Origin of the sequence: Alteromonas gilva (genome assembly GCF_028595265.1) — a bacterium.
GTDB classification, from domain to species: Bacteria; Pseudomonadota; Gammaproteobacteria; order Enterobacterales; family Alteromonadaceae; genus Alteromonas; species Alteromonas gilva.
Genome location: NZ_JAQQXP010000001.1, coordinates 115,344 through 346,029 on the forward strand (window position 1 = coordinate 115,344; position 230,686 = coordinate 346,029).

At 49.2% G+C, this 230,686-nt stretch carries 224 protein-coding genes (2 of these 224 only partly in view); 111 read left to right on the top strand and 113 right to left on the bottom strand.

Annotated elements, in window-relative coordinates:
* A protein-coding gene (locus OIK42_RS00530) for an alpha/beta hydrolase family protein (protein ID WP_273637603.1) crosses the window boundary here: on the top strand, positions 1 to 323 show its final stretch. 1,624 nt of this gene lie to the left of the window's left edge; 323 of the gene's 1,947 nt are visible here — the last part of the coding sequence; the start codon falls outside the window, past its left edge; it ends in the stop codon at positions 321 to 323.
* A gap of 141 nt (positions 324 to 464) precedes the next feature.
* Here the strand turns inward: OIK42_RS00530 and OIK42_RS00535 are convergent, their stop codons facing one another.
* Complete coding sequence (locus OIK42_RS00535) at positions 465 to 908, bottom strand: DUF3010 family protein (protein WP_273637604.1); 444 nt, start codon at positions 906 to 908, stop codon at positions 465 to 467.
* A gap of 362 nt (positions 909 to 1,270) precedes the next feature.
* Here OIK42_RS00535 and OIK42_RS00540 point away from each other — a divergent pair, with 362 nt between their 5' ends.
* The 4 genes from OIK42_RS00540 (at position 1,271) to OIK42_RS00555 (ending at position 3,308) form a co-directional block, all read left to right on the top strand.
* A complete protein-coding gene (locus OIK42_RS00540) occupies positions 1,271 to 1,438 on the top strand; it encodes a hypothetical protein (protein ID WP_273637605.1) in 168 nt (55 codons plus the stop codon).
* 16 nt (positions 1,439 to 1,454) lie between these two features.
* Entirely contained in the window at positions 1,455 to 1,757 is a 303-nt protein-coding gene (locus OIK42_RS00545) for a hypothetical protein (RefSeq protein WP_273637606.1), read from the top strand.
* A complete protein-coding gene (locus OIK42_RS00550) occupies positions 1,751 to 1,987 on the top strand; it encodes a hypothetical protein (protein ID WP_273637607.1) in 237 nt (78 codons plus the stop codon). The genes OIK42_RS00545 and OIK42_RS00550 overlap by 7 nt, the downstream gene beginning before the upstream one ends.
* A gap of 91 nt (positions 1,988 to 2,078) precedes the next feature.
* A complete protein-coding gene (locus OIK42_RS00555) occupies positions 2,079 to 3,308 on the top strand; it encodes a multidrug effflux MFS transporter (protein WP_273637608.1) in 1,230 nt (409 codons plus the stop codon).
* 293 nt (positions 3,309 to 3,601) lie between these two features.
* Here OIK42_RS00555 and ilvC read toward each other — a convergent pair whose 3' ends face one another.
* The gene (gene ilvC, locus OIK42_RS00560) at positions 3,602 to 5,083 is read right to left on the bottom strand and encodes a ketol-acid reductoisomerase (protein WP_273637609.1); all 1,482 of its coding nucleotides are present in this window, start codon (positions 5,081 to 5,083) and stop codon (positions 3,602 to 3,604) included.
* 167 nt (positions 5,084 to 5,250) lie between these two features.
* On the opposite strand from ilvC, the gene ilvY reads away from it, so the two are divergent.
* Positions 5,251 to 6,114 (top strand): HTH-type transcriptional activator IlvY, encoded by an 864-nt coding sequence (gene ilvY, locus OIK42_RS00565; RefSeq protein WP_273637610.1) that lies wholly within the window; start codon positions 5,251 to 5,253, stop codon positions 6,112 to 6,114.
* Here ilvY and OIK42_RS00570 read toward each other — a convergent pair.
* Complete coding sequence (locus tag OIK42_RS00570; protein ID WP_273637611.1) at positions 6,096 to 7,607, bottom strand: YifB family Mg chelatase-like AAA ATPase; 1,512 nt, start codon at positions 7,605 to 7,607, stop codon at positions 6,096 to 6,098. The two genes, ilvY and OIK42_RS00570, sit on opposite strands and share 19 nt — an antisense overlap.
* Before the next feature lie 668 nt (positions 7,608 to 8,275).
* Between OIK42_RS00570 and ilvD the strand changes: the two genes are divergently transcribed.
* The 10 genes from ilvD (at position 8,276) to OIK42_RS00620 (ending at position 22,949) form a co-directional block, all read left to right on the top strand.
* On the top strand, positions 8,276 to 10,126 hold the full coding sequence (gene ilvD / locus OIK42_RS00575) for a dihydroxy-acid dehydratase (RefSeq protein WP_273637612.1): 1,851 nt from the start codon (positions 8,276 to 8,278) through the stop codon (positions 10,124 to 10,126).
* On the top strand, positions 10,123 to 11,661 hold the full coding sequence (ilvA, locus tag OIK42_RS00580; RefSeq protein WP_273637613.1) for a threonine ammonia-lyase, biosynthetic: 1,539 nt from the start codon (positions 10,123 to 10,125) through the stop codon (positions 11,659 to 11,661). The genes ilvD and ilvA overlap by 4 nt, the downstream gene beginning before the upstream one ends.
* 164 nt (positions 11,662 to 11,825) lie before the next feature.
* Positions 11,826 to 12,773, top strand: a complete 948-nt coding sequence (locus OIK42_RS00585; RefSeq protein WP_273637614.1) for a glycoside hydrolase family 43 protein — start codon at positions 11,826 to 11,828, stop codon at positions 12,771 to 12,773.
* A gap of 140 nt (positions 12,774 to 12,913) precedes the next feature.
* On the top strand, positions 12,914 to 14,077 hold the full coding sequence (locus tag OIK42_RS00590; RefSeq protein ID WP_273637615.1) for a GDSL-type esterase/lipase family protein: 1,164 nt from the start codon (positions 12,914 to 12,916) through the stop codon (positions 14,075 to 14,077).
* A 65-nt stretch (positions 14,078 to 14,142) separates the two neighbouring features.
* Positions 14,143 to 15,729 (top strand): rhamnogalacturonan acetylesterase, encoded by a 1,587-nt coding sequence (locus OIK42_RS00595; protein WP_273637616.1) that lies wholly within the window; start codon positions 14,143 to 14,145, stop codon positions 15,727 to 15,729.
* Positions 15,726 to 16,574 (top strand): sugar phosphate isomerase/epimerase family protein, encoded by an 849-nt coding sequence (locus OIK42_RS00600; protein ID WP_273637617.1) that lies wholly within the window; start codon positions 15,726 to 15,728, stop codon positions 16,572 to 16,574. Before OIK42_RS00595 ends, OIK42_RS00600 begins: the two co-directional genes overlap by 4 nt.
* 406 nt (positions 16,575 to 16,980) lie before the next feature.
* Positions 16,981 to 19,977: a TonB-dependent receptor gene (locus tag OIK42_RS00605; protein WP_273637618.1), complete on the top strand. Its 2,997-nt coding sequence runs from the start codon at positions 16,981 to 16,983 to the stop codon at positions 19,975 to 19,977.
* A gap of 76 nt (positions 19,978 to 20,053) precedes the next feature.
* Positions 20,054 to 22,189, top strand: a complete 2,136-nt coding sequence (locus OIK42_RS00610) for a beta-galactosidase (protein ID WP_273637619.1) — start codon at positions 20,054 to 20,056, stop codon at positions 22,187 to 22,189.
* A gap of 1 nt (position 22,190) precedes the next feature.
* Positions 22,191 to 22,505 (top strand): L-rhamnose mutarotase, encoded by a 315-nt coding sequence (gene rhaM / locus OIK42_RS00615; RefSeq protein WP_273637620.1) that lies wholly within the window; start codon positions 22,191 to 22,193, stop codon positions 22,503 to 22,505.
* 69 nt (positions 22,506 to 22,574) lie between these two features.
* On the top strand, positions 22,575 to 22,949 hold the full coding sequence (locus OIK42_RS00620) for a hypothetical protein (protein ID WP_273637621.1): 375 nt from the start codon (positions 22,575 to 22,577) through the stop codon (positions 22,947 to 22,949).
* A gap of 15 nt (positions 22,950 to 22,964) precedes the next feature.
* Here the strand turns inward: OIK42_RS00620 and OIK42_RS00625 are convergent, their stop codons facing one another.
* Complete coding sequence (locus OIK42_RS00625; RefSeq protein WP_273637622.1) at positions 22,965 to 25,094, bottom strand: hypothetical protein; 2,130 nt, start codon at positions 25,092 to 25,094, stop codon at positions 22,965 to 22,967.
* 413 nt (positions 25,095 to 25,507) lie between these two features.
* On the opposite strand from OIK42_RS00625, the gene OIK42_RS00630 reads away from it, so the two are divergent.
* The 3 genes from OIK42_RS00630 to OIK42_RS00640 all read left to right on the top strand — a co-directional run bounded on the left by OIK42_RS00630 (position 25,508) and on the right by OIK42_RS00640 (position 28,079).
* Positions 25,508 to 25,753 (top strand): hypothetical protein, encoded by a 246-nt coding sequence (locus OIK42_RS00630; protein ID WP_273637623.1) that lies wholly within the window; start codon positions 25,508 to 25,510, stop codon positions 25,751 to 25,753.
* 95 nt (positions 25,754 to 25,848) lie between these two features.
* The gene (gene nhaC / locus OIK42_RS00635; protein ID WP_273637624.1) at positions 25,849 to 27,258 is read left to right on the top strand and encodes a Na+/H+ antiporter NhaC; all 1,410 of its coding nucleotides are present in this window, start codon (positions 25,849 to 25,851) and stop codon (positions 27,256 to 27,258) included.
* A 182-nt stretch (positions 27,259 to 27,440) separates the two neighbouring features.
* Complete coding sequence (locus OIK42_RS00640; protein WP_273641346.1) at positions 27,441 to 28,079, top strand: RpiB/LacA/LacB family sugar-phosphate isomerase; 639 nt, start codon at positions 27,441 to 27,443, stop codon at positions 28,077 to 28,079.
* 61 nt (positions 28,080 to 28,140) lie between these two features.
* Here the strand turns inward: OIK42_RS00640 and OIK42_RS00645 are convergent, their stop codons facing one another.
* Positions 28,141 to 28,935 (bottom strand): DUF1961 family protein, encoded by a 795-nt coding sequence (locus OIK42_RS00645; protein ID WP_273637625.1) that lies wholly within the window; start codon positions 28,933 to 28,935, stop codon positions 28,141 to 28,143.
* A gap of 200 nt (positions 28,936 to 29,135) precedes the next feature.
* Between OIK42_RS00645 and OIK42_RS00650 the strand changes: the two genes are divergently transcribed.
* From OIK42_RS00650 to OIK42_RS00685, 8 genes are all read left to right on the top strand, one after another.
* A complete protein-coding gene (locus OIK42_RS00650) occupies positions 29,136 to 31,856 on the top strand; it encodes an exo-rhamnogalacturonan lyase family protein (protein WP_273637626.1) in 2,721 nt (906 codons plus the stop codon).
* Positions 31,857 to 32,138: 282 nt separating this feature from the next.
* On the top strand, positions 32,139 to 33,245 hold the full coding sequence (bglB, locus tag OIK42_RS00655; RefSeq protein ID WP_273637627.1) for a beta-galactosidase BglB: 1,107 nt from the start codon (positions 32,139 to 32,141) through the stop codon (positions 33,243 to 33,245).
* 34 nt (positions 33,246 to 33,279) lie between these two features.
* Positions 33,280 to 34,776: an MFS transporter gene (locus OIK42_RS00660; RefSeq protein WP_273637628.1), complete on the top strand. Its 1,497-nt coding sequence runs from the start codon at positions 33,280 to 33,282 to the stop codon at positions 34,774 to 34,776.
* A complete protein-coding gene (locus OIK42_RS00665) occupies positions 34,777 to 36,123 on the top strand; it encodes an oligogalacturonate lyase family protein (protein ID WP_273637629.1) in 1,347 nt (448 codons plus the stop codon).
* A 186-nt stretch (positions 36,124 to 36,309) separates the two neighbouring features.
* Entirely contained in the window at positions 36,310 to 37,074 is a 765-nt protein-coding gene (gene kduD / locus OIK42_RS00670; protein WP_273637630.1) for a 2-dehydro-3-deoxy-D-gluconate 5-dehydrogenase KduD, read from the top strand.
* A gap of 24 nt (positions 37,075 to 37,098) precedes the next feature.
* On the top strand, positions 37,099 to 37,947 hold the full coding sequence (gene kduI, locus OIK42_RS00675) for a 5-dehydro-4-deoxy-D-glucuronate isomerase (RefSeq protein ID WP_273637631.1): 849 nt from the start codon (positions 37,099 to 37,101) through the stop codon (positions 37,945 to 37,947).
* 56 nt (positions 37,948 to 38,003) lie between these two features.
* Complete coding sequence (locus OIK42_RS00680; RefSeq protein WP_273637632.1) at positions 38,004 to 38,780, top strand: IclR family transcriptional regulator; 777 nt, start codon at positions 38,004 to 38,006, stop codon at positions 38,778 to 38,780.
* Between the two features lie 45 nt (positions 38,781 to 38,825).
* Positions 38,826 to 39,734, top strand: a complete 909-nt coding sequence (locus OIK42_RS00685; RefSeq protein ID WP_273637633.1) for a sugar kinase — start codon at positions 38,826 to 38,828, stop codon at positions 39,732 to 39,734.
* Between the two features lie 146 nt (positions 39,735 to 39,880).
* On the opposite strand, the gene OIK42_RS00690 is transcribed toward OIK42_RS00685, so the two are convergent.
* The 5 genes from OIK42_RS00690 to OIK42_RS00710 form a co-directional block, all read right to left on the bottom strand.
* The gene (locus tag OIK42_RS00690; RefSeq protein WP_273637634.1) at positions 39,881 to 41,335 is read right to left on the bottom strand and encodes a glycoside hydrolase family 11 protein; all 1,455 of its coding nucleotides are present in this window, start codon (positions 41,333 to 41,335) and stop codon (positions 39,881 to 39,883) included.
* Positions 41,336 to 41,994: 659 nt separating this feature from the next.
* The gene (locus OIK42_RS00695) at positions 41,995 to 42,186 is read right to left on the bottom strand and encodes a DUF3185 family protein (protein WP_273637635.1); all 192 of its coding nucleotides are present in this window, start codon (positions 42,184 to 42,186) and stop codon (positions 41,995 to 41,997) included.
* 226 nt (positions 42,187 to 42,412) lie between these two features.
* Complete coding sequence (locus tag OIK42_RS00700; RefSeq protein WP_273637636.1) at positions 42,413 to 42,895, bottom strand: WbuC family cupin fold metalloprotein; 483 nt, start codon at positions 42,893 to 42,895, stop codon at positions 42,413 to 42,415.
* Entirely contained in the window at positions 42,882 to 45,377 is a 2,496-nt protein-coding gene (gene plsB / locus OIK42_RS00705) for a glycerol-3-phosphate 1-O-acyltransferase PlsB (RefSeq protein ID WP_273637637.1), read from the bottom strand. The genes OIK42_RS00700 and plsB overlap by 14 nt, the downstream gene beginning before the upstream one ends.
* A 78-nt stretch (positions 45,378 to 45,455) precedes the next feature.
* Positions 45,456 to 45,869, bottom strand: coding sequence for a DUF2177 family protein (locus OIK42_RS00710; RefSeq protein WP_273637638.1), 414 nt, complete (start codon positions 45,867 to 45,869; stop codon positions 45,456 to 45,458).
* 228 nt (positions 45,870 to 46,097) lie between these two features.
* Between OIK42_RS00710 and OIK42_RS00715 the strand changes: the two genes are divergently transcribed.
* From OIK42_RS00715 to OIK42_RS00800, 18 genes are all read left to right on the top strand, one after another.
* Entirely contained in the window at positions 46,098 to 46,652 is a 555-nt protein-coding gene (locus OIK42_RS00715; protein WP_273637639.1) for a hypothetical protein, read from the top strand.
* Positions 46,645 to 48,108 carry a PepSY-associated TM helix domain-containing protein gene (locus OIK42_RS00720; protein WP_273637640.1) on the top strand — a complete coding sequence of 488 codons (1,464 nt, stop codon included), beginning with the start codon at positions 46,645 to 46,647 and terminating at the stop codon, positions 48,106 to 48,108. Before OIK42_RS00715 ends, OIK42_RS00720 begins: the two co-directional genes overlap by 8 nt.
* 40 nt (positions 48,109 to 48,148) lie before the next feature.
* Positions 48,149 to 48,478, top strand: a complete 330-nt coding sequence (locus tag OIK42_RS00725; protein WP_273637641.1) for an antibiotic biosynthesis monooxygenase family protein — start codon at positions 48,149 to 48,151, stop codon at positions 48,476 to 48,478.
* A gap of 92 nt (positions 48,479 to 48,570) precedes the next feature.
* Positions 48,571 to 49,215, top strand: a complete 645-nt coding sequence (gene tmpT, locus OIK42_RS00730) for a thiopurine S-methyltransferase (protein WP_273637642.1) — start codon at positions 48,571 to 48,573, stop codon at positions 49,213 to 49,215.
* 140 nt (positions 49,216 to 49,355) lie between these two features.
* A complete protein-coding gene (locus OIK42_RS00735) occupies positions 49,356 to 50,024 on the top strand; it encodes a response regulator (protein ID WP_273637643.1) in 669 nt (222 codons plus the stop codon).
* A gap of 3 nt (positions 50,025 to 50,027) precedes the next feature.
* A complete protein-coding gene (locus OIK42_RS00740) occupies positions 50,028 to 51,329 on the top strand; it encodes an ATP-binding protein (protein ID WP_273637644.1) in 1,302 nt (433 codons plus the stop codon).
* A 26-nt stretch (positions 51,330 to 51,355) separates the two neighbouring features.
* The gene (locus OIK42_RS00745) at positions 51,356 to 51,691 is read left to right on the top strand and encodes a cupredoxin domain-containing protein (protein ID WP_273641348.1); all 336 of its coding nucleotides are present in this window, start codon (positions 51,356 to 51,358) and stop codon (positions 51,689 to 51,691) included.
* On the top strand, positions 51,681 to 52,448 hold the full coding sequence (locus tag OIK42_RS00750; protein WP_273637645.1) for an FTR1 family iron permease: 768 nt from the start codon (positions 51,681 to 51,683) through the stop codon (positions 52,446 to 52,448). The genes OIK42_RS00745 and OIK42_RS00750 overlap by 11 nt, the downstream gene beginning before the upstream one ends.
* Positions 52,445 to 53,155, top strand: coding sequence for a hypothetical protein (locus OIK42_RS00755; RefSeq protein ID WP_273637646.1), 711 nt, complete (start codon positions 52,445 to 52,447; stop codon positions 53,153 to 53,155). Before OIK42_RS00750 ends, OIK42_RS00755 begins: the two co-directional genes overlap by 4 nt.
* A gap of 217 nt (positions 53,156 to 53,372) precedes the next feature.
* Positions 53,373 to 53,924 (top strand): YaeQ family protein, encoded by a 552-nt coding sequence (locus OIK42_RS00760; RefSeq protein WP_273637647.1) that lies wholly within the window; start codon positions 53,373 to 53,375, stop codon positions 53,922 to 53,924.
* On the top strand, positions 53,921 to 54,229 hold the full coding sequence (locus OIK42_RS00765; protein ID WP_273637648.1) for a hypothetical protein: 309 nt from the start codon (positions 53,921 to 53,923) through the stop codon (positions 54,227 to 54,229). Before OIK42_RS00760 ends, OIK42_RS00765 begins: the two co-directional genes overlap by 4 nt.
* Before the next feature lie 138 nt (positions 54,230 to 54,367).
* Positions 54,368 to 55,180: a substrate-binding periplasmic protein gene (locus OIK42_RS00770; protein ID WP_273637649.1), complete on the top strand. Its 813-nt coding sequence runs from the start codon at positions 54,368 to 54,370 to the stop codon at positions 55,178 to 55,180.
* Positions 55,181 to 55,334: 154 nt separating this feature from the next.
* On the top strand, positions 55,335 to 56,048 hold the full coding sequence (locus tag OIK42_RS00775; protein WP_273637650.1) for a thermostable hemolysin: 714 nt from the start codon (positions 55,335 to 55,337) through the stop codon (positions 56,046 to 56,048).
* Positions 56,045 to 57,490: an AMP-binding protein gene (locus OIK42_RS00780; protein WP_273637651.1), complete on the top strand. Its 1,446-nt coding sequence runs from the start codon at positions 56,045 to 56,047 to the stop codon at positions 57,488 to 57,490. Before OIK42_RS00775 ends, OIK42_RS00780 begins: the two co-directional genes overlap by 4 nt.
* Positions 57,491 to 57,506: 16 nt before the next feature.
* On the top strand, positions 57,507 to 58,178 hold the full coding sequence (locus OIK42_RS00785) for an iron-containing redox enzyme family protein (RefSeq protein ID WP_273637652.1): 672 nt from the start codon (positions 57,507 to 57,509) through the stop codon (positions 58,176 to 58,178).
* Entirely contained in the window at positions 58,178 to 58,987 is an 810-nt protein-coding gene (locus OIK42_RS00790) for an SDR family oxidoreductase (protein ID WP_273637653.1), read from the top strand. The genes OIK42_RS00785 and OIK42_RS00790 overlap by 1 nt, the downstream gene beginning before the upstream one ends.
* A complete protein-coding gene (locus OIK42_RS00795; protein ID WP_273637654.1) occupies positions 58,984 to 59,628 on the top strand; it encodes a tetratricopeptide repeat protein in 645 nt (214 codons plus the stop codon). Before OIK42_RS00790 ends, OIK42_RS00795 begins: the two co-directional genes overlap by 4 nt.
* 128 nt (positions 59,629 to 59,756) lie before the next feature.
* Entirely contained in the window at positions 59,757 to 60,041 is a 285-nt protein-coding gene (locus OIK42_RS00800; RefSeq protein WP_273637655.1) for a hypothetical protein, read from the top strand.
* A 35-nt stretch (positions 60,042 to 60,076) separates the two neighbouring features.
* On the opposite strand, the gene OIK42_RS00805 is transcribed toward OIK42_RS00800, so the two are convergent.
* From OIK42_RS00805 to OIK42_RS00820, 4 genes are all read right to left on the bottom strand, one after another.
* The gene (locus tag OIK42_RS00805) at positions 60,077 to 60,946 is read right to left on the bottom strand and encodes an alpha/beta fold hydrolase (protein WP_273637656.1); all 870 of its coding nucleotides are present in this window, start codon (positions 60,944 to 60,946) and stop codon (positions 60,077 to 60,079) included.
* A gap of 132 nt (positions 60,947 to 61,078) precedes the next feature.
* On the bottom strand, positions 61,079 to 61,825 hold the full coding sequence (locus tag OIK42_RS00810; protein ID WP_273637657.1) for an SDR family oxidoreductase: 747 nt from the start codon (positions 61,823 to 61,825) through the stop codon (positions 61,079 to 61,081).
* Between the two features lie 261 nt (positions 61,826 to 62,086).
* Complete coding sequence (locus OIK42_RS00815) at positions 62,087 to 63,307, bottom strand: M56 family metallopeptidase (protein WP_273637658.1); 1,221 nt, start codon at positions 63,305 to 63,307, stop codon at positions 62,087 to 62,089.
* The gene (locus OIK42_RS00820; protein ID WP_273637659.1) at positions 63,300 to 63,692 is read right to left on the bottom strand and encodes a BlaI/MecI/CopY family transcriptional regulator; all 393 of its coding nucleotides are present in this window, start codon (positions 63,690 to 63,692) and stop codon (positions 63,300 to 63,302) included. Before OIK42_RS00820 ends, OIK42_RS00815 begins: the two co-directional genes overlap by 8 nt.
* A gap of 278 nt (positions 63,693 to 63,970) precedes the next feature.
* Here OIK42_RS00820 and OIK42_RS00825 point away from each other — a divergent pair, with 278 nt between their 5' ends.
* The 8 genes from OIK42_RS00825 to OIK42_RS00860 all read left to right on the top strand — a co-directional run bounded on the left by OIK42_RS00825 (position 63,971) and on the right by OIK42_RS00860 (position 71,526).
* Positions 63,971 to 64,675, top strand: a complete 705-nt coding sequence (locus OIK42_RS00825) for a hypothetical protein (RefSeq protein WP_273637660.1) — start codon at positions 63,971 to 63,973, stop codon at positions 64,673 to 64,675.
* A gap of 60 nt (positions 64,676 to 64,735) precedes the next feature.
* On the top strand, positions 64,736 to 65,044 hold the full coding sequence (locus tag OIK42_RS00830; protein WP_273637661.1) for a hypothetical protein: 309 nt from the start codon (positions 64,736 to 64,738) through the stop codon (positions 65,042 to 65,044).
* Positions 65,045 to 65,167: 123 nt separating this feature from the next.
* Positions 65,168 to 66,103 carry an alpha/beta hydrolase family protein gene (locus OIK42_RS00835; RefSeq protein WP_273637662.1) on the top strand — a complete coding sequence of 312 codons (936 nt, stop codon included), beginning with the start codon at positions 65,168 to 65,170 and terminating at the stop codon, positions 66,101 to 66,103.
* A gap of 139 nt (positions 66,104 to 66,242) precedes the next feature.
* The gene (lexA, locus tag OIK42_RS00840) at positions 66,243 to 66,866 is read left to right on the top strand and encodes a transcriptional repressor LexA (RefSeq protein WP_273637663.1); all 624 of its coding nucleotides are present in this window, start codon (positions 66,243 to 66,245) and stop codon (positions 66,864 to 66,866) included.
* A gap of 465 nt (positions 66,867 to 67,331) precedes the next feature.
* Positions 67,332 to 68,420: a cytochrome c oxidase subunit II gene (gene coxB, locus OIK42_RS00845; RefSeq protein WP_273641350.1), complete on the top strand. Its 1,089-nt coding sequence runs from the start codon at positions 67,332 to 67,334 to the stop codon at positions 68,418 to 68,420.
* A gap of 4 nt (positions 68,421 to 68,424) precedes the next feature.
* The gene (gene ctaD, locus OIK42_RS00850; RefSeq protein WP_273637664.1) at positions 68,425 to 70,050 is read left to right on the top strand and encodes a cytochrome c oxidase subunit I; all 1,626 of its coding nucleotides are present in this window, start codon (positions 68,425 to 68,427) and stop codon (positions 70,048 to 70,050) included.
* 2 nt (positions 70,051 to 70,052) lie between these two features.
* Complete coding sequence (locus OIK42_RS00855) at positions 70,053 to 70,631, top strand: cytochrome c oxidase assembly protein (RefSeq protein ID WP_273637665.1); 579 nt, start codon at positions 70,053 to 70,055, stop codon at positions 70,629 to 70,631.
* Between the two features lie 16 nt (positions 70,632 to 70,647).
* Positions 70,648 to 71,526, top strand: a complete 879-nt coding sequence (locus OIK42_RS00860; protein ID WP_273637666.1) for a cytochrome c oxidase subunit 3 — start codon at positions 70,648 to 70,650, stop codon at positions 71,524 to 71,526.
* An 18-nt stretch (positions 71,527 to 71,544) separates the two neighbouring features.
* Here OIK42_RS00860 and OIK42_RS00865 read toward each other — a convergent pair whose 3' ends face one another.
* Complete coding sequence (locus OIK42_RS00865; RefSeq protein ID WP_273637667.1) at positions 71,545 to 71,754, bottom strand: DUF2909 domain-containing protein; 210 nt, start codon at positions 71,752 to 71,754, stop codon at positions 71,545 to 71,547.
* Here OIK42_RS00865 and OIK42_RS00870 point away from each other — a divergent pair.
* From OIK42_RS00870 to OIK42_RS00895, 6 genes are read left to right on the top strand one after another with little or no spacing between them, the layout of a single operon-like run.
* Positions 71,753 to 72,511, top strand: a complete 759-nt coding sequence (locus OIK42_RS00870; protein ID WP_273637668.1) for an SURF1 family protein — start codon at positions 71,753 to 71,755, stop codon at positions 72,509 to 72,511. The two genes, OIK42_RS00865 and OIK42_RS00870, sit on opposite strands and share 2 nt — an antisense overlap.
* A gap of 1 nt (position 72,512) precedes the next feature.
* Complete coding sequence (locus tag OIK42_RS00875; RefSeq protein WP_273637669.1) at positions 72,513 to 73,085, top strand: redox-active disulfide-containing membrane protein; 573 nt, start codon at positions 72,513 to 72,515, stop codon at positions 73,083 to 73,085.
* A 9-nt stretch (positions 73,086 to 73,094) separates the two neighbouring features.
* Complete coding sequence (locus tag OIK42_RS00880; protein WP_273637670.1) at positions 73,095 to 74,072, top strand: COX15/CtaA family protein; 978 nt, start codon at positions 73,095 to 73,097, stop codon at positions 74,070 to 74,072.
* Between the two features lie 9 nt (positions 74,073 to 74,081).
* A complete protein-coding gene (cyoE, locus tag OIK42_RS00885) occupies positions 74,082 to 75,014 on the top strand; it encodes a heme o synthase (RefSeq protein ID WP_273637671.1) in 933 nt (310 codons plus the stop codon).
* The gene (locus tag OIK42_RS00890; protein WP_273637672.1) at positions 75,011 to 75,658 is read left to right on the top strand and encodes an SCO family protein; all 648 of its coding nucleotides are present in this window, start codon (positions 75,011 to 75,013) and stop codon (positions 75,656 to 75,658) included. The genes cyoE and OIK42_RS00890 overlap by 4 nt, the downstream gene beginning before the upstream one ends.
* Positions 75,659 to 76,282, top strand: coding sequence for a GNAT family N-acetyltransferase (locus tag OIK42_RS00895; protein ID WP_273637673.1), 624 nt, complete (start codon positions 75,659 to 75,661; stop codon positions 76,280 to 76,282).
* 6 nt (positions 76,283 to 76,288) lie between these two features.
* Here the strand turns inward: OIK42_RS00895 and OIK42_RS00900 are convergent, their stop codons facing one another.
* Complete coding sequence (locus OIK42_RS00900) at positions 76,289 to 77,374, bottom strand: polysaccharide deacetylase family protein (RefSeq protein ID WP_273637674.1); 1,086 nt, start codon at positions 77,372 to 77,374, stop codon at positions 76,289 to 76,291.
* Between the two features lie 99 nt (positions 77,375 to 77,473).
* Here OIK42_RS00900 and OIK42_RS00905 point away from each other — a divergent pair, with 99 nt between their 5' ends.
* The gene (locus OIK42_RS00905) at positions 77,474 to 78,745 is read left to right on the top strand and encodes an MATE family efflux transporter (RefSeq protein ID WP_273641352.1); all 1,272 of its coding nucleotides are present in this window, start codon (positions 77,474 to 77,476) and stop codon (positions 78,743 to 78,745) included.
* On the opposite strand, the gene OIK42_RS00910 is transcribed toward OIK42_RS00905, so the two are convergent.
* Together OIK42_RS00910 and nfuA are read right to left on the bottom strand one after the other, a co-directional pair.
* Positions 78,726 to 78,950, bottom strand: coding sequence for a hypothetical protein (locus tag OIK42_RS00910; RefSeq protein WP_273637675.1), 225 nt, complete (start codon positions 78,948 to 78,950; stop codon positions 78,726 to 78,728). The genes OIK42_RS00905 and OIK42_RS00910 overlap by 20 nt on opposite strands.
* Before the next feature lie 22 nt (positions 78,951 to 78,972).
* Entirely contained in the window at positions 78,973 to 79,551 is a 579-nt protein-coding gene (gene nfuA / locus OIK42_RS00915) for a Fe-S biogenesis protein NfuA (protein ID WP_273637676.1), read from the bottom strand.
* A gap of 245 nt (positions 79,552 to 79,796) precedes the next feature.
* Between nfuA and OIK42_RS00920 the strand changes: the two genes are divergently transcribed.
* Positions 79,797 to 82,418, top strand: a complete 2,622-nt coding sequence (locus OIK42_RS00920; protein ID WP_273637677.1) for a M14 family metallopeptidase — start codon at positions 79,797 to 79,799, stop codon at positions 82,416 to 82,418.
* Positions 82,419 to 82,447: 29 nt separating this feature from the next.
* Here the strand turns inward: OIK42_RS00920 and OIK42_RS00925 are convergent, their stop codons facing one another.
* A complete protein-coding gene (locus tag OIK42_RS00925; protein WP_273637678.1) occupies positions 82,448 to 83,224 on the bottom strand; it encodes a ComF family protein in 777 nt (258 codons plus the stop codon).
* A gap of 37 nt (positions 83,225 to 83,261) precedes the next feature.
* Between OIK42_RS00925 and bioH the strand changes: the two genes are divergently transcribed.
* From bioH to OIK42_RS00940, 3 genes are all read left to right on the top strand, one after another.
* Positions 83,262 to 84,077, top strand: coding sequence for a pimeloyl-ACP methyl ester esterase BioH (gene bioH, locus OIK42_RS00930; RefSeq protein WP_273637679.1), 816 nt, complete (start codon positions 83,262 to 83,264; stop codon positions 84,075 to 84,077).
* A gap of 255 nt (positions 84,078 to 84,332) precedes the next feature.
* A complete protein-coding gene (locus OIK42_RS00935) occupies positions 84,333 to 84,659 on the top strand; it encodes a hypothetical protein (RefSeq protein WP_273637680.1) in 327 nt (108 codons plus the stop codon).
* Positions 84,660 to 84,664: 5 nt separating this feature from the next.
* The gene (locus OIK42_RS00940; RefSeq protein ID WP_273637681.1) at positions 84,665 to 85,597 is read left to right on the top strand and encodes a putative metalloprotease CJM1_0395 family protein; all 933 of its coding nucleotides are present in this window, start codon (positions 84,665 to 84,667) and stop codon (positions 85,595 to 85,597) included.
* A 135-nt stretch (positions 85,598 to 85,732) separates the two neighbouring features.
* On the opposite strand, the gene OIK42_RS00945 is transcribed toward OIK42_RS00940, so the two are convergent.
* A complete protein-coding gene (locus OIK42_RS00945) occupies positions 85,733 to 88,063 on the bottom strand; it encodes a Tex family protein (protein WP_273641353.1) in 2,331 nt (776 codons plus the stop codon).
* Between the two features lie 462 nt (positions 88,064 to 88,525).
* On the opposite strand from OIK42_RS00945, the gene OIK42_RS00950 reads away from it, so the two are divergent.
* Positions 88,526 to 90,466 (top strand): S9 family peptidase, encoded by a 1,941-nt coding sequence (locus OIK42_RS00950; protein WP_273637682.1) that lies wholly within the window; start codon positions 88,526 to 88,528, stop codon positions 90,464 to 90,466.
* Positions 90,467 to 90,582: 116 nt separating this feature from the next.
* Here the strand turns inward: OIK42_RS00950 and greB are convergent, their stop codons facing one another.
* Positions 90,583 to 91,062, bottom strand: coding sequence for a transcription elongation factor GreB (greB, locus tag OIK42_RS00955; protein ID WP_273637683.1), 480 nt, complete (start codon positions 91,060 to 91,062; stop codon positions 90,583 to 90,585).
* A 490-nt stretch (positions 91,063 to 91,552) separates the two neighbouring features.
* On the opposite strand from greB, the gene OIK42_RS00960 reads away from it, so the two are divergent.
* Complete coding sequence (locus OIK42_RS00960) at positions 91,553 to 91,858, top strand: hypothetical protein (protein ID WP_273637684.1); 306 nt, start codon at positions 91,553 to 91,555, stop codon at positions 91,856 to 91,858.
* Positions 91,859 to 92,140: 282 nt separating this feature from the next.
* Here the strand turns inward: OIK42_RS00960 and fkpA are convergent, their stop codons facing one another.
* Positions 92,141 to 92,917, bottom strand: coding sequence for an FKBP-type peptidyl-prolyl cis-trans isomerase (gene fkpA / locus OIK42_RS00965; RefSeq protein WP_273637685.1), 777 nt, complete (start codon positions 92,915 to 92,917; stop codon positions 92,141 to 92,143).
* 231 nt (positions 92,918 to 93,148) lie between these two features.
* Between fkpA and OIK42_RS00970 the strand changes: the two genes are divergently transcribed.
* Together OIK42_RS00970 and OIK42_RS00975 are read left to right on the top strand one after the other, a co-directional pair.
* A complete protein-coding gene (locus OIK42_RS00970; protein WP_273641355.1) occupies positions 93,149 to 94,129 on the top strand; it encodes a WD40 repeat domain-containing protein in 981 nt (326 codons plus the stop codon).
* A complete protein-coding gene (locus OIK42_RS00975) occupies positions 94,126 to 94,371 on the top strand; it encodes a SlyX family protein (protein WP_273637686.1) in 246 nt (81 codons plus the stop codon). Before OIK42_RS00970 ends, OIK42_RS00975 begins: the two co-directional genes overlap by 4 nt.
* A 41-nt stretch (positions 94,372 to 94,412) precedes the next feature.
* Here the strand turns inward: OIK42_RS00975 and OIK42_RS00980 are convergent, their stop codons facing one another.
* The 3 genes from OIK42_RS00980 to OIK42_RS00990 form a co-directional block, all read right to left on the bottom strand.
* The gene (locus OIK42_RS00980) at positions 94,413 to 95,042 is read right to left on the bottom strand and encodes an OB-fold-containig protein (protein ID WP_273637687.1); all 630 of its coding nucleotides are present in this window, start codon (positions 95,040 to 95,042) and stop codon (positions 94,413 to 94,415) included.
* Positions 95,043 to 95,209: 167 nt separating this feature from the next.
* Entirely contained in the window at positions 95,210 to 95,716 is a 507-nt protein-coding gene (locus tag OIK42_RS00985; protein ID WP_273637688.1) for a YgjV family protein, read from the bottom strand.
* A 36-nt stretch (positions 95,717 to 95,752) separates the two neighbouring features.
* The gene (locus OIK42_RS00990) at positions 95,753 to 95,959 is read right to left on the bottom strand and encodes a YheV family putative zinc ribbon protein (RefSeq protein WP_273637689.1); all 207 of its coding nucleotides are present in this window, start codon (positions 95,957 to 95,959) and stop codon (positions 95,753 to 95,755) included.
* A 185-nt stretch (positions 95,960 to 96,144) separates the two neighbouring features.
* Here OIK42_RS00990 and OIK42_RS00995 point away from each other — a divergent pair, with 185 nt between their 5' ends.
* From OIK42_RS00995 to OIK42_RS01010, 4 genes are read left to right on the top strand one after another with little or no spacing between them, the layout of a single operon-like run.
* Positions 96,145 to 98,058, top strand: coding sequence for an ATP-binding cassette domain-containing protein (locus OIK42_RS00995; protein ID WP_273637690.1), 1,914 nt, complete (start codon positions 96,145 to 96,147; stop codon positions 98,056 to 98,058).
* A 2-nt stretch (positions 98,059 to 98,060) separates the two neighbouring features.
* On the top strand, positions 98,061 to 98,519 hold the full coding sequence (locus tag OIK42_RS01000) for a TIGR02444 family protein (RefSeq protein WP_273637691.1): 459 nt from the start codon (positions 98,061 to 98,063) through the stop codon (positions 98,517 to 98,519).
* A complete protein-coding gene (locus tag OIK42_RS01005; RefSeq protein ID WP_273637692.1) occupies positions 98,516 to 99,550 on the top strand; it encodes a hydrolase in 1,035 nt (344 codons plus the stop codon). The genes OIK42_RS01000 and OIK42_RS01005 overlap by 4 nt, the downstream gene beginning before the upstream one ends.
* The gene (locus tag OIK42_RS01010; RefSeq protein ID WP_273637693.1) at positions 99,547 to 99,774 is read left to right on the top strand and encodes a YheU family protein; all 228 of its coding nucleotides are present in this window, start codon (positions 99,547 to 99,549) and stop codon (positions 99,772 to 99,774) included. Before OIK42_RS01005 ends, OIK42_RS01010 begins: the two co-directional genes overlap by 4 nt.
* 95 nt (positions 99,775 to 99,869) lie before the next feature.
* Here OIK42_RS01010 and OIK42_RS01015 read toward each other — a convergent pair whose 3' ends face one another.
* Positions 99,870 to 100,418 carry an outer membrane beta-barrel protein gene (locus tag OIK42_RS01015; protein ID WP_273637694.1) on the bottom strand — a complete coding sequence of 183 codons (549 nt, stop codon included), beginning with the start codon at positions 100,416 to 100,418 and terminating at the stop codon, positions 99,870 to 99,872.
* Between the two features lie 464 nt (positions 100,419 to 100,882).
* On the opposite strand from OIK42_RS01015, the gene OIK42_RS01020 reads away from it, so the two are divergent.
* The 4 genes from OIK42_RS01020 to OIK42_RS01035 all read left to right on the top strand — a co-directional run bounded on the left by OIK42_RS01020 (position 100,883) and on the right by OIK42_RS01035 (position 107,001).
* Complete coding sequence (locus tag OIK42_RS01020) at positions 100,883 to 102,514, top strand: OpgD/OpgG family glucan biosynthesis protein (protein ID WP_273637695.1); 1,632 nt, start codon at positions 100,883 to 100,885, stop codon at positions 102,512 to 102,514.
* A complete protein-coding gene (gene mdoH, locus OIK42_RS01025; RefSeq protein WP_273637696.1) occupies positions 102,495 to 104,465 on the top strand; it encodes a glucans biosynthesis glucosyltransferase MdoH in 1,971 nt (656 codons plus the stop codon). The genes OIK42_RS01020 and mdoH overlap by 20 nt, the downstream gene beginning before the upstream one ends.
* A gap of 256 nt (positions 104,466 to 104,721) precedes the next feature.
* Positions 104,722 to 106,374, top strand: coding sequence for a diguanylate cyclase domain-containing protein (locus OIK42_RS01030; protein ID WP_273637697.1), 1,653 nt, complete (start codon positions 104,722 to 104,724; stop codon positions 106,372 to 106,374).
* Between the two features lie 321 nt (positions 106,375 to 106,695).
* Positions 106,696 to 107,001, top strand: coding sequence for a hypothetical protein (locus OIK42_RS01035; RefSeq protein WP_273637698.1), 306 nt, complete (start codon positions 106,696 to 106,698; stop codon positions 106,999 to 107,001).
* Between the two features lie 181 nt (positions 107,002 to 107,182).
* Here OIK42_RS01035 and OIK42_RS01040 read toward each other — a convergent pair whose 3' ends face one another.
* From OIK42_RS01040 to nudE, 3 genes are read right to left on the bottom strand one after another with little or no spacing between them, the layout of a single operon-like run.
* Positions 107,183 to 107,752 (bottom strand): YceI family protein, encoded by a 570-nt coding sequence (locus tag OIK42_RS01040; RefSeq protein WP_273637699.1) that lies wholly within the window; start codon positions 107,750 to 107,752, stop codon positions 107,183 to 107,185.
* Between the two features lie 15 nt (positions 107,753 to 107,767).
* On the bottom strand, positions 107,768 to 108,586 hold the full coding sequence (cysQ, locus tag OIK42_RS01045; protein WP_273637700.1) for a 3'(2'),5'-bisphosphate nucleotidase CysQ: 819 nt from the start codon (positions 108,584 to 108,586) through the stop codon (positions 107,768 to 107,770).
* Positions 108,579 to 109,148: an ADP compounds hydrolase NudE gene (gene nudE / locus OIK42_RS01050; protein WP_273637701.1), complete on the bottom strand. Its 570-nt coding sequence runs from the start codon at positions 109,146 to 109,148 to the stop codon at positions 108,579 to 108,581. Before nudE ends, cysQ begins: the two co-directional genes overlap by 8 nt.
* A gap of 68 nt (positions 109,149 to 109,216) precedes the next feature.
* On the opposite strand from nudE, the gene yrfG reads away from it, so the two are divergent.
* Entirely contained in the window at positions 109,217 to 109,915 is a 699-nt protein-coding gene (gene yrfG, locus OIK42_RS01055) for a GMP/IMP nucleotidase (protein WP_273637702.1), read from the top strand.
* Complete coding sequence (yjjX, locus tag OIK42_RS01060; protein WP_273637703.1) at positions 109,912 to 110,439, top strand: inosine/xanthosine triphosphatase; 528 nt, start codon at positions 109,912 to 109,914, stop codon at positions 110,437 to 110,439. Before yrfG ends, yjjX begins: the two co-directional genes overlap by 4 nt.
* Here yjjX and OIK42_RS01065 read toward each other — a convergent pair.
* The 12 genes from OIK42_RS01065 to gspC form a co-directional block, all read right to left on the bottom strand.
* Entirely contained in the window at positions 110,429 to 111,190 is a 762-nt protein-coding gene (locus OIK42_RS01065; RefSeq protein WP_273637704.1) for a type II secretion system protein N, read from the bottom strand. The genes yjjX and OIK42_RS01065 overlap by 11 nt on opposite strands.
* Positions 111,187 to 111,663, bottom strand: coding sequence for a type II secretion system protein M (locus OIK42_RS01070; RefSeq protein ID WP_273637705.1), 477 nt, complete (start codon positions 111,661 to 111,663; stop codon positions 111,187 to 111,189). The genes OIK42_RS01065 and OIK42_RS01070 overlap by 4 nt, the downstream gene beginning before the upstream one ends.
* Positions 111,660 to 112,865: a type II secretion system protein GspL gene (gene gspL / locus OIK42_RS01075; protein ID WP_273637706.1), complete on the bottom strand. Its 1,206-nt coding sequence runs from the start codon at positions 112,863 to 112,865 to the stop codon at positions 111,660 to 111,662. Before gspL ends, OIK42_RS01070 begins: the two co-directional genes overlap by 4 nt.
* Complete coding sequence (gene gspK, locus OIK42_RS01080) at positions 112,865 to 113,848, bottom strand: type II secretion system minor pseudopilin GspK (RefSeq protein ID WP_273637707.1); 984 nt, start codon at positions 113,846 to 113,848, stop codon at positions 112,865 to 112,867. Before gspK ends, gspL begins: the two co-directional genes overlap by 1 nt.
* The gene (gene gspJ, locus OIK42_RS01085) at positions 113,845 to 114,462 is read right to left on the bottom strand and encodes a type II secretion system minor pseudopilin GspJ (protein ID WP_273637708.1); all 618 of its coding nucleotides are present in this window, start codon (positions 114,460 to 114,462) and stop codon (positions 113,845 to 113,847) included. The genes gspK and gspJ overlap by 4 nt, the downstream gene beginning before the upstream one ends.
* A complete protein-coding gene (gspI, locus tag OIK42_RS01090) occupies positions 114,462 to 114,875 on the bottom strand; it encodes a type II secretion system minor pseudopilin GspI (RefSeq protein ID WP_374211831.1) in 414 nt (137 codons plus the stop codon). Before gspI ends, gspJ begins: the two co-directional genes overlap by 1 nt.
* The gene (gspH, locus tag OIK42_RS01095; RefSeq protein ID WP_273637709.1) at positions 114,866 to 115,540 is read right to left on the bottom strand and encodes a type II secretion system minor pseudopilin GspH; all 675 of its coding nucleotides are present in this window, start codon (positions 115,538 to 115,540) and stop codon (positions 114,866 to 114,868) included. Before gspH ends, gspI begins: the two co-directional genes overlap by 10 nt.
* Positions 115,541 to 115,559: 19 nt before the next feature.
* A complete protein-coding gene (gene gspG, locus OIK42_RS01100) occupies positions 115,560 to 115,997 on the bottom strand; it encodes a type II secretion system major pseudopilin GspG (RefSeq protein WP_273637710.1) in 438 nt (145 codons plus the stop codon).
* On the bottom strand, positions 115,997 to 117,220 hold the full coding sequence (gspF, locus tag OIK42_RS01105) for a type II secretion system inner membrane protein GspF (RefSeq protein ID WP_273637711.1): 1,224 nt from the start codon (positions 117,218 to 117,220) through the stop codon (positions 115,997 to 115,999). Before gspF ends, gspG begins: the two co-directional genes overlap by 1 nt.
* A complete protein-coding gene (gene gspE, locus OIK42_RS01110; protein WP_273637712.1) occupies positions 117,220 to 118,782 on the bottom strand; it encodes a type II secretion system ATPase GspE in 1,563 nt (520 codons plus the stop codon). Before gspE ends, gspF begins: the two co-directional genes overlap by 1 nt.
* Positions 118,782 to 120,788, bottom strand: a complete 2,007-nt coding sequence (gspD, locus tag OIK42_RS01115) for a type II secretion system secretin GspD (protein ID WP_273641359.1) — start codon at positions 120,786 to 120,788, stop codon at positions 118,782 to 118,784. Before gspD ends, gspE begins: the two co-directional genes overlap by 1 nt.
* Before the next feature lie 92 nt (positions 120,789 to 120,880).
* Entirely contained in the window at positions 120,881 to 121,831 is a 951-nt protein-coding gene (gene gspC, locus OIK42_RS01120) for a type II secretion system protein GspC (protein WP_273637713.1), read from the bottom strand.
* A 128-nt stretch (positions 121,832 to 121,959) separates the two neighbouring features.
* Here gspC and hslR point away from each other — a divergent pair, with 128 nt between their 5' ends.
* The 3 genes from hslR to OIK42_RS01135 all read left to right on the top strand — a co-directional run bounded on the left by hslR (position 121,960) and on the right by OIK42_RS01135 (position 125,277).
* Positions 121,960 to 122,358 carry a ribosome-associated heat shock protein Hsp15 gene (hslR, locus tag OIK42_RS01125; protein WP_273637714.1) on the top strand — a complete coding sequence of 133 codons (399 nt, stop codon included), beginning with the start codon at positions 121,960 to 121,962 and terminating at the stop codon, positions 122,356 to 122,358.
* Between the two features lie 86 nt (positions 122,359 to 122,444).
* A complete protein-coding gene (gene hslO, locus OIK42_RS01130) occupies positions 122,445 to 123,344 on the top strand; it encodes an Hsp33 family molecular chaperone HslO (RefSeq protein WP_273637715.1) in 900 nt (299 codons plus the stop codon).
* 373 nt (positions 123,345 to 123,717) lie between these two features.
* Complete coding sequence (locus OIK42_RS01135) at positions 123,718 to 125,277, top strand: phosphoenolpyruvate carboxykinase (RefSeq protein ID WP_273637716.1); 1,560 nt, start codon at positions 123,718 to 123,720, stop codon at positions 125,275 to 125,277.
* A gap of 113 nt (positions 125,278 to 125,390) precedes the next feature.
* Here OIK42_RS01135 and OIK42_RS01140 read toward each other — a convergent pair whose 3' ends face one another.
* On the bottom strand, positions 125,391 to 125,957 hold the full coding sequence (locus tag OIK42_RS01140) for an HD domain-containing protein (RefSeq protein WP_273637717.1): 567 nt from the start codon (positions 125,955 to 125,957) through the stop codon (positions 125,391 to 125,393).
* A 127-nt stretch (positions 125,958 to 126,084) separates the two neighbouring features.
* Here OIK42_RS01140 and OIK42_RS01145 point away from each other — a divergent pair, with 127 nt between their 5' ends.
* Entirely contained in the window at positions 126,085 to 127,389 is a 1,305-nt protein-coding gene (locus OIK42_RS01145) for a DUF5690 family protein (RefSeq protein WP_273637718.1), read from the top strand.
* A 43-nt stretch (positions 127,390 to 127,432) separates the two neighbouring features.
* Here OIK42_RS01145 and OIK42_RS01150 read toward each other — a convergent pair whose 3' ends face one another.
* From OIK42_RS01150 to OIK42_RS01170, 5 genes are all read right to left on the bottom strand, one after another.
* Positions 127,433 to 128,296 (bottom strand): phytanoyl-CoA dioxygenase family protein, encoded by an 864-nt coding sequence (locus tag OIK42_RS01150; RefSeq protein WP_273637719.1) that lies wholly within the window; start codon positions 128,294 to 128,296, stop codon positions 127,433 to 127,435.
* The gene (locus tag OIK42_RS01155) at positions 128,289 to 128,972 is read right to left on the bottom strand and encodes an HAD family hydrolase (RefSeq protein WP_273637720.1); all 684 of its coding nucleotides are present in this window, start codon (positions 128,970 to 128,972) and stop codon (positions 128,289 to 128,291) included. Before OIK42_RS01155 ends, OIK42_RS01150 begins: the two co-directional genes overlap by 8 nt.
* Positions 128,965 to 129,654 (bottom strand): ureidoglycolate lyase, encoded by a 690-nt coding sequence (locus OIK42_RS01160; protein WP_273637721.1) that lies wholly within the window; start codon positions 129,652 to 129,654, stop codon positions 128,965 to 128,967. The genes OIK42_RS01155 and OIK42_RS01160 overlap by 8 nt, the downstream gene beginning before the upstream one ends.
* A gap of 2 nt (positions 129,655 to 129,656) precedes the next feature.
* Complete coding sequence (locus OIK42_RS01165; protein ID WP_273637722.1) at positions 129,657 to 131,375, bottom strand: alkaline phosphatase family protein; 1,719 nt, start codon at positions 131,373 to 131,375, stop codon at positions 129,657 to 129,659.
* 73 nt (positions 131,376 to 131,448) lie between these two features.
* Positions 131,449 to 134,181: a TonB-dependent receptor gene (locus OIK42_RS01170; protein WP_273637723.1), complete on the bottom strand. Its 2,733-nt coding sequence runs from the start codon at positions 134,179 to 134,181 to the stop codon at positions 131,449 to 131,451.
* A gap of 182 nt (positions 134,182 to 134,363) precedes the next feature.
* Between OIK42_RS01170 and OIK42_RS01175 the strand changes: the two genes are divergently transcribed.
* Positions 134,364 to 135,119, top strand: coding sequence for a GntR family transcriptional regulator (locus OIK42_RS01175; RefSeq protein WP_273637725.1), 756 nt, complete (start codon positions 134,364 to 134,366; stop codon positions 135,117 to 135,119).
* 13 nt (positions 135,120 to 135,132) lie between these two features.
* Positions 135,133 to 136,314, top strand: a complete 1,182-nt coding sequence (locus OIK42_RS01180) for an MFS transporter (RefSeq protein WP_273637726.1) — start codon at positions 135,133 to 135,135, stop codon at positions 136,312 to 136,314.
* Between the two features lie 662 nt (positions 136,315 to 136,976).
* Here the strand turns inward: OIK42_RS01180 and OIK42_RS01185 are convergent.
* From OIK42_RS01185 to OIK42_RS01215, 7 genes are all read right to left on the bottom strand, one after another.
* Positions 136,977 to 137,267, bottom strand: a complete 291-nt coding sequence (locus OIK42_RS01185; RefSeq protein ID WP_273637727.1) for a hypothetical protein — start codon at positions 137,265 to 137,267, stop codon at positions 136,977 to 136,979.
* Between the two features lie 80 nt (positions 137,268 to 137,347).
* A complete protein-coding gene (locus OIK42_RS01190; RefSeq protein ID WP_273637728.1) occupies positions 137,348 to 137,734 on the bottom strand; it encodes a tautomerase family protein in 387 nt (128 codons plus the stop codon).
* A 36-nt stretch (positions 137,735 to 137,770) separates the two neighbouring features.
* On the bottom strand, positions 137,771 to 138,262 hold the full coding sequence (locus OIK42_RS01195) for a nuclear transport factor 2 family protein (RefSeq protein ID WP_273637729.1): 492 nt from the start codon (positions 138,260 to 138,262) through the stop codon (positions 137,771 to 137,773).
* Between the two features lie 261 nt (positions 138,263 to 138,523).
* Complete coding sequence (locus OIK42_RS01200; RefSeq protein WP_273637730.1) at positions 138,524 to 138,787, bottom strand: DUF4177 domain-containing protein; 264 nt, start codon at positions 138,785 to 138,787, stop codon at positions 138,524 to 138,526.
* Positions 138,788 to 138,905: 118 nt separating this feature from the next.
* A complete protein-coding gene (locus OIK42_RS01205; RefSeq protein WP_273637731.1) occupies positions 138,906 to 139,412 on the bottom strand; it encodes a P-loop nucleotide/nucleoside kinase family protein in 507 nt (168 codons plus the stop codon).
* 121 nt (positions 139,413 to 139,533) lie between these two features.
* The gene (locus OIK42_RS01210; protein WP_273637732.1) at positions 139,534 to 139,911 is read right to left on the bottom strand and encodes a hypothetical protein; all 378 of its coding nucleotides are present in this window, start codon (positions 139,909 to 139,911) and stop codon (positions 139,534 to 139,536) included.
* A 455-nt stretch (positions 139,912 to 140,366) separates the two neighbouring features.
* A complete protein-coding gene (locus OIK42_RS01215) occupies positions 140,367 to 140,702 on the bottom strand; it encodes a hypothetical protein (RefSeq protein ID WP_273637733.1) in 336 nt (111 codons plus the stop codon).
* Between the two features lie 116 nt (positions 140,703 to 140,818).
* Here OIK42_RS01215 and OIK42_RS01220 point away from each other — a divergent pair, with 116 nt between their 5' ends.
* Entirely contained in the window at positions 140,819 to 143,074 is a 2,256-nt protein-coding gene (locus OIK42_RS01220) for a TonB-dependent receptor (RefSeq protein ID WP_273637734.1), read from the top strand.
* Between the two features lie 849 nt (positions 143,075 to 143,923).
* Here OIK42_RS01220 and OIK42_RS01225 read toward each other — a convergent pair.
* From OIK42_RS01225 to OIK42_RS01330, 22 genes are all read right to left on the bottom strand, one after another.
* Positions 143,924 to 144,748, bottom strand: a complete 825-nt coding sequence (locus OIK42_RS01225; RefSeq protein ID WP_273637735.1) for an alpha/beta hydrolase — start codon at positions 144,746 to 144,748, stop codon at positions 143,924 to 143,926.
* A 126-nt stretch (positions 144,749 to 144,874) separates the two neighbouring features.
* Positions 144,875 to 145,264: a YcxB family protein gene (locus tag OIK42_RS01230; RefSeq protein ID WP_273637736.1), complete on the bottom strand. Its 390-nt coding sequence runs from the start codon at positions 145,262 to 145,264 to the stop codon at positions 144,875 to 144,877.
* Positions 145,265 to 145,343: 79 nt separating this feature from the next.
* A complete protein-coding gene (locus OIK42_RS01235; RefSeq protein ID WP_273637737.1) occupies positions 145,344 to 146,069 on the bottom strand; it encodes a hypothetical protein in 726 nt (241 codons plus the stop codon).
* Between the two features lie 117 nt (positions 146,070 to 146,186).
* Positions 146,187 to 146,468: a hypothetical protein gene (locus OIK42_RS01240; RefSeq protein ID WP_273637738.1), complete on the bottom strand. Its 282-nt coding sequence runs from the start codon at positions 146,466 to 146,468 to the stop codon at positions 146,187 to 146,189.
* Positions 146,469 to 146,604: 136 nt separating this feature from the next.
* A complete protein-coding gene (locus tag OIK42_RS01245) occupies positions 146,605 to 146,973 on the bottom strand; it encodes a hypothetical protein (protein WP_273637739.1) in 369 nt (122 codons plus the stop codon).
* Between the two features lie 108 nt (positions 146,974 to 147,081).
* The gene (locus OIK42_RS01250) at positions 147,082 to 147,411 is read right to left on the bottom strand and encodes a helix-turn-helix transcriptional regulator (RefSeq protein WP_273637740.1); all 330 of its coding nucleotides are present in this window, start codon (positions 147,409 to 147,411) and stop codon (positions 147,082 to 147,084) included.
* Between the two features lie 216 nt (positions 147,412 to 147,627).
* Positions 147,628 to 147,957 (bottom strand): hypothetical protein, encoded by a 330-nt coding sequence (locus tag OIK42_RS01255; protein WP_273637741.1) that lies wholly within the window; start codon positions 147,955 to 147,957, stop codon positions 147,628 to 147,630.
* A gap of 129 nt (positions 147,958 to 148,086) precedes the next feature.
* Positions 148,087 to 148,344, bottom strand: coding sequence for a hypothetical protein (locus OIK42_RS01260; RefSeq protein WP_273637742.1), 258 nt, complete (start codon positions 148,342 to 148,344; stop codon positions 148,087 to 148,089).
* A 295-nt stretch (positions 148,345 to 148,639) separates the two neighbouring features.
* Positions 148,640 to 149,086: a hypothetical protein gene (locus OIK42_RS01265; RefSeq protein WP_273637743.1), complete on the bottom strand. Its 447-nt coding sequence runs from the start codon at positions 149,084 to 149,086 to the stop codon at positions 148,640 to 148,642.
* 329 nt (positions 149,087 to 149,415) lie between these two features.
* Positions 149,416 to 149,739, bottom strand: coding sequence for a hypothetical protein (locus OIK42_RS01270; RefSeq protein ID WP_273637744.1), 324 nt, complete (start codon positions 149,737 to 149,739; stop codon positions 149,416 to 149,418).
* A 280-nt stretch (positions 149,740 to 150,019) separates the two neighbouring features.
* Positions 150,020 to 151,057, bottom strand: a complete 1,038-nt coding sequence (locus OIK42_RS01275; RefSeq protein ID WP_273637745.1) for a GTP pyrophosphokinase — start codon at positions 151,055 to 151,057, stop codon at positions 150,020 to 150,022.
* A gap of 229 nt (positions 151,058 to 151,286) precedes the next feature.
* Positions 151,287 to 152,540, bottom strand: a complete 1,254-nt coding sequence (locus OIK42_RS01280; RefSeq protein WP_273637746.1) for a hypothetical protein — start codon at positions 152,538 to 152,540, stop codon at positions 151,287 to 151,289.
* A gap of 65 nt (positions 152,541 to 152,605) precedes the next feature.
* Positions 152,606 to 153,352, bottom strand: coding sequence for a hypothetical protein (locus OIK42_RS01285; RefSeq protein WP_273637747.1), 747 nt, complete (start codon positions 153,350 to 153,352; stop codon positions 152,606 to 152,608).
* Positions 153,353 to 153,427: 75 nt separating this feature from the next.
* On the bottom strand, positions 153,428 to 153,655 hold the full coding sequence (locus OIK42_RS01290) for a hypothetical protein (RefSeq protein WP_273637748.1): 228 nt from the start codon (positions 153,653 to 153,655) through the stop codon (positions 153,428 to 153,430).
* Positions 153,656 to 153,659: 4 nt separating this feature from the next.
* Positions 153,660 to 154,163 (bottom strand): hypothetical protein, encoded by a 504-nt coding sequence (locus OIK42_RS01295; protein ID WP_273637749.1) that lies wholly within the window; start codon positions 154,161 to 154,163, stop codon positions 153,660 to 153,662.
* A 54-nt stretch (positions 154,164 to 154,217) separates the two neighbouring features.
* Positions 154,218 to 154,808, bottom strand: a complete 591-nt coding sequence (locus OIK42_RS01300) for a hypothetical protein (RefSeq protein WP_273637750.1) — start codon at positions 154,806 to 154,808, stop codon at positions 154,218 to 154,220.
* Between the two features lie 88 nt (positions 154,809 to 154,896).
* A complete protein-coding gene (locus tag OIK42_RS01305) occupies positions 154,897 to 155,631 on the bottom strand; it encodes a hypothetical protein (protein WP_273637751.1) in 735 nt (244 codons plus the stop codon).
* Between the two features lie 93 nt (positions 155,632 to 155,724).
* On the bottom strand, positions 155,725 to 156,240 hold the full coding sequence (locus OIK42_RS01310; RefSeq protein ID WP_273637752.1) for an SLATT domain-containing protein: 516 nt from the start codon (positions 156,238 to 156,240) through the stop codon (positions 155,725 to 155,727).
* A gap of 734 nt (positions 156,241 to 156,974) precedes the next feature.
* A complete protein-coding gene (gene envZ, locus OIK42_RS01315; RefSeq protein WP_273637753.1) occupies positions 156,975 to 158,315 on the bottom strand; it encodes a two-component system sensor histidine kinase EnvZ in 1,341 nt (446 codons plus the stop codon).
* Positions 158,316 to 158,327: 12 nt separating this feature from the next.
* Entirely contained in the window at positions 158,328 to 159,050 is a 723-nt protein-coding gene (ompR, locus tag OIK42_RS01320) for an osmolarity response regulator transcription factor OmpR (RefSeq protein WP_273637754.1), read from the bottom strand.
* A 115-nt stretch (positions 159,051 to 159,165) separates the two neighbouring features.
* Entirely contained in the window at positions 159,166 to 160,425 is a 1,260-nt protein-coding gene (gene nhaD, locus OIK42_RS01325; protein WP_273637755.1) for a sodium:proton antiporter NhaD, read from the bottom strand.
* A gap of 180 nt (positions 160,426 to 160,605) precedes the next feature.
* Complete coding sequence (locus OIK42_RS01330) at positions 160,606 to 161,502, bottom strand: phosphoribulokinase (RefSeq protein WP_273637756.1); 897 nt, start codon at positions 161,500 to 161,502, stop codon at positions 160,606 to 160,608.
* Between the two features lie 282 nt (positions 161,503 to 161,784).
* Here OIK42_RS01330 and OIK42_RS01335 point away from each other — a divergent pair, with 282 nt between their 5' ends.
* Positions 161,785 to 162,036 carry a superinfection immunity protein gene (locus OIK42_RS01335; protein WP_273637757.1) on the top strand — a complete coding sequence of 84 codons (252 nt, stop codon included), beginning with the start codon at positions 161,785 to 161,787 and terminating at the stop codon, positions 162,034 to 162,036.
* A gap of 237 nt (positions 162,037 to 162,273) precedes the next feature.
* Positions 162,274 to 163,110, top strand: a complete 837-nt coding sequence (locus OIK42_RS01340) for an L-type lectin-domain containing protein (RefSeq protein ID WP_273637758.1) — start codon at positions 162,274 to 162,276, stop codon at positions 163,108 to 163,110.
* Positions 163,111 to 163,246: 136 nt separating this feature from the next.
* Here OIK42_RS01340 and purD read toward each other — a convergent pair whose 3' ends face one another.
* The 6 genes from purD to prmA all read right to left on the bottom strand — a co-directional run bounded on the left by purD (position 163,247) and on the right by prmA (position 169,628).
* Entirely contained in the window at positions 163,247 to 164,545 is a 1,299-nt protein-coding gene (gene purD, locus OIK42_RS01345; RefSeq protein WP_273637759.1) for a phosphoribosylamine--glycine ligase, read from the bottom strand.
* Between the two features lie 16 nt (positions 164,546 to 164,561).
* A complete protein-coding gene (locus OIK42_RS01350; RefSeq protein WP_273637760.1) occupies positions 164,562 to 165,374 on the bottom strand; it encodes a class I SAM-dependent methyltransferase in 813 nt (270 codons plus the stop codon).
* Positions 165,375 to 165,470: 96 nt separating this feature from the next.
* On the bottom strand, positions 165,471 to 167,069 hold the full coding sequence (gene purH / locus OIK42_RS01355) for a bifunctional phosphoribosylaminoimidazolecarboxamide formyltransferase/IMP cyclohydrolase (RefSeq protein ID WP_273637761.1): 1,599 nt from the start codon (positions 167,067 to 167,069) through the stop codon (positions 165,471 to 165,473).
* A gap of 160 nt (positions 167,070 to 167,229) precedes the next feature.
* Positions 167,230 to 167,523: a DNA-binding transcriptional regulator Fis gene (fis, locus tag OIK42_RS01360; protein WP_273637762.1), complete on the bottom strand. Its 294-nt coding sequence runs from the start codon at positions 167,521 to 167,523 to the stop codon at positions 167,230 to 167,232.
* A 30-nt stretch (positions 167,524 to 167,553) separates the two neighbouring features.
* Positions 167,554 to 168,552 (bottom strand): tRNA dihydrouridine synthase DusB, encoded by a 999-nt coding sequence (dusB, locus tag OIK42_RS01365; RefSeq protein ID WP_273637763.1) that lies wholly within the window; start codon positions 168,550 to 168,552, stop codon positions 167,554 to 167,556.
* Between the two features lie 194 nt (positions 168,553 to 168,746).
* A complete protein-coding gene (gene prmA, locus OIK42_RS01370; protein ID WP_273637764.1) occupies positions 168,747 to 169,628 on the bottom strand; it encodes a 50S ribosomal protein L11 methyltransferase in 882 nt (293 codons plus the stop codon).
* A gap of 256 nt (positions 169,629 to 169,884) precedes the next feature.
* On the opposite strand from prmA, the gene OIK42_RS01375 reads away from it, so the two are divergent.
* On the top strand, positions 169,885 to 171,510 hold the full coding sequence (locus tag OIK42_RS01375; protein WP_273637765.1) for an amidase: 1,626 nt from the start codon (positions 169,885 to 169,887) through the stop codon (positions 171,508 to 171,510).
* 80 nt (positions 171,511 to 171,590) lie between these two features.
* Here OIK42_RS01375 and OIK42_RS01380 read toward each other — a convergent pair whose 3' ends face one another.
* The 3 genes from OIK42_RS01380 to OIK42_RS01390 form a co-directional block, all read right to left on the bottom strand.
* The gene (locus OIK42_RS01380) at positions 171,591 to 171,884 is read right to left on the bottom strand and encodes a high-potential iron-sulfur protein (RefSeq protein ID WP_273637766.1); all 294 of its coding nucleotides are present in this window, start codon (positions 171,882 to 171,884) and stop codon (positions 171,591 to 171,593) included.
* Between the two features lie 208 nt (positions 171,885 to 172,092).
* Positions 172,093 to 172,734 (bottom strand): flavin reductase family protein, encoded by a 642-nt coding sequence (locus tag OIK42_RS01385; protein ID WP_273637767.1) that lies wholly within the window; start codon positions 172,732 to 172,734, stop codon positions 172,093 to 172,095.
* A gap of 3 nt (positions 172,735 to 172,737) precedes the next feature.
* Complete coding sequence (locus OIK42_RS01390; protein WP_273637768.1) at positions 172,738 to 172,929, bottom strand: zinc ribbon domain-containing protein; 192 nt, start codon at positions 172,927 to 172,929, stop codon at positions 172,738 to 172,740.
* A gap of 109 nt (positions 172,930 to 173,038) precedes the next feature.
* Between OIK42_RS01390 and OIK42_RS01395 the strand changes: the two genes are divergently transcribed.
* The 3 genes from OIK42_RS01395 (at position 173,039) to OIK42_RS01405 (ending at position 176,318) form a co-directional block, all read left to right on the top strand.
* Positions 173,039 to 173,344, top strand: a complete 306-nt coding sequence (locus tag OIK42_RS01395; protein WP_273637769.1) for a hypothetical protein — start codon at positions 173,039 to 173,041, stop codon at positions 173,342 to 173,344.
* Between the two features lie 75 nt (positions 173,345 to 173,419).
* On the top strand, positions 173,420 to 175,552 hold the full coding sequence (locus tag OIK42_RS01400; protein ID WP_273637770.1) for an exonuclease domain-containing protein: 2,133 nt from the start codon (positions 173,420 to 173,422) through the stop codon (positions 175,550 to 175,552).
* Positions 175,553 to 175,988: 436 nt separating this feature from the next.
* Complete coding sequence (locus OIK42_RS01405) at positions 175,989 to 176,318, top strand: DUF3718 domain-containing protein (protein WP_273637771.1); 330 nt, start codon at positions 175,989 to 175,991, stop codon at positions 176,316 to 176,318.
* Positions 176,319 to 176,399: 81 nt separating this feature from the next.
* On the opposite strand, the gene OIK42_RS01410 is transcribed toward OIK42_RS01405, so the two are convergent.
* The 17 genes from OIK42_RS01410 to cutA form a co-directional block, all read right to left on the bottom strand.
* Positions 176,400 to 176,849: a GNAT family N-acetyltransferase gene (locus OIK42_RS01410; RefSeq protein WP_273637772.1), complete on the bottom strand. Its 450-nt coding sequence runs from the start codon at positions 176,847 to 176,849 to the stop codon at positions 176,400 to 176,402.
* 208 nt (positions 176,850 to 177,057) lie between these two features.
* On the bottom strand, positions 177,058 to 177,996 hold the full coding sequence (locus OIK42_RS01415; protein WP_273637773.1) for a hypothetical protein: 939 nt from the start codon (positions 177,994 to 177,996) through the stop codon (positions 177,058 to 177,060).
* A gap of 353 nt (positions 177,997 to 178,349) precedes the next feature.
* Positions 178,350 to 179,690 (bottom strand): acetyl-CoA carboxylase biotin carboxylase subunit, encoded by a 1,341-nt coding sequence (accC, locus tag OIK42_RS01420; protein WP_273637774.1) that lies wholly within the window; start codon positions 179,688 to 179,690, stop codon positions 178,350 to 178,352.
* An 11-nt stretch (positions 179,691 to 179,701) separates the two neighbouring features.
* Positions 179,702 to 180,151 (bottom strand): acetyl-CoA carboxylase biotin carboxyl carrier protein, encoded by a 450-nt coding sequence (gene accB, locus OIK42_RS01425; RefSeq protein ID WP_273637775.1) that lies wholly within the window; start codon positions 180,149 to 180,151, stop codon positions 179,702 to 179,704.
* Positions 180,152 to 180,172: 21 nt separating this feature from the next.
* Complete coding sequence (aroQ, locus tag OIK42_RS01430; protein ID WP_273637776.1) at positions 180,173 to 180,607, bottom strand: type II 3-dehydroquinate dehydratase; 435 nt, start codon at positions 180,605 to 180,607, stop codon at positions 180,173 to 180,175.
* Between the two features lie 231 nt (positions 180,608 to 180,838).
* Complete coding sequence (locus OIK42_RS01435; protein WP_273637777.1) at positions 180,839 to 181,885, bottom strand: protein-glutamate methylesterase/protein-glutamine glutaminase; 1,047 nt, start codon at positions 181,883 to 181,885, stop codon at positions 180,839 to 180,841.
* Positions 181,886 to 181,895: 10 nt separating this feature from the next.
* Positions 181,896 to 182,504, bottom strand: coding sequence for a chemoreceptor glutamine deamidase CheD (gene cheD, locus OIK42_RS01440; protein WP_273637778.1), 609 nt, complete (start codon positions 182,502 to 182,504; stop codon positions 181,896 to 181,898).
* Positions 182,501 to 183,316, bottom strand: coding sequence for a CheR family methyltransferase (locus tag OIK42_RS01445; RefSeq protein WP_273637779.1), 816 nt, complete (start codon positions 183,314 to 183,316; stop codon positions 182,501 to 182,503). Before OIK42_RS01445 ends, cheD begins: the two co-directional genes overlap by 4 nt.
* An 18-nt stretch (positions 183,317 to 183,334) precedes the next feature.
* Positions 183,335 to 185,143, bottom strand: coding sequence for a methyl-accepting chemotaxis protein (locus OIK42_RS01450; protein ID WP_273637780.1), 1,809 nt, complete (start codon positions 185,141 to 185,143; stop codon positions 183,335 to 183,337).
* Complete coding sequence (locus OIK42_RS01455; protein WP_273637781.1) at positions 185,140 to 185,658, bottom strand: chemotaxis protein CheW; 519 nt, start codon at positions 185,656 to 185,658, stop codon at positions 185,140 to 185,142. The genes OIK42_RS01450 and OIK42_RS01455 overlap by 4 nt, the downstream gene beginning before the upstream one ends.
* A complete protein-coding gene (locus OIK42_RS01460) occupies positions 185,658 to 187,598 on the bottom strand; it encodes a chemotaxis protein CheA (RefSeq protein WP_273637782.1) in 1,941 nt (646 codons plus the stop codon). Before OIK42_RS01460 ends, OIK42_RS01455 begins: the two co-directional genes overlap by 1 nt.
* 6 nt (positions 187,599 to 187,604) lie before the next feature.
* Positions 187,605 to 187,970, bottom strand: a complete 366-nt coding sequence (locus OIK42_RS01465) for a response regulator (protein ID WP_273637783.1) — start codon at positions 187,968 to 187,970, stop codon at positions 187,605 to 187,607.
* A 5-nt stretch (positions 187,971 to 187,975) separates the two neighbouring features.
* Entirely contained in the window at positions 187,976 to 189,655 is a 1,680-nt protein-coding gene (locus OIK42_RS01470; RefSeq protein WP_273637784.1) for a PP2C family protein-serine/threonine phosphatase, read from the bottom strand.
* Between the two features lie 14 nt (positions 189,656 to 189,669).
* Positions 189,670 to 189,948: an STAS domain-containing protein gene (locus OIK42_RS01475; protein ID WP_273637785.1), complete on the bottom strand. Its 279-nt coding sequence runs from the start codon at positions 189,946 to 189,948 to the stop codon at positions 189,670 to 189,672.
* Positions 189,949 to 189,962: 14 nt separating this feature from the next.
* Positions 189,963 to 191,120, bottom strand: a complete 1,158-nt coding sequence (locus OIK42_RS20370; protein WP_309568745.1) for a methyl-accepting chemotaxis protein — start codon at positions 191,118 to 191,120, stop codon at positions 189,963 to 189,965.
* A gap of 220 nt (positions 191,121 to 191,340) precedes the next feature.
* Positions 191,341 to 193,182, bottom strand: a complete 1,842-nt coding sequence (locus OIK42_RS01485) for a protein-disulfide reductase DsbD (protein WP_374211856.1) — start codon at positions 193,180 to 193,182, stop codon at positions 191,341 to 191,343.
* A gap of 106 nt (positions 193,183 to 193,288) precedes the next feature.
* A complete protein-coding gene (gene cutA / locus OIK42_RS01490; protein WP_273637786.1) occupies positions 193,289 to 193,612 on the bottom strand; it encodes a divalent-cation tolerance protein CutA in 324 nt (107 codons plus the stop codon).
* Positions 193,613 to 193,870: 258 nt separating this feature from the next.
* Here cutA and OIK42_RS01495 point away from each other — a divergent pair, with 258 nt between their 5' ends.
* The gene (locus OIK42_RS01495) at positions 193,871 to 194,371 is read left to right on the top strand and encodes an FxsA family protein (RefSeq protein ID WP_374211832.1); all 501 of its coding nucleotides are present in this window, start codon (positions 193,871 to 193,873) and stop codon (positions 194,369 to 194,371) included.
* Positions 194,372 to 194,379: 8 nt separating this feature from the next.
* Here OIK42_RS01495 and OIK42_RS01500 read toward each other — a convergent pair whose 3' ends face one another.
* On the bottom strand, positions 194,380 to 195,369 hold the full coding sequence (locus OIK42_RS01500; protein WP_273637787.1) for a DUF4861 family protein: 990 nt from the start codon (positions 195,367 to 195,369) through the stop codon (positions 194,380 to 194,382).
* Between the two features lie 233 nt (positions 195,370 to 195,602).
* Here OIK42_RS01500 and OIK42_RS01505 point away from each other — a divergent pair, with 233 nt between their 5' ends.
* The 11 genes from OIK42_RS01505 (at position 195,603) to OIK42_RS01555 (ending at position 208,337) form a co-directional block, all read left to right on the top strand.
* Positions 195,603 to 196,586, top strand: coding sequence for a TRAP transporter substrate-binding protein (locus OIK42_RS01505; RefSeq protein ID WP_273641367.1), 984 nt, complete (start codon positions 195,603 to 195,605; stop codon positions 196,584 to 196,586).
* A 1-nt stretch (position 196,587) separates the two neighbouring features.
* Positions 196,588 to 197,076, top strand: a complete 489-nt coding sequence (locus tag OIK42_RS01510) for a TRAP transporter small permease (RefSeq protein WP_273637788.1) — start codon at positions 196,588 to 196,590, stop codon at positions 197,074 to 197,076.
* Complete coding sequence (locus OIK42_RS01515) at positions 197,076 to 198,371, top strand: TRAP transporter large permease (protein ID WP_273637789.1); 1,296 nt, start codon at positions 197,076 to 197,078, stop codon at positions 198,369 to 198,371. The genes OIK42_RS01510 and OIK42_RS01515 overlap by 1 nt, the downstream gene beginning before the upstream one ends.
* A 131-nt stretch (positions 198,372 to 198,502) precedes the next feature.
* Positions 198,503 to 199,528, top strand: coding sequence for a LacI family DNA-binding transcriptional regulator (locus tag OIK42_RS01520; RefSeq protein ID WP_273637790.1), 1,026 nt, complete (start codon positions 198,503 to 198,505; stop codon positions 199,526 to 199,528).
* Positions 199,529 to 199,645: 117 nt separating this feature from the next.
* The gene (locus OIK42_RS01525) at positions 199,646 to 201,133 is read left to right on the top strand and encodes a UxaA family hydrolase (RefSeq protein WP_273637791.1); all 1,488 of its coding nucleotides are present in this window, start codon (positions 199,646 to 199,648) and stop codon (positions 201,131 to 201,133) included.
* A gap of 14 nt (positions 201,134 to 201,147) precedes the next feature.
* Positions 201,148 to 202,563: a glucuronate isomerase gene (gene uxaC / locus OIK42_RS01530; protein WP_273637792.1), complete on the top strand. Its 1,416-nt coding sequence runs from the start codon at positions 201,148 to 201,150 to the stop codon at positions 202,561 to 202,563.
* An 8-nt stretch (positions 202,564 to 202,571) separates the two neighbouring features.
* Positions 202,572 to 204,038, top strand: a complete 1,467-nt coding sequence (locus OIK42_RS01535; RefSeq protein ID WP_273637793.1) for a mannitol dehydrogenase family protein — start codon at positions 202,572 to 202,574, stop codon at positions 204,036 to 204,038.
* A 66-nt stretch (positions 204,039 to 204,104) separates the two neighbouring features.
* A complete protein-coding gene (locus tag OIK42_RS01540; RefSeq protein WP_374211833.1) occupies positions 204,105 to 205,019 on the top strand; it encodes a sugar kinase in 915 nt (304 codons plus the stop codon).
* Between the two features lie 197 nt (positions 205,020 to 205,216).
* Positions 205,217 to 206,587, top strand: coding sequence for an alpha/beta hydrolase family protein (locus tag OIK42_RS01545; RefSeq protein WP_273637794.1), 1,371 nt, complete (start codon positions 205,217 to 205,219; stop codon positions 206,585 to 206,587).
* Positions 206,588 to 206,592: 5 nt separating this feature from the next.
* Positions 206,593 to 207,624, top strand: a complete 1,032-nt coding sequence (locus tag OIK42_RS01550; RefSeq protein WP_273637795.1) for a sensor histidine kinase — start codon at positions 206,593 to 206,595, stop codon at positions 207,622 to 207,624.
* Complete coding sequence (locus tag OIK42_RS01555) at positions 207,615 to 208,337, top strand: LytR/AlgR family response regulator transcription factor (protein WP_273637796.1); 723 nt, start codon at positions 207,615 to 207,617, stop codon at positions 208,335 to 208,337. Before OIK42_RS01550 ends, OIK42_RS01555 begins: the two co-directional genes overlap by 10 nt.
* Before the next feature lie 457 nt (positions 208,338 to 208,794).
* Here the strand turns inward: OIK42_RS01555 and OIK42_RS01560 are convergent, their stop codons facing one another.
* From OIK42_RS01560 to OIK42_RS01575, 4 genes are all read right to left on the bottom strand, one after another.
* Complete coding sequence (locus OIK42_RS01560; protein WP_273637797.1) at positions 208,795 to 209,748, bottom strand: pectinesterase family protein; 954 nt, start codon at positions 209,746 to 209,748, stop codon at positions 208,795 to 208,797.
* A gap of 278 nt (positions 209,749 to 210,026) precedes the next feature.
* Positions 210,027 to 211,331: an acetylxylan esterase gene (locus tag OIK42_RS01565; RefSeq protein ID WP_273637798.1), complete on the bottom strand. Its 1,305-nt coding sequence runs from the start codon at positions 211,329 to 211,331 to the stop codon at positions 210,027 to 210,029.
* A 107-nt stretch (positions 211,332 to 211,438) separates the two neighbouring features.
* On the bottom strand, positions 211,439 to 212,203 hold the full coding sequence (locus tag OIK42_RS01570; protein WP_273637799.1) for a rhamnogalacturonan acetylesterase: 765 nt from the start codon (positions 212,201 to 212,203) through the stop codon (positions 211,439 to 211,441).
* A 91-nt stretch (positions 212,204 to 212,294) separates the two neighbouring features.
* Positions 212,295 to 214,991, bottom strand: coding sequence for a TonB-dependent receptor (locus OIK42_RS01575; RefSeq protein WP_273637800.1), 2,697 nt, complete (start codon positions 214,989 to 214,991; stop codon positions 212,295 to 212,297).
* Positions 214,992 to 215,428: 437 nt separating this feature from the next.
* On the opposite strand from OIK42_RS01575, the gene OIK42_RS01580 reads away from it, so the two are divergent.
* The 8 genes from OIK42_RS01580 (at position 215,429) to OIK42_RS01615 (ending at position 225,379) form a co-directional block, all read left to right on the top strand.
* Positions 215,429 to 216,619, top strand: a complete 1,191-nt coding sequence (locus OIK42_RS01580) for a glycoside hydrolase family 88/105 protein (RefSeq protein WP_273637801.1) — start codon at positions 215,429 to 215,431, stop codon at positions 216,617 to 216,619.
* Between the two features lie 2 nt (positions 216,620 to 216,621).
* Positions 216,622 to 218,283 carry a glycoside hydrolase family 43 protein gene (locus OIK42_RS01585; RefSeq protein ID WP_273637802.1) on the top strand — a complete coding sequence of 554 codons (1,662 nt, stop codon included), beginning with the start codon at positions 216,622 to 216,624 and terminating at the stop codon, positions 218,281 to 218,283.
* Between the two features lie 5 nt (positions 218,284 to 218,288).
* Positions 218,289 to 219,263 carry an alpha/beta hydrolase gene (locus OIK42_RS01590; RefSeq protein ID WP_273637803.1) on the top strand — a complete coding sequence of 325 codons (975 nt, stop codon included), beginning with the start codon at positions 218,289 to 218,291 and terminating at the stop codon, positions 219,261 to 219,263.
* Positions 219,264 to 219,265: 2 nt separating this feature from the next.
* Positions 219,266 to 220,690, top strand: a complete 1,425-nt coding sequence (locus OIK42_RS01595) for a glycoside hydrolase family 28 protein (protein WP_374211857.1) — start codon at positions 219,266 to 219,268, stop codon at positions 220,688 to 220,690.
* Positions 220,680 to 221,843: a pectinesterase family protein gene (locus OIK42_RS01600; protein ID WP_273637804.1), complete on the top strand. Its 1,164-nt coding sequence runs from the start codon at positions 220,680 to 220,682 to the stop codon at positions 221,841 to 221,843. Before OIK42_RS01595 ends, OIK42_RS01600 begins: the two co-directional genes overlap by 11 nt.
* Positions 221,844 to 222,098: 255 nt before the next feature.
* Positions 222,099 to 222,389, top strand: coding sequence for a co-chaperone GroES (locus tag OIK42_RS01605; protein WP_273637805.1), 291 nt, complete (start codon positions 222,099 to 222,101; stop codon positions 222,387 to 222,389).
* Between the two features lie 35 nt (positions 222,390 to 222,424).
* Positions 222,425 to 224,077 (top strand): chaperonin GroEL, encoded by a 1,653-nt coding sequence (gene groL / locus OIK42_RS01610; protein WP_273637806.1) that lies wholly within the window; start codon positions 222,425 to 222,427, stop codon positions 224,075 to 224,077.
* 477 nt (positions 224,078 to 224,554) lie between these two features.
* The gene (locus OIK42_RS01615; protein WP_273637807.1) at positions 224,555 to 225,379 is read left to right on the top strand and encodes an esterase/lipase family protein; all 825 of its coding nucleotides are present in this window, start codon (positions 224,555 to 224,557) and stop codon (positions 225,377 to 225,379) included.
* A gap of 57 nt (positions 225,380 to 225,436) precedes the next feature.
* On the opposite strand, the gene OIK42_RS01620 is transcribed toward OIK42_RS01615, so the two are convergent.
* The 6 genes in view from OIK42_RS01620 to OIK42_RS01645 are tightly spaced (at most 56 nt apart) and all read right to left on the bottom strand, a layout consistent with a single transcriptional unit that may run on beyond the window.
* Positions 225,437 to 226,249 carry a translation initiation factor eIF-2B alpha/beta/delta subunit family protein gene (locus OIK42_RS01620; protein WP_273637808.1) on the bottom strand — a complete coding sequence of 271 codons (813 nt, stop codon included), beginning with the start codon at positions 226,247 to 226,249 and terminating at the stop codon, positions 225,437 to 225,439.
* Positions 226,250 to 226,305: 56 nt separating this feature from the next.
* Positions 226,306 to 227,037, bottom strand: coding sequence for a 3-oxoacyl-ACP reductase FabG (gene fabG, locus OIK42_RS01625; RefSeq protein WP_273637809.1), 732 nt, complete (start codon positions 227,035 to 227,037; stop codon positions 226,306 to 226,308).
* A complete protein-coding gene (locus OIK42_RS01630; RefSeq protein ID WP_273637810.1) occupies positions 227,027 to 229,339 on the bottom strand; it encodes an MMPL family transporter in 2,313 nt (770 codons plus the stop codon). Before OIK42_RS01630 ends, fabG begins: the two co-directional genes overlap by 11 nt.
* Before the next feature lie 16 nt (positions 229,340 to 229,355).
* Positions 229,356 to 230,048, bottom strand: coding sequence for an outer membrane lipoprotein carrier protein LolA (locus OIK42_RS01635; protein ID WP_273637811.1), 693 nt, complete (start codon positions 230,046 to 230,048; stop codon positions 229,356 to 229,358).
* Positions 230,041 to 230,460, bottom strand: coding sequence for an acyl-CoA thioesterase (locus OIK42_RS01640; RefSeq protein WP_273637813.1), 420 nt, complete (start codon positions 230,458 to 230,460; stop codon positions 230,041 to 230,043). Before OIK42_RS01640 ends, OIK42_RS01635 begins: the two co-directional genes overlap by 8 nt.
* A 6-nt stretch (positions 230,461 to 230,466) precedes the next feature.
* A protein-coding gene (locus OIK42_RS01645; protein ID WP_273637815.1) for an acyl carrier protein crosses the window boundary here: on the bottom strand, positions 230,467 to 230,686 show its 3' portion. Its footprint extends 35 nt past the window's final position; 220 of the gene's 255 nt are visible here — the last part of the coding sequence; its start codon lies off the right edge, out of view — the gene reads right to left on this strand; the stop codon is at positions 230,467 to 230,469.

Below are 230,686 nucleotides of genomic sequence, written 5' to 3' on the forward strand. Positions count from 1 at the left end.
ACCGCATGGTGTATCGTCAACGCAACTTTTTAAATGCTAACCTGGTGAAAAAGCAGTTGGGCGAAGACAGCGATGACCGCGAGCGTCGGTCACCGATCAACTATGTAGAGAACATTAAAACGCCGATATTACTGGTACATGGAGAGGAAGACCGCACGGTACATGTCGAGCAAAGCGAGAGAATGGCTGATGAGTTGGACGATGCTGGTAAAACCTATAAGTATGTTGAGTTACCTTTTGGTGACCATTACTTATCCATTCAGTCTAATCGGATGACGCTATTTAAAGAAATGGATGATTTTTTGGCGAAATACCTGCATTAAGATATGGCTGACAGGTTGCCACCACCGGGTGATTTGGTCAGGCCTTTAAAAGCCTGACCGCTCCAATTAAATGCTGCGGCGCAAACGGCTGGCTGGTTATTTAAGCCCTTACGGACACCAACACGCGTGTTGCCAGACAGTCTACTCTGCTGGGTCAGGTTGATCACATAAAAAGGCATAAGCGGTCTCAAAGGCGCCTTGTTGAAACCCCTTGAGTCCGGTTTCGGTAAAAGGCACTGTCAATGGCTGTCGCTTAAGCCGCTGTTTGATCTGACTGCTACTGAGGAGTGTTACCTCAATATCGTTTATCAGCTGTATACAGGCTTCCAGCTTAAAACCCACCGCACCGCCAGCAAATTTGCCCTTGGTTGGGCGTTCACGAATAACCACTTCGGCAGTCTTATAATCGGCCAAAAGCTTGGCTACAGTGCGCTGAAAATAGCGTAAGTTATGGGCGCTATCCGGCGTTTGGAGGGCGACTCTGCGAACCCGGCAATCGGGCACCTGAAACAGTCCGCGGTCGAGGGCTAACAGAGCAACAATGGCTTCACTGCCTTTAATTTCAATTCCGCATACAATACGCATTCGATCTAACCTTATAACCGGTGAAAACCTCATTGTACTGCAAATTGTACTGCAATATGGCGTGTTTCCCTGCACATTTATGCGGGTCTATAGGCCCTGGCTAAAAAGTGAGTGCCTCTAACCTTATACGCGATACCATGGTACAGCGAAGCGCATCGCAGTGTCTGGTGTGGGCGTATCGTCGTCACAAATGAGTAAAAATGTCTCTTATTACCGACACCTTTACCCGTAACAGCCTGGCTGACAGACCAAAGGCTTAAGCAAGTCTATGAATTTTAATGATAATAAAGTGTTGGCAAGGTTTTCGCATTACTGCTGTGTTAGCGGTAATTCGCTGAGGTAAATTTTTCAAGGATTCGCCAATGTTTGTTTTTATTCTTTTTGCTATCGCTATTTTGCTAACCGCTTTAAAATGGCGAGCAGTTATTCCTGTGCTGCAAAATACCGGCAAAATGCTGTTAGTTTCGGCTATTTATCTGGTATTTTTGGGCAAAATTATAAAATCTGTATTACTCGATCGCTCTGTTTAATCAAGGAATTATACTCATGAAAACCACCAAAAAACTGTTTACGCTTGCTACTGTTGTAATGTTTACACTCGGACTTAGCGCCTGTAGCGAAGAAAAGGAAGAGCAAACCGAAAGCAAGGTGAGCGAATTTAAAAACGCGGCCAGTAAAGCAATGGATGATGCCAAAGAGGCAACCTCAGACGCTGCAGATAAAACCAAGGCGTTTGCTGAAGATACCGCAGATAAAGCTGAAGAGATGGCTAAAGATGCTGGCAACGCCATCGAAGATGCTTGTGAAGACGCCAAAGAGAAGATGGACTTAGAAGACAAGGATTGCTAAGTACCGTTGTAACGTCTCGTAAGCTTTTAGTGCAAACCGGTTATAACCGGTTTGCCGAGCCCGCGAAACCAGAGTGCCCGGACGACGCGCGGGCACTTTTTGTTACTGTCGCCGGTGCCACTATTGCACGGGTTCACTGTGTTGCCACGGCGAGGGTGCTGCCATTTTTTACGCCTGCGCCGACAACTTTTGCCGCCAATCAGCGCGGAACAGGGCGCGTAAAAGGTTAACTTCCTATATAATCTGCAGCTTGCTTTGGCCGGCGCGTGCGGCCATCTCCTACATATTTGATTTCTTTATTATCCGGACAGTCTTCTGTATATGAACGTAAAAAGCACCTATGTTAAACCTGCGCTGGGTTTACCTGAATTTATCGCATTAATGGCAATAATGACGTCGCTGGTGGCGCTAAGTATTGACGCTATGCTGCCCGCTCTCGATACCATCGGTGCAGCCATGGGGGCTAAGGATATTCATGAGAGCCACCTTATTGTGTCGCTCTTTTTTGCAGGGCTGGCCGTTGGCCAGTTATTTTTTGGCCCGTATTGTGACACTCGCGGTCGGCGTGAAGCGATTATTCTGGGCTTGGGTATTTTTGTTGCAGGCACCATAATTTGCATGCTTGCCGAAGACATGAATACCATGTTGGTTGGCCGGGTAATACAGGCATTTGGCGTGTCCGGGCCGCGTATCGCTTCCACGGCCGTGATCCGCGATCAATTTTCTGGCGAAGCCATGGCCAAAGTCATGTCGTTTATTATGATGGTGTTTATTCTAGTACCTATGCTCGCGCCTATGGTGGGTCAGTGGGTACTTAATATCGCCTCGTGGCTGCATATTTTTACCCTGTTTTTGTGTGTTGCCGCATTTAGCGGTACCTGGTTTTGGATCCGTCAGCCAGAGACATTACCCGCCAGTCGCAGAAAACCGTTCTCATGGCGACAGTTTGCGCGCTCTTCGCGCTTTATTCTGACTCACAAGCCGGTGATTGGCCCGACGCTGGCAATGGGCTGCGTATTTGGCGCATTTCTTTCTTATCTGAGTGCGTCGCAAACCATATTTCAGGGCTACTATGGTGTCGGTGACTGGTTTAGTTATATTTTTGCGACGCTGGCTTTTTCTATTGGCCTGGCATCATTTATCAACAGCCGTATTGTGATGCGAATGGGAATGTATCGGGTAACGCAATTCGCGCTGGTGGGTGCGGTTGCCTTCGCGCTGGTCTTTTTGAGTTTAATCGAGATGTACGACGGCCTGCCACCGTTGTTTGTCACCATTGCCACCTTGTTTGTGGGCTTTTTCTTTGTCGGGCTGTTGTTTGGCAATCTCAATGCAATCGCTATGCAGCCTCTTGGTGAGATGGCAGGGCTGGGTGCCGCCATCATTGGTTCGATATCAAGTATCATCGCCGTTGTTGTGGCTACCAGCGTAGATGCCTATCTTACCGATAACCTCTATCCGATTGGAGCGGGCTTTGTGCTGTTCTTTTCCCTGGCATTCGCCATTATTCGCATGAGTTTAACCAACCCTAAAATGGATGCCGCGGCATAGCGGCCCATAGTTTCGGTTTGCTTACCTGGCATCCCCCAGGTCGCTATAGAGCACATTGTTAAGTGGCTGTGACCTGCCCGGAATACATATTGAGAGCCGGATACGCGGATATGTGCCGCCGCCTGGCGTGTTAATGCACACCTGTTTTGAAATATGCGCTGCACACTTACCGACGCTGTATGCTTATTGCACAGGTTCGGTTGCAGGTAAAAGGGGTTTTGCGGGCATAAAAAAGCCCGACCAAATTGGTCGGGCAAAAGGGCTTGGTTTAAGCACCTAACGACAGAAACTGTCTACGCTTCGATGATGGCTTTCATATCCGTCATGTAACCGCGTAATTCTTTACCAATTGCTTCAACGCCAGTGTTGCGAATAGCTTCGTTAACCTCGGCCAGGCGCTTGTTGTCTACCTGGTTCGATGTCACGTTTAAGCCTTTACCAATCAATGAAGTATCAATGTTTGGCATGAGTTTTTCGCGCAGTAATGGTACCGCGGCGTTAGCAAATAAATAGTTACCGTATTCTGCAGTGTCAGAAATAACCACGTTCATTTCGTACAAACGCTTACGCGAAATGGTGTTCGAAATCAGTGGTGTTTCGTGCAATGACTCGTAATACGCCGACTCAGGTAAAATGCCCGCTTCAACCATCACGTCAAAGGCCATCTCTACACCGGCTTTGATCATCGCGACTAACAAAATACCGTTGTCGAAGAATTCTTGTTCTGAAATTTCACCGTCATACACAGGTGCATTTTCAAAGCCACTCTGGCCGGTTTCTTCGCGCCATTTAAACAGGTTAGCATCGTTATTCGCCCAGTCTTCCATCATGGTGCGGGAGAACTCACCGCTGATAATGTCATCCTGATGCTTTTCGAATAACGGACGCATTAGCTGCGTTAATTCTTCAGACAACTCAAATGCTTTTAACTTCGCTGGATTAGACAGGCGATCCATCATATTGGTCACGCCGCCAATTTTCAGCGCTTCAGTAATGGCTTCTAAACCATACTGGATTAAGGCTGCTGCGTAGCCGGCATCAATGCCGTCAGCCGTCATTTTTTCATAAGCCAGGATAGCTGCGGTTTGTTGCATACCACATAAAATGGTTTGCTCACCCATTAAGTCAGACTTAACTTCCGCAACAAAGGACGACTCCAGCACACCTGCACGGTCGCCACCAGTGGCGCTGGCCAGTGCTTTAGCGATGGCCATGCCCTCGCCTTTTGGATCGTTCTCCGGGTGCACAGCAATTAGTGTTGGTACACCAAAGCCACGCTTATATTCTTCGCGTACTTCGGTACCAGGACACTTAGGCGCACACATTACTACGGTAATGTCGCTGCGAATTTGCTGGCCTTCTTCAACAATGTTGAAGCCGTGTGAATAACCCAGTGTGGCGCCGTCTTTCATTAACGGCATTACGGCTTCCACCACGCTTGAATGTTGCTTATCCGGTGTCAGGTTATACACCACGTCTGCGGTGGGGATTAATTCCTGATACGTACCTACTTTAAAACCATTGTTGCTTGCGCGCTGATAAGAATCACGTTTCTCATCAATAGCGGCCTGACGTAACGCATATGCCACGTCTAACCCTGAATCACGCATGTTGAGACCCTGGTTAAGGCCTTGTGCACCGCAGCCAACGATGACAATTTTTTTACCTTTAAGGAACTCGCAGCCTTCAGCAAATTCGTCGCGATTCATAAAGCGACAGCGACCTAACTGGTCCAGTTGCTGGCGTAAAGACAGAGTATTGAAATAATTAGCCATAAAAAAATAAATTCCGAACTTCTTTTGTCGTTATCCCGTTGCGTTACTTTAATGTAACTTTGTTGGGATGATCTCGTCATTGACGACTTGCGATTGAATATACGCTAGCCTTCATGTTTTGAAAAATGATATATTTGCAAAACAGTATTGCAAAAAGTGAAATAGCCATGGATTTTCGTAGCCTACAGCTGTTTAATCATCTCGCAACCAGTTTACATTTTGGTGACACTGCACAGACTATGTACGTGTCGCCGTCAACGTTAAGCCGCGTTATACAGCGTCTCGAGGAAGAGTGTGGCTGTGTTTTATTTAAACGCGACAATCGGTCGGTGGCGCTTACACATGGCGGTCACAAGTTGCTGAATTTTAGCGAAAAAGTCCTTGGTGAGTGGCAGCAAATACGGCAGGAGCTGCGTGCTGACGGCAAAGCATTGCAAGGAGAATTGAGCCTGTATTGTTCAGTGACGGCCAGCCAGAGTCATTTACCGTCGGTATTACAACGCTTTCGACAGCGCTATCCGGGGGTCGATATTCGCCTGGTAACCGGTGACCCCGGCCTGGCTATAGAAAACGTAAAACAAAAAAAATCAGATGTGGCGATTGCCATTAATTCGGCGGATTTTCCCACAGATTTATGTTTTTCCGGGCTTGACCGGGTGCCGTTGGTATTAATTGCCCCACGGGAATGGCGACTAAACCAGCTCAGTCAGGTTGACTGGCGCACTAATCCGGTGGTGTTACCTGAGCAGGGACCAAGTCGCTCAATTGTGTATCACTGGTTCGCCGAGCACGGTATTCGCCCCAATGTGTATGCCTCGGTAGGCGGTAATGAAGCCATCGTATCTATGGTGGCGCTGGGCTGTGGTATTGGTTTTGTGCCCCAGGTGGTACTTGATCATTCCAGTATGTCAGGCAGCGTGACACGCATTATGGTAGACGATATTGGCTCTTATGAGCTGGGTCTGGCCTGTTTACAGGAGCGTCGCCATGAGCCGCTCATTAATGCCCTGTTTCAGCTTGAGTTAAACTGACGAATGAGCGTATCCAGCGCCCTGTAACCCAGGGCTTCGCTAATATGCTCAATGCTGATGGCGTGTTGATTGTTGAGATCGGCAATGGTGCGGGCAACCTTGATGGTGCGGTGAAATACCCGCATAGACAGTTTTAACTTGGTGGCTGCCCGTTGCAAGAAATCCGCTGTTTCGGTGTCCAGCGGACACTGAACGCGCAGTTCTGAAACGCTCAGATCGGCATTGTATTTGCCCTGACGCTGAAGCTGAATGGCGTAGGCGTTAGTCACTTTTTTCAGCGCTTGTTCGGCGCTGTCGGCGCCACTGGGCGGTTTGGCAAAGCTATAGTGTTCGGGCCGGCGAACTTCTATTTGTAAATCTATGCGGTCGAGCAATGGCCCCGACAACTTGCTTAAATAACGCTGCACCTGCTGAGTGGTGCTGCGACCGTCATCAATATCACCGGTAGGGCTGGGGTTCATGGCCGCCAATAGCTGAAAACTGGCAGGATAGCGCGCCTGCCCCGAGGCGCGCGACAAGCAAATATCACCGGTTTCCAGCGGTTCGCGCAGCACGTCCAGTGCCTTACGGCCAAATTCCGGCAACTCGTCGAGGAATAACACACCGTTGTGCGCCAATGATACTTCGCCAGGTTGCGGATGCGTACCGCCGCCGGTCAGAGCAATGGCCGACGAGGTATGGTGCGGTGAGCGAAACGGCGGTGTATACCATTGGGTGGTATCGCGAAGCTCACCTTTGACAGAATACAATGCGGCTGTTTCGAGAGCCTGCTGGTGTGACAGCACCGGCAGCAGCGATACCAGCCGGCTGGCCAGCAGGCTTTTACCGGTGCCGGCCGGGCCCACCATGAGTAAGTTGTGTCGTCCGGCAGCGGCAATAGTCAGCGCGCGCTTGGCCTGTTGCTGGCCAATGATATCATCCCAGCGCGGTGCGGCTTGTGGTGGCACCGCGCGCTGAGTACTGTGTTGTAGCGGTAATGCCTGCTGACCGCCAAGGTGCAAAAATACCGAGAGGAGCTTGCCGCTTACAATATAACGAAGCCCGTCAATCAGTTGTAATTCTGCTTCGTTATCGTGCGGGGCAAGCAGGGTTTGCCGGGCATCGGCGCAGCGCATGGCCACCGGCAATAAGCCAACGACGGGGCGAATTTCACCATTAAGTCCGAGCTCACCGGCGACTTCCATATTGGTCAGTGCATCCTGTTCAAGTAATCCCATGGCAATTAAAATACCCAGCGCAATGGCCAGGTCATAACGGCCGCCGCTTTTGGGGATTTCAGCCGGCGCCAGGTTAACCGTAATGCGCCGGGCCGGGTATTCAAAGCCACTGTTAATCAAGGCACTGCGCACCCTCTCTTTGGCTTCCTGCACCGCGGTTTCGGCCAATCCCACGAGTTTAAAACTCGGCAGACCATTGGAAAGGTGTACCTCCACTTTTACCCGCGGGGCATTAATACCCGCTACGCCGCGTGTGTAAACAATGCCCAGGCCCATACACTAATGCCACCGTTGAAGAATAGATAAACTAAGTGTAACGGCCCGCGGGTAACGACGAATACTGCGCCTCGGTGCAGTTTTTATTTTATTCAGCGTGCATTTATGCAAAATTAACCGCCAGCGCTTGATCAGCCTGGTTGATCCGTGGTATTTCTTACCGTTCCTGAGAAGGTGGTGCTACAGCCAGGCTCCAAAACCTTTATCAGAAGCCAGCCAAAATCCGAACTTATCTTTGTCGTTGAGATCTGTCAGCGACGTCTAAATTGACGCACTGTGTCCTTGTAGTAACTATGTTGTACTCAGGCTTCACAATCCGTTGCCGGGTAAAAATGTTGTTTGTTTTGCGAATAGTGTTGCTATGCATTGGGTCTTGTTGTCGCCTCATGTATTATTTGTGAGCAAGAGTACAAAACTAGTCTGCTGCCTGTGTGATGTGGGGTTAGCGCGGCAATGTCGCCCGCAGCCGTGTTTTTAAATCCGCCGGTGCGTTGGGCGATAAAGTGACAGCGAATTATTGACATCAGCGTTGGTCAGGACACTGACAGCCTCAAGCAGATAACAAGATTAACTGTGTTTTTGGCATCAATGGCCAAACCGAATTAAGTGAAACTGGTTCAAACCGGTTTATAACTAACAGACACCCTTCGGGGATGAGAGTATTTTTTATGCCTAAATTACGATCCGCTACTACCACTCAGGGACGCAATATGGCTGGTGCACGCGCACTGTGGCGTGCCACTGGTATGAAAGACGGCGACTTTGGTAAACCCATTGTTGCCATTGCTAACTCCTTTACGCAATTTGTGCCGGGCCATGTGCATCTTAAAGACATGGGGCAACTGGTTGCGCGCAGTGTCGAAGCAGCGGGTGGTGTGGCAAAAGAGTTTAATACCATTGCCGTGGATGATGGCATTGCCATGGGCCACAGCGGCATGCTCTACAGCCTGCCCTCGCGCGAAATCATTGCCGACTCGGTAGAATACATGGTTAACGCGCATTGCGCCGATGCCATTGTGTGCATCTCTAACTGCGACAAAATTACCCCGGGAATGCTGATGGCGTCAATGCGCCTCAACGTGCCGGTGGTGTTTGTGTCTGGCGGACCCATGGAAGCGGGTAAAACCAAGCTGTCTGATCAGCTGATTAAACTCGATCTGGTTGATGCGATGGTCGCCGCCGCTGACGACAAGGTCTCTGACGATGACTCCAACGAAATTGAACGCTCTGCGTGCCCTACCTGCGGCTCGTGCTCGGGGATGTTTACCGCTAACTCCATGAACTGCTTAACCGAGGCACTGGGCTTGTCGTTACCGGGCAACGGTTCGATGCTGGCCACCCACGCCGACCGTGAGCAGCTGTTTAAAAATGCCGGTAAACTCATCGTTGAGTTGTGTGAGCGCTGGTATAAAAACGACGATGCCACGGCACTACCACGCAACATTGCCAACTTTAAGGCCTTTGAAAATGCCATGAGTCTGGATATTGCCATGGGCGGCTCCACCAATACCATTTTGCACTTATTGGCTGCCGCTATGGAAGGTGAGGTTGACTTTACCATGGCCGATATCGACCGCCTGTCACGCAAAGTACCGCACTTGTGCAAAGTAGCGCCATCCACCCCGCAGTATCATATGGAAGATGTGCACCGCGCCGGTGGCGTGCTGGGCATTTTAAATGAGCTTAACAAAGGCGGGTTGTTGCACGGTGACTGTGCCCATGTTTTGGGTAAACCCATTGCCGAGGTGATCAGTGAGTGGGATATCACCAACCCTGAGAATGCCAGTGCCATTGAATTTTATCGCGCAGGCCCAGCTGGTATTCGCACCACCCAGGCGTTTAGCCAGAGTTGTCGCTGGGATGATGCCGATGCGGATCGTAGCGCAGGCTGTATTCGTGACCTTGAGCATGCGTATAGTCAGGAAGGCGGGTTAGCGGTGCTGTACGGTAACCTGGCCGAAAATGGCTGCATTGTTAAAACTGCCGGGGTGGATGAATCCATTCTTAAATTCACCGGCCGGGCACGTATTTTTGAAAGTCAGGACGACGCCGTAGCCGGTATTCTTAACGATCAAATCGAAGCCGGTGATGCGGTAATCATTCGCTACGAAGGGCCTAAAGGCGGCCCGGGCATGCAGGAAATGCTCTATCCGACATCCTATTTAAAGTCTAAGGGTTTAGGTAAAGATTGTGCGCTGATTACCGACGGGCGTTTCTCAGGCGGTACTTCTGGCTTATCAATTGGTCACTGCTCGCCTGAGGCTGCCAGTGGCGGCGGTATTGGTTTGGTGCAGGAAGGCGACACCATTGAAATTGATATTCCTAATCGCAGCATCAATGTGGCGATTACCGATGCCGAAATGGCGGCACGCCGCATTGCCATGGATGCCAGCGAGCGCCCCTGGCGGCCGGTGGATCGTCAGCGCGAAGTGTCGTTGTCGCTGAAAACCTTTGCCATGCTGGCCACCAGTGCCGATAAAGGCGCAGTAAGAGACCCATCCAAACTGGAAGATCTATGACCGTAAGCGACCACGACTATCTTAAAAAGATCCTGCTGGCACCGGTTTACGATGTCGCCGTTAACAGCGAGCTGGTAACACTGTCGCGGTTAACCGCGGAGTTGGGCAACGATGTTTTTTTAAAGCGCGAAGATCAGCAGCCGGTAAAGTCTTTTAAATTGCGCGGTGCCTATAATCGCATCGCCAGTTTAACGCCAGCCCAGGCCCAGGCGGGGGTGATTGCGGCATCGGCCGGCAACCACGCTCAGGGCGTGGCTTACGGGGCCAACATGAAAGGCATTAAAGCCACTATCGTGATGCCTGAAACCACGCCAGACATTAAAATTGAAGCGGTGCGCCGCTTTGGTGGCCAAAACGCCAACATTGTATTGCACGGCACTAATTTTGATTCTGCCAGCGCCCATGCCAAAGCCCTGAGTGCAGAGCATGGTTATACCTTAATTCCGCCCTTTGACGATCCGGATGTCATTGCCGGACAAGGTACCATCGCACGGGAATTGCTGGAGCAAAACCCGCATCTCGACATTCTTTTCATTGCCGTTGGCGGTGGTGGTCTGGCTGCCGGCATTTCGATTTATCTTAAGCAGTTAAAGCCTGAGATTAAGATCATCGCGGTGGAGTCAGAAGAGTCGGCCTGTTTTGCGGCGGCAAAGCAAGCGGGTGAACCCACCAGTTTAAGTTCGGTGGGTATTTTTGCCGATGGCGTTGCGGTTAAAGTGATGGGCAGTGAGACATTCCGCATTTGCAATCAGTATGTCGATGAGATCATGACCGTCACTAACGACGAAATTTGCGGTGCCATTAAGGATATCTTCGACGATACCCGGGTCATTGCTGAGCCTGCCGGCGCTATGTCGGTGGCGGCAATCCGTAAGTACGTTAAGCAACATGGCATTACCGGCAAAAAGCTCGGCGGTATCCTGTGCGGCTCGAATACCAACTTTCATACCCTGCGATATGTGTCTGAGCGGTGTGAACTTGGTGAGCAAAAAGAGGCCGTTTTCGCGGTTAAAATTCCGGAACGCCAGGGTGCCTTTAAGCAGTTTTGTGAATGTCTGGGCGGGCGCACGATTACCGAGTTTAATTATCGCTATGCGTCAGAAAACGAAGCGCATATTTTTGTCGGCATTAAACTGCGCGGTGGTCGCGCTGAGTTTGCTGAGATTACCGGCGATCTGAATGACAAAGGCTACGAGTGTTTCGATCTGTCCGACAACGAACTGGCTAAATTGCACGTGCGCCATATGGTTGGCGGGCGGCCACCGACGGTACTAAACGAAGTGGTATTCAGCTTTGAGTTTCCGGAGTACCCGGGCGCATTGCTTAACTTCTTAAACACGCTGGGTGAGCGCTGGAATATTACCTTATTCCATTACCGTAACCACGGCGCCGCGGAAGGCCTGGTGCTGGCCGGTTTCGATATTCCACCTGACAGTCGGCAAGCCTTTGATGAACATGTCGAAGCGCTGAACTACACCTGCCAGGATGTGACCGAAAACCCGGCCTATAAGTTCTTTTTATCTGAACTGAAATAGTGGCAGGTTGCACGCTGTTGTAACACCAGCCATAAAAAGTCACCTTGCTGCAGTAGCCGGGTGGCTTTTTTTGTTCTCATCTGAAACATTCAGCGCTTAGGTTTTGACAATCTCGCTGTATCGGTAAGAATCCCTTTAGAATAAAACCAACGAGTCCCGAGCCTGTGTACCGAGTTATAGTATTAAATGTTGTGTGCCTGACTTTGCTTTGGGGGTGCGTATCAATCGCCGGCAAAGACACCTCAGACGCTGAAGAAGTGTTATTGTTTGCTTCGTTTCGTGGCAACGGTGAAGATGGCCTGCACTTAGCGTACAGCGAGGATGCAGTTAACTGGATTGCCATAAACGATGACGCCAGCGTAGTCAGCCCGCAGGTTGGTACCAAACTCATGCGCGACCCGGTGATTATTCGCGGGCCAGATGACCGTTTTCATATGGTATGGACCGCCGGCTGGCAGGACCGTGGTATTGGCCTGGCGCACTCCGACAACTTGCTGGAATGGAGTGAGCAAGAGTTTTTACCGGTAATGGCTGACTTCCCCACCGCCAAAAATGCCTGGGCACCGGAAATCTACTGGGATGAGGCAACTCAACAATACTGGATTTACTGGGCGTCGACCATTCCGGGGCGCTACCCGGAAACCGAAAAGCAAGCCGACAAAGGCTGGGATCACCGGATCTACGCCACCACCACTACAGACTTTGAGCATTACACGCCCACAGCGTTATTTTATCAGCCTGATTTTAATGTTATCGATGCCGCGATTACACAAAGTGACTCGGGCTACACCATGATAGTGAAAGACGAAACCCGCTATCCGCCGGCTAAAAACCTGCTGGTGGCGCACTCCTCAGCCATTACCGGCCCGTGGAAAATTGCTGACAAACCCTTTACGCCGCCGGCGATCTGGGTGGAGGGGCCCGCCATTGTGAAATGGCGCGGCTGGTATTACGTGTATTACGACCAGTACATCGACCATAGCTTTGGTGTTATGCGCACCCGTGACTTCGTAAACTGGCAAAACCTCACCGATAAGCTCAATATGCCACAAGGCAGTCGGCATGGCTCAGTATTGAAAATATCCCGTCAGGAACTGGCAAGGCTGTTGTAACGCCCGGCAATTTTCTGGTTTGTTTCAAATATGACATAAATTGTTGATATTTGGACCATATCGGCGGCCGCATATTTTACAGGTTAAGACCGGGTGTTAATGTTTTTACATTACATTAAATCTGGCTTTACATAATGCGGATGACCAATTCTGTGCGCTACACAGCACTTTATTCTTTGCTGACAATACTGATGGTGAGCGTTACCACTGCCTGTAGTCACTCTTTGCCCGTTGCCAAAAGCGGTAATAACGCCAACCAGAGCGTGGCACTCGGGCCCGATGAACTCGCGGCACAATGCAGCCAGGACAATGATGGAATACCGGTTCGCTGCGATATTGACGTTAAAGGCGTTAACCCACCCGCTTTTTATGCGGTAAACATTGAGTTTGCTACTCCAGGCCCATTTCGCGTATACGCCGAATCACGCCGGTTAATGGCAGATAGCGAAATCAGCGGCGCAGCCGACACCGTTAGCTTTATTGTTAATACCCGTCAGCCTGATGGGCAACCGATACAACCCGACGCTTATCAGGGCACACCCGGCCTCACATTATGGTTTGCGGCAGGTTTTGACAGTATTAAGCGGATAACGGTTGCGCCCGCTGCATCGTCGCAAACACCGTTCACAGCAGCAAGTAACCGCGCGCCGGATTATAAAAGACTGTTTATTCTTGGTGATTCAACGGTATGTGATCAAAACCCGCAGTGGCATAAACCCGTTGGGGAACGCTACAGTGGCTGGGGGCAGGTTTTGCCCGCGTATCTGAACAATGACATCGCGGTAGTCAATTATGCCGATTCCGGTGAAGGCAGTGAGGCATTCAACGTTATCGATGGCGCGCTTTTTGCGCCCGTGGCCGCCCAGCTTCGCCGTGGCGACATGGTACTTATACAGCTGGGTCATAACGATAAAACCACCTCTCATGAGCTGTACACGCAGCGGATTAGTGCATTAGTTGAATACATTAAACAGCGCCGGGCATCACCGGTCCTCATCTCCCCCATGGTACGCAATGTTAACGTTGCGCTGAGTAAGCAACATCTATGGCCACAACTGGATGTTCGTGCAGCGCTACTTGCCATTAGTCAGCAACAGGGTATTCCCTATATCGATTTAATGGCTCACTCCCACGAGTGGGTGACAACCCTGGGACAAGACGCGGCTCAGGCATATTTTGTACTGAACGACCGGACCCACTCCAATGAAGCGGGGGCACATGTTTTTGCCCAAATGCTGATAAAAGCGGCGATGCAACAACAGTTACCGCTGGCGCAATACACAAACACAGCGCAGCAACAATGAGATTATCCGCTGACGCTGTCATCTATTTATTTTTTAAACGATGCTCAAACAAAGGATTATATTTTATGAAATGGTTCTCTTCCTATCAGTGGCTGGCAGCGCTGGCCTGCCTGCTTGGTGTGGCAGCGCTGCACGCCAGTGAGCAGGATACACGCCAACCCGCTACCATTTTTATCGCCGGTGACTCCACTGCAGCGACCTATAATAACGCCGACCATCAGGGATGGGGGGCAATGTTCGGCCAGTTTTTCAGTGACGAAGTGACTATTGATAACCGTGCTCGCGGGGGGCGTAGCAGCCGTACGTTTATCACTGAAGGGTTGTGGCAGGAACTTATCAACGATGTGCAGCCGGAGGATATGGTTATTATTCAGTTTGGTCACAACGACGGTAGTCCGGTGAATGACGATCGTCGTGCCCGGGGCACACTGGCTGGTATTGGTGATGACTTTGTCGATATCGAAAACCAACTCACCGGCAAGCAAGAACGTGTATTCTCTTTTGGCCATTATATTCGCCAGATGGTGAATGACGTAAAAGCCAAAGGGGCGACTCCGGTACTGGTCTCGCTCAGTGTGCGTAACCTCTGGCAGCGCAATGGCATGAGTCATCGTATTGAGCGGGGATCCGGTGATTATGGCTACTGGCTTTATCAGCTGGCCTGGGAGTCAGACACCCCATATATCGATTTAACCAATGCCGTTGCCGACGAACTTGAGCGACTTGGTCAGCAAGCCACCGCGTCGCTGTACCCCAAAGATCACACCCACTATAACGACGAAGGCGCCAGGCTCCATGCCAAACATGTGGTGGCCGGGTTAAAAGGAATTAAGCCAGGGCTTGATGAGGCGTTGTTTTCTGAGCAAGGCCAACAAACAGAAGCTTATGACTGGTCGTTTGTGCGCTTGCCGGTCAAGGCGGATAAATTCCGCAAAAGTGTTTTTATGGTGGGGGATTCTACCGTTCGTAATGGCTGGGGTGATGGCCGTGACGGGCAATGGGGCTGGGGCGACTTTATTGATGAGTGGCTGGGCCAGCCACCGCTTAACATTGTTAACCGGGCCGTTGGCGGGCTGAGCTCACGTACTTTTGTGACCCAGGGACACTGGCAGCGCGCATTAAATATGATGAATCCCGGCGATGTGGTGGTTATTCAGTTTGGTCACAACGATGCCGGGGCCCTCAATGACGACAGCCGTGCCCGCGGCACCATTAAAGGCATTGGCCATGAAGAAGTCGTGATCGACAACATGCTGACCGGACAAACCGAAACGGTGCACAGTTATGGTTGGTATTTACGGAAAATGATTGGCGACGCATTATCCCGGGGTGTTACACCGGTTATTTGCTCGCCTGTACCGCGCAAAAAGTGGGATGACAGCGCTACCCGGATCGCCCGTGCGAGTAACAGCTATCCGCAGTGGGCTGAGCACGTTGCGCGTCAGGCGCAGGTGCCGTTTATTGATTTGCATGAGCTGGTTGCCAGCCGCTATGACGCCATGGGGCCGGCTGCCGTAGATGCCATGTTTGCCGACAAACACACTCATACCAGCCTCAGAGGGGCCAAATTCACCGCACAACTGGTTGCAGAGCGTCTGGCCCCCATGCTTGGGCTGAGCGTTGAGGAAACTATCGATGGAGGCAGTCAATGAATGCCATTAATTTAGGGGTCAGAGCACACGATTACGGGCAGGGCACGCCGGCAGAGATCGCCGCCGAAATTGGCCGTTTTCCGGTCAGCTGCGTGCAACTGGCGCTGGCAAAATCCTTTCCGTTTATTAGCGACAGTCCCGGCCAGATTACGCCTGGTTTTGCCAACCACGTGCGTGATGAATTTGGCCGCTACAATATCAATATTGCGGTGCTGGGCTGTTATATTAATCCGATTCATCCCGATCCGGCTGAGCGCGAGCGCTCGCTGCAGCGTTTCGAGGAACACCTGCAGTTTGCCCGTGACTTTGGGTGCTCGATTGTGGGCACCGAAACCGGCTCGCGTAATGCTGACTGCACCTATCATCCGGATAATCACAGCGAGGCCGCGTTTCAGGAGTTGGTTGTAAGCGTGCGCCGACTGGCCGATGTTGCCGAGCGACACGGCGTATTTGTGGGGATTGAGGGGGTTGCTCACCACCATACAATCAATACCTATGAACGCATGGAACGCCTGCTGACATGCGTGGATTCACCCAATGTAAAAGTGATTTACGATCCGGTTAACTTTTTTCCGCTTGATGAGTGTGACGCCCAACAACAGCTAATGGATGAGGCGTTTGCGCGTTTTGGTGACCATATAGTGGCGATTCACTGTAAGGATTTTGTTAACGAAAATGGCGTAAAAACCGGCGATTTACCATCTGGCAGTGGTGAAATGGATCACGCTCATCTGTTTGGCCTTATTCAAAAAAACACGCCGTTTGTGCATGTGATTTTGGAAAGTACCGACCAAAAAAGCGTGACCGGCATTCTCAAACTGCTTAATCAGGCAGCCATGGCCTAGTTGTTAATGGCGTTACCGCGCAGTCAACAGGCCTTGCAAAAAGCTGATAAAGCCGCTTGTGAAAAAGCCAATTGAAGTCAGCTTAAAGCCCGCCCAAATGCGGGCTTTGTGCTGTATAGGCCGGTTTCATCGACCGTGAAAGCCATTTTTGAGGCTGCCATAAGTAGCGCTGCCGCGGCGGTATAAAAGCCAAAAGACGGAGTGAGGCGGTGGTAATTTATCCATATATGAAATTAAATGATTGTTTGTGCGTATTAATGAGTGTTTTTGATGGGAGTGTATTGACGAAGACCAGCATTAGTCACTAGCATGCAGTCAGATGTAAACAAAATATTAAAACAATGTTTACTCGGGTTGGTTGAAAACCAGTCTTTGAATAGCGAACGAGGTTACTATGGAAAACGTCATGGAACGCAACATTACAACAGCCACTCAAGGTACGTTAAGTACGTCGCGCAAATTAATTGCCACCAGTATTTCTACCATTTTATTAACCGGTGCCTGCTTTGCCAGTGCGCCAGTATGGGCACAAGAATCAAATCAGACCGCCAAGCAAGAACAGACGGCCGAAGCAAAAGATAAAGACGCCGAGGGCGACGATACCGAGGTTATCGAAGTCAAAGGTATTCGCTTTAGCCAGCGCAGCGCGTTAGACCGTAAAAAAATGGCCGGTACCATTACCGACTCATTAGTTGCTGAAGATATCGGTATGTTCCCGGATAAAAACGTTGGTGAAGCTCTACAACGTATCCCTGGTGTACAGCTGGACCGTGATTTTGGTGAAGGTCAGGGGATCAGTATCCGCGGCGTTGAGCCGGGCCTGTTGCGCGTTGAAGTAAACAACGTTTCTGCGCAGGGTTTCGGCGGTAGCCGGGCCGTGGATTTTCGTGACATGGCCGCGGAGCTGGTTAAATCGGTTGATGTTATCAAAGGGTCAGAAGCACGCCTTACCGAAGGCGGTATCGGCGGCACCGTACAGGTTAACACTCGCAGACCCAACGAATTTGAAGAAAACTTCCTGTCGGTTAATGCCGAAGGCCAGTTTAACGACCTGATAGACGACCCCAGCAATAAATGGAATGCTACCGGGGTGTACAAATATAACGACGATTTAGGTGTGTTGGTCAACGTTACCGGTTCTACCAAAAATACTATGATCCATGCGTTGCGTAATACCGAGTGGGCGCGCTTTGCCGACTACGACAACTCGCCGGAAAAAACCTTTGAAGATGCAGATTTTGCCAACGTGACCGATAAAGCCGCTTGTGCCGATACCGCTGATCAGGGCGCCTGTGAGCAGCAGTGGTTTGATTTTTCACCGCGGCTGCCACGTTATGGTATCTGGTCTCGTGAAGAAGACCGCTTAAGTGCCAACGTGGTTGTGCAGTATCGCCTAACCGATAACCTGCAAACGCATGCAAGCTACACTCACAACACCCGCGATAAACACGCACTGGATTTAAACCTGCATTTAGAGTCGCAATCTGCTGCGCGCATCGACCCGGATTCGGTGATTGTGGATGACCGTCACAATGTGACCTACTTCGAGACCCGCGCGGCCACAGTCACTAACCGGACTCTGGAATTTGGCTGGGATCAAACCACCGAAATGTATGAGACCGGCTTTGAATACAGCAAGGACGCCTGGAGAGTGGAAGGTCAGGTTGCTTACTCGCGTGCCGAGCAGGATATTGACTCAAGAGATACCCACATTACCGCTAATGGTGTTGCCGGAGTACAGGTTGACCTGGATAGCCGTGGCGCACCGGAGTGGGATTTTAATACCGGCTATTTTCCTAACCCCGATGATCCAACGGACACCTCCGATGGCTTTGATGTTAACGACCCGGCCAGCTATCGCTCCCGTTCACGCTATAAATATGCGCCCGGCCTGGATGAGTCTGACGAGGGCATGGCTAAGCTGGATCTGACCTATATACCGGATTCGGACTTCCTGACGCTCATCAGAGCTGGTGTGCAGGTGCGTAACCAGGGTTTCGAAAATGCTAGCTTCCAGTACAACATCATTCGTGATGTGGGCAGTACCTACGAAAACCCTGAAACCGGCGAAACCATGGAATGGACCATGGAGGATCAAATTGCCCTGATCACCGGCAATACCTTCCAGTCGCCAGACCTGTTTGATGGTTACAGCCTGGGGGTAGACACCATTGGCAATTATCAGGCAGTAGACACCTATCCGTTTATTGATGCTATCCAGGCGGTCTCGAATGACTTTACCTCCCGTCAGGACTTAGACGTGCGCACCGGCAATTACGATGTACAGGTCGATACCCAGGCGATTTACCTGCAAACTAACTTCGAAACCTATATAGGCGGCATGCGCCTGTGGGGTAACGTGGGTGCCCGCTACGTTGAAACGCAAACGGCGTCTAACGGTGACGTATTTGAACGGATTATCGTCGACCAGGTAGATGAAGACGGCAACGTGTTAACCGATCCTGTGACGGGCGAGCCTTTACCAGGTATCGAAGATACCGATCACCCGGATACCTTTAACGGTCGTAAAACGGTTGAAGAAGAGTACAACGACTTTCTGCCAAGCTTAAACGTGAACTTAGCGCTCATTGAAGACGAACTGGTGTTGTACTTTGGTACCGCAAAAGTGATGTCACGACCTAAAATTAACGACCTTAACGTTAACGCCCGCTGTACTATATATCGTACCTCGCGGAACGAGTTGGATGATTTACGTGATATCTGTACTGCAGGTAACCCTGCATTAGAGCCATACCGTGCCAAGCAGTTCGATGTTGCTCTGAACTGGTATCCCAATGAAGACACCATTATAGCCGGTGCCTACTTTGTTAAAGATATCAACAGCTGGGTTATTGACCCGACTACCCGTTTTGATGTGGACTTCTTTAACGACGGACGTTTGTTTGATGTACGCCAAAAAATCAATGGTAGCGGTGTAACCACCAAAGGCTTTGAGCTGCAGGCCTCGACCATCTTTAGCTGGTTGCCAGAACCATTTGACGGCTTCGGCGGCGCGGTTAACTTCACCCATATGACGGCAGATGATGTGGGTTTGTTTAACCAGTTAACCGGTAACGAACTGCCGTTCCCGTCACAATCGGAAAACAGCTACAACGTTACCGCGTTTTACGAAACAGATACCTGGAGCTTCCGTGTCGCCTATAACTACCGCGACGAGTATCTGATTAATCCGGCTGACCGCTCTGGCAACCCGGTTTTTGTTGACGACTCCGGTTATATGGATGCCAAATTCATCTACAACATCACCGAAGACTTCCGCGCCTATGTGGATGGTCGTAACCTCACCGGTGAGGTTAAATCGTATAACGCTGGCCCGCGCCGTTTGTCTGACCTGCAATGGTCTGGCCGCGAGTACTCGGTAGGTGTGATTTACCAGTTCTAGTGATGAACTCTTTTCTTCCGTAATTCAAAACAAGGGCATCTTTGATGCCCTTTTTTCTGTTAATAAAGGATTTACTATGCCTTCATTTTCAAGACGCGATATCTTTAGTCTGGCCACAAAGGGAGCTGCACTGGGTGCCTTCATGGCGCCGGTGTCCCAAAGCGCACTGGCAGCGTCTTCGGCCTCTCAATTACCGTATAAAATTAACCAGCTTATCCACGGCGTGGCCTATTATCCTGAGCTATGGCCGGATGCCGACGTCGACGCCGATATTGCCGAAATGCATTCTTTAGGGATAAACCTGGTGCGCATGGCCGAGTTTGCCTGGTCAACCATGGAAACCACGCCGGGCAATTATGACTTTTCGCTGTTTAAAAACGTGATGGACAAGATGCACGCGGCCGGTATAGCGGTGGTGTTATGTACCCCTACCGCAACGCCCCCTGCGTGGCTTACCCACAATCATCCCGAGCGTTGCCATAAAAACGCCGATGGAACTGTTATGAGTCATGGCGCGCGCCAGCATGCCAGTTATGAGCACCCGGCCGTGCGCAAAGCCTGTTTTAGTATTATTCGCCGGATGTCCCATGAGCTCGGCCGCCACCCGGCATTGATTGGCTGGCAGTTAGATAACGAAATGAAAGCCCATGTGGCAGAAGATTTTAGCGATGCAGCGATCGCCAACTGGCGTAAGTGGCTGAAACAGCGCTTTGGTAGTATCGACAAGCTCAATGAGGCCTGGGGCACCCATATCTGGAGTCAGCATTACAATAATTTTGAACAGGTGCCCGCGCCGGTGACTACGCCGTTTTTGCATAACGCCTCGCTCATCACCGCATATAAACTCTTTTGCCGCGAGAGTGTGGCGGATTTTATGCTGGCGCAGCGTAACGTCATCCGTGAGTTTTCGGATTTGCCGATTACGCACAACGACAATCCGGCATTTAATATTCATCACGAACGCTCTATGCAGGCACTGGATTTTGCCTCCTACGATGCCTATCCCACCGCTGAGCAATGGTCGACGCTGGTGTTTCGTTCTGATTTATATCGCGCTGCCATCCCCGGCCGTCCTTTCTGGCTCATGGAAACCAGTGTGGCCCATAATGGCTGGCTGGGCAATCATCAGCCCATCCACCCGGAAGGCTTTTTAGCGGCCGAGGCCAGTTTGATTTATGCCCTCGGCGGAGAAGGGTTTTGTTACTGGTTATGGCGTCAGCAACGCACTGGCGCAGAGTTACCCCACAGCGCCGTAAAAAGTGCCTGGAACGCACCATCGATTGGCTATAACGAAGTTAAAAAAGTCAGTGAAGCTAAACAGCAACTTGAACCAACATTACTCAATTCAACGCTGATAACACCCGAAGTGGCCGTGACCTATTCCGACCATGCCAGAGCCATGTTAGAAACCGAGTCACTGGATAAGCGTTCGGGTTTTCCTGCTCGCTATCGGGGCATCATTGAAATGTGGCATAAACAGGTGCTGGATTCAGGCTTGCATCGCGAGGCCCGCTTTGAGGGCGCCTCCTTAGACGGCTTAAAGCTGTTGATCACCCCGGCTATGCCTTATGTGAGTGAGGCATTCTTAATCCGAGCGCAGGACTTTATGCAGCGCGGCGGGATTTGGATTGCCGGGCCGGTTACCGGTACGCGCGGTAAAGAACACACCGTACCGGTAGAGGCAGGTCTTGGCTTACTGGAGAAAATGGCCGGTGTGAGCACCCAGTATGTATTACCACTTACCGGCACTGATGCCAAGGGTGAATTACTGGGAGTGGAAAGTGAGCTGAGCGGTTGGTGCGCCGCGGTAAAAGCGAAAGCAGGCACGAATGTTGTGGGCACCATCACCAAAGGCCGGGCCAAAGGGCTGGCCTTTGCCACCGAGCGCCCGATAGGCAAAGGTAAGCTGGTATTGCTAGGCGCGCATCCCCACGGGGATAACAGCGTTGCAATGCTTAACCGGCTCATTGGGCATTATGCCCAACAAGCCGGGGTAACAATGCGCTTTGATGTACCTGAGGGTGTGGTAGTCGTGCCGCGAAAAAACACGCAGGGTAAACTGCTGTGGATAGTGCTTAATATGCTCAATGAGACTAAAACCGTTTCGTTACCCAATGGCGCGACCGATATGCTCAGCGGCAAAACATTGGCCGGTACCACTGAGCTTGACCCCTATGCCCGATTAATAGTTAACACCAATCAAGAGGTTTAAAATGGAGAAGATCGCTTTTGTCATGCAACTTAACCCTGGCTGTGAAGAAGAGTACGAACGTCGTCACGATGAGATTTGGCCAGAGCTGGTGACCGAACTTAAAGCAGCGGGCGTAGAGGATTACTCCATTTTTTTACATCCCGATACGCTACAGCTATTTGCAGTGTTATGGCGCAGTAGCGAACACACTATGGATGATTTACCTGCCAAAGCGATCATGCAGAAGTGGTGGGCGTATATGGGCGATATTATGGCCCACAACAGTGATAACAGCCCGGTAACGCAGCCACTGCAACAGGTATTTCATTTACCCTGACAGGGTTGTTTAAAAATAACCGCTTGGCGCTACACTCCTTATAACCCGAACGTTCATAAGGAGTGTGGCATGTTTAACCCTTTCGCCCTTCCCCCATTTGCCTGGAATATGCCGTTAAGCGGTGATGTAAAAGATATTTCGCCGGTGACCAGTTGGTTTTCACCCCAGTACGACATTAATATCGCGGGTAATGCCGCACTGGAAAAGCAAGTGATCACCAAGGTTGCCAGCTACGGTAAGCAACTGGGTAAACTCACCAATGCTGTACTGGAAATCGCCGATGGTAAGCCCGGTGATGCCGTGAATGCCTTACGTGCTATGGCCGACGAGATTGCAGCGATTAAAAACAAAACGCTGGTGGATGCAATAGAAGCTGATTTAGCCAAACTGAAAAGCCAGGATAAAGCGGCTTACGAAGCGTTATTAAAACGCCTCTATGATTGACCGTTCAGAACACGGTTAATGCAAACTCAGTTCTTCACGCAGTTTGGTTCTTTCCTGCTCTATAGAGCTTAGTAGTTGCTGTACTACGGGTTGGTCTGCGATGTCTCTATACAGGTAGCGTGTTGGTTCAAGATGCCTCCAGGCAAATTCGGATCTATCGGGGTAGTTATTCAGTATCCGCTGTGCGGTATCAAACCGCCTGGTTGTTAGATTCAGCGCAAACTCGTACTTCGAAAGCCCATAAAATACATATTCTCGCGGATACAGGTGTTTATATTCCTCCAGTAGTCGCAAAGCCTCGTTGGCAATTGAGATAGCTTTTTGGTGTTCGCCTAACTTATATAAGATCTCTACATAACTGTATAAATTATATAATTGTTCAATTGAAACGTCAGGAGGTGTAAGACCAGCAAGATGTTGGCGAAATTGAGCCAGTTTTTCCTGTTTTTGCGCCATATCAAAAAGCGCCAGTGCATCGTCGATATAAATAGCAAAATAATTATTCTGCGCCAATGCTTGCCACAGTTCACCCCAGTTTTTTTCAGGTAGTTCAATGTCAGTAAAGTAGCTGGCGGTGTATGTATAGGTTGCCCAATATCCGTGGCTGGACAAGTCAATATCGTCAAGGACTGCTTTGCTATCATTAGTAGCGCCGAGTACCTGAAGGAGATAATAGTACCAAAATGCATTTCGCTGATTTGGGTTTTCACGGTAACGTTTCTCTACGGATTTATAGGTTTGCATAGGATCAACGTACTCCATATACCGCTCGACATTTTCCGTGGTAACAGTGGACTTATACCGCTCAGCGTCTTCTGGGGCGGAGCAGGCCAGCGTAAAGTAACGAAGGCGGTTCTTGTATTTGTCTTCCAGGCCTTCAAGTTCCAGACTGTTATAAAAGCCATCAAGCTCTACACAAGGCGTTTTTTTCACTATCAGGTTAGTGAAATATGCATGAATAAAATAGAAATCATAAGGGTAAACACGGATCGCTTTTTGATAAATTCGTAGTGCTTTATCAGTTAATTGTGAATAGTCATCATAAGTTACAGCAAGTGTGTATAAAGCGTCACGGTTAAGCGGGTCCAGTTCTAATGCCGCCTCAGCTAACGCAATAGTTTCAGCTTCATTCAGACTAACATTTTCAGTCATTGAGACTTCCATCGTGGCAACATAGGCGCTTAAGCCCAGAATGGCAGAGATATCGGGATATTTTGCCAGCAAAGGATCCAATATGTGCTTGGCCTGGTTAATAGAATCTGTGGTTAGCTTATGTGTTAATGCCCTCGCCCTGACGAGTTGTTCAACTTCTACATAATTTAATTGGTTCAATGCCGTCGCATAACGATCATTTTGGTGTACCACATTCAGTTTTAATGCTGCCGCCACCTGATCGCTGACGTCTTCCTGTAAGGCAAATACGTTTTCTAACTTACGATCAAAATTGTCGGAAAAGAGGTGTGCGCCGGTGGCGGCATCAATAAGCTGTACGGTAATGCGCAAATTCTGCTGGCTTTTGCGCACACTGCCCTCAATAACGTAGTCAGCGCCTAATTCTTTGGCGATAACTTTAAGATCTTTTTGTACGCCTTTGTAGGCAAAGCTGGAGGTGCGGCCGAGCACTTTGAGCTCAGGAATACGCACCAGGGTATTGAGTAATTCTTCGGTTAAACCATCTACAAAGATTTCCTGATCCGGCTCGGTGCTTAAATTTAAAAAGGGCAGCACGGCGAGGACTTTCACTTTTTGCTCTTCTTCAGCTTCCACCACTTCTATTGCCTTTACAATAGCAGGTGAAGAAGATAACCAAAGTTTATCAACTGCCACATACACCACCAGCACAACGATGAGCGCTACCAGCACATGGTTTATTTTATGGCCGGTCTGCCTGGCAATGGATTCCTCTTCGCTTACCTCTCTGGTGGCGCGAATGCCCTCGGGGGTGAGCTCAAAGGCCCAGGCAAAAATGCATACAAACGGAAAGCCTATAATGAGCGCGACGGTGACAACGGTACCGAATACCGAAGGTAAACTCAGGTAAGGAGAGACAACCGCGATAATTTGCAGAATTAACCATGCCGTTACCAGATACACACTGGCAACTTTGACTACGTTCCGTCGTTTTAGCTCTGCTATGAAAAACATTCAGGTTCCATGCAATGGTTAAATTATAATCAGTTTTAACATTATCTTACATCGGGAGGTTTGCAAAGGAGTAAATCCTTAATAGGGAGCGGGGCGTGAGTTAAGCCAAAGTCGTGTTGTGTTCAGCACCACCTGGTTGCCTGCTATGCGTTTTTTTGTTCAAAAAAAGCAATCAACGCAATCAGGTTTAACCGTTTTTCGTGCGTGACAGTAAGGGTCATACTACCAAATATGAAAACAGCCAAGCAGAGACACCAATGAACCAGATCATCAAACAGCTATTAAATCGTAAGTCTGCCCCCATGCCTGAGCCTGCGCCAGATTGTAACTTTACCAATAACTATTACGGTGACCAGCTCTGTCGAAACGTGCCACCATTAGCTGCGCGCGCGATAAGATAACAGGAGGCGATAATGCTGCTTATCATAGTCACCGCGACTTTGTGTTGTATACCGCTGTGTTTACTGGCCCGGGTGAATCAAAAAGAGCGGTATCGCCTTTATTATGGCGCTGCCCGGCGCGGTGATTTGGCGATGCTTCGCTATTTTAACTATACCGGCTACGCCAAACACTTTAATCATCACCAGCACCAGTCTGTGATCAGCGTTGCCAGACAATGTCAGCAGCACGATGTTGTTGAGTATTTGACCAGGCAGTAAAAACTGCCTTTACTTTGGCTACCTGCTATGGGATAAAAAGTATACAGAATACCATCTTCGTGCGCTTCGCACGTGACAAGCAATGGATGCGCCCTATGCAGCAAAAGCGGCTCCCCTCGTTAAGCGAAATTTTAATCCTCACTGTTTTATTGTTAGGCATTATCTTTATCTGCGTGCATAGCCTTGGCCTGCCTATTCAACTGGCATTTATTGCCTGTTGGTTTGTGGTGATGGGGTTTGGTAAATATTTGGGCTATGCGTACCACCATCTGCAAAATGGGGCCATCGCCGGGGTGAATCAGGGGATGGATGCCATTTTAATACTGATCGCAGTAGGGGCACTCATTGGTAGCTGGATGGCGGGCGGTATTGTGCCTAATATCATCCATCTTGGTTTATCGGTAATGGATCCGGCGCTTTTCCTGCCGGCAGCGTTTATCATTTGTGCGATTACCTCACTGGCCACGGGTACCTCATTTGGCACGGCGGGTACCGCGGGTATCGCCATGATGGGTATTGGCGCCGGGTTTGAATTACCGCTCGCGCTGGTGGCGGGCGTGGTGATATCCGGTGCCTATGTGGGCGATAAGCTCTCGCCGCTGTCTGATACCACGGTGATGGCGGCCTCCATGTGTCAGGTAAACCTGATCGCGCATATTAAATCGATGCTTTATGTCAGCGTACCTGCCTGCGTGATTGCCTGCCTGGCATTTCTGCTGGTGGGGTTAGGCTTTGAGCACGATGGCAACACCGGCACAGCGCAGCAGGTGATGGCCGCGATTGCCACGCATTACAGTATTGGCTGGTACATGCTGTTGCCCGCGTTAGTGGTGATTGGTTTGCTGATGTTACGCCTGCCCTCCTTTCCGGTAATTTGCTTTGGTGCCCTGCTGGGTGTGGTGTGGGCAGTGGTGTTTGAGCAAACACCACTGGTTAGCGCCCTGGATGCGCTCTATAACGGTAATTTCATCAACACCGACGTGGAATTTTTACAAATTTTGCTCAATCGTGGTGGCATTGTGTCGATGTTGTCTGTGATATTGCTGGTGATCCTGGCGTTAGGCTTGGGCGGCCTGATGGCGTCGGTGGGTGTGCTGACGACGGTATGCAATGCGCTGCAAAACTGGGCGACCAATACTGGCCGGCTGGGATTATCGACGATGTTGTGCGGTGTGTTGGGCAATGCGCTGGGCGGTGCGGCCTATGTGTCTATTATGACGGCCAGCACTATTACCGGGCGTAACTATGAACAGCTCGGTATCGACAAACGGGTATTGTCGCGCAATGTGGAATGCGGCGGCACGGTCACCACCCCAATGATCCCCTGGAGTGATGGCGGCATATTTATGGCGACCACGCTGGGGGTGAGCACGCTCTCCTATTTGCCCTTTATGTGGTATCACTGGCTGGTACTGGCGATTGCCGGGCTGTATAGCTACGCCGGCTGGTTTCATTATGCGCCGTTACCAAAAGTGGGCGAGCAACACTCTGCACAACAGTCTTAGCTGACTTTTACAGACCAGGGGTAATACCCTGTCAGAACGCCACTTTGGCGGTGATAACCGGGCTAAGATGCCGCCAATATTCACATATGAACTTAAAAGTCGTTAAAGACCGCCCTGAATGTCCTTTGCTGAGCATTAATGTTAGCGTCACAGATTTAAAGCTACACAAGATTGGGGTTGTCATGAAAATAGCGTTGATGATGGAAAATAGCCAGGCGTCAAAAAATTCAATAGTGCTTAACGAACTGCAAAGCGTTGCAGATGGCCTGGGCCATGAGGTCTATAACGTGGGAATGAACAGTGAAGACGATCATCATCTTACTTATGTTCACTTAGGCATAATGGCCGGTGCGTTACTAAATTCTAAGGCCGTCGATTTTGTGTTTGCTGGCTGCGGTACGGGTCAGGGAGCGCTGATGTCGCTTAATGCTCAGCCTGGCGTGTATTGCGGATACTGTATCGATCCGTCCGATGCGTTTTTGTTTAATCAGGTAAACAATGGCAATGCACTCGCCCTGCCATTTGCCAAAGGCTTCGGTTGGGGCGCTGAACTCAACGCCCGGTATATTTTTGAAAAGTCGCTGACCGGTGGACGGGGCGAAGGCTATCCTGTGGAACGGCGCGAACCACAGGTTAAAAATGCAGCCATTCTTGCCGACTTAAAAACCGCGTTAGCAGAAGACAGCTTTGTTGATACGCTGCGTAAAATTGATCAGGAACTGGTTAAAGTCGCCTTTACCGGCGAACGTTTTCAGCGCTGCCTGTTCGATAACAGTCAGGATGACGCGTTAAATCAATACGTTAAAAGTATTGTCGCGTAAACCTTTACCGCGGGCGCGTTGACGCCCGCTATGTATTTAAATACCTCTGGACCTGTAACGGTTAATCAATTGCCCAGACGTTGAAATTACGATACTGAAAGTGGGTCCATTTCATTTGCCTGAAACCGATGCGGCCGCTGGTATAGGGGGCGCCGGTATCTACCCCGTTTATGACCGGTTGGTCGTCGGTGTAATCAATCACTTTGTCGCCATCCACAAACAGCTGAATATGGTTATGGTGTTTCACCAGCCGAATTTGATGCACCTGATCTGAATAGGTCGGGATCCCGACTTTTCCCTCTTGTAACAAGGTAAAGGTGTTATTTTTGCGCAAATTTGCATGGCCACGATCAGGGTTATGTGCGGCATTAGCGTAATAAGAAATGTGATAACTGTTAATGCTGCCTTCGGTGTACTGACTAAAGGTACCATCACGGGCCGGCAACGACGGGTCAAAGATACTTTCGCCATTGGCCCCTTTTGCCGCAAAAAACACAATGGTCAGCCCGGCATCTGTTTTCAAAGGTTGCGCTTGCCACTCTGCAATAAAATTATCCGGAAACTCCTCGGGGCACCAAAACACATGGTGCATGGTTTCATTGGGCGAAGACATTTGCATCCAGCCGTCGTCGAAGGTCAGTATACCAGGCCCTTCCATTACCCAGTCAGAGACGTCCTCGGCACTGGCCATTGCGTTGCTGTAGAGCAACATGCCTTTGCTCACCGCTGCGCTCGGTGACGGCTCGGAAGACGTCATATCAGGTGGGGGATTGGGTGATGCAAGCCGCTCAGTACAGCCGCTAAACACACTAAGGAATAACACACAAAACAGTAAATGCAGACAACGTTTGTTCATTGCTTAAGTCCTTCATGGTGGATCAGGATAGCACTGTGAGTCAGTTTCATATGTGAATCAATTAATGCGATAGTTTTCGGCTTATTTATCGCAATTTGATTCTTTTATGGTACAAACTAATCATAAATTAACAAAATGTTAAAGAAATCGCTCAATTTCGTGCAAGCATTGAGCGAAATTAGCAAGCGTTGGAGTATATGATGGACAGACGCACTTTTTTAAAACAGGGCAGCATGGCAGCGTCGTTGCCCCTGGCATTATCGGCAAGCGGTTGCGCCACCACAGCCAGTAAGGTGGCTGAAACACCCAAAGTAAAACGCGTTCCGGGCACATTAAGTTGGGTAGACGGCAACGCGCCAGATTATCAAAGTGGTGCTACCTGGGGCTACCCTTGGAAACAAGGCGAGCGCCAGCCATCTGATGCCCTCAAACTCATCGCTGAAAACGGTACTGCAATTCCACTGCAAAGCTGGCCAACCGCCTACTGGCCGGATGGCAGCGTAAAGTGGACAGCCCATGCGATCCCTGCCGGTGCTCAGCCCGGCAATCATTTTAAAATACTGGCCGGGAAAGGCCCGCAACCTGCCGCTGCTACCACTGTGACCGAAAAGTCCGATCATTTTGTATTGGATACCGGTGTGGTGCAGGTGCACATAGGTAAGCAGGGGCGCGATCTTATTCAACAAATGCGCCGCAACGGTAAAACCATTGGTCAATCGGCGCGCCTGGTTGGCCTGGTGCAGGATGCACCGGTTAACGAACCTGAGCAACCGGCGGCGGTAACCGCCTTCGAGTCAAATATTGAGAGCGTGACGGTTGAGCAAAGTGGCCCGGTACGCAGTGTGGTAAAAATAGAAGGTAAACACAAACTGCCCAACGGGCGCAGCTGGCTCCCCTTCGCACTGCGTGTCTATGGTTATGCTGGCGGCGAATCAATCAGGTTGAGTCATACGTTCATTTACGACGGCGATGATCAAAGCGATTTTATTCGCGGTTTAGGCTTGCGCTTTAACGTAGTTCAGCGTGATGAGTTATATAACCGACATATACGCTTCGTGGGTCAGGATGATGGCCTGTGGGGAGAGGGTGTGAAAGGCATAACCGGCCTGCGACGCGATCCGGGCCAGGCCGTGCGCGATGCACAAATTGCCGGCGTGGCAACCCCGCCATTAAGTGAATGGGATGAGCGGGTAAGCAGTCGCATGCACTGGATTCCGGTGTGGAACGATTTTACCCTGTCGCAGCTGTCGGCCAATGGCTTTGCCATTAAAAAGCGTACCAAGCCCGGTCACGCTTGGATTGACTCAGACCAGGGTCATCGCGCTTCAGGCGTGAGTTATCTTGGCGGCGCATCGGGTGGCATTGTGTTTGGCATGCGGGATTTCTGGCAGTTACATCCGGTCCAGGTCGACATTCGCAATGCCGGCGCCGAACTGGCTGAGGCAACCCTTTGGTTCTACTCACCTGAAGCCCCTGCCATGGATGTTCGCTTTTACCACGATGGCATGGGCCAGGACACCTATGATGAGCAGCTCGATGCGCTGAATATTATCTACGAAGACTACGAGCCTGGATTCGGTTCTGCCTATGGCGTCGCGCGTACCACCGATTTTACCTTAGGCATTATGGATGCAACGCCCAGTCGCCAGAAAACCGTGGAGATGGCCAGTAGCATCGCGCATCCGCCACAAGTTGTAGCGGCACCGGCAGATTATCTGGCAACCAATGTGTTTGGTGGATTATGGACACTGCCTGACCGCTCAACGCCGGCTAAAGCGGGTATTGAGGACCGGCTCGACTTTCAGGTGAAGTATTATTGCAGCCAGGTGGAGCAGCGCCATTGGTATGGCTTCTGGAACTTCGGTGATGTCATGCACACCTACGATGTCGACCGCCATGTGTGGCGCTACGATATTGGCGGTTACGCCTGGGACAACTCAGAGTTGTCGCCGGATTTATGGCTGTGGTATTCATTTTTACGCAGTGGTGATCCCACCACATTCCACCTGGCAGAAAACATGACCCGGCATAATCGCGATGTGGATATTTACCACGCTGGTCGCTTTAAGGGCCTCGGTACCCGTCACAACGTGCAGCACTGGGGCTGCAGTGCCAAGCAATTGCGGATCAGTACCGCTGCCTACCGCCGTTTTCATTACTACATTACCGGTGACGACCGCACCGGCGATGTACTGAACGAGGTGATAAATGCCGACAAGGCCCTCGGTGAGCTTAACCCGACTCGCAAAGTGGCGCGCCAGAATCCCATGCCCGGTATGGCTAAAATTAGTGCCGGTACTGACTGGAGTGCCACGGCATCTAACTGGCTGACCGCCTGGGAGCGCACCGGTGATGACAAATACCGCGATCGTCTGCTAGATGCCATGCGAGTGATTGGCGAGCATCCGCTGGGCTTTTTCGCCGGCGCTTTTGGCTATGACGTCGACAAACAAAAATTGTTGCCTTATGACGATGTCGAGCCGGGGATCTCCCACTTAAGCGCGGTTTTTGGCTTAATTGAAGTGAATACCGAGCTGAACCAGCTACTGGATGTGCCTGCGTATAAGGCGGCCTGGCTTGAATACGGTCGCTTATATAATGCCGACAAGGCCACTCAGGAGGCGGCGCTGGGTATGTCTAAGCGGCCCAATCTGTCGGCCGCGCACTCACGACTAACCGCCTATACCGCTAAAGAGACGGGTAATTCGGCACTGGCCAAGCGGGCCTGGCAGGAGTTTGGCCGTACCCAGGAGTTCGCTGGCAAAATTGGCCAGCAGGACCGCCTCAGTACCACCCACGTTACCGGGCCGGATGTACTGAACCCAATCGATGAAGCGCCCTGGGTGTCAACAAATGATGCCTCGCAGTGGGGACTCGCCGCCATTCAAAACCTGGCGCTGGTCCCCGACGCCCTCGACTAGTCCGCTAAGATGAGCCGAACCGCCGCGAGGTGGTTCGGCTCATAAATCATAACGTGTTGAATTTACGCGCTATGCTTATCGGTAGGCTTCATATTTGAAAGTCTATTTCGCATTTGAAACAAAAACGTTAATTCGCGTTAATAGTATGTAAATTGATGTACAGTGACGTCAATTATTTAGCGCAATTTTATTTAAAACCGTTGGCGACAGTCGCTTTTTTTCTATGTGTTTAGGCCCCTCGCCCGGTTTATTTTGAAACCAATAAAAGTAGAAGGATTTAACATGCCTGCAATTGCTCACGACATTGACTATGCCACCGTCACAAAAAGCATTGATAAGCTCATTGATAATCTGGTCAACATTACTGACGATACTGGCGAGTTTCTGCTTAAGTTAGATGATGGCCGGGTTATCGACACCAAGGGCTGGAACGACTGGGAGTGGACACACGGCATTGGCCTTTACGGATTGCTGAAATACTGGGATATCACCGGCGACGAAAAAGCCAGGGTGATTATTGAAGAGTGGTTTGCCAATCGCTTCGCCGAAGGCACACCCACCAAAAACGTTAACACTATGTCGCCGTTCTTAACTCTGGCCTATATGCAGGAACGCAGCGGTAACCGCAGCTACCTGCCCTACCTCGATGTATGGGCTGAGTGGATCATGGATGGTATTCCACGTACCGAAGAAAATGGCATTCAGCATATTGTGTTTAACTCAGAAAACTATCAGCAGCTGTGGGACGACACGCTGATGATGTCGGTTATGCCGCTGGCTAAAATTGGCTTGCTGCTCAATCGCCCGCACTATGTAGAAGAAGCCAAGCGCCAGTTTATGCTGCACATAAAATACCTGGCTGACCGTAAGACCGGTTTATGGTTTCACGGCTGGACCTTCGATGGTCGTCATAATTTTGCCGATGCCCTGTGGGCTCGCGGTAATTGCTGGGTAACCATTGCCATTCCTGAATTCATTGAATTGCTCGACCTGCCGGAAACCGACGGCCTGCGTATGTTCCTGATTGAAACGCTGGAAGCGCAGGTAAAAGCGCTGGTGAAAACGCAGCACGAGGATGGCCTGTGGCACACTCTGTTGGACGATCCTGACTCGTACCTTGAAGCCTCGGCCGCCGCCGGATTTGCCTATGGCATCTTAAAAGCGGTGCGCAAAGGTTACATCAGCGCCGAGTACCAGCCCTGTGCTATCAAAGCCATTAAAGCAGTACTGGCAAACATCGACGACAGTGGCGAACTTCAGCAGGTGTCCTTTGGCACGCCGGTCTTTGACGACCTGCAGGGCTATCGCGATATTCCGCTGACCTCTATGCCCTACGGGCAATCGATGGCTATTTTTGCCCTCGTTGAATTTATGAATAGCTACATCTAATCAGTATTTAATCTGTTAACTGGGAGGGTGTGTTATGACCCGTCGTGAACTCAAGCCGGTCAATTATATTGCTTACGGGCTTAACGATATTTTAGGTGCAGGTTCGATGGCCGTGATCAGCGGCTGGATCCTGTTTTTCTATACCACATTTTGTGGCTTATCAGCCGTTCAGGCCGCGTCTATTTTCGCCATTGCGCGCATTCTCGATGCCGTGGCGAGCCCCCTGATTGGGCATATATCGGATGGCCTTGGGCGGACCAGAATTGGTCGCAAGTTTGGTCGCCGCCGGGTGTTTCTAATTGGTGCCATTCCGCTGCTCCCCAGTTTTGCCCTGATGTGGGTAAGCGGGCAGGAGTACTGGTATTACTTAATCACCTATGTGTTTTTTGAACTGGTCTATGCCGGGGTGCTCATTCCTTATGAGACCCTGGCCGCGGAAATGACCGATGACTACAAGAAAAAGGCCAAGCTGGCTGGTGCGCGTATTCTTACTGGTCAGGTATCGGCTATTTTTGCCGGTATTTTGCCCAGCTGGATTGTCAGCATTGCCGGTGGCAAAGAGTCTGCCTCGACGTTTTTAATTATGGGGTCGATTTTCTCCGTGGTATTCATGCTGGTGGTTTTTGGCGTGTGGTTCTTCACCTGGGAGCGCGACGCCAGCGAGCTGAGCGAAGAAGAGCTTACCAAAGACGAGAACTGGACCGTAACCGGTACCCTCAAAACCCTGTTTAAAAACCTGTCATCCACATTGCGTATCCGTGCCTTCCGTTTGCATCTGGGCATGTACCTGGGCGGTTATATTAGTCAGGATGTGTTCAATGCCGTGTTTACCTATTTTGTGGTATTTGCCATTGGCGGTACGGTGGTGATTGCGTCAGAAATGATGGCGGTGACTTATATCGCACAATTGCTGGCGGTAGCACTGGCTATTCCGCTGGTGATGCGTTTCGGCCCGGCGCCCAGCTACCGGGTCGCCATTGTGTTCTATTTTGTGGGGATCTTACTGCTACTGGCGATGTTCTTTATGACCAACGAGTTCAGCTTGCTATGGTTGGGTGCCGGGGTCGTTGTGGCCGGCTTTGGCCGTGGCGCGTTAAATTACATTCCGTGGAACACCTATAACTACATGGCCGACGTGGATCAGATTGTTACCGCTCGTCGACGCGAGGGCAGCTTTGCCGGCGTCATGACGTTTATTCGCAAGGCAACCCAGGCTATCGCCGTGATGTCGGTGGGGGTTATTCTCGAGGCGGGCGGCTTTGCCTCAGGTGAAGAACTGCAAAGCAGCGAGGCCATTTCAACCATCGTGATTATGTTGGCCGCCGGCCCATTGGTGGTGTTGGTGTTTGGCTTTTGGGTGTCCACCAAGTTTAAGCTCAGTAAGGAAACACATGAGGTGCTCATGGCCGAAATCGAGCGCTTTAAGAATGGTCAGGAAGCGCCGCCAAGTAAAGAGAACCAGGCAATCGTAGAAGACTTGTCGGGCTGGTCCTATGACAAGCTGTGGGGCAACAATACGGTGGGCCGCTAAATGAAGGCATTACACGCAATACTGGCAGGTGCAACTATGGTGTTAGCGGCCTGCTCGACAACCCCGGCCAGCAATAGCGGGCCGGATATCGCCAAATCCTGGATCGACAAAGACACTGGCCACCGTATCGTAAGGGTGTCAGAGGAGCCCGGCTCACGGTCGTTATATTTTCATCAGAATGCCTACACCGCAGAGGGAGATAAAATGGTCATTTCGGTGACCAACCCGAACGGTGTCGCCGTGGTGGATTTGAGCGACTGGTCAGTGAAACGACTCTATGAGCATCCTGATGTGGGGATTTTGTTTGTTGGCAAACAAACCCGCAGTGTGTACCTCACCCGTATTGCGGCTGACAACGGTCAAAAAGTGCATCCGCAAAATGAGTTGCAGCAACCCACCGAGCTACTGCGGGTGAATATAGATACCGGTGCCGTTGAGGAGCTGGGGGCCATCCCGGCTGGTAAAATACATACGATCAACAGCAATGAAACCCTGCTGGCGGGCGCAGTGGCCGAGCGCGAACATAACCTGGAATCCGGCCCACGCAACAGCCGTTTTGAAGCGCGCTACGAAGCCCTTGGTCCGGATGGTAAACCGCTTAGTTTCGCCGATGCCAAAGAGGTGCGTATTAATGAGCGCCTCGAAGCGCGCATTCCCATGCAAATGTTTACCTTTAACATTGCCACCGGCGAGCAAAAGGTAGTACATGAGGCGACAGACTGGTTAAACCATATTCAGTTTTCGCCCGACGACCCGGGTCAGCTGATGTACTGCCATGAAGGCCCCTGGCACAAAGTAGACCGTATCTGGACCATGCGCATAGACGGCAGTGAGAATCAAAAAGTGCATCACCGCACCATGAATATGGAAATTGCCGGTCATGAGTTTTTTGACGCCAGTGGCGAGCGTATTTTCTACGACTTGCAAACCCCGCGCGGCGAAGTGTTCTGGTTGGCAAGCTACAACATGAAGACCAAAGAGCGGGTCTGGCGGCACATGCCGCGGGATTACTGGTCAGTGCATTTTAACATCTCGCCCGATGGCAGCTTATTTGCCGGCGACGGCGGCGATGCCGAAATGGTGGCCCGGGCCGAGGATGGCAAATGGATTTATTTATTTGAATCGCAACCCATCAACGATGTTGCGGGGATCAGCGCGCCCAATGCGGCAGATCTGATTAAGCCCGCTGTATTAAAGGCGACTCGTCTGGTGAATATGCAAAATCACGATTACCGACTTGAGCCTAATGTGACCTTTACGCCAGACGGAAAGTGGGTGGTGTTCCGTTCGAATATGCATGGTCCGGTGCACGTTTACGCGGTTGCCGTATCCCCTGAGGTGGAATAAGCCACAGATGAGGCACTAAAAGTACCGAAGAGGTCGACTTGGTTTCAGATATGAAACAAATGGCCGGTATTTGGCCATGGTAATGGGGAATACTTGTTCATATATGGGACAGCGACCACACTAACTTAAACATCAGCCTCGCAGCAGGAGCGAGGCAACGTCATAAATTAACAGGAGACAGCACCTATGAGTCAGCCAGATTTTGGTTTAACTGATAAAGTTGCACTGGTAACCGGCGCCAGCCGCGGTATTGGTCAGGCATTGGCGATGGGGCTTGCCCAGGCTGGTGCCAAAGTGGTTTGTGCCAGCAGCCGTATTGGTGGCAGCGAAGACACCGTTAACCAAATTAACAGCGCGGGCGGTGAAGCAGTGGAGCTGGCAGCCGACCTGTCTGATACCGACGCTGTAATGGCGCTGGCGGAGAAAGCGCAAGGCGTGTTCGGTGAAATAGATATACTGGTTAACAACGGTGGCACGATTTATCGCAGCCCGGCGGTGGAGTTCCCCCTGGACCAGTGGCAGCATGTGTTGCAGGTAAATCTGGATGCTACGTTTTTGTTATGCCAGCAAATTGGTAAAAAAATGGTAGAACGTAAACACGGCAAAATCATCAATATTGCGTCGATGCTGAGCTACAGCGGTGGCATTACAGTCCCCGCCTACACTGCCAGTAAACACGCCGTTGCAGGGCTTACCAAAGCGCTGGCAAACGAATGGGGCCAGCACAACGTGCAGGTCAATGCCATTGCGCCGGGTTATATCCGCACCGACAACACCCAGGCATTACAGGATGACCCTGAACGTAGCAGCGAGATACTCAAGCGTATACCGGCTGCCCGCTGGGGGGAAACGTCAGATTTGCAGGGCGCCGCGGTATTTTTAGCCAGCGCTGCAAGTAACTACATTAATGGTCATATACTCGCCGTCGATGGCGGATTCCTGGCCCGATAAGCGCGTTACGAGGAATTTATTAGCATGACAAACAAAACTGAATATGAAACCCGCTACGCGGTAGGACAAAAAGAGGTAAAGGGTTACGACACCACAGAGCTGCGTGACACCTTTTTAGTCGATAAACTAATGCAGCCGGGTAAAGTATACTGGGTATACAGCCACTATGAACGGTTTATGGTAGGCAGTGCAGTACCGACAGACAGCCCGTTGGTACTGGAAACCCTCGATCCACTTAAAGCCGAGCATTTCCTCGATCGCCGTGAACTTGGCATCATCAATATTGGCGGCAACGGCACAATTGTGGCCGATGGCGAAGAGTTTGCCCTGGCCCGCGAAGAAGCGCTGTACCTTGCAAAAGACAACAAGTCGGTGACGTTTTACTCTGACGATCCGGCCCAACCGGCAAAGTTCTACCTTAACTCGGCACCCGCCCATCATGCCTTTAAGAATAAAAAAGTGGGCCGTGATGAAGCCAAAGTGCTGAATCTGGGTAGCCCTGAAACCTGTAACGAGCGAACCATTAACCAGTTAATGATCAACTCAGTGGTAGAAACCTGTCAGTTACAGATGGGCTTAACCCGCTTAAAACCGGGGAGTGTATGGAATACCATGCCGGCTCACCAGCATGATCGCCGCAACGAAGTCTATTTATACATCGACTTAGATGATGGTCAGGCCGTTAGTCACTTTATGGGAGAACCCCATGAGACCCGTCATATCTTTGTTCATAACGAGCAGGCCGTGCTCTCACCACCGTGGTCAATTCACTGTGGCGTAGGCACCTCTAACTATGCCTTTATCTGGGGCATGGCTGGCGAAAACCTCGATTACGGCGACATGGACAGCTACCCGCCAGACACATTGCGATAGTAGCCAGGTGTAAGCTGTATTAGACTGTTAAAAATTTGTAACCGGTGGAAGTCATTATGGAACGTTATCTGATCCCCAGTGTGAACCATGCTTGTCAGATTTTTCGGATTCTGGCCAACAATCCGAACGGTATGACCATGCACGATCTGGAAGTGGCTTTGGATTTACCCCGGACCACGTTGTTTCGCTTGCTGCGTACGTTATGTAACGAGCAAATGCTCGAAAAGAAAGGCAAGCGTTACCATTGTGGTACTGACTTAATGAAGCTGGGGTTACATATTATTAATTCTGATCGCATGCATCAGTTGGCGATACCCCATATTCAGCGTTTAGCCTTAAAGAGCGGTCATACTGCCCATTTGGCCGTGCCCAATAACGGCAGCATACTGATTGTTGAAGTGGTTGATAGCCCTAACCCTTTGATGGTGTCCAAACGCCCCGGCGTGCAAGCGCAATTGCATTGCTCTGCCGGCGGCAAAGTGTTTTTGGCGTTTCTGTATTACGATAATCTGGAACTCATTCTGGAAGAACACCCCATGGAAAGGCACACCGATTATACCATTACCGATATTAACGAATTGCGCGAAGAGCTGAAAAAAATCGAAGCGCTCGGTTATGCGGTAGATGAGCGGGAATACAACAAAGACGTGCGTTGTCTGGCGGTACCGGTGCGCGATAACCGCGGCGTCGTTATCGCGTCGGTGGGCGTTACTGCGCCGGCAGTGACCTTCCCCAAATCACAAATACCCGCAGTGGCCGAACTGGCCAAAGAAGCGGCTCGCGGTATTTACCGCGATACTTACCAGTTAAAAGAAAACCGGCTCGGCGCTTAACGCGGGTGATTTGCTGTAGTCTGGCTTGCTGAAAAGGAGAATGCTATGCCGACCTGCCTGATTATTGGTGAGTGTATGGTGGAGCTTGCCCCGCTTACCCATGATTCGCTGCGTAAGCAGTTTGCGGGTGATACCTTTAATACCGCGGTTTACCTTAAACGCTGCCTGCCCACTTGCGAGGTGAATTACTTCACCGCTGTAGGCACCGATCTACTGAGCCGCGAGATGACAGAACGCTTTGCCGAAGAAGGGATCAATACGCAATATGTGGCCCGCAGTCAGAGCAAAACCGTTGGCATGTACCTGGTCAATACCGATGCCAGTGGCGAGCGCAGTTTTAGTTATTGGCGCAACGACTCCGCGGCCCGTCAAATGCTCACAACGGCGGCACTACCTGACGTGTATTTTGACATTGTCTATGTGTCGGGCATTACCGTTGCCATCCTCGATGAACCCCAGCGCGAAATCCTCATTAGTGGTTTAAAGCGTTATCAGCAAGCGGGCGCAAAAATAGTATTCGACCCCAATTATCGCCCGCAGTTATGGTCTGGCATTGAGCAGGCCAGAGAGTGGACAAAACGGCTTTATTCGCTGTGCGATATCGCTTTTCCGGGCGGCGATGATCACCGCGAGCTTTATGGTCATCAAAGTGAGCAAGAGGTGTTTACCTTTTTGCAGGGCCTGGGCGTGCGTGAAATCGTGTTAAAGCGCGGCGCCGAGAGTGTCGAAATTGCTCAGCACAACGCGCATTTTAGTGTCGCGGTTAAACCCGTTGCTGAGGTAGTCGACACCACCTCGGCAGGCGATGCCTTTATCGGCGGCTACCTGGCCAAAACCCTTGCCGGCGAGGACTGCTGCGTGGCTGCCGGATTCGGCGCCCGGGTTGCAGGCATCGTGATTGGTGCCAAAGGCGCTATTATTGAGCGCGATTATTTTTTTCAGCGATTAAATTAGCGCTCTGTATATCGACGGTGTATTGGCTATTAAACAAAAAAGGCAATTAGTAAGTACTCACAAATTGCCTTTTTTAGTTTACGGTTTACACCTGTAGCAGTCTGTTAGCCTGCTTAGCCTTAGCAGCAATACACTGCCCTAAGCACTTAATTGCAACTATTGCTAAAGCAGGCGTCGCTATTACCAAAGCCGATAACGCCGCTGCAATGCATGGTTTCAGAGTAACTGCCGCCGCCGCATGAGCCATTGCCGTAGGTCGCAGTGTTGTATTCCATGTCCTCGGCTTCGCGGATCTCGCCGTTTACCAGCACGTAATCTAAAACTACATCGCGGCCGGTTGCGTCATTATCGTACTCTACCTGTACATCACCACTGGCGCCGCCGGTATACGTGTAATCGTTCATTCCGGTTGCCAGCGTCCAGTCGGCTACCACGTTACCACCCACTAACAAATTAATGTGCTCGCTGCCGCTGATACCCTCAGCACGCACGGTGATTGGGTCGTTAGTCGGTGGTGGCGCAGCACAGTCACCACTAAAGCATGCACCGGTATCACCAAAACCAATGACGCCGTTACAATGCATGGTTTCAGAGTAGCTGCCGCCGCCGCATTCGCCGTTGCCGTAGGTAGCAGTATTATACTCCATGGACTCAGCTTCGCGGGTTTCGCCGTTAATATACACGCTGTCGAGAATTACATCGGCACCTGACACATCGTTATCATACTCAACCTGAACATCACCGGCAGCGCTGCCAGAATACACATAGGCCGCCATACTGGTGGTGAGTGTCCAGTCTGCAACGATGTTACCGTCGATCAGCAAATTAATGTGCTCACCGCCCGCTGCGCCGCGCGCATTCACCACGATATCAGTACTGCTTGGGCCGCCTGAGCCGCCACCCGAAGAGCCGCCGCCGCTACTGGTGCCCTCACTGACCGTGATGTCGGAGCTGCCGCTGCTTTGATAGCCTTCGGATGCCATCACCATATAGTCAAAGGTGCCTAAATTGAGGCCAACACTGGCCCAGGCATCAAAGTGATTACCGGTGGTAATGGTGCCGCTCACGTTGCCATAGCCCTTAATTGGCTCGCGCACACTAAAGTACTGATAAAAGGTTTGTGTGCCTTCGATAGAGGGCTGTTGAACCCGCTGGCAGCGGCGCATTCTGTAGGTCGCACCATCGCTTTGAAAAGTGCCGTAATTGGTGCCACCCGAGCAGGAAGACGGATCATAGGAGCCATAACTTTCGATGATGTAAAACTCAATCAGCGGGTTACGGGTCCAGCCGTAGAGTGCCAGGTAAGAGTTTTGTGAACTGTTTACGCCATAATACCCTTCGTAATTTACCACTTTACGGCCGCCCGGGTTCCAGCCTTTACCGCCAACCCAGTTGTTGGTGCTGCTGTTCCATTGTGACTGATAGCGCCCGCCAGGCATTAAGGTAAAGCTGGCATCGCCACTGTCTTTCCAGAACGAGTAGTAGTAACCGTCGTGAGTACCGGTTTCGTTTTGATACAGTGTTTGTGCAGCGCCAGTCGTGCTGGCCATTGCTATACACAAGCCTCCCAGCAAACCTGCTGTTTTCTTTAACGTAATCATTTGTTTATCCCTTTGACTTTCCAGATGTAACAGAGCTACGGCGTAGTAACCGTAGCTTTGCTCTGTTGTTACTACTACACGGCATAGGGTCCCATCACTGATTCAAAAAAACGCATACCGAAGTAACACTCGGGGGGAGGTTAACCAGCAAACGTCGCAATGTTTAGGCTTATGAGACATTTCATAACGTTAAATATATATAACTAAAATGTTAACCAGCTTAACAAATGGCGCGGTGTCATCGACCAGGGTTGAATCTTAAGTGGATGTTATTTATAGGTTATATTTTTTTCTGGGCGCCTTTTGAGCACTAACTTAATCGTTATAATGATGTGATAAAAGAAGGAGGCCTAACAAAAGGCGAGGCAGACAATGTGCCACGCGGAAACAAAAAACAGCATGCAATATCCACCCGCGCAGATCTGAGGTTGTGGATTTGCCAGGGACTGTTGACCTGTTCAGAGGGGAATATATGTGCTGCACAGACGGTGATTACTTCGCCACAGCGGGGGTAACCTGTTGTGGCGCATAAAAAAGCTGCTGTGGGCGCAACCATGCAGCTTTTAGTTGCACAGATGTAAGCAGAAGCCTGCCCGGCGCCAACTGTATACAAAGCAATATGGCAGGGCAATAGGTGCCATTAGTAACGCGGTGTTTAACTATTTAAGTCTTAAGATCCCAACTATAATGCAAATGGCGCCGCCGACCATGCCAGCCCAGGCTTCAATCGGTGTGTCACCGTCGATGGCCCGCCCTAATTGTGCCCCCGCTGAGTTATAGACATCGTAGCCCCAAAACGCCAAAGCGGTGCCAACAATCAAAAGCACAATACCGATTATTTTATTATTCATTTTCAAACCTTTATCTATTTTTTCGTGTTCATAAAAGCGAACAACATTTAGTGCGACTACATGGTCTCATAAAATGTTGCCGTTTAACTAGTATAGGCATGACAAGCATGTTTGAGCCAGCATAGTGATGGCGATCTAATCAAAGTTGCCGCGCGGGGAAGTCGCGCGCAGAAGTGAGTGCAATGCAAAAAATAGTTATGCATACCAGTGACAACCGCAGGCCTGACTACAGACGTACGGCCTCCCCGGTTTTTAACGTTTTTAGCTGGCTTAAAAACGCGGGTACCTGGGTTTCACCTTCCTTTGGTGCCCAGGCGGCAAAGTCTTTGTCGTCGGTGACTTCGTATGGGCCCTGCTTTACCTCAACAAAAGTAACCGGCGCATGACAAACGGTGGCATGCCAGGTGTTGGGCGGTATTTCAACGCCCAGAACATCACTTTGCGGGCCTAATGCCAGGCGTTCGGTGAGCGTGCCGTTATCATCAAAAAACAGCAGTTCCAGGCAGCCTTCCACCACCATAAAAAACTCCCATTTTGTGGGTTGGCTGTGACGGTGAGGCCGTACATAGGAATCCGGCAGCATGCACACAAACAGCCGTTGCACCGGCTGCTGGTAGTCTTCGTGCACATTATGGTGGGCGCGGCGTCGCGGGCTGGCTTCGGCTTTTGCTCTTAATTCGCTCAGTAGCTCCCGATCAAAGCGTTTCATGCTGGCTCGCCTCCTTGTCTGGCGCTGACTCACTGGGCTGCTGCAGAATGTCCTTTTGCAAATGCTGGGCTATTTCTGGCCATACTAACGCCATAATATCACCGCGCAGCGCTGAGGCTTCTTCGGAGTATTTCAAGGCGCCGTCGTCGGCGGCATCGAGCCAGTGATTATCCCGTAGCGCGCTGATAAAGCTGGATAATACGTTTTTATCGTAAAACTCCGGTGAGTGCATACCATAGAGTTTCGACAAGCGTTCGGCAACGGTTTTACTCTCACTTTCAAGGGTGCTGCGGCTGAGGGACTTTTCACGTTTTAATATGGTAAGCACCACGGCGTAGCGCTGCAGGGTTTCCTGCATACAGCGACTCAGTAACCAGCTGGAGTGAAAGTGGTCGCTGTCGGCTTCCGGTGGCACCAGGTAGCGCCCTTTTTGTTGTAGCATGCCACTGTGCTTAAAGGCGTCGATTAACTCGGCGGTATAGGCAAGCGCCTGATCCTGCGACAAGAACATAAACAGCTCCCGCTGTAACAACGGGTATAATGCCGCAATGAGCTGTAATACCGTGCTTTTTTCCAGTCTGCCATGGGCAAAGATGGCGGTCATGACTATACCTGGCAAGGCAAACAGGTGAATAATGTTATTACGGTAATAGGTCAGGAAAACCGCGTTATCCGGTAACGGGCTAATCAGGGTACCGTAGCTATCGGCGGTCACCTGCAGTCGATTTAAGGCTAAGGTACTCTCGAGCATTTCTGCCGCATCCTGAGATGGCAACGTGGCGTCTTTGCTGTATGGTGCGGCGTTAAACAGCGCTAAATAATCGCGCATGGCCTGCAGCAATTCGGGCTTGCTCATGGTTTGCGTCTTCGATGCCAGTAAACACAGCGACGACAGCGCCATGCCGTTGATCGCGGCAGCACTGTTTACCCGGGTCATGAGTTCCCCTGCCAGGCTGTTAACAGTCGGCGTTAACCAGGCCGGTTTTTGCTCCGGGTTGTTAACGTGACTTTCGCGCCAGTTAGGTGCTTTGTTGTCTAAAAACTGATTGAGCGAAACAGGCTCGCCAAAATTGACATAACCATGGCCATAATTTTTGAGTTTCTTAATGGCAGAAAACACCTGCCAGTTAGATTCTTTTTTCTTGGCGCCGCCTTTTAGTTCGCTTAGATAGCTTTTTACTTCCATGACGTTTTCGTAGCCGATGTATACCGGAACTAAACTGACCGGGCGGTTTACCCCTTTTATAGCAGCCTGAATCGTCATCGCCAGCATACCGGTTTTAGGCGGAATTAACCTGCCGGTGCGGCTGCGCCCGCCTTCGGGGTAATACTTAACGGCGTAGCCTTTTTTAAATAACAACTCCAGATATTCGCGGAACACCGCGGTGTAGAGCTTATTTCCGGCAAAGCTGCGGCGCAGAAAGAACGCACCACCGCGGCGGAAAATGCCGCCCACCGGCCAAAAGTTTAAATTGATACCGGCCGCGATATGCGGCGTTACCAGGCCTTCATGGTATATCACGTAGGTCAGCAGTAAGTAGTCCATGTGACTGCGGTGACAAGGCACATAAATAATTTCATGACCGTTATTGGCCAGCTCGCGAATACGGTCGGCGTGGCCAACACTAATACCGTTATAGATTTTATTCCAAATACGGGTAAGCAGCCGATCGCCAAAGCGGATTAACCCTTCGCGGTAGTCGGCGGCAATTTCGGTCAGGTAATTGGCAGCAACCTGGCGCGCTTCGTCGGCACTCAGATTTTTGCTCCGCATTTCGTCACTCAGGGCGCTGCGCACCATGGCAGAGCCTAACACCGCATTGTTTAGTTCCTGGCGATCCAGCAGTGTGGGGCCATTCATTACCTGGCGCTTGCGATGAAAGTGAGTGCTTGCTACTCGCGCCAGCTTATGGGCCGAGAAGGCATCACTGGCTTGGTGATCAACCATGGCGCGTGTCGATACGGCACGGCTAAAGCTAATAAAACTGTCGCGGCCCAAAAACAGCACAATAAAAAACTTGCGCAGCCAGCTCGGAGTCGCCGCATGGGTGATCAGATCGGCAAACCCTGGCTTACCTTTACCTGGCGCCCTGCCCCAGGTCACAAATACCGGCACAACCTGTATATTTAATTCGGTGTGTTGGTGGTGTAACTGAAACAAGTCGGTAAACACCGGCTCAATGTCGGTATCGCTGCGGCGTTTTCTGAACAGTGCGTCGGTGCGCCGTAAAAACAGGCTACCCGGATAATGCTTATTTGCCAGTGATACGTTCTCTAACGGGCTCGGTAATCCCAGCCGCTCGGTGGTCATTTTAAGGGCCAGCTGATCGGTGATCGAGTCGGTGGGAAGCAAATAAATAATCGGGCGTGTTTTGTCGATGCCGAGTTCAGACTCAACATCCAACGGAATACTTTTGGTTTTTACCAGCCACTTAACCGGTAAACGAAACACGTTAAGCAAAGCCTGACGCATCCAGGTCATGAATTGGGTATCCTGTTCAACAAATAACGTCGTTAGTGTACCACGAAATCAGCCGGTTATAAGGCCTGTAGGCACGGCTCAGTGTCGGCGTTTTAAGGTTAGCGCGCCAATTAAACAAACCACAGCGGTAGCCGATGTGCCCCATGCCCAATCAATGAGCGTAATGGTGAGCGGCCAGTCCGCCACAATCGAGTAGTTAGTGAGGTTATAGGTGCCGTAGGCTGTTGCGCCTACCACGGCGCCCTTAAGTAGCGCCTGGCTGAGTTTTACACTGCTGCCAACACGACTTGGCAGTACCGCTAAATACAGCGCGGCACCACAATAAGTCAGATAAAACACCATCCATGGCCAGGTAATAAATTGCTCGCGCAGTAATGCGGACAGACCGCCAAAGTACCACTCATTTGCGACGACACCCAGCCATACCGCATCGAGCAGGCCGAAAACAAGCAGCATGGTGAGGTAAGTTAACAGTATTGTGAGTTTTGACATAGCGCTCCCGTGAGCGGCAAAAGTATGCAGGTAGCAACTTATAACCGACACATCGTAAAACGGATCGATATCGCTACTGCCCAGTGAAGTAATTGTTTTATGTACACAAAGTGCGAGTTGCGCGGCCAGACCGCTATTGAAATCAATGTTAATGTAAATTATTATTATTTGCATTGGTTGGTGGATAGACAACACCCTGAGCGTATTGGGGAATAAGCAGAAGAAAATATGGTGATGGGTAGTTTTATTGTCGGCGGGGTATTGGCCTCTTTGCTGGGCACGTACATGATTTACCTTGGCTGGCAGCGTAGTCAAACGTCCCGGTCGGTAGCCGGGTGGCTGGCAGTGCTGGCCGGCATTGCCGCGTTTATCCCAGCGGTAGGAATTGAATTCGCACTGACGATTGGTTTGTCGTTGCCAGCTATTGGTGTCTGGTTAGGGATCCGCCAGGAAGCGCATCAACAGCGTACCGCACGCGTTATCAGTAAGGCTCCCCATCAATGGCAATTTAACTGGGCAGCGGTGGTGACTAACACCTGGCACACCTTATATGTGTTGCCGGTGCTGTTGTTTGCCTGTGGCGTAACCGTGATTGCGCTGGTGTACCAATTACCTGTGAGTGAGCCCAAGCAGATGGCCATCGGGGTCACGGCAATGCCTGTTCTGTGGGGCGTTGTTGCCTATTTTTATATGATGTCAGCGCGCAAAGTCAGGCACGTGCTTGGTTGTTTGTTGTTGGCTGGCCTGGCGGCCGTGTATTTGTTTGGAGTGTCTCATGGCTAAAGCTGTTTCTGCCCCGGCGAGTTTCGCCAAACGATCGTTACATGCTCACTCCTGGCTGGGTTTGCTGATAAGCGCTGTGATGTTTTTAATTTGCCTGTCGGGCACGATAGCGGTATTACATCTGGAATTTGAGCGCTGGGAGCAGCCTTATATTGCCGAAAGCACAGGCTTTAATATTGAACAGGTTGAAAAGGGATACGCCGCCTTTACCGAACAATACAGCGATGATACCCATCACTATTACTTTGTGTTTCCGGGCACCGGTATACCGCGGTTAGTTATGGAGGATGATCACCGTGCCCATTTTGTTGACGACAGCGGCGCGTTGATACAAAAGGAAAACGTCACCTGGACTAAAATGCTAGTGGACTTGCACCTGTACCTGCACCTACCCCACACCTTTGGCATGATATTCGTAAGTGCCTGCGGCGCATTATTGTGCGCACTGATCATTTCTGGTCTGTTTGCCCACCCGCGGATTATTAAAGACGCCTTTAAGTTTCGCTACGGCGGTGATGGGCTGAAAACCAATATCGATCTGCATAATCGACTGAGTGTCTGGGGCACACCTTTTCACCTCATGATTGCAATAACTGGTGCCTACTTTGGGCTGGCAGGCGTCTTTGTGACAATTATCGCCCAGGCATTTTACGGCGGCGATACGCAGGCCGTGTACGATCGCGCATTTACACCGGAGCCTGAGCTGGTGCAGGAAATTGCACCGCCGGATATTGGCACCGCCATGCGTGACCTCAGCACCAAGGTTGATACCGATAACCTGCTGTTTTTTACCGTTCATGAGCCGGGTACGCCACAGCAATTTATGGAGTTTTTTGTGCGTACCCCACAGCGTTTGATTTATTCTGAAAACTACCGCTATGACTCCGCTGGTAATTATATTGAAAAAGCCGGCTATTCAGATGGCGATGGCGGTATGCAGGCGCTGTATTCGGTATTCAGACTGCACTTTGGTGACTTTATTGGTATGCCAGGTAAAGTGCTCTACGTGATTCTGGGCATGATGCTGACGGTAATTTCGGCAACCGGGCTGAATATCTGGCTGAAAAAGCGCAAAACCCGTGACGCCATCAATGTGATGTGGCCCGCATTTGTATGGGGCACGCCCATCGCCCTGGTGGTCAGTGCCATTGGTTATTTTGCCTTTGCAGTGGCGCCGGTATGGGTATTTTGGCTCACTTTGCTGGTATTAGTGGCTGGCGCTACTAAGCGTGCACACGAAGATACCGTAGTGAACTTGTTTAAGCAGTTGCTGGGCGTGGTCATCGTGATGTTCTGGGTGGTCTATGTGGTGCAATTTGGTTTTGCGGCACTGTCGGTGGCGGCGTTACAAATTAACCTGCCGCTATTAGCCGTTGGCGTCTGGGCCATGTGGTCAGGCAGTAGCAAAGGCGTCGAACATCGCGCCGCATCGCAGCAGGCGCACACAACAAAATAGCGGTTTTACTTGCCTTGCCAGCCACAGCCAGGGAGAAATCATGTACATTGTGATGTTTGAATTTGTGGTAAAGCCAGGCCGGGAGGCTGACTTTTTGGCAGCCTGGCCGAGGGTAACGCAAGGCATATACCTGTTTAAGGGAAGTCTTGGTTCACGCCTGCACAAAAGTGAAGACGGGCAATGGATAGCCTATGCCCAATGGCCGGATCGCGACACCTTTGAGCGTGCACAGGATGTCGGTATGAACGAAGCCTACCATCGCGAACATCAGGCCATGCGCGACGCTCTGAACTTAGAAGAAACCCGGATTGTGTATAAAATGGACGTCGCCTGTGACTATTTGCAGCGTCGTCCGTTTGCCGTGGAATAGCACTTTTATTCACCGCCAGCAGAAACGCTACGCTATCGGTAAAAAAATGCGCTACATTGAGTAGTATAAGTGGTTAACACTCCGGAGCGTCAATGCAACATCATTTTTGGCACAATAAATGGGAAAAGGGCGAAATCGGCTTTCATCAGGACGACACCCACCCCATGCTGATGCGCTTTGCCAATGAGCTTGGTTTTGCAGGCCCATGTCGGGTGCTGGTGCCGTTGTGCGGTAAAAGTCACGACATGACATACCTGCTAAAGCGCGGCTGTGAAGTCATCGGTGTTGAGCTGAGCCAGGTTGCGGTGGAGCAGTATTTCGCCGCACAGGATATCGTTCCGGACATTGCTCAGCGTGGTGATTTACTGCGCTACAAAGCGCCCGGCATTACGCTGTTTTGTGGTGATTTTTTTGCCCTAAAACCTGAATACATTGGTTCTGTTGACGCGGTTTATGACCGCGCCGCCCTCGTTGCTTTACCTGCGTCAATGCGTATGGCTTATTGTCAGCAGGTACTCACACTGGCACCGCAGGCAAAACAGCTGTTAATTACCTTTGAGTATGATCAGTCGGCGCTTCCGGGGCCGCCCTTTGCCATTCCTTTTGCTGAGATCCATCAGTATTATGGCAAGCACCGTGAGGTCACCGAATTAATCAGTGAACCGCTGGCTGGTGGCCTCAAGGGTACAGTGCCCGCCACAGAGCATGCATGGTTAATTGGTAGCGCACCACGTTAAGCGGCGCTGAGCCGCCCGTGGTATGCGATTAAAGTACTGTCGCCGGTCCTCGTTTTTACCCTCAATATTGATATACCTTAAGGTTAGCTTAAGTTTTCGTTGCTATACTGGGCTATTAAAACTATCCCCGTATCAGCATCATGCGAATACTTCTTGTTGAAGATGACAAACCATTATCAACGGCGCTTTCCGGTTCATTGCGCGGTGCTAACTATGTGGTCGACTGCGTGCGCAGCGGCTGTGACGCCTTGTCGATGCTTACCGCCGGGCAAACCGATATGGTGATTTTGGATCTGGGCCTGCCCGATATGGACGGCCTTGAGGTATTGCATAAAATTCGTCGCAAAGCCAAAGACATGCCGGTCATCATTTTAACCGCGCGCGATAAAATAACCGATAAAATTGTTGGTTTGGATGCCGGCGCTGATGACTACTTGCCTAAGCCCTTTGATATGGAAGAGCTGTTTGCCCGGCTGCGGGTAATTCAGCGGCGCCTGGGGACCGCGAGCAGTGCCGTGGTCAGTATTGGCGCCGTTTCGCTCAATACCCAAACGCTTGAGCTCAGGGTTAATCACGCCCCGGTAATGTTACCGCGCCGTGAGTTAATGCTACTGCAGGTGCTGATGGAAAATGGTGGCCGCATTCAGCCCAAACAAAAGCTTGAGTCACGGTTGTATGAATGGGGCGAGGAAGTATCCAGCAACACCATTGAAGTGCACATTCACCATTTGCGTAAAAAACTCCCGGATAACTTTATTAAAACCATTCGCGGCGTTGGCTACAGCATACCGTTAAACGCCGGAGCGTGACCATTGCATTCAATTCGTCGTGCCATAACCCTGGTGTTAATCAGCTCGCTCATTCTGGTGATATTCAGCGCGGCAATTCACGGTTACAGGGCGGCGCTGGCAATGTCGTCGCAGTTTATGGATCAGGAACTTACCACCTTGCTTTACTCAGTATCGCTGAGTAATCACCACCCTGTCGATCAAACCGATAGCAGTGAGCTGGTCTATCAAATATGGCGCAATGGCAAGCTGCTATCGTACTCGGGCACCGACATCACAACGCCTTTAACAAGCAGTGACAGCGGCTTCGCCAATGAAAACTTTGCCGGCAAACGGTGGCGGGTATACACCCAGTCTCTGGCAGACAATACTATTGTTATGGTGGCCCAGCCGTTACAAAGCCGGCTCGACCTCACCGATTCCCTTACAGTGTCGGTGATTATGCCCTTTTTGTACGCGGTGCCGATTTTGGCCTTAATCGTGTTTATGGCGGTCAGTCAGGGGCTTAAGCCGTTGAAAGTGTTGTCGGGCCAGCTGTCGCAACGCCAGGGCAAGGATCTCTCTGCTATTACGTTGTCGCGCGTACCTACCGAAATGAAACCGGTCGTCAACACGCTCAATGCGGTATTTTCGCGCCTTAATGAAGCCTTTGAACGTGAACAACAGTTTGCGTCTAACGCGGCTCACGAGCTGCGTACGCCCTTGAGTGTGATGAAGATTAATTTACATAACCTGGCCCGGGAACAGCCTGATAACGCAGATAAACTCGCCGCTATCCAGCAAGATACCGACCGGATGATCCACGCCGTTAATCAGATTTTATTGTTGAGTCGCACCAGTCCTGAGCTGTTTCACCTGCAGTCAGGTAGGGTCGATGCCTACACCGTGGCGCAGAATGTCATTACCGATCTGTACAGCAAAATTGATAAAAAACACCAGGACATCAGCTTAGAAGGCGACAGCGCTCTGCTTAATAGCAGCGAGTTTACCCTCTACACTCTGCTGCAAAATTTAATTGCAAATGCCAGTGCTTACGCACCCGAACAGGCCGCTATCAGGGTCACGGTAACAAACACCGAAAATCAGGTTGAATTGCTGGTTGAAGATGCCGGCCCCGGTATCGCAGCAGAGGAACGGCCACAGGTACTGAAACGTTTTTACCGCGATCCACAAAACGCGCAGCATAAGCCCACCGGCAGTGGTCTGGGGCTTGCCATTGTAGGGCAAATTGTGGCCTTGCACCACGGCAGCATCGCGTTGGGAGAGTCTGTGTTGGGTGGGCTAAAGGTGCAGGTTACGCTGCCGGTTGAGGTGACAGATTCATGAGGCGCTGGCTCGTGCGTGTTGTGTTCATGATTGCCGGGTTGCCGTTTGCGGTCAGCGCGGCCCTGCCCGAAGTGACTATTGAGATCCGCAATAATTTGTTTTTGCCGCAAACGGTGACAATTCCGGCATATAAAAAAGTCCGGCTCACCTTTATTAACAATGACCCAACCCCCGAAGAAATTGACAGTTTCGACCTAAACCGCGAAAAGGTGATTTTTGCAAATAGCCGCGGCACCATTTTTGTGGGGCCATTACCCCCTGGCGAGTACCGTTTTTTTGGCGAGTTTCACCCTGACTCGGCAGTGGGCAAGGTGCTGGTTACTAACGCTGCAACACAAAAGGACCCGGCCAATGCTTATTAACACCGTTATTTTGTTTATTCGCGATACGCTGCCGGTATTTTTAATGTTGAGTTTGCTTCTGGCCCAGCAGGGGGCAAGCTTCTGGCATTTACTTAGCGGCACTGTGGTTGGGTGGATGCTTGCTCTGGCGCTGTATTTTAATTTAGCGGCGGTGTCTGCGCTGTTTGACGGGGGCGGCCTGGAGCTAATTAAAAGCGCGGTGCTACTGCTGTTGTTATGCGGTTTGTGCCTGTTTCTTGAGCGCCTGCGCGGTGGACAATCCGCGCAAGCTCAACGGCTGAGTTTTGTCTTAATGACAGGCCTCACATTGGTGAATGCCATTCATTTTTTAGTTTATATCGTGGCGTACTGGTCGGCGCCTAAAGCCGGCACAGCGATGATAGTGGGCAACGTTATCGGGCTTGGCATCAGCATGAGTGTGGGCGTATTGCTGTATGTGCTGACCAAAGCGCTGGCAATTGTGCTGTTGCAACATACCCTGCTGACAGTGTTTGTTGCCGGGCAGGTGGCGGGAATCGCGTTACTGCTCGAACAGATAAACCTGCTACCTAACCAAACCCGGCTGTGGGATACCTCTGGCTGGGTTGCCGATGACAGTGAATACGGTCACTTTCTTAATGCGCTGATGGGCTACGAGGCTACACCAACGGGGGCCTATGTCATGATTTATGTGTGCTCAGTGTTGCTGCCTGTCCTTTATTGCTATGTCAGAGCGACGCTAAAAGATGTTGGCAGCGCTGCCCGGGAGGTACAATGAAACACTACCTGATGTTGCTGGCCCTGATGTTGCCCGCTACGGCGCTGGTTTCGGGGCATGCCAGGGCCGATAATTTTACCGTAGATAAGGTTTATCATCCTTACGTCCTCCCTTTTGAGCGTGAATTTGAATGGCGTTTGACCTCACGTCAGAACGATGATGGCAATATTCTCATGCAACGTATATCGTTTGGCCACGCGCTTAGCGAACACACAATATTAGAAACCTATATTGTTGGTACACGTGACGAATATGGCGATTTTGGTCTGCAGTCATACGAGCTGGAACTGCGCACCATGCTAACCAATCAGGGCCAGTACTGGGCCGACTGGGGAACCCTGTTTGAGCTTGAAAAACAGCACAACAGCAATGATTGGGAAGTAAAGGGCGGGATCCTCACCGAAAAAGAGCTGGGCCGCTTTAGCCTCACTACCAATGTATTGTTGGTATACGAATGGGGAGACAACGTGCCGTCAGAATTCGAAAGCGAATTAAAAGTAAAATTTCGCTACCGCTGGCTTCCGGAAGTTCAACCGGCTATTGAGTTCTACGCCGCTGAGGATTTCACCGGTATTGGCCCGGCCTTTATGGGTATTAAGCGTTTCGACGGCCAAAAGCAGCTGAAGTGGGAGGTGGGTTTTATTGCCGGTCTCAACGGCGACAGTAAAGATCATACCTTGCGTGTGGCCCTGGAGTATGAGTTTTAGCCTTTGGCACGATGCCCTGTTAGTGTTAACGCACTGGCCAATGACTAACTTTTGCCAGCAGAGGGGGGCAGGGCAGCCAATCGACCCGGTCACAGGCAGCATTTTTTACCCTGGTTGCGTACGCTTAACAATAATAACTGTTAATATATCGCTCAAAGCAACGGCCATATTGCAACTGCGTGGTCGTGTGCACCCCCATTACTCTGGAACACCATGCATGGCACTGAAAGCGACTATTTTTAAAGCCGACATATCAATTACCGATATGGATCGCAATTACTACAATGACCACAATCTGACTATCGCTCGTCACCCCTCTGAGAATGACGCGCGTATGATGCTTAGAATTATTGCCTTTATTGTCAATGCGCACGAGCGATTACAATTCACCAAGGGCCTGTCGGACGATGACGAGCCGGATCTATGGCTAAAAAGCTACAGCGATGAAATAGAGTTATGGATTGAACTGGGCCAGCCTTCGGAGCAACGCATTAAAAAGGGTTGCAACCAAAGTCAGCAGATGATGATTTATGCCTACGCCGATAACAGTTTTGAGGCGTGGTGGAAAAAAGAAAAGACCGCCCTGCAAAGCAGAAAAAACCTGTCGGTTTTTACCCTGCCTGAGGCACTTATAAAGATACTTGAGAATGCTGTGCAGCGTTCCATGCAAATGCAAGTGACGATTCAGGATGGCCAAATGTGGTTAACCGTAGAAGGTTCTGATAGTGCCGAAAGTGTCGAAATAGCCATCACCAGGCACACGCAATGAAAAAACTTTCCGCCGTACAACTCAAACAACAAGCTTTGCTACTTAGCGTTGCCAACACCCTGGAGGAACAGGGCCGGGAAGCACTCAACGGCATGGTGCAATGCTGGTTTGAGGTGCAGTACCATCAATTCCCCGGGTCGTTATTACTGCGTTTTCAGTTTGACAATGAAGCATCACTGCGTGGTGCAGAGCCCGAATTAAAAGTATGGCAAAAGCGTTTAAGTGCAGCGTTGCTCAAAAAAGGGGTGGTGCTCAAAGATATGCGCAGGCATTTAGTGTTTACCCTCGAAGGGCCAGCGGCGTAAATCGCGCTGTTGAATAAGTCAAAAGAGCCCGCCAGGTTATTAAGCTTGTTGAGCGGGTCACATTAAGTCAAAGCCGCTAAGGCAAACAGCCTGGTGAGGCAAACTGATGAGAACCGGGTATTGGACAGGACGGCAGCTGTGAAGCGAACAATAAAAGTTTTAACCAGCATAATATTGCTGATGTGTTGTCAGGTGACTGTACAGGCACAGTCACCTGAGCCTGACTCATCGCCGCGCTTAACAATCAATTTTGCGATTAACTCACCTGGCTCTGCGCCATATTTGTATTTTGATCCTGAGACGCGGCAATACAAGGGTGTTGTCGTGGACTTTTTTGCCAGCTTCGCCGACAGGGAACAGCTAGCGATGCGTTATCAGGACTCCAGTCGTGCCCGTAACGAACTGCTGGTAAAAGAGGGTAAGTCTGACATGTTTTTGGCGGCCAGAGTGTGGCTGGATAATCCTGACAGTTTTATTTACAGCGACAAACTGATGTCTCACGCCAGTTTTATGTATGCCACCAAGCCATTTTCCAGCCCGTTTATACCTGAAGAGCACCCCGGCGCAACGGTATGCACGCGACGCGGGTTTATTTATCCAGTGCTGCAGAGGTATTTTGCAAACGAGCAAAATGGCTTATCACGCGTTAATTCTATCAGTCAGACAACGATGGCAATGATGCTGGCCAGGGAGCGTTGTCAGTTTGCTATTATGAATGAGCAAAATGCCCTGTCTATTCTTACTCACAGCCGATTCTGCGATACCGATTTTTACCAGTCACCCAATGTGATCAGCGAGGTTGATTTGGTGCTTGTTATCCGGCCCGAACGCCGGGACGCTCAGGAACTAATCAATAAATACATTGCTGAATTTATCCATTCCGGTCAACTTGAAGCCTCTGTTGCGCGCCACTCAGGCGACCAGGGCTTCCCCAAACTTAAGTGCCAGTAGGTTGTGGGTTGCGTGTTGCCACATGCCATTGGCTTAGGCTGAGTTTTTAACGGGTAAAGCCGGGCATTAAATTCCGGGTAAATTTTAATGCTTAAGGTTCTCTTAATGTTGCTATTTCATACTTATGCTCAACGGTCACCAATGAGACAAGGTTATGTTGAGCACATCCCACACTGTTCTGGCGCAAGCACCCGGCCCGCATAGTGCGTTTACCGGCGCTGCCAATGTGCCGGCAGTCATTTGCGCTGCCAATCAACACCATCGCCAAAGAGCGGCGATTGAGCGGCATATTGCCAACGGTTTTCGTATCGCCTATCAGGCCAGTATCACTGAGTTCATGCCGCTGCTGGTGGGGCTTGGCGGCCATAAGATTGAGGCGGCGTTGGGTATTCGCAGTGGTCGCGCGCCCATGTTTGTTGAAACCTACTTTGATACATCCCTGCCTGAGGCGCTGAGTGAGCACGGCCTCAATTGCCCGCGTCACCGGTTGGCTGAAATCGGCAACCTGTACAGCGCGTCATCGCGCTACACCATGGCGTTGCTACTCCTCACTGCAACAGCGCTGTTTCAGCAGCGTATTTCGGTGCTGGTATTTACTGCGACCGACGCTTTGCAGCGCATGATGGCACGTAGTGGGCTCATGCTTCATTATTTAACGCCAGCAGATGAATCTAAACTCCTTAATGCTACTGCGGGCAACGCCAGCCAACATTGGGGGAGCTACTACCAAACCCATCCTCAGGTGGTGGCGGTAAAGGTTGCCGATATCATCCAGCTAACCCTTGATAACCCTTCGCTGCGCGCCAGTTTTTCGCCCTTTGCCAGCTTATCTGCGGTGTTGTCGGCTGAGTTGGGAGCACAGCTATGATACTGCAGAACTGGCAACAATGGCCTGAGCGTATTGCACTTGAGTGGTCCGGCGGCCGTCTTTGCTATGCCGGGTTGCAGGAGGCTATACAACGCACCGCGTGCTGGCTTAGCACGCAACCCGTTAAGCGCATTGCCCTGATGGCAGATAACTGCCCTGACTGGGTAATCTGTGATTTAGCGTGTCGGCAAACCAACAAGGTGCTGGTGCCTATTCCGCCTTACTTTTCGCTGGCGCAGCGCGAACACTTACTGGAGCAGGCTGGCATCGAATTAGTAGTCACTGATCAGCCTGAACAGTTTGCGTTTGATGAGGTGCGCGCTATGCCTTTAATGCAACTCACGGCATTAAAGCGGGTAACCACCACAGCGCCGCAATTGCCCGTTGGTGCCGGTAAAGTAACCTTTACCTCGGGGTCCACCGGCAACCCTAAGGGGGTGTGTCTGAGTAATGTTGCGCAGGCCAGGGTTGCCCGCAGTCTGGATGATGCGTTGCCGTTTAGTTGTATTCGCCATCAGTGCCTGTTGCCGCTGGCTACTTTGCTGGAAAACATTGCCGGTATCTACGCCCCGCTGCTTATTGGCGGCACCGTCATATTGAGCAGTGCTGAAGAGCTCGGGTTCACCGGCGCCAGGCTAACCAACCCCGCAGCAGTGGTCAGTGCGATCACCAAAGCACAGCCTGAGTCGCTCATTGTTGTACCGGAGTTGCTGATGCTATTGGTGACGGCCATCGATAATGGCTGGCAAGCTCCCTCATCGCTTAAGTTTATCGCGGTAGGCGGCGCCCGGGTTTCACCCGATGTCATTGCCAGAGCGCGTGCGGCAGGCTTACCTGTCTATCAGGGATACGGCCTGTCGGAATGTGTGTCGGTAAACACACTGAATGTGCCGGGTGCTGAGCGTATAGATACAGTAGGCCGCAGCCTCGGACATAACCAGTTGTATGTTGAAAACGGCGAGCTTGTGATCAGTGGAGAGGTATTCTTAGGGTACATGAACCAGCCGTCATCGTTTTACCCAACGCATGTGTATACCGGCGATTTGGTCGCTGAAAAGCACGGTTTTTACACCATCCATGGCAGAAAAAAGCACCTTATCATCACGTCGTTGGGGCGCAATATCTCGCCCGAGTGGCTCGAAAGCGAACTGCTGGCCGGCGGGCTGTTCAGCCATGTGCTGGTGGTTGGCGAAGCGCGCCCTGTGTGCGGGGCAGTGCTGGTACCCCGCAATGCCGCTATTTCGCAGGCCTATATCGGGCAATACCTTGCAGATGTTAACCGCACACTCCCGGAGTATGCGCGCATTCATGTGTGGCGCATTGCTAAAGATATCGCTACCGGGGGCAATCTTTTTACCAGCAACGGCAAGCTCAGACGCGAGCAGGCGCTGGCATTTTTTGAGCCTTTAATTACAGACATGTACACGCCTGCAATCGCGTAGGAGAGGAGTTGATTTTATGAATTTATTTACCCGTTTAGAACAAGAAACCCAGGCTGAAAAGGCTTATTTAATCCATGCACCAATAATCCAACAGGTGTTTAACGGCGACTTTACCCTTGACGACTACAGCGCGTTTTTATGTGAAGCCTATCATCACGTTAAACATACGGTGCCACTGTTAATGGCTACCGGTGCGGCGTTACCCGAATCAAAAGAATGGTTGCGCGCCGCGGTGGCTGAATATATTGCGGAAGAACTCGGTCACCAGGAATGGATCCTCAATGACCTGGCCGCTTGTGGTGCTGATAAAGAGCAAGTGCGAGCGGGTCAGCCTGCTGCCGCCACAGAATTAATGGTGGCTTATGCCTATGATGCGATTCGGCGCAAAAACCCGCTGTGCTTTTTTGGTATGGTGTTTGTGCTGGAGGGCACCAGTATTGCCCTGGCCGACAATGCCGCCGCTATGATTAAACAAAAACTAAGTTTACCCGACGCGGCCTTTAGCTATTTGCGCTCCCACGGTTCGCTGGATCAGGAACATATCGTGTTCTTCCGCGACCTGATGAACAACATTGACGATAAATCCGAGCAGGATGTAATTATCCATTCGGCCAAAATATTTTTTCAGCTGTACGCCAATATATTTCGCACCCTGGGCAACGCTGGCACACTGGTGGAGGCGGCATAATGGCAATTCGGTGGCAGGAACAGGTGTGTTTGTTAACCGGTGCATCCGGCGGTATCGGCCAGGCAATTGCGTACAAACTGGCCGGACTTGGCGTCTCGCTGATTTTAACCGGGCGCAATGCTGACTCACTCAGCGCCCTTATGGCATCTCTGCCGGGGCAGCATACCCTGGTGTGCGCCGATATCACCACCGAAGCTGGTCGCGATAAAGTGGTGGCGGTATGTCATGACCGGCATATATCCATGCTTATTAACAGTGCCGGTATCAGCGAGACAGGCGACTTTACAACAACCCCGGCACAGCGCATTGACACATTGCTACTCACTAACCTTTACGCTCCTATGGCTCTCACCCAGCGGCTGCTGCCACTTTTACAGCGCGCCAGTAGTGCTTATGTGGTTAATGTGGGCTCTACCTTTGGCAGTATTGGATTTGCCTGCCATGCCGCGTATTGCGCGTCTAAGTTTGGCTTACGCGGGTTTACCGAATCACTGAGTCGTGAACTGGCCAGCAGCAATGTGGGGGTGTTCTATCTGGCGCCGCGCGCCACAAAAACGGGGATTAATTCTGCCGCGGTCGTGTCGATGAATCAGGCGCTCGGCAACAAAGTGGACCCGCCTGAGCGGGTCGCCGAAGCGCTGGTAAGCCAACTGGAGCGCAATAAAGCGCGCTGGTTTATAGGCATGCCCGAGAAGCTCTTTGCCCGCCTGAACGGGGCGCTTCCAGAGTTGGTCGACCGGGCACTGGCAAAAAAACTACCTGTTATCCAACGCTTTTTAACGTCTGCAACCAAGGAGAAACTATTATGAAAACCATGCGCTGTATTGCTGTTGTACTGGCTTTTACCTGTTTGTCACTAACTGCCGCTGAGCCTGTAACGGGCCTGCAGGGCATACAAAGTGACTGGGCCAGAATTAATTACGCCGACACAGATAGCAATAAAAAAGCCGATGATTTTAAAGCGCTGATTGAACAAGCCCAGGCGCTGGTGACGGCCCAACCTGAGAGTGCCGAATTGCTTATTTGGCTGGGTATTATCCAGTCGAGCACGGCGGGCGCTGAAGGCGGTTTGGGCGCGCTTGCATATGCCAAAGCCGCAAAGAAAAACTTTGAAACGGCATTGAACATTAACGAGAACGCGTTGCACGGTTCAGCACTGGCGAGTTTAGGTGTGTTGTACCACAAAGTGCCAGGATGGCCGATTGGTTTTGGCAGCGATAAGAAAGCCGAAAAGCTGTTAAAGCGGGCTCTGGAGGTTAATCCGGACGGTATCGACAGTAACTACTTTTATGCTGAGTATTTGTTTGACGAGGGCGAGTATCGCCAGGCACTGGTATTTTTGGATAAAGCCACACATGCTGCACCACGAGCAGACCGTCCGTTGGCCGATGAAGGGCGCCGCAACGACATTGCTGTGCTCAAAGCGAAACTCGACAAAAAGTTAAATTAGCCGACATGATTCGTAACCGGAATCGGTGTTGAGGGTAACGGGTAATAAAAACAGACCTTTGGGTAATTAAAAAGATGGTGGCTATAGGACTATGCGGTTATTACAACCTATGAGTAATTTTAGCTATTATGAGACACTGCCTGATAAACGTGGCTGGCTTACTAACATTATTGAGCGGCTGTGGCGTAACGCAACCTGAACCTTTCGATGCCGCCAAATCGCCCGAAGAGCGACGGGAATATAATGGCCTGAAAGGCCTTGTGCAGCAGCAAAAAGATCAAAACTACCTGATGGCGGCTGCACTCCAGCAGCAATGTGACGCAGCCCGGGTTGATTTAGCCGTGGCCCAATCAACCGGTGATGCAACCGCTGCCGCCGCGCAGCGTAAAATTATGGCTAATACCTGTTTATAAAACCGCGTCGCGGCTAATTCTGCAGGATAAGAGACTCACGGCTTATTGCTTAGCGCTTTAATGCTCTTTACCACCAGGTCGCGGTCTGCAATATGTAAGTGATGTTTTTCCGAGGTTGAATAGGTGACGGTGGTATCTGACGATAAGGCCCTGAAACTCTGCTCGGCATTGGCAAACAACTGATCCATGGTAGTGGCAATATCCTTTGGCACAAACGGTGGATCATAGGGCTCGTCTGTAAGCTTAGCTCGCAGCACAATGAGTGGTTTATTGCCAAAGTCCTGCGCAGGTTTAAGCTGCTGATAACTTTGCATGTGATCGATTTTTTCGGGGGCCTTTTCGAACATTGGGTTATGCACACTTTGTTCGAAGTTATAGTAACGGCTCAGATCCGTATTGTCGGTTGTAAAGTCTTTGGGCCAGCGGGTGCCCATCGTGTAAAAATAGCCAAAAGGCGGCGGGTCGATTAACACCGCGCCGAGTAATTCGTCCTCGTATAAGTGATTAAAAGCGGTAATCACATAGGATGCATAAGAGCCGCCGGCAAAATAATAAGGCGGTGATACCTCTGCTGCGGCGAGTAACTTATGCAGGCGTATGGCAGTATCGTTGATGGTCACCGGCACCGGGCCCTGCTCACTTTTACCAATACCAGCGCGGTCGTATAAACAGACACTGTAGGTATCGGTCAGTCGGCGAATGTTGTCGAGCCACACACCATCTGAGCCCGCGCGGCCAAATCCCTGCTCTAAAATCAGCATGGGTTTGTCATTTTCGTAGCATTCGAGATACAGGCTAAACCCGCCAATATCAAAAAGTCCGGATTTGGTGGGTTGCAGGGCCGATGGCGCTGCCAGGACACTTATACTGCATAGCGATATGACAACTAACAGCATGTATTTCATCAGGTAAATTCCTTTTTTATGTTAATTTCAGGCAACTTGTCGTCTTCAGCATAACCGCTTATGCTGCGCTTGATAAATTAGCATTCTCTAATGTAGTGGCCAGACAGCTAACGCTGCCTACTGACAGAGGTATTACAGCCCGCCAGAGGCATCGATGAAAGTGCCGGTGACAAAGGAGGACTTATCGGTTGCCAGCCAGACGATGGCTTCAGCGACCTCCTTTACCGTACCACCACGTTTTAACGGAATGCGCTCCTGCATACGATCAACCCTGCCAGGCTCTCCACCCGACGCGTGCATGTCGGTATAAATGAGTGCCGGTCGCACAGCGTTGACTCGGATCCCCTGGTCGGCTAATTCCATTGCGGCACCGCGGGTGAGAGTATCCATGGCCCCTTTTGAGGCGGCGTAGTCGACATATTCGTGAGGCGCTCCGGATTTTGCCGCCGTTGATGAAACATTCACAATGGCGCCGCCTGTACCACCGAGTGTTGTCGACATTCGTTTAATGGCTTCTTTGGTACACAAAAAACAGGAAAGCACATTTACCTGCATAACGTGTTGAAAACGTTCAACCGAAATGTCGCTGAGGCTGCTTTGTTGCTTGAGGATGCCGGCGTTGTTGACCAGTACCGCCAGCGACCCCAGAGTATCGGCCCGGGCAAAGAGTTCAGCGACCTCCTGCTCTTTAGACACATCGGCCTGCACGGCAATACAGGGCACGCCCAGTGCAGTTATTTCGCGTTGTAGTTGCCCGGCCTGCGTTGCCGAATGCTGATAATTAAGCACAATGGCATAGCCACATTGGGCCAATTGTCTGGCCGCGGCGGCACCTATTCCGCGGCTACTGCCTGTTACAATCGCCACTTTATGGGTCATAACCTTCCTTTATTTGTGTTCATTACCTGTTGTTTTAATAACAACCATCATACAGGCTAACCGCTGTCGATGCCGACAATATGTGTTATTTGGAAGGCTGCTTTTGAGTTGGTATGGTTGGATTGGAGCGCAGAATGCGCCACTCGTGGCTGTAAACCGGGTGGCGGGGTAATCCGATAGTCAGCATTCGGATACGTCAATATAAAAGGCCCGCCAGCACAAATGTACTGCACTGACGGGCGTTAACTATGCGCTTTGGGATTACCGGGTTTGCGATACGCTGGCTTTTTCAATGTCAGTATTGGTGGCGTTTTCATCGCTATCCGGGCCAAGTTTAAAGTCGAGCTGAACCGTTAATCCGGTTTGCCGCTGGGCTTGCCCGCCCTGAATGCGTGGTTTGTATTTCCATTTCGCCATTGCCTGCAGGGCACTCTCATCGAACACACCCTCAGGCTCAGACTCAACAACTTTAATATTGTCGGTGGCGCCGGTTTCGGTGATATCGAACTGCATCAACACAAAGCCTTCCGTATTGTTGCTGGCAGCGCTTGACGGATACACTGGCGCAACACGCACAATCGGTGGGGTGGGTATGTAACTGTCAGCCTTAACGCTGGCTGCAGGTAAATTGGCTAACGCCACATTTGCACTTAACGCAGTGGCGGTGAATACCGCAGCCATTGCAAATAATTTGCTCCGTGGGGTGCTCTGTTTGATTAAATTAAGTCGTTTAATCATAGTACTTTTTTCTCCAAATGTAGGGTAGGTATTGAGGTGAGTAGATGCATGCTCAGCACATCTTATGAGCGCTTTGGCATACAGTAGTTTTTCTTCGCTGTTTTTGTTTTGTAATACGCGGTTGTCGCAGGCTAGCTCCTGGTTGATTCGAAAAGAGCGAAAACCAAACCACACCAGTGGGTTAAACCAAAAAAACATGGTGATGATAAGGGCGGCCGAATTCCACAGGTGGTCGCATTGCTGATAGTGCGTTTGCTCATGTTCGAGGATTAAGCGTTGCTGGGCCGGGCAGTAGGTGTTGGCAAATTGTGTTGGTAGCAAAATGATGGGCCGGATAAAACCAAACAACATGGGCGTGGTCGCAGCGTTGGCATAGTAAATGTTATCGCAACTGCTGTGACTGCCGGGGGCTTTACGAGTTACGGAACGACCGAGTCTGATGGCTTGCGTAACGATCACGGCAAATATTGTGGCGACACCAGCCCACCACAGGAGCAGCAGCGGCAGGCTATCTGCTACCACAACATTTGGATTTAACCCCACCACATAGCGGGTAAAGCTGTCAGTTGCGATTGAGGTAAAACTGCTTGGCAGGTTATTGAGTACCAGCACAGCGGGTAAAATTCCCCACAGTTTATACATCAGTTTGACGCCAATCTTAGCCGTAAAAAAATGCTCCAGGGTTATCAGTAAGGCCAGGGTGACGCTGAGCACAATTTGCTGTTGAATGAGCCACTCAATCATTGTCTTGCTCCCATTGCTTAATAAGGGCTTTTAACTCGTCTACATCTTGTTTGGACAGGGTGTTTTGGTTGGCAAACCCGGCGACCAAAGGGGCGACCTTGCCTTTGAATAAGCGACTCACAAAGGTGGTGGTTTCTTTTTTGGTGTAATCCTCGCGGGCAATTAACGGCCGGTAAAGGTATTGCCGTTGTTGCTTTTCGAAGTCTACAACGCCTTTTTTAACTAACCGGCCAAGCAGTGTTTTTACCGTTTTGTCGTGCCAGTCTTTTTGGTGGCGCAAGCGTTCGATGATGTCGTTAGAGGTGGCCGGATAGGCATCCCACAACACATCAAGCACGTCAAATTCGGCATTGGATATTTCGGGTTTAATAGGTTTGTCTGGCATTACTGTCACTTTGGATTACGGTTGTAGTCTTAACTTTAGATTACACTTGTAATTTGATAGTGCAAGGACTTTTTGTACAAAAATATACAAAGGCAGTTGCAGCGCTACTAAGACAGGCTCTGCTGCATTTGTCTGCCACGGGTAAAACCAAACCGTGCGTAGCCAGGTGAGGCAGGCGACGTCAATAATCAATTCATAGAAGGCGCTTGCTCATTGGATATTAAAAGATTACATTTGTAATCAATGCGGTATTAAATTTGGTGTTAAGGAATATAAGAATGAAGCGTCTTGTTTGTGTAGCGGTGTTGGCAGCGAGTTTTATGGTCGGCTGCGCGAACCATCCTACGGTATATGTCTATGGCAAATATCTGGATAACAAGCAAAAGGAAAGCGTTAAACGGGCCTTTGAGGGATCCGAACAGTTTAACATTGAATTTAATGAGTTTGATTTTCCGGTATCGATAACGCAGAACAGTCTGTTGTATTCCCCTTTATTGCAGCACCCTGACGCAATCAGCATAGCGTCAGCGCTATCCGCATCGGCCGGGTTTCCCGTTCAACGCACTCAGGGCTTAACACAAGGCAACCATTGGTATACAAAGGATTCTCTGGCACTGTATTTGTTACCGGAGGATATTGATGTGAGCACTCTTCTTGTTCACCGGGATTTAGCTAAGCGCTATCAACCACAGGGTTGCCCCCGGGCAATTGCGTTGACATTGCATCCGGACGGAAAATTCAACCTGCAAACCAAGGAAGATAAACAACACGTAGAGCAAGTCATTACCGGTAAGTGGAAATACCGGCAGTATCCGTTTATTGAGCTTCAAAAAGACGGTGATAACTATTCAGAATATTATTTTGAAATAAAGCAGTTTAAAGGGGCAGATCAGGTGAGTGAGATACATTATTTACAGTTAGTATCGCTCAACCCTGGCTACTTATCGCCGGGGTGTTCGTTTGTTAATGGCACCCGGTTATAGCAGGCATTTTCTGCGTTGAGCATTTACCAACAACCTGTTTGCAAACAAAAGGAATCAGCTATGAATGCGACACAATATTTACAACATTGCCGCGAGGAAGTGCGTAAAAACTTTCAGCGCGTTCAGGCCGGCCAGCCCGATGAAAAGCAGAAGAGCCGCATTGAAGGCTTGTTGCATGCGGCGCGTCTACTCGAATTAGTGAGCTTGGAGGAGTTGAATGCGTTGATTGAAGAGGAGCATCAGGCGGTATATGGTGAGAGCGTTGCCCAACGCAAGGACCGGCTAGCCCGAAAAACCACACTGGATGAATTAAAAGAAAATGACCCTGATGCCTATTTTGCAATTCCTGCTGTTGAGCGACGCTTTTAGATTATCATTTATAGCCTGAAAGGTACGTCAGTTTGCAGAACGCTGAGCTCTGGTAGAAGTTGATTTTCGCAGAGTCATGGTAGTAACAGGTCAATTAAGTTCTTAAGGATGAGAGCAAAGCACATGAAATATAAACTTACAGCTGTATTAATACTGATATCGTTGTATATCGTAATTATTAACTGTAGCCCGCCCCTTTATTTGACGTTTACCCAGCCTGCTGGCTCACCTGAATATGCAGATACTCTATACAAAGTCAGCGTTACTCGTGACGGCAAAGGTTATAGCCTCACGATGCTTGGATATGACGGTGCAAAACAAGTCTCTGAACGCCCAAACTGGAATAAATTACTGATTGTTAGCTTCAGGTCAGCTGACGGCTTTTTGAGCGTTAAAAAATACCCTTTACCACATATAAAACATAGCATTGAGCATGTTGACGGTAATGACTTAGTAAAAACGGATAAACGGCTTTCTACATTCGCTTTAAATACAGGGTTAGCACAGTTAACTTTAACACCACCTGGTTTCTACGGTTCCACAGGTCGCGAAGAAGTGACATTTACTCGTGATGGTATAAAAATTATGAGTAAGGCTGTTGAGAAGTTGGTTGATGACTTTGGAGCTGAGTCTGTAATCATTGTAGGAGGTTCACACCCTGGAAATATCGCTGCGGGAGTGATGTCTTTCTATTCAAAACCTATACACTGCGCAATTATTTCTTCGGCGCCATTGGATTTGAATTCCCCTTATCGAAACTTACCGTTTCAGGACTACAGCTTGCGCACACCAACCCCTTTTAACCCGATTGCGTGGGTAAGCAAAATACCTCATGACGACAATCGAACAATCTATATTGCATACAGTAAAAAGGACCTGGTGGTAGACTGGCGTATGACTTCGGTCTATGCAGATAAATTAACTGAAAAGGGCTATCGGGTAATCGTTGAGGAGTCTCCACCCAGCGAAAATCGATACTTTCACGACCAATCGTTGTGGCACTATTATAAAATAAAGGCGTGTGCTGAATCATGGCATAACAGAACCAACGGCGACTAAAGGACACACGCAGCTAACATAAAAAATGCTGAAGATCCGAACAATCAAACTATGCCGACACTAACGCTACCACAAATACCTTGTCATTTTAGTCGCGCGCGTTATACTGCTAACAACTGTATGGAATAACAGGCTGTTTATGCGTCCACTAACCCCCCGGCAACAAGAAGTACTTGAACTAATAAAATCTACCATGCTGGATACCGGCATGCCGCCCACCCGGGCCGAAATTGCCCGTGAGTTAGGCTTTCGCTCTGCGAATGCTGCGGAAGAACATTTAAAAGCGCTGGCGAAAAAAGGCGTGATTGAAATACTACCGGGGACATCACGGGGTATAAAACTCAATATTCCCCTTGACGAACAGATCGAAGAAGAAGGCCTGCCACTGATTGGCCGGGTTGCGGCGGGAGAGCCTATTCTGGCCCAGGAACATGTGGAAATGCATTATAAGGTTGATCCGGACCTGTTCCATCCTAAAGCCGATTTTCTGCTGCGCGTGAATGGTATGAGTATGAAAGACATTGGTATTCTCGACGGCGACCTGCTGGCGGTACATCGCACTGTTGATGTGCACAATGGCCAGGTGGTGGTTGCCCGGGTCGATGAAGATGTCACCGTAAAGCGCATCGAGAAGCGTGGTCGTGAGGTACTTCTGCATGCAGAAAATGACGAATTTGCGCCGATAAAAGTCGACCTCGCTAATCAGCCATTCAATATAGAGGGCATTGCGGTAGGCGTTATTCGTAATGGGGATTGGATGTAATCAGCCTGTCCCGATAAGCTCACTTTTCGTTTTATTTGAAACCGGCATTGGCCGGTTTTTTTGTCTTTGAGGGTGTTATCTGCACCAAACTCCCCTTTCCTGCGCAATACTCGACGCCTGCGCGGCAAATTTAAGTTAGTAAAAGCTTACTAACCTGACCTGCCGAAAAAGTCCTCCCTGAACAAAAAATAGCCAGTAATCTTAATTTTAGCGAAAAATAACTGGACGTTACGGCTACAATGAGTAATTCTTATACAGTGCTTAACAATAAAATAACAAAGTAAGCACAAAACATTAAAAAGGCAGTTCAAATAACAACCAATACAGACCAGTTTGGTTTTTACTCGCATTGTTGCAAGCTGTGGGTAAATTCAGGTCTAACGGAGGTGTCGAGTGAAACGACTCGAGATACGCATACTGAAAGCCTGGACAACACTGATCCTGCTTTTAACCGGCACGGCAGCGATGGCTGCCGCGAGCGGTGAGGTGTCATCACTAAACCTGCGCCGGGGTGCAACGGAAATAAGTGGGCAAGTTTATGATTTGCACATGCTGATGTTCTCCATTTGTGTGGGAATAGCAGTAATAGTGTTTGGCATCATGTTTATTTCTATGTATCTGCATCGTAAATCCCGCGGTGCAAAACCCGCTAATTTTCATGAAAGCGTTAAAGTAGAAATCGCCTGGACAGTGGCGCCTTTCCTGATCCTGATTTTTATGGCGGTGCCTGCAGCGAAAACGCTGATCGCGATGGAGGATGCCTCCGAACCTGACCTGACCGTACTGGTTACCGGCTCGCAGTGGAAGTGGCACTATAAGTATATGGACCGCGACGTAGAGTATTACTCCTTACTGGCAACTCAGCGCGAGCAAATCAACAATCGCTATGAAAAAGGCGAAAATTACCTGCTTGAGGTGGACCGTCCGCTGGTCATTCCTACCGATAAAAAAGTGCGCTTTTTGATTACCTCAGATGATGTTATTCATTCCTGGTGGGTGCCTGATTTTGCGGTGAAAAAAGATGCCAACCCCGGCTTTATTAACGAGGCCTGGACCCGTGTTGATGAGCCGGGCATTTATCGCGGACAGTGTGCAGAGCTGTGTGGTAAGGATCACGGCTTTATGCCGGTTGTGGTGATTGCCAAAGAGCCCAAGGCTTATGAAGCCTGGGTCAGCGAGCAAGAGGCCATGCAGCAGAAAGCCCGCGAAGAAGAGCAGCGCTTAATGGCCATGAGCATGTCCATGGACGAACTCATGAGTGAGGGCGAGCGGGTGTATAACGCCGCCTGTGCCGCATGTCATATGCCTAATGGTGAAGGTTTGCCCGGGGTATTCCCGGCCCTGAAAGGCAGCGCGATAGCCACGCAGGATCAACTTGCTCATATCGATATTGTACTTAACGGTAAAACCGGCACTGCCATGCAGGGGTTTGGCAAAATGCTTAGCCTTAAAGAGCTGGCGGCTGTAATCACCTATGAACGTAACGCCTGGGGTAATAACACCGGTGATTTGGTGCAGGCCGCTGACGTTAACGCTGTTGCGAGCGGGGAGTAACAACATGAGTAAAGCAACTGATATTATCGGCTCCGCAGACGGAGCGGCAGATCCTCATGATGCACATGACGACCATCATGATCATCATGCGCCCAGCGGCATTATGCGCTGGATTTTAACCACCAACCATAAAGACATAGGCACCCTGTATCTGTGGTTTGCTTTTATTATGTTTTTGGTTGGTGGTGCCATGGCAATGGTTATTCGCGCTGAGTTGTTCCAACCAGGCTTACAGATTGTGGAGCCGAACTTTTTTAACCAGATGACCACTGTGCACGGTTTGATTATGGTCTTTGGCGCGGTGATGCCGGCCTTTACCGGGCTCGCCAACTGGCTGGTGCCAATGATGATTGGTGCGCCGGATATGGCACTACCGCGCATGAATAACTGGAGCTTTTGGATTTTGCCATTTGCTTTCACTATTTTGCTGGCATCGCTGTTTGTTGAAGGCGGCGGCCCGGCATTTGGCTGGACCTTCTATGCGCCATTGTCAACCACCTACAGTGGTGACAGTACGGCCTTGTTTGTATTCTCAGTACACATAATGGGGATTTCATCCATTATGGGGGCAATTAACGTCATCGTGACCATTGTGAATATGCGCGCGCCGGGCATGACCTGGATGAAAATGCCGCTGTTTGTGTGGACCTGGTTGATTACCGCCTTCCTGCTTATCGCGGTGATGCCGGTGCTGGCCGGGGCAGTGACCATGGTACTGACCGACAAGTTCTTTGGCACCAGCTTCTTTGATGCCGCCGGTGGTGGCGATCCGGTTATGTTCCAGCATATTTTCTGGTTCTTTGGCCATCCCGAAGTGTACATCATGATTTTACCGGCCTTTGGGATCATCTCGCAGATTGTGCCGACCTTTGCCCGCAAACCGTTGTTTGGCTATGCCTCGATGGTGTACGCCACCGCCTCCATTGCGTTGCTGAGCTTTATTGTGTGGGCCCACCACATGTTTACTACCGGTATGCCGGTGGCGGCTGAGATGTTCTTTATGTTTGCCACCATGCTCATATCGGTACCAACCGGTGTGAAGGTATTTAACTGGGTCGCCACCATGTGGCGGGGGTCTATGACCTTCGAAGTCCCCATGCTATTTGCGCTGGCCTTTATTGTGCTGTTTACCATTGGCGGGCTGTCCGGCCTGATGCTGGCAATTACTCCGGTGGATTTCCAGTATCACGACACCTACTTTGTGGTGGCACATTTCCACTATGTGCTGGTGACGGGGGCTATCTTCTCGATTATGGCGGCGGTGTATTACTGGATTCCCAAATGGACCGGGCGCATGTTTGATGTGACGCTGGCCAAATGGCATTTCTGGTGCTCGCTGATCTCCGTTAACGTGCTGTTTTTCCCCATGCACTTTGTTGGTCTGGCCGGTATGCCGCGGCGTATCCCCGATTACGCTTTGCAGTTTGCCGACTTTAACAAATGGATCAGCCTGGGTGGCTTTGCGTTTGGCTTATCACAACTGATATTCCTGGTTGTTATGATCAAAGCGTGTCGTAAACAGGGTGAGCCGGTGTCTGATCAGGTGTGGGAAGGCGCCGAAGGTCTGGAGTGGGAAATTCCCTCGCCTGCGCCTTATCATACGTTTGAAACACCACCGGTTGTGAAGTAATTATGGCTGGCTCAAATTCCGCACTGGTCACCAAACTTGTCGCTATAGTAGTCGGCATGTTTGCGTTTGGTTTTGCTCTGGTACCCCTGTATGACGTGTTCTGCGATATCACTGGTATCAACGGCAAAACCAACACCACGGCCGCGGTATTTAATGCCGCCGAAGTGGATGAGTCGCGCACCATAACGGTGGAGTTTATTACGCGCACCCATACGGGGATGCCCTGGGAATTTCGCGCCCAGACTCAACGCGTAAAAGTGCACCCCGGCGAGCTTAATATGGTGGAATTTTACGTACGCAATCCGGCCTCCCGAGACATGGTAGCCCAGGCTATACCGTCGGTGTCGCCGGGTCAGGCGGCATTGTATTTAAATAAAACCGAGTGTTTTTGCTTTAACAGCCAACCGTTGGTGGCAGGTGGTGAATCACTGATGCCGATGCGCTTTTATGTGGATCCACAACTGCCTGAAGACATAACGTATTTTACCGTGCAATACACGTTGTTCGACGTCACCAGTAAAGGCGCGGATGACAACCAAACTAATAATAACCCCTTCCTGACTACGTTTGCACAAAACTGAGTCTAAGGAGCATGTAATGCAACAAGAGTATCAAAAATATTATGTACCGGCGCAAAGTTACTGGCCCATCGTGGGCGCGATTGCGTTATTTTTAATTGCAGTGGGTGCTGGCAACTTTGTTATAGAAAGTACCCGCGGTGAAGCCGGCTATGGCGGCAATATACTCACCGTTGGTGTGGTGTTATTGCTGGTAATGCTATTTGGCTGGTTTAAGGATCAGATTAACGAGTCCATGAGTGGTTTGTACAGCGACCAGCTTGGTCAGTCGTACCGCCAGGGGATGAGTTGGTTTATCTTTTCTGAAGTGATGTTTTTTGCGGCGTTTTTTGGCGCCCTGTTTTACGCCCGCATGATTGCTATTCCGTGGCTCGGCGGTTCGTCGAATAATGCCATGACCAACGAAGTCTTGTGGCCGGGGTTTCAGGCCATATGGCCATTGGTAGAAACGCCCGGAGGCGTCACCACCACATCCATGGGCTGGATGGGGTTGCCCGCCATTAATACGGTTATTCTGCTGGTTTCGTCGGTCACGCTGCATTTTGCCCACGTTGGCCTTGAGCAAAACAAACGTAAGCAACTGACGGCTATGCTGGGGATTACGATTTTGCTTGGCTGTCTCTTTCTGTTTTTACAGGTAGAGGAATATATTCATGCTTATCGCGATCTGGGACTGACGCTGCAATCGGGCATTTACGGCAACACGTTCTTCCTGCTTACGGGCTTTCACGGCATGCACGTGACCCTGGGCACTATTATTTTAATGGTGCTGTTTCTGCGCGTGTTAAAAGGTCACTTCAGCCCGGAAAGTCACTTTGCCTTCCAGGCCGGCAGCTGGTACTGGCACTTTGTTGATGTGGTGTGGGTAATGTTGTTTGTATTTGTCTACATATTGTAGGGGGAGTCTATAACCCCTCTAGTACGGGCTGGGATTGGGCGTGATGATTCCGGTAGCCATGGCTATCAGAATGATCACGACAATCAGTGCCGAGGTCATCACCCTGCGGCCAATATATTTACTCATTGGTGCCTTACCGGACTGCTTGCCCAACATGACTTTCATCGCCAAAAACAGGTTTACGATCATAAAAATCAACAACCCTACGATAATCACTTTAATAACCATGGGTAAAACTCCTCAGTGCTCCATGAATGCCGGTTATATCAAACCGGGCCTTACCACCAGACGGTGGCCGATACTGGCTGGATGCATCACCTTGCTGGCTGTTATGGCGATGGTATCGCTTGGGGTTTGGCAGCTAGATCGGATGGCGCAAAAACAACATCGTCTTGACAGCATAGCGCATAAGAATGCCGAAACGCCAATTCATCCATTTAGCGCTACCGGGCAGTGGCAGGATGTGCGCGATGTGCCGGTACGCTTTACTGGCATTGTCCGACACAGTCGGGTGCTGTTACTCGATAACCAAATTATTAAGGGCCGTCCTGGCTACGACGTTATTGTGCCGGTGCTAACCCGCGGGCGGGAAATACTGGTTAACCTGGGTTGGGTTGCTGTGCCCCGTTCACGTAACGAACTGCCGGTTTTGGCGGTGCCCCAGGGCGAAATTACCATTGAGGGCGTACTGTCGCAGCCAGGCAGTAATCTGTTCATAAGCGAAACTCAAACCCGGTTTAATTCATTTCCGGTGGTTATTCAGCAGCTCGACATTGCCGAACTTAACACTCGCTGGCAATCCGCACTGCCCGATATGGTGGTGGAACGCCTTCGTTCTGAGCCAGCGCTCAGCGAATTTACAACTCACTGGCAGCCGGTGGTGATGTCACCTGAAAAACATCTGGGCTATGCCGTGCAATGGTTCGGTCTGGCTATCGCTGCTATCGTCATTTTCTTATCTGTGTGGTTCAGGAGATCTCAATAATATGGCTACCGTCATCGACACTCACTCTAAGCCAAAGCGCTCGTTACTGATTTTATTTGCGGCGTTTATTATACCGGTAGTGCTGGCAAAGTTAGCACTTGAGCAGAATTGGTTTGAACAGGGCGCTACTAATAAAGGCGAGCTGCTACAGCCAGTTGAAACCATTACGCCATTACTCGCAGGTCAATCGCCTAAATGGCGGGTCATGTATGTCATGCCGGCCCAATGCAATACCGAATGTGAAAACGCAATTTACGCCATTCAGCAAGTATGGATGGCACTGGGCAAAGAGACCGACCGCGCCCAGCCTGCCGTATTTATAAGCGCCGACAGCGATGCCCGCGCGCGTCAGATTCTGCATGAGTTTGAACACGTCAATGCTATCAGCCTCAGCGAGCAACAAAGTGCGGCTCTGGCTGGCAGCCAGGTCAACCAACATATTTTCCTGGTTGATACGCAGGGTAATGCCATGCTGCGTTATCCGGTCTTTGCGCTACGTCAGGATGCGGTCATGGCCAGTCGGGACATTCTTTCTGACTTGCGTAAATTGCTCAAATTATCACGTATTGGGTAGGGCATAACCATGCGTAAGTTAGTAGGATTCAGCATCATATTGGCCCTGGTAGTCATTATACTGGGCGCTTACACCCGGCTAACCGATGCCGGGTTAGGCTGCCCGGACTGGCCAGGTTGCTATGGACATTTAACCGTACCGCAAAGCGAAAGTCATATTGAAGCGGCGAATGCGGCGTACCCCGAGCGTCCGGTAGAAACCCACAAGGCCTGGAACGAAATGGTTCATCGCTATTTTGCCGGAACACTGGGCTTGTGCATTCTGGTGATCGCAGTGTGGTCGTTGCTAAAACGTTCGCCGCAACAGCCGGTCAAATTGCCGTTGTTTTTGTTAGCGCTGGTGGTATTTCAGGCGTTGCTTGGCATGTGGACCGTTACCATGAATTTACTGCCGGTGGTAGTGATGGGTCATCTGTTGGGCGGTTTCAGCGTACTGACATGTTTGTTTTTACTGTATTTACGGTTGTCCTCTTACCGGATTGGCTATGTTGATATGCGCATTAAAAAATATGCCGTGTTTGCCGTCTGTGGCATTGCTGTGCTGGTGGGGCAAATCGCGCTGGGAGGCTGGACCTCAGCTAACTATGCAGCCCTGGCGTGTACAGAGTTTCCGCTTTGCGAGGGTGACTGGGCCAGTCGGATAGATATTCCCGGTGCCTTTAGTGTGCCGCCAGCGGATAACTACGAATACGGCGCTCACGACTATGGTGAACGCACAACCATGCATATTATGCATCGCCTGGGCGCGGTGGTGACATTTATTTATCTGGGATGGCTGGCCGTGTGCCTGTATCGCCGTTCATTATCTGTTTATCTGCGCAGTGCTGCCCTGGTGTTGGGCGGTGTGCTTTGTGTGCAGGTAGGTTTGGGAGTCAGTAACGTTGTGTTCAGTTTGCCACTAACGGTAGCTGTTTTACATAACGCGGTAGCAGCCTGTTTGCTACTGGTGCTGGTCCTCATCACTTATACTCTTTATCGTAAAGTCTAGGAGGCTGTTATGGCAAAGTCCGAAGTCCTTCATACCAGTAAGCCAGCCCCTGTGGCAACTCACACTGGCTGGCGTCAAAACTGGCGTTATTATTACGAAATGACCAAGCCTCGTGTGGTCATGTTATTGCTGCTGACTGCCCTGGTGGGTATGTGTCTGGCTACACCGGGGTGGGTGCCCGCCAGTAAGCTGATTGCCGGGCTGCTGGGCATAGGCTTACTGGCCAGTGCCGCGGCTGTGCTAAACCATATTGTTGACCATAAAATTGACAGCCAGATGGCGCGTACGTTTAATCGCCCGGTAGTCAAAGGTAAAGTCACCATACCGCAGGCACTGGTATTTTCCTTTGTGCTGGCGGTGGTGGGTTATGTCATGCTGGAAGTGTGGGTTAACCGTATCACGGCGTTACTGACGCTGGCGAGCCTGGTGGGCTATGCGGTGGTATACACCATGTTTTTAAAACGCGCGACGCCGCAGAATATAGTAATTGGAGGGCTTGCCGGTGCAGCGCCGCCACTGCTCGGCTGGACCGCGGTCACCGGCGAGATCCATGCTCATGCGCTACTGTTAGTACTGATCGTATTTACCTGGACGCCGCCGCATTTTTGGGCGTTGGCTATCCATCGGGAAAAAGACTACGCTAAAGCGAAGGTGCCCATGTTGCCGGTCACCCATGGTATTGCCTTTACCAAAACCTGCGTGCTGCTTTATACCATACTGCTGTGTCTGGTTTGTTTGTTGCCATACTTAATTGGCGAGGCGCAACTTATTTACCTTATTGGCTCCAGCCTGCTCAATGCCGTATTCTTGTATTACGCCATAAAGTTAAAATATGCGGCGAATGACACGACTGCTATGACCACCTTCAAATACTCCATCGTGCATCTCATGGTATTGTTTGTAGTGTTACTGGTTGATCATTATGTTCCGTTAGTCTTATGAAGCAAAAAACACTGTTAGCGCTGGTAGGGACGGTAGCACTCGCTACCGGCGTTATTATTGCCTGGTTTGTTGCACAATCGCAAAATAATAGCGCGCCCGAGTATTTTCAGCCCTTTCCTCAACCCCGACAATTAACCGCTGTCGAGCTGGTAAATCAAAACGGCCAGACTGTTACCAATCAGGAAGTGTTTAACGGTCACTGGAGCCTGCTGTTTTTAGGCTACACGTTTTGCCCTGATGTATGCCCTACTACAATGGCGGCATTAAGCAAGATTTATCCAGATCTAAAAAGTATTTCCACAACTGAACCTATTCAGGTAGTGTTTGTATCCGTTGATCCGAACCGTGATACTCCAGAGCGTCTTGCTTCTTATGTGGAGTATTTTAACGCAGAATTTGTGGCGCTAACGGGTGAACATAAACAACTTTTTCCGTTAACACGTTCGTTGGGTTTGATGTACGCGATAGCAGAGAGTACGGATAATCCTAACTACCTTGTTGATCATAGTGCGTCTGTTGTAGTGATCGATCCGGATGGTTTTGCTATTGGAAGGTTTAAACCGGAGTTTAATCCTGGCGAAGTCGCAGTAAGTGACAGTGTTCAAATCCTTACCGACATGCCTGATGTTATCAAGAACCACTAAATGCCATGCAGTAGTATTATTCGAAATGCCGAAAAAAATGATGGTAGTGTAGCTGTTGATCTTCTGTTTAGTGCTGGCAAGTATTTACTAACCGAAGTATTTGGTATGGGCCATCCTGATACCGCTTTTGACTACTTGCTGTCTGCCTGGGATAAAGGCGGCGGCCAGTACGGCTACCAAAATCACTGGGTCGCTGAGACCGACGGCGAGATTACCGGGCTTGTTAGCTGCTGGCATAATCAGCTGCCCGAAGACTTTGATCGCCTAACGTTAGCATCGATTGTCGATCACTATGGTATTGATAACGCTTTAGAGATTGTCATGCGCTCGCAACGCTACCTGGCACTGCTTGAATCCCCATTATTTACCGAATTAGGCATAGGACACCTGGCCGTCTCTGAAAAGGCACGGCGCAAGGGTATTGGTGCGGCGCTGATTAATTTTATGGAAATAAAAGGGCAAGGAATGCAAAAAAACGCCCTGGTGCTCAACTGTAGCGTGGACAACCACGGCGCTATCGCTTTTTATAAGAAACTCGGTTTCGGCGTTCACCGCAGCAATGACCAGTTTGTGCAGATGATCAAAGCGCTGCAAATTGGAACGGGCAACGCCGGTGAACGCTAAGCGCAGTTAGTCCGGATATTTCCCCTCGTCAGTCGCGACAAAGAAGGGCATCGAATACCAGTAAAAGCGCCCGCTCAACTGATTTGATGGCGCCGTACAATTTACCCGGGAACGGCCCACGGGCAGGGTCGATGAAAGGGTAAACTCAAAGTGGTTGTCAGCCACCTCTACCGGCAGTCTCTGCCCCTGAAAATAGCAAGCCACTTGCGCAAGTCTTATTTTCGCTGCCGCGTCTTCGTTCAGCGTAATGCTGATGGGATCGTTGAGTTGACGCTGCGATACTTGTGGGTTTTGCAGCGACGTGTCGATAACCGGCATCGCCAGGCTGGCCATTTTGGTTTTCAGGGTGTCCAGGTTCGCGTAGGGGCCCGCGGCGGGAAAGCGCGGAATGGCGCCCATATCGGTAAACGTACCCACCGCACCAGAATGCTGTCCGAAAGCCACATAGCCGTTATCGGTTAACTTGCTGGCTAAGGTTTGATTATACTCGCCAAAAGGATAGGCGAGGTACTTAAGGCTTTGGCCGGTGTGTTCGGTAATCATATTTTCGGCGCTGCTGATATTTTGCCACACCCGGGCCAGCCATGCCTGGTCAGTCTCGCCGGCCTGTTTTTCCAGCAAATGCAGGTGATCCATGGTGTGGTTGGCGAAGGTGGCTCCCTGTTGTTGCATAGTGGCGATTTGCGCCCAGCTCAACTGATCACTTTGCTTACCAATCACCGCCGGATTAATAAAAACAGTATAGGGAAAACCGTGCTTTTTAAGCAGAGGATGACCATTTTGCAGTATGTTTTCGTAGCCATCATCAAAGGTAATGGCCAGTGCATTGTCGGGCACACTGCCATGCCCGCGGGCTGCCGCAACCAGATCCTTTAAGGCAACCACTGAATAATGCTCAGCAATGTAGTTAAGGTGTTGCTCAAACTGGTCAGGCGTTATGGAAGTACTGCGCGGCGTGTCGGCAGAGACATGGTGATACAGCAGTATCACACCACTTGAATGCGGCGCAGTTTGCGCGCAGCTGGCAGCGCTAAACAGTGACAACAGGCACAGCAACAGCGCATTACCCCATTGTGTCGTGGTAAACTGCATACAACATTCTCCTTAGTTATTGAACAGTTAGTGACAACTCTATCTTATCAGCTTCAAGGCACCGCCGCCCACCTGCAGTTAATCAGGCTTGCCATTCCAATGATTTTGGCGAACATCACTACGCCATTACTTGGTCTGGTAGATACGGCTGTTATGGGGCATATGGATTCGTCGGCGCAATTGGCGGGAGCCTCGATTGGTGCGTTGATGCTGACCCAAATCTACTGGGTGTGTGGTTTTTTGCGTATGTCTGCCACCGGGATGAGTGCCCAGGCCAGGGGAGAGCAACACAGCGCAGCCATTGCCAAGTCGTTTTACCAAACGTCGGCGATTGCTCTGCTGCTTGGGCTTATTATCTTATTGTGCCAGTCGGGGATCTTAACTGCCGGGCTCTGGTTGGCGTCACCGGCAACGGATGTGGCACTTTTCAGCCGCGAGTACTTTAATACGCGGGTGTGGGGCGCGCCGGCGGCACTGTTAAATATGGCCTTGATTGGCTGGCTGGTGGGGCAGCAAAAAACCACCGCGGTACTGGTGGTGCAGGTTATCGGTAATCTGCTCAACGCCGGATTAGATATTCTGCTGGTTTGGTGGTTAGACTGGGGAGTCAGCGGCGTTGCGTTTGCCAGTGTCGTGGCTGAATACAGCATGATGTTGATGGCCCTTGTGGTGGCGCTGCGGCAGATTGATTGGCATTCCCCGCAATTAGAGTGGTTCGACAAGACCGCGCGCAAATTTCTCATGAAGCTCAATGGCGACATGCTGGTACGTAATCTGGCCTTACAGTTGTGCCTGGCGTTTTTAACAATTCAGGGCGCGCGTTATGGTCAGACGGCCACGGCAGTGAACGCTATTTTAATGCAATTTTTTGTGCTCATTGCCCTTGGCCTGGATGGCATTGCTTATGCTGTTGAGGCTACGGTGGGCGAGGCCGCCGGTGCCAAAAGCCGCCGCGGTGTGTTAATTCAAACGCGCCGCGGGTTAGGGTGGTCGGCAGTATTTGCCGTCATTTACAGTGTCGTGTTTTACTGCTTTGGCGAAGCAATCGTGAATTTGCTCACCGACATACGACCGTTACAGGTGGCGGCGTATGAGTACCTGCCAATGATGACGGCCCTGCCTTTAGTAGCGCACTGGTGTTTTTTGTATGACGGTGTATTTGTGGGGCTAACCCAGGGGCGGGCAATGCGTAACACGATGATCGTGAGTGCGGCCCTGGTGTTTTTTCCGGTATGGTATGTCACGCAGGCACAGGGTAATCCGGCTTTATGGTGGGCGCTACTGGCGTTCTTACTGGCTCGCGGGGTCACGCTCGGGGGCGTGTTGTACTGGCAGCAAGGGCGCGGCAAACTTATTTCGAGCGCGGATTAATCGACTTGGTCAGACGTTGCCAGAGTAACCCTAAATAACCTGACATGGCCCAGCCAAAGCCGCCGAACAGAATGGCCAGGCCCACATAGTATAATGGCAGCACCCACCAGGCGCCAACAACCATAACACCGAGCCCCAGGGCAAAAACCGTAAGGCCCTGAACAAATCGTTGCCAGTGGGTAAACGGCAGAAATTGGCCAGCCATGTCAGTGTCGGGAGCCCGCTACTTAGTAGTAGGAGTGCTCTCCTGACTGGTGTTCTGTGGCGTCACGCACGCCTTTAATGTCGCCACCAAAGGCCTCGAGCATTTGTTTCTCAATGCCCTCTTTGAGCGTCACATCAACCATGGAGCAACCGTTACAGCCGCCGCCAAACTGCAGCACTGCATAGCCGTCTTCGGTGACTTCAACGAGCATAACCTGACCGCCATGACTCGCCAGTTGCGGATTGATTTCTGATTCAATCATATAGTTAATGCGCTCTACCAAAGGCGCATCGTCGGCCACTTTACGGGCTTTTGCGTTGGGTGCCTTTAAGGTTAACTGCGAGCCCATCTGGTCGGTCACGTAGTCAATTTCTGCCTCTTCCAGATAAGGGGCGCTTTCTTCATCCACCACCGCATCGAAGCCGTCAAAGGGCAAGCGTGTGTCGGTTGGCTCCACCGCATCAGGTGGACAGTAGGATACACCGCACTCGGCACTGGAGGTGCCTGGATTTACCACAAAAACCCGAATGTTCGTTCCCGATTCCTGCTTGGCCAGCAACTTACTAAAATGCGCCTGAGCCTCTGTAGATATTGAGATCATGATAGAGTCCTGCATAATCATTAAATAAGCAGCATGATAACAAATTTACTTGAGTAAAACACTCGGGTATTGAAAGAAGTATATGCAATATTGTTACAACTAATAGCAATCACAGCAGTTTTTGCCCTCTGTCGGTGACTTCAGGGCGCGATTAATATCCTGGCATCTGCAGTTCAGATAGGTATATTATGCATTGCAACGTCTGAATACGACCAACTTATAAAACTAATTACGGTATCCGCGAAATGCTACTAGCCACCCTCAGAGTGAGTCTCAAACAACTAAAGCATGGCATAACATTATCCAGTCAAACGATGCTAAAACGCGCATCATTATTGATAGGCACACTGGTTATCAGCGGCGCCTGCCTTGCCCAGGGTAAACCCGCTACTCATTATTTGCCGGCCGACACCGAACTCGATAGTGCGATCCCTACGCCAGAATCGGTGCTTGGCTATAATGTTGGCGAATGGCACGTGCGCCATGACTTGCTGGTTAATTATATGCGTGCGCTGGCCGAGGCCTCAGATCGTGTGAGTCTGGAAGTCACCGGCTACACCCATGAGCAACGCCCTCTGATGTTGCTCACCATCACCGCGCCCGACAATCGGGCAAAACTGGACGGTTGGCGCGCAGATCATCTTAAACAGGTTAATCAGGGCGATAAAACCTCCGCCGATGCGCCGCTGTTTTTGTATATGGGCTACAGCGTACACGGCAATGAACCTTCGGGGGCCAATGCATCACTGTTGGTGGCGTATTACTTAGCGGCCGCAAAAGATGAACGGGTCACAGAGTTGTTAGCCAACAATGTTGTCCTGCTCGACCCGTCGTTTAACCCTGATGGCTTATCGCGCTTTGCCCAGTGGGCCAATATGCACAAAGGTCAGGTGTTATCGAGCGATCCCGATCATCGGGAACATCGTGAGGGCTGGCCTAACGGGCGAACAAACCATTACTGGTTTGACTTAAATCGCGATTGGCTCATGTTAGTGCATCCGGAATCTCAGGCCCGGATCAGTAAGTTTCAGCAGTGGCGGCCGCATATTCTTACCGACTTTCACGAGATGGGAACCAACTCAACGTATTTCTTTCAGCCTGGTGTTCCCAGTCGCAAAAATCCCTGGACACCGGAAGGGAATGTGCGCCTGACCAATGCGTTGGCCGAGTCCTATGTCAAAGCATTTGATAGTCAAAATCAGTTATATTTCAGCCAGGAAGGCTTTGATGACTTTTATTACGGTAAAGGCTCTACGTATCCGGACGCACAAGGCAGCGTGGGAATATTATTTGAGCAGGCCAGCAGCCGGGGACATTTGCAAGACTCAATCAATGGTCCGCTAAGCTTTGTCAAAACGATTCAAAACCAGTTTACTATTTCGCTGGCGGTATTTGACGGTGCATTGGCTAACAAAGCCGCGTTGCTCGACTACCAGCATAACTTTTTCCGCGATACCGCAGCGCTGGCAAAAGAAGACGAACACGCCGCGTATTTCTTGCACGAGCCGTTGGACAGCTGGCGCCTCGACAAAGCAAAATGGGTACTTGACCAACATCATATCGACTACCAGATACCTGCCGCCGATATGACCGTTGATAACAATACCTTGGGTGCTGACAATACGCTGGTTATTCCCCTGGCGCAGCCGCAATACCGGTTAATAAAGTCACTGTTTTCAACCCGTCAGACATTTACCGACAATACTTTTTATGATGTGTCGAACTGGAACCTGCCGCTCGCTTTTGACCTGGAATACGGCGCACTCAACGCCCGTGACCTGCGCCGCGTTAAACTGGCGAAGGCTACCACGACCGAGCCTGCAGCGCTGCCGGCCATTCATGCTGATGCCTATGCGTATGCCTTTGAATGGCATCATTTCAAGTCACCGGCGCTGCTGCAAAATTTAGCGGCGGCCAGTGTTGACGCGCGTATTGCTACTGAAGGTTTCAGTGCTAAAACTCACGACGGCGAACGGGCCTTTAGTGCAGGTACCATCGTTATACCACAGGGTGTACCACAGCCACCTCAACTGGCCGCGTTGTTGAACAGCGCGGTACAGCAGACTGGCGTGCCGGTCTATTCCCTCACCAGCGGCTTTACCAGCAGTGGACTTGATCTGGGCAGTCGCGGCATGGTGCCGGTTAAAGCACCAAAGGTGTTAGTGGTTGGCGGCGAAGGCACCAGCCCGTACCAGGTGGGCGAGATCTGGCATTATTTAGACACTCAGGTAGGCATGCCGATTACACTGGTAGAACAGGATAATTTAGCCCGCACGTCGCTGAGTCAGTACACCCATATTGTTGTTGCCAGCGGCCGTTATAACCTCGCTGATAGCCTGGTCAACGACATTACAGACTGGGTTAAACAGGGCGGTACACTGATTGGCCAGACATCAGCGCTTTACCTGTTCGAGAAAGAAAAATGGTTAGATATTGATGTCAGCAGCAGCGACGACGTACAAGACCTGTTTAGCCAGAAATCGCTTAAATACGGCGACCGTTCAGCTTATAACGCACAACAGCTTATAGCCGGTTCGGTATATAAAACGCGTATCGATACATCGCATCCGCTCTTTTATGGCTATGATTCTGACGAGCTCAACATGTTTAAAACCAGTAATATGATGGTGACCAGCAATGAATCCCCCTTCGAGATACCAGCCCGCTATGTGGAAAGTCCTTTGGTTGCAGGCTACAGTGCCAGCGTACTGGCATCGGAAATAGGTGGGTCGGTAGCGGTGATTGCTGAGCCTATGGGGCGTGGCCGGGTAATTGGTTTTACCGACGATCCGCAGTTCAGGGGCTTTTGGTATGGCACCAGCAAACTTATGAGCAATGCGCTGTTTATGTCGGAGGCCATCGACTAAACACCACAGGTACATGTGTGTGGTGACTACTACCTCGCCCGGGGCGCTAACTGGCGTCCCGGCAACAGCAATGTGCCATCGGCGTTGAGTGGCGTAACCGCCATCGTCCACACTTCAATCTGCATGGCCGGGTTGCGTTTATGTAGCATGTTACTCAGGGTTGCTACCGTGGCGCCGGTCGTCATGACATCGTCGATAATAGCAACATGGGCAGGCAAAGGCTCAGCGGTTAAGGTGTAAGCCTTATTGAGGTTGGTGAGCCGTGCTTTGCGGCCCTGCCCCTGTTGATGCATAAACCCGTATTTAACGGATGCCGAGCGCCGCGCCCAGTGGGTTTGGGTTTCAATACCCAGCCGTTTGGACAAGCAGGCCGATAGCAAGGCTGTTTGATGATACTGGCGCCTGGTATACCGCCAGACACTGGTAGGTACCGGTAATAAACACTGCGGCATAGGACGACGGGCGTTTAACCCATAGCGACAAAACCAGTCCGCCAGGGTGTCGGCCAACTGCGGCTGACCGTATTTAAACTCCCTCACCAGATAATCCAGCGGCCATTGATAGTAACCGGCGGCGCACACCCGGGTATGTTTGGCGGTGACCAGTGCGTTGCGGATCACCGTCCAGTTGAGTAAGTTGTAGTCACACATTGGCAAATTAAAGAACAAACAGTCTTGTTCGCAATGCTGGCAAACCAGGGTGTCAGTAGACTGCTGGCACAAATAGCAAAGACGCTCAGGTAGCAGCTTAGCGGCAAATCTTAAACCCGACAGGTACTTTGTTATTTCGGTTTTTATCTTGCTCATGTAAACTCATTTTATACATTTAAAAGGACGTTAAACTGTGCTCGACGATAACACTATTGCACCACTTAATAGCCTGACTGAAGGAACAGGAAAGGCACTGGTTTTGCTGCATGGCTGGGGTATGAATAGCGCCGTGTTTACCGAGTTTCTGCCGCTACTAACCGCAGAGCTGCGTGTTATCCGGATCTGTTTGCCCGGTTTTGGCCAGAACGCCGTATCGGTGCCTGACAACTACTCGCTGGCGACACTGACCGATTGGGTTGCCAGTGTTATTCCCGACGGTGCCGTTGTGGCTGGTTGGTCGCTGGGTGGCCTCGTAGCGCAGCAGCTGGCGCTGGACTACGCAAACAAGGTCGCTGGCGTCATTACCCTTGCCTCGTCGCCGTGCTTTGTTTCCGGGCCGGGCTGGCGCGGTATCGAACCGCAGGTGTTACAAGGTTTTCAGACGCAGCTGGCGCGCAACTACGAAAAAACCCTCGACCGCTTTTTAGCCATTCAGGCGATGGGCAGTCCCAGTGCCAAACAGGACGTCAAGGTTATACGCGGGCATTTGCGTGACTTACCGGCACCCGCTGAACAGGCACTGGTAGCGGGCTTAAACCTGCTTGAACAAACAGACTTACGACAGGCAATCGGACGCATAACGCAGCCTACTCTGCGTCTGTACGGACGGCTTGATAGTCTGGTGCCGACCTGCAGTATTGATCGCATTCATGAACTACAGCCCGCGGCAGATACCGTAGTGCTGTCCCGCGCTGCACACGCCCCGTTTATTTCTCATCCGCAGCAAACCGCCGAGATCATGCTCAGCTTTGTAAAGAACCTCGATAAAATCGATCGACGCTGCAGTTAAGATGCTTATCCGTTAACGAAGTAACTGCCTGAAAAGCCTGTGAGAATAGGCTTCTGTAAGGAATTCACTCCACTGCAATCCATGAGTAATGCTTTATTTTTTTGCGTTTTTGGTTAATAATTAACCGCGAGAGTATAGGGGTATTGCGTCTGGGATGAAGGCGCTTTGATAAATCCGGCAAGTAGTGAGGGTCTGCACACCGTAGTGTCGGTATGTGCCCATTGATCGCGAAAGCTCAGTAGGTAGTAAACAAATATGTTAATTAACAGCAATGCTAATTCAGCGATTGTTGCCGGCCAGTTTGGTCTGCAACGATCTTTCGACGGGATGACCCAGTCGGCGTTGAGTATTGCGCAAAAAACGGCGCAACAACAAGTCGCGCAGCAAGGTGTTGGCGAGATGCTGGCCAACGCCGGATTACGGGGCCTGTCAACAACCACCGACTTACTGCCCAAGGCGAATGGCGACATGATGTCAGATTTGCTGTCGATGCAGCTTTACAGTAACAATGCACTGGCCTCTGCAAAAGTGTTAGATGTGGCCAATGATACCGTCGGCAAGATAATCGATACCATCGCCTGAATGCTATGAATATTGTCACGCCTATCCCAACGTCCTTTGCCATTCCCACTGCTAATCTTAGCGTGGAAGCGGCCCGGCGTGACAATCTGGCCCGCGAAACAATTCCACAACCTTCTGATGCCAAGCAAGGCGCGGCAGAACAGGGTTTAGGCTCTGAGTCTGATAAGCTCAGGTCGTCAGTTAAAGGCAATCAACCGCTTACCTATGAGCGTCCCCAGGTAAGTCAGAACAGTTCGGCGCAGGCATCATCTGATGGCCAGCAAGCATTTGACTTTGATAACGGCAAAGATGAGAGCGCCGGCAAAGACAATGCCGAGGAGCGCCAACAGCAGCAGGCCGAGCAGCGCAAAATTGACTCGCTTGAACAGCGCGATCAGGAAGTGCGTAAGCATGAGCAGGCCCATGCAGCGGCCGGAGGCCAGTACGCTGGCGCGCCTCAGTATCAGTATCAACGAGGCCCCGATGGCCAGCGATATGCCGTTGACGGCGAGGTATCGATTGATATTTCAGCCGAAAACACTCCTCAGCAAACGCTGAACAAAATGCAGCAGGTGCGGGCGGCAGCATTAGCACCCGCCGAGCCGTCGCCGCAAGACCTGCAGGTTGCTGCTGAAGCAGCGCGCATAGCCTTTGAAGCCCGCAATGAACTGGCGAAGGAGAACAGTGAGGCCGGCACCGTCGCGTCTGACAACGCTGACCGTCAGCCTGGTGATATTGAGCCGCCGTCAATCGACGAAATAGTCGCCGATAACCAACCGCAAATACCAAAACGAACGCTGGAAGAGTTGTCAGCCAGTGACAGCGGTAACAATGGCGCAGGACCGAGGCGGTCATTGAATATTGCGGATGAGCAAATGGCACAACGCAGCAATATTATCGCAAGCTTTTACAGCGGCGTTAGCACACCCGCCGAAGGCGGCTTTCGTGCCTCAGCATAGTCATTAGAATAACTATCAGCATCGCCATCAGGCCTGTTAACCGGTAAACAAGTCCCTGTTTAACCTCAATTTTAGCCGCGCAGAAACAGCAACGGCCTCATAATGAGGCCGTTGTGGTTAATATTCGTATAACGGTTAGTCTTTCTTTATTTTGGCAAACGCATCGGCAAAGGCATTGCCCATGGCAGCATTGGCTGGCGCGGCTTGTCGCGCCGGGGCTCTGCTTTTGGCCGGTTTGGCTTTACCTTGTCCCTGCGGTTTGCTGCTGCCTTTCGACCCTTTGCCCTGGGGAGCTGGGGTGTCGTCTAAGCGCATGGTAAATGAAATACGTTTACGATTTACGTCAACCTCAAGCACTTTTACTTTCACGATATCGCCGGCTTTAACGACTTCACGGGGATCGGAAATAAACTTGTTGGTAATGGCAGAGATATGGACCAAGCCATCCTGATGCACACCGACATCCACAAAAGCGCCAAAGTTAGCCACATTACTCACCACCCCTTCGAGTATCATGCCGGGTTTAAGATCGGCAATGGTTTCTACACCCTCTTTAAAGGTCGCGGTTTTAAACTCAGGGCGCGGATCGCGACCAGGTTTGTCGAGTTCTTTGAGAATATCTTTAACCGTGGGAATACCAAAACTGTCGCTGACAAACTCTTCCGGGTTAAGTTTGCGTAACAGCTCGGTATTACCGATAAGGTCGTTTACTGCTACGTCGGTACGCTTAACAATGGTATCGACAACCGGGTACGCTTCGGGGTGAACCGCTGATCTGTCGAGTGGGTTGGTGCCGTTAACAATGCGCAGGAACCCCGCCGCCTGTTCAAAGGCTTTCGGACCTAAGCGTTCTACCGCCTTGAGATCCTGGCGGCGCACGAACGCACCGTGGGTGTCGCGATAGTTAACAATATTATGTGCCAGCGTCCGGTTTAAACCCGATACATAGCTCAATAGCGCAGGAGAGGCGGTATTTAAGTCTACCCCTACTGAGTTTACGCAGTCTTCAATAACCTGATCCAATGACTTGCCGAGCATGCTTTGGCTGACATCATGCTGATACTGGCCAACACCAATGGCTTTGGGTTCAATTTTAACCAACTCGGCCAAAGGATCCTGTAAGCGACGGGCAATTGATACGGCGCCACGCAATGACACATCAAGGTCAGGCAGTTCTTTAGAGGCGAGTTCGGAGGCAGAGTATACCGATGCCCCGGCTTCGCTCACCATGATCTTCTGGGCTTTTAGCTCTTCGTTTTGCTTGAGCATTTCACTGACCAGTTTATCGGTTTCACGCGAGCCTGTGCCGTTACCAATGCTGATGAGCTCTACTTTGTGCTGGCGGCACAGGTTGGCCAGGGTGCGTTGCGACTTATCCCATTGGTTTTGCGGGGCATGGGGGAAAATAGTCGTAGTACCTACTACCTTACCGGTAGTGTCTACAATGGCGACTTTCACCCCGGTACGTAAACCCGGATCAAGCCCCATAGTGACTTTCGCACCTGCCGGGGCAGCCATCAGCAAATCGTTGAGATTTTTGGCAAATACATTGATCGCTTCTTCTTCGGCCTTTTCTCTTAACTGGCCAAACAATTCGGTTTCCATATGCAGGGCAATTTTGATCTTCCAGGTCCAGGTTACTACCTGAGCCAGCCAGGCATCCGCCGCACGCCCCTGGTTTTTAATGTCAAAGTGCGCTGCAATAATTTGTTCGCAGTATGATGATTGCGTTGCGGAGTCTTCCTGGCCCGGATCGGCAATCATCTGGATATTCAGCATATTTTCGTTACGGCCGCGGAACATGGCCAGCGCCCGGTGAGAAGGCACTTTAGCGAGCTTTTCAGAATGCTCAAAGTAGTCGCTGTATTTAACCGCGGCCTGCTCCTGGCCTTCGACAACACGGCTGCGTATATAGGCGTTTTCATTAAGATAACGACGGACTTTTGCCAACAGACCGGCATCTTCAGCAAATCGCTCCATCAGGATATAACGAGCCCCTTCGAGAGCGGCTTTGGTGTCGGCCACGCCGTTGTCGGCATTCACATAATTTTGCGCGATGTCGTCTGGCACCAACGTGGGATCGGCGAACAGTGCATCGGCCAGCGGTTCGAGGCCGGCTTCAATGGCAATTTGACCTTTGGTGCGCCGACGCGGCTTGTAAGGCAGATATAAATCTTCCAGCGACGTTTTGTTGTCAGCTTGTTCAATCTGTTGCTTAAGTTCGGGAGTCAGCTTGTCTTGTTCAGCAATGGATTTCAGAATGACCTGGCGACGATCTTCGAGCTCGCGCAGGTAAGACAAGCGTTGATCCAGATTACGTAACTGGGTGTCATCGAGTCCCTGGGTGACTTCTTTACGATAGCGGGCAATAAAAGGGACAGTTGAACCTTCATCAAGAAGTTTCACGGCCGCCTCAACCTGAGCAGGTTTAACGGCTAATTCGTTGGCAATTGTATTTATTATCATCATCATTTTGAGTAAGGTTCAGGCGGTAGTGAATGTCAGATTGGAAAGTGCCCTTTCCCACCTTGTTGAGTTGATTTAACGTTGCGCGTTGGTGCGCTATTTCTGGCTGCAGAGTATAGCACTGAAAAACACCGTGTCACAGACTTAGCCTTATTCAATCGGTGGTTGGCGTGTATTAACAGCTCGTTGCTCAGAAGGTGCTTTTTAAGGCTTTAGGCATGAGCAATATAGCGGCCACAAACGTGCAGAAAATACCGATCACCTGCAAACCAATAACGTCAGTGAATTCAATATGGTTGATGTTCAGTGCAGGGCGAGAACATGTAACCCTGGTGATATTGAACCGGCATTTTAGTACGTTAATCTTAAAATGCCGGTTCACTGCGAAGCAACGTGATATAGCTAGACGTTATCAACACTTGCGCAATACATGTCGTTCAATACGTCACTTACGGAGAGATTATGCAAAACCGATACCGTTACCTGCTCACAACACTGAGCCTGATGCTTTGCTCCACCTGTACATTTGCAGAACAAGCTACCTCATGGCCTTACCCGGAAGACACGCCACAATCCCGGCCATTGTCGATTGGCCTGGCCGGCACCCAGCCGGTTGATATTAGCCGATTTTTGCTATCCCGTGGTGTCAGTCAGTCGCGTATTAACGCCCAGGGCACCCATGTTGCCTTCACCAGCAATGTCACCGGTACGCGTCAATTGTGGGTAAAATCTCTCGACGGTGGTGAAGCCACTCAAATTACGTTTGGGAACGGCATTTCCTTTTACCAATGGCATCCTGATGGTGAGCGCTTGCTGTATAGCGCCGATAACAATGGCAACGAGCGTCCGGCGTATTATTTCATAAGCCGCGACGGCCGACAGGAACAACTTATTTTAGATCATTCCAATGCGTTCAGACGATTCGGTCAGTTTGACGCAACCGGAAATTTGTTTACTTACGCTTCTACGGAGCGTAATGGACGGGATTTCGACATTTATCAGCATGATTTACGTAGCGGTGAGTCCAGCATGATTTATCAGGCTGAATTTGGTTTCTTTCCAGCGGCGCGGCAGCCCGGAACCGCTAATATTCTGGTGACAGAAACTCGCGGTGAAGATGCCCAGGATGTGTATATACTCAATACCGAAAGTGGCGAAATAGCGCCGTTATATCAACCGAAAGTCGCGGCCTCTTTTAGTGATTTTAACTGGAGCAAAGACGGTAAGACGCTGTACTTTTTGTCGAACCTGGACCGTGAAATGACTGCTGTGCATCAATATGACACTGAGTCTCAAACCACTACCGTACTGGAAATGGGAGAAGGCCAGGACAGCCTGCACCTGTGTAACAATCAGACGCAGATGGTAATGACCGGCAATAAAAATGGCTTTAGTGTGCTGCAGATTGCAACGTTGGCAAACAAAAAGTTCACTTATACTGCCTTACCCGGTGACCCTGGAGTGCTGTCGGTAAGTTGCGCGGCAAATAAAGATATTATAGCGGTGCAAAAAAGCACGCCTGCCTCCCCGGGCGAAATAATGACGCTTAATGCGAAAGCTAAAAACATTGAGCCGGTGGTTAGCGCTACATTGGCCGGTATTGAACCGTCATCACTGGTGCACCCGGAGGTGATGACGTTCCCCGCTCGCGATGGCGTTACAGTGCAGGGCTTACTTTACCTGCCTGAAAATACCCGGACAGCAGTGCCGCTGGTTGTTGATGTGCATGGCGGACCGACTGCGCAGGCCAGACCATCCTGGCAGCCACTGACTCAGTACCTGGTGGGTAAAGGCATCGCGGTGCTGGATATTAACGTGCGTGGCTCCACTGGCTTTGGTAAAACCTACGCTAGGTTAGACAATCAGGAAAAACGTCTCGACAGTGTGCGCGATCTGGTGGATGCACTCGTGTACCTCGAGGATGATCCGCGCATAGATACCAACAATGCGGCTGTCATGGGCGGTTCCTACGGTGGCTATATGGTCAATGCGGTGATGGGCCTGTATCCCGACGCATTTAAGGCCGGCGCCTCTTTTGTTGGTGTGTCAGACTGGGTGCGCGCATTACAACAAGCTTCGCCGGGTTTAAAAGCCTCCGATCGTATTGAGTACGGGGATATTCGTGAGCCAAAATGGCAAGAGTTTTACGCTGAAAATTCGCCCATTAATACGGTACATAACATCACTGCGCCGATGTTTTTTGAGCATGGTGTTAATGACCCACGCGATCCGGTGACCGAATCTGATCGCATGGTGCGCATATTGCGTGAAAAAGGCCTGGACGTTACATACCTGCGCTTTCCTGATGAGGGCCACAGTGTCAGTAAACTGGAAAATCGCGTGACCTTTTATCGCGCGTTGGCCGATTTTCTGGAGCGCCACTTAGTTAACGATAAAAGTTAATTAAATAGCGGCGCAATCGCCGAAATGAGCTTGCCTGGTTGGCGGGCTGTTTCGGCTGGTTGTGGTGTCGACTATTTTTTACAGTGAGATTCGCACAATATTATCAGTACTGAATGTTATGGTTTTTTATAGCTAATACTCAACACATTCCAGTAGGCATTGCCGGCAGGCGTTTTTACCAACACATCGTCACCCTCTTCTTTTTTGAGTAGCGCTCTTGCCATGGGAGAGTCGATGGAAATGTAGGTCTCTTCGTTTCGGTATATTTCGTCCGGACCTACTATTCTGAAGTGCATGTGTTCGCCTTCGTCATTATCAATTTCAACCCAGGCACCAAAAAACACTTTACCTTCTTGCTCCGGAGAATAGTGAACTACTTTCACGCTTTCTAACCGTTTCCTGATGTATCTGACCCTCGAGTCTATTTGCCGCAATATCCGCTTATTCTCTTTGTAGTCAGCGTTTTCTGACCTGTCACCCAGGCTGGCTGCCCAGGTAACTTTCTTTGTAATTTCAGGTCTATACTCTTTCCAGAGATAATCCAGCTCACTTTTAAGCTTGGCATATCCTTCGCTGGTAATCAGGTTGGTTTTCACATGAAACCTCTTGGCGTTGATTCAGATGCAATGGTTTTTGCGCTACGCAGCATTGTATATCCTTGAATCACTTTTCGACAATTGGCAGGTTCGATGGTTGCGTTTAATAGCGCGTTAAATCAAGTGTGTGTTGTCTTATTTTTGATAACCTTTACGAGTAATAAGAGGTGTTTTAGTCATAAATTATTATTAGCAATTTTTTCTCACAGCATTATACTAAAGTCGTAGTTGTAGTGCGTTGGATTGCCTTACAGCTTCGGTGAAGCTATGGTTTAATGATAACTATAGAGCAGTCGCATCGAATACTCATTCATTCATTTATTTTAATGATTTCATACAATATTCGGGATCATAGGCTGGATTAAGCCCATCGTACCGCCCGGTTGTTTCTGATATTGTGATGAAATTGCAAGTTTATATAGCGATAACGATCTCAATGCGCTGTAGTTGCACCAACAATGATGTCGTTTACAACCAAAGGATAGGTATTATGAATCAAAATTTTTCATTAGAGCAACTCGATAAAGGAATAACACCGGCTAAAAGAACGGCGTCGGTATTGGAATTTGGTTTATGTGTTTCCGGCGTTATTTTACTGCTCAGTGCTGTGTTATTTTTTGGCGTAACGGCCTTTAACGCGTTCAGTAGTGATGAAGGCACTAAAACGATGGTGTCGGTGTTGGCATGCCTGGCCTTATATCAGGCCGGCAAAATTTTGCTTCATCAGGTGAATAAAGTTAAGTTGCACCCTGAACGTCGGTTGCAAGCTGATCGTCGTCGTAGTGATGATGCCTGAGCTAATTACGTTATAAAGCGGTAATTTTTTAGCGCAAAATATTTGAACAAAACCTGGTCATTTTCGTGCAGTGTTTGGTGTATGTTCTATACTTATAAAGAACAAACAAAACATTGCCCGAATGAGTATTTGGGTGCATAAAATGCTGGATTGGCCAGCACGACTATGCAAAAAAGTACGGACTTACCGATAAGCATGGATAGACGCTTAGTAAAAAGCCGACAATCAATTGTCGGCTTTTTCTATTAATGCGCTAAATAAAGCCCTTTGAAGGCAACGCTATTACTCTTCAGTCTCTGCCTGCGCTTCTGGTTTTTTCACTTCTAACAGTTCCACTTCAAAAATCAGGGTGGAGTTAGGGGTAATAATGTTGCCCTTTCCGCGCTCACCATAAGCAAGTTCAGCAGGAACAAACAAGCGTGTTTTACCACCTTCTTTCATGGTTTGAACGCCTTCAGTCCAGCCTGGAATAACGCGATTCAGTGGGAACTCAATAGGTTCGCCACGCGAATAAGACGAATCAAACTCGGTACCATCGAGCAAAGTACCCTGATAATGCACTTTAACGGTATCGGTAGCAACCGGGCTTTCGCCTTCACCCTCTGTGATAACTTCATACTGCAGGCCAGACTCAGTGGTGATAACACCTTCTTTTTTCGCGTTTTCGGCTAAGAACGCAGTGCCTTTTTCAAGGTTTTCAGCAGCCATTTTGCTGGCAAGTTCCTGTTGCTTGGCTTGCATGGCTTGTTCGCCTGCCTGGGCCAGTTGCTGGATCTCAGCACTTTCGAAAATCAATGTATCTGCCATGCCATCTTTAAGACCCTGCATGAGCGCGTCTTTATCGAGGGTTTCATCAAATTGCTGCATCTGCTGGTCGCGATTAGCAATGAAAAGGCCCATGCTGGCACCCATTGCATAGGCTTGCTTTTGCGCATCAGTCATTTCTTCTTTGTTGAGCGCAGGTGCTTGTGCAGTCTCTGCGGTGGTATCTTGTTGTGGCTGACAGGCAGCCAAACCAAGTGTTGCAACAATAGAAAGGGCAACGAGCGACTTTTGCATATACTTCTCCGTTTATTGATGGGCAGCTTGCTTATCGTGCGCAACACTGCCTGTCTAATTTAAAGGTGTAACTGGATTTAAGCGATACTTTAACATGCTTAACGAAACAAACACGAGTCTCTGCCGCATAATGCCGTGAATCGTCGGCAGAGGGACGCATATATACGTTTCGTGTTATTATCGAGCCAGTAAATGTTAATAGAACAGCCTATGACAACACTACAATTCAAAATGTTCACTTATTTGTCGGTTGCGGCTCTCAACTGCGTTGCCTTAAGCGGATGTATTGTGCCGGATACCACGCCAGATAAGCAATGGCGTATTGTTGAAGAAGGTGCCTATGCCGCCGATGTGTCAACTGATGGTAAGCTAAGCCTGGTATCAGGCATTAATAATGGTATTCACGTTTGGCGTTTTGGTGAAGACCAACCGCTATACCAATGGAGCCATCAGGGCGACGGAAACAACCTGGTGGCGAATGTGCATATTAGCGCAGACAATAGCTATGCGGTAACCTCAGACCGCGAAGCGTTTGCAACCTGGAGTTTAACAACCGGCGAACCGGTAGGGTTCTGGCGCATTGACGAGTCGAGTATTCGCGACGTGGCAATAGCCAATGGGGGGCGTGGCGTCGTGGTTGGGCGTTCAAACGGTCAGGTCATGTTTTTTGAGCCGGGCAGTGGACGACGTCTTGAATTTTTGGGTCATCAGGAACGTATCAACAGCGTAGATGTGACACCCAACGGTAAGTATGCGCTCACGGGGGGGAACGACTATGTTGCTTACCTGTGGAGCACCGAGTCGGGACAGGTTATTCATTCCTTTACCCATCCGAGTCGCGTTACCCTGGTTGCTCTTGATGATCAGGGGCGTTATGCGTTTACCGCTGACAGTCAGCAAAAGTCGCAGATTTGGAATGTTCAGACAGGTGAGCCCATCAGCCAGTTGCAATATATCGCACGCCAAAAGATATTTACTGATGCCGTATTCTCTGCGGATGGTAAGTACTTGCTTACAGGGGCGCCATCGCGGCGAATGTATTTATGGAATGTACAAACCGGCGAGCAGGTGGGCGAATGGAAAGTGGCACCGCGAGAAAATATGTCTCCACCATCAGCTGTTGTGTATGGTGTGGGTTTTATTGATGAAAAGAATCTAATTTCCGTCAGCAGTAGCGGGTTAGCGGAACTGTGGAGTATGCCAGAATCATGACAACATCTAATGAGGCCTTGGCGGCGCAATTAGTCGACGCCAATAATGCAATTGCTGAACTTGAAACTAAGTTAGCGTTTCAGGAATATACCATAGACGCGCTCAACGACGCGCTATCTAACCAGCAAATTCAAATCGAAAAAATGCAGTATCAGTTGCGCCACGTGATTGATAAAGTGAAAGGCATGGAGCCCTCGAATATTGCTAAAATGTCAGAAGAGGTTCCGCCACCCCATTACTAAGGCCTGTTATTTTCCCCTCAAACAAGGTTCTTTATCGCTTGTTATTCAGGGGCAATGTAGCGTGTGACTAACCAGCTTTGCGCTTGTTTTTTTAACAGCAATACCTGCTCACCCTGGCTGAATTGCTCATTGTTCTCCATGGGCTCAACCAGCAAATAATGGGCCTGGCCTGAACAATCGGTAAACTTAGCTTGCGCCGGACTGCGCGGACGCGCGACACCCGAGGTAATACAGCCTACCGTACCCACTAAATGTTCTATTGGTAAGGTCGCAGTAGGTTGTTCAGGCAACCAACGGGCGATTAAACCGCCACATTGTGCGGTAATGACGACGGCAATTAGCAAAGCCAGGGCTATAACCGGCCAGGGGTTAACGTAGGTGGCTAAAAAGTGTAAAGAAAGAAAGTTTAATACCAGGCCTGTAATGCCAAAACTGGTCACTAATAGCATCAGCCATACCAAGAAAGGGAGACGGTCGAGTGCAAGCCAGGTGGCGAGGGTTCTACCTGAGGCTGTATCACTGTGACGGTCGGTGGTTGCTTGCTCAGCCACAATACTCAGCAGGCTGACGCCAAAAAGCATACCGGTTATTTCGAGGGTAAGTAAGGTAAGCACCGCGCCAAGCCCGCAGCTAAACCAAATATTAGCCTCGTTTAATAAGAGTGATAACATAACCACCGTCCCTGATGTATGTTTACAGACAAGAAAAATTAGTGTAGCCCAGTTTCAAATTCCGGCAAAGATTTTTCGTTTTACCATTGGGGGATGTCAGCTGTTGCTATGATGGCAGGTATGGTTCACAGGTCAGGAGCTTTAAGCGGGCGCTTCGCCTGATACTATTACGGCCTGATTTTGCTGGCTAAATACAATCGCCACATCGTCATGCAGTTAACGGCTAACAGCGTGGCCTCAAGCAGGGTGCCGCCAATGGAGCCGACAATAATATTATTGGTAAGCCAGCAGATCGCACCGAGTAAAAAGGCAATCCGCATTTTTATACCAGATAAACAAAACAGCGCATAGGTACCAATACAGGTGCCCAGAATGGGAAACAAATCGTACCATGCATCGGCTAACGCCAGGCCAAGTACCAGTGCTATCACAATAAAAACATAGGCGACAATGCGGGAGCGGGTTTTAATGGACAGTCCGGTACGTACAACTGCCAGTAAGGCACTCAAACAGGCCGTTACTGCGCCAAGCAGTGCAAAGTGCAGAGCATGGTTTAAGTTCATCACCACCATCATAATACGCAGGCGCTGATCGTTGCGCTGATAAAAGCACAAAATGCCGAGTACAAAACTCAGCATGCCTACTGCCTGGGCTAAATTAAATTCTGGTAGCAAAATTAGTGAGTACTTACTGTTAGTGGTTGGCTAAATTTAATTTGGTTTAAACACACCAATGATGTTATCGCTGCCGCGACTGGCGGTTTTTACCTCTGCCTGGGGTTGCGTGTCAGTATAGTCACACTCAACACAGGCAAGTTTTTCTACGTTGTTCTCGAAAAATAACATAATGGTGTCCATGGCCTTACATTTAGGACAGGTTGCACCGGCAATAAAGCGTTTTCGTTGGCGTTGACTCATGCTACTCACACAATTAAATTAATCAAAATCTTTCGGGTAATTTTTTGACCTAAGCATAATCAACCGACAATCAGTTAATGCTAGCTCGATATTGTTAATACGGCAGGTGAGCAAATGCAGATCGCATGCAGACCTTCTGATAAACTACCCAGCCAGGCTATGTTATCACAGGTTATCGCAGTTTTATGATTCAGTTATCCGACGTTACGTTGATGCGCGGCAGCAAAGTTTTGCTTGATGGCGCGTCGGCGCAGGTATTTCCCGGTCACAAGGTTGCCCTCATCGGCAGTAATGGCTGTGGTAAATCAACGCTGTTTGCGTTATTGCGCGGCGAACTGAGTGTGGATGCCGGTGATTGCTCGCTGCCTGCTGACTGGCGCATTGTCAGCGTGGCCCAGGAAACCCCGGCGGTCAACCGTAGCGCTATCGATTATGTTATCGACGGTGATAAGCATCTGCGCCGTTTACAGCAACAGCTGGCCGACGCCGAGCAGGCCCATAATGGCGAGGCCATCGGCAAGTATCACGATTTGCTGGCACAGGCCGGCGCCTATGATGTTGAACCCAGAGCGGCGACGATTTTAGCCGGCTTGGGGTTTACCAATGAGCAACTCACCGCGCCGGTAACGGACTTTTCCGGTGGCTGGCGCATGCGTTTAAACCTGGCGCAGGCGCTGCTTTGCCCGTCAGATCTGCTGTTGCTTGATGAGCCCACCAACCACCTCGATTTAGATGCGGTAATTTGGCTGGAGCGCTGGTTGCAACGCTATCAGGGCACACTGCTGTTAATTTCTCACGATAAAGCGTTTATCGACAGTTGTGTGGCACAGATTATCAGCGTCGAACAACAAAAGCTTATTGCCTATACCGGTAATTATTCGAGCTACGAGACCCAACGCGCCGAGCGATTACGTTTACAGGATATTGAATACAGTAAACAGCAAGACAAGATAGCGCATCTGGAGTCGTTTATTAATCGCTTTAAGGCCAAGGCGAGTAAGGCCAAGCAGGCGCAAAGCCGCATCAAGCAACTGGAAAAAATGGAAACACTGCTGCCTGCACACCATGCCAGTCAGTTCAGTTTTGCCTTTAAACCACCCAGTGCGCTGCCAAATCCGTTGATACAAATGGAAAAAGTGATGCTCGGTTATGGCGAGCACATTGTTTTACAACAGGTTAAGTTAAATTTGGTACCCGGTAGTCGGATTGGTTTACTGGGCCGCAATGGACAGGGTAAGTCAACCCTGATCAAACTCCTCGCTGGCGTGCATGCGCCTAAAGCAGGGGTGTTTAACACCGCAAAAGGACTCAACGTTGGTTACTTTGCCCAGCATCAGCTCGAAACGCTTGATCCCAGCGCATCAGCCCTGTTACACCTGCAGCGACTCGACAGCAAAGCCACCGAGCAACAGCTGCGGGATTTTCTGGGCGGTTTTGGTTTTCACGGCGATGAAGCCACAGGGCCGGTAGCCCCCATGTCCGGTGGTGAGAAGGCGCGTTTGGTGCTGGCCCTTATTGTGTATCAAAAGCCTAATATGTTGTTACTCGATGAACCTACCAACCACCTCGACCTGGAAATGCGCCATGCCTTAAATATCGCCTTGCAGGGCTTTGAAGGGGCCATGGTGCTGGTCTCGCACGACCGTTATTTATTGTCGGCAGTGTGTGAAGAGTTTTACCTGGTTGATAGCGGCGACGTTGCCCCCTTTAGTGGCGATCTGGAAGATTACCGCGACTGGATTTTAGGGCAACAACAAAGCGATAAGGCATCCGCAACTGCGCCCGTCGACGACAAACCCAAGGTAGACCGCAAAGCAGAAAAACGCCGTGAAGCTGAGTTTCGCCAGTCTACCGCGCCGCTGCGCAAGCAAATACAAGAGGCTGAAAAGGCGATGGAAAAGCTTAATACTGCGCTCGCCGACGTGGAGAACGAACTCGCCAGAACCGAGCTTTACGAGGCCGATAAAAAAGCCCAGTTAATGAGCTATTTGGACAAACAAGCAAGTCTTAAATCTCAAATAGAGATTGAGGAGATGCAGTGGCTGGAGGCACAGGAAGCGTTGGAAGAGGCTAAAACCCGCTACGCGATCACTGCCTGACAATGACACAGCTAACCAAGGATACGTTTTGGCAGCACAGTGTAGCGGTTTACACTAAGGAAGGTGTTGCAAAGGCGTGTTTAACCCTGCAGGACCAGTATCAGGTTAATGTTAATTTACTGCTGTTGCTGCATTGGTGTATAACCCATCAATATCAGGTCGATGACGCACTGCTCACCCGGCTCAGGCAGGCCGTGGCGCAAACCGATCCGGTTATTCAGGCGCATCGCCAGCAGCGGCGCAACGCTAAGGGCACAGAACACTATGAAACGCTTAAGGCCATGGAGTTAGAGCTGGAAGCGCAGCAACAGGCAGCGCTGGTCGCCGTACTTAATCAATCACAGCCCATCGATAAGGCTGGCGACAGCAGTGATAACCATAGCATTCAGGTCGGCAAGTGGCTCAACCTGCCCGATAGCCACCAAATCAGACAGTTAATCAGTAAAGTAATCAACACATGACAACACCGTCTAGTCATACTCAAGGTTCTGCACACGGGCGAATAATACAAAGTAGTTTCAGGGCACCGCGCTGGGCTCGTAACCGCCACATTCAGACCATTTGGCCTCGCTTTCTGCAACAACGGTTACCGCTGAGTTACACCACCGAGCGGGTTAAGCTCGACGACGGTGATTTTATTGACCTTGCCTGGGGGCCCGCACCGGCAACACTGACCGGCATGGTGGTGATGTTTCATGGTCTGGAAGGTTCCATTAAATCGCACTATGCCAACGATATGATGGCGACGCTAAGCGATAATGGCTGGCAGGTGGTGCTCATGCATTTTCGCGGCTGCAGCGGCGAGGTCAACCTCACATCCCGGGCGTATCATTCGGGAGAAACCGGCGATCCAACGTTTATTATTAACCAGTTGCACAAACGCTACCCCGATGTACCAAAGGTGGCACTGGGTTTCTCCCTCGGCGGTAACATGCTGCTTAAGCTGTTGGGGGAAAACCCCGATAGTCTGGGCCTTAAGGCGGCCGTGGCGGTCTCTGCGCCGTTAAAACTGGATGAATGCGCATCGAGCGTGGATCAGGGGTTTTCCAAAGTATACCAAAAGTACCTGATCCGCAGCATGAAGCAAAACCTATTGCAAAAAATGCAGCGCATTGACTATCGCGATATTCTGCAGATAAGCGCCCACGAGGTAAACAATATTCACACCTTTTGGCAGTTCGACGAGCGTGTCACTGCGCCTTTACATGGCTTTGCCGACGCGCGTGACTACTATGAGCAATGCAGTGCGTATTTTTATTTAAAAGCCATTCATAGCCCGACCCTGATTATTCATGCGCTGGACGATCCCTTTATGAATCACACAATTATACCGCCTGAATCAGAACTGGGCAGACACGTCACGGTTGAATTGAGCGAAAACGGCGGCCATGTTGGCTTTATGTCTGGTACTCCCGCTCGCCCACAGATATGGTTGCAACAGCGGGTTAAACGCTATTTTTCTGATTTTTTGCCAACGCTGGAGTCACTATGATCATACCCATCGACGAGATCGCCGCAGAGACGTTGCACAACATTGCCAAAGAGTTTGTACTGCGTGAAGGCACCGATTATGGCGAGATTGAAACCGAACTCAGCACGAAGGTGGCACAGGTGGTATCACAGCTTAAAAGCGGTGAGGCACTGCTGGTGTATTCAGAGTTGCATGACACCGTAGACATACGCCCGGCGCGAGAGTACCGCGACGAAGCACAATAGGTATTGCCCCCGGATGAGGACCTTGCACAATAAAAAAACTCCGCCACGTCCGTGTGGCAGAGCATGCAAACCTGATTCTTTTTAACGCACAGAGTTTAAAATACGTAGCGGCCAGACAGCTGAAATACGTCTGCATCGTCCATTAATTCGTAGTTGGCGCCAACGGCCAGTTGCGGGTTCAGGTAGTAATACGCCCCCGCTTTAAACGTCATGTCGCCTTCATCAATATCCAGGTAGCCAAGCTCGCCATTAACTTCTATGTCCGGGGTAATGAAGCTGCGAACGCCGCCTACCAGACTGTAGCCGTTGTTGTCATAGTAATCAGAATCAATGCGCTCAAAATTAGCGCCCACGTAGACATCCGTCGTTGGGTTGAGTCTTAACCGATAGCCACCACCGAGTGTGAGCGTAGTGAAGTCGGCGCTGCGACTTTCCGCCCAGCCATATTCGCCGTTCAGATAAAAGTGCTTATCGAGAGAATATTTGCCATTAATTTGCAGGCCATCGGGGTCGAAACCGCCATCGCCGTCATAGCTCAGATAGCCGCCTTCCAGGTAACGCCAGTCAGGCGTCGCTGCTGTGCCCGGCACAGGAACAAACAAAAATGCCAGGGCTGCGCTGGTCAGAAATACCGTATTTTTCATCTTTACTACTCCGTTACTTGAAAACCTTGGTGTTTACACTGCCATCGCAAGCTTCAGGCCAGGCTGTAAGTTAAACTCGCTGGATATAATTTTTATCTTTTATTTACAATGGTTTAGGTTTGCTAATCGTTGTGCTGGCATTGTTGCCCGGGCGTAGTGCCGGCTATGCGTCTACCTATTTAGGTGATATTGTGTTGCAAATAAGCAACACTTTTGGGGATTAAACCATTCACGATAACCAGAGGAACAGCGCGGTGCAGCAAGCAAACGTAGTACAGCTGATGTGTAAGTTATTGTTTTTCTGTGGCTAAAAAATGCAGTTGAACTGAATAGACCAGATTGGATCGGCTTTTGCTCAATACCTCTGCATAAGCTTTTCGCATCGGTCTTAAAGCATGTAGCAGTGCTGAAGGTACCAAGGTAACGACTTTCACACGACTGCTTTACATCAAACGGAGATAACAATGCCAACAACCAATCGGTTATTAGTTTTACCAGCAATGTTGACGGCTAACGATCATCATCAATATGGTCTTCGCGGTAGTGCGCTGCTGCGCCGCATGCTTGCGTGCGTCACCATGTTTTTATTTGGCTCAGCCATGGCGCTGGCTGAGCCCGTCTCGGAAAATAATTTACCGCCCGCGTCAGCGCCTATTTTGCATAGCATCATCAATGATGCCCGCGCATCAGCGCAGCAAGACTACGAGATGACAGATCATAACCTGGCTGACGAGCTCAAAGACATGAGTTATGAGAACTATCGTGAAATTCGTTTCGATAGTGAAGACAGTTTATGGCGTGGCGTTAATAACTTTGAAGTGCAGTTTTTTCATCCCGGATTTTTGTACCAGCAACCGGTGAGTATTTTTACGGTTGGCGCCGATAATCAGGCGCAGCCTCTGCCATTTTCCCCGCAATCATTTAACTACACCGGTTCGGCGCAGCCGCTTGCTAAAGTCACCAAAGAAAGCGATGGCTATGCTGGGTTCAGAGTGCACTACCCGATTAAAAATAAGCAATACAAAGATGAATTTGCCGTGTTTCTGGGCGCGTCTTACTTTCGCTTAGTGGGTAAAGAGCATGTCTATGGGTTGTCTGCCCGTGGCCTGGCTATCGACACAGGGATGCCAGAAGGTGAGGAGTTTCCGCACTTTACATCGTTTTGGCTGATTGAGCCTGACGATGGCGATGCAATGATTATTTATGCCCGCTTAGAAAGCCCGTCGGTGAGCGCCGCTTACAAGTTTACCGTGATGCCCGGTCGCCAAACCACTATGCAGGTAGAAAGCTGGTTGTTTGCCCGGGAAGACGTTACCAAACTGGGTATCGCGCCCTTTACCAGCATGTTTTTGTACGGCGAAAACACCGCGGTAAAACCCGATGACTACCGCCCGGAGGTACACGACAGCGATGGTATGGTGTTGCGCACCAGCAATGGCGAGCAAATCTGGCGAGTGCTGACCAATCCTGCCCAGTTGCAAATTACGTCGTTAAGCGATAATGCTCCGGCGGGCTTTGGCATGCTCCAGCGTGACACCCGCTTTGCCAGCTATTTGGATGGCGAGGCCAATTACCATCAGCGCCCCGGACTGTGGGTCACCCCCAAAACCGGCTTTGGCGAAGGTCGTTTAGAGCTGGTGGAAATTCCTACGCAATCGGAAACTCACGACAATATTGTGGCGTACTGGGTGCCGGCAGAGCCCCTACTGTCTGGCGAAAGCCGTTACTTTGCTTATCAGCTCGACACTGTGACCGGCAACAAAGAATCAACGCTGGCAACGGTGGTTCGCACCCGTCAGGGGGCAGCGGTGTTGCCAGGCGAAAAAAATAAGCAGGTTAAATCCCGCCGTTTTGCGGTGGACTTCGCCGTCCCCGAAAATCTGAAAATCGAAGCGGAGGCACTTAACCTGGCGGTGGAAACTAACCAGGGGCAAATTCACCACGCGCGGGTGTACCCGGTAAATGACGGCAATCTGCTGCGCGCCACATTTTTGCTAACCCCTCAGAAAGCCCAACCTGCCGATATGCGTGTGTATCTTCAGCAGGACAATCAACTAATTAGTGAGGTTTGGAACTATGTCTATCATGCACAATAATGCTCACTTGAATTCGCGCAATACCTCGCCCAATGTGCCTTCAACGCTGCAGACGTTTGGCGCCGGCGCACGGTTATTGATGATGGCGCTTCTGGTCTTACCCACTGCGGGTCTGGCGACCTGGAGCCTGTACGAAATCTTTAAACCCAATCACCTTACCGCGCTGGAAACCGCGCAACTGGGCCTTAGTATGCTGCTGTTTATCTGGCTGGCGATGTCGTTCTGGACAGCGGCGATTGGTTTCGTGCTTAAGCTTTTTAATATTGATCCACTGAGCCTGCGTAAAGCCTTACCGGCGCCCGACACCGGAGCAGAATTATGCCAGCGTCACGCGGTGGTCATGCCGGTTTACAACGAAGATACACGGCGCATTATGGTGGGATTTGAGGCCTGTGTTCGTGAGCTGGCAGAAACCAGCAATGGCAAACAGTTTGATTTTTACATGCTCAGTGACACCACCGAGCCGGCCAGGGCAGAAGCCGAACTCAATGCCTGGCAGGCGCTGACGTCGCGCTTAGGTATTTATAGTGAGCAGGTGTTTTACCGTCGACGCGAGCAAAACACCGGCCGTAAGGTGGGTAACCTGGCCGATTTTTGTCAGCGCTGGGGAAGTCGTTACGAAGCGATGATTGTACTGGATGCTGACAGTGTCATGTCGGGTGAGCGCATGGCCGATCTGGCTTACCGTATTGAGCAAAACCCCGACACGGCATTGATACAAACCATCCCTATGCCGGTCCGTCAGAATACCTTTTTCGCCCGCTTTGTGCAGTTTGCAGCGCATTTATACAGTCCAATGCTGGCGACCGGGCTGTCGTTCTGGCAAACCGACAGTGCAAATTACTGGGGGCATAACGCGATCATTCGTATTGCGCCTTTCATCCAGCACTGTGGTTTACCTACCCTGGCCGGTAAAGCGCCTTTTGGTGGCGAAATCCTCAGTCACGACTTTGTTGAAGCCGCGCTGTTGCGCCGGGCCGGATGGCAGGCTTATTTGCTTACCGATACCACCGGCAGCTATGAAGAAGTACCGTCCAATATGCTCGAGTACGCCACCCGTGACCGCCGCTGGGTGCAGGGCAATATTCAACACCTGGGGTTACTCAGCATTAAAGGCCTGAAACTGACCAGCCGCTTGCACTTTTTATTTGGCGCTTTTGCGTATATGTCATCGCTACTGCTGCTACTGGTGCTGGCCTTTGGTACTGCCGATGCCCTCTACCGTGCCTTAACACCGGTGGCGTTCTTTTCCGCCGAGTACCAGCTATTCCCCGATTGGCAGATAGCGCGGCAAGGTCTCATGTTCGCCACCATGTGGATGACCGTCGCACTGTTGTTTATGCCTAAAATACTGGGGTTAGTGCTGGCAATCATACAGCGTCGTAATGAGTTTGGCGGCGTGTGGCGCCTGCTCAAAGGCGGCATAATGGAGCTGGCGATGGCCATTATCATTGCACCGCTAATGATGTTTTATCACAGTTATTTTGTGCTCAGCGTGTTTGTAGGGCACTCGGTAAAATGGGAAGCACAAGCTCGCGAAGGTAGCATGGTGCCCTGGTTAACATCGTTAAGACGCGGTTATGTAGCAACCCTCGTTGCGCTGGTATGGGGGGGTGTCACCTTTTACTATACGCCCGGCTTATTTACCTGGTTGCTGCCGGTATTATCGGGCCTGCTGCTGGCCGCCCCGCTTATTCGCCTGACCTCAAGCCCGACATTAGGCCAAATGAGCAAGCGCGCCGGCATATTTGTTATTCAGGATGAACTGAATGAATGCCGGGCGCTTAAACGGGTTCGCCGCGGTATGGCAAATATCAGTTACAGCGAAACGGATATTCTGTATGCATCGGTGCCAGCACTGCCGGCAACAGCCTGGCGGCCCATGATCATTCAGGACTTTACCGTGTACCCCGACACTCGCCTGCCGCTAGCGGCGCAGACGGCGACCTAGCCACCCCTGGCAACAGCTTTACAGGCTGCATAGTAATACCGTTAGCCGGCTTTGAGGCCGGCTAAATAGCGCTTGCCTCGCGCGTTAATGGTGAGCTGGCCGCAATACCGACTGTCGGTGGCAGCAGTAGTATGCCCCGGCATTACAATTAAATCGCCCTGATGCGGTAATCCGCTGCGACTAACTAAAATCTTCGATTGAATTGATTCGTAATGAAGGACACACTTAAGCCTGTGATTATATAAGAGGCTATCAAATGACCGGACGTTGGTCGTTAAAAACCCGTTTTACACTGTTAGTGGTGGCATTGGTCAGCGGCTCTATACTGCTTTTGAGCGGGCTCGTTTATAGCGTTTCCTCAGAGTACATTCGAAACTCAATTGGCGAATCAATGGTTGAGCGCTCCGATCACCTGGCTGCGCAACTCGATCAGGATATGGCTGCCAGAGTGCAGGAAATATTGCTACTGACCAGCTTGTATCAGACCAATAATCAGCTTTCCGACGATGAAATTCGTGCTCAGCTCGAGCAAATACAAGCGCAGCACAGTGTCGCGTCGTGGATAGGGTTATTAAATAGTGAGGGCATAGTACGCGTTGCTACGGGGGGCATTCTCGAAGGCGTCAATATTGCCCATCGACCGGTGTTTCAATCAGGCAGCCAACAGCTGTGGTTAGGTGATGTACACGATGCAATATTGCTCTCTAAACTGTTACCTAATCCCTCGGGCGAACCCATAAAGTTTGTTGATGTAGCTGCACCCTTGCGAGGCGAAAATGGCGCCCTGGAGGGCGTGCTGGCCATGCACTTAAGCTGGGAATGGGCTGTGAAAGTTATGCAGTCTATGTTTGAGTCGAACCACACAAAAGCTTATCCGCTGGAATATTTTGTGCTCAGCGAAAGTCATACGATATTACTGGGACCCAAAGCATCGATAGGTACGCCTATCAGTCGTCTTGTTGATTTAGAGCATGCCTCGCAAGAAGATAATGGCGGCTGGAACATTCGCCAATGGTCAGATGGCCGTTATCTCACCGCAATGAGTAAAACCAAAGGGTATGCAGAGTATGCCGGTTTAGGTTGGGATGTCGTGGTCAGAGTGCCGGAGCAAAACGCGTTTGCGCCGGTCAATTTACTGCAAGTCAAAATTGCCATATTAGGCGTCATTATGCTGTTGATATTTGCCGGCACCGGATGGTTCTTTACGGCGCGCTTCTCTGATCCGCTGGTGCGACTGGCCAGAGCGGCTGATAAAATCAAAACGTTGCAGGATGAAACTACAATCCCTGAAGAGCATGCCTCGCTCGAAATCGAAGGCTTATCCAGATCATTGAATGAATTATTGCTGCGGTTGAAGTCGCAGCGGGAAGAAATTGACGATCTAGAAGATATTGTGCATACCGATCCTTTAACCGGTTTGCCTAATCGTGCATTTTTAAAAGAGTATTTGCAGCATTTAACCCCCGAAGCAAAGCGCAACAATTTAGCTATTGGCTTGCTCTACATTGACCTTGATAGCTTTAAAGAGGTCAACGATACCCTTGGTCATCACGCCGGTGATATTCTGCTGCAAACGGTGTCGAAAAGATTAACCGACGTTATTCGTGGTGAGGACATTGTGGCCCGTATCGGCGGCGATGAATTTGTTATGGTGGTAAAAAGCAGCCGCGCCGATATCGAGAGCTTACTGGCCGATTTAGGCTCAAGAGCGGTTAAACAGATATCCGGAGCCACCGATGTCGGTGAGGACCAGGATGTTCAGATTGGCGGCAGTGTGGGTGCAGCCTGGTGGCCGCACCATAGCCGCGATATTAACACTGTCGCTAAATATGCCGACGAAGCGCTCTATCAGGCTAAACGAAATGGTAAGGGGCAATTTCAGCTTTATCATTCGACCAGTGAGGAATAACCGGGCGGCCGCCCCTTTATACAATTACTGGTGGACAGGTATGTTGAACGCGAACACCAGCTTACCGCTTACAGCCTACAACTGATTTGGTTACTAACGGACCCTGTTTTTCCCGCAAGCATTTAACATAAAGTAAATGCTTACACACTTTGAGCGTTAGATTTAGTAATGATTAAACGCAACAACACAAATATCAGGCGCGCCTCTTTGTCTGCTGTAAGCACAATACCAGCGGCGCCACCTACGCTTATCGTTGAGAAATAAGCGGTTGTGTGTATTATAATTAACAGAGCATGATCAAAAGATGGCAGGAGCAAGGTAATGCAAGTGGGTACAAGGATATCAATACCGGTATTGCAGACAACGCGGCTACGGACGCTCTGTATTTTAGGTGTTTACCTGTTACTGACAGGGTGCGTCACCAATAAAGAAATGGTGATTGTGGAGTCTGGTGTGAAAATTGAGTGCAGAGGACTGTTTACCACCAATGATGACGACTGTGATCAGGCTTATTCCTTCGCTAATGGCATGCACGACCACTACGAGCAGCAATTGAAACCGATGCATGAACGCCAGGATATCCTGAGTGAGCAGATGCGCGAGTACAATCAGTCCGGTCGGCATTAACCTGTCCATACGTTGTGGGCATAGGCTGATAATCAGGCTCGGTGGCGAGCGCATTCCTAAAAAGCCTATTCGCCCTGGGCGCCGAAAAGTCCGGATTGCACAGCGAGTCAGCACTCGCTAATCGCACAGAAAACAAAAAAGGAGCAATCACTTGCTCCTTTTTGCTATGCGTGGACGCTGGCTACATTTCAAATGTCACCGAGAAAGTCACCGGTGAAGTATGCGTAATACTCTTTAAGCCGGCGATGTCTTGTAACATGTCAAGGCCTGCGGCTAAACCAAAGGTTTCTGCGCCAATCAAGGTTGGTGACACGGTACTGACAACCAGGGTGTCGTCGGCAACCTTACTGACACTGACATTAAAGCTGACAGGAGCTTCGATGCCGTGCAGCGATAACGTGCCGTCTACCTTGGCCATTTTGCTGAGCCCGGTATCAAGGCTCATTAATTCTTCAGGTACGCTTGCCGTAAAGGTGGCAGTGGGGAATTTTGCCACATTAAACAGCTTTTCCTGCATGCGCGTATCGCGAATGGCAATAGAGGTGTTCACGGAACTCAGTGGTACCTCGATAGTCAGCTGACCGGCGTCAGTCACGGTGCCGGATAACTCCCCGAAACTGTGCACCTCAGTAACTTGTGCATTTTTCGTTGACATAAAATGCAGGCTCGATTGCTCGGCATTCACTGACCAGTCGGCAAACACAGGGCTGGCCAACAGGCCGCTGAGAAGAACAAGTGATTGTTTAATCATAAAAATACTGACTCCTTAGTATTGGATTATATCCCGCCATGGCACGCTCTGATCGCCCAGAACTATAAAATCGGGGTTTTCAAGTGTATTACGCTGATTGTAACTCAGTGGTTCAAAATCAGCCGCATAGATTGCGCCGCCTGCTTCCGACACAATGCATTGTGACGCGCCGGTATCCCATTCGCCGGTTACCCCTAAACGCATAAATGCGTCGGCTTTACCTTCGGCAATAAAACAGGATTTTAGCGAGCAGCTGCCTAGTGGCAGGGTTTGATAAACGCGTTTTGCACACAGCTTTGACACCACCCGCTCACGGGGCTGGCGACGGCTGATGGCCAGAATAACCACACTGTTATCCGGATCATCAAGCTTACGCACCGAAATTGGGCCACTGTCGCCGGGCGAATCTTTAAACGCCCCGTGTCCGCTTAATGCATAATACAGGGTTTGACCCGGCGGCCAGAAAATCACCCCTATCTTAGGCTGATTGTTTTCGATCAGGGCGATATTCACGGCAAAATCGCCGCTGCGTGCGATAAACTCCTGGGTGCCGTCTATCGGATCGATTAACCAGTAGCGCTGCCAGGTTCTGCGTTCATGCAGATTGGCATGTTTGGTTTCTTCCGACAATATAGGAATATCAGGAGTTAATGCCTTAAGGCGATCAGTAATAATTTCGTTGGCCTTATAGTCGGCACTGGTCACCGGTGATTCGTCGTCTTTCTGGTAACTCTCAAAGTCGCCGTCGTCGTAGAGCTGCATGATAGCTTCGCCAGCTTCCAGTGCAGCGTCTTTGGCGATTTGTAATAGCGCCTCGTCGTTAATCTCAGACATAGTTGTGCTCCTTTAACCACTTTTGAGCCAAAAACAGTGCCGCAATGCAGCGGGCTTCGATAAAATCCTCGCGGGCTAATAATTCGTCTGCCTGAGCAATTGGCCAGCGAACCAGTTCTAGGGGTTCGGGCTCATCGCCGGGCAGGGTTTCAGGATAGAGGTCCTGAGCCATAACAATATTCATCTGGGCATTAAAAAAGGTCGGTGCCATGTTCACCTTGTGAATGGCTTCGAGCTGGCGGGCGCCAAATCCGGCTTCTTCTTTCAGTTCCCGGTTGGCTGCTTCCAGCACACTCTCACCTTTATCAATCAGACCTTTGGGAAAGCCCAGCTCGTAGCTATGGGTGCCCGCCGCATATTCTCTGACTAACAAAAAATCGCCGTCCTGAATGGCAACAATCATTACTGCGCCACGGCTGTAACCGGCCATACGTTCAAACTGGCGGGTGGCACCGTTGGTAAATTCAAGATCAACACGCTCAACACGAAAAAAACGGCTTTCAGCCACAATTTCGCGCTCATGAATGTGCGGTAGCGTTTTGTCCTTTTCAATATTGCTCATGTTGTTTAGGCCAGTCTTTCGTTATCATATTGTCTGACTTAAGGTTAACGTATTTAGAGGAAAAGCGCTTGCCATTTCTGCCCTGGGAAAAAATCAATACGGTGTTGTTAGATATGGATGGCACCCTGCTCGATCTCCACTTTGATAACCAGTTCTGGTTAGAGCACCTGCCACGAAAACTGGCCGCGAAAACCGGTCAGTCTGAGGCTGAGTGTCGCCAGGAAATGCATCAGGAGTACAACCGGTTAAGCGGTCAAATTGAATGGTACTGTCTTGATTACTGGGCCAAACGCCTGGATATGGATATCGTTGCGGCCAAACGGGAAATCGAACACCTTATTGCCATGCGCGATGATACCCTGCCCTTTTTAGATGCGCTGCATCAAAGCGGCCGCGAGGTGGTACTGGTCACCAATGCCCACCCCGACAGCCTGTCACTTAAAGTGGAGCACACCAGGCTCGACAGCCACATTGATACGCTGATTTCCACCCACGAATTTGGCGTTACCAAAGAGTCACAGCAATTGTGGGTTGCACTGCAGGCACGATTGGGATTTGACCCGGCCACCACGCTGTTTGTCGACGACAGTCTGCCTATTCTCGATGCGGCCAAACAGTTTGGTATTGGCCATTTACTGGCGGTCAAAAACCCCGACAGCAAACAGCCTGAGCGACTCATTGACAGCTATCCTGCGGTGAGCGATTACCGTACCCTGCTGGAAGACATTATTAAGCATCCGGTAAACAACGGTCAGGTCACCTCATGAAAATTGTAGTAGGGTCAACAAACCCGGTAAAAGTGAATGCCGCGGCTAATGCATTACAGAAAGTCCTCGATTGCGACGACTGTGAAGTGATTGCTTATGCTGCGCCCAGCCAGGTGGCTGATCAGCCCATGACCGAGGCAGAAACCCGCCTTGGCGCGGTCAACCGGGTAAAAGCCTGCGTGCGGGCGCACCCGGCTGACTGGTACATTGCCATTGAGGGCGGAGTGGATAATTTTGCTGATGGCCCGGCCACGTTTGCTTACGTGGCCATTTGTAATGGCCCGGAGTGGTCAGTAGGGCGCAGCGCTAATTTGCCATTGCCGGTCAGCGTTTTCAGGGCGCTGACCAAAGGTGAAGAGCTCGGCGATGTAATGGACAGGTTGTTTGATACCGACAACGTTAAGCAAAAAGGCGGCGCCATTGGTTTACTCACCAACAACCTGGCAACCCGCCAGAGTGTGTATGAGTTGGCCATTACTCTCACCATGGCCAGGTTCAATCATAGCGATCTGTTTAAAGCTTAAACTCAATATACCCATCGGCATTGGGACGGCCAAAGAATTTTGCCGCGTCATGCACTTCCTGCGGGAGTGACGGGTCGGGTTTAAACTGTCCGCTGACGCTTAGGTTGGTCATATCCTGTTGCGCTTTCGCCTGCATGGTTAACCCAAAGGCATTGGGCTCGGCCACATCCACCACAAACTGTTGTTGTGCACAGCTGATTTTCGCCGAGAAGGTGCCCAGCTCGATGGGCCCTTGTGTACCGGCCACCGAGGCATTGAGCCAGTCGCCGTACGCCATCATGTTTTCGCATGCGCTGTTGTCAAAGTCCAGATCTTCAACGTTCACCCGAAAACGACCACCGGCGGCAACCGGGATAGGCAGTGTGACCTCGGCCAGTACCCGCGCCACCGGCAAATACAGCAGAAAATCCTCAGTCGAAAACGAGGTGGGGTTAAACAGGCTAACACTGACCGGCCCTTTGAAAGCAATCGACGAGGCATCACGCATATTTCCGGCGTTGAGCTCAGCAGTCAGCCGGCCGGCCAGCAATGACCAGCCGGAGATATCCCAGCTCAAATCGTTGATCAGCGTATTGTTAAATTGTACCCGTTCAGCCTGACCCTGCCAGATGCTGCCCTCAACCCCACTGATACTGACGTTAGCGGGCAGTTTAACGCGGTTGACCACCTGCGCGGCCGGTATCGACATTATCAGTAGCACTACATACAGTAACAATGCGCCGAGTGCCCAGCGCCAGTTAAATTTCATCATTTCGTCAGCACCAGTCGACGCACTTTTATCATACCCGGGGCATTGGCTTCGGCCACATCAACCTGATCGATAACAATGCCACGTTGTTCCAGATTATTGAGCCACGACAGCAGGCTGTTAAAGGGCGCTTCGTCAATCCATACCTGAATTTCATCACCCTGCGGCTGCATTCGCGAGATTGTCAGGGCGAAGTTTGCGCTGCTCGAAGTTACAATTTGCGGCAGTGACCCGCTTACCTGCTGCTTGGTGCCCTGGGTACGGCGCAGCTGCGCTGCACGCAGGCTTTGTTCCTCAACCCAGCTAACCAGGCGCTTATTGCTGCTCAGCAATTGCGTTTGTTGGGTAATGCCCTGATTAAGCGGTGCCCACAGGCCCCAGTAAAAAATGCCGACGGCGACGACGATGGCCGATACCACCACCAGGCGCTGTTCGCGTTCTGTCAGTGCGGCGAATTTTTCTTTTACTCTCTTCATCTCGCACCCCGAATAGCCAGTGTGCCGATCACCTTGTCGTCACGATTGTTGATAGCGCCCTGCTGCACCTCAAACCCGGCCGCTTCGGCGCCGCGTTTAAAGGTATCGAGTGCATTAAAGTCTTTGCCCTGGGCCTGAATGCGGATTTCGGTATTGTTGGTATCAAAGCGCAGCGTTTGCGGGGTGACCTGAGAGTTAGCAAATGCCGGCCCCAGTTGTGACAGCATGACTAACATGGAGCTGCCAGCGCCGTTTTGCTCCAGGCGCTGCATTTCCTGTTCAATCTTAATGCGAACATTGCGGTAAGTGCCAATGTCAGGAAACCCCTGGGCAACGATGGCGTCGATTTGCTCGCTCAAGCGGGCATTTTGTTGTTGTAGCTGTACCAGCTGCAAAGCACGGTCGGCCACGCTGATCACCAGCACCACTGCCAGTAAAATCGCCGGGGTGCGCCACACCTGCCAAACGGCATTGTGTTCCCGTTTGGTTTTGTACTGTCCCTGCAATAACGAAAACGACGCTTTGTCAGCGTGCTTTGCCAACACCCCCATGGGCGGCAATTCGGCAATATCGTTGCGCTGTTCTATATTGGGCACGGCATGTAAATCGATTTCGGTGAGGGCCGTGAGTGAAACAACCTCGGGCTGTTGTTTGGCCTGAAACGCCAGCAAGCTGGTAAGGTATTGCTGCTCGCCCTGCATACCCTGCCACAGTCCCTGGCGGACAATAAGCTGTTCGCCAATGGCCAGCGCTACCCAGTCACTATCGGTATTGTCTGGCAGGGCCAGTGTGTCAGGCAGCAGCGCCTCGGCACTAAAGCCTGCATCTGTGAGCCATGCCAGCCACTGCGCCATCTGGCTGTGACTGACGATCGCCACCGACTGCTCGTTACCCTGTTTGGGGCCCATAGCAAAAAACAGTTCGCTGATATCCTGTGCCAGCTCGTCTTCGAGCATAAACGGAATGGCGCTGAGCAGTTTGCGGTTGGCTTTGCCGGGCAGCGTCACCTGACACAGGCGCACATCGGCACCGGGGACCAGCACAATGGCATTGCGCAGACTGGTGCGCTCGGTTAAGTCACTTAATTGTGCCGCGCCTGTTAACTCGCCGCTGGCGATAACATCCTGGCTCTGGGGTGACCACACCGCCCAATAAATGGGGTCGTGCTGGTCAGAGCCGAGCCTTACCACTAACTGTTCCATTACCTGATTACTCCAAATTCGCGCCGTAGCACCGCTATATTGCCTGATGTGCCAGCATTAAACACCGTGCTCATTGCAAAGCTTGCCTCATTGTAACGGCTCTTGGTGTGTAAAATAAAATACTCTGTGGTCACAGCAAACCATGCGGTTTGCTCTTGCTTTAGGTTGAGTGCTGCAATATCGGGCTCGCTCAAAAACGCATTGGCGTCTTTCCAGCCGTCCATGGGACGAGCACTGATCACTGACGCTGCCTGCGACACACTTAAGCCGGTCAGCGCTGCCAGCACCGGCGCCCGCTCTTCGGTGAGGGTATTGACGTTCACCAGTAGCTTTTCGTTATTGGGGATCACGCATATCTGCGGCAGCAGTTTATCGAGCCATTCAGGTTCAACGCCGTTGACAATACGCAGCTCCGACTGGCTGCTCATTTTGCTGTTGGCGGCCAGATAAGGATAGGGGCGCGACGCATACTCACTGTCTTCGGCCCCGTAGGCACGCATGCGATCATCATCGTCGAGCCAGTCGGCAAGGGAGTCGCGCACGGTATCAATGGTATAACTGGGGATATCTTCGTCGGTATATTGCAATAATCGGGCAAAGGCATTCATGGCTTCGGTAGGCTCCTGTCCGGTTGAGCCGGTCGCCCCCGCATTGGGTAACGCATTGAGATTAAAACAACTTTGCATATCTTCCAGATACACCTCTATGCCGCCACCTTCCATGGGGTATTCAAAGGCCTGCGCCCAGGGTTGGTTTAAGTGAATTTTTTCGCCGGTTTCCTGCATTAAGGTTACCAACGACTTACGGGCAAACTGCTCAGCGCTCATGGCATACCAGTAAGCCTGGTTATTGCTCTTAATATTGCTGGCGCGCTGCACCTGCAACTGCAAGCGTGCGCCCATCTCGGTGGCTAGGATAGCCACCAGTGCCACCACCATTAGCACGATTAACAGGGCTGCGCCGCGTTGCTGAATGACCCTCATGGTTTTAGCTCCGTGAGCGCAAATACCCGCTGAATACTGCCCACGTCGTTGAGCGTAACGGTAATGCGAATGCCGCGCGGCAGTACCTCACTGCTGTGGTTATCGTGCCAGGCCGATTCGTTGTCATCGCCGCTGTTACCGGTATAAAACTCCACGGTAAAGTCGCTGACGTTGTCGAGTAACACCCGCACCTTAGGCTCAAAGCCAATAACGTTGTCCACATACACGCTGCTTAAGCGTTCGAGCTTTTGTTCGTTTAAGCGGTAACCCACACTTTGCAGCGTGCTGCGCGGCAGGGCCAGTTTGGGGTTATGCCAGCCGCCGCGCACAAAGGCCAGACTGCCCGCGTCTGAATCGTTCAGTTCGCTGCCGCCGCGTAATACTATGTTGTTTTCCTGTCCTTCAATGCGCACAGCTCGCGGCACCGCTTGCAGAATGTCGCGCTCTAGGGTCATCATAAAGCGCTGCAACTGTTGCAGGCGGGCAAACTTTTCGGTGGAGATCTCGTCGCTGTCTATTACGGTTGATAATAGCGCGGTGGCACCCAGGCCAATCATGGCAAAAATTGCCATGGCGATGAGAATTTCGATCAGCGTAAAGCCTTTACTGCGCATTATGCCCCCGCGACCGGTTTGGCAAAGTATGTCACCACGGTGGTGATTGAATCGCTGTGATCGGCGCGCAAACCCACGCTTATCTCTACCGCTTTAAAGTCGCTGTCGCCGGTATCTTTAACTACCTGTCGCCAGTACCAGGTGCGTTCGGCCATGTCGGTTTGGCCTTTCACATTATTTTTAATCGGCCAGGGCTTTTCGAGTTGCAGCTGATTTAAGTGATTATTGGCGACCCAGGTGGCAATGGTCATTTCTTCAATTTGCCCCAGGCTGCTCAGGTGCTCTGCCGCGGCTTTCATAATGGCACCGCCGGTCATGGCAAAAATAAACAAGGCAACCATCACCTCCAGCAGGGTCATGCCGCCACTAAACCGCCCTGGCTGACGTTTGTATTGGCGAGTTGCTAGTCCCACTGCGCTTGCTCCCAGTCGGGCTGATCCAGCGGGCCTAGAAACTCTAACGGCGGTACATCGCGATTATTAAGCACAAAGTAAGCGGGCTGATTACCCGAAAAGTCAGGCTCATAATGAAACACCAGGCTAAACGGGGTAATTTCGCCGCTCGACATAATCAGGATCTGCGGTGGCGGGGGCGGCGGCTCTTCTTCACCCACGTTGATATCCTGCTCGTTAACACTAAGGGCGTTGTCGAACATGTCCCGTTCAAACAGCCGGTCGCCTTCTTCCCAGGGTAAGTCGTCGAGGGTCAGCGTAAAGAAAAACGGCTCGGTGAGCGTAACCGGTTCATACACTTTTTGCTCTTCGATAAATTGCCATTCGTCTTCGTCGTTGAGGCGCATAAAACTGTAGGTGCGGTTTTCCTCATCAATACGGATACCAAGCTGTTGCTGATTCAGGACGGCGTAATCGCTGGCCATATCAATAACCACCTGCAGGCGGCGTGCTTCGCGCTCGAGCTGCTCAGCCGGATCGGTAGAAATAGCATTAAAAACCACGTACCCGGCCGCCAGCCCCATTAATAACAGCACCAGCATAACTTCCAGTAAGGTAAAGCCGCGCGCGGCTCTGCCTGCGGTTAAAGCGGGTGGTAAAGTTTCATGGGAGGCGGCTGAGCGCATGGGTATAAAATCAACAAGCTTAATTTAAATACTCATTAATATTCCAGTTACCAATGTCATCATCGGTACCCGGTTCACCGTCGGGGCCATTCGAAAAAATATCGATAGTGTTCATTTCTCCGGGGCTGATCAGCGTGTAAGGGTTACCCCAGGGATCATCCGGTAGGCGTTTGATATAGCCATCGCTTGGGTAGTTACGCGGGATCGGATCCAGCGTCGGGATACTGACCAGCGCGTCGAGGCCCTGCTCGGTGGTGGGGAAACGGTTGCTTTTAAGCTTATACATTTCCAGTGCGCTTTCGAGCTGCTGGATATCAACGGCGGCCTTTTTAAGCTGCGCTTCTTCCTGATTACCCAGTATTTGCGGGGCGACCATTGAGGCAAGAATACCAATGATCAGCAGCACTACCATGATCTCGATTAGGCTGAAACCGGACTGACGTTTACGCATTTTCATTACACATTCACCATATTATTTAATGCCAGAATTGGTTGAATAATCGCCATGACAATAAACAGTACAACGCCTGCCATGGTGACAATAAGTAAAGGTTCGAACACCTTCAGTGAGACACTAATCAGCGACTCAAATTCCCTGTCTTGGTTATCTGCGGCGCGCCCCAGCATTTGCTGCAGCTCACCGGAGCGTTCGCCGGAAGCAATCATGTGCATCATCATCGGCGGAAATATTTTGGTATTGTCCAGCGCAACGCGCAGGCTCGAACCTTCTTTAACATGCACCGCCGCTTCGGCGATACGTTCTTTGATGTACAAATTTTGCAGCACATCGGTGGATATACGCATAGACTCCAGCAGCGGCACCGCACTGGCGGTTAAAATACTCAGTGTGCGCGCAAAGCGTGCCGTATTAAGCCCTTTGGTAACTTTACCAATCAGCGGTACACCCAATATAAAGCGGTGATAGCGCAGCCTGATGGCGGGCTTTTGGATAAGCCGCTGAAAAATAAGTACCAGCGCTGCAACGACTACCAGTAAATACAGTCCGTAGTGTTGCAACCACTCGCTAATGGCAATCAGCACCGTGGTAATGGTGGGCAAATCCTGCCCCATGTGATCGAACTGGCCAACAATTTTGGGCACCACTACGGTGAGCAGCACCACCACAATCATCATGGCGAAAAACATCATAATAGCCGGGTAAATCAGCGCCTGAATAATCTGGCTGCGGGTTTGCTGGCGGCGTTCGGTGTAATCGGCCAAGCGATTAAGTACGGTATCCAGGTGCCCGGATTTTTCGCCGGCGGCAACCATGGCGCGGTATAAGTCATCAAACACACTGGGAAATTCGCCCAACGCATCGGCCAGGGTATAGCCTTCAACCACGCGACTGCGCACCGCCATCATCATGTTTTTATGACGCGGTTTCTCGCTTTGCTCAGCAACGGCAAGGAGTGCTTCTTCAATGGGTAAGGCAGACTCAACCAGCGTTGCCATTTGCCGGGTGAGCAGCGACAGATCACTGGCCGAAATACGCGGCCTGAACAGCTGAAAACCGCCGGCGGATTGCTTAGCACTTTTCTCAGCGACCTGCTCAACTTCAAGAGGAATAAGGTTTTTCTCGCGCAATTGCTGGCGGATCTGACGGGCGTTGTCGCCTTCGAGAACGCCGCTTTTGTTGCGCCCGTTGGCAGCAACTGCTTTATACGCAAATGCAGCCATTAGTCCTCCCGCGTAACCCTGAGTACTTCTTCCAGTGACGTTTGACCATTCAGTACCTTATGACAGCCATCCTCGCGAATGCTGGGGGTGGTCTGGCGTATGTATTTCTCGATAATTTGTTCGCCTTTACCTTCGTGCATCATGGTACGTACGGTTTCATCCACAATTAACAGCTCATGAATACCAGTACGTCCGCGGTAGCCGGTTTGGTTGCATGCCGCGCATCCCTTTGGCGAATAAATCACCGTTGCATGGGCCTGCTGCAGGCCTAGTATTTCGGCTTCCTGCTCGCTGGGCGTGTGCGGCGCTTTGCATTCTTTACATAAGGTTCGTACCAGCCGCTGCGACAATACTGCGAGCAGACTCGACGATAATAAAAACGGCTCAACACCCATGTCTTCCAGTCGGGTAATGGCACCGGCAGCGGTATTGGTGTGCAGCGTGGAGAGCACCAGGTGGCCGGTTAAACTGGCCTGTACGGCAATCTGACCGGTTTCGATATCACGGATTTCACCCACCATGACCACATCGGGATCCTGACGCAAAATGGCCCGCAACCCTCTGGCAAAGGTCATTTCGACGCGCGGGTTCACCTGGGTCTGGCCGATGCCCTGCAAATCAAATTCAATGGGATCTTCAACGGTCATGATGTTGCGATCTTTAGAATTGATTTCCGACAGGCCGGCATACAGCGTGGTACTTTTACCTGAGCCGGTGGGGCCGGTGACCAAAATAATACCGTGCGGTTTACGAATAAGGGTTGAAAAGTGGTCTCGATTTACCGCCGTCATGCCCAAATCGGTTAAATTAAGGCGCGCGTTGTTTTTATCTAATAACCGCAAAACCACCCGCTCACCGTGACTCGATGGCATGGTGGATACCCGCACATCCACCGCCCGACCAGCGATACGTAACGTAATCCGGCCGTCCTGGGGCACCCGTTTTTCGGCTATATCGAGTTTTGCCATAACCTTAATACGCGACACCAGCATTGACGATAACTTACGGTTGGGCCGCAGTATTTCACGCAATACGCCATCTACCCGAAAGCGCACCACCAGTTGGTTCTCAAAGGTTTCAATATGAATATCTGAGGCGCCTTCCTTGATGGCTTCACCGAGCATGGCGTTAATCAGTTTAATGATGGGCGCATCGTCTTCGCTGTCGAGCAGATCTTCGGTATCGGGGAGTTCTTCAGCCAGCGAGAACAGGTCACTCTCGTTGCCCAGGTCTTCCATTAACTGCTTGGCGGCCGAGGAATCGCGCTGATAGGCCTGGGTTAGCAGCGGTTCAAACTGATCCTGAGGCAGTTCTTTAAGTAACAGAGGGCCACCATAATAACGTCGCACTTCGCTAAAAATAGCGATCGGGGTTTCGTTGGTATGGTACAGCAACGCCGGTGACTGATTGAGTTCCAGCAATACCTTATGACGCTTGGCAAAACCAAAAGGCAACTGTTGATCATCAACCGCTGCCTCCTCGGGCAGCAGCGCGTCAGCTGACTCGGCAGCAACAGTGGCTGCCGACGCTTGCAGAGCGGACTGGTCGACTTGCGTTGCCATTAGTTGTCGTCCTGAACGGGGGCTTGTTGCTGAGCTTCCTCTTCTTCGCGACGTTTCAGGTAGTCTTCGTACGACGGTGGCAAGGCAAGCCCTTCGTTCCACTCAGGCAATACCGGCGTGTCTGTGCGTGGCATCAGAGTAACGCCTTCTGATTGCTTGTCTAACTGCTGGGCACGAATAAAGTTATATTTACGCTTGCTGATGTCGTTCATGGTGACGCCGTCACGCACAATTTTGGGCCGTAAAAATACCATCAGGTTGCGTTTACGTTTGCTACTGCTGGTGGATTTAAACAAATGGCCCAAAATAGGAATGTCGCCCAGTAGTGGCACTTTAGACACACTTTCCTGGACGTCTTCGTCGATTAACCCGCCGAGCACAATGGTGCCGCCGTCATCAACAATTACCGTGGTTTTGATTTGTCGCTTGTTCACCGAAATATCAACGCCGGTGGTGCCCGAAACACTGGAAACTTCCTGCTCAATGGTTAACTGAACGGCGTTACCTTCGTTAATTTGCGGGGTAACCTGTAGCTTAATACCGACTTCCTGACGGTCAACGGTCTGGAATGGATTGTCGTTATTGGCACCGGTGGTTTGCCCGGTAATCACCGGCACTTCCTGACCCACAATAAAGAAGGCTTCTTCGTTATCCATGGTGGTTAAATGGGGTGTCGCCAGTACGTTAGAGTTGGTGTCGTTGCTAATAGCCTGTACCACCGCGCCCCAGCCGTTTTCGACAATACCGGCGATCATGCCATTGGCACCGCCAAGTAATTGAGCTAACGAGTTCAGGTCGCCTTCGATAGTTTCCTCGGTTTGCACCGGTACCCCGTTCGCCGATGTGGTGGTGCGCGTAACAGTGCGATCTTCGGCCTGACGTAATGCCACACCGAGCGCCCCGATAGGCACAACACCATTATTAAATTGCGTACCGCCGCCTTCTTCTGAAATCCATTGCACACCCAGCGAGGTACCGTCACCTTCGTACAACTCTACGATGATGGCTTCGACTTGCACCTGCGCACGACGCACATCGAGCTGGCGGATGACCTCTTCCAGCGAACGCATCATGTCGGGCTCGGCAGTAATGACCAGCGCGTTAGAATCTTCGTGAGAGTCGATGCTGACATCACGGTTAGACGAACCGGCGCGACGGGCATTGGCGTTGGGCGCGGCGTCTTCGGCCTGGATACTGTCGCTGACACCCTGTAGTACTTTTACTAAGTCTTCGGCTTTGGCGTAGTTTAAAAAGATAACGCGGGTATTACCGTTGGTTTCAAGCTCCTGATCCATCCGCTGAATAAGGTTGATCAGGCGCTTACGTGCTTTAGAGTCGCCGCTTACGATAATGCTGTTGGTGCGGTCATCGGCCACTACCCGTGGCTCGCTTTTACCAGTAGCGTTTTGTTTGCCCTGCGATTTATTTATGCTGTCTACAATGCGCACCATTTCAGAGGCGGAGGCAAATTTCAGTTTTACGATGTCGACCTCTTCGTCACCGGCGCGATCAACCCGCTCAATGATCTCGGCCAGACGGTTAACCACCGCGGCGCGGCCGGTCAGCATCATTACGTTAGACGGATCGTGAGCCACTACGTTACCGCCGCCGGCCTGATCGTTTAACTGACGCAGAATAGGCGCCAGTTCGCGTACCGGCACGTTATACACCGGAATAACGCGGGTGATCATTTCGTCGCCGTCCATCGATGCATCTTCGACCACCGGAATGTTGGAGGTTTTGGCATCTTTGGCTCTCACCACTTTTAAAATGCCGTTGGGCATTTCGACCACCGCGTAGCCATACACCTGCAACACGTTTAAGAAAAACTGGTAGTACTGTTCTTCGTTAAGCATGTCGTAACTGATGACGCTGATTTTGCCGCGAACATTTTGCTCAACAATGATGGTTTTTTGCAGGTTTTTGCCAACGATATTAATAAATTCGTTGATATCCGTATCCTGAAATTTGGGCATACGATCGATTGCCGCTGCCTGAGCACACATTATAGTGGCACAGAATGCTACGCTCATTCGGGTCAACCAAGTTCGACCAATTCGCCTCATGTTAAATTCCTGTTTTGCTGTATTGCTCTAAATTATTGTTCAGGCATGTCCAGGTACAGTGACGTATATTCGCCATTGCGGGTCACTGTGAGTTCGATGGACTGTGCGTTTCTTAATTCACTCATGGCTTCCTGAGCCTGAGACGGATCGGTTAAATCCAATCCGTTTATTTGTATAACGATATCGCCGTTTTGTAAGCCTACCGAATTAAACAAACTGGGATCTTTACCCGGCTGTACTTTATAGCCGGCCATACTACCGCCTTCCAGCGCCGGGGTGATCGTTATGTAATCAGTAAAACTGCCCGGCTTGTTGCGCAGCGCCTCGGTGGCTGCAATGGCGTCATCGCTCATTTCAACAGGCTCTTCATCATCTCTGGCTGGAGACATTGCAGTGCTGCGATTGCCGGTTGCCGCAATCACCGGTGGCCGGGCGCGGCGTTTGGTAAAGTCCAGCCCTTGCAGCATGAGTGTTTCGTGGCGGCCACCATTTTTAATAATCACGCGGTCGCTATGAACCTGCGACAAGGTGGCATTGGTGGCGTCTATTTTGTCGCCCACTGCATAAATGGCCTGCTTGCCGCGATTTTCTATTACCGCCGTGCCGGCGTCTTTACTCGATGTGGACACCACCCCCGAGAGGACTAAATTTAAATTCGTTTCGGGCGCATCGGTGATGGTCTCTTCGACGGGTTGAGGCGTAGCAACCTTATTAACCTCGCCAAATAAATTAAGGCGTTGTAATTGGTTGATATCGACCCCACGTTGAGAGCCTGATGATGAGCCAGCAGAGGCTGTTACTGAACTGCCCGGTGCCGCAGCCGTGCTATCTGAAGCGGGTGTGGGGATTAACTTCCAGGTAATGTCAGCCGCATAAGCAATAAGATACAGGCACAGCAGCACAATGACCGCAAAACGAATGCGGGATTGGTGGGCGGTAAAAAAAGCCGGTACATTTAGTGACTTGGTCTGACTCAATATCATCTGAAAACAACTAGTTGGTGGTCTGTTAACCCTAATTTAACGTCCCCATGATAGCCTAGTCGACGCGGGGGCAACAACATTAATCCGTACAGGTTAAAGTTATATTACAGTTTAGCGAGTAAAAACCCATGGCCAACGATACAAAAACCGATGTAAAGGTACGTTTAGACAAATGGATTTGGGCTGCCCGGCTGGCGAAAACCCGGGCATTAGCAAGAGACCTGATTCAAAGCGGAAAAGTTCACTATAACGGCCAAAAAAGTAAGCCGGGTAAAATCGTTGAGCTCAACGCCACAGTGCGGGTACCGGCCGGATGGGATGTTAAGGAGATAGTTATTCAGGGGTTAGCCGACAAACGGCTGCCAGCTAAAGATGCCGAGCTGTTATACGCCGAAACCGCCGAAAGCGCCGCTAAGCGTGAACAAAACAAAGAAGCCAGAAAGTTGCACAGCTTTCATAATCCGAGCCCGGATCACCGGCCGGACAAAAAGCAGCGCCGCGAACTTATAAAATTAAAACACCAGTAATACATACCCCGCAGTCAGCAATGCCACCTCAGGCGTGCTGCTCTATAATAAGGGTATAAACACGGTTTAAGTCAGGAATTTAATGAATGAATCAGTTTGATCAGTTACACCGTTATTTATTTAACGACGCCAGTGTGAGAGGCGAGTTGGTAAGACTACAGGACACCTTAAAACCTATTGTCCACAGTACCGATTACCCAACCGTTATTCAGCAACTGCTGGCTGAAATGGCCGCCGCCGCCAGTTTGCTTACCGCCACACTTAAATTTGAAGGTGAAGTGAGCCTGCAAATTCAGAGTCAGGGCACGGTGCGTTATGCGGTTATTAGCGCTACCCACGAGCAGCACCTGCGCGGCGTGGCACGCTGGGACGAAAACGCCGACATCAGCGCTGCAAGTTTTGCCGGGTTGGTGGCCGATGCGGTGCTGGTGATCACCATTACCCCCACCGAAGGCGAACGCTACCAGGGTGTTGTTGCCCTGGAGAAAGGCTCGTTAGCAGGCTGTCTGGAAGATTACTTTGTGCGCTCCGAACAACTCGCCACGCGGGTATTTATACACACTGATTTTAGTGACGCAGACAAACCCAAAGTTGCTGGGATGTTTTTGCAGATCCTGCCGCAAAGCAGCGAAGCAACCGCTGTTACCTCAGACAGCGAATTTGAGCATTTATGCACCCTGACAGAAACCATGACTGCCGAGGAGCTGTTTTCGTTACCGGCGCAGGACGTGCTCTATCGCTTGTACCATGAGCAAACGGTAGAGATTTACGAGCCCAAGCCGGTGATCTTTAACTGTTCATGCTCGCGGGAGCGCAGTGCCGAAGCGCTGCGTAATATCGACAAAAGTGAACTGCTCGACATAGTTAAACAGGAAGGCGCAGTCACCATGAACTGTCAGTACTGCCACACTGAATACCGTTTTGATGAAATCGACATTGAAACATTACACAGCGGTTACAGCACAGCGCCAGACGCTACCCAATAGCGTTAATGCTGCCAGTGGTTAGCTTATGTTAGCCACGGCGATACTGCCCTTTACTTAAAAAGCGCCTCCAGGCGCTTTTTATTTGCCTGTTATATAGTAATTTTTTGGTTTTTGTTGAATAAAAAGCCTTACCTTACCTACACCTTTACAGGGTTGCCGCAACCAGCACAGGCAGTTACCACAAGCCTGCGATACTGCATTCTTCCCTTTATTTCTGTAATTAATTACAGGTTTTTATGAAATAAACGTCATGTGAATAGTCGGTATAGCGACTGCTTATGTTGATGCGTGCCTTTAATGATGTAGTATTTGAGTTGTTGTTTGGTTTTGTAAGTCACTATGTAATATTACAGATTATTTTGGGTGGAGAGATATGACAGCGGCAGCAGCGATTCAGCAAGTAGCAAAGGAATGGACGAATCTGACCCCGGCGGTGCTCGTGGAGCACGCCTTACAAAAAGGGGAAGGTCATCTGGCCGCCAATGGCGCATTGGTGGTACGCACAGGCGCACGAACCGGCCGCTCACCGGCAGACAGGTTTATTGTTAAGGAGCCCACGACTGAGGGGCAGATTGATTGGGGTAACGTGAACCGCCCCTTTGATGCTGCAAAGTTCGACGCATTGTGGGAGCGCGTTGAAAACTATTTGCTTGGTCTTGACGATTACTACCTGTCGCAGCTTCAGGTTGGTGCCGATACCACCCATGCACTGCCTGTGGAGGTGCGGACCGAAACGGCCTGGCAGCATCTTTTTGCCAAAAACCTGTTTATCACCCCGCAACACTTCAACAATGATAATAAACCAGTGTGGCAAGTGTTAAACGTGCCCGGCTTTACCTGTGTACCTCAACGCGACGGCACCAACAGCGATGGTACGGTAATCATTAACTTTGCCCAGAAAAAAGTCTTGATTGCCGGAATGCGCTACGCCGGCGAAATGAAAAAAGCCATGTTCTCGGTGCAAAACTTTTTATTGCCCGCCCAGGAAGTACTGCCCATGCACTGCTCTGCCAATGTGGGCGAAGCGGGCGATGTAACCTTATTTTTTGGTCTGTCGGGCACCGGCAAAACCACCCTGTCGGCCGATCCCAAACGCTTTTTAATTGGCGATGACGAGCATGGCTGGGCACCCGGCTCGGTGTTTAACCTTGAGGGCGGTTGTTACGCCAAGTGCATAGACTTATCGCAAAAAAATGAGCCGGTTATCTGGGACGCCATAAAGTTTGGCACCTTGTTAGAAAACGTGGTGCTCGATGATACCGGCCACCCCGACTACGCCGATGTGTCGCTTACCCAAAACTCACGAGCGGCTTATCCGCTGGCACATATCGAAAAGCGCGTGGCAGAGAACATGGCCGGCGAACCCCGCTCGGTGGTGTTTTTAACCTGTGATGTGAGCGGCGTGTTACCCCCCGTGTCGGTATTGAGCGAAGAGGCGGCTGCTTACCATTTTTTAAGCGGCTATACCGCCAAAGTGGGCTCCACAGAAATTGGCTCAACGGCCGACATTGAGTCGACGTTTTCCACCTGTTTTGGCGCGCCGTTTTTCCCCCGCCCGGCCGGCGAATACGCCGAGCTTTTGATCAAACGGGTTAAGGCTTTTAATGCCAGGGTTTATTTGGTGAATACCGGCTGGACCGGCGGCCCCTACGGCACCGGCAAGCGCTTTGATATTCCTACCACCCGCGCGGTGATTGATGCCATTGTCAGTGGTGAACTAGCAAACGTGGCCACCACCCACATTGACGGCCTCAATCTTGATGTGCCGACGGCCGTACCGGGTGTGAATAGCCACCTGCTGATCCCTAAAAACACCTGGCAAGACCCTGCAATGTACGACCAGTACGTGGCCAGACTAGTAAACGAATTTCAGGCTAACTTTGAAAAATACACGGTGTCTGATGCCATTAAACAGGCTGGCCCTGGCTATTAGCACTGGCAGCAAATAAGTTTTAGCACGTCCGCAAGGTGACGTTAGGCCCGTGTCGTAATGAACGGGCCTTTTTTATAGACACGACACTGCCCCAAATATTGCTTTTCATCGTTTTACTGTGACTGCGCCGTTAAATGCTGCTCTATGCGTAGCATCCATTCGTCAAGCGCAGGGCATTCCATAGCGGGAAGTTTGCCAGAGTCATCGAGCTTCCTGAGCATAACAATGTCATTTAGCAGATTGTTTTTTGCGTATTGTTCACACTCCAGGGGGGTCATTGGACCGCCTTGCTGACGCAAAGTCATTGTGCTGGCATGAGACAGGTTCGCTAAATATTCGGGATCGACGCTAGCCAGATAACGCTTCACATTAACATGCTCAGCCACCAGCATGCACAAGCGCGCTGAGAATCCGCAGGAGGCTAAAAATGCAGCCCCGAGTTCGTCATGACTTGCATAACCATAGCTGTCAAAGTCTGGGAGCTGACTGTCCTGGGCTAAAAAATGCCCGATGTCATGTAAAAAAGCGGCTAACGCTAGTTCTTCGTCAAGGCCCCACTCCAGCGCTAACGTAGCGCTTTGCTGGGCATGCTGAAGCTGTGTACAGTCTTCTTCGTACGTTTCGTTGCCATACCGTATAAAGAGTTGTTGTATGTGCGATAAGGCTTCTTGCAGTGTCATAGCGTACTAATTCCGATGATAATAAACAACTAAACCATATCAAAAATACCGCTTCTGGTATATACCAAAATAAAAGTGTCATACTTATTATTTAAACTGAGCTTATGTTAAAAAATGGCTTGGTTTAATGACAAAATTAGATAAGTGGTTACAAAAGTGTTCAACGCTCTGGTTTGTGATATACGCAACGTCCGCCGCGTTTATGACTTATTTTTCGATGTATGCATTTCGAAAAACCTTTGCCGTTGGCAGCTATTCTGAACTTGACGGATGGCATTACTTACTGGATTTCAAGACTGCCATTGTACTGGCCCAAATCATTGGCTATGCCAGTTCGAAATTTATTGGTATCAAAGTTATTGCTGAAATGACGCCCGGAAAAAGAGCAACATCGATTCTGCTGTTGGTGATGGTATCCGAATTGGCACTCGTGTTGTTTGCCGTGGTGCCCAAAGAGTGGAAAATGGTGGCTTTATTTTTAAACGGCCTGCCGCTAGGCATGATTTGGGGGCTGGTATTTAGTTTTCTTGAGGGACGACGTGTTACCGAAATTCTGGGCGCTGGTCTGAGTATTAGCTTTATTGTGTCTTCAGGCGTGGTCAAGAGTGTTGGCAAGTGGCTAATGCTATCGTGGGGGGTCAGTGAATGGTGGATGCCCGCGCTGACCGGGTTGCTTTTCACCCTGCCGCTGTTTGTGTCGGTATGGTTGTTGGCAAAGGTTCCGCCCCCTAATAGCGCCGATGTGGCGGCCAGAAATGCACGGTTTCCTATGGATCATTACGCGCGAAAACGCTTTTTACTGCGTTATTTTCCTGGACTGGCGTTACTGATAGCCACCTATATACTGCTCACCGGTTTACGCGACTTTAGCGATAACTACGCGGCTGAATTATGGCAAAGCCTAGGGTATGGGGATGAGTCAACTATTTTTGCCAAGGCTGCGGTTATCGTCTCTTTAGCTACGCTGGCTATTCTTGGTTTGGTTGTATTGGTAAAAAACAACTTCAAAGCGTTAATGATCAACCATGGACTCATATTTTTTGGAATTCTGATAATTGGCGTGAGTACATTGCTGTTTGAATTCCATTCGATTAATGGTGAAGTATGGATGATTGCATTATCTGCAGGTATTTATATTGCTTATATCCCCTTCAATTGTTTGCTCTTTGATCGCCTTTTGGCGGTGGTAAATGATAAAGCAAATGCAGGATTTTTGATTTATGTCGCTGATGCGATGGGCTACGCCGGAAGTGTTGGAATACTGTTGTACAAGAGCTTTTTCAATGTTGAACTCAGTTGGCTGCGTTTTATGATTAACAGCAGTTATATCATCGCGCTCTTTGGCATGGCCCTTATAATGCTGTCCGCCTTGTATTTCCGTTGGCGTTTGTCGGATAAGCTACCTGCTGCCTATGGTATTGTCGACAAGTGAGAGACGGGCTTGCGATGGCTATCGCCGTTGCAAGCCCTTTCAATTACTCGCTTTCCCGTTGGTAGTGAGTGGGAGTGGCAATATGAAACCGCGGATCATCAAACTGCATACGTTTAGCATGATAATAGCTAGCGTATACATCCTCCACGGTCGTTAGTGTAAAGGTAAAAAAGTAAGCCCGTCGGGTAGTTTGGCTGTTGTTCACTGCGGAACGATGCGGTACATACGAGTTAAATAATATTACGTCTCCAGGCTCAGCGTCGTAACGCTGCCAATCCAGCTGTTCTTCCAGCTCAGGTATTATACGTCCGTTATTAGCTCCCCCACGATACATTGGGAGCAAAGGCTGCTCTCCCATCATGGTATCAACGTTATGAATATCAGGGTGTTTGAGCTGTTTATAGTTGGTGGCAAATTCAAGTGCGCCGTTTTGCGCAGTCGCAGAGTCGAGAAACATCGCTGCGGTGATATGCATAGTAGGGCCAAATTTAATATAAGCAGGTATATCCTGATGCGCGGTAAAGGCTCCACCCCCCGGCGCTTTAATATTGCACTTGTCTTTAAATAGAACCACATTATTGCCAATGCGTGCCGCGATTTCGTTGCTGAGCCGCGCTACTATTTTATTTCGGATAAAATCGGAGGAGGCACAGAGATATTCGAACCGACATGTCTGCTCTGGATTAGCCTCTTCAGGCACCACAATTAACGATGACGTTGCCGACCGGTAGTAGTCAGCAAAGGATTTTCGCGACTGTTTGATACACTTTAAAATGTCGTGAGTCTGGTCAATTAAGTGAGCGTAATCTCGCTCTACCTCAGCCATTTCCTGACGGTCGAAGAGTTGACGCAGGACACTAAAACCTTGGGTGATGAGCGGATCTGTGTGTAGCGAACTATCATTCATGGGAAATCTCATTACTGGCAATATGCCACTGTTTAACCTGCCAGCCTTGCTGAACAGCAGTACTGTGAAGGAAAGGATTGGGATTAATGCAACATGCATGCTGAGCATAGCGCAACAGTGGCAGGTCATTCTCAGAGTCGGAGTAAGCCATAATCACCTTGTGATCCGGCGTACAATCCAGCCACCGCTTTAAGCACTCTACTTTTCCCTGTTGAAAGCTAATGGGCGGGATCACGTTGCCGGTAATTATGTTACGTTGTTGCTCAACCTGAATACCAATGCTGTGGTTAATGTTTAAAAACCGGGCAATCGGACCGACGAGTATGTCGGGTGTTGCCGAGATCAGTAATACTTTATGGCCGCGCTGAGTATGGTTGACAAGTGCGGCCCGGCCTTGCTGATACACAGCAGGGGCAACTGCCCGGGCAATAAATGTGTCGATGAGCGGATTAAGCTGATTGATTGACCAACCGGTTAAGGGCTTCAGCCAATGATACATATACCGCTCTATATCAATGTGGCCAGCGCCTCTGGCGGGCATAATACTGCGACACGATGTTAACGCCTCGGTGGCACCAGGAATTTTAAGAGCCACCATAAACTCCAGCCAGCGATCCCCGCTGTCGAGTTCGATAAGCGTATTATCGAGATCAAATACAACGATATCATTAGTCATTGAGCACCACTTCGTGGAGTGGTAATTGCAGATAGCAGTTATATTCGCTAATGAAGTCAATTGCTATGCAGGCATGGACTTTGCCCTGCTTACCGGCAAATTGCGCTGTTGGCGCTAACGGAAAAACCGGTTGATGCCAGATATTAGGATAAATCTGAATGCCGAAACTACCGTCGCAGTAAAATCCAATAAAGTCCTGGGGTTTTACGTCATCGCCCGGCATTGCGAGCAGCGCGATAAACGGGGTTTGTTGCAGGGGGAAAAATACCTGTCCGCCGTCGGGATGATAGTTCGCCTCACAAACGAAAACACTGGCGCAATCTGCCGGGTGTTGTTCACTCGCAGTGGCGGGATCGGCGAACCAGCCAGTGATGTAGTGGCCATCTACGGCATGATTGCGCGCTGTCATTAACTGGCCGCGGCGATTAAATTCAAACACGCCCTCAGCAATACCCGCTTCGTTGCCTGTACCCGGCTCAACAGGCCGCCATCCCTGAGCCGGCCAGGTTTCAATAATCACAGATTCTTTATCGTAGTCGTAAACTTTACGTCCAAAACGTGAGAATGAAGGGCTGTTGGCACTTTTTACAGGCACTTTATGAGTACTAATGCCTTCATCCTTTAGTGACGGCATGTGGTCGATCGCAATGCACGTTTGTGCGTTATCTGACGTTTTTCTCATCGTTACTCCCTGGTTGGCGCCGAACTGCCTGATTGAGGCGAAACATAGAGCATTTCAGGCGCTATGAGTTGACGTACTTGCCCGGGGGGACGATAAAAAACATCTAACCATGCACCCCCACCACCATTGAAATAGTCAACGGTGATCTCTGCCATACCCGGCTCGAGTTGGACTTTGCCGGAACGCATGATCGTGCCGTGGTCGCCATCATTATTTACTACAACCTCGCCATTAATTGACAATGTCGAACCATCATCTGAATAGGTATAAAAGGTATACTCGCCGCCGGTGGTAACCTTAAGGTAACTGGAAAAACGTAAACCAAACTGATTATCACGCAGCGGAATATCGGCGATTCTAAACTCATGAGTTTGTGTGGTTTTTATTGGAGTGAGCTGCTCGAAAACAGGCAGAAAGCGCCAGCTATTGCCTTCGTAATAACCGACTGAAATACCATTCGCCGCTTGGCCAGAGCTGGTTCGGTAATATCCTGTTGTGACAGTACTTTGTTGTTCTTCATCACCAAAAGCAGCAGCCTGTACAACAACAGAGTGACTTACGGTGAACTTGCCGGTGTATTCAGGCGAGCTTCGCGTTGGTTTGGTGCCATCGATGGTATAGCGAAGTGTACTTCGTGGTGCATTGTTTTGCATTTCGATAGTCACTGCACCGTTGGCAAAGAAACCGCCAGCCGGTTCATACAGATGTGGTTTAGGTAAGAGTGTCGGGGCGGCTAGACGCGCGGCGCCAGACATGGCCTGGCTGTTCAAAGCAGGTTGTCCAATGAACGCATTGACAATGGGGCGTCCAACCCACGCCGGGTGCAGCGGGATATCAAGTAAGTAGGCTACCGTGGCTCCGGTGTCGTATGTATAGACAGGCTTATTGATGCGGAAATCATGCTTAATGCCAGGCCCGTTGATAATCACCGGTACTTGCATTTCATCGAGGGTTTCTCCGCCATGACCATAGCCAATACCGCCGTGATCAGACGCGATTACAATCACTGTGTCGTCACGCATCTGAGCGGTTTCTAAGGCTTCAAGCAGGGTGCCGACTAAACGGTCGACCTGATTTACGGCATTGTAGAACTCAGTTGTTTTGTGCCCGTCATGATGTCCAACATGGTCGACATTATCTAGATGGAGCAGTGTGAATTCGGGTTTATGCGCCGTAATATATTGGATTGCACGCGTGATTGTCTGTTCATCTGTTTCGCTGTTAACATCAATATTGAGTGCTGAACGTTCAAATAACTCATTGATCCCACCCCAGGTATAAAAAGCGCCTATTTTAGCGTTGGGGTAATGCTGTCTGTACTCACCAATGATTGTGGGGAAAATGTCTTCCAGACCGGTCGCGACAGGGGGCAGGATAAAATCATAGGGTGCCCAGCTATTGGACGTGACGCCGTGCTGATTAGGTGCCGACGCTGATAAGATAGATTTCCAGTTTGGGCTGCTGGAAGAGGGGAGTACCGCTCTGGCATTTAAAGTATAGGCACCATTTTGCATAAGCTTGTCGAGCGCTGGTGTCTCTGCCTGTAAAAGACCATCGATGCTCAGTGCATCAATCCCAATGAGTATGACATGCTTAGGTTTAGTGGTGATAGCCAGCTCGGTGTGTTGGCTGTTTTGTGATGGCTGACAGCCGGATAAGCTCAGTACCGACAACACAATAAAAAGCGCTAGCGCCGGGTAAGTAGTGGATAGAGATAACATAAATAGAGCATTTCCTTGTAAACGTAGCCAGCCCCAACGTTGGCTGGGGCTGGTGAAAAACAACTTACGGCGATTAAAATGTGGCGCGAACCCCAACGGAAATTCGCCGACCGGATACCTGATACATCATTGGGTAACGTGGTTGAACCTGGTACTCACTGATGTATTCATCGGTAAGGTTGATTACCTGCGTCGTCAGCTTCACATTTTCATGGATCTGATAACCGGCAGATAAATCGAACTGCCCGTAATCGTCCCGATAAACCGGATACAAGTTGTCTTCCAGATTTTGGACTGACTCGCCTTTAAAGTTATACGACAGGCGGAAGTCGAAATCGGCTTTTTCAAAATATAACGTGGCGTTATAAGATTGTTTGGATAGTCCAAACATTGGGACTTCCAGGCCAATATCTGAAATATGACCATTTGAACTATCAACCCAGGTGTAGTTTGCATTTACGCCAAAGCCTTGCAATGCGCTGCTAAAGTGAGTAAACGGAAATTGTGCAATGATCTCCGCGCCGCGAATACTCGAACCTTTCCCATTAACAAAAGAGTAAACTTCGAATTCCTCACCCTGATAGTCGGTCGTGCCAATTTTTGCTTCGGTGATGAAGGACTTCAGATCTTTGTAGAAGGCTGTAATAGCAAAAAATGTATCTTCGTCGGCATAATATTCCAGCGCTATATCAGCTTGCGTTGCTCGCAATGGGTTTAACTGAGGATTACCCATATCGATGGTTTTATCGTTAGTTGAGATATTGCGTTTGCCAGACAGTTGCCCAAGGGATGCGCGGGTCATCACCTTAGCGGCGGAAAAGCGCAGCAGTATATCGTCGGTCAGATCGACAGCCAGGTTCAAACTTGGTAAAAAGTCGTTGTAATTGGCCTCGAACATGACGGGTTCGGTGCTCCATTCGCCATCTACATTCTGATATCCGTAGGATTGCTGCTCGGTGCGAATGTAGCGGCCGCCGACATTTAATGCCGCGGGGAAGCGGCCAATATCAAAGTCAAAATCGGCCATAGCGTAAAGTGCCAGCACGTCTTCATCGACCCTAAAGTGGTCGTTAAAAAAATAATTTGGCGTTAATCCATCGACGTAATATTGCTCCCGGGCCCAGGCATTCGGGACGGCCATCCAGGCATCAAATTTGCCGGGCATGTCCTGCATGTAATCACCGCCGGGGATAAGCGTATTGACCGAAACAATTTGGTCAACCGGAAGCGGCGTGCCTACCCATTCTTCAGAAGTATACTGTCGACCACCTTCACCCTGGTAAACGGTTTCGCCTTTTACTTCGGTCCATCCGTGATCGTAGTCCATTGACTTCTCTGAATAGCGGGTACCGAACTGAATGGTTGTAAGGGACGGTAGCGATGCCAACGCCATGTCTCTGATCACATCCGCCTGACCGACATACTTTTGATCTTCGGTTTTGGTGTTGTCAAAATCCCAGAATACAAAACTATACTCTTCCACGTCGTTCGCCAGGTCGAGATCCGATGAATAGCGAATCATGCCGTTGTCGGTATATTCCTGCGTGATTGCCGCATAATTCGTCCATTTTGCCTGTGTTCGCTGATATGATCGTTGTGCGCCGCTATAACCGAGTAGCGTTTTTATTTGCCACTGGTTGATGTCCCAGTCAAAGTTGAGGCTGGCCTGATGATAATCTTCGTCGCGATAGCGATCGTATGACTTAAATTCATGTTGGGCGTTATCAAAAGAGCCTTTTGTAATAATGTTATTGTTATCAATGGTCAGGTCGTAAGCACGGGTAACGTCACCTGTCCACGACCCAAACATGTAGTCGTCTTCTTTACCTTTAAAATTGCCGGCCATTACGTCGAGCGTCCATAACATTTGAGTGTTAGGACGATACTGCAAGGCAGTGGTGACCCCCCATTTTTCTTGTGCGTTAAGCATGATGTCATCACGTATATTTTCGGCATAGAGCACATCTTCAGACACGCCTTGCGGGATGGCTTGCGAGCGGGCCTGACTTGCCAGCTGCTCTGCCTGCGCGTCGCTTAAACCATTGTTAATGGCCTTTTCGTATGTAATGTCGTAGGCATCTTCTACTACCGTACCGAGGGTTTTGAATTCGGCGGTGTCTGCCTGATCAGTACGTACGGTGCGGTCTTCGGCGGCAAAAGAAACTAAAAAGCCAAATTTGTCGTTTTTATTCTGACTAATTAAAAAAGAGTAACGCGGGTCGGTTTTTTCTGATAAGTCATTGTAGGCAGCCTGAAGATTAGCGACATAGCGGTTACCCTGATAATCAAAAGGTTTGGCTGTGTTAATGGCAACAACCCCGGCAACACCACCCTCTTCATCTGACGCTAACGGTGATTTCTTTACCGTCACAGATTGAATAAGCTCTGATGCGAAGATATCGAAGTTGACATCGCGGCCACCGCTACCTGAAGAGGTCGATACGTTGTTGATAGTGGTATGAGTATACTCAACGCCCAGACTACGCACATTTACCTTGGTCCCCATACCTTTGTCGCGTTCAATCGCTACACCGGGAATACGTTGTAGTGCTTCTGCGAGGTTTTGATCAGGAAAATCAGCAATATCGGTGGCAATAAGAGAGTCTGAAATTGCCGGGTTTAGGCGTTTCATATCCACGGCCTGAGATAAACTGGCCCGATAACTGCCGGTGACCACGATCTCTTCGATTGCTGATTGTTCTTCTTCGTTTTGATCTTGTGCTATCAGTGCCTGGCTAAACAGCGTGGCCATAGCAAGTGCAAGCGGACGCAGCGATGTTACGCGCTGGTTAGTTAACCTTTTCATGTTGTCTCCGAATTAATGTGCATTTCAGTTATCAACATTTGAGCAGAGTATTATGACATTAACATTAAATTGGTATATACCAGTTTATATTATTATCCTTCTGGAATATTCACCTTTGTCGCCGCTTGTTGCGTTTCACATTTACTTGTAAACTTAACCCACCCTCGGTGGACTCTTTTTATATGGAATCAAGCACTATCACTAAAACTTATCTGGCTATTCGAGACTTACTTGCAGAGCGTATCGATAAAGATATTTATTGCGAGAATCAGAAGCTACCTTCTGAGCGTGTACTTGCCGAGGAGCTCAAGACTACGCGGTTGACGTTAAGAGATGCACTGTCGCAATTAGAAACAGAGGGTCGCGTATTTAGAATGGACCGAAGAGGTTGGTTTGTTGCCGGCCGACGGTTGGTGTTTAACCCAGTATTAGACAAAGGGTTTATGACCAATGTTTCGGATCAGGGAATGGTGCCTAAAACCGAGTTAATTTTATTAAACGAGTGCCAGGCAAGTCGTCGTATAGCCGATGCGTTACGTGTGCCGGCCGGGGCTGGGCTTTACCATATGAGACGGCGCCGTTCGATTAACGACCGGCCAGTACTAATAGAAGATATTTATTTAGAAAAGTCGCGCTACCCTGGGCTTCAGCACGTTAATCTTAACGGCTCTTTGAGCCTTGTTTTACGTGATGTGTACGATGTTCGTGTTGCCTATTCTGATATTGCAATAACGCCGGCAGCTTTCGATTCCCACCAGGCAAAATTGTTAAACGTTTCGCCTGGAGCCCCCTCCATAATGATCAACAGAACCAGTTATGATGAGCAAAAACGGATTGTTGAGTTCGATCAGGAATACTGGGTGTCTGATATGTTGCAGTTTAAAATGAAAACTCAACCAGAGAGCGCAACGATAACGCGTGATGGAGCAGGATGTTGACTGTTGCAATGCAATGAATCGTACCTTAGCCACAACTGTTATTTTCAGCGGATTTTTTCTGCTTGGCCTGCTGCTATTAATGTGGGGAATACTATTGCCCGATCTCGCCCGGGAGCTGGCAATGTCGAACGTGATCAGTGGTACGCTGTTTACGTTGTTTTCTTTTGGCATGATGCTGGGCGGCATACTCGGCGGTAAGTACGCCTCACGGTTCGACTTTTTACCCTTGTTTGCCAGTCTTGCGGCGATCAATGCGTTGTTTATTCTGATTGCCTCATTTATGACCCATTGGGCAGGGTTTATGGTGCTGGTGTTTATGGTGGGTGTCACCAGCTCCTGCAAGATTACTATTGGCCATACCATTATTGCCCAGCTCTATGTGAAATCCCGTTTTGCCATGATGGGCGTGATGGATTTTATGTTTAGCTTAGGAACGCTGGTGGCCTCTTTTTATGTGTCGGGAATCTATTTATGGCAGTCTGACTGGCGCCTGCCCCTGCAGTTTTTAGCCCTGCTATGGGTTACCTTAGCGCTGTTAACGGCCATCAGTGTGCGTACACAACGTGGCAAAGGGCCTGATCTGCAAAACACCAGCAGTGCACCCAAACAAACGCTAGCCTTTGCCACCATTGTGCGCCAACCAGTGTTTTTGTTTTTATCGCTGGCCAGTTTTGGCTATGGCGCGGTGGAGTTTGGCACCGTAAACTGGTTTGTGAGTTACGCCCAGCAGGGCCTTGCATACGATGGCGATACCGCGCGATTACTGCTCGCGGGCTTTACCGGTGGCATGGCGCTGAGCCGGTTATGTTTTGCGCTTTTCCTGCGCTGGTTTAGTGTGCACCGTCTTATGGTAGTGCTGGTGACGCTGTTGCTCATCGGCGCGATTATTGCCAAATTGGGTGCAGAGTTTACACCTATCTGGCTGGGCAACTTTTTACTGGGGTTAGGCTTAGGCGGGTTGTTCCCGTTAATCCTCTCCGCCGCCATGAATATCGACAGCGATAAAGGCCCCTTGCTCTCAGGCATTACTATTTTAGGCAATGCCATGGGCGTACAGCTAGTTTCATTTGGTACCGGCGCCTGGGCGGGTGCAACATCCATTACCACGGCCTACTGGAGTGTGCCGATAGCAGCCATATTGCTGTGGACTGCCACCTGGTTCTACAGCCGCTTGATTAAAGGGCGAAGTGCGTAAGGCGAAGGTTTGAACGGGAATTCCTTAACATAAGCGAAAATTCCAAATTGCTAACGTAAACGCGTAACGCTTACCTACGTGATACTCGCGTGTGCCAATAAACAAAATTAAAACAACCCGATAGCTAGCAAATAGCTAAACAGGTTGTGACCAAAATGCATTGCAAAAGCCATTAGTATTGCTGTTCCAGTTGACACTTTTTTCCATTGTATAAAAGCTAAAGAAAAAACAAAAAATGGCCATAAAGCAATGATGCCGTGCAACGGAGAGCGCAATGCATGAAGTAATGCCCATAACAAACTAGAGCTGAGAACGATGTATTCTTTTGAACGAAATACTTTGCTCAGAATGAATATTCCAAAGGAAAGTAGGCATGTTTCCAGTAGGGGCCAAAAACAACTACGACGAAAAATAGTTGTAATATATCGTAAGAATACTCAGGCTTTTTAGAGTCAGGAAATAAAATTGAAAGAGTGACGCTGAGCAGGAATGCCGGAACAGCCGTAATTGCAACGGACTTTAAGATATAAGTAGTTTTAGGCTGAGACACGTCCAGCAGAAAAGTGAATGGAAAAGTAGCAGCAATTACTCCCCTGTTTATCATGTGATTTCCTTATTATTACCAGGCTCATAACGCCGTCCGGCCGAGGCGGCTTGTTAGGTTAACTTTTCACCTTCCTTATAATAAGGTTAATGTTCGCCACGACTGATATTATTGCGGTAGCAGCCCACACAATAAAGACTAGAAGAAAAATTGATAAGTCGCCGTGAACACCCTGGATATTTGTTGCCCCTAGAAACAAGCCAACTATATTTACAGGAAGGGCAACAATCCCAATAATGCCGCTGTAAAACGCTACCTTTTCAAACGGTGATTTATATTTTCTGTAACAGCCAATACAAACAACATTAGCGCAAACGACAATCAACAAAAATAACGTTAGCATTCCCATTTAATTAATTCCCAGCCAGTCTCAATTGGCGCAAAGCCAGGCGGCTGGCAGCAAGACCCGGAAAGTACCTGAGCAATTTGTTACACATTGACTGAGTAACTGAGGTCACGTGCCTCGTCTCCAGTCATGCCCCGAAATCCCCAACAGTGGGCAGGTTGCTCTTTAATTGTCACTTCGATGTCTACAGGTGATATGCCAACCACAGACTCAATCTTGTTGAAGAGCGCCTTGATCAGCGCTTTTTGGGTCTCGGGAGCTCGCCCCTGCATCATGTTGATCTCGATGGCTGTGTAGGCTGGAGTTCTGCCTCCGGGGTAATAAAAATCCTCGGCATCCAGCGGGATAAAACGATGCGCCCGCTTATCTTCCGGCATTCCGAGTACGGACTGCATGCATCCGTGAATGACTTCGGAGAGCTGAGCCTTGACCGGGTTAAGGTGTTCTTTGATCCCATAGATGACTATCACGATGCCTCCTGAAAGGTGTAACGCTTGAATGAATCGTTAGGGGTTGCTTGCCGGCCGGTGACCATAACTAAGTACCCGAGTGAGCTCCCACTTACCATTCTGCTCGCTCCAGACCATGGTGAAGTCAGCTAAGCCATCGCACACGCCACTTGAGAACTGACAGAAGCGGTGCGAGCCCTGTGCAATGGCGCCAAAGCCCTTGATGGGATAGACCTCAAGCGAGCCCTCCACGAGCTCGCGCCTGAACTTACCGCAGACATTCTTGCGAGTGCCTGCGATCATCTCCTCACGAGTCCAGGTGACCCCGCCGTTGTCATGGTAGAACTCAACGTCGGCGGCAAAGTAACTGGCATGCTTGTCAAGTTGCCCGGGCTCGGAGCAGTGGTTAAATGCATTGAATACTGCTGTGTCCAGCGCTGCTACCGTGTTATAAAGGCTTTCGTGTTCGGATGCAGTCCCGGCGTTGGCGCCAAAGACGGTGACGGTTGTAGCCAAGATGGCAGTCGAGGCAATGTGCGTAATTTTCATAAAATTAAAAATTCCTGAGTATGGATAGCGAGCCCTAACACCTAAATAAGGGGCACAAATACCTGGCTAAAATTAGTGGCGACGGAGCGCAAGCCAAGTGTTTTGCGTCCTTTTGAGTAAATTGTTATATGCAATTTTCTTTACGTTTCAGATACTTTGTATCAATCCTTAAATTTTCTCCATTGTATTTATTTATCGCTTACACATAACATTTAAATGATGCGGACCCTAAGAACCGCATATTAATTTTTATGTTGCATCTTATTCGGAGAGCGGCCTTTTAAAGTAGAAGATGTTTTCTTCAACGCTTACAAGTTCCCATCCATCTTCCCCATAGTCCTGAAGTATTCTTTTTCTTCTTGCCTCTACTTCGTCAGCGATTTCATTCATTGTTCTGCCAAGTAAACCATTTTCGAATGGGTTAAGAACAAACACTTTGTATTCCCATCTCGGGCTTTCTAGCTGTGTTGATGCACAACCTGAAAAAAGTAAAGAAAGAGTACAAATTAAAATAAGATTTTTCATTAATTTCATCCTTGCAATATAACCCTTAAATAAGGGGCGCAGGCACGTGGGGCATAATGGCGAAGCCGCCCCGCGTGTATGCGTCCCAGCGAACGAAGTGAGTGAGTTTATTGAGTTGTTATGTTTCATTGCTTCTACGAAGTAACTCACTCAGCTCTTTTTTACTTTGTTCAGGCGTTTTTCCCGCAGTGTCGATGACTATACGTACTGTTTCCCACGAATGATAATCCCTTGAAGTCACACTTTCCCACGACGGAAGCAAAAGGTTAGGAATATCCGTTTGCCTTCTTTTGACGCGCTCTTTGTGTTCATTTTCATTAGAGCAGATGACTTCGATTTCTGTGAAGGGTGATGAGGCCTTATTTGCAACGCTTATCCACGCTTCACGAGATTCTAAAACTGGATTGGTTGAGTCTGCTACTACAGAAAGACCGTTTTTTAGGTTCTCTAACGCAATAGCAAAAGCAATCTTATAGCCCTCGTCATACAAATTTTTGAATCCAAAGTTTTTCAATTCTTGTTCGATAGTGTCGATGCGAATATGGACTGCACCCAATGAGGAAGATAAATACTTTGAAAGTTCAGTTTTGCCTACCGCGGGCAGACCGCCAAGTATATACAACATAAGAGTTTATTGATTCCTCCTTGAAACATAACACCCCGCTTAGGGGCAATAACACGTGGGCTAAAATTGGAGCGAAGCGACTGAGCCCACGTGTTACTGTCCCAGCACGCCCCGCGTGCGTCTACAGCGGTTTGTTATGTGACATTTGCTTATTAGCGTGAGCTTTGTTGTTCACTGAAACATTAAATACAGACAACCCTAACGTTAGCAAAAGAAAAAAAGCCCCAGCAATAACCATCCCGATAACACCAAAGTTGCTATGGTTGTTAAACTTGCTGGCAATATCACGAAGTATTTCACCGTTAAGTACCAATTGATTTGGGTCAATATTCTTTGATGCAAGTGACTCAATTTGAATATCGTATATTGAGAAGAGGAATTCTGTTGTAGTATTCGTTGATTGATAAATGTACCAGGCTGAAACCCAGAACAACAGTCCAACAACCATGAAAAGTGATTGAATAGGTTTTGAATCAATGCTTACTAATATGGTTTTCATAAAACTTCCCTTGTTACATAACAATTTATTAGATCCCAAATTGGTGTAAGCAACTACACTAATTTGGGATAATCAATATTTTTTAAATTACGTTATATTCACGCAAAATCAAAGGTTTTGTATTGCGATAAAGCAGTCTTTGTCCCTAATCACGGTGAATTACCCCAATTTGGTAGGCTATTTTTCTGTGATCAAATCGGCCTCTTGCTGGCTCTGCAGCCTGGCAGCTTCGCTGAGTCAGCGTTGGCCAGAATGCGTTGTTGGCTTCGCGAGGGGGTAATTCGTGTGGGGCTAGGGGTCATTTGGTTCGGCAACTTTTACTGGGGTTAGGCTTAGGCGGGTTATTCCCGTTAATTTTCTGCGCCGCCATGAATATCGACAGCCATAAAGTGCCCTCTACTGTCGGGCGTTGCTATTTTAGTGGATGTTTACCTATAAGCCTCGTACCCGCCAGATTAAGAATAAAGCCATTTGAACAGGCGTGTTGTGAAGAGATTAAATACTGAAAATAAAGACCCAAAGAACAGGGCCTGAAGCAAGAATATACCCGTATCTTCAGTTGAACCTGATAGCCCCAAAAGCGCCATTGTTTGATGGGCGAATGTTGCAGCAAATACTGCCGCCACCGTCATAGTAAATAGGTTGTTCTTTTTTAGATTTTCCCTGGACATTCCATTTCCACTGGCGCATAGCAACTGCATAACGGCTATATTACCGAGCTCACGCTGGAGTGCCAATAGTTGTTTGTTATGTACTCGACGCACATCCATCCAATGCTTTAAGCAGTTCATCTGAGTCCTCAATGTGAATTTGTCGTGATCACCAGCGAAACCGGTAAGCCTCCCATAGCAAAAATAAATGTTATGTTATAACATCGTATTTTCGAAGCATAAGGAGATTAAAAACTTTGAAGCAAAAACTATCTGCCCTCGCTCTGCTGGTTAGCGGGTTTTCCGCCGTGGCTCAGGCAGCCGCAACTGATGATATTGAAAAACTGGAGATTACCGGCAAACGTCTTCCTAGTGCGGCCAGTGAAAAGCTACAAGCCAACAAATTAGAACTAGACGGCCAGCTACTCGATCAATTAAAGCAACAAACACTGGGCGCGACATTGGCAAATCAGCCAGGCGTCACCAGCAACTTTTTTGGCAACTCTGCCAGCCGTCCTGTGATCCGTGGGCTTGGAGGACAGCGCGTGGTAATAGGTATCAACGGCGTTCCTGTGCGGGATATGTCGGCCGCCAGCGATGATCAACTCGTTCCCGTGGAGCCGTTTTTTGCCCGCACTATACGCGTAGTAAAGGGCGCAGCAGCGGTCATCCCGTTTGGCGGTGAAGCAATGGCCGGTGCGGTAGATGTCGATGACAACCGGATCCCCGATATACTGGGTGACTGGGCGCCCTCTGAACGTTTTGAAGCGGAAGCCGGAATGAATGCGGCAAGCAGCATTATGGGCCAGATCTCAGACACGTACGCAGGTTTTGCAGTAAACGCCGCGTTGCAGATCAGAGATCAGAGCGATTATCATGTACCAGGACAGGCCAAAGCCAGCGACTGTTACAACTGGGAGCAACTCGTTGGTGATAGTCGTCTAGCCAGTCGCTGTCAGGTTACCCTGAGTTCCCCGGTATGGGAATACGACGGCAGCGCATGGGTCGATGCGACGCCTCTCGAAGATCAACAGATTACTCACCTGGGTCAACAAAGCCGCGGCAAAGTCAATAACTCCGGCAGTAGTACCATCAATATGATGTTGGGGTTAAGCAAGGCAATCAGCGACAATCAGTATATGGGTATGGCCGTGAGCCTTCTCGATACAGACCGCGATATCCCCGGTTATATTCGCCGTGGTGCAACAGATAGCGCCGTGAATATTCAATCTACGGTCAGTCGCATCGATACCAAACATCAATATTTGTTTACCCAAAGCGCCTGGCTGAACGCAGTGGATACGTCACTGACCTATAGCCAGCAGCAAGACGAGGAGTATCTGGGTTACCAACTGGCGAATAGTTTTAAATTATCAACGCTTCAATTTGCGCCCCGCTTAACTTACACACTGTTAAACGCACAGCCTGGCGAGCTTACCTTGCAGGCTGAGCGGCAAGATCTTCGCAGCGATGGCGATGATAACTATTTACCGCCGGTTGAAACGAATAAGTACGCCTTGTACTGGTTACAAAATATTGAATGGCAACAGTTCATGCTGCAGCTTGGTGGCCGCTATGATCAGATACGCTATGACGTAGATTTGGACTCTGATTATCATTTTGGCTCTGGTCAGGGAGCGAATGCCCGGGATCGTCATTTTGATTTGCAAAGCGTCAATGCCTCGCTGCAATGGCAACTTACCGATTTTTGGTGGGTAAGTGCCAGCTACACCAATGCCGACCGCGCACCTTCTGTAAGTGAGCTTTATGCCAGCAACGCCCACTATGCGCTGATGATAGAAGAACAAGGTAATGCTGAGCTACAGCATGAGAACAATGAATCGCTGGAATATGCAACACAACTCTCCCTCGGCGAGTTTACTCTGGCCGCCAGCTGGTACGAAAACCAGTACGATGATTTTATCTACCTGGGCAATACCGGTATCTCTCGTGGCGGTGTCGCTGTTCAGGAGTGGCGCCAGGCCGACACCCTTAACAAGGGCTTTGAAATCACCGCCGAATATCAGTGGCAAACCGAAAACCTCGGCCATTTTACCTTTAGTGGGTTTGTCGATGGCGTAGAAAATAAGCCCCGTTATCATTACGATAATTCTTATGATCCGTTTGACTTTTCTAATCCGGTTGAGCCCCGTCCAGGTGAAGAAGAAGAGTATTTTCGCCGCAAACTCGACGGCGAGAGTATGCCGCGGGTGCCGGCCGATCGACATGGTCTCGGTGTGCACTGGCAATATCAGCAAGCCAGTCTGGCGATCAATTACCTGCACTACGATAAGCAGCAGGACTTAGCACAGTATGAGCAACCCAGCGCCAGCTACAACATGGTTAATTTATATGCTACCTGGCAGCCAGCTTGGTTACCGTCAGAAAGCCGGTTGTTTGCGCGCGTAAATAACCTGACCGATGCGGATGCCCGTCCTCATCAGAGTTTTCTGCGATTTTTGACACCATTGTCTGGCCGCAGTGTTAGTGTGGGTTTCAGCTATATACTGTAAACGCTATTGTTTCGTCAGATTGATACACGGCGAACGGTCACGACTATCGCTCCAATCTGGTCACTTTAGTGTTATCCACTTCTACAGTATGAGAAAGGCCGCGCTACTGAGCGGCCTTTTTCTTTTCTGCGTAACAGGGGTGAAAGGGGACTGCATTCTCCTCATCGTTGACTGTCTTGTTTGCCCATCAATTCTGATGAGTAACAATGTGACTAATGCAACGCAGATCATTACAGTTTTCAATACTATGAGACTTGTGCAAAAAACTTCGGTGCCAGGAAAAACGTCGTCATCTAAAAAGCAAAATGAAAATTGCGAGCATACCACCCAGAAAGCAGCTGCAGCGCAGCGCAAGCCGTCCCAGCCGCGCGAGCGGCGACAATAGCGCCTTACTGGTGTTTTATGAGTTGCTCAATAATGAGGGTAAGTTCACTAATTACTAATTCAGGCTCGTCAAACTGCACAAAATGCCCACTCATCTTTGTTAACACTGCCCGCTTTAATTTACGTGTTATATTTCGATGCCCGAACATTTATAGCTTGCAGTAATTTGCATGGTTGAGTTTTTTTCGCCAATTTCATATGGAAAACGCACGTAATACTTTCATCATTTCCCGGAACTAATAAATACAATATCGCACACTAATGTTATTGAGCGGTAAACCACTGCAAATTTGGTCGACAGTAGTTACTGGTATCTTTTTTCATGGGCTTCACACTTTTTTAGAAAGCGTATCAATGATTTTATCAAACGGAAGATGGATTTCTTCTCCTTTGTAAACATCACGCCGTGCAGAAAGTGCACAATGCAGGCCATCGGCGTGCCGCGCATCGCTATATAAAAACGACTCATTGCTTGCTATAAATCCAGTCCAATCCTTGAATTAAAGTTGTAGGGAAAGCTGTCGCATGCTTAGCTCCTTCAACGACACGAAACTCAAGAAGAGTTTGCTCACCGGTCTGCGTTGTGATCTTATTGGCAAGCAGCTTAGCGCCAGCAACCATATCTTCTTTCTCTCCAAACTCTGGTTGCTCTAAACTACCGACGGATAAATAAACTTTAATTGGCAATTCAGACTTCGTAACCTTTGAATTCAATATGTGATTGTTATCAAACCAAACGGAGGGGCTACCTAATATATAACTGTCGAACATGTCTGGATGCTCGAACAGGATGTAAGCGCCAAATAAACCGCCCAGTGAGTTACCCACAAAAGTGCGCTCCGATGGTTTTGCTCTATAGGTAGTCTCGATGTAGGGAAAGACAGTTTCACGAATAAATGTAGCATGCTCATCTGCATTGCCCGTTTCCAGCTTCCAGCTAGCTGCTTTGACCGGTGTATAATCTCTTACTCGGCTTGATGGTCCTTTTGAACCGTTTGAATAAGACACCCCAACAATTATTGCTTCTTCCATTGCGCCACTGTTCATGGGAAACCGCGTTGCACCTGATGCAATTTGGAAGCTATACCATGCGTCCATTAGGTAAATCACTGGATATTTTTTATCCTTATTTGATTCGTATGAGCGAGGCAATTTTATAAACAGTGGGTAAACCCTATTCGTTGAAGGCTCAGTCAATTCGATAACTGTGCTTCTAGGTATCTTCAGGCTGTCATTAGCGAACGCCAGAGAGCTAACAAATAAAAACGTTAAAAATACAAGATTTCTCAATGAAACTTCCTCTGTGAATAAGGTCCTGATTTAGTCGCGCGAACACGCGGGCTATACTTGCGAGGTACGAGTCAAACCAGCGAATTTACCTCACAATGAGCGAAGCGATTGATCATAATGTGCTGGTTAGAGTTCACTCGTCAATTTCGCCATTGCCCAAGTTTCCAAGAGTGCTTGTTGGTTAGATGACAGACATCGTTTTGGGACTGGCGCCACTCCATTTTCATTTCCAACAAGCAAGTAGAAATGCTCCATATTCACCACTTTTGCAACTTCGCTCCATTGGAGTTTGCTAATGCCTGAGTTTGACTTTCGAGCAACACCCACCTTAGAAAATACAAATTGGCATTTACCCTCTTTAAATAGCTTAAACAGATAAATAGCCCCCCAAATTGGATATGCCAGTAATTTAAAATACCACTTATTGGCAGTTTTGCTGCCGACTTCAGCTTCGCATACTTTAAGCAGCAAAGAACAATATTCGGTTAATTTGTAGTGAACTGTTATCGAATACATTCCTGAACTCTAACGCCGCTAGCAAGGGCAGACAAAGCGCGCAGCGGTTTGGCTGTCCCTCTGGCTGGCTTTGTTATGGTTACGTTGTCTTGTACACATACCAATTGCCAACGATATGCTCAATATAGATATAATTATCGTCTGACATTTTTGGCACTTCGGTTCCAGTTGGCACAAACAAATACCCAACTGAATTATCTAGAATCCCACCTATGTTAACGTCAACGATGCCGCTGATTGACTCGTAGCCTACAAAATTAAAATTTAAATGTTTGGCGGATTCAGTAGCCTTTTCCTGGCTTGTTTTAGCCTCCAAGGCTAGCGTATTTAGGCTATCAATATTTTTATGCAAGAATTCTTTAAGCTCGGAATCCAATTGCAAAGTAAGTAGCATATTCTGATATTGATGCTCCTCTTCTTTTGTTCGATTGGCTTTGCTTTGTGCCTCTTGCAAAGCCATAAAGAACAAACCTGGTAATGCTAGATTCCTGACTGCTGAAATCTTCCATTTGTTTTGGTCATTTACTAAATAGATATACCAGTCTTGAGATCTACCATCTTTTGAAAGCAATACAGCATAAATCTCTCTTTGCGGATTTTTTTCAAGCGCTCTCAGGCTAACCTCGATACCCTTGGGCAAAGTCTCGCCCAAAGTGGGTCTATCCAGATAATGTTCCAACATTTCACCGGCATATACTTCTCTTTTATTTTTAATGCCATCTTGGCCAAAAAATTGTTTCACGAGTCTAGACTCGTCTGCTAACACAGCCAAAGGTAAAAACAAGAGAACAATTAAAAACCGCACGAAACTTCCTTAGTGACCCTACCAACGCCAAGCTAATCGGAAAATACTTGCGCTTTGGACGGAACGGCCAGCGAGTATTTTTCCTTGCTTGAGCTCCTTGTTATACAGCTGCACTTTTCAGTCGTTAGTATATTTATATTCGCAAGAAACCACTGCAGCAGAAAGGCCACTGATAACGAGTAAAATGGCTGCCGTAATGAAAGCGAAAACACTGTACGAAAGAACCCCCTGTTTCAAAACAGTTTCCATAATGGTTTGCGGAGTTACAAAGAAAAAGTAAATTGCAAAAACAACCGTTGCAATAAAGAGAACGATAGCGCTAGATGCAATCAGCCGTGCTGCGAGCAACAGTAGCTTTAAGTTTTTCGATGTAATCTGTGAGAATGGGTATAGTTTCATATTTAATCCTTTAAAATTTAAACGTGAAAAGTTTACTAAGTTATATAACGCCCCAAGCAGGGGCAATAACACGTAGGCTAAAATTAGGAACGAAGTGACGGGAGCCTGCGTGTTAGTGTCCCGCAGCCTTGGTTTGTTATGAACCAGTAGTTTGAATATTGCTCAGAAACAAACTGCCATTCATGACGAATGTATAAGTAATTTTACGTGTTTTACCAGAGTCATCTTTGTATTGAGCCGAGACCATACAATTTTCGTTACTGCAACGCGTGTCGAGCGTATCTTTTTGTAAACTTATGCCAGAAAACAATGTACCGATAAGTTGTCCGCCGTTTAACGACATTTCATATTGCTTAGAAGGTTCCCAGTAACTAATGGCTTCTACATAATTACCTTGATTGACAGTGTGTTGAAACTTAGCGGCTAACTCAGCCGCATCATTTTTAGCTGCATATGAATTAGCTGACAACAGCGAAATACAAGATATTAAAATTTCCTTTTTCATGATATTTCCTTATGGTTCATAACACCCGCACAACGGGCGAGCGAAGTTTGCGAGTCCGTGTCAGCGTAGTTTGCTGGCGCAAGCGTTCAACGACTTGTTATACGCACGTTAAATTGACCAGAAATAAGCAATTATGAATGCTATAAAAAAAGACAGTATAGTTGCCTTTATATTCATGTGTTCAACTTTATATCTGGCAGCACTTAAGAAAGTAGGTTCTATATTAACCTTCATATCTTCATTAACAATAATATCAGTAACTAAGATGTCGTATGCTGAACAAATCGACTGGGCCGATTCTTGTGATGCGATTCCTGATTTTTCAATACGCTGAATAGTCCTTAAACTAATTCCCGAAACATCAGCAAGATGAGACTGACTCCATGCTTTGGATTCTCTTAATTTCTTTAATTTCTGTACGTCTAATTGCATTTCCATAATTATTTCCTAAAAGATAAAAACCTTAGTCATTATCGTAAGAAAATACCTCTATTAATACGTCATTTATGTGACATTCACCGGCTTTAATGTGACACCAACGCGTCAAGTGCATATAACACCCCAAGAAGGGGCAATTACACGCAGGCTATAATACGGAACGAAGTGACGGGAGCCTGCGTGTTATTGTCCCGCTTACTTGGCTTGTTATGTGGCTTACTGCGTAACCATGTAAGTCTCCGCAGATAAGAACCAACCGTTTTTGTACATACACTCTACGATAAAAGCATATTGGATATCACCAATTGGTGCTTGAGCATCAATTAGATGCTCATTTATCTTGCTCTTGCAAAGTGAAAAATCCTTTTCAGCGCCGACTATATTATTATCTGTAGGTGGAATTTCTGGATTTCTAACCCAATGAGTAACATACCCAAAATAGTCGTAGTTATCCTGATAAGAGAATTTTAACTCTTTCTCTTTGGGCTTGGTCGATGTGCAACCGCACAGAACGGCCATAAGCAAAATGCTAAAAAATCGGTTCATTCTCAACTGCCACATAACACTTCACATATGGGGCGCAGACTTGCTGGCTAAACTTGCGCGAAGCGCCAGCCAGCGAGTATGCGTCCCAATGAGCGGAGCGAATGAACATAATGTGTTTGTTATATGCCACTAATCCCCCGAAGAACCAGCACCACTACTATCTTGTGGGCCGCCACCAAAACTTTTGCGTGTTTTTGCTGGTGTGTCCTGACTATGATTTAATAACCATAATCCAATAGCCGCAAAAAATGGGATTAACCAAACTATAAATATCTGAGCACCTTTTTGAAAGACTTCCAAATCATCACGACGTACCAGAAATATAGAAACAACTACATTGAGCATAATCGCAATACCTAAAACGAAGTGCCAAATTTCAAATCCCATTTAAAATCTCTCTTGGCATATAACAATTTATTAGATCCCAAATTGGTGTAAGCAACTACACTAATTTGGGATAATCAATATTTTTTAAATTACGTTATATTCACGCAAAATCAAAGGTTTTGTATTGCAATAAGGCAGTTTGTATTCGTATTTAGGGTATATAACACCAATTTGGTAGGCTATTTTTTTAGCTACCTAACCGGCCTCTCGGTGGCGATTTGACGTTTACAAACTCATTGTAGGCAGGATTACTTTTATACTGGCCAGGAGGCATACAGTGTTAATTTCATAGGCCTTAGCCTGTGCGGTTTGCCGCTTTCTCACGCCTGTTATAAAAGTAGAGACATATCAACGCTGCAAATGTACCAAGAAAACAAGCAGCAACAGGTAAAGCGATGAGTGTATAGAGTATTGACGTCGAGCTTGCTCCTCCTGCTATGTAGAGAGTCCATGCCATTGCTAAATTTCCATAAAAAAGGGCTAAAGTACACCCGCCCAAAAAACCTAATGAAATGGGCTTTACTGAACGATGCTCTTTTAACGCAAGAGTCATATACACTAACAATGCAATAGCTATTGGAATGGATTGTACCAATTTAATGTTGAGACTGAATTTTGGGTCGGGTATCTTCGGGTTTACGGTGCCAGTTAAGGTGCCGCAAAATTTAACGGCAACATGGATGAGATAATAGTCAGTGACGACAATGCTAAGAGCAATTAAAGCAAGCATTTTGAAAAACATAATCACTAGTTCCTAAGGCACAAATATTTTTACACTCTCATAGCCGAAGGCTCCATGTGCTTTGCGCTCAGCCAGCATCGCGAGTGAGTTTATTGGGTTGTTATGCGATATTGTTAACATAGTCGTGCATTCCCTGCTGATGTTGCTAGAACTGACCTTTCCCACTGAATTAGCCCCAATCTTCCGATGAGATTTTTCATATTATGCTGCCCGTTTTGCATACTCAACAGGCGGCAGGTAATTCAGTGAACTATGTGGTCGAACCGTAACAGAATAACCGGGCAAGATAGTTGTCGCTCTATAGAATTGAACAGCAAACAAACTTTGAGCTACTCGGAGTCCCTCTTCACCAATTCTGTCAGCTTCTTTTGAATGATTCGATCCTCTAATTTATTTGAAAATGCACCGAAGACCAGAACAGAAAAGGTGACAGCAATAACAATGACTACTCCTAAATCAAAGTTTGTGTACTTCTTGAAAGCAAAACCTATACAGTAGCCAAGTATAAAAGTGCACAACGTTTTTGGTATGCTGGCCATGATACGTAAACGCCGGGTTTCAGCTTTAGCTTCTTTGACGTAATTGAACCTTTTAACGCTCGAACTATCTGCCAATTCTGGAAATTCTTGTACTAACCATTCTGTATATTTCATTCATATTTCCCTATATGACTAATGAACGCTTTAATGGGCAATCAATACACATAATTGGAAGCCACTCTTTGCCTTTTTCTGGTGCACTTTACGTTTTTTTATCTAATACAAATTTCGGGCTTTTATTGCTCCTTCTCGAATATTAGAAATACAGCTTCAAGAAAATCTCTAATAAATTTGGAGAATTCTCTCCCATTTGCACGAAGCTCAATTTGTATGATTAATATTTTGGGTAATAGGTGTAAAGGCAAGAGCGTCCTTGTTTACTCGCTTGATAGCCTTACTCTGTATCATAATCCTCCACATCCCACTCGAAAGATCCTAAAAACTCCTCAAGTTCTTTTTCTTCAATGAACTCATCATAAATGTGGGGGAACGCCATTACCCAATTGAATTCGACATCATGTACGAACTTTCTCCAGTCGTGAATCAACATCCAATCACGCACAAGCCCATAAATCGTAGTTTCATGCTTTCTTCTTCTATAAGCTTCTGCATACGCAGGGGGTATGATATTGTTCAATTGCTCAAGCGTTTGCACTCCAAAATCGTTCAACTCACCAACAAGTTCACTATACTGGTCAGTTGTATGCGGCAGTTCCAAAATTACATTATTGTCTTGGCACCATTTTTCCACGAATTGGGGGAGACTAATCGAATTAATCTCAGTAGCCAAATCGCCTGCCTGAGATTTCATATTCAAATTTTTAATGTAGTTGTCGATTTTAGTTGATAGCGTATCAAAGCCTCTATCTGCTATTTCCAACATTCCCGCATATAAGAAAAGTTCTCTTTCTATCTCTTTAGGCAACTTGCCAGAAAATTTGTAATTTCTATCATGCGCCAATTCGGCCCACGCATGTTGTAAAACTGTTCTAACTTGAAATTCGAACTTCAAGTCAGAAATTTCTTCAAATTCAGGTAAAGCACCGCGCTGTTTACCGAGGTCACAAACAAAATGAACAGATCGATAACCAATCTGATCGGTCGACATTAAGTCATCTTGATTTAAGGAGTTCTGCTTATCAATGCTAAATGATGATTCAATCAAATCGGAAACTCTTTTTACATCTGACTCGAAATACACAATAACTCGTATACCGGAGATATCAGTTAGTTGTCTACCGGGATTTTTATATCCTTTTCGTTTAATCTTTTCTAGCGCACTTTCCTTTTCTTTCGTTCGTCCTGTTACAGCCAAGTACTCGACACTGTTTGCGTTAAGGAGATTTTCCAATATTGTTACTACTGCGTCCGTAAGCCTTCGATGCTTGGGCAATGCTATATCAAGCCAATTTTCGTGCTTATGAAGACTCATTATGAATTCCTTGTGTTCAATACGGCCTTAGAAAACCCAGCAACAACAAAAAGGTCGTGGTTTCTATATGTGTTCGACTCAGAAAGATATTCAATTGCTTCGTTTCGAGTTGGCGTCTCACCAAGCTTAGAGTTCACTTCTTACTACCTTCTTGTATGCGTGACGTCCCATTTGCGGCTGGTTTGAAGCGTAACGGAAAACCAGTCCGACAACATGCGCTTGTTAGCACTCATTGCGCTGTTGATATAATCACCTTTTCTGCAAGAAGCTTTACCAGTGGAACCTCTTTACGGATTTCTAGCTCTGCTTGTCTTGTAGGCACAAAATTCTCATTTCTGTTATACCTATCTGATGAGTGAACCAATGCATTACGAATTAGCTTGACCCTTTTTGATACGTTTCCAATTACGTGACCTGTCGTCAAACGAATTTCAGTTAACTCCCCAAACATTTTTCTCTTTTTTGTAAAAAGCTTTTCACCTAGATGATCTTCATAAGCTCCGATAAATTCAACTAAATCATCCTCTGATACGTGCTTAGCGATAACTAGGCGTAGCATTTCAGTTTCATCTGACTCACGTTTATGGTTAAGGGTAGATTGAATAACTTTATCCAAATGCTTGGGAGACGATTTAAATCCAGGGTCATTGTAGATAGTTGTTAGCTTCCGATATAGCTCTTCATCTGAAACTGACAAAAAGTAGTATTCCAAGACTTGATAGTATGAAAGGAACTGATTGATTGAATCTTCTACAACCATTCCTCTTTGATAGAATCTTGCAACATCTCTATTAACTGAAGATCTTGGCAGAGGTAGCTCAGAACCAAAATCATGATCTTCATACTTAAAATCATCACCAATAGGTTGACGGTGAGGAAATTCCTCCTCAAGGACTAAAGCTATGCCTTTTAAATATGACACATTGAATAAACAGCCTTCTATTATCTCCAAAGATTTCTCGGCTAATTTTTGTGGACTTGTTTCAGAAAGACCACACACTTTAATTGTGAGTGGCGCGTAAACGTAAAAACCAATATCTCTATCCTGATCAGCCCTACCACGCCCAACATTCATTCGAATACGATCCAGCGTTCTCATCAAAAAGTATTCATTGAATCTTAAATAATTCTTGTAATCCAAGGACGCTTCGGATATTTCCACATAGTATGAATCTGTCTCATGGTTGCCAAAAGTTATCTTCTGCCCCCGACGCATATTGAGAAATGTACCATATCTGTTTCCAGAGGTTATCATTTGCTCAAAATGGTCTTTACTGCACAAGCACGTCTCAAATGGTTCATGTATATAGCTCGACTTTCGAGTTTCGAAGTCTAAGTATGACCTTAAATCGTCAGATGAGGCCTTTATCGTAAAGCCACCACGACTTTGAAAAAATATCTCGTCTTCGTGCTCATCAACAACTTCCAGCCAATATTTTGAGTAAAGCTCTTTAAATTTTTCTTTTACATCTTGAAGTGTCATACAGGTGTCCATTTCCCACTGAGTGCTAACGTCCCAGCCCGCTTGCGGGCGACTACAGTGGCTTGTTAGCCACTTTCTAGCCCCAGAATCCTCGATATCGAATTACCCGACGCTTCGTCGAGATTTTTCGCGGTAGTAACTGTTTTGTTGATACCTTCTAAGAAAGGTATGTACTTGGAAAAAAATCCTTTCTTTGCGGAGTCCTTCTCTACAGCATTTTTAACCATGTCACGCTTTAGTGCGAGGGAACCGAAACTAGCTTCTAATTCAGCCTCAATTCCCTCTATCCCTCTAATTCGATAGGCAATTATTGCTTGTCTTAGCCCTTCTAAATTCCTAATAAGCAATGACTTTAAATTCGGTTCAAAGTCCAAACTTAAAACGGTTTCAGTTAATTCAGATAGTACTTTCTGAATTCGCTCTATCTCTTCATGGTTAACAGTTGATACGGAAGCTTCTCTGCTCAGCCGATCCGAACAAAACTGTAGGCCATAAATCGTTGATTCATCTAACAAACGCCTACCTGTTTGCCATGATCCTTCTAAATTAATTTGCGAAAATAGTTTTTCAATATTATCGAAAGGCTTCAGAAATAAATCATGATCTATATTTTCTAGTTCTCTAATTCGGTCCTGGGTTTTATAAGACACTTGGATCATGTCTGACAACATTCGAAGGATTGCACCAGTATCAGATTCATCCACTTTAAAAACGGCTGCCCATACTGTTCTGAACTTTGTACTTTCATTTTTTCTACGTGCTTCCTGTAGCAAGTCGCATAACCTGCCAGCAGGATCAGATTTTACTTCCAATGTTAAAACCTCCGTTTAGTGGCTAACGCCCAAAGCAGCGGTGAGAAGCATCCGCTGGCTTTGTTTGTTAGGCAATTATCCTAGCAGTGCTTTCTTACCAAGTTTAGTAAGAACTTTAATAGCCTTTTCACCCATGGCTTGAATTTTTATTGATGCCTCATTTTCATCTGAGGCAGAAGCCAGCGCTTCTTTCACCTTTAAAATAGTTTCCTCCTCTTCGGGAGAAAAAATCGACTCAAGCTCCAACTGCGTGAAACGTGAGTTTCCAGCCACTTCATTTAAACGATCGCTAAACCTTCCCATAACCCTATTCCTCGCTGTTTACATAATCTTCAACTTTCTTTTCTACTTCCTTTAGTTTTTCTTTGTACTTGTCAATCAAATCATTTTGAATAGTTGCCGCATCATGCGCAGTCTTTAAAAAATCATAATTTGCCTTTGCTAAGTCTATTAATTGACCATAACTAGCTTCTGTTTCTTTCAGCAAGGTTTGGCGGCTAGCTTCAATTTTTGATATTTCAGATCTTAAGTCTTCGGCATACTCAACTAGAAGCACTCTGACTTCATCAGCCGGCAAAGCCTTTCTTCCTTTGAGCTCAGAAGCTATAACATCGTCAATCACAACATTTTTCATTAGATTTTCTACTCGAACGATTTGATCATCAGCATAAGCATTAATAATCTTAAGCTGATTATTTTTTGCTGATTCAAGCCCACTCACTATTAATGCCTGAGAAGTAACCGCTTGGGGAGGAATTGAAACACACCCACTAGCCAACAATAATATGAACGAGAGTAACGCCATTCTCATTTAGTATTCTCCTTTCTTTGATTTAGCCTGTCTGACGCACACTGAAAAGTGTTGTTAGGCATTTTTCTCCCTACTATCTTTTACTTGTTGCATTACCTCATGGAGGTCGGGAACCGTGTTCAATATTTGAGCCTCAGTGTTCAGAATGGTCTCAATAACTTCCTTATCCGACTCATAAGCACCAGACATTTTGAACAACTGAAGCTGTAATAAATCCGTAGCCTTTGAGTACAAAGACCATTTTTCTTTTGGTCTGAAGATTTGATCAAACGAGATAATAGCAACGACAGCTATAGAAGAAAATTGTGCAATGGTAGGATCGTTTGGAATTAGAAATGGCGTTGCAATGCCGAGCGTAGCCCCAAGTGTTAAGAATAGATAGTGCAATCGTTTATGTAAGATGGCTTTTTTTGAATATTCACTCTGCTTTATATCAACAAGCTTTTTGACCATAGGATCAATTTCTCGGGTTGCCTGCGAGCTGCCAATTCCAGACATCGAGGTCGGCATGATACCGCCTAAAAGTGAATCATCTCCTGGGGTAAACGAGGCATGCCCAACAATGAAGTCCTCGCCAGGGGTTGTGGGTTGATCCCCTAAAGGAGGTATTAGCCCCTTTGTCTTATTTGAGTCATCAGTGGTCATTCTTCCTCCTTGCCAGTGCCTAACGCCGGTGGTAATGGGCGCCAACGGAGCAAGGCGCAGTTGGCGTCCCGTTGCCCACCTTTTTAGGCTAACTGTTGCTGTACTTCGCGAGTTTCCTTAGTTCCTCTAACGTATATATACTTTCGACTCTACTCTGAATAGTCTTCTGGAGAGACCAAATAGAGTTATTTAACTTGTCATGTACAGTATGGACAACAGCTTGATATTTCCTTAGTAGGTCCCAATTTGGAAAGCTTATTGCTGCCGATATACTTTCAATTCGCCTGTCAGAGTGTTCTAGTTCTCCTTTTTCAATCGCATAGAACACTTCAGTCTCTGAATTGTAGCCAACTGCTCCATGCGCCACGTAGTTATTTCGAACTCCAATCATGTGATCATGTATTTCTTCAGCTTCTTTATTTTTTTTAAAGCATGTTTTCTTATTTAATGTAGCTCTTCCATTAGCTGTATTAAAACATTTTCCATATGTAACAATTATAGAGAAATACATGCTTTGGATAACCTTTAGCCACCTATCATCCAGATCGGAGTTAAGAATGAACTCAATATTTTCATTTACAAAACGAAGATCATTTCGGATAGTCAACCAACCTTCAAGGGTAGAGATTTGACGTCGTATATTTTCTGGCAGATCATCTCGAATATCTTTAAATCCAACAAAATTATATTTCTTCCCATTCTTCTTCGAAATAAGCTCAAGATCATGCTGGCGAACTTCATCAGCATAAATTATGTCGGAACCTTTTTTAATCCCTGAATGCACTTGAAAATCAAGATAGTTCTCTTCCGGAATCTCACTCATTTATGTAACTTCCCTTAAGATCACAAACTTTAAGCCGGGTTCTACCCCGTTTTTACGGACGCTTCAAGCTAAGGCGCCATATTTACTGGCGTTCTACTGGCTTGATTTTTCATAGCCTGTTTTGAACCCCGTAATTTTCGCCTTAGCACGTCTCCAATCAGCATTATTTGTCGGGTAGTCTTGCGCCGATTTATTAATAGAATCATATTCGTCGTTTAGAGATTTTGTCGACTCCGACAGCCTCTCAATATCTAAAACATCACTATTAAAATTAGCCAATATTAATTCTGACTTACGGCTTACAGATAGATAGTCGTTTGCCAATTCTCTATGCTTAGACTTCGCTTCTTTTGGATTAAAGAGTGTCTGCAAAGCTGCAAGCATTGCTGCCACGAAAGATAAGAAGCCTGATAACCACTTGACAAAGTTGGGCACTACATTTTGCAGGTCCGCAACAAATACCGAGCCTAAACCGACAGAGATTAAAGCTATAGGAATTCCAAGCCATAAATGGAGTCTCGACATACGCTCAGAAGCTCCAAAGTGAGCATAGGCTGTGAGTTGGCTATTGTTTTGTAGCCTTTTTAGAACATCTACTATTTCTGCCATTTACACATAATTCCTTCTTTGATGCTCTAACGCCCTAATTTGGCAGTACAAACCGTGGGCTATACTGCGAAGCAGAGCCCGCATGTTTGTGTCCCCAACATTTGTTTGTTATGCGTGCGAGACACTTGCCTTTCGCGGCTTTGCCGCCACCGCCTGCCAAAACAAACTGTTGATTTAAAGAATAACAATTACCTTAAAACAACCCTGGGCGAAAAGCCAGATGATAAAGCGACTGCTTGAGAAGTGAACTAGCTGAGAAATTTTGAGTTGCAGACTTCTGGTGTTACCGGGTTAAAACGAACAAACTTTGTTAGAGCTGTTTTTAAAACTGAAAGCGGTAGGTACTGATACGACCTATTGAAACTGCCTTGCCCTAACCCGCTACCGCCGCACTAAACATGTGAGAAATGACGACGACGCATAACAGTTTATTAGCCCCCAAATTGATATGAGCATAATTTCTTAAACTACGATGTATTCGCTCAAAATTAAAGCGCTGTATAAAAATAAATCAATTATTATCCGCATTCAGGGTAAATTGCCCCAACTTGGTCGGCTATTTTTTTGCGGCCCAATCGGCCAAACGGTGGGGCTGCAATTCTGTTTATTTGCAAAGCTAACTATTGCCAGAAAATGGCTTTTTGGTTTGTGGGTGTGGGGAGTTTGCTAAGCTGAATGCCTGATGGGCTAAAGCGCTATCGCTAAGCGCTATCGCTAAGCGCTTTGCTTAAAAACTACAACCCTTCACTAGGTAACCAGAACTCGGCTATGAGGCCGGTTTGGTTGTGGTTGCGCAGATCGATTTGGCCGCCGTGCATTTCGATAATGCGTTTGCTAATGGCCAGGCCCAGGCCTGAGCCGCTGGAGCCTCTGGCGGAGTCGCCCTGCGAGAAAGGGCGGAAAACATTTTGCAGGCTTTCTTCTGGAATGCCCTCACCAAAATCACGTACCGAACACACCACGCGCTGCTGTTTTTTATCAAAATAGCTCTTAATTTCAATGTTGTGGCTGCCATAACGAAAGGCGTTTTCGATGAGGTTTTCCAGCACCCGTTTAATGGCCACTTTACGCAACAGAATATTGGGTAAGGGGTTTAAATCGAGTTCAATGTGCTGCTGCTCGTCGGTGTTTGGTTTAAACTGCTGATTGGTGTTTCTGGCGTTAACCAACTCGGTGATCAGCGGGTTTAAATTGATGACCGTTTGTTTTTCCTGCTGCTCCTGGCGGGCATACTCAATAAACTGATCGATAATGGCATTCATGTCTTCAATGTCGCTGATGATGCCGTCTTTTACCCAGTCCTGATCCTCGGGCAGCATTTCGGTGGCCAGGCGGATGCGCGTTAATGGCGTGCGTAAGTCGTGGGAGATACCGGCTGTCATTACCATGCGGTCGTGCTCCAACTGCTTAATGCCCTGGTTCATGCGGTTAAAGGCTTTGGTTACCTCTATCATTTCGCTGGTGCCATCTTCTTTTAATGGCGGTGGAAACTGGCCACGGCCAACCTTTACGGCGGCGCGTTGTAAGGCACTGAGAGGGCGGTTAAGGCGTAGTACAAACAGCCAGCCACCGCCCACACTTAATATACCAATGAGCAGCAGATACAGCGTTAGCGGGAAGATATTGGCTTCGCTCAGGCCATACACCGGAATGCGGATCCAGGTGTCGGGTAAGCTGGCGATTTTCATCCATACATAATAGGGCGTGTCGTGCTCATCGAGCTGGGGGGCGCTAATGCGCACTTCGGCGTCTTCGCCGAGCTGCTCAGATACCTGACTCGACATGAACTGGTAAAAGGTAGACTGGCCAAGTCTGGCGCGTTTGGCTTCGCGGTCGCTAAACAGGCGAATGCCGGTTTGTTCTTTAAGTTGCTCGCGGTAGTCAGGCTCGCTTAATTGCTCGGTATGGGTTTTTAAGGTGGCGGCCTGGGTGGCAATTAAGCTATTGATTTGTTCGTAGCTGGGGCGAATAAAATACATGGTTACCGACAGGTAAGACACCACCTGATTAATCAGCAACAGCACGCCAATCAGCAGAACCGTTTGGCCAAAGGCACTTTTGGGGAGTAACCGCACAGTAAGGCGGGCTTACACTATCGCGCCATCGGGCACAAATACATAGCCTAAGCCCCACACCGTTTGAATATAGCGTGGGTGAGCGGGGTCGTCCTCAAGCATACGGCGTAAGCGCGATACCTGCACATCAATGCTGCGCTCCAATGCACTGTAATCGCGGCCGCGGGCCAGGTTCATCAGTTTATCCCGTGACAGGGGTTCCCGTGGGTGGGTCACAAGCGATTTAAGCACTGCAAATTCGCCGCTGGTGAGTGACAACGGCTTACCGCTGGCTGTCATTTCGCGGGTAGCCAAATTAAGCCGGTAGTTACCAAACTCAACAATTTGCTCTTCCATAGAGGGCGCGCCGGGCGCTTCTGTGGTTTGACGGCGTAATACGGCTTTGGCCCTGGCTAACAGTTCGCGGGGGTTAAAGGGTTTGGGCAGGTAATCATCGGCGCCCATCTCCAGGCCAATAATACGGTCTACTTCGTCGCCTTTGGCGGTGAGCATAATAATGGGCATTTTGCTTTCTGCCTGCCGCAAGCGGCGGCAAATCGACAAGCCGTCTTCGCCGGGTAGCATGAGGTCGAGCACCATCAAATGAAAATTTTCACGTTCCAGCAGGCGATCCATTTGCTCTGCATTGGCGGCGGTACGTACCTGAAAACCCTGTTCAACAAGGTAACGCTCAAGCAAACTACGTAAACGCATATCGTCATCGACGACTAATATTTTTGATGTTTCCTGACCCATTTTTGCCTCAATTAACCGCGTACGCTACAACTGTCTCAGCCTAACTATAACCGCAAGTGATGGCAGACAAAAGTGCTCAAATGTGTCACACGGGGCTTGATTGTTACAAAGCGTGTCAAACTATGGGCATTATATAGGTAGCGACACTATAAACCAGCGCATAGCCCACTGAATAAGCCATCAGCAGCAGTAAAAAATACTTACCATAACGGGCAAAACTCAGGCCTTTTACCTTGCTCATGGTGACAATTCCGGCGGCAGAGCCAATGATCAGTAATGAACCGCCCACCCCTACCGCGTAGGTCAGCAGCATCCACTCACTCACCGACATGTCGATATTAGCTTTAAGCAGCGCGGCTGTTAGCGGCACGTTATCGATTAATGCCGACATAGCGCCCATTAAATAATTCGCCGTCATTGGTGGAAATACCTGATAGAGATACAACAGCGAATGCAATGCCTCGATATGCTCAAGCATGCCAACTAACAGCAATACACCAAGAAAGAATAGCAGGGTATCGAACTCGATATAGCGGATGTAATCCATAATGGGATCCTGATCGTCATCTTTGCCTTCGCCCATATGGTTAGCTACCAAAAACATGATTGCCATGCCCGCTAAAAAGGTCAGCATGGGCGGTATGGCAAACAGCACATTCAGGATCAACGTTGCAATAATGGTGCTTAAAAAGATACCGGCGATCACGTAATCGATAGTGTTTGAGGTATAGGTCGTTTTACGAATTTTTACCTTGCCGGTCATGCCAATACTGAGCAAGCCGGTAAGTACCATGACGGCCAGAAATGACGGGATCAGTAACCAGAACAACTGAGTAATCGTGACTTTCTTCTGCATAAAAATCATCAGCGTGGTGACGTCACCGGTGATCAGCGATACACCACCTGAGTTCACCGCAAACACCACCAGTACCGCAAAACGCATGGTTTGATTAAACGGTAAGCCGAGAGAGAGTACCATGGCGATGGAGACCAGCGTTGCGGTAATGTTGTCGGCCAGTGACGAAAAGCAAAAGCTGAATAGTGCGGTGATCAGCATTAATTTTTTCAGTGATATCTCGGAAGGCATGATCAGGTTGAGCATGTTGGCAATCAGCCCTTTGCGGTTAAGGTAGGCCACAAAGGTCATGGCAGCTACCAAAAATAACCACAGCGTGGAGATTTCGGTAATATTGTGTAACAAGCCTTCATTAATTGCATCGGTTTCTGCCGGGCTGCCCGATGCAATAAATAAAATCATCCAGGCCAGGGTGCCAAAAAATAACGTAATTTTAGCTTTGTTAATGTGAAGAACTTCTTCAAACATAACGCCCGCTAATGCCAGTGCCGCGATGATAATAAGGAGGGTGTCTAACATGGGAGATATCCGCAATTTCAGTGCCGGTATTTTAAGCCCTAACCTGCATCAGTAAAGGGCTTTATGTCCGTATTGCGGAATTATTTACAGATAGTAATTATTCATTTCTTAATAGCCAATTTTGCTTGTACAACAAATGATTGAAACATAGACAAGTAGGCGAATAAATGAGTTGTTTGCTTACTGCACCCAGTCCATCTGATAGCCGCGGCTATTTTTACGCTTCATCAGATCTTCGATAAGCGGGGTAAGGATAAGCTCCATGGCCAGGCCCATTTTGCCGCCCGGTACCACCAGCGTGTTAATGCGCGACATAAACGCGCCGTCGATCATCTGTAGCAAATACGGAAAGTCCACGTTTTTCATTTCGCGCCTAAAACGTACCACCACAAAGCTTTCGTCCTGGGTAGGAATTTCGCGGGCACTGAAAGGGTTGGAGGTATCTACCGTGGGCACGCGCTGAAAGTTAATGTGAGTACGGGAAAACTGCGGCGTAATGTAGTGAAAATAGTCATCCAGGCCACGCACAATGCTGCTCATTACCGCTTCTCTGGAATGGCCGCGATCGGTGGTGTCACGCACAATTTTTTGAATCCATTCGAGGTTAACAATGGGCACCATGCCTACCAGTAAGTCAACATGTTTGGCAACATCAATGTCGTCGGTTTGTACCCCGCCGTGGAGGCCTTCGTAAAACAGTAAGTCGGTGTCTTTGGGTAATTCCTGCCAGGGCGTAAAGGTGCCGGGCATTTGATTAAACGGCACAGCGTCGTCGAAGGTATGCAAATACTGGCGAAAATGGCCGCTGCCATCATCAGCATACTGCTGAAACAGCGTTTCCAGCAGGGCAAAGTCGTTCGCTTTAGGGCCAAAGTAACTAATGTGCCGGCCCTGCTCCTGGGCTTTGCGGATCTCGACTTCCATTTCCGGACGGGTAAAACGATGAAAACTGTCACCGCCGACATACGCCGCATCAATGTTCAGATTACGGAATATATGCCGAATCGCATTGGTGGTTGTCGTGGTGCCGGAGCCAGACGATCCGGTAATAGCAATAATGGGGTGTTTTGCCGACATGCGTTCTCTTTTGGCTGATGCGTATTCGAATTTGCCGACATCAGAACGGTCGGCGTCAAATACTTTATAAGATAGTCCCTAGTTATAAGCTTCCGGGCGCTAATAATCAAGCCCTGCAATATGGCTGCGTGCGTTTGTAACGCCCGTGTAAGGCAACCACAGGCTGGCAGTTCATGCTGTGGCAGGGCGCTATATATAACAAGCTTTTTTTAGGGTAAGTGTAATTTTTTAATGTAATGACAGACTATAACTATACGTGAGCAAAAGCAGGAACTAACAAACATGGACTTTTTTACACAGTTTTTCGACACCGCCTCGCCGGTACAACTTGGAGTTATCGGCGCATCTGTATTACTGGTGTGGTTTTTACCGGCGTTTGTTGCGCTGGTCTTTAATCGTAAGCATGTAAAGCTTATTGCACTGGCGTGTGTGCCGGCAGGCTTGTCGGTGATTGCCTGGAGCGGCGTTATGGTATGGGCATTTACCGGCAATATGATGAACCGGTTTAATAAAAAAGCGCGTCCTGAGGACTAACTGCGCAGACGGGAACGGCGCTCAAAAACCGTCTGATAACTGTTCCGGGATATTCTCTGTTACAAAGCACGGCGTCATTCTACCGGGCATGATCAGTGTCAGCTTTGTTTACATATAACGCCTTGTTTTTTGGTATACGATTTTAACTGATTGATATTAATATTTAATTTTATTTTGGAATATTTATTGCTGTTTATCGTTAGACAAAAGTATAACCTCGTAAAGTTAAGGTATTTTATGAAAAAGGTAATGAAAGGATTTGCGCTGGCAATGGGTTTAGCCGGCTCAGTGTCAGCTAACGCGGCAGTCATCACTTATAGCGACTTTTCAGACGTGTCCGGACTTCAGTTAAATGGTACTGCGTCTAAGTTTGGTGATGTTCTGAGGCTAACATCTGATACGTCAGGTCAGGCAGGTAGTGCGTTTTCTACTAATGCCATCGCATTGAGCGCTGATGTGTCGTTTAGTGCCTTTTTCTCGTTTAATATTTCGGGTTTGGGTGGCTTTGGAGATAGTGATGGGCCCGGTGCTGATGGCCTGGTCTTTACTATGCAAACTGTTTCAAATACCGCAGGCACCGGAGGCGGTGGTATTGGTTTTGAAGGTTTGGGTCAGTCGCTGGGTGTTGAGTTTGACACCTGGGACAACGGCACGCCTACTGATCCTAATGGTAACCATGTTGGTGTAAACCTTGATGGTAATGTAACATCAGTAGCAACCGTAAACGAAGCGACACGATTCAATAACGGCAGCGACTGGTTTGCCTGGATTGATTACGACGGTACCATTGACGAGCTTAGTGTGCGTTACAGCCAGGCGGCTGTGAAACCAACCCTTGAAGCCATTACTTATAACGTTGATCTGACCAGCATCTTTGGCTCCACTGATGTGTTTGTAGGCTTTACATCAGGTACGGGTTCAGCGTACAACAACCACGATATTAATAGTTTTTCATTTAGTTCTGATTTTGACGAGAACTTCGCCAGTACAGGCACTCCGGCTGTGTCTGCACCCGGCTCGTTTTTATTATTAATGTTGTCGACACTGGGCTTAATAGCATACCGCAGAAAGTAATTTAAGCTCCGCTGTTAAACAGCGCATTGGTAGGCATAGAGCATAGTTTTGAAACCCCCTCCTGCAACATGCTTTTAAAAAAAACGGCCCGAATAAGGGCCGTTTGTATTTTTAAAAGCTGCACACGCAGCGCAAGCTAGTTGGCAAGGCCAGACTTTTCACGCTTAATTGCCCGGTGGGCAATGTCGTTGCGGTAGTACACGTCTTTCCAGTCAATGGCTTTTACCAGTTCGTAAGCCTGTTGCTGTGCTTCGGTTACGTTGTTGCCTAAGGCGGTGGCGCATAATACACGTCCGCCGCTGGTGACTACGTTACCGTCTTTGAGGGCGGTACCGGCGTGAAACACTTTGCCATCCAGTTTAGCGGCGTCATCGAGCCCGGATATCACATCGCCTTTGGCATAATCGCCAGGGTAGCCACCGGCTGCCAACACCACGCCAACCGCAGCGCGTGGATCAAAGTCGATAGCCGTGTCGGCCAACTCACCGTCGCAGGCTTTCAGGCATAACGCCACCAAATCAGACTGCAGGCGCAGCATCATTGGCTGGGTTTCCGGATCGCCAAAGCGACAGTTATATTCAATCACTTTAGGCGTACCGTCGGCCATGATCATTAATCCGGCGTACAGGAATCCCACGTAGGGGTAACCTTCTTCTGCCATGCCAGCAACAGTGGGGTTAATCACCTCATCCATAATGCGCTGGTGAATGTCAGGGGTAACAACCGGTGCGGGAGAATACGCACCCATGCCGCCGGTGTTAGGGCCGCTGTCACCATCACCCATGCGTTTGTGATCCTGGCTGGTGGCAAACGCAGCAACGTTTTTACCATCTACCATTACAATAAACGAGGCTTCTTCACCGTCGAGGAACTCTTCAATGACCACGCGGCTACCGGCATCACCAAAGGCGTTATCGGCCAGCATATCTTTAATGGCGTCTTCGGCTTCGGCAAGCGTCATTGCTACAATAACGCCTTTACCGGCGGCCAAACCATCGGCTTTCACCACAATGGGCGCACCTTTTTCACGTACGTAGGCAAGGGCGGGTTCAATCTCAGTGAAGTTCTGGTAATCGGCAGTGGGGATGTTGTGGCGGGCCAAAAAGTCTTTGGTAAAGGCTTTTGAGCCTTCCAGCTGCGCGGCGCCTTTGCTGGGGCCAAAGATGGTCATGCCAGCCGCTTCAAAGGTGTCTACTACACCCATTACTAACGGCGCTTCTGGTCCAACAATGGTTAAGTTAATGGCGTTTTCTTGCGCAAAGCCAAGTAAACCATCAATGTCAGTGGCAGCAATCTCAACGTTCGTTAAGCCTTGCTCGGTTGCCGTGCCGGCATTGCCGGGCGCAACAAAAACATCTGTTACGCCAATAGATTGCGATGCCTTCCAGGCCAACGCATGCTCGCGGCCACCACCGCCAATCACTAGTACCTTCATTCAGTGTATTCCGTAGTTATTCAGGTTTCATAAATTTAAGAGTCATTCGGTCACTTTCGCCAATGGCCAGATAATGGGCGCGATTTTCCTCGCCTAAACGCAGGCTGGGTGGCAGTGTCCAAACGCCTCGTGGATGATCTGCATTATCCATGGGGTTTGCATTGATTTCACTGGTCTCGACCAGTTTAAAACCGGCTGCTTCGGCCGCCGCGATAACAAACGACTGCTTCATATAGCCTGACGATTCCATCATGCTATCGTCGGCAGACTCCGGTAAACGGTGATCAACAACGCCCAGTATACCACCTGGCTTAAGGGCTTTATAAAAAGCCTGCATCGCATTAGATACGCCTTTGGTTTTGTCGGCCATATACCAGTTGTGCACGTTACGGAACGTCAGCACGCGATCGGCGGCGCCGGGCTTGCCCACATCGAGGGCTTTAATCGGGTGAAACGCGGCGAGTTCAACGGCATTAAACGGGCCATCGCCGGCCATTTTTTCTTTAAAACTGGCAACCAGACGGTGGTAGTAACTTGGTGCTTCGTCGTCAATGTAGAAGTGAGCGGCAACTAACTTGCCATCTTCTTTCAACAGCGGCGCCAGAATATTGGTGTACCAGCCGCCACCGGGGCTGATTTCCACTACATTCATGTCGGGCTGTACATCAAAAAAACGCAGGGTTTGCTGGGGGTTTCGGTATTCATCACGCAGGCGTGCATCACTCGAACGAGTGTCGTTGCCCACCGCATCGGCAATGGCATCTGCATTGGCAGTAAATGCCGGTACTGATAACAAACTTGCAAGTAGAACTATCGCTGATTTACGCATTTAATTTCCCTTTTGTCATTAACATGCTGTTTACTACGTTAGCCTAACACAGAATGTTCACATTCGTGATGTCAGGCCAACGCAAAAAAACGGCTATCAGTGACGGAAATGGCGCATACCAGTAAAGACCATGGCGATGTCGTGCTCATCGGCCGCGGCAATCACTTCGTTGTCACGCATGGAGCCGCCTGGCTGTATAACCGCTTTAATTCCGGCAGCCGCTGCGGCATCAATACCGTCGCGGAACGGGAAGAAAGCATCAGAGGCCATCACTGAGCCGGCCACTTCGAGGTTTTCGTCGGCCGCTTTAATACCGGCAATCTTTGCTGAGTACACGCGGCTCATCTGACCGGCGCCAACACCTATGGTCATGCTGTCTTTGCAGTACACGATGGCATTGGATTTAACATACTTGGCAACTTTCCAGCAGAACATTAAGTCGCGTAATTCAGCTTCAGTCGGCTGGCGTTTGGTGACCACTTCAAGGTCGTCCATCTCAACCATACCAAAGTCACGTTCCTGCACTAACAAACCACCGTTTACGCGTTTAAAGTCGTAACCTTCGGTGAGCTGGCCGTGCCAGTCACCGCACGCCAGCAGGCGCACGTTCTTTTTGGTGGCAATAATGTCTGTTGCGGCTTGAGATACCGACGGCGCAATAATCACTTCAACAAACTGACGATCAACAATGGCCTGTGCGGTGGTGGCATCGAGCTCGCGGTTAAAGGCAATTATGCCGCCAAACGCTGAGGTAGGGTCGGTTTTAAAAGCACGATCGTAAGCTTCTAAAATATTCTCGCCCAGCGCGACACCACAAGGATTGGCGTGCTTAACAATTACGCAGGCCGGTTCTTCAAATTCTTTTACGCATTCAAGGGCGGCGTCGGTATCGGCAATATTATTAAACGACAGTTCTTTGCCGTTTAATTGCGTGGCGGTAGCTACCGATGCTTCCTGGATGTCGTTTTCAACATAAAAAGCCGCCGACTGGTGGCTGTTTTCACCGTAACGCAGATCTTGTTTTTTGCTGACCTGAATATTGTAAGTGCGCGGGAATTCACTGTGGTCGTGGCCGCAGTCGTCGGCGCAATCGGTTGAATCCAGACGCGCGCCAAAATAGTTGGCAATCATGCCGTCGTATTCAGCGGTGTGCTCAAAGGCCTTAATAGCCAAATCAAAACGCGTGGTATAGGTGAGCGAGCCTGCATTACTTTGCATCTCGGTGAGCACGCGTGCGTAATCGGCAGCGTTAACCACTATGGTCACGTCTTTATGGTTTTTAGCGGCGGCACGTACCATGGTGGGGCCACCGATATCGATATTTTCGATGGCGTCTTCCAGCGTGCAGTCTTCTTTTGCTACGGTGGCAGCAAACGGATATAAATTAACCGCAACCAAATCGATAGGGCCGATGTTGTTTTCTGCCATGACCGCTTCGTCGGTGCCTCGGCGGGCTAATATACCGCCATGAATTTTAGGGTGCAGCGTTTTAACCCGCCCGTCCATAATTTCAGGGTGCCCGGTATAGTTTGATACCTCAATTACAGGTAAGCCTTTTTCAGCCAGTAATTTAGCGGTGCCGCCGGTAGACAGCAGCTCTACACCAGCATCATGCAGCGCGGTAGCAAATTCCACAATGCCGGTTTTGTCTGAAACGCTTAACAAAGCGCGTTTAATCGGTTTTGGTGTTTCCATAGTGGTTTCTTGTGTCGATGAGGTTGTAAGTTAAAGGTACTGACTGACGGCCCGACTATTATGATATGTATTGTGCACCCTGTCGCGGTCGGATTCATCAGTAGACATTAAACAAAAAGAGCACCGAAAGGTGCTCTTTAATGGGCCAGGCCCGAATTACTTAGTTCATGCCATACTGCTTGAGTTTTTTGCGCAGTGTGCCACGGTTGATACCCATCATGATGGCAGCACGGGTTTGGTTGCCGCGGGTAAAAGTCATAACTTCTTCCAGTAATGGCGCTTCAACTTCGGCTAACACCATGTCATATAGGTTATCGATGTTGGTGTTATCCAGTTGCTTGAGGTACTTGTTGACCGCTTGTTTAACTGAGTCACGCAGTGGCTTTTGAGCCTGAGTCTGTGAAGGAGTAGTTACAGTTGTAGTAAAAGGAGAAGTTACATTTTGATCGAACATAATACTTTCTTGCTCTTTTGTTAATCAGTCTTAAGCTGCAGGGGAGATCTGTCGGGTCTCGCCGGTTTGCAGCGCGTTAAAATAGCCGTCAATGGCCTGCAGTTGCTCGCTGGCAGACTCCAGTCCATTAAACGTTTTACGGAACTGACGATCCTTATCGTGCTCCACCAAATACCAACCCACATGTTTGCGGGCTATACGAACGCCGTTCTCTGCTCCGTAAAAAGCATGCACGGCCGCTACGTGTTCTTTCATTACCGAATGCTGTTCCAGTAACGATGGCGGTGGCAACAGTTCACCTGTGTTCAGATAGTGCGAAACTTCTCTGAAAATCCACGGGTTACCCTGGGCGCCGCGACCAATCATTAATGCGTCGGCTTCGGTGTACTCAAGCACTTCCCTGGCTTTCTGTGGTGAGGTAATGTCACCGTTGGCTACTACCGGTATTGATATCGCCTGCTTTATTTGGCGGATAGTCTTGTACTCGGCAAAGCCCTTATACATACATGCTCTGGTACGCCCGTGGACCGCCAGCGACTGTATGCCGTTTTCTTGTGCAATACGGGCAATCTCTACCCCATTGCGATTGTCTGTGTCCCACCCTGTGCGTATCTTCAGGGTGACTGGCACCGATACTGCGTTTACAACCGCCTGAATAATAGATTCTACCAATTCGGGGTGTTGTAATAGTGCTGAACCTGCCAGTTTTTTATTTACTTTTTTGGCCGGGCACCCCATATTGATATCAATAATCTGAGCACCGTTAGCAACATTAAATTTTGCTGCTTCAGCCATTAAGTCTGGATCTGCGCCGGCAATCTGCACCGAACGTATACCCGACTCCCCGCTGTGATCCATGCGTTGCATAGATTTGGCAGTATTCCACACCTTCGGATTGCTGCTCAGCATTTCTGAAACAACCAAACCAGCTCCAAGACGACGACAGAGTTGTCTGAAAGGCCTGTCTGTTACGCCCGCCATGGGCGCCAACATTAGGTTGTTATCAAGTGAGTAAGTTCCAATTTGCATAAAAAACAACCTGCATTTGAGTAGAAAATAACCACCTGTCCGAAATGGGGCGCTAAGTGTACGTGTTTTCTGCAATCTTGAAAAGGCTAAAAATCACACAAAATTTGCATTATGGCTCTTGACAAAAAGATTTCGTTTTTGTGTCAGAGTGGTTAGCGCAAAATTTTATTGAATCGCCCTGTCAACTGGGTGCCTTATCGTATTCGCTGACCGGATACCCGCGCCCATTCATCGTCGATTGCGGTAGGTTCGAGGTTAAAATGTTGTTGATAGGCTGTTTCAATGCGTGGCACCTGTTCAGCTAAAATGCCCGACAGCACTAACAAGCCATCTTGTTTGCAGTAGTTGGTAATTACTGAACGGAGTTCGAGCAGGGGGCCGGATAATATATTGGCCATAACAATATCGGCTTCAAGCGTGGGTTGGTTGTCGGGTAAAAACACGCTTAAGCGATCGGCGACATTGTTGCGCTGAGCATTATCCATGGAGGCTTGTAACGCTTGCGGGTCAATGTCGATACCAATTACGTTTTTGGCACCCAGTTTGAGTGCGGCAATGGCTAAGATGCCGGAACCACAGCCAAAGTCGACCACGGTTTTGCCTTCTACATCTACGCCATCGAGCCAACGCAGGCACAATGAAGTGGTTGGGTGCGTGCCGGTACCAAAAGCAAGGCCCGGATCGAGCATCACATTCACCGCATTGGGATCAGGCACGTCACGCCAACTGGGGCAAATCCACAGCCGTTTGCCAAACTGCATAGGATGGAAATTATCCATCCACTCACGCTCCCAGTCTTTATCTTCGAGTGGCTCAAGGCGGTATTTGAAGTCTTTACCCAATACTTTGGCGTTACCCAGACGCTTAATGATAGCCGGCATGTCGTCACTGGCATCAAACAACCCGATTACCTGAGTGTCGGGCCATAGCATCACTTCGCCGGGTTTTGGCTCGTACATGGGGGTATCTTTGGCGTCAACAAAGGTGACAGCCTGAGCACCATTGGCGGTGAACATGCCACCTATTTGTTCCGCCATTTCTGCTGAAGTTTCTATTTTGAGTTGTAGCCAGGGCATCGGGTTCTCAGTCGTGGTGTAAAAAGGCCAAGTTTAACAGGCTTGGTAGTGTCAGTGTACTGTTATGAGATTCTGCCTGACCGGGGGAATTGCCGTGAGAATGGCAGTGAGAATAAAAGTTCCTATATGGAGTTGTCGCCAGTTTTACTTTATTGTTAAGGCGGTTGGCCGTTTATGCAGCGCTTGCACATCACCAACGGCCAGACACTATAACAACCTGTAATCAAGCAGGGATACAAGCGGGAGAACACCAACAATGTGGCAAAAGCTAACGGGTATCGTATTACTGATTGGGGTGGTGTCATGCGGCACGCAACAGCCACCATCTATTGATAGCAAGTGGTTGGATATGCCTGCGGTGCAACAGGCGGCAGCAATCAAAAACGGCCAGATCAGCGCCGAAGAACTCGTGGCGGGGTATCTGGCAAGAATCGATGCGTTGGACAACCAGGGCCCTAACATCAACAGTATTTTGCGTTTGAATCCGGATGCCATGAGCGACGCCAGAGCCCGCGATGCAGCGATTGCCAGAGGTGAACCCTTAGGGCCGCTGCACGGCATTCCGGTATTACTAAAAGACAATATCGAAACTAACGATATGCCCACAACAGCAGGCTCGTTGGCATTGCTCAACAACGACACCTTGCGTGACTCGCCATTAGTGGCACAACTGCGTGCGGCCGGGGCCATTATACTGGGTAAAACCAATTTATCTGAGTGGGCGAATTTTCGTTCAGAGGACTCAATCAGTGGTTGGAGCGCCGTTGGCGGTTTAACCCGTAACCCGCATATATTGTCGCGTACGGCGTGTGGCTCCTCATCTGGCTCGGGGGCGGCGATGGCAGCAGGTTTTGCCTCGCTGGCCGTTGGTACCGAAACCAATGGTTCAGTGATTTGCCCGTCGTCGATGAATGGCATTGTTGGTTTTAAACCCACGGTGGGCCTGATCCCGCGTACCCATATTGTACCTATCTCTGTTACCCAGGACACCGCCGGCCCCATGACCCGCAGTGTGAAAGACGCAGCCTTAATGACCTCGGTAATGGCCACAACCGATCCCAGCGACAAGGCAACGCAGTCGGCCAGTCGCCCGAGCGCGCAAACCCTTGCAGCACTCGATGGTGATATCAGCGGGCTAAAAATAGGCGTAATGCGCGACAGTCAGGGCCAGGATCAGGCAATTATCGATGCCTTTAATGACAGTCTGGCAAAATTAACGGCGCAGGGCGCAGAGCTGGTTGACATTGAGTCGCTGTCGCTGCCGGATGATTTTGGTAAGCACTCATACTTTGTATTGCTGGCTGAATTTAAGTCAACGCTGAACGAATACCTGGAGTCTTCGCCGGCGCCATTGGCGGTAAGAAGTTTACAGGCGCTGATAGACTTTAACGCCGCCTCGGAGCGCGAGTTACAACTCTTTGATCAATCGATTTTTGCGAAGTCGCAAGCCACTGATGGTCTGCAGGACGAAGAGTATGCCACGGCATTACAGACGGTCAGAACGGCGACGCGCGACAACGGCATAGATAAGCTACTCAAGGAATACGATGTGGATGTGCTGGTTGCCCCCACTAACAACCCAGCGTTTATTATCGATAGCGTGTACGGCGATCACGCCCCGGCGGGTTTTATTGGCATTGGCTATCTGGCGGCGATTGCCGGTTATCCGCACATAACCGTGCCCATGACCAGCGTACGGGATTTGCCGGTAGGCTTTAGTATTGTTGGCGGGCAGTGGCAGGATGCCAGGGTGTTGAATGTTGGCTACGCTTTTGAAAAATCGAATAAGTTTATTAAAAAGCCGGGGTTCTACCCGACCCGCTTTGAGGCACTGAAAAACAGCGCACTGCCTTACCGTTTGATGCAATCAGAACAGGATTAGTTCTGGCAATTAAAAACGGCGCCACACCCACAGGGTTATGGCGCCGCTTTTACTGTAATAAGGCATAGTCTGGTGAGTGATTAGCCCGGCTTTTTCACCCAGGCGCTGCACCAGCCGTTAGCATTAACGAGTTTACCCGGGAAAATTGCGCAAGGACGCCATTCTTTACCCGCTTCACCCTGAATATACATGCAGGTACTGCAGTTCGAACCTTCTTTGGTAGATTCGTTGACGTATTTAAGTGCCTTAGCGGTGGCATCGTCTTCGCTAAGATGCTCCTGAGCCTGGGCTTGCAGGGCAACGCCACCGAAAGTCATACCAATGAGCGTGGTGCCTGATAATTTCAGAAAATCGCGACGATTGACTGATTTCATAGTTATACTCCAAAAGTTAACGAGAATGATTCTTTTTTACTAAGCGTCTAAAATACAAAAACCCGCCAGCGGCGGGTTTGTTACTACATTTATCTTGTTCACTACTTTTACTTATACACTCATCAAATGGATTAACCAAATCTATTCAATGATGTTTTGATCTGTATTAATGTTCTTACAGCCTGGGCCATTATCGCGGCGCTACAGCTCAGTACTGTTTAATGACCGTGGGCGCCTCATCGGGTTTAGCATAGGCCATTTTCGCTATTGCGTTCGCCTCGTGGTAAGTATCAAGGCCGCTGATACAGGCCAGTTTTAATGCATCAATATCGACGCTGCCATCGTCATCAATGTGGGTTTCCTCAACGCTAACCTGCTGGATTTGACCGACCACCAGCGACGTGTCGTTGACCGTCAGATTAACTATTTCAACCAGCTTCAGGCCAATTTGAATAGGGCTTTGGGCGACAAAGGGCGCTGCAAACCCGTTGCGCCACTGCGCTTTAAAGCCACACTGAACGAACTCACTGACACCCTCATCGTAGCGGGCAGCAGTTTGATGCGCCTGTGCGTAGAGCGCCGCAGGCACCGCATTAATGGTGTAGAAACCGCTGGTTTTGATGTTACCAAGGGTATCGCGTCGCACCGTGTGTGGCCGCATAATCATGCCCATCAACGGTGGGTTAGCACCAATGTGCACTACCGAGCTCACAATAGCTAAATTAGTTTGGCCCTCTGCATCGGCGGTACCGATCAGGTTAGCGCTTTTATAGCCGGACAAGCTGTTTACAAAGTTGGCGCGAAAACGCTGCGCCATGCTGCCGATATCATGTTCATCAAAGGTGTTCATCGATTATTCGTTTTCCTGCTCGGCCTGAATATCTATTTCGCCATCACTCTCCCTGATGGTCACTACAATAGGCTGACAGCATATCTGACAATCTGTCACCTGAGTTTGGCCGATGTCGTTAATTTCATCCACTTCGAGGTCGTTAATGGTCATACAATAGGGACACTCAAAAGTACTGGCTTGAGTTAAACTCATTTTTTGGACACCTCTTTTTAAAAAATTTACTGCGGTTTTAACACCATTTATCACACTATACGTAAGAGCAAGTGAGCTGGATTGAATCTATGCAGATAAAGGCGGGTTTATGTCACAAGTTAAAAGCGGCAAATGTGTGTGTTGCAGTCGTATTACCTATTTGACGTTTCACCATTTGATCCCGCGCAAAATGCATCGCCGGGCTTTTTTTAAAAAACATTACAGTAAAGAGCAGCTGGCCAGTGGGGTGCTGGTATGTCGCCAATGCCACAATGGTATTCACCGGTTCTATGATGAAATGACCCTCGCTAAACAACTGAGTTCTTTGTCGCGCCTGAAAGCCGATGCGGCCCTGGCCGACTACTTTGCCTGGGTTAGCCGCCAGCGGATAAAAGCGGTAACAAAACATCAATAAGGGTCACGAACTAGTTGTTTATTAAAAATCAGGCTGTATATTTATACATGTATTAAGGCCCGGATGGAATAAGCAATGCGTAAAACCCTGCCTGAAAAATATTATCTCGATCATTTCTATGAGTTTCTGGAATTTTTTACCGGCGTTAACCAGACTTTGCTGGACGAGCCTACGCGCAGGTTTATTGTCGATTTCCGAGGCCTTAATAGCGATCAGCAATGTATTGTGGTGCGCGCTGCAAACCGCAAGTACCCGGTGATTGCCACGAAGACCTTTGCCTACGCTGAAATAAATGCGCCTTTTGAACAGTTGCAGCAATTAACGCAACAGGGCTGGTTTGCCGGGCTTGAAAAAGCCGACAGTTTTGCCCTCGGCCAAGCGCTCAGTAAGGCCGATTTACGCCTGCTGCTGAGCGCTAACGGCGAAACGTTACCCGCGTCGGCGACTAAACCTGTATTTGCTGAACAGCTTGCCGGGCGTTTGCTGGCAGGCCCGTTGTATGTGCCTGATGAACTTAATCAGGATTACTGCGTTCGTCAGTTTGACGGGCCGTTAAATTATTTGCTGTTTGTGTATTTTGGTCATACGCGGGGCAGGTTAAATCAGTTCTCCATGCGTGATTTAGGGGTAATGCGCACCCGTAAGGATGTCAGTGAACAGCTTGCCCGTTTTGACTCGCAGGCGGCAGCGCTGAGCGCTTTTTACTATGCCAGGGAGCTGAATAAATTTAAATCACTCACCGAGCAGCAAAAAGAACACTATCCCCTTGAGAGTGAGCGGGCGGCTGAATGTGTGATTGGCGATGATTACCGTAACCGCCTGCTCTATGAGGTGGGAACCTTCTGGCTACCTCGTGATCATCACAAAGCGCTGGCCTATTTGCAGCAGGCAAACAGCGATCAGGCGCGCGAAAAGTGGCTGCGGGAAAGCTATAAGGCCGGCAACAAGGACGAGGTAAAAGCAACCCTTGAAGCCCTGATTGATGATCCGCCAAGTGATACCCTGCTAGCCTTTGCAGAGGACTTTTACCGGCGCAAATACAATCGTAAAAAAACCTCGTTGCTGACCGACATGCTGCGTGATGCCACCCATGTTATTCACCTAGATGAACTGCATAATCAAGCGGTAGAGCAAGGGGTTATTGGTTATTACCGGCGCCGGGGGCTCGCTGCCTACCGGACCGAGAATCAACTATGGCGAACCTTGTTTGGTTTACTGTTTTGGCAATGGTTGTACGGTGATCGTGGATTAGTCAATGAATTTGACCGGCGGCCGCAGGTATTGCGCCATAACGATTTTTATACCACCTATGGCAAGGAGATAGAAGCGCACCTTGAGCAGTATTGTTGCCACGGCGATGTGCTCTACCGGTACTTACTCAAACAAGCGAGTGCGCATTACGGCAAAGTAAACAGTATTTTTATGTGGCGCGACCATTTGCTCGATACGCTGAAAGTGCTGCTCTCCTGCGTTGATATAACCTCGCTGCGCGAATTTTTAATCATGATGTGTAAAGACTATGCCAGCCTCAGCGACGGTTTTCCGGATATTATGGTGATTGACCACGGTAAGCTCCGCTTTGAAGAAATTAAAGCGCCGGGCGATCAGTTACGGCGTAATCAGTTGGTGTCTATTCAGCGCCTCAGACAATGTGGCTTTAATGTCGGTATTACCCAGGTGAAATGGTACAGCGATCCTCTGCAACCTTATGTGGTGGTCGATATCGAAACAACCGGAGGGCAGTCTGCCGGGCATCGGATCACCGAGGTAGGCATGGTTAAAATGGTCGATGGCGAAGAAGTGGCACGATGGAGCAGTCTTATCAACCCGCAGCGGCATATTCCCGCTTATATCACCCGACTGACCGGGATCAGCGATGACATGGTCGCCGATGCCCCGGTATTTGCCGACGTGGTTGAAGACATTGAAGCATTTAGCAAAGACTGTGTTTTTGTCGCCCACAACGTTAACTTTGATTACGGTTTTATAAAGCAGGAGTTTGCCCGCTTAGGGATGGACTTTAAACGGCCTAAACTGTGCACTTGCGCACGTATGCGCCAGCATTATCCGGGGATTAAATCCTATGGACTCGGCGCCCTGAGTGCACATTTTGATATCCAGCTGGAAAACCATCACCGCGCACTGGATGACGCCCTGGCGGCAGCGCAATTACTCAAGTTAATTCAGCAGTCCCAGTACGCTGCCTGACAGTGTGAATAGCGCGTTGTCGCCATGTCATGTGCTGGTCACATAACGGTGTTCATAGCTGATAGTAAATTTATATAAAAAATATATTGATCTATTTTTGTACGTTTCACATATCAACAAATACACTGTTGTAAGTGTGTATGCGTTCTTGCTGTTTGGCCCACCTGGTTAGGTGGGCTTTTTTATTGCGCTAAATAATCGTTGAAAAAGCGAAATTGTGTGTGGTTTTGAAACATTTAGCAACATTTTCAACACCTTATGTTTTTAATTTGCTAAAAAATGGTATTTTTAACCATTATTTAGTCTGTGCATCTTTGTTAATCGTCCGTTATTTTTCAAATCTCTACCTAACTCATTGATATTGTTGTATAAATAATTTTGGCATCGCCTTTGCTCTAGTTATATCGACTCTCTCCTCAACGGAAAATAGGAAAATATGATGAAAGCATTAACAAAAGTAATGATTGCCCTGGGTGTAACAATGAGTGCGATGTCGGTTGCACAAGCTAGCCCTGAACTGGTGGCTGCCGATGACTATGTCACGTCAGAAATTTGTGTAGTGGCTGCTGAAGGTAACAAAGTAAAGCTGCGTCGTACATTACGGGATGCCGGACTTAGCCCTGAGTTTGTGGCTAAAAATGTCACCTGTAATGACATGCCGATTGTTGAATTTGTTGAGCAATACGGTCAGAACGTCGCCGCGATTAACCAGGTTATAATGCGCGGTGAATACAGTGGCGAGCTGATCAGCCTTGCGCGTCACTAAGTGATGATAAGTGTATAACGCCCGGTCGCAATCGGACCGGGCTTGTACTTACGCAATGCCTTTACCTGAAAGCCGTGTAAACTATTTAACACTAAGCTCCATTACCACACCGTCTTCGTCGTCTTCTTCTGTCACAACAAAACCAAACTTTGAATAAAATTTACGCATTACATGATGGCCGGGCATATAAAGTATGGTGATTTTTTTACACTCCGGAATGGCTTTCATTTCGCTAATGACCAGCTCCGTAGCGATTTTCCCGATACCCTGACCCTGATACTTCACGTCAACCATGAACTGAGCGATGTAAAACTCATCAGGGAGTCCCTCTTCAAGTTCCTGGTAATATTGGATAAATCCAACAACTTCATCGTCGCGATATATTGCTCGATTAACATAGTGAGGATAAAAACTTGATTCAGCGATAGACTCTGAATTTAACGCTACGTAATCCTCCTGTTCTTTAGTGATTTCTAAGTGGATTACATCCAGCCAGTTGTCCTTGGTAACATCACGTAAACTTATGTCCATAAAATTCCCGGTAATTCCTGATTAAGAAATGGCTATATCTGGGTAAAATGAACAAAAACAATATTAAATTGGAAAATCAGGCGGCTACTGTTTGCTACATTCTTTGTGTCACATTACCCGCTAACAGGCGGTCAGGTTGTCCAGGTAATCATATCAGTACACGATGCTGGTAGTTTGAAGCCGTCGCATTACTCCAATTCACCTGCCACTAAAATGCGTATTTAACGCCAAGTAAAAAGCGCTTGGTGCTATCGACCATATCCACTCTGGAAAACCAGCCAATGGCTGTGCCGGGCAATGCGCCGGAGACTTCAACGGAACCACCGTGTCCGGTGCCGAGGTAGTCTTCAGTGAGTTCGGCACGTAAGCCAAAACCTGCACTGACGTAGGCGTAATAGGCGTACAGGTCGACAGGGTAACTGGCGAGCGACAAGGTGCCATCCAGCCCTATAACTACCTTATTATCGGCTTCGTCCGCACGATGTATCAGCTCAAAAAACCAAACGTGATTTACGCTCTGTTGAACGCGCAACTCACCACGCACATAGTTACCACCAGTGATGCGTTCGAGACCAAATTCCATGCTATAGACGTCATTAAGCCTGGCGGTATATTCCAGTTCCAGCAGGTTTAATTTGTTGCTGAGTGACAGCGCCCTGTCGGGATTGGTGTCGTTAATTGCCCCGGCGACTATTTCGAATTGCTGGTCGCTGTTGGGTTGATAAACGTGACGTATGCCCTGAAACCAGCCATCTTTAGACATGCCGGTTGCTGAGACGCGGCCCTTATAGGTAGGAATAACCCCAAATTCGGTTTTACCCGATGGATTAATCCGCCTCACGTACAAACGGCGAATGGCCAGTTGCTCACTGTCTTGTTCGCCAAAGGTGTTGTGACTGGAGCTGAAATCGTCGCCGGTTACCACGAAGCTATGCAGGCTCCACTGGTTTGTCATATTAATTTGCGGGTAATAACGCACGCGGTATTGGTAGCGATCCGGCCGGTCGGAACGGTTGTCAAAGCGCACCTGTACATCCAAGCGTTGCTGATAAAGTTCTGAAGGCTGCGAAGCCAGCACCGGCAGAGCAATAATCTGCAACAAATAAAGGCTGGCAATATACAGTAATAAATCAGGTCGTTTTGCCATGGCGTTGAGGAATGCTCTTAAATGAGACTAAACACGACCATGATAGCGTAAATTAAAGTGGGGGCGTTAAAGAAAAAGCCGGCAAAGACTGCCGGCTAAAAGTGGAGAAGTACCTAAAAAAGGCAACGTATATTCATTTAGAGGGGTCAACTCTCTGCATGTTAATACGTATTATCAAGCCTCATTTTAACTCTTATACTTTAGGATAATAATTCTTATTTAGAAATTCTAAAAAACAGATTTAATTAATTACTAAATTAGAATGGTGTTTGATTATAAAGGGGTGGGCGAAAGAAAATAAAAAAGGCTTTCGCACGCGAAAGCCTTAATGAATTACGTCACTTCAACAAGACTTAATTTAAGCCTAGTTTTTTCTCCAGGTAGTGGATGTTGGTGCCGCCGGCATAGAAGTTTTCATCTGCCATAATGCGTTGCTGTAAAGGCACGTTAGTTTTAATCCCGTCTATCACTAACTCATCCAATGCGTGACGCATACGGGCGATAGCTTCATCACGGCTTTCACCATAGGTAATCAGCTTACCAATCATTGAATCATAGTAAGGCGGTACCGTATAACCTGCGTAAATATGCGAGTCCCAACGCACACCTAAACCACCCGGTGAATGGAACATTTCAATTTTACCGGGGCTGGGAATAAAGGTGTTGGGATCTTCGGCGTTAATTCGGCATTCAATGGCATGGCCGCGAATTTGAATTTGCGACTGGTCGATAGACAGCGGTTGCCCTGCGGCAATGCGCAGTTGCTCTTTGACCAGGTCAACGCCGGTGATCATTTCTGACACCGGATGCTCTACCTGAATACGGGTATTCATTTCAATGAAGTAAAATTCCCCGTTTTCATACAGGAATTCGAACGTACCGGCACCGCGATAGCCAATTTCGAGACAGGCTTTACGGCAGCGATCGCCAATTTTGTTGCGCATTTGCTCAGAAATGCCGGGCGCGGGGGCTTCTTCAACCACCTTTTGGTGGCGTCGTTGCATTGAGCAATCACGTTCACCCAGGTGAATAGCATTACCCTGACCGTCGGCCAGTACCTGAAATTCCACATGGCGTGGATTTTCGAGGAATTTTTCCATATACACAACGTCGTTACCGAAAGCAGCGCCTGCTTCAGCTTTGGTGGTTTCAATGGCTTTAATTAATTCCGCCTCACTACGCACTACGCGCATACCACGACCACCGCCACCACCGGCTGCTTTGACAATAATCGGATAACCAATACGCTTAGCGATGGTTTTATTACGCTCGGTGTCGTCAGTCAATGGGCCATCTGAACCCGGCACGCAAGGAACGCCTGCCTTTTTCATGGCGTTAATAGCCGACACTTTGTCGCCCATCAAATTGATGGTATCGGCGGTTGGTCCGATAAAGATGAAGCCACTTTTTTCAACCGCATCAGCAAAGTCGGCATTCTCAGCGAGAAATCCATAACCAGGATGAATTGCAATGGAGTTAGTGACTTCTGCGGCGGCGATGATACGTGGTATGTTCAGGTAACTCTCTGTTGCTGAGGCATTACCGATACAAATTGATTCGTCGGCGAGCAGCACATGCTTGAGGTTGCGGTCGGCTGTTGAGTGAACGGCCACCGTTTTAATCCCAAGCTCTTTGCAAGCTCGCAGGATCCGCAGTGCAATTTCACCACGGTTAGCTATAAGTACTTTATCCATGAGAATACCGTCTACTCGATGATGAACAGGGGTTGGTCAAATTCAACCGCTTCCTGGTTCTCGACCAGTATTGCCTTCACGACACCGGCTTTATCTGATTCAATTTGGTTCATCATTTTCATGGCTTCTACAATACACAGGGTATCGCCCACGTTGACGCTTTGACCCACTTCGACGAAGGTTTTCGAGGTAGGTGAAGAGGCACGGTAGAACGTACCTACCATTGGTGATTTTACGGTATGACCGGTCGGTGCTTCAGGCTCTGCCGGGGCAGGCGCTGCAGCTGGCGCGGGGGCTGCCTGTGGTGCAGCGGGCGCCGGAGCCGCATAATGGATTGGAGCCGCAGATGCCGAGCTACCACGGTGGATACGTACTGACTCTTCACCCTCGGTAATTTCTAACTCAGAAATGCCTGATTCTTCGACCAGTTCAATCAGCTTTTTAATTTTCCTAATATCCATAATCTGTCTCTATTTATAATGTTAGTTGTTAACAATATCTGCCGCTGCGTCCAGAGCCAGCTCATAGCCTCTAGCGCCAAAGCCAACAATTACGCCAGCAGCAATATCTGAAAAATAAGAATGGTGTCGAAAACTTTCGCGGGCATGCACATTAGACAAGTGCACTTCTATGAACGGTATCGAAACACTGAGCAGCGCATCCCGCAGCGCCACACTGGTGTGGGTAAACGCGGCAGGATTAATAATAATCGCATCGGTGTTGCCCATTGCGGCATGTATTTGGTTGATTAATTCAGCTTCTGAATTTGATTGCACATGCACCAGTGACCATTGTCGCGCGGATGCTTTCGCAGTTAAGCCGTCAACAATTTCATCGAGTGTAGTGTGCCCGTACTTGTCGGGCTCACGTTTTCCTAACATGTTTAGGTTAGGGCCGTTCAATAAAAGTATTTTCATTAATCTTGTAGCTATCTTGTGCTTAAATTCTGCATATATGCTAGTTATACAGAAAACTACATTTAATTAACACAATTAGCACGTTAAATTCGCACTATTTTGAGATTAGTCGGCAATTATAGTGATTAAATAAGATATCGCAGCAAAATACTGGTCTTATCAGCGAGGTTCGCCACAATTTTTGCTTTCTGAACCGCAGTTGCGAGTTGTGTAGTGGGTGGATGTAATGGCTTACAATCTGTTGCCTTTCGATTTGGCGCGAATGGCGTTGGTTAACTGAATGGCGATCTCAGCAATAGGCAATGACTTAACCACTCCACCTAAACGTACCGCTTCTTTGGGCATGCCGTAAACCACACAACTGGCTTCGTCCTGGGCGAAGGTCATAGCGCCCTTACTGTGCATTGCCAGCATGCCTTCGGCTCCGTCGCGTCCCATACCGGTCAGGATCACACCAAACGCATTGTGACCCACATGTTGTGCCAGACTATTAAATAAGACATCCACCGACGGCTTATGACCGCTTACCCGCTCGTGGTTGCTTAACTGGCTGCGGTAGTCAGAACCATATTTAACCACACTTAAATGTTGGTCGCCCGGTGCAAGATAGGCATGACCGGGTAACAAACGTTCGTCATGCTGCGCCTCTTTGACAGTAACCGCACAAAGGCTGTCCAGTCGCTTAGCAAAAGACGTGGTAAATCCTGGTGGCATATGTTGGGTCATCACAATAGCCGGGAATGATGCGGGTATTCGAACCAATAAATCCTTAATGGCTTCGGTGCCGCCGGTACTGGCGCCAATGCCCACAATAAGCTCGGTGCCGCTATAAGATAGCTGTGTTTTGCTGATGTTCGTCTCGACGGTGCGTTTTTTTACATTGGCGCCGGCGGCGGCAATTATTTTTCGCGTTACCAACTCCTGAAACGCCATAAATTTTGCCTGAACATCTATCTTCGGTTTAGGGATGAAATCAATCGCGCCTAACTCCAATGCTAACATGGTGGCATCTGCCCCTTTCTCGGTTAACGTGGAGATCATCACCACCGGCGTCGGTTTGGCCTTCATTAACCGGTCCAGAAAGGTCAGGCCGTCGACCCGCGGCATTTCAATATCGAGGGTAATTACATCAGGGTTGAGCTTTTGCACCATCTCCTTGGCCACATAGGCATCGGGGGCGGTACCTGCGAGGGTCAAATCCGGATGCGAAGCAATAATTTGGGTCATCAGCGAGCGAATTAACGCCGAATCATCAACGACCAGCACAGATATAGTCATAATCAGTTACTCAATCAAACAAGTCGATTTCACCGGCCTTCGGTGCATCTTTTATACGCAAGCGGTATTCACTCTCGCGATCAAGAATCGTGGTGTTGTGCATTACTTTAATCTTACGCACTTTAACGTCACCCGTGGCCGGAAAAAAATACACTTTACGCGGATAAGGACCCAACAAATCACGCGCCAGCACCGGGATGCTTTCGAGCTTAAGAAAATCCAGTATAAACTCGCTGTTGCGCTCGCCAACGTTATGGATAGTCAGCCCCTGTAACACATTACCACCACCAAAGACTTTTGCTTCCAGGCGGTGACGTGCGGCGCCCATTTTTAACAGCTCATTGATCAGAATTTCCATGGCAAAAGTGCCATAACGCGCTGAGCTGTCCATGGCTCCTTTGGTGATAAATTCATCGGTAGGCAGTAAAAAATGATTCATACCGCCAATTTTAGTGACCGGATCGCGCAGACACACCGATACGCAGGAGCCCAACACGGTAACAATCAGCGTGGGATCACGCGTTGCATAGTATTCGCCTGGCAGTATTTTTACCGCATCACTGTCGAATTGACGATCATAGTAACGATTAGGTGTTGATTTATCGGGAAGCTCAGTCATGCACTTTGCCGGTTAACCTGGTAGATGGTTTTGCCCAAAGGGCGCATCAGGTAGGCTAAATGTGAGAAGTTTTCAGAGTGCCCTGCGATGTACAAGCTATCCGGTTTCATTTTATCTAAAATCCGTTTCAGGATTATCTCTTGTGTTGGTTTATCAAAATAAATCATAACATTACGACAAAAAACAATGTCGATGCCAGCGTCAACGGCGTAGTGGGTATCGAGCAAATTTTGCTTAAAAAAAACGATGGATTTGCGTAATTCCGGTACCACTCTCGCCTTGCCTGCGTTGGCGCCTTTACCCCGGTGAAAGAACTGTTTACGCCGGACCGGCGAAAGCTTCTCCACCTGATCAATCGGGTAAATACCGGCCTCGGCACGCTCGAGCATGCGGCTATCAATGTCTGACGCAACAATCTTTATATTGTTAGTGAGCGCGCCGCGCGCTTCAGCGCATGTCATAGCAATAGAGTAGGGCTCTTCGCCGCTGCTGCTCGCCGCACACCAAATTCGCTGTGGCGCCGGGTGGCTAAGCAAATATTCCTTTAACTTTTCAAAATGATGCGCCTCACGAAAAAACGACGTCAGGTTAGTGGTCAGCGCATTAATAAAGTGCTCTGTTTCGGTTTGATTGGCATCAAGGTAGCGCAGGTATCCGTCAAAGCTGTCGATACCCAGCGCCCGCAGCCGCCGAGATAAGCGGCTGTATACCATGTTGTCTTTACTGTCAGCCAGATTAATACCGGTAAGCGTGCGTATTTTATGACGCACAGCATTGAACTCTTTGGTTGAATACGCAAAGGGTTTATCCATGGCTAGCTGCGCTTTTGTTTAAAAGCTCTCCCACTCGTCATCATCAGGTTTTGCCGGGCTTATCTGCTTGGTGCGGGCCGACACATTTTTCGGTGCTGGCTTTGACTTACTTGCCCGAAGCGCCGGTGCGGCGGGTTTTGAGGAGGCCGCCTCGTGTTCTATACCTAACTCAAAAAAGTTAACCCGTGAAATGAGCTGTGACGCCTGCGAACTCATACTCTCGGCCGCTGCCGCAGCCTCTTCTACCAGAGCGGCGTTTTGCTGGGTCATTTCGTCCATTTGTGATATGGCTTTATTCACTTCATCAATACCTGACGCCTGCTCCGCTGAGGCAGAGGCAATTTCAGACATAATGTCATTAACGCGTTGAATAGCAGTAACGATTTCTTGCATGGTATCGCCGGACTTGGTGACCAGTTGGTTACCGCTTTCCACTTTGCTCACAGAGTCGGAAATAAGCCCTTTAATGTCTTTGGCGGCATTGGCTGAACGTTGTGCCAGGGTGCGAACCTCAGATGCGACAACGGCAAAACCGCGGCCTTGTTCGCCAGCCCGGGCTGCTTCAACGGCGGCATTAAGCGCAAGAATGTTGGTTTGAAAAGCAATACCATCAATCACGCCAATAATGTCTTCGATTTTCTTCGCCGAATCGTTAATTTCAGCCATTGTGCCCACCACCTGCTCAATTAACCGGCCACCATCGATGGCAACCTTGGAGGCTTCAGAGGCCAGGCCATTGGCTTGTTTGGCGTTGTCGGCATTGAGCTGTACGGTACTGGTAATCTCTTCCATGCTGGAAGCGGTTTCTTCCAGGCTGGATGCTTGTTGCTCTGTGCGGCTGGACAGATCGGCATTGCCTTTGGCAATTTCCGACGACGCGTTGTTAATGGTCTCTGAGCCGGAACGGATTTCGTTAATAATGCCGGTCAGGTTTGACACAAAATCGTTCACTGATTCGGCCAGCGTAATAAACTCGCCTTCATACTCGCGATCCAGGCTTGACGTTAAGTCACCTTTCGACAGTAACAGCATGATCTCGCATATATCGTTAATCGCGAGCTTACGGTTGGTGATGTCGGTTGCATATTTGACCACGCGCGTCACAGTGCCGTTGCTGGTGGTTACCGGGTTGTATGAGGCCTGAATCCACACCTTTTCGCCGCGGCTGTTAAAGCGAAGAAACTCGCCGCTGGCATGCTCGCCGCGCTGTAACTTGGTCCAAAAGTCGCGATATTCGGATGATCTGGCGTAGTCGGGATCAACAAATATGCGGTGATGTTTGCCAGCGATCTCGGCTGCGGTATAGCCCATTAAACTTAAGAAATTTTCATTGGCTTTAACGATTTCGCCATCCGGCCGGAACTCTATAACGCCCTGACTGCGGTCCAGCGCGGCCAGCATGTTGGCGGTCATGTTGTATTCGGTTTTATCAACCCACTCAACCATGGCACCGTCGGGGCGACCGTTTTCGTCCAGTAACGGCATAAGCTGCAAATTGAAGTTTACATCGCCGACAATAATGGATGAAGACATTGGCCGGGTAAGCTCGGCCAGCATTTTTGCCTGATGAGCCGGATTTTTGTGAAACTGATCAATGTTCTGGCCTACCAGGTTTTCGGCAGAAAAGTGCGGTAGTACCGTGCGGATCTCGTCCTCGTAACTTTTAAGCAGTTTATACACCGCATCGTTAGCGTAAATGATGTTCCGGTTTTTATCGGCTACCATTACGCCCGATGAAATAGCATTAAGTGCAACTTCATAAAAAGCCGGCTGCTTTTGTTTTGGTTCTGTTTCTGTCTGGCCGCCAAATAAATTACGCAAGTTCATACTGAGCCCTCGTTTTGCTGATTCATGCTGTCAAAAATGCCGATTTCCTCACTGGTAATCAGACGTTCGATATTGACCAGAATGACAAGACCGTCATCAACGCTGGCCAGGCCATCCAGATAGCGGCTATCAAACGCGACGCCAAATTCCGGTGGTGAGTGGATCTCGTCCTCAGTAACGTTAATTACGTCGGATACACTGTCCACAACAATGCCCACAATTCGATCCTGTACGTTGAGCATAATGACAATGGTAAATTCGTTGTAAGTGGCTTCACTGACGTTAAACTTCACTCGCAGGTCGACGATAGGCACTATGTCACCTCGTAAGTTAATCACGCCTTTAATAAAGTCTGGTGCGTTGGCGATTTTGGTGACCGGTTCATAACCCCGGATCTCTTTTACCTGAATAATCGCTAATCCGTATTGTTCCTCACCTAACATAAATGTCAGGTATTCCTTGCTCGCCCCAGCAGTGACCGCCAGCGCAGCATTCTGCGATGACACAGTTTTCATCAGGTTAACCCCACTTGATTTATTTGTTCATTTTTGACCAGATTATCAACATCAATAATCATGGCGACTTTGCCGTCACCCATAATGGTTGCGCCCGAAATACCGGCCACTTTTTTGTAGTGGCGTTCCAGACTTTTAATGACTACTTGTTGCTTGCCCAGCAGTTGGTCAACAATAATGCCGTAGCGTTTCTTGCCAATTTCAACAAGCACGATAATGGAATCGGTAATGGGTTTTTTGGTACCGCTGGTGTGCATCTGATCGCACAGTGATATCAGTGGCCAGTACTGGTCACGACTCCACAGCATGGTGTCTTTAGCGAGGGTTTTTATTTGCTCCTCACCGGGTTGCAGAGATTCAATAATATTCAGCAGCGGGATAATGTAAGTTTCTTCTCCCGCTGATACACACATACCATCAATGATAGCCAGCGTAAGTGGTAACTTTATGGTAAACGTCGAGCCCTGCCCGGCGTTTGAAACGATATCGATGGAGCCTTGAATCGACTCGATATTTTTGCGCACCACGTCCATACCAACGCCACGGCCGGACACATCCGTAACGGCATCGGCGGTAGAAAACCCCGGCGCAAAAATCAGTGCCCACACCGCTTCATCGGGCATTTTAGGGTCGATGTCCATGCCATTGCTGATGGCTTTTTCGAGTATTTTTTCGCGATTCAGGCCGCCACCATCATCTTCAATACTTATCAGGATGTTGCCACCGCGTTGCTCGGCTCTGAGGACTACTGTACCGGTTTCTGGTTTGCCCGCGGCGAGGCGTTTTTCTAACGGCTCAATACCATGATCCAGGCTGTTGCGAACCAGATGAGTGAGCGGATCTGCCAGCTTTTCAATCATGCTTTTGTCGACTTCAGTGCTGCCCCCTTCAATAACCAAATCAATTTTTTTATCGAGGGTCTTGGCCAGATCTCTTACCAGGCGTGGAAAACGATTAAACACAAAGGAGACCGGGATCATGCGCATCGACATAACAGCTTCCTGAATCTCACGAATATTCCGCGACAACTCATCGATTGCGCTGCTGAGCTTTTCGCCTGTGTCGCCCTCAACCTCCTCACCCACCATCGATAATATCGACTGGGTAATAACCATCTCCCCCACTAAATTAACCACGGTATCGATTTTGCTGGTATCAACGCGGATAGAGCCGGCGTCAGTTTTGCCTGGCTTTGCTGCAGGTTGTGGCGCGGATGGCTTTTTCGCAGTGGTCGTTGTGGCTGGCGTCGCCGCCGGCGCTTCGTCGGCAAAAAAACCATAGGCTTCTTTGTCGTCGAGCGGCTCGGCCGGTTTCGGCTCGCTGAAAAAGCCGAAACCGTCGTTATGTTCGTCATGTCCCTGCTGGGCCTGAGGGGTTAATTCAGGCTGGCCTGGGGCATCATCGAAAAAGCCAAAGCCATCATCGTCATCCGCCGGATCCCCCGAAGCACTTGCCTCAACAGGTTGCCCCGGCGCGTCGTCAAAGAAGCCGAAGCCATCGTCATCTGTCTCGTTAGCGTCTCTCGCGGAAATAGAGTCTTGTTTAGCGGCTGGGTCAGCTAATATGGCTTCCAGCGCGGCTTTGCCTTCGTCGATTTGTGACCAGTTAATCTCTGCTTCGTTCTGATAGGCCTGAAGAATATCACCCAGCGTATCAGTGGTTGCGAGCATGATATCAACGATGTCAGTGGTCAGCGCAAGTTCGTGATTACGGGCTTTGTCGAGGATAGTTTCCATGACATGGGTAAGACCGGTTAAGGCATCGAAGCCGAAAATACCGCTGCCACCCTTAATAGAATGTGCGGCACGAAAAATACTATTGAGCTCCTCCGCATCCGGCGAATCTGTAGAAATATTGAGTAGTAGTTCCTCCATCGTTTGAAGATGCTCCTGGCTTTCTTCAAAAAAGACGGCGTGAAACTGGTTCATATCTACAGACATGTGCGTTTACCCCAGTAACTGTTTGGCTATGGCTAATAGCTTGGATGGGTCAAAAGGTTTTACCATCCATCCGGTTGCGCCGGCTGCTTTGCCCTGGCTTTTTAATGCATCGCCGGCTTCTGTGGTGAGCACTACAATGGGCACGGTGCGAAAGCTGGTCATGCCTCTGAGGGCTTTAATTAAGGTAATACCATCCATACGCGGCATGTTTTGGTCGGTTAACACAAAGTCATAGCGTGTGGTCTGACACTTGTCTAACGCTACCTGACCGTCTTCCGCTACATCTACCTGATAGCCGGCCCCTTTTAGCGTTACTTCGACCATCTGTCGAATCGACATAGAGTCATCAACGATTAATATTTTTTTGCCCATAACATCTAATTCCTTTCGATATAAACAGTCGTTCGATTACCTGCGGTATTTCTTTCTACGGTCTTACATATTGCATCCAGTAGCCCGAGACCACGTCCACTAAGCCCCTGTTTATCGGCTGAAGGATTGGTAAGAGAGAATCCTGTACCAGAGTCTTCGACTGATACTTTTATAAAGGTAGTCGAATTTGTATAAAGTTCTATGATGAGTTCATCATTTTTATTAAGATTTTCCAGACGTTCTTCCCGTATACTCAAATAATTAGCAAATCCCTCTACGTCATTTTTAAGTTTAGAGTCTAAACGGAGAATGCCATGATCGAGGGCGTTGTTAACCAGTTCAGCCATGGCCGTAAACGCTTTTTGGCATAAGTCTTTAGGGAGCCCGGCGTATTGCATGATGTGCATTGCCTGATTGAGTACATCCAGGCCTTTTAAAACGTTGCCCCGGACGCAAAAACGGTAGTCAATTTCACCAAAATCGACGGTCGCTGATTGTTGTTGACCCTGTAGCTGCGCGCGTAGTTTTTCGCCGTCAATGACACAGAGCGTGATGTCATCTTCTTCGGATTTACCCTCAGCATAGTGGGTGCAATAGCCCATCAGAGCAATGAGATTGCCTTTATCAGCCAGTATTCGCTTGCTTTCGCTGATGAGTTTGGCTAACGATAATGCGTCCCCGGCAGGGTTGGTTTGCTCTATTAATCCATCCGTATACAGGGCAATTTGAGTAACCTCTGCGATGGCAAGTTGCTCTACTTTGATACTGAAACTGACCGGTTCGAGAATGCCCAGCGGCATTGCACGGGACTTGAGTTCGCGTAATTCACCGTTTTGTAAACCGCAAATAATGGGCGGTAGCCCGGCATTAATGAAGCTTATCGTTGAGGTGTATGGGCAAATTTCGATGCCGGCCAGTGCGACAAAGCGATCATCGGGTATTTCTGAATACAGCTTGCGATTAATTTCGTGAAAAATTTCTTCAATGCCCTTGCCTTTGTTGGTCATTGCACGGGCGGTTGTGACAATGGGAATAATACAAATAGCCGCGGCTAAACCGTGTCCCATGGCATCTGCCAGAATGAGCTGGATTTTGCCGGTTGGGTTGTAACCTGCAAAAAGCGTATCGCCACTGAAACTGGTCATTGGCCGGGACTCTAAAGCCACGAAGCCGGGTAAATCAGACTCCGCACTGGCGATATTCCTGTAAACGTGCTGAGCGAGGTTTTCTTCCTGGGCTTTTTCGTCTAACAGTTGTTGTAATAAATGGTTTTTGTTAGCCAGTTCAACGTTTGCCTGCTTAAACGACAGCAGATTGCGAATTTTTTCCAGCAACAATTCCATGCTGACGGGTTTAACCATGTAATCGTGGATACCAGAGCTAAAACCTGCTGAAATACTGGTCATTTGGTCATCGATAGAAACCATAATCACATAAGGCGTTGGGTCCAGCAGCTTCAATTGGCCTAACAGTGAAGTGCCGGAGCCGTCGGGCAGGTGATTATCAATCAGTACAATATCAAAACGATAGCGGCGGACAATTTCTCTGGCATCGGCCAGGCTAGATACACTAAAAACGTTAAGCCCCTGAAGGGTTAAATCAGCGACCAGCATTTCGCAAAAGATGGGGTCGTCATCGACAACGAGTACGGCGTCTTTATGGCTGAAGCGGCTTGGTGTATTCATGCCGGTACTGGTTCCTACCGAATAGTGAGCATTTTGTCGAAGTTAGCTATTTGCAATACTTCCAGAGCGGTACCTTTAGCATTCGCGACTTCAACATTACAGCCATTGGCTTTGGCCCGTTTTTGTAACAGTACGATCATGCCCAGGGCGGCACTATCGAGGTAGAGTACCCGTGAAAAGTCCAGAGTAATCAAGCCCTTTGTCTGTTGGTCAAGAATCTTGTTATATTGTTCTGTGAATGACTTGTGAAAGCTAAAGTCAAATCGCTCGGGAATTGCTATGGTCGTACTCATGTATTTTTTATCCTTTAAAACAGTTCTATATCACCAGCATCAACCGAAGAAGAAGATACCGGGTTATGAAGGTCCGCCCACTGTGACTGTATTTTTTGCTGGAACGCTTCAGGATTGTTGATAATGTCGCGTTGTTGCGACGGATCCTGAAGGTCTGTGAGATGCATTTTTAACAATGAAACAACGCTGATGGTGTACTCCATATACTGACGATTGATATCGCCAAACTGCAATCCACGCGTCGCGTTGTTTAACGCCGTGTCCAATTCCCCTGATAAATTTTGTAAGCCAGAGGTTACTTTTTGATCCTGCTCTGCTTTAACAATAATGCCCTGCAGAGCGTGGTTAATATCTTTTTTCGCTTCGATAACATAACTCACGTCGTAAGCGGCTAACTCGCCTATACGTTCGCTCAGCGAAGAGATTTTTTGATTAATTCCGTTAATCTGGGTTTGTATTGATTCACTGAATTGCGCCGAGCGGCTCGACAGGCTTCTGACTTCGTCGGCGACCACGGCAAAACCACGACCATGCTCGCCCGCTCTGGCGGCTTCGATGGCCGCATTCAGTGCCAGTAAGTTAGTTTGTGCGGCAATACCATCGATATCTTTGAGGGCCTTAATTACCGAAGGAACGGTGTCGTTAATGGCAGTAATCTGTTCAAGAATTTCCATAATGCCGGCTGACATATCTACCGTGCTTTGAATAAAGCGGTCGAGTGAAATACCGGTTCTTTCGGCGAAGGCGCGCATACGATCGCTGTAAAGTTCCTCTGAGCCAGCGTCGACAGTGATGAGTTGGTGAATGGTTTCACTTTGCTGATCTACCAGGCTGCGTAAGCCTAGAAAATTTTGGCTGAGTGTATCAACCGCGTCGTTATGAGTTGAAATAATGTTAGCCAGACTGGTCTCACATTCACCGAGAATTTCTGTGCTGGTTGCTGAAATGCTATTGAGCGCATCCGTATCATGCTGGTCAATACTGGCCGTGGGCGCATCAGTATTTTTGCTGTTAGCGGGTTGTGCCTGTTCGGCGGATGCAGTATTACCTACATAATAATCATAACCGAGAATGGCGCCAGCCAACAAAATAACGGCCAGCACACCCGAAAGAAACCACGCTACAGCCATTGCAATCAGGGTTGCAATCCCTACAACAACGTATTTATTCATGTCATTCCTAATTCACAGTGAATACGCTATGAATTGTAGTACATAAATTCGTTAGTGCAGGGAAGTCTTAAATTTGCAAAAAAATTTCGACAACCTGTTCTTTTTACGTGATTTCTTATCTATAGATAACTGTAAATGGTGAGTGTGTGTTCTTTTAAGAATATTTATTGAGGGCCTGTTGGTCATTGCTGTGCACTGTTGCCGCAGGCCCTGGTACCGGTCAATCCTTATTCAGAGCGTTCTTAACATGTTTCGCAAAGGGTTCGGCTTTCATAAAACCGGTTATTCTGGCTTTTGTCAGTTCATTGCCCTGCGCATCAAAGAGTAAAATCGTTGGTAATCCGAAAATGTCAAAGGCATCCTGAAACGCCACGTTAGTGGGCGTATTGTCAGTTAAATCGATTTGCATCCACACCGTATTATCCAGGGCACTGATGACCCGTGGGTCAACAAAGGTGTACTTTTCGAATTCTTTACAGGCGACACACCAGTCTGCATAGAGATCAACCATTACCGATTTACCCGCCGCGTTGGCAGCCGCCAGTTTTTGTTCAAAATCAGCCAGGTTTTTTACCAGCACAAATTCCGGGTGGGCAGGCTGTTTGGCTGCAGAGCCGTTGGCAGCTTGGTCAGATGCGCTGGTGTCATTTCCATCTCCTCGTTGGGCGCTATTTACTCCGGTGTTAACACCGTATTGAGTTACCTCAGCGGTATTGAAAAAGGTGTTGTAGGCCAACATGGCACTGACAAACAGGCCAACAAAAATAACCAGTGTTCTGACCCCTTTTGCGAAGGTCGCGGCGGTTGGCTGATTAGCCACCTGGAAGTAACTGAAAGCAGCAAGCCCCAGAACTGACCATAGCAAGACACTGTATTGTGAATTCCACATACGCTCAACAAACACGATGGCTACCGCCAGTAACATGAAACCAAACGTGGTTTTCACAATGTTCATCCAGTTACCTGCTTTGGGTAGCAACTTGCCCCCGGTCATGGCAAAGATAATCAGCGGAATACCCATACCTACACTGAGTGCGTAGAGCGCTAAGAATCCCAGCGTGGTGTCGCCGCTTTGTGCCACAAAGAGCAATATACCGGTTAACGGTGCTGTGGTGCAGGGCGAGGCAATTAATCCCGACAATATACCCATAACAAAGACGCCGACCAGGCTACCACGCTGCTGTGAGTTGCTCACGCCACTGAGTTTTTCCTGCCATTTGCTCGGCAACTGAATCTCGTAAAGGCCAAACATAGCGGCAGCTAACAACACAAATATAATGATAAAGGTGATCAGAATGACAGGGTGTTGCAAGGCGGCCTGAAACTGGACACCGGCCGAGGCAACCACCAGGCCGAGGAGCGAGTACATGATGGCCATACCCTGCACATAAACAAAGGCCAAAATAAACGCGCGCGACAGTTTAATGTCTTTGCCCTGACCAATCACTATGCCAGATACGATGGGATACATGGGGAATACACAGGGGGTAAAGGCAAGACCAACCCCCAGCGCTAAAAACAGCAACAAGGTGAGCGCGAGGCTTTCCTGCGATGCCAACAAATCCGCCAGATCATATTGTTCGCTCACTACTGACGATGATTCAACGGCGGCCTGTTGTGCAACGCTGTCTGCGACCGCGGCGTTTTGGTCAACCGCCGTCGCGTCTTGTTCAGCCGCCGGCGCTGCCGGTTGATTCACGGCATTCAGGTATATGACCTTAATCGTTGGCGGGTAGCACAGGCCCGCGCTGGCACAGCCCTGATAGCGCAGTTTTACCACGCCGTCCTGCTGTGACTGTTCTATAGGAATAGTGAAAGACAGTTTATTGTAAAATACATCCGAGATACCAAAGAACTCGTCTTCGATTTCTTCCGCAGCAGGAAAAGCCGGCTCACCCAGGGTGGCGTTTTTGGTGGTGGTTTTAAACTGCTTTTTATATAAGTAATACCCATCGGCGATGTCAAAATGCACAATGAGTTCATCGGCTTTTTGCTCAAAATCGAAGGCAAAGGCTTCTTCTACCGGCAGGAAGGAAGGTTCACTACCAAACAGATCCTGCATGTCGCCATCGTTTATTTGTGCGCTGGCAACGCCATTAAATAACACGGCTAAAAATGCCATCAATACTATTACAAGCCGGAACTGTTTCACCGAGATACTTCCTCTTTTATTCAACATTTAATTCTTGATTAACCCAGTTGCCATACGCAGCGCTGACATGCTGTGCGTCGACCACAACCCATTGCGGCACATCGTAATTATGCAGCGCGTCAACCACACGTTTAGCGGCATCAACGTGCTGCTGCGTGGTTTTAATAACAAGTTGAAACTCCTCATCCTTTACTACCTGATCCTGCCACCGGTACACGGCGGTAATACCCGGCACAATTTGTACACAGGCAGCCGCGCGAGCGGCGATAAGGGCGTCGGCAATGGTTTCAGCATTGTCACGGGTGTCCGTAGTGCAAAATACAATACATACATTACTCATGGTTAGTCTCCACCAGACCGGACTTATCTTAAAAACTATTCAGTTTACCCCAGGCGACGGCACTTTACCCGGCTTCAGGTGTCTACCACAAGGACATTATTGGCCGCCACCTGCATTGAGCAGCAAAAAACACGGTCTTCACTGCTCTGGTGTATTTGGTTATGGTAGCAATACGGAATAAAACCGGTTATCGATGACTTGCTATCCTATAATTGTTCCCCATTTCCATACAGGAAGACTCATTACAGCAACAGGACTATGACTTTGCGATTTTTATTACTACTTTTTATTATCATGCCAATTGCCGAGATTTCGCTGTTGCTGCAGGTGGGCGATCTGATTGGCGGTTGGAATACCATCGGATTGATTGTAATTACTGCGTTTGTCGGGGCTTATTTGGTGCGCCAGGAAGGCTTGTCAACGCTGCAGGCTGCGCAAGCTAAAATGGCCCAAAATCAGGTGCCCGGTAATGAAATGCTGGAAGGTTTATTGCTGATGATTGCCGGTGTATTGCTGGTCACCCCCGGGTTTATCACCGATATTGTCGGCTTTACGTTTGCACTGCCCTTTTCGCGTAAATTTATTGCTGCCAGGGCAGCCAAACATTTAACCGTGCATACCGTCGGTGGAGCGCAACAGCGCACATATCAGCATTACACGGGTGATACGCGCACATCCGGACAGGATGCTGACGGTGAAACAATTGAAGGGGAGTACGTCGATAAATCAGCTAACGACGACTCCCCACGTCTCAAATAGACTCGCTACTACTGCGACGCATCAAGCGCACTTAGTTTCTGTTCCATAAAGGCCTCAAATTCCTGTTGGTTTTGAGGCTGTGCAGGATGCCCCGGCCAGCTGGCAAAAAAGCCGTACTCGTAGTCGGTGGCAGGTTTGAACTGGAAGAGATAGTCGTGGGGGCCTTCGAACTGCCCGGCAACATCGTCTTTGCGCACGAACAACGCCATGCCCAAATCTAAATCATCGCCGAGCAGGTTTTGCTTGCCGTAGGTGGCAATCATAATCCAGTGCTCGCTTTCTTTTTCGATATAGGCAACATTGTCATGACGCACTAAGCCGGTCACCAGATTGGTTAACGGCTGCGACGTCGTCACATTCACCATAGTGCTGGGATCGCCGCTTTCGATAGTGTAAATGGTTTCGACGTCGGCGTTTATGTCAGCCACATTCCAGTTATCATATTGCACCGAAAACTGGCTTTTTTCGGGACCATTTTGTAACAGTTTCCAATGTGTGGCACCGACATTTTTAAAGTGTTCCACCCCATCATCAACCCAGCGGCCTAATGCGCCTAAGCCCACTGATTTGCCGACTTTGAGAGCATCACCGCCCCACTCACTGAGTTCGTGGTAGCTGTCGTAACCGTCCTGACCAACCTGCGGCAGGATGATATCGGTGGTACTTTTTACAAATACATCAATACCGTTTCGCCAGTCGAGATACAAGCGATAACCAACTTGTTCATTTTCCCAGCCCGGACCTTCATAGCGCAGGTAATAGGAGTGATCGGTGAGTTGTTCCGGGGAGGTAAATGACTCCACAGACTCAAACTCAAAGCCATCAGCGACATATTCTTTACCTTGCCATTCACCGCCTTGTCGAACCGACAATTCGGCATGGGTACTATTTTTTTTACTGCTTTGTAATGTGTTGTCCGTGGCCATTTCGGGGCTGTCTGTGCAAGCTGAAAGCATTGCTGACGCAACGATTAACGGCATTGTGAAGTGACGTTTCATGATATTCTCCGTGGCTGTAGTATGGTAAGTTTCGTCGAATTTGTTAATAATCATATTGACAATTGCCACCGGTGGCAATTATTTTAAATATTGTTAACATGGTTTATGTGTAGAATTATTTCATTAACATTTTACGGAAGTAAGCCAGTACCGGTGCAATAATGGTTTAAAACGAAGCGTAAAATTAGCGGGATTGATGTTCTGCCGGTATACGTCTTTAGGAGTTTCACTTGATGTTACAAAAGGTAATAAAGCTAACCGCTGCGGCACTTGCCACGTTGATGTTGGCCAGCTGCGGTAGCGCGACAGACGAGACAAAAAAGGTTCTTCGCCTTGGTCATACGCTTGATACCCAGCACTCGGTGCACAAGGCGATGGTTTTCTTTGGTGAGCGTTTGCATACACTCTCTAATGGCAGCATGGATGTGCAAATATATCCAAGCAGTCAGCTTGGCACTGAACGTGAGATGATTGAATTGCTGCAAATCGGCTCTTTGTCGATGACCAAGGTGTCTGCCAGCCCGCTTGAGGGCTTTGTACCAGCAATGAAAATTTTCAGTATTCCTTATATTTTTCGCGATAATGAGCATTTCTGGAAAGTACTGAACAGCGATGTGGGTAAAGGGCTGTTAACCGGTGTCGAGGAATTTCGTCTTAAAGGTTTAGCGTATTACGATGCGGGTAGCCGCAGTTTTTACACCAATAACAGACCGGTACGTTCGCCTGCCGATCTGGCTGGCATGAAGATCCGTGTGCTTAACAGCCCCACCGCCGTAAAAACGGTTCGCGAATTGGGTGCAGCCGCTACCCCGGTGTCCTGGGGAGAGCTGTATACCGCGCTTCAGCAGGGCGTTGTTGATGGCGCCGAAAATAATCCCCCTAGCTATTACTTGTCACGCCATTATGAAATCGCGCGTTATTATTCACTCGATGAACATACCTCAGTGCCCGATGTCATGTTGATGTCACTGCGAGAATGGCAAAGCTTTACCCCACAGCAACAGGAATGGGTAGCCCAGGCCATGGCCGACTCGGTGATTTTTCAGCGTAAGGCCTGGCAAGCGTCCACAGAAGAGTCGCTGGCAAAAGTGATTGCTGATGGCGTTGAAGTCATTTATCCGGACAAAGGCCCGTTTGTTGAGGCCGTTAAGCCGTTCCACGATAGTTTACGTGGTACTGAAGTTGGTGATCTCATTTCTCAAATTAAGGCCATGTAGTATGCGCAAACTTATTAAGCTTATTGATAATGCAGTGGCGGGCGGGTTAATGCTTGCCATGACGCTTATTTTACTGACTGTCGTATGGCAGGTTGTGTCGCGGTTTATTTTGCAGGATCCGGCCTCTGTTACCGAGGAATTGTCACGTTTTCTGTTGGTATGGATTGGATTGCTGGGCGCTGCTTTTGCTTACCGTCAAAAAGTCCACTTAGGGTTTAATCTGATTGTGGAAAAACAGCCCAAAGCACGTCGCAAATGGATTTTAAGTTTGGTTGAAGTGCTGGTCATTGTATTTTGCGCCGCAACCTTAACCTTTGGTGGGAGTCAGCTGGTATCACTGACCCTGGAACTAGAGCAAATTTCGGCGTCACTGGGGATTAAGATGGGCTATGTGTACACCGTGCTGCCCCTGTCGGGCATGCTGATTATCGGCTACGCCCTGATCAATATTTATAATCTGTGGCTGGCCGAAGACGGGAGCGAACTGTAATGGATATTACTGCAATTACGCTGGTTGTAACCTTTTTTGTATTACTGATATTAAACGTTCCTATTTCTTTTAGCATAGGCATCGCAACGCTGGTGGCCATGCTTATCAACATCGATTTTACACCTGCGGTGACAACCATTGCGCAGCGTATGGCCGGAGGGCTTGATAGTTTTGCTCTGCTGGCTATTCCGTTTTTTGTGTTATCGGGCATGATCATGGGGCGGGGCGGCATTGCCAAGCGTCTCATCAATTGTGCGCTGGCGTTAATTGGTTCTTTACCGGGCGGCCTGGCGCTGGTGAACGTAGTGTCCTGTATGCTGTTTGGTGCCATCTCGGGTTCGGCAGTTGCCACCACATCGGCCATAGGCAGTTTCATGTTGCCCGAAATGAAAAAGCAGGGCTATGACGAAAACTTCAGCGCGGCTGTGACGGCTGCGGCCTCCACCACCGGTATGCTGATCCCACCGAGCAATATTCTCATCGTGTATGCCATTGCCAGTGGTGGTGTATCCATTGCGGCCCTGTTTATGGCCGGCTATGTGCCGGGCATTATGGTTGGTCTGGCGCTGATGATAGTGTGTTTTTTTCATGCCAAGCGTAATGCGTACGCCACCACAGCCAGATTACCACTGCGCGTTGTGGCAAAGCAGGTGGCAGCGGCTATTCCAAGCTTATTTTTAATTTTTCTGGTCATTGGCGGCATTGTAGGCGGCATTTTTACGGCCACGGAAGCCGGTGCGATTGCAGTGGTCTATTCTCTGATACTGGCCGTGGGGTTCTATCGTGAAGTTAAACCTGCGCAATTGCCCGAAATATTGCTTAAGTCGGCAGAAACCACGGCCATTGTAATGCTGTTGATTGCGGCCTCTACGGCAATGTCGTGGATGTTGTCTTTTGCCAATATTCCGCAAAATATCAGTGAGTTTCTGCTCGATATAAGTGATAACCCTATTGTCATTTTGTTACTGATCAACCTGCTGTTGATTGTTGTTGGCGCCTTCTTAGACATGACGCCTGCGGTGCTAATTTTTACGCCGATCTTTTTACCGGTGGCAGCGGAGCTGGGCATGTCGCCACTGCAGTTTGGTATCATGATTGTATTAAATTTATCGATTGGATTATGTTCGCCGCCAGTGGGTGCGGTGTTGTTTATTACCTGTGCTATTGCCAAAACACGACTGGAAAATATTATTAGGCCGTTACTGCCGCTGTATATTGCGATGTTTGGCGTATTAATGCTGGTAACATACGTTGCCTGGTTCAGCGAAGCGCTGCCGGCCTTATTTGGACTGTAAACCGTAAGTAGCCCGGCATATCGGGCTAAATATACTGTCAGCCTCGATGCGCTGTGCTCGTCAACTAGCGCATGCAGGGTGTTAGCGGTACACTGCGGGCTACGAATAAAAAAAATAAAAGAGTACTATGAATGGACAAAAAGCCGACTATAAACGACGTGGCGCGAATCGCCGGGGTGTCAAAACGCACGGTATCCCGGGTTATTAACGGCGCCTCAAACGTCGGTGCTGCTACCCGGGAAAAGATCCAGCGGGTGGTAGATGAGCTCGGCTTTTCTCCGGACAAACAGGCTCGCGGACTGGCGGCCAGCCGGTCTTACCTGATAGGCCTGATTTACGACAACCCGGATGCGTTGTATATCGATCAGGTACAGCGTGGGGTGTTAAATATTTGCTCTACGAAAGGCTACGAACTGGTTGTACACCCTTGCAACTATCGTAGCGATGAATTTATCAGTAATTGCGTGAGTTTTGTGCGGCGCTCCAACATTGATGGGGTTATTGTGATACCGCCGGTGTCTGAGTCCAACGAGCTTGCATCGGCATTGGCCAATCATGGTATTAACTATGTGCGTTTGACTTCGGTGGATATTGATAACAAGCCAAACATAGTGGTATCTGACGATCGGGCTGCATTGAGTGATATGGCCCGGTATCTGGTGTCATTAGGGCATAAAGATATTGCTATTATCAGTGGGCCGAATCATTACTATTCAACCGTTGAGCGTTTGGAAGGGATTACCAATACCCTTGAAGAACTGGGCTTAAAAATTTCGCCGGGGCGGATTGTCGAAGGTAAAAACACCTACGAAAGCGGCATCGAATGTGCCAGAGCGTTACTTATTCAATCGCCCCGCCCGCAGGTAATAGTGGCTAACAACGATGAGATGGCCGCCGGTGTACTTAAAGTTGCTCATGAATTGGGTATTGACGTACCGGGTGAACTATCGGTAGCGGGCTTTGATGACAACTTACTGGCGTCGCGGGTGATTCCGTCGCTTACCACGGTACAACGGCCGGTGGTGGCAATGGCTGGTATTGCCGCTAAGAAAATAATCGCGCTGATCGAAAATAAACCGGAAGAAGGGGCGGGTGAATACACTATCAAGCCGCACCTGATCATTCGTGAATCGACCCGCAAAGCGGCAAAGAGATAAGTTAATTAACGGGCAATTTATGTTTTATGCCCTTTAACTATAATTTTTTGCCACCGGTGGCAAAAATGTTAAAAGCATGGTAAATTATAATCAAGATAGTAGGCTAATAAGGTTATTATGACTGAGCAAACAAGGCTGATACAGGTTCACCCCGACGACAACGTGGCAGTTTCTACCATGGATTTGGCTGCGGATGAAACCGTTGGCGAGTTTTCGCTAACCCTGGCACAGGACATCCCTGCTGGCCATAAGGTAGCGCTGCGTAGTATTGCCGCCGGAGAACAGGTGGTGAAGTATGGCTTTGTCATTGGTATCGCCCAGGCAGATATAAAGCAGGGCGAACATGTTCACAGTCATAATTTAAAAACCGGATTAAGCGGCCAGGAAAAATATGAATATAACCCTGTCAGTGCGGAACAACCGGTAACGCGCGATTCACGAGCCAGTTTTATGGGCTATCGCCGCGCTAACGGTAAAGTAGGTATTCGCAACGAAGTATGGATCATCAATACGGTTGGCTGTGTCAATCGCACTGCCGAGCGTATTGCCGCAGAGTGCGAGCGGCGTTATTTTGGTGAGTGTGATGGCTTTCGTTCATTTACTCACCCCTTTGGCTGCTCACAACTCGGCGATGATCTTAATGATACCCAGAACATTCTGGCCTCCCTGGCGTCGCATCCCAACGCTGGTGCGGTGTTAATTGTTGGGCTTGGTTGTGAGAATAACCAACTGGCAAATTTGCTCGAGAAAGTAGATCGCCCGGCAAACCAAATTCGCTATTTTAATTCGCAGCAGGTTGGCGACGAGGTAGAAGAGGGCATAAAGCTTATTTACGAGATGCTCGATGACGTGGGTAAGTGCCAACGTGAACCCATCGATAGCAGCGAATTAGTGCTTGGTATGAAGTGTGGCGGCAGTGATGCGTTTTCGGGTATTACTGCGAATCCGCTGGTTGGCCGTATGTCAGATTTGATGGTGCGCCAAAACGGCAGCGTATTGCTCACTGAGACACCTGAAATGTTCGGCGCCGAGCAGTTGCTAATGAACCGTGCAACCAGTCAGGAAGTGTTCGGCAATATCGTTGATCTGGTTAACGACTTCAAACAGTATTTTATTGATAACAACCAGCCGGTTTATGAGAACCCTTCACCGGGCAATAAAGCGGGTGGTTTAACGACATTGGAAGAAAAGTCCCTGGGGGCCGTACAAAAAGGCGGTCAGGCACCGGTTAATGGTGTGCTCAAATACGGCGAGCCGTTGGTCAACAAGGGTCTTAACCTGCTTCAGGCACCCGGCAACGATGCAGTAAGTTCTACTGCACTGGCTGCCAGTGGTGCCCACATAGTGTTATTCACCACCGGGCGTGGTACACCGCTCGGGTTTCCTGTACCCACAGTAAAAATCTCATCAAACAGTACAATCGCTCAGAAGAAGCCACACTGGATTGATTTTAACGCAGGCCAGGTGCTGCAAGGCGTCAGTATTGACGACTGCGCAGCGCAGTTGTACCAACTTTGTCTGAACATTGCGTCAGGCGAGAAAACCTGCAACGAAAAGAACGGTAGTCACGAAATAGCAATATGGAAGCGTGGCGTCACCCTGTAAAATAAGAGCATGATATGAAACCTATATTATTACATGAAGACAGACTTTTTCCGGCCGACGAGGCGACGCGCTCAGTTGCTCGCTCACTGTATCAGTCGGTTAAAGATTTGCCCATTATCAGCCCGCATGGTCATACCGATCCCCGTTGGTTCGCCTATGATGAAAATTTTGGCAATGCAACTGAGCTATTTATTTTACCTGATCACTACGTATTCAGAATGCTCTACAGCCAGGGGATCTCACTGGAACAATTAGGCATACGCAGACGTGACGGTGGGCCCACCGAAAGTGACCCGCGCAAGATTTGGCAGCTGCTGGCCGACCATTACTATTTATTTGCCGGTACGCCGTCGAGAATGTGGCTGGATACCGTATTTAAAAATGTGTTTGGTTTAACCGACATGCTGTGTAGCGAAAATGCCATGGAGTATTATGAGTTCATTACCAGTGAGCTTGCCAAGGATGCGTATAAACCCCGTGCCCTCATGGATCGCTTCAATATTGAACTGATTGCCACCACCGAGGGTGCGCTGGACAATTTAGATCATCACCGTGCATTAAAAGGCACTGGATGGGATAAGCGTGTAATTACCTCTTTTCGTCCTGATGACGTGGTGGATGCCTCATTAGAAAACTTTACTCAGAACATAGAGTTGCTGGGTGAACTGACCGGTGAAGATACCACTACCTGGAACGGTTACCTGGATGCTATTCGCAAGCGTCGCGCGGTGTTCCGTGAGCACGGTGCAACGGCGACGGATCATGGTCACCCCACAGCACGTACTGCTAATTTGTCGGCCTCAGAGTGTCAGGCTTTGCTCAACAAGTGCCTGAGCGGCAATAGCAGTGACGCCGATCAGGAGTTATTCCGGGCGCAAATGCTCACCGAATTAGCCGGTATGAGCATTGAAGATGGTATGGTCATGCAGATCCATCCGGGCGCATTCCGTAACCATAATCTGGATGTATTTACCCGCTTTGGCCGCGATAAAGGCGCTGATATTCCGCTGCAAACTGAGTATGTGCAGGCCCTTAAACCGCTGCTCGATAAGTACGGTAGCGATCCGCGTCTGAGTATCATTTTATTCACCCTCGACGAAACCGTCTATTCCCGCGAGCTGGCTCCCTTAGCGGGTCATTATCCCTGCCTGAAACTGGGTCCGGCGTGGTGGTTCCATGACAGTCCTGAGGGGATGTTGCGCTATCGCCATCAGGTCACCGAGACCGCAGGCTTATTTAATACCGTTGGTTTTAACGACGACACCCGGGCGTTTTTGTCGATACCGGCACGTCATGATGTAGCGCGCAGAATCGACAGCCGCTTCCTTGCCAGCATGGTGCTGGAGCATCGGATCAGCGAAGAAGAAGCCGCTGATCTGATTAAAAAGTTATCTTATGATTTGGCGAAAAACGCCTACAAATTAGGGTGAAACGAGTTATGTCTGCGAGTTTAACCAAGCAAACCCTGACGCAATTACCGGCGTCGGTAAAGGTCCCTGAATATCCACGAGAAGAACGCAGTCGCGGCATTGTACATATTGGCCCCGGGGCGTTTCATCGCGCCCATCAGGCAGTGTACACCGATATGGCGATGGCCTACGGCGGCAACTGGCGTATCACCGGGGTATCAATGCGCAGTGCCACGCTTAAGCAGAAGTTGAGCGAGCAGGACAATCTTTACTCGCTGGTGGTGCTCGACAACGACCCCTATGTGCAAGTGGTTGGTGCCTTTGACTCGGTATTGGTTCTGAGCGAAGACCGCGATGCGATTATGCGCGCGCTGACTGACGCAAACACGCATATTATCTCGCTCACCATTACTGAAAAAGGCTACTGCCTCACCAGTAATGGCGATCTTGATACCTCCCATTCGGATATCATGCACGATTTAGCGAATCCGGATACGCCGGTGTCAGCCATTGGTTTAATTGTCAGTGCGTTAAAGTATCGATTTGAGCAACAACAAACTGACATTACGGTGATCAGTTGCGATAACCTGGCGGATAACGGTAAAAAGCTGCACAAAGCCGTTATGCAATTTGCAGCCAAAGTACAACCTGCTCTGGCTGAGTGGATTGGTGCCAACATCTGTTTTCCGTGCACTATGGTCGACAGTATTACGCCCGCAACAGACGAAGCATTGATCGAACTGGCAGAGCAGAAACTCGGTGTTAAAGACAACTGGCCTATTCAGCGCGAAGCCTTTACCCAGTGGGTGGTAGAAGACACCTTTAGTGGCCCCCGTCCGCAGTGGGAAAAGGTTGGCGTAACCTTTACCGACGACGTCGCCACGTTCGAAAATGCGAAATTACGTATTTTAAACGGTACCCATTCAACACTGGCCTATGTGGGGACACTGTTGGGCAAGCAAACCGTCTTTGAAGCCATCAGCGATGAGGCACTGGAACACTTTATTGGTGAACTGTTGCACACTGAAATTTTGCCATCGATTAACGCCGATGGGGTGATGGATTTATCGGCTTATGCAGATGCCATTCTCAATCGTTATAAAAATCGTCATATCCGTCATTTGCTATCGCAAATTGCCTGGGATGGCTCGCAAAAACTCCCCTTCCGTATTTTAAATACGATTCGGGATAACCTTGCAAAAAGCAACGATGCAACGCTGTTATGTGTGCCCATTGCTGCCTGGATTTTGTTTATTGCCAAGCGCCATAACGATCAGGAAGAACTGGTCGATCCGCTGGCAGAAACACTCCTGGGACTGGCTAAGCAATATCACGGTGATACCCAGGGGTTAACCGCTGCGGTACTCAATTTGCCACAGGTGTTTGCCGAACTATCGGCCAACAAGTGGTTTAAAGACACCGTACAATCACACGTGACGCGGTTAGTTGAACTAAACGCTGACAACGCTGCAGACGTGCTGAAAACATTAAAATAATCCCATTGTTTGGTGGCCGGGTAATGCGCTGTATTGCGGCGGCTTTTTGTGAGTAAAAGAATGAGTGTGAAGAAAATTGTCATTTTTGGTGAGTGCATGGTGGAACTGGTTTCTGCTAACGAAACACAGCTTACCAAGAGCTTTGCCGGCGATACCTACAATACCGCGGTTTACTTAAAGCGCAGCGCGCCACAGGTAGCGGTGAGTTATCTCACCGCAATTGGTGACGACTTTTTAAGTAACGAGTTGCTGTTTGCGATGGGGAATGAGCAAATCAGTACCGAACAGGTGTATCGCAGCAGTAAGCGCAATTTAGGTTTATACATGGTAAGAACCGACCAGCATGGTGAACGCACGTTCGCTTACTGGCGGGCAAATTCTGCGGCGACGCAAACCATCAATGCCATGACAAAAGCCCCGGAGGATATTGATTTCTTTTATTTTTCGGGAATTTCGGTGGCGATCCTGGACGAACCGCAACGCTTAAAATTATTTGAGTTATTGGCGACCCTGCGTAACAAAGGCTGCAAAGTGGTTTTCGACCCCAATTACCGGCCGTTGCTGTGGTCGTCCCGTGACGAAGCCAGATTCTGGATGAATAAAAGTTATCAGCTGGCTGATATTGCCTTTCCCGGTGGCGACGACCATTTAGCGCTTTACGAGCATGTGAATACCGATGAGGTACTGGCTCACCTGGCCCCGTTTGAGATTGACGAGGTGGTAATGAAAAATGGCGCAGTAGGGGTGCATATTGTGAACTCTGACGGTCATTTTATTGTGCCGGTACAACAAGTTGCTAATGTGGTTGATACCACCGCTGCCGGTGATGCCTTTAATGGCGGTTATCTGGCTGCCCGCCTGTCTGGCAAGTCGGTCACCGACGCGGCCAGCTATGGCGCTATTGTGGCGGGCACCGTTATACAACACCCCGGTGCGATTATTCCTGCAGACACCTTACACAAAGCGGTGGCGCCGCTTTAGTCGTTACTAAGCTAGCTGGTACCACAATCATCTGTATTGTAAGACTCCCTCCGGGTCAGCACGGTGACTCTGCCGAACCGCTGACCCTTTATTTCGTCCGCTGAAACCCATTATTGACCGTTGGTCATTTAATCTCCCGTTATTGTTTATTACTGGCATTATGAATATCACTGCAAACTGAACAATAGGACAAAGTGATGTTAAGACAAACCATTTTTGCCGTTATGCTGCTGGTGACAGGCATTGCACAAAGCCATGCACAAGGAGTCGAGGGTGACTGGCAGGGCGAGCTTGAGGTACAGCCGGGTGTAACGCTGCCGCTGGTGCTGCATGTAGACAGCACCGACTCGGTATGGCAGGTCAGCCTTGATAGCCCTGATCAGGGCGCTTTCGGTATTGAGGGTAAGGTAATTACTGCTACCGATACCTTGTTAAAGGTGGCGTTTCCGGCAATCGGCGCGTCGTACCAGGCGACACTTAACAATGTCACTTTGTCGGGTACTTTCACTCAGGCTGGCACTGAGTTTAGTCTGATACTGAAGCGTCAGTCATCGGCAAAAGCTGCCGCAGGTAAAGCAGGCAGTGGTCGTCCACAACATCCTACAGCACCATTTCCGTATGTGGTGGAAGACGTCACCTACCCCCATGTGAGCGGTGAATTTGAGTTTGCCGCCACACTTACCAAACCTGAGGGCAAAGGCCCTTTTCCGGCGGTTATACTGGTATCCGGTTCAGGCCCGCAGGACCGCGATGAAACACTGATGGGGCACAAGCCGTTTCTGGTGCTCGCTGATCACCTCACCAAAGCCGGTGTGGCGGTACTGCGGTTTGACGATCGCGGCACGGCGCATAGCGGCGGCGTCTACCAGGGCACAACTATCACTGGCTTTAGTACCGACGTGGAGTCGGCCTTTGGGTATTTATCCGACCGCAGTGATATCGATGCCAGCCAAATAGGTCTGCTTGGCCACAGTGAAGGCGGCGTTATTGCACCCGTGTTTGCAGCACGTCAGCCAGAGGTGGCCTTTGTAGTATTACTGGCCGGGCTGGGGGTAGACGGTAAAACGTTGTGGGCAGAACAACAACGGGATATTGCGGCGGCTTACGGTCATCCCAACGCGTCGGCAGTTTATACGCTGATGTCTGATATTGCCCAGCGCGTTATTGATGGTAGCAGCGCAGCGCAGATCAAACAGCAACTCCTCAATGCCGGTTATGAGGCGCCAGTGGCGCAGCAGTACACCAGCCTGATCGCCAATGAATGGGGGCGCAGCTTTTTTACCTACCAGCCTGCTGACGTACTGGCAAAGCTTAACATGCCGGTACTGGCCCTGAATGGCGACAAAGATATTCAGGTGGCCGCGGCAACGAATATGCCAGCCATGCAGGCAATATTTGCGCAGGCAGGTCATAACGATGTAACGTTATTAACCTTACCGGGGCAAAACCATCTGTTTCAGGAGGCTGACACCGGCCTACCTGATGAGTATGGCAAACTCACGCAAACGATGGCGCCTGCTACGTTAACCACCATCTCAGAATGGATAACGGCACGAGTGGACAATTAGAAACAATGAAACAGTACTGGTGGTTTCAAATTATCGGCTGGGGTGTTTTTTATCTCAGTGATACCCTGCTGAAAATTTCGGTGGGGGTGGTCGATATGGCCCTGTTTATGGCCGTGCTCATTCTCTACGTTTACGGTTGGCTGGTCAGTCATGCCATGCGGCACTGGTATCGTAAGTGGCGGCGTCACAACTTAATTGTCGTGGTGCTGGAGATTTTTGCGGTGTCACTGCTTGGCGCTGCTGCGGCCACCAGTTTAATGTTGGCAACGCTGGTGGTCATTCAACATCCGATTATTGGCCAGGCTGCCGGCTCGCTGGATTTGTTGTTTTTAAATAACTGTTTAGTGCTGTGGGTAGTGTTGGTGATATGGAGTGGCCTGTATTGCTTTATTACCCGCCAGCGCAAAGTCGATGAGCTGGAGAGCGTGCAGGTGGGACTGGAGCACACCTTGCAGCAGGCCAAACTCAGTGCACTACTTACCCAGCTTAACCCTCACTTTATGTTTAACTGTATTAATAACATTCGGGCACTGATCCTCGAAGATACCGGTAAGGCCCGCGATATGCTGGCAGATTTGGCCGATATGCTGCGCTATAACCTGCAATCTGATGCCGGTGAAAAGTCGACGTTAGAGTCTGAGCTGAGTATCGTGACTACCTATATCAGTCTCATGAAAATGCAGTATGAAAAGCGCCTCAATTACCAGGTAGAGGTGGATGACGAGGTCAACCTGCAAAGTTGTGTACCGCGTTTGCTACTGCAGTTGCTGGTAGAAAACGCCATTAAACATGGAATTGCAACGCTGGCCGACGGAGGAAGTGTTGCAGTAAAGGTTAGCGTAGCGGAGCAGAGGCTGTGCATCGACGTTATAAACCCCGGCGTATTTAAGCCTGGTGACTCAGGCATTGGCGTGACGAATATTCGTCAGCGTTTACAGTTGCTTTACGCGGGCCGTCAACTATTTACCCTCCAACAAGTGGGTGATCAGGTGGTTGCCCACGTTGAGATCCCGGTTGAGGATAATACATGCGCGTAGTCATTGTTGAAGATAGTCGCCTGGCGCGTTTAGAGTTATGTGAACAGCTATCGGGTATTGCCAACGTGACAGTGGTTGGTCAGGCAGATACGGTTGACAGTGCCGAGCAGGTAATCGCCGAGACGCAACCAGACTTACTGTTACTGGATATTGATTTGCCTGGCGGCACCGGCTTTGATCTGCTGGCCAGGCTCGACCCCCTGCCAAGAGTGATTTTTACCACCGCCTTTGATGAATTTGCGGTACGGTCTTTTGAGGTCGACGCCATCGATTACCTGCTTAAACCGGTCACGTTGCCGCGCTTACAAAAGGCGCTGGATAAGGCGGTTAAGCTAGACTCACTTCAACAGGCGCACGCCAGTCACAGCGCTGATTTACTGGATGCTGAGAGTCAGTTATTCGTAAAAGAAGGCGACGAATGCTGGTTGATTAAGCTCAAAGAGGTGCAGTTGCTGGAGTCGGTAGGTAATTACACGCGAGTGTACTTTTCGACTCACAAGCCGATGTTAAACAAAGCCATGTCGCACATAGAAGCACGCTTACCGGGGAGCGAGTTTTTTCGGCTTAACCGCTCCGAAATTATTAATCTGGCCTTTATAAAAGATATCGACGTTACTTTAAACGGGCAATGGCAGGTCACCATGCAAAATGGCCGGGTGCTGGTGCCGTCACGCCGTCAGGCGCAGGCCTTCAAGCAACGGTTATCACTGTAAGCCCGGTTAAACAGTATATCCTGTACCCGCTGCCTCGACGCAGGAAGAATAAAATGAAACCATGAGTATGGATATCGGGGTCCTTAGCTTTTGCTGAGGGTGAGCAACAACGCCGGCACCATTTCATCCCAAGCGTGTTGTGGGGTCTTACCGGGCGCACTGAGTCAATGATATTCAGGTTAATCTGGCGGCGACTTACTATGTATGTAAGTGTGCACTTACTGCTAATTAAAGTTAATTTTAATAGCGATTTGTCAACAATGTGACGACATTCGGACAACTCGCCGACTACGTGACGCAGGTGGTTAACGGTGATTCTACGCCAGGTGATGTATTGTTTATTCGCGCCAACGGGTTTGTCTTCAACTCATAGTATGGTTGATGTTTGGGATTCATTCAGCATAGAAACAGAATAAATCCCGATGGATTTTATGAACTTGGTTGCGCTGCCCGGTCCTCAGTCCTGAGGTTTGTGCGGGCGCCAGTCACCGAGAATTGCGGAAGGGGGAGTGGGGTTCAGAGGAGCGTCAGCCGTTGTTGTTGTTGCCCAGGTTACTCGCTTGGCTGCGGTAGCGCCAGGCCCGTAGTTGCCAATTTCTACATAGTTTACGGTTTGTTCCTTTTCCTCACTATTCCAATTGTGCCATCCTGCCGGATGAATGTGTTCACCGAGGTAGCTATTGGTGATAAGGGTTTTGGCATGATGGCGCCAGGGGCGTCCCAGATAGACACCCGAGATATCATCAGGAGCGGTGAACTGGCTATTAGCGAAAACCAGGCCGTAAGGCTGGTTTGGTTCAGTGGAAGCAGCGGTCACATAACTATCTGAGCGTAGTGAATGAATCTGACAGTGGTTAAAGTAGGCCGTTCCGCCACCAAAGATAAAGTCGACCGAACCTTCAATATAGCAATTTTCAAAATAGCTGCGGTGACCTTCACCGGCTACATACAAGGTATCCTGAAAGCCCTTTAAGCTCACATTGTAAAAAGCCGCGCGATCTGCCTCGACATGCAATGCTACCGCTTGTCCTACCGGCCCGGCCGTATTTTCGATAGTCAGGTTTACCGCGCTAAAATCATTGCCCGCTACCCGCATTGTGTAGGTGTGAAAGGTCGAGTTACGACCAAGGTTTATTTTGTCGAAGTAATCACCAAAGCGAATAATGGTGTTGTCACGACTTTCGCCAATGATTGTGACGCGTGTATTCCAGGAATAAACATTGACCTTTTCTTCATATACGCCATTTTTCACCTTAATGGTGATATCGTGCCAGGGAAAGGTTTTTGTATCGTTAATGGCTTCCTGGATACTGGTGTACTGAGCAGTGCCGTCTTTGGCAACGGTGAGCAACGTTTCATAGGCATAAGCTTGGCTGCAAAAAAGTAACAAGATCAATGAAATTCGAAACATATCGAAAAACCTCCTAAGTTGAGTGTGAAGAGTGAGTAGCTCAGTCAAAAGTAGTGGGAGGGGCGGCTCCCGTGACAGCCAGTTATCAAAAAAAGTGAACGGCTGCTATTAACGGTAACACCGCCCGAATCCAGCCCGACATTTGCCGCTGGCACAATGCCAATAAAATGTTTATTTGATGTCAAATGCATTAAATTTTTGCTTGCTCTGCAGGGCGATAACTTTGTTAAATTATCTAAAATGAATCGATATCACCCTGCAACTGCTATACCCAGCGATTATTTCAATGTACTTTTTATCCAGTTGAGAATTTTATGGCGGGTCCTGGTCGATACCCAGTGTTCATTAATGGGTGTAACAAGGGCTTGTTTATCAGCGGTGATCACATTGTATATCGCGTAGCTGGTGGTAGGTGGACACACATCGTCATTAAAACCCCATGTCATAAACACCGGCACCGTTATACGACGCGCAAAATTGACCACGTCATAATACTGCAAGGTACGACGTTTGGCCGGGGTATCCATACCTGAAAATTTATCGTAAAGGTGCGGATACCCGCCCGTTCGGCCTGCGGTATAAGCCGCCATATCGCTCAAAGCAGGATGATTCGCCGCTACCGCCGTAATGCGCTCATCGAGCGCCGCAGTAATGAGTGCCAGTGCTCCGCCCTGACTGCCGCCCTGTGCTATGAGGTTTTTACCGTCCCACTCAGGTAAGCTGGTTAAATAATCCAGTGCCCGCAGCGAAGACAGGTACGCCTTTTTCATGTAGTAATTATAAGGATCGTCCAGGCCGTTCACCAGGTAGCTGTTATTGCCCTTGCCAAACGCGCTGCTGATTTCCTGATAGGTTGCCTTATCCAGGTTGGGCCTGATGCCGTGAATTTCCATATCAAAGCGAATAACGCCTTGCTCGGCATAAAAACGGTGTTTTTCGGGCGTCATGGGTTTTATGCCGGCGCCGGGCGGCGAAAATACCACGGGGAACCGGCCCTCCCGTTTGGGAATGGTCAGATATCCATACACATACTGACCCGCGCGATGTGCCTGTAGTTTAATCAAATAGCAATCAACCTGATCATCAGAAAACTCCGCTACCCAGGTGCGCTCTACTTCCATGGGAACCGCGCTGGCTAATTGTTTTTGTTGTTGCCAGAATGCGTCAAAACCCTCGGGCATGGTGGTAAATGGTTGAATGTTCTGCGGGTCAAATCCGAGCTTTATGTGATGCGTGTAAGTTTCACCATCGACCACCGCACTGAGGCGAAGGTCGCGAAAACCGGGTTGCTGCATCGTGCCGACAGCAATGGTTGCTTTGCCATCGGTCAGGCTTATGGAGCCCTGGCTGGTGGCCGGTAGCATGTCAGGGCCAATGGTATAGTGGATGCTGATGTCGTGTTGCAATATACCGTAGTGGTACAGCGCCACATCAACTGTCGCTTGTTCGTTGAGGGCATAGCGCCAGTCAGGGTTGTTGGGGGTGGTGACCCACAACACATCGCTGCGATACGGGGAATTTTCGGCAATGGTATTACCGGTTGCCAGCAATAAGAGCAATGAAATAACAAGGCATCTAATCATGACGAGGGCCTGCTTTGATGGGAATAAGTTAGGTCGTATAGACTGACAGCGTGCCTGTCATGACGAATCGATGGGCACGCTGGCGGCTTAGTGTTGCACTTGTGGCGCTAGAGTGAATCGCGATAAACGTAGTTGGCCAGCGGGTGATTGCGTTTACGCAGGTCACGAATAAAGAATTGCGCAACTTTAGAGGCACCCACCACATTTAAATGAGTATTATCGGTTTTTCCTTCAGGGTAACGGGTGTATAGGTCTGGTGGTACCTGAATAAAATACTGACGGCTGGCTGGCTCGCCAATGTCTTTTAAAAATCCGCAGGTTTGCTCGTTCAGGTCAAAGAATTCTACCTCTTCGTCGCGCGCTACCTCGCGGGCGGCTGCAGCATAGTCGAGTAATTTACGCTGTAAGTTGCCTTGTTCATCAAAATGACGGCGGCATATGGAGCTGGCGATCATAGGGGTGGCATCTTTGGCTCGCACTTCGGCAATATAGCGACGCAGAAACGCCGGATAGTCTTTCTCTGCTGAGGCGTAGCGTGTCGGGTCTTCCACTTTTTGGTCGTTATGACCAAACTGTATCAGTACGTAGTCACCGGCTTTTAATTCTGACAGCACCAGTGCCCAACGTCCTTCGTCGATAAATCGACGGGTGCTGCGGCCATTGGCGGCATGATTAACAATCTCCAGTTCATTACTAAAATATTCTGGCAGCAATTGGCCCCAGCCACGCTCAGGATAGGCCAGGTTAGGTTTGTTCGACATTGTGGAGTCTCCCACCAGATGCAGCGCCACCCGGGTTGGGTCCCAGGCCAGAGAGCCAGCGCTCATTGAGGTCATCGTCAGCGCGAGACACAGCAACAACAACTTTTTCATGTTTATCTCCTGTAAAAAACGAAAAAAAAAGGCCATCCGAGAATGGCCTTACAACGGGATCAAATGATCCTTGGGCACACGTATAAAAGTATTACATTCTGTAACTGGCACCAATAAAGAATTGACGGCCGGTTTGAGTAACGTTCCAAATACGACCTCCTACATTGGGTGAGACTAATTCAACGATTGGCTCATCCGTGAGGTTAATGCCTTCAATGGAAATTTTTAAATTCTCAGAAACGTTATAACTGGCTGAGAAATCAATGTGAGTGGTACCGTCTACATAGCGCTCTTTGTTAGGGTTACTATTAAACGAGGTGGTAAACTCGCTGCGCTTGGCCATTGATATCCGTGCGCTGAATACATCATCTTCCCAGTAAACCGTAAAGTTTGACGATCTGTCTGACTGACCGGTAAGTTCAACATCAGCATCAACGAAGGTCATGTTGGCCAGTACCCCAAAGTTTTTCACCCACTCCGGTGCAGACAACATGTCGAGGGTTTGTTGATACTGAACTTCAAAACCGTCTAACTTACCGCCGTCACCATTGACCGGACGACGCACCTCAAAATCGGCGTTGTTGACGATTTCCGCCTGGCCACCAAGTACGCTGTCTGGTAAGCCAATCTGCTTCCAGTTCAGAGTGGTTGTTTCATTTGTTGGGAAGGACTCGATGTCTTTAACAAAGTAGGCAAGTGACAGCAAAGCGCCTTCAGCAAAGTAGTATTCCGCAGACAGATCATAGTTGGTCGCACGGAATGGGTCGATAAACGGGTTGCCATAACTAACCGCTAAGTTGAATGGGTCAACGCTACCGCCTGGCGATAATGTACCCAGACCAGGACGTGAGATGACATCGGCATAGGCTGCGCGAAGCACGATATCTTCTGTGACATCAAGGGCCAGGTTAACCGATGGTAACGTATCGCTGTAGTCGTTTTTAACGGTGGTCGGATCGCCATTAACTAAACCGGTAGATTCAACATCCGTGGTGGCATAACGTACGCCGGCGTTTCCTCGCAGGTCCATTTCGCCGATCGGGAAAAAGAAATCAGCCTGAATAAAGTAGCTCATGTTTTCTTCGCTGACCGCATAGGTATCGCCGCCGCGAGGCGCGTAGCTCCAGCCTCCGCTGGCTAAGAACTGAGACAGTTGCGCGCCGTCAGCTAAAAAGAACGACTGACCACCGGCGTTAACAACATTGCCATCGGCTGCGGTCACGACATTGCTGATACCAAATGCGACATTATCAACCGTGCCGTCTGCGGCATCAGCGCTGGCAAAGGTACCATCTGCCCGTGAGCCGGCAATTTCGTACAGATAATCTTTGTATGTCACACCACCTTTTAAGGTAATAGAGTCTGTCAGAATATAGGCAAAATCAGCACGAGCGTTGTCGTAGCTGGATGTTGCATCATAAATACGGTCACGATATTCAGACAGTTCCCAGTTAGCCGGGTTGGCCGTATCAAAGCTGTAACCAATTTGCGGACTCATCGGATTGGTATAGTCAAAGGTAACGGCTGAACTGCTTTGCGCGTAATCGAGCGTGCGGCGCGGGTCATTGACACCAAAGTGTTCATAAATAATGGTGGTTTCACGGTTATCCAGCACTGATTCAGAGGTGCCTAACAACAGGTTAACCTGCAAGTCATCATTGATGTGGTGCTCTACGTCGACACTGAACTGAGTAAATTCTGATTCCCAGTTTGACTCGAAGTTTTCTGAGCGAATATCCACCTCGTGGGCAGTCGCGGCAATGATGCTGTTATCGCTATCAATTGTGTAATCGGTCAGGTAGGTCTGGCCGACGCCGAGGGAATTTGTCCGCGCCAGTGAAATTGCCTGCATAAAGGGTTCAAGACGCTGAGCTTCAATGGTTGAGTAAAGCGCATCAAGTGTCACCGTGGTATCTTCTGTTGGGGCAAACTGCATTGACGCTGTAATACCGGTACGATCCAAGTCGTGGGTTTTATCGGCAAAGCGAGGGAAACGAGGATGCCAGTAGCTGCTTAAATCTTCGCTTTGGGTGCCCAGACATGAGTCATCAGTACAGAAACTGTCATCTTCCCAGCGGCCGGTGTCGGCACCAACGTTATTAATTAGCTGAGAAGAAAATGAGGCCGATACTAAAAAGCCAAACGTGCGGTCTTCATTGGTATAACTGGTCAGGGCTGATAAACGTGGATCCGCTTCTTCGGACTGATCATTATAAGTACCTTGTACGTTTATCGCGGTAACGTTGTCTTTAAAATCAAAGGGTCTGCCGGTTTTCAGATCAACCGTGGCGCCTAAGGTACCTTCTTCAATTTCCGCAGAAGAGGTTTTATGTACCGTTAACTGACTGAACAGCTCGGAAGCGAAGACGTTAAAATCGAAGGCACGGCTTTTACGAACGCCGCCCGGACCGGCTGATAACGACTGCGCTTGCATACCGTTAAGCTGTACACGGGTAAAGCTTGAGTTCAGGCCTCGAACAGTAATTTCCCGACCTTGTCCAGCATCACGACTGATGGCGATACCGGGAATACGCTGCAGTGACTCAGCCAGGTTCTGATCCGGAAAGTCAGCAATATCTTCGGCCAGGATAGTATCTACCGCACCTGCTGAGGCGCGTTTGGTCAGCAGTGCTTTTTGCAGGCTGTCAGCAAAGCTGCTGGCGCGTACTTCAATCACTTCTACCGCATTATCGTTAGCTTCTTGTGCAACGACCAAATTAGGGCTGAGTAACGCACAGGCTACTGCCAGGCTAAGTGGTGCTTGGTTAAAGGTCTTGGCAAATTTCATTCGAGGCTTCCTCACGCTTATTAATTCGTATTCCGCAGCGGAGATGTTTCACTGGTCAGCCGCAGAACAATTTGAGTGCAATTAAAATCCTGTTTTCAGGCCTGTTAAACCTGCTGTTATTATAGGTCGTGGTTAACAAGCGATTAACAATATAGATCTAAATGCTACCGGTGGCAACCCGTCTTTTACTTAAAATTTAATTTTTTGTGAAAAATACCAGTTTAATGTTATTACTTTTTATCGTAATTCAGTAAAAATAAGCTATAAAAGGGTAATATTCCAAACGTTTTATGGGTATTCATGGGCTTTTAATTGCCTTTTGTATTACATAAACACCGTTATTTACGATATCATTCACATGTTGACAACATGACCAAAAGACATAAAATGCTACCGGTAGCATAAGTTGTTTACATTTTTTTAAATAGGGGCGAAAAATGTTGAATAGAGTAAGCAGGATACTGCTGGTTGGCGCACTGGCGGTGTCGTCAATCGTAAGCACGCAGGCCGATACGCTGGATAATACGAAGCCATGGTATGAGCGTATGGTTGAGTCAGAAATGGTGCGTTTCCCCGAAGCGTGGATGATGGACTGGGACGAGCAACCTACCTGGGATTATGTACACGGTTTAAACCTGTTAGGTTTTGCCCGCGTGTATGAAAAGACCGGCGATCAACGCTATTTTGATTATCTTAAGGGCTACTACGACACCCTGATAGACGAACAGGGCAACATAGCCACTTACGAAACCGAAAAATACAATATTGATATGATCAATGCCGGTAAAGTGCTGTTCTTTTTGTATGACCAAACCGGTGACCAAAAGTACATGCTTGCCGCCGATAAGCTCAGAGCGCAGTTAAACGAGCACCCGCGAACCAGCGAAGGCGGCTTCTGGCACAAAAAACGTTATCCCTATCAAATGTGGCTCGATGGTTTGTACATGGGCGCACCGTTTTACGCTGAATACATAGTGCGTGACAGAAAACCTGAGCAGCTCGATGATGTGTTTTTACAATTCGAGCAAATCGAAAAGCACCTCTACGATCCTGAAACAGGATTACCCCGCCATGGCTGGGACGAGTCTCGGGAGCAAAAATGGGCCGACAACGAAACCGGCTTGTCGCCGCACCATTGGTCACGAGCGCTGGGTTGGTATGCCATGGCCATGGTCGATGTACTCGATGTTCTGCCAGCGCAATTGTCTAAACGTGCCTGGTTAGCTGCCCGTTTTGAAAAATTCATGGCGCAGGTCGTCAAATATCAGCACAGTACCGGCGCCTGGTATCAGGTCACGGACTTAGGTGATCGCGAAGGTAACTATCTTGAGGCATCGGGAACGGCCATGCTGACCTACGCTATGGCACGCGGCGTGAATATAGGGGTGTTGCCCGAGAAATACCGCGCCCATGCCGAAAAAGGCTTTGCCGGACTGCTCGACCAAATGGTCTCAGTTGAAGCAGATACCAATGTCGTCAATTTAAACCAGGTGTGTGCGGTGGCCGGGCTTGGCGGAAACCCTTACCGCGATGGCAGCTTTGAGTATTACATGGGCGAGCCGATTCGTCCCAATGATGCCAAAGGGGTTGGCCCGTTTATTTTAGCCGCATTGGAATTGGATAAATAACAATGCGCGGCAGGCTTCTTGTGTTGCTGCCCATGCAGCTGTTGTTGTTAAGCGGCTGCCTGGGCACTAGCGAGCAGACCAGCGCCAGCAGCGCAGTCATTGCCGGGAAGCGCCTTCACATTAGTGATCTGGGAGATGGTACGTATCGCAACCCAATCCTGCACATTGATTATTCAGACCCTGATGTCGTTGCGGTTGGTGATAACTACTATATGACCGCGTCGAGTTTTAATGCAGCACCGGGTTTACCCATACTGCATTCTACCGACCTGGTTAACTGGACACTCATCAACTACGCCCTGCCGCGGCAGGTACCACTTGCCCACTATAACCAACCTCAGCATGGCAACGGCGTATGGGCACCGAACTTTCGTTATCATGACGGCAAATTCTGGATATTTTACCCTGATCCGGATTTTGGCATTTACGTGGTCACCAGCGATGATCCGGCCGGGATCTGGAGTGAGCCGACGCTTATTTTACCCGGCAAAGGCATTATCGACCCCACCCCATTATGGGATGACAACGGCAAAGCATACCTGCTACACGCCTGGGCAAAAAGCCGCGCCGGCTTTAATAACGTACTTAGCTTGCGCGACATGGCACCCGATGCCTCGTGGGTGAGCAACGAGTACACCCACATTGTTGATGGTCATCAGTTGCCCGGGTATCGCACATTGGAAGGCCCCAAGTTTTACAAACGCAACGGCTATTACTACATATTTGCGCCTGCCGGTGGCGTAGAAACCGGCTGGCAGGCCGTGTTCCGCGCGACTGATATTACCGGGCCTTACGAACATCGTACGGTAATAGCGCAAGGCAATACGCTGGTTAACGGCCCGCACCAGGGCTCGTGGATCCACACGCCCCAGGGTGAAGACTGGTTTATACATTTTCAGTCGCGCAAAGCCTATGGGCGGATTACCCATTTACAGCCTGTTAGCTGGCAAAATGACTGGCCGGTGATTGGCCGTGACAATGACAACGATGGCCGCGGTGAACCGGTTTACGAATATGCTAAGCCTTTAACCGCGCAGCCAGGAACAATAAAGCCTCAGCCTGCCAGCGATGAATTTAACACTCATGCACTGAGTATTCAGTGGCAGTGGAACGCTAATCCGCAACCCGGTTGGTATGCGCTGAACGACGGCAGGCTAACCCTGCAAGCAGCAAAAAAAGTCACCGCCACCGGTGATAACCTGTGGATGACCCCTAATTTACTGTTGCAAAAGTTACCCGCGCAAACCTTTCAGGTAAGAGCGAAATTGCAGGTTCCAACGCAAGCAGCAGAGCTGGAAAGTGGTTTACTGCTATTTGGCGAAGACTACGCCTGGGTTGGGGTGAAAAGCATCGACGGTGCCCCTCATCTTGTTTATGTACAATGTAAGAACGCACGCACCGGATGCGACGAAAGCGTGCATGATTACGGCAAATTGGCCGCAGAAAGCATTGAGTTACGTTACATTCTGGCTTCGGATTCAACCGCAGTCTTTGCCTATCGTTACCGTGCCGATGAGCCCTTTACGGTGGTCGGTGAGCAGTTTATTGCCCGTCGGGGCCGTTGGGTGGGGGCAAAAACCGGTTTATTTGCCGTGGGCAGCCAAAAGGCCGCAGCCCACTACGATTATTTTCGTGTGTTACCCATGCACAGGGAGCGCCACTAGTGTTTATGAAACGGACTTTTTTAGCGTTACTGGCGAGTGGTTTATTGAGCCTGTCGGGCCGAGCAGCAGAGATAGTGGTGGATGACAGCTACTCTCCCGGCGAACGTTTTGCCCGCAACCACAAAAAGCATCCCGAGATTCGCTGGCCAGCACTGTCGTTTGAGGCAGGCCAGCAAATAGCGTTTGAACGCCCCTACAAACAGGTAGCGGGGGGCCGCGACTTACATTTGGATATATTCCACGCCACACAGGCGCATAAAAACAATCAGGCCATTGTGCTGGTGCATGGCGGTGGCTGGCGTTCAGGTAACAAGTCACATTTTTATCCGCTGGCAAACCTGCTCGCGCAGCGCGGATACACGGTGGTGGCGGTGGAATACCGGCTATCTACCCAAGCCCCTTACCCGGCTGGCTTAATCGACATTAATGATGCTATTAGCTGGCTGAAAGCCAACAGCGAACGTTTGCAAATAGATCCTGACCGCATTGCCATTGGTGGCGGCTCTTCAGGCGGTCATATGGCCGCGCTGGCAGGGTTTGCCGGTGACTTTGCCGGTTATCACAGCAGTCAGGCACCCCATTCTGGCGTTAATGCCATTATTGATTTAGACGGCGTGCTGGATTTTACCACGCCGCTGGCGCTTAAGTTTGAGAACAAAAAGCAAGCTAAGTCGGCAGCAGCCTTATGGCTGGGCGGTACCTATGAACAGATCCCGGCTATCTGGCGCGAGGCATCGCCTGCATCATATGTAGGTGAGCACTCACCACCGACGCTGATCATCAGTAGCGGGCAATTACGTTTTACCGCAGGTCGACAAGCCGTGCAGGCAACGCTCGACCAGCACAATATTCCTCATCAATACATCGAGCTGGATGAAACGCTCCATACTTTTTGGCTGTTTGAACCTTATTTAAGCCAGACAGCCCAATGGATTGATACCTTTTTACAGCGCGTTCGAAAGCAAGGAGATATGCAGTGACATTGTCTTTAAACCGCCGATCACTATTAAAATTTATGGGCAGCGGATCAGCCGCTATCGGAGCGGCAACGCTAAGTGGATGTTCAAGTGCCGTGAAGCCTGGCAACGACTTTGCCTGGAACGATGAAGCCAGTGCTATTCGTCAGCGCATTTCGCCGCCGACGTTTCCTGACCGCAGTATCAGCATTACCGATCTGGGGGCCAGGCCCGGCAAGGGCGTTAATGTAGGTGACTACATTGAGCAGGCGATAACGCAGTTAGCGGTAGCTGGTGGCGGGAAAGTGATTATCCCGGCCGGAGAATTTTATACCGGGCCGGTGCATTTGCTGTCGAACATTAATTTGCATATCAGCGAGGGCGCAGTATTGCATTTTATTGCCGATCCAGAGCTGTACAAGCCTTACGTATACACCCGTTGGGAAGGCACTGAGCTAATGGGCTATTCGCCGCTCATTTATGCCTTTGAGCAAACGAACGTGGCCATTACCGGAAAAGGCACCCTGGAAGGCGGTGGCAGCCCCACCCAATGGTGGCCCTGGAAAGGCAAGTGGAAAGAGGCTAGCTGGGGGGATGATCCGGTCGAAAACCAAAAGTTTACCCGTGATGTGCTGCGCCAGATGGCCGAAGACCAAGTGCCTGTGGCTGACCGGGTGTTTGATGATAACTACCTGCGCCCGCCTTTTATTCAGCCCTATCGGTGTAAAAACGTATTAATTGAGGGCGTCACCATTAAAAACTCGCCGTTCTGGCTGGTTAACCCGGTGCTGTCTGAAAACGTCACCGTTCGCGATATCCACTGCGACAGTCATGGTCCAAACTCGGATGGCTGCGATCCGGAAAGCTGTACCGACGTGCTGATTGAAAACTGCGTGTTTGATACCGGCGATGACTGTATTGCAATTAAGTCAGGACGCAATGCCGATGGCCGCCGGGTAGCAGCGCCCTGTCAGAATATTCTGATTAATAACTGTCAGATGAAAGCAGGCCACGGTGGTGTGGTAATCGGCAGCGAAATTTCAGGCGGTGTGAAAAACCTGTATGCCCAGCACTGTGAAATGAGCAGTCCTGATCTGGACCGCGGTATTCGTATAAAAACCAATTCCATTCGCGGTGGTCATCTACAAAACCTTAATTACCGTTACCTGCGCATTGGCAAAGTCAAAGACGCTATTGTGATTAACTTTTACTACGAAGAAGGCGATGTGGGCCAGTTTATGCCTAAGCTGGAAGCCATCACCATAGAAAACCTCCATGTGGTAAAAGCCCGGCGAGCCTTTATGATGCGCGGCTATCCGCATACCCCCATCACGGGTGTGACGCTTAAAAATCTGACCTTCGAGAATGTCGCGGAGGAATCCGTTATTGAAAACGTGGCCGATATTGAACAACACAATATTCAGATAAATGGTAAAGCCTATGAGATTTAACTGGCCAGCAGCGCTCGTTGTCGCGCTAATGGGGTTGGTGTTGTCGGGATGTGTCGCAACTACCAGTAAACAACCCTTTGTGGTGAATGCGCGGGTGAGTAATGTATTGGAGCCTAATGCTGAGGTGGGTATTGTTACCTATTCGACTATTCAGGCCGCCATTAATGCTGCGCCGGCTGAGGCAAAAAACTGGACCATTGTAATTGGCGAAGGCCGCTATCATGAACGCGTGCTGATCGATAAGCCGGGCATTCGGTTAATTGGTGCGGGTAAGAACAACACCCGCATTACCTTTGACCGCTACGCCGGGCAGCCTGTGTCAGCGTACAACGAAGAAACCTGGGGTACCTTTCGCACCGCCGTTGTTGAGGTATTGGCAACGGATGTCAGCCTGTTTGACCTCACTATCGAAAATACCTTTGACTACCCAGGTGTTGACCGCCTGCCTAAGGGTCACCCCGATAAAGTAAAAGGCACTCAGGCTGTGGCACTTAAAATAGCGGAGCAGGCCGATCGTACTTTATTGCAGCGGGTGGCCTTGCTTGGCTATCAGGATACGTTGTACGTGCAGGGTGGGCGAACTTATGTTACCGACAGCGAAATACGCGGCCATGTGGACTTTATATTTGGTGATGGTAACGCGCTGTTTGAGTACGTTGACGTGATCTCGCGCCCACGTGCGCAGCCAATGACATTTACCGGTTACCTGACGGCGCCCAGTACGCTGCTGGATAACGCCTACGGTTTTACCTTTGTTAACAGTCGTATGCTACGGGAGCCCGGGGTGCCTGATAATTCCGTGCCTCTTGGTCGTCCGTGGCACCCCACAACCACCTTTGACGACGGACGCTATGCCAACCCCTATGCGGTAGGCAAGGCGACCTTCATTAATACATTTATGGATGCTCACATTGCCGATGTGGGCTGGGGCTCCATGAGTGGCACAGCAAAAGACGGCTCGCGCAAACGTTTTGACCCTCTCGACGATGCACGATTTAGTGAGTGGGGCAGCTATGGGCCCGGCGCTGTTGTTAACACCCAGCGCCCGCAACTCAGGGCGCAGGAGGTGGCGAATTACTCGGCTGAGCGTGTTTTAGAGGGCTGGCAGCCTCAGTTGCTACCGCGTCCCGTGCATAAAACAATGCAAAACTAAGCGGCCTGATTGAGCACTTCGCGCAATGCGGGGTGCTGAACCTTATTCGCCCCTGGTACCCTTACCCGTACTAATGAAAAAAATTTCATTTTTTTTTTAACAAACCCCTTGAGTTTGATTGGCGACTCCCCCATTTATCCACGCAGTAACGATTTTACGGCTCACTTCGGGCCACACTAGGTAAAGAGTGCATAAATACTTGTGCATTCACTTAACACTAAAATTGAATAGTTGATTTATTCAGGAGATTTGAAAATGGCAATTCGTCCTTTACACGATCGCGTTATCGTCAAGCGCGCAGAGCAAGAAAGCAAATCTGCTGGCGGTATCGTATTGACCGGTTCTGCGGCAGAAAAATCGACTCGCGGTGAAGTTATCGCTGTGGGCAACGGTCGCATTCTGGAGAATGGCGAAATTAAAGCATTAGACGTAAAAGTCGGTGACACCGTTATTTTCAACGACGGTTACGGCGTTAAAACCGAGAAGCTGGACGATCAGGAAGTACTGATCATGAGCGAAAGCGACATTCTGGCAATCGTAGAATAACAACCCGTTTAACCGAATAGAGAGGAAATTTAATCATGGCAGCTAAAGAAGTACGTTTTGGTGATGACGCCCGCACAAAAATGCTGAGAGGCGTTAACGTTCTGGCCAACGCAGTTAAAGTAACTTTGGGTCCTAAAGGCCGTAACGTAGTATTAGATAAGTCTTTTGGCGCTCCTACCATCACTAAGGATGGTGTATCAGTAGCCAAAGAAATCGAGCTGGAAGACAAGTTCGAGAACATGGGCGCCCAGATGGTAAAAGAAGTGGCGTCTAAAGCGAACGACGAAGCGGGTGACGGTACTACTACAGCAACCGTACTGGCCCAGTCTATTGTAACTGAAGGTTTAAAATCAGTTGCCGCCGGTATGAACCCGATGGATCTTAAGCGCGGTATCGACAAAGCCGTTATCGCTGCAGTTGAAGAACTGAAAAAACTGTCTACTGAGTGTGCCGACAGCAAAGCTATTGCTCAGGTAGGTACTATCTCTGCTAACTCTGACGCCGAAGTGGGCGACATCATTGCACAAGCAATGGAAAAAGTGGGTAAAGAAGGTGTTATCACAGTAGAAGAAGGCCAGGCCCTGCAAAACGAGCTGGACGTGGTTGAAGGTATGCAGTTTGACCGCGGTTACCTGTCTCCTTACTTCATCAACAACCAGGAAAGCGGTGCCGTTGAACTGGATAACCCTTACATCCTGTTAGTTGACAAGAAAATCTCTAACATCCGTGAATTGCTGCCAACCCTTGAAGCGGTTGCTAAAGACAGCAAGCCACTGCTGATCATCGCTGAAGACGTAGAAGGCGAAGCGCTGGCGACTCTGGTTGTTAACAACATGCGCGGTATCGTTAAAGTTGCTGCGGTTAAAGCTCCTGGTTTTGGTGACCGTCGTAAAGCGATGCTGCAGGATATCGCTATCCTGACTGGCGGTACCGTTATCTCTGAAGAGATTGGTCTGGAGCTGGAAAAAGTACAGCTGGAAGACTTAGGTACAGCGAAGCGTGTTGTTATCAATAAAGACAACACTACCGTGGTAGACGGTGCGGGTGAAGAAGGCGCTATCGAAGCACGTTGCGAGCAAATCCGTGCGCAGGTTGCTGACTCAACTTCAGACTACGACAAAGAAAAACTGCAAGAGCGCTTGGCGAAACTGTCTGGCGGTGTAGCAGTCATCAAAGTCGGTGCAGCCACCGAAGTTGAAATGAAAGAGAAGAAAGACCGCGTAGAAGATGCCCTGCACGCAACTCGTGCTGCGGTTGAAGAAGGCGTAGTCCCTGGTGGTGGTGTGGCACTGGTTCGCGCTGCAGCTAAACTTGAAGAAATGACTGGTGACAACGAAGATCAGACTCACGGTATCAAGTTAGCGTTACGCGCAATGGAGTCTCCACTGCGTCAAATCGCGTCTAACGCCGGTGCAGAAGCGTCTGTTGTTGTTAATGCTGTTAAAGGCGGTAGCGGTAACTACGGTTACAACGCTGGCAACGACACTTACGGCGACATGCTGGAGATGGGTATCCTTGACCCAACTAAAGTAACCCGCTCTGCGCTGCAGTTTGCATCATCTATCGCGTCACTGATGATCACTACCGAAGCCATGGTTGCTGAACTGCCTAAAGACGAAGGCGGTGCCCCTGATATGGGTGGCATGGGCGGCATGGGCGGAATGGGCGGCATGGGCGGCATGATGTAGTGCACCCATAAGCTTAACGCTTAAACCCAAAAGGCGCTCTTCGGAGCGCCTTTTTTGTTTTGGTGAGAGTATTTATTTGCCGCTTTTCAATAACCTCGCCCACTCTTCACATCTGACAAATAAGCATCGCATGGCTCTCAGCGACTGTTCGGTATTGGCTGCTCAAAAGTGTGGCGTCGCCCAGCCTTGAGGAAGAGCCCATTAAATTGATATTGTAAGAGTATACTGTGTTTAGTATCCGAGCTATATCTTCGGCTAATCCAGACAATAAGAGGGGCAAGTCAAAAGACAGGCCTGGGTTCACGCGCTGCGACTATTTGAGTTAATTTGTGTCGGGCGTTTACCTTACCCTTTGCAAGGCCGCCAAATGTTTCGTGATAGTTTATTTAACACTCCCTAACTAACTTACTATTTCAGGCGTATGAGCAGAGTTATATACTCAAGGCTTTCGGTTAATAGCCCAGTGGAATCTGTCGAATGGCACAATGGAAATTCTTAAATAACGTTGTTTGTAAGCGAACAGTCCAATCATGGCTGATTATCTTGTTCGTATGGCCGGCTATTCCGTTTGTGGTTGTTACGCTGGGTTTATTAGCATTTTCCTATTTTCCCTGGCCACTTACTTTCGACATCGATGCGCCGGTAGTCGCCGGGAATAAAGAAGAATTGATTATCTTAATTCATGGTAAAGATGACAGCCCCGACACCTGGCCAACCGCCTTTGCAAAGGAACTTGAAAAATCAGTGTTAACCGATACCCAACAGGTAGTTACAGTAGACTGGTATGAGTACTCAACCAACCTGTTCCGAAGCGCTAATAATGCCCGCAGGATAGGCCATCAACTGGCCGAAGTACTGCTGGAAAATAAGCAATTAAAGAAGGTTCATGTGATCGCACACAGCGCCGGCTCATTTATGGCGTATGGTTATTGTGAAATGTTAAAAGAAATCAACCCTGAGGTGTTAGTGCATACCACATATCTTGACCCCTTAGGGCCATACAGTGGCTTTCAGTGGCATTATGGTACACAAAACTTTGGTTCTTGCGCAGACATCAGTGACGCCTACATTGACATCAACGACAACGTCCCCGGCAGCAATGTGCCGGTAGAGCACACCCATACGTTTGATGTCAGCGCGCTAAGAGGTTTAGACAAAACATATCAGGGCACAGCGCATATGTGGCCAGTACAATATTATCGCAGCGCCGTGATTAGCGGCCAGCTGCCGTTTTGGGAGCCGGGCGAGGAGGTGTTAGAACGCTATCCGCGGCGACAGCAGACGGTATTCGAAGGGCAATAAAATCCAGGTGATTACGGCCAAAAAAAAGCGAGTTTTATCTGGCCGTACAGGACATTTTTAGTAGGTGTACGCTGGCAACGGCAGTTTCAACATACCCTGTTGATACTGCTCAACCTCTTCGTCAGCCAGCTTTGCTTTGTTTTTTTCAGCATATTTGCGAAGTTTTCTGAAATCGCTGTTATCTTCGACCTGTTGCAATACTTGCTTATAGCGGGCTAAACCGGTGCTGCCAATGGCGTTTGTCAGCCATGCCAGCGTATCTATTTGCGCTTTGGTTGCTGCAGGGTAATTAAGCAATAAAGCCTCAGCGACAATGTCGGTGAGTGTCTGATCGACGGTTTTGGTGCTAACAATTTCTTTGGCTGCGCGTTTCAAAGAGGCGAGATCGCCTCTCAGCATAAGCTTTTTGAGGCGAGCCACCAGTTCTGATGTCGTTTCCTTTTCGAAAACGCCTTTTGGTAGCGTGTACATCCCTGCGATGTATTGTTCCCCTTCTGCGCCTGGCAGGTTATCCAGTGCTTTTTCAGCGTGGCGCGCCAGTTTGTCGATTTTAGTGCTATTAACCACCTCAGAAAGTACCCCATGGTAGCGGCCGTTTTCTGTTGATCCGATGGCCCGTGCCAGCCACGCCAGGGAATCGACCTCACTGGAATAAGCGTCAGGGTATTTCACCAGCAAAATTTCTGCGGCAATATCTGACAATTCGGGGTGCTTAATACCTTCTTTAAAAATACGCTGAGAGGCTGACTTTAGCTGACCTAAGTCACCGGATAGTAACTGATCAGCTAATTGTTGCTGCTCGTCCGTAAATGCGCCCATGGCGCTGAAAGAAAGTAACACCGCCATAATGGCCGCACTCATTCGTCTCATTGGAAACTCCTTTTCTTGAGAAAGCTCGATAGTTAAATGGCGGGGGACACCCTCGCCTAGTACATACCACCATTGACACTGATCACTTGTCGGGTGATATATTTTGCTTGATCAGATATTAAAAAGCCGATGGTATTTGCCACATCGTCTACATGGCCAAAGGTCCCGAGGGGGATCATTTTTTTGGCTTCGTCAGCTACTGCGCCTTCGATCATGCCTGTTTCGATTACACCTGGGGCAACACAATTGACCGTTATTTTACGTTTGCCCAGCTCAATGGCTAGCGCCTTGGTGGCCCCAACGATACCCGCTTTAGAGGCACTGTAGTTGGTTTGCCCCCGGTTGCCCATTAATCCGGATACAGAAGATAACGTAACAATTCGGCCACCCTGGCGTAAACGAATCATCGGCATAATGGTTGGCTGCAGAACGTTATAGAAGCCGTCGAGGTTGGTATGCACGACACTATCCCATTCTTCGCCGGTCATCGCCGGAAACGCGGTATCTCTGGTCACCCCAGCGTTACATACTACACCATAGTAAGCACCGTTTTGTTCAATATCGTTTTCGATGGCGGCCTTAGTACCGTCCCGGTCGGCAATATCAAATTGTATCGTTACGGCTGTACCACCGCCCTGGATAATATCACTGGCTACCTGCTCGGCTGAGTCTTTACCACTGCGATAATGCACTGCAATCGCGTACCCTTGTTGTGCCAGTTTATAAGCAGTAGCTTTACCTATACCACTGCTGGCTCCAGTTACCAGAACTCTCTTTTTATCCGCCATAATATCCTTTCTCGTATTGATTCTGAACGTTATTAAACAGGCTGATCGCTGCTATAAAGTTAATTGTGTTACCAATGAGTACAATGCTACCGAATGCCTGAACAATTGGCATGGAGCTGAAAGCGAGTAGTCCAAACGACAATAAACTGGTCACCGCTGAAAGCAAAATTGCCTGATGAGTCGTCGCTTGTTGACCGGCCATCTCTTTGGCAAAAATAATGTAATCCATGCCCAGGCCGAGCACCAAAAACAGCGCCATAATGTGAAAGACATTGAGCGATTGACCCATCGCGCTCACTATCGCAACAGCAATAAGGCTGGCCGAGGCGGGTATGAGCAACAGCATAACCGCTGATAATTTGCGATAGTAGACTGCGATTAAGAGGGCAATAAGCGCGTAAGCTAAAAACAGTAACTTTGTACCGGTTTCACGCTGTGCTTTTAGCGCCTTGCTGGCATTGGCCAGTGTATTTACATACTGCACGTTATCGATAGTCTTGCTGGCTGCTTCGATAGCTGGAAGATCGGCGCCTTTCCTGATCAACGCAAAGCTGTATATGCTGTTCTCATGCTCAAACCACAATGGCGGTAACGACGGCAAGTGCTCAAGTAATTCATTGAAGCGCAAAGTATTTCCAGCAGCGAATTGATAGTCACGTTTTATTTGCTTGATCACATCCGGGGCGAGGCCAATGGTTGCTGAGAAGCTATCCAGCGCACCACCATCTTCATACAGCTTTGCTTGCAGAGCGTAATTGTTTAATTGTTGCTGAGGTGACTGGAAGTAGTCGGCCACGCTGGTAATGGCATGAGATTCGACATCTACTGCGGTCTTTATGGTATCCAACGCACTGAATATCGCCTCAGGGTTGTCACCCCGAATAAGTAAATAACGGCCAGGCTCATAAATTTGCGTTAAATCTGCAATTTCCTGCTCCTGACTCAGCAGTGCCCCGGACACGTGAAAAAAACGCCTGGGATCGTCGTTGGTCTGAGGGTTTCCCGCATAGATATAGCCAGCGCAGACCGCGCTGACAATCAGGCCACCAACGCCCAATAAGCGAGGCCGCTGTGCGGTAACCCGCTGACATACATAAATGATGCGTTTTAACAGAGATTGCCGCGCTTCGATAGGGCGGCGTATAACCAGTGGGCCCAATAGCATTACGCTAAGCCACGCCATCGCAAGCCCGGAGCATGAAAACAACGCAATTTTCTTTAATATTACCAGATCCGATAAACTCAATGCTCCGTAGCCGACTAATGACGTGATCATGCTCAGCAGCATTGCCCGAAACAACACGTCAGCGTGACCAGGCCCTGAGACAGCTCGGTGCGCCAGGTGATGGTAAAAATAATGCAATGAGTAATCGACAACGATCCCGATAAGGCTGGCGCCAAAGACGATAGTCAGCACGTGAATTGAGCCAAACACCAGCGTGCTGGTAATCACGCCGAAACCCACACCAATTGCGATAGAAGTGAGCGACAGAAACAGCGGCAGCAAAGAGCGAAAAACCAGCATCATTAATAACAATACGCCAGCCACAGAGCCGACTGCAATCAGTTGAATATCGGCTTTGGCCGACTGGGCAGAGTCGACTGCAAAAAAGAACATGCCCGAACGTAATACGGTGACGTTATACTGCTGACTTATTTGATTCTCAATGGCCTGGATTTTGGCGTAAAGTACTTGCTGTGCCGACATGCCGTTGGGAAATGTATCAAACATAACCGAAAAGGAAGCGGTTTCGAACTCTGTTTCTGTGCTTGCAGACGGGTCCCTTAGGTCGGGGGGGGCGATACTCGTCAGCAAATAATCAGAAAACCAGCCGAGGGGATCCTGTTCAAAGGGAATAAGCCTGATCCCATCGCCAATCTGGTAGAGTTTTCTAAGGGCGTTGTCGGCGATTTGCTGTTGAGTGTTTGCGGTAAGTGCCTGGCGCTGATCAGCCGATAGCACATAAAACCGATAATCCGACAACACATCAAGATAGGCATTTTGTAAGGCGTCATCTTCAATAACACGTAATTCCGTCAGCGCATTGAGTTTAGCCTGCAGTGCGGTTTTACTGTTGGAGAGCGCTGTTTTATCGTCGCTCTTTATGACCACCACAAAGCGCTGACTAATATCGCGTGTTAAGTTGTCAACGGCCTTTTTTAAACCGGGTTCGTTAATTTTTGTCGGATTCAAATCATTAAGGTTTGTATCGATCTGAAAGTGCTGTGCATTCATTACAAAAATAACGGCGCAAACAAAAACAGCCAGTATAAATGTAAAGGGCAACAGTGCGTTTTTCATCAGTGATAAGGACCGGTTAATAACGGGAAGGAGAGCGCAGCACCTGACACCAGTCTGCGGTCTTCAAATAGAGAGCCTCACATTGTTCATAGGCCGCTTTTTTCCCATCGATATTATGCTGTGTAACATCACTTATCGTCACGTCGGTGTGTTGGCCGGAGGCATCGATAACATTAATATCCAGTGACGTGCCGCTGACCTCGTTGACGGCTTTTTTAATGGTGATGGTATCGAGTCCTTTACGGATGTAGTCACTCTCGGGCCGCAATTGAACCGCCGCGTTTTGCTCTGCGCTGGTGATGGCAAATTCGTCAACAAAATAGCTGGTATCGCCTTTGAGCAAGCGTACAAATATGTTCGACATAATATATCGCGTGGTGCCGGATAGCGGCGCTAGCGTACCCTCGGCATCGGCTTTAAAGTTATTACTACTGTTTACGTACAGAATGGCTTCGTTAAAGGGCGTTTCGGTATGCCAGACTAAACCCAGGTCGCAGGAATAATAAAAATCACCGCTTGAGGTAAGTGGGTGGGGAACCCCCGGGATACTTTTTTGCTGCGAAAACCGACCAGAAAAATGGCAGCCTGATGGAAATATACCTGCCAGCAATGAGGCTTCTTTCGTTTGCGTCGTGCTGGCCTGTACATCGCGAGGTGCCAGCGCACACAAAGCCACACAGAAAATCACCCACTGCCAAACGCTAGTCATGTTTATCTAACCACGAATTGATTGTTTCCACCAGAAAAGGCGGCGACTCATACTGGGTTATCTGCTCGGGCATCGCCACCGCAAACTGCGTGGTTTTGGCTTTGGTATATGTCTCCCCGGTCGCTTTATCTTTAATGACATAACTAATTTTTAAACGGTTTTCCCACTCTGTGAGCCAGGACTCGATAACAACTTTTTGCTCAAATAAAAGTGGCTTTACGTATTTAACCTGAATATCAACAATGGGAAAAAAGAAACCATGTTCTTCCATCACGCTATATGGACAGCCAATCTCTGATAGCAAGGCGCAGCGTGACATTTCCATATACTTTGGATAGTTACCATGCCAAACCACCCGGTACGCATCAACGTCAAAAAAAGGTATATCAATATCCAGGCATACTGTTTTCATGGCCTGCTATGCCTTAACCGAGAGTTCAGCCAATACATCGACAACGTCCTGAATGGTTCGTACCTGTTTAAACTGCGCTGGCGTCAGATCCACACTGGTGGTTTTTTTCAGATCGATCAATAAATCTACTGCATCGATACTATCAATATCCAGATCATCGTAGAGTCTGGCTTGTGGCACAATTTCAGAGGGCTCAAGATCGAACAGTTCAACCAGGGTATCGCGT

Excerpts from the sequence above, each read along its gene's own strand:
- OIK42_RS00735 (WP_273637643.1), top strand. The coding sequence starts at position 49,356 with ATGCGAATACTTCTTGTTGAAGATGACAAACCATTATCAACGGCGCTT.
- OIK42_RS01590 (WP_273637803.1), top strand. The coding sequence starts at position 218,289 with ATGAAACGGACTTTTTTAGCGTTACTGGCGAGTGGTTTATTGAGCCTG.
- OIK42_RS01350 (WP_273637760.1), bottom strand. The coding sequence starts at position 165,374 with ATGCGTAAATCAGCGATAGTTCTACTTGCAAGTTTGTTATCAGTACCG.
- OIK42_RS01385 (WP_273637767.1), bottom strand. The coding sequence starts at position 172,734 with ATGAACACCTTTGATGAACATGATATCGGCAGCATGGCGCAGCGTTTT.
- OIK42_RS00555 (WP_273637608.1), top strand. The coding sequence starts at position 2,079 with ATGAACGTAAAAAGCACCTATGTTAAACCTGCGCTGGGTTTACCTGAA.
- OIK42_RS00610 (WP_273637619.1), top strand. The coding sequence starts at position 20,054 with ATGCCTTCATTTTCAAGACGCGATATCTTTAGTCTGGCCACAAAGGGA.
- ompR (WP_273637754.1), bottom strand. The coding sequence starts at position 159,050 with ATGGGTCAGGAAACATCAAAAATATTAGTCGTCGATGACGATATGCGT.
- OIK42_RS00935 (WP_273637680.1), top strand. The coding sequence starts at position 84,333 with ATGTTAATTAACAGCAATGCTAATTCAGCGATTGTTGCCGGCCAGTTT.
- OIK42_RS01635 (WP_273637811.1), bottom strand. The coding sequence starts at position 230,048 with ATGACTAGCGTTTGGCAGTGGGTGATTTTCTGTGTGGCTTTGTGTGCG.
- OIK42_RS01170 (WP_273637723.1), bottom strand. The coding sequence starts at position 134,181 with ATGAAAAGGTTAACTAACCAGCGCGTAACATCGCTGCGTCCGCTTGCA.
- OIK42_RS01185 (WP_273637727.1), bottom strand. The coding sequence starts at position 137,267 with ATGGGAATGCTAACGTTATTTTTGTTGATTGTCGTTTGCGCTAATGTT.
- OIK42_RS01580 (WP_273637801.1), top strand. The coding sequence starts at position 215,429 with ATGTTGAATAGAGTAAGCAGGATACTGCTGGTTGGCGCACTGGCGGTG.
- OIK42_RS01505 (WP_273641367.1), top strand. The coding sequence starts at position 195,603 with ATGTTACAAAAGGTAATAAAGCTAACCGCTGCGGCACTTGCCACGTTG.
- prmA (WP_273637764.1), bottom strand. The coding sequence starts at position 169,628 with ATGCCCTGGCTACAACTCAAAATAGAAACTTCAGCAGAAATGGCGGAA.
- OIK42_RS00810 (WP_273637657.1), bottom strand. The coding sequence starts at position 61,825 with ATGACCCATAAAGTGGCGATTGTAACAGGCAGTAGCCGCGGAATAGGT.
- OIK42_RS01565 (WP_273637798.1), bottom strand. The coding sequence starts at position 211,331 with ATGATTAGATGCCTTGTTATTTCATTGCTCTTATTGCTGGCAACCGGT.
- OIK42_RS00790 (WP_273637653.1), top strand. The coding sequence starts at position 58,178 with ATGGCAATTCGGTGGCAGGAACAGGTGTGTTTGTTAACCGGTGCATCC.
- OIK42_RS00775 (WP_273637650.1), top strand. The coding sequence starts at position 55,335 with ATGTTGAGCACATCCCACACTGTTCTGGCGCAAGCACCCGGCCCGCAT.
- nudE (WP_273637701.1), bottom strand. The coding sequence starts at position 109,148 with ATGAGCAATATTGAAAAGGACAAAACGCTACCGCACATTCATGAGCGC.
- ctaD (WP_273637664.1), top strand. The coding sequence starts at position 68,425 with ATGAGTAAAGCAACTGATATTATCGGCTCCGCAGACGGAGCGGCAGAT.
- OIK42_RS00710 (WP_273637638.1), bottom strand. The coding sequence starts at position 45,869 with ATGTCAAAACTCACAATACTGTTAACTTACCTCACCATGCTGCTTGTT.
- OIK42_RS01630 (WP_273637810.1), bottom strand. The coding sequence starts at position 229,339 with ATGAAAAACGCACTGTTGCCCTTTACATTTATACTGGCTGTTTTTGTT.
- OIK42_RS00660 (WP_273637628.1), top strand. The coding sequence starts at position 33,280 with ATGACCCGTCGTGAACTCAAGCCGGTCAATTATATTGCTTACGGGCTT.
- OIK42_RS01510 (WP_273637788.1), top strand. The coding sequence starts at position 196,588 with ATGCGCAAACTTATTAAGCTTATTGATAATGCAGTGGCGGGCGGGTTA.
- OIK42_RS00535 (WP_273637604.1), bottom strand. The coding sequence starts at position 908 with ATGCGTATTGTATGCGGAATTGAAATTAAAGGCAGTGAAGCCATTGTT.
- OIK42_RS01260 (WP_273637742.1), bottom strand. The coding sequence starts at position 148,344 with ATGGGATTTGAAATTTGGCACTTCGTTTTAGGTATTGCGATTATGCTC.
- OIK42_RS00785 (WP_273637652.1), top strand. The coding sequence starts at position 57,507 with ATGAATTTATTTACCCGTTTAGAACAAGAAACCCAGGCTGAAAAGGCT.
- nfuA (WP_273637676.1), bottom strand. The coding sequence starts at position 79,551 with ATGATCTCAATATCTACAGAGGCTCAGGCGCATTTTAGTAAGTTGCTG.
- OIK42_RS01475 (WP_273637785.1), bottom strand. The coding sequence starts at position 189,948 with ATGAGTACGACCATAGCAATTCCCGAGCGATTTGACTTTAGCTTTCAC.
- purD (WP_273637759.1), bottom strand. The coding sequence starts at position 164,545 with ATGAAGGTACTAGTGATTGGCGGTGGTGGCCGCGAGCATGCGTTGGCC.
- OIK42_RS01145 (WP_273637718.1), top strand. The coding sequence starts at position 126,085 with ATGACAAAATTAGATAAGTGGTTACAAAAGTGTTCAACGCTCTGGTTT.
- OIK42_RS00880 (WP_273637670.1), top strand. The coding sequence starts at position 73,095 with ATGCGTAAGTTAGTAGGATTCAGCATCATATTGGCCCTGGTAGTCATT.
- OIK42_RS00725 (WP_273637641.1), top strand. The coding sequence starts at position 48,149 with ATGTACATTGTGATGTTTGAATTTGTGGTAAAGCCAGGCCGGGAGGCT.
- accB (WP_273637775.1), bottom strand. The coding sequence starts at position 180,151 with ATGGATATTAGGAAAATTAAAAAGCTGATTGAACTGGTCGAAGAATCA.
- OIK42_RS01200 (WP_273637730.1), bottom strand. The coding sequence starts at position 138,787 with ATGAAAAATCTTATTTTAATTTGTACTCTTTCTTTACTTTTTTCAGGT.
- groL (WP_273637806.1), top strand. The coding sequence starts at position 222,425 with ATGGCAGCTAAAGAAGTACGTTTTGGTGATGACGCCCGCACAAAAATG.
- OIK42_RS00620 (WP_273637621.1), top strand. The coding sequence starts at position 22,575 with ATGTTTAACCCTTTCGCCCTTCCCCCATTTGCCTGGAATATGCCGTTA.
- OIK42_RS01415 (WP_273637773.1), bottom strand. The coding sequence starts at position 177,996 with ATGGCAAAACGACCTGATTTATTACTGTATATTGCCAGCCTTTATTTG.
- gspG (WP_273637710.1), bottom strand. The coding sequence starts at position 115,997 with ATGAAAATGCGTAAACGTCAGTCCGGTTTCAGCCTAATCGAGATCATG.
- OIK42_RS01410 (WP_273637772.1), bottom strand. The coding sequence starts at position 176,849 with ATGGACATAAGTTTACGTGATGTTACCAAGGACAACTGGCTGGATGTA.
- OIK42_RS01010 (WP_273637693.1), top strand. The coding sequence starts at position 99,547 with ATGATCATACCCATCGACGAGATCGCCGCAGAGACGTTGCACAACATT.
- OIK42_RS00945 (WP_273641353.1), bottom strand. The coding sequence starts at position 88,063 with ATGATAATAAATACAATTGCCAACGAATTAGCCGTTAAACCTGCTCAG.
- ilvA (WP_273637613.1), top strand. The coding sequence starts at position 10,123 with ATGACCGTAAGCGACCACGACTATCTTAAAAAGATCCTGCTGGCACCG.
- OIK42_RS01265 (WP_273637743.1), bottom strand. The coding sequence starts at position 149,086 with ATGTTTTTCAAAATGCTTGCTTTAATTGCTCTTAGCATTGTCGTCACT.
- OIK42_RS01465 (WP_273637783.1), bottom strand. The coding sequence starts at position 187,970 with ATGGGCAAAAAAATATTAATCGTTGATGACTCTATGTCGATTCGACAG.
- OIK42_RS00690 (WP_273637634.1), bottom strand. The coding sequence starts at position 41,335 with ATGATTACGTTAAAGAAAACAGCAGGTTTGCTGGGAGGCTTGTGTATA.
- OIK42_RS01435 (WP_273637777.1), bottom strand. The coding sequence starts at position 181,885 with ATGACTATATCTGTGCTGGTCGTTGATGATTCGGCGTTAATTCGCTCG.
- OIK42_RS01005 (WP_273637692.1), top strand. The coding sequence starts at position 98,516 with ATGACAACACCGTCTAGTCATACTCAAGGTTCTGCACACGGGCGAATA.
- OIK42_RS01070 (WP_273637705.1), bottom strand. The coding sequence starts at position 111,663 with ATGAAGAGAGTAAAAGAAAAATTCGCCGCACTGACAGAACGCGAACAG.
- OIK42_RS00720 (WP_273637640.1), top strand. The coding sequence starts at position 46,645 with ATGGCTAAAGCTGTTTCTGCCCCGGCGAGTTTCGCCAAACGATCGTTA.
- OIK42_RS01520 (WP_273637790.1), top strand. The coding sequence starts at position 198,503 with ATGGACAAAAAGCCGACTATAAACGACGTGGCGCGAATCGCCGGGGTG.
- OIK42_RS01030 (WP_273637697.1), top strand. The coding sequence starts at position 104,722 with ATGACCGGACGTTGGTCGTTAAAAACCCGTTTTACACTGTTAGTGGTG.
- OIK42_RS01470 (WP_273637784.1), bottom strand. The coding sequence starts at position 189,655 with ATGAATACACCAAGCCGCTTCAGCCATAAAGACGCCGTACTCGTTGTC.
- OIK42_RS00640 (WP_273641346.1), top strand. The coding sequence starts at position 27,441 with ATGAAAATAGCGTTGATGATGGAAAATAGCCAGGCGTCAAAAAATTCA.
- OIK42_RS00895 (WP_273637673.1), top strand. The coding sequence starts at position 75,659 with ATGCCATGCAGTAGTATTATTCGAAATGCCGAAAAAAATGATGGTAGT.
- OIK42_RS00970 (WP_273641355.1), top strand. The coding sequence starts at position 93,149 with ATGTTCACTTATTTGTCGGTTGCGGCTCTCAACTGCGTTGCCTTAAGC.
- OIK42_RS01460 (WP_273637782.1), bottom strand. The coding sequence starts at position 187,598 with ATGTCTGTAGATATGAACCAGTTTCACGCCGTCTTTTTTGAAGAAAGC.
- OIK42_RS01175 (WP_273637725.1), top strand. The coding sequence starts at position 134,364 with ATGGAATCAAGCACTATCACTAAAACTTATCTGGCTATTCGAGACTTA.
- bglB (WP_273637627.1), top strand. The coding sequence starts at position 32,139 with ATGCCTGCAATTGCTCACGACATTGACTATGCCACCGTCACAAAAAGC.
- OIK42_RS00990 (WP_273637689.1), bottom strand. The coding sequence starts at position 95,959 with ATGAGTCAACGCCAACGAAAACGCTTTATTGCCGGTGCAACCTGTCCT.
- OIK42_RS00920 (WP_273637677.1), top strand. The coding sequence starts at position 79,797 with ATGCTACTAGCCACCCTCAGAGTGAGTCTCAAACAACTAAAGCATGGC.
- OIK42_RS00590 (WP_273637615.1), top strand. The coding sequence starts at position 12,914 with ATGACCAATTCTGTGCGCTACACAGCACTTTATTCTTTGCTGACAATA.
- OIK42_RS00860 (WP_273637666.1), top strand. The coding sequence starts at position 70,648 with ATGCAACAAGAGTATCAAAAATATTATGTACCGGCGCAAAGTTACTGG.
- OIK42_RS00905 (WP_273641352.1), top strand. The coding sequence starts at position 77,474 with ATGATTTTGGCGAACATCACTACGCCATTACTTGGTCTGGTAGATACG.
- purH (WP_273637761.1), bottom strand. The coding sequence starts at position 167,069 with ATGGAAACACCAAAACCGATTAAACGCGCTTTGTTAAGCGTTTCAGAC.
- OIK42_RS00825 (WP_273637660.1), top strand. The coding sequence starts at position 63,971 with ATGAAGCGTCTTGTTTGTGTAGCGGTGTTGGCAGCGAGTTTTATGGTC.
- fkpA (WP_273637685.1), bottom strand. The coding sequence starts at position 92,917 with ATGCAAAAGTCGCTCGTTGCCCTTTCTATTGTTGCAACACTTGGTTTG.
- OIK42_RS01395 (WP_273637769.1), top strand. The coding sequence starts at position 173,039 with ATGTCACAAGTTAAAAGCGGCAAATGTGTGTGTTGCAGTCGTATTACC.
- OIK42_RS01585 (WP_273637802.1), top strand. The coding sequence starts at position 216,622 with ATGCGCGGCAGGCTTCTTGTGTTGCTGCCCATGCAGCTGTTGTTGTTA.
- fis (WP_273637762.1), bottom strand. The coding sequence starts at position 167,523 with ATGTTCGATCAAAATGTAACTTCTCCTTTTACTACAACTGTAACTACT.
- OIK42_RS00685 (WP_273637633.1), top strand. The coding sequence starts at position 38,826 with ATGCCGACCTGCCTGATTATTGGTGAGTGTATGGTGGAGCTTGCCCCG.
- OIK42_RS01245 (WP_273637739.1), bottom strand. The coding sequence starts at position 146,973 with ATGAAAAAGGAAATTTTAATATCTTGTATTTCGCTGTTGTCAGCTAAT.
- OIK42_RS01215 (WP_273637733.1), bottom strand. The coding sequence starts at position 140,702 with ATGAACTGCTTAAAGCATTGGATGGATGTGCGTCGAGTACATAACAAA.
- OIK42_RS00855 (WP_273637665.1), top strand. The coding sequence starts at position 70,053 with ATGGCTGGCTCAAATTCCGCACTGGTCACCAAACTTGTCGCTATAGTA.
- ilvC (WP_273637609.1), bottom strand. The coding sequence starts at position 5,083 with ATGGCTAATTATTTCAATACTCTGTCTTTACGCCAGCAACTGGACCAG.
- hslR (WP_273637714.1), top strand. The coding sequence starts at position 121,960 with ATGGCCAACGATACAAAAACCGATGTAAAGGTACGTTTAGACAAATGG.
- OIK42_RS00940 (WP_273637681.1), top strand. The coding sequence starts at position 84,665 with ATGAATATTGTCACGCCTATCCCAACGTCCTTTGCCATTCCCACTGCT.
- uxaC (WP_273637792.1), top strand. The coding sequence starts at position 201,148 with ATGAAACCTATATTATTACATGAAGACAGACTTTTTCCGGCCGACGAG.
- OIK42_RS00995 (WP_273637690.1), top strand. The coding sequence starts at position 96,145 with ATGATTCAGTTATCCGACGTTACGTTGATGCGCGGCAGCAAAGTTTTG.
- fabG (WP_273637809.1), bottom strand. The coding sequence starts at position 227,037 with ATGGCGGATAAAAAGAGAGTTCTGGTAACTGGAGCCAGCAGTGGTATA.
- OIK42_RS00755 (WP_273637646.1), top strand. The coding sequence starts at position 52,445 with ATGAAACACTACCTGATGTTGCTGGCCCTGATGTTGCCCGCTACGGCG.
- OIK42_RS01615 (WP_273637807.1), top strand. The coding sequence starts at position 224,555 with ATGGCACAATGGAAATTCTTAAATAACGTTGTTTGTAAGCGAACAGTC.
- OIK42_RS00820 (WP_273637659.1), bottom strand. The coding sequence starts at position 63,692 with ATGCCAGACAAACCTATTAAACCCGAAATATCCAATGCCGAATTTGAC.
- OIK42_RS01310 (WP_273637752.1), bottom strand. The coding sequence starts at position 156,240 with ATGGCAGAAATAGTAGATGTTCTAAAAAGGCTACAAAACAATAGCCAA.
- rhaM (WP_273637620.1), top strand. The coding sequence starts at position 22,191 with ATGGAGAAGATCGCTTTTGTCATGCAACTTAACCCTGGCTGTGAAGAA.
- OIK42_RS01405 (WP_273637771.1), top strand. The coding sequence starts at position 175,989 with ATGATGAAAGCATTAACAAAAGTAATGATTGCCCTGGGTGTAACAATG.
- aroQ (WP_273637776.1), bottom strand. The coding sequence starts at position 180,607 with ATGAAAATACTTTTATTGAACGGCCCTAACCTAAACATGTTAGGAAAA.
- OIK42_RS01400 (WP_273637770.1), top strand. The coding sequence starts at position 173,420 with ATGCGTAAAACCCTGCCTGAAAAATATTATCTCGATCATTTCTATGAG.
- kduI (WP_273637631.1), top strand. The coding sequence starts at position 37,099 with ATGACAAACAAAACTGAATATGAAACCCGCTACGCGGTAGGACAAAAA.
- OIK42_RS01205 (WP_273637731.1), bottom strand. The coding sequence starts at position 139,412 with ATGTTGTATATACTTGGCGGTCTGCCCGCGGTAGGCAAAACTGAACTT.
- coxB (WP_273641350.1), top strand. The coding sequence starts at position 67,332 with ATGGCTGCCGCGAGCGGTGAGGTGTCATCACTAAACCTGCGCCGGGGT.
- OIK42_RS01290 (WP_273637748.1), bottom strand. The coding sequence starts at position 153,655 with ATGGGAAGGTTTAGCGATCGTTTAAATGAAGTGGCTGGAAACTCACGT.
- OIK42_RS00890 (WP_273637672.1), top strand. The coding sequence starts at position 75,011 with ATGAAGCAAAAAACACTGTTAGCGCTGGTAGGGACGGTAGCACTCGCT.
- OIK42_RS01495 (WP_374211832.1), top strand. The coding sequence starts at position 193,871 with ATGACTTTGCGATTTTTATTACTACTTTTTATTATCATGCCAATTGCC.
- OIK42_RS01550 (WP_273637795.1), top strand. The coding sequence starts at position 206,593 with ATGAAACAGTACTGGTGGTTTCAAATTATCGGCTGGGGTGTTTTTTAT.
- OIK42_RS01620 (WP_273637808.1), bottom strand. The coding sequence starts at position 226,249 with ATGAGACGAATGAGTGCGGCCATTATGGCGGTGTTACTTTCTTTCAGC.
- cutA (WP_273637786.1), bottom strand. The coding sequence starts at position 193,612 with ATGAGTAATGTATGTATTGTATTTTGCACTACGGACACCCGTGACAAT.
- yjjX (WP_273637703.1), top strand. The coding sequence starts at position 109,912 with ATGAAAATTGTAGTAGGGTCAACAAACCCGGTAAAAGTGAATGCCGCG.
- OIK42_RS01295 (WP_273637749.1), bottom strand. The coding sequence starts at position 154,163 with ATGAGAATGGCGTTACTCTCGTTCATATTATTGTTGGCTAGTGGGTGT.
- OIK42_RS01640 (WP_273637813.1), bottom strand. The coding sequence starts at position 230,460 with ATGAAAACAGTATGCCTGGATATTGATATACCTTTTTTTGACGTTGAT.
- OIK42_RS01305 (WP_273637751.1), bottom strand. The coding sequence starts at position 155,631 with ATGAGTGAGATTCCGGAAGAGAACTATCTTGATTTTCAAGTGCATTCA.
- dusB (WP_273637763.1), bottom strand. The coding sequence starts at position 168,552 with ATGCAAATTGGAACTTACTCACTTGATAACAACCTAATGTTGGCGCCC.
- mdoH (WP_273637696.1), top strand. The coding sequence starts at position 102,495 with ATGTCTATCATGCACAATAATGCTCACTTGAATTCGCGCAATACCTCG.
- OIK42_RS00665 (WP_273637629.1), top strand. The coding sequence starts at position 34,777 with ATGAAGGCATTACACGCAATACTGGCAGGTGCAACTATGGTGTTAGCG.
- lexA (WP_273637663.1), top strand. The coding sequence starts at position 66,243 with ATGCGTCCACTAACCCCCCGGCAACAAGAAGTACTTGAACTAATAAAA.
- OIK42_RS01575 (WP_273637800.1), bottom strand. The coding sequence starts at position 214,991 with ATGAAATTTGCCAAGACCTTTAACCAAGCACCACTTAGCCTGGCAGTA.
- OIK42_RS01455 (WP_273637781.1), bottom strand. The coding sequence starts at position 185,658 with ATGAAAACTGTGTCATCGCAGAATGCTGCGCTGGCGGTCACTGCTGGG.
- OIK42_RS01035 (WP_273637698.1), top strand. The coding sequence starts at position 106,696 with ATGCAAGTGGGTACAAGGATATCAATACCGGTATTGCAGACAACGCGG.
- OIK42_RS01255 (WP_273637741.1), bottom strand. The coding sequence starts at position 147,957 with ATGAACCGATTTTTTAGCATTTTGCTTATGGCCGTTCTGTGCGGTTGC.
- OIK42_RS01150 (WP_273637719.1), bottom strand. The coding sequence starts at position 128,296 with ATGAATGATAGTTCGCTACACACAGATCCGCTCATCACCCAAGGTTTT.
- gspF (WP_273637711.1), bottom strand. The coding sequence starts at position 117,220 with ATGGCTGCATTTGCGTATAAAGCAGTTGCTGCCAACGGGCGCAACAAA.
- OIK42_RS00975 (WP_273637686.1), top strand. The coding sequence starts at position 94,126 with ATGACAACATCTAATGAGGCCTTGGCGGCGCAATTAGTCGACGCCAAT.
- OIK42_RS01605 (WP_273637805.1), top strand. The coding sequence starts at position 222,099 with ATGGCAATTCGTCCTTTACACGATCGCGTTATCGTCAAGCGCGCAGAG.
- gspL (WP_273637706.1), bottom strand. The coding sequence starts at position 112,865 with ATGGAACAGTTAGTGGTAAGGCTCGGCTCTGACCAGCACGACCCCATT.
- OIK42_RS01275 (WP_273637745.1), bottom strand. The coding sequence starts at position 151,057 with ATGAGTCTTCATAAGCACGAAAATTGGCTTGATATAGCATTGCCCAAG.
- OIK42_RS01065 (WP_273637704.1), bottom strand. The coding sequence starts at position 111,190 with ATGATGAAATTTAACTGGCGCTGGGCACTCGGCGCATTGTTACTGTAT.
- OIK42_RS01155 (WP_273637720.1), bottom strand. The coding sequence starts at position 128,972 with ATGACTAATGATATCGTTGTATTTGATCTCGATAATACGCTTATCGAA.
- gspE (WP_273637712.1), bottom strand. The coding sequence starts at position 118,782 with ATGGCAACGCAAGTCGACCAGTCCGCTCTGCAAGCGTCGGCAGCCACT.
- OIK42_RS00805 (WP_273637656.1), bottom strand. The coding sequence starts at position 60,946 with ATGAAATACATGCTGTTAGTTGTCATATCGCTATGCAGTATAAGTGTC.
- OIK42_RS00870 (WP_273637668.1), top strand. The coding sequence starts at position 71,753 with ATGGGTAAAACTCCTCAGTGCTCCATGAATGCCGGTTATATCAAACCG.
- OIK42_RS00540 (WP_273637605.1), top strand. The coding sequence starts at position 1,271 with ATGTTTGTTTTTATTCTTTTTGCTATCGCTATTTTGCTAACCGCTTTA.
- cheD (WP_273637778.1), bottom strand. The coding sequence starts at position 182,504 with ATGACTGAGCTTCCCGATAAATCAACACCTAATCGTTACTATGATCGT.
- tmpT (WP_273637642.1), top strand. The coding sequence starts at position 48,571 with ATGCAACATCATTTTTGGCACAATAAATGGGAAAAGGGCGAAATCGGC.
- OIK42_RS01515 (WP_273637789.1), top strand. The coding sequence starts at position 197,076 with ATGGATATTACTGCAATTACGCTGGTTGTAACCTTTTTTGTATTACTG.
- OIK42_RS00545 (WP_273637606.1), top strand. The coding sequence starts at position 1,455 with ATGAAAACCACCAAAAAACTGTTTACGCTTGCTACTGTTGTAATGTTT.
- OIK42_RS00950 (WP_273637682.1), top strand. The coding sequence starts at position 88,526 with ATGCAAAACCGATACCGTTACCTGCTCACAACACTGAGCCTGATGCTT.
- OIK42_RS00630 (WP_273637623.1), top strand. The coding sequence starts at position 25,508 with ATGCTGCTTATCATAGTCACCGCGACTTTGTGTTGTATACCGCTGTGT.
- OIK42_RS00830 (WP_273637661.1), top strand. The coding sequence starts at position 64,736 with ATGAATGCGACACAATATTTACAACATTGCCGCGAGGAAGTGCGTAAA.
- gspC (WP_273637713.1), bottom strand. The coding sequence starts at position 121,831 with ATGATATTGAGTCAGACCAAGTCACTAAATGTACCGGCTTTTTTTACC.
- OIK42_RS00900 (WP_273637674.1), bottom strand. The coding sequence starts at position 77,374 with ATGCAGTTTACCACGACACAATGGGGTAATGCGCTGTTGCTGTGCCTG.
- OIK42_RS00765 (WP_273637648.1), top strand. The coding sequence starts at position 53,921 with ATGAAAAAACTTTCCGCCGTACAACTCAAACAACAAGCTTTGCTACTT.
- OIK42_RS00605 (WP_273637618.1), top strand. The coding sequence starts at position 16,981 with ATGGAACGCAACATTACAACAGCCACTCAAGGTACGTTAAGTACGTCG.
- OIK42_RS01270 (WP_273637744.1), bottom strand. The coding sequence starts at position 149,739 with ATGAAATATACAGAATGGTTAGTACAAGAATTTCCAGAATTGGCAGAT.
- OIK42_RS01020 (WP_273637695.1), top strand. The coding sequence starts at position 100,883 with ATGCCAACAACCAATCGGTTATTAGTTTTACCAGCAATGTTGACGGCT.
- OIK42_RS01140 (WP_273637717.1), bottom strand. The coding sequence starts at position 125,957 with ATGACACTGCAAGAAGCCTTATCGCACATACAACAACTCTTTATACGG.
- OIK42_RS00960 (WP_273637684.1), top strand. The coding sequence starts at position 91,553 with ATGAATCAAAATTTTTCATTAGAGCAACTCGATAAAGGAATAACACCG.
- OIK42_RS01195 (WP_273637729.1), bottom strand. The coding sequence starts at position 138,262 with ATGAAAATTACGCACATTGCCTCGACTGCCATCTTGGCTACAACCGTC.
- cysQ (WP_273637700.1), bottom strand. The coding sequence starts at position 108,586 with ATGTCTGAGATTAACGACGAGGCGCTATTACAAATCGCCAAAGACGCT.
- OIK42_RS00645 (WP_273637625.1), bottom strand. The coding sequence starts at position 28,935 with ATGAACAAACGTTGTCTGCATTTACTGTTTTGTGTGTTATTCCTTAGT.
- OIK42_RS00570 (WP_273637611.1), bottom strand. The coding sequence starts at position 7,607 with ATGGGCCTGGGCATTGTTTACACACGCGGCGTAGCGGGTATTAATGCC.
- OIK42_RS01330 (WP_273637756.1), bottom strand. The coding sequence starts at position 161,502 with ATGTCGGCAAAACACCCCATTATTGCTATTACCGGATCGTCTGGCTCC.
- ilvY (WP_273637610.1), top strand. The coding sequence starts at position 5,251 with ATGGATTTTCGTAGCCTACAGCTGTTTAATCATCTCGCAACCAGTTTA.
- OIK42_RS01390 (WP_273637768.1), bottom strand. The coding sequence starts at position 172,929 with ATGAGTTTAACTCAAGCCAGTACTTTTGAGTGTCCCTATTGTATGACC.
- OIK42_RS01210 (WP_273637732.1), bottom strand. The coding sequence starts at position 139,911 with ATGAAAACCATATTAGTAAGCATTGATTCAAAACCTATTCAATCACTT.
- OIK42_RS01250 (WP_273637740.1), bottom strand. The coding sequence starts at position 147,411 with ATGGAAATGCAATTAGACGTACAGAAATTAAAGAAATTAAGAGAATCC.
- nhaC (WP_273637624.1), top strand. The coding sequence starts at position 25,849 with ATGCAGCAAAAGCGGCTCCCCTCGTTAAGCGAAATTTTAATCCTCACT.
- OIK42_RS00745 (WP_273641348.1), top strand. The coding sequence starts at position 51,356 with ATGATTGCCGGGTTGCCGTTTGCGGTCAGCGCGGCCCTGCCCGAAGTG.
- OIK42_RS01000 (WP_273637691.1), top strand. The coding sequence starts at position 98,061 with ATGACACAGCTAACCAAGGATACGTTTTGGCAGCACAGTGTAGCGGTT.
- OIK42_RS00835 (WP_273637662.1), top strand. The coding sequence starts at position 65,168 with ATGAAATATAAACTTACAGCTGTATTAATACTGATATCGTTGTATATC.
- OIK42_RS00800 (WP_273637655.1), top strand. The coding sequence starts at position 59,757 with ATGAGACACTGCCTGATAAACGTGGCTGGCTTACTAACATTATTGAGC.
- OIK42_RS01335 (WP_273637757.1), top strand. The coding sequence starts at position 161,785 with ATGGACTTTTTTACACAGTTTTTCGACACCGCCTCGCCGGTACAACTT.
- OIK42_RS00695 (WP_273637635.1), bottom strand. The coding sequence starts at position 42,186 with ATGAATAATAAAATAATCGGTATTGTGCTTTTGATTGTTGGCACCGCT.
- ilvD (WP_273637612.1), top strand. The coding sequence starts at position 8,276 with ATGCCTAAATTACGATCCGCTACTACCACTCAGGGACGCAATATGGCT.
- OIK42_RS01560 (WP_273637797.1), bottom strand. The coding sequence starts at position 209,748 with ATGTTTCGAATTTCATTGATCTTGTTACTTTTTTGCAGCCAAGCTTAT.
- OIK42_RS00700 (WP_273637636.1), bottom strand. The coding sequence starts at position 42,895 with ATGAAACGCTTTGATCGGGAGCTACTGAGCGAATTAAGAGCAAAAGCC.
- OIK42_RS00680 (WP_273637632.1), top strand. The coding sequence starts at position 38,004 with ATGGAACGTTATCTGATCCCCAGTGTGAACCATGCTTGTCAGATTTTT.
- cyoE (WP_273637671.1), top strand. The coding sequence starts at position 74,082 with ATGGCAAAGTCCGAAGTCCTTCATACCAGTAAGCCAGCCCCTGTGGCA.
- OIK42_RS00910 (WP_273637675.1), bottom strand. The coding sequence starts at position 78,950 with ATGGCTGGCCAATTTCTGCCGTTTACCCACTGGCAACGATTTGTTCAG.
- plsB (WP_273637637.1), bottom strand. The coding sequence starts at position 45,377 with ATGACCTGGATGCGTCAGGCTTTGCTTAACGTGTTTCGTTTACCGGTT.
- OIK42_RS20370 (WP_309568745.1), bottom strand. The coding sequence starts at position 191,120 with ATGAATAAATACGTTGTTGTAGGGATTGCAACCCTGATTGCAATGGCT.
- OIK42_RS00600 (WP_273637617.1), top strand. The coding sequence starts at position 15,726 with ATGAATGCCATTAATTTAGGGGTCAGAGCACACGATTACGGGCAGGGC.
- OIK42_RS01375 (WP_273637765.1), top strand. The coding sequence starts at position 169,885 with ATGTGGCAAAAGCTAACGGGTATCGTATTACTGATTGGGGTGGTGTCA.
- OIK42_RS01570 (WP_273637799.1), bottom strand. The coding sequence starts at position 212,203 with ATGAAAAAGTTGTTGTTGCTGTGTCTCGCGCTGACGATGACCTCAATG.
- OIK42_RS01230 (WP_273637736.1), bottom strand. The coding sequence starts at position 145,264 with ATGTATTCGATAACAGTTCACTACAAATTAACCGAATATTGTTCTTTG.
- OIK42_RS01240 (WP_273637738.1), bottom strand. The coding sequence starts at position 146,468 with ATGAAACTATACCCATTCTCACAGATTACATCGAAAAACTTAAAGCTA.
- OIK42_RS00865 (WP_273637667.1), bottom strand. The coding sequence starts at position 71,754 with ATGGTTATTAAAGTGATTATCGTAGGGTTGTTGATTTTTATGATCGTA.
- OIK42_RS00715 (WP_273637639.1), top strand. The coding sequence starts at position 46,098 with ATGGTGATGGGTAGTTTTATTGTCGGCGGGGTATTGGCCTCTTTGCTG.
- OIK42_RS01500 (WP_273637787.1), bottom strand. The coding sequence starts at position 195,369 with ATGAAACGTCACTTCACAATGCCGTTAATCGTTGCGTCAGCAATGCTT.
- OIK42_RS01040 (WP_273637699.1), bottom strand. The coding sequence starts at position 107,752 with ATGATTAAACAATCACTTGTTCTTCTCAGCGGCCTGTTGGCCAGCCCT.
- OIK42_RS01525 (WP_273637791.1), top strand. The coding sequence starts at position 199,646 with ATGACTGAGCAAACAAGGCTGATACAGGTTCACCCCGACGACAACGTG.
- OIK42_RS01300 (WP_273637750.1), bottom strand. The coding sequence starts at position 154,808 with ATGACCACTGATGACTCAAATAAGACAAAGGGGCTAATACCTCCTTTA.
- OIK42_RS00760 (WP_273637647.1), top strand. The coding sequence starts at position 53,373 with ATGGCACTGAAAGCGACTATTTTTAAAGCCGACATATCAATTACCGAT.
- gspD (WP_273641359.1), bottom strand. The coding sequence starts at position 120,788 with ATGTGTGCTCAGGCAGCGGCAATCGATCGTATGCCCAAATTTCAGGAT.
- OIK42_RS00980 (WP_273637687.1), bottom strand. The coding sequence starts at position 95,042 with ATGTTATCACTCTTATTAAACGAGGCTAATATTTGGTTTAGCTGCGGG.
- gspK (WP_273637707.1), bottom strand. The coding sequence starts at position 113,848 with ATGAGGGTCATTCAGCAACGCGGCGCAGCCCTGTTAATCGTGCTAATG.
- OIK42_RS00625 (WP_273637622.1), bottom strand. The coding sequence starts at position 25,094 with ATGTTTTTCATAGCAGAGCTAAAACGACGGAACGTAGTCAAAGTTGCC.
- OIK42_RS01545 (WP_273637794.1), top strand. The coding sequence starts at position 205,217 with ATGTTAAGACAAACCATTTTTGCCGTTATGCTGCTGGTGACAGGCATT.
- OIK42_RS01280 (WP_273637746.1), bottom strand. The coding sequence starts at position 152,540 with ATGACACTTCAAGATGTAAAAGAAAAATTTAAAGAGCTTTACTCAAAA.
- OIK42_RS01135 (WP_273637716.1), top strand. The coding sequence starts at position 123,718 with ATGACAGCGGCAGCAGCGATTCAGCAAGTAGCAAAGGAATGGACGAAT.
- gspH (WP_273637709.1), bottom strand. The coding sequence starts at position 115,540 with ATGCGCTCAGCCGCCTCCCATGAAACTTTACCACCCGCTTTAACCGCA.
- hslO (WP_273637715.1), top strand. The coding sequence starts at position 122,445 with ATGAATCAGTTTGATCAGTTACACCGTTATTTATTTAACGACGCCAGT.
- kduD (WP_273637630.1), top strand. The coding sequence starts at position 36,310 with ATGAGTCAGCCAGATTTTGGTTTAACTGATAAAGTTGCACTGGTAACC.
- OIK42_RS01165 (WP_273637722.1), bottom strand. The coding sequence starts at position 131,375 with ATGTTATCTCTATCCACTACTTACCCGGCGCTAGCGCTTTTTATTGTG.
- nhaD (WP_273637755.1), bottom strand. The coding sequence starts at position 160,425 with ATGTTAGACACCCTCCTTATTATCATCGCGGCACTGGCATTAGCGGGC.
- OIK42_RS01600 (WP_273637804.1), top strand. The coding sequence starts at position 220,680 with ATGAGATTTAACTGGCCAGCAGCGCTCGTTGTCGCGCTAATGGGGTTG.
- gspJ (WP_273637708.1), bottom strand. The coding sequence starts at position 114,462 with ATGCGCAGTAAAGGCTTTACGCTGATCGAAATTCTCATCGCCATGGCA.
- OIK42_RS01485 (WP_374211856.1), bottom strand. The coding sequence starts at position 193,182 with ATGCAGGATCTGTTTGGTAGTGAACCTTCCTTCCTGCCGGTAGAAGAA.
- OIK42_RS01555 (WP_273637796.1), top strand. The coding sequence starts at position 207,615 with ATGCGCGTAGTCATTGTTGAAGATAGTCGCCTGGCGCGTTTAGAGTTA.
- OIK42_RS00815 (WP_273637658.1), bottom strand. The coding sequence starts at position 63,307 with ATGATTGAGTGGCTCATTCAACAGCAAATTGTGCTCAGCGTCACCCTG.
- OIK42_RS01450 (WP_273637780.1), bottom strand. The coding sequence starts at position 185,143 with ATGAACTTGCGTAATTTATTTGGCGGCCAGACAGAAACAGAACCAAAA.
- OIK42_RS01340 (WP_273637758.1), top strand. The coding sequence starts at position 162,274 with ATGAAAAAGGTAATGAAAGGATTTGCGCTGGCAATGGGTTTAGCCGGC.
- OIK42_RS00780 (WP_273637651.1), top strand. The coding sequence starts at position 56,045 with ATGATACTGCAGAACTGGCAACAATGGCCTGAGCGTATTGCACTTGAG.
- OIK42_RS00750 (WP_273637645.1), top strand. The coding sequence starts at position 51,681 with ATGCTTATTAACACCGTTATTTTGTTTATTCGCGATACGCTGCCGGTA.
- OIK42_RS00925 (WP_273637678.1), bottom strand. The coding sequence starts at position 83,224 with ATGAGCAAGATAAAAACCGAAATAACAAAGTACCTGTCGGGTTTAAGA.
- accC (WP_273637774.1), bottom strand. The coding sequence starts at position 179,690 with ATGGATAAAGTACTTATAGCTAACCGTGGTGAAATTGCACTGCGGATC.
- OIK42_RS00875 (WP_273637669.1), top strand. The coding sequence starts at position 72,513 with ATGGCTACCGTCATCGACACTCACTCTAAGCCAAAGCGCTCGTTACTG.
- OIK42_RS01380 (WP_273637766.1), bottom strand. The coding sequence starts at position 171,884 with ATGAAATCAGTCAATCGTCGCGATTTTCTGAAATTATCAGGCACCACG.
- OIK42_RS00795 (WP_273637654.1), top strand. The coding sequence starts at position 58,984 with ATGAAAACCATGCGCTGTATTGCTGTTGTACTGGCTTTTACCTGTTTG.
- OIK42_RS00595 (WP_273637616.1), top strand. The coding sequence starts at position 14,143 with ATGAAATGGTTCTCTTCCTATCAGTGGCTGGCAGCGCTGGCCTGCCTG.
- OIK42_RS01180 (WP_273637726.1), top strand. The coding sequence starts at position 135,133 with ATGAATCGTACCTTAGCCACAACTGTTATTTTCAGCGGATTTTTTCTG.
- OIK42_RS01535 (WP_273637793.1), top strand. The coding sequence starts at position 202,572 with ATGTCTGCGAGTTTAACCAAGCAAACCCTGACGCAATTACCGGCGTCG.
- OIK42_RS01445 (WP_273637779.1), bottom strand. The coding sequence starts at position 183,316 with ATGGATAAACCCTTTGCGTATTCAACCAAAGAGTTCAATGCTGTGCGT.
- OIK42_RS01015 (WP_273637694.1), bottom strand. The coding sequence starts at position 100,418 with ATGAAAAATACGGTATTTCTGACCAGCGCAGCCCTGGCATTTTTGTTT.
- OIK42_RS01160 (WP_273637721.1), bottom strand. The coding sequence starts at position 129,654 with ATGAGAAAAACGTCAGATAACGCACAAACGTGCATTGCGATCGACCAC.
- OIK42_RS00650 (WP_273637626.1), top strand. The coding sequence starts at position 29,136 with ATGGACAGACGCACTTTTTTAAAACAGGGCAGCATGGCAGCGTCGTTG.